The sequence below is a fragment of the Leclercia sp. UBA1284 genome (assembly GCF_002308415.1).
Classification (GTDB): Bacteria; Pseudomonadota; Gammaproteobacteria; order Enterobacterales; family Enterobacteriaceae; genus Enterobacter; species Enterobacter pneumoniae.
The window spans coordinates 286841-517526 of sequence record NZ_DBUS01000006.1; the positions used below are offsets into that span (position 1 = coordinate 286841).

A 230686-nucleotide genomic window follows, 5' to 3' on the forward strand; every position below is an offset into this window, starting at 1 on the left:
GCTATTTCAGTGAAGTCTGAAATGCTCTGATGAGGAACCATGAACTCATAGCGAACCGTCATGACTCTGGCGCTTTGTGAATTGAAACTCTCCCTGCGGAAACTCCTTAGCCTTTCCTGATAGTCGTCAGTTCAGATCCGACGTAGCATTTTTTCTGAGCCGGGTTGAAATGAAAATTCAAAAGAGGAGTGGAATGTCCTGGCAACGCCTTTGATCGGCTTTGTAGGAGGCTTAGAGGTAGAACTTGTAACCATAATTTCACGATTGCTATGATTTATATCACATTTTTCTCTTCAGATTGTTCGTGCCTGAAGTAATCGACATTTTTTTATTATATTTTGTAATCGATTACTTTTGATCTGGAGAGATTATGATTTACCGTCTAGTAATAAGTACCTGTCTGCTGGCGTCGGCTGCGCTCATCTCATTTTCAGCCTCAGCGGCCTCAGTTAATGATGAAGTCGCACTGCAAATGTATACCTTACGTAATGTCGGCTCGGCAGAGAAACAGTTTGCCATGGCGCATGAAGCCGGGTTTAAGCACGTTGAAATCGTTGGAACACATGATCTCAGTGCAAAACAGTTAGCTTCTCTGCTGAAAAAAAATGACCTTACTGTTACGTCAGCTCATGTGCAGCTTTCAGCACTCGAAAACGATTACGCCAAAACCGTCTCTTTTAACAAATCAGTAGGTAACAACACTCTAATTGTTCCCTGGATCGAACCGAAAGATCGTCCAGACAGTTCTCAGAGCTGGATTGATTTCGCCAAACGTCTGGACGCGCTGGGAGCTAAACTTCATCGCGATGGTCTGCAGCTTGCTTATCACAATCATGATTTTGAAATGAAAAAATATGCAGGAGAAACGGCCCTCGACATAATCCTGAAGCATTCTTCACCTGATAATCTGAAGCTGGAGATGGATGCTGCATGGGTATCACGCGGCGGTCAGGATCCGGTTCGGTTTCTCAGGGCCTATCCGGGGCGCATTTATGCCATTCATGCCAAAGATAATGCGTCGATTGGCATCCGTGATGACGAAATGAACTTTGCTCCACTCGGGGAAGGACTGTTGGACTGGTCTGGTATTCTTCCGGCAGCGAAAGGCAGCGGAGTTCAGTGGTTCATCATCGAGCATGACAAACCAAAAGATGCATGGAGCATCATTACCACCTCTCTGCGTAATCTGCGCGCGGCGCTGGAAAAATAAGTGATGTGATTTCCTGCACAGCCTCTTTTAGCAATCGGCTAAGGGTTGGTACAGTTTTTACTGTATCAGCCCTCAGATGCGCGCAATAACGATTTCATTATGCGTTCCGGTCCGCTTTTCCTGCGCAACCAGGGAATCGCCTCAAATTCTGACATGGGGTGCGCGATACGAAAAACATAACAGCTTCGGCGGTCATGTCAGCCCACGCGCGTATCTGGTATGGAACATGCTTGATGACTGAACGTTGAAAGGATGGGGGATTACCGGATTTAAAACCCCCTCGTCTGGCCAGCTACACAATGGCGTGAGCGGGATAGCTGGTAACGATCTGCTTAATACGGTTGGTAATCCGGACCTTTAACCAGAAACGAGCTGAATTATGAAACGGGGCTTTATTATGAAAATAAGAATAATGTAAAAGCCAGTATCACCTGTTTTATTAGTAATTCCTGGAATGCTATTGAAAGCGAAACGATCGATGACTCGACCAATAGCTATCTTAATGTAGGTAAAGCCATTAATCAGGATATTCAGGTGGCGGCATTCCTCCCGGTATTCATTCCGGAACTGATGATGAATCTCAGACATACATACACTCTTTGTCAACAAATCTGGTGACAGTCCGTATGTCTGGTTTGCCACCCGTATGATCGGCAAAGCGTAAAATTACTGACACTGGTTAGCTTTGAAGGAGCCCTTTCTGAAGAAACGTGATTTTCGCTGCTTCATTTAAATCCATCTCTTTTAGCATGCCGTGCGTTACCCACATCGCTTCCAGTAACTCTTCATTGAGCGTAGTAGTGCAATTGGCACTCACGCAATCGAAAAATTTACCTTCGCGGAGCTCTTTTTCAGGCAGGAATGTAAGAAGTGGCAGGGTGGTTTTGATTCTGGCAACAAGAGGCGCTTAAGGGGAGGGGTATAAGCGTAAACCTGCCGATGGCAGACTCAGTGCCATTCGGAATATAAGCCTTATCTTTTATCACTACAGGATAACTGCTACTCTATCATCCCGATATTCCTCGGGATTTTCTAACCTAAATACATGGCGGCATATATTTGCGTTAAGGTATCCTCTCTTCCAGCCTGCGCTTATAAAAGATATTCAGCGACCAGAGTGAAACGGATTTTTATGAGAAACATAGCAAGAAAAAACGAACATAACGGAAAGCGTCGCACTGCTCTTTTTGCAATATTGCTGTTGCTGCCCGCCTTTATAGCCAGTGCTCAGCAGAATGTAGAAGGAAAATATCTTTTTGCGTTCACCTCGAACAAAAGCACCTGCCTCTTGCGCGTGAACGATCTCCCCGCGTTTGATAATACGACGGATGATGACGGCACCCTCTCTGCCGGGTTAAATATGACCGCCTTTCTGGAGAACGGCAGCAACCAGATTGAGCTTTTGATGGGGCCGCAGGATGCTGAAGATCCGCAAACGCTCTTTGCCGACTCCTCGTGCCAGGTCACCATTACGTATGAAACGGAAAAGGAGAGCGTCAGGCTGGCCGACTATCGCCTGGCGGTGAACGATAAAAAAGCCATCACCGCTCTTTATTCGGTCGACGCTACACGCGGGGTGAAATTCACCGAGGGCTATAGCAAATTAGAGCGCGATTACGGGTTATATAAAATGCAGGGCGCACTCTCCCTGCAGCACGTGCCTGTCTGGTCATGGGTGAACGCAACGCCAGTCACGGAGAACGATCTCCCCATAATTCGTAAGGCCTATGAAGATATTTGGGCACAGATAAAACGTCGCGATATCGATGGCCTGAAACGTACCGCAAAAGTGTCGTCAGCGGAAATGGCCAGGGCCGAAGCCACCACGCCGGAGATGATATTTGTCTCGAATGATTTACCCGCCTATGTTGATGCGCCAGAACTCACACCCGTGGAAATCGACTGGGAAAAATATCACCTGCTACGCTATCGCGACGGACGTCTTTTCCGGCTTGGCATCGGGTTCTTCCAGAACTCTCCGCTAATGTTCCAGGATGCCAAAGGGAAAGTGATTTATACATGGAATCCCCTGTTCTCAATGATTGATGGCAAGGTTGTATTAGTCCGCTAACGGCGGGGCGGCAAGGTGAATGCAACACCTTGCCGCACTAAGAGGCGTTGAACTGCCCGGCGTTTCAGGTTTATTCGTGCCCGTGATGCTCACTGATGGCCTGCGCTGCGCAGATAAGCGCAAGATGACTCAGTCCCTGGGGCATATTACCCACCCACTCGCCGGTGCGGGTATCAAACATCTCATTGAACGTTTCAACATTGCCGCGGTGGCATAGCGTCTCCAGAATCTCCTCCATGAGCTCCCCGGCAATCTTCGGATCGCCCATCGAGGCCCAGGCCTCTGCCAGCCAGAATGAGCAGGCAATGAAGGTGCTCTCCTCCTGTTCAACCCCGCTGTAGCGGTAGACCATCGCGCTATTGTGACCCAGCTCGCGCTGGATAGCCTGATAGGTCAGCTTCATGCGTTTCGGATTGACCTTCACACCGTAGCGTGAAACCAGGGCGAGCGAGGCATCCAGCTTGCCGCCATCTCCGACGTAAAAGCAGTAGGATTGATGGGCATCGGACCAGCAGTGCTCTTCCACCCAGTCGCGGATCCGATCCCGCTCGCGCTCCCAGCGCGCCTTCCATGTGGGTTCAATATGGCTAGCCTCCGCCAGCACCACGGCGCAGTCCAGCGCCAGCCAGCAGGACATTTTGGAATGGGTATAGTGATGCTCGTCTGGTAGCTCCCAGATGCCGGAGTCTTTCATGCGCCAGCGGTCAGCGCACTGATTGGCAAGGTGCCCGAGGAAGCGTGACGTGCCCGTATCCAGAATGTGGCCCGCCTCCACAAACAGCTTTGCCACCCCAAGCATATCGGCATACATGCTCAGCTGGCGCTGGTTGCGGGCATTATTACCAATGCGTACCGGCTGCGAATTTTGGTAACCCTGGAGTTCGGCGTACCACTCTTCCGGGACCAGATCGCCTTCCAGGGTATAACAGGCCCGCATCTCCGGACCGTGTTTAATAATGGTTTTCGACAGCCAGGAAAACGCTGCCTTACACTCTTCCAGGGTACCCAGATAGGTAAAGGCTTTGATGATCAGACAGGCATCTCTTACCCAGGCAAAGCGGTAATCATAGTTTTTCTCGCCGCCGATCCCTTCCGGCAGGGAGGTGGTAGCCGCCGCGGCCAGCGCGCCGGTTGGTGAATACCAGAGAAACTTCAGCGCCAGCGCAGAGCGGATAACGTGATCTTTATACAGGCCATCATATTTCAGCCCCTTCACCCAGTCCTGCCAGGCGGTGTGGCTGGTTTCGATGCGATTATCTATCGCCTGAATATCCGGCACCGCCAGCGGTTCGCTCTGGGTCACGAGCAGGGCGACCACCTCGCGGCTTCCCTTTTTCAGGGTGATTTCCGCCTCGATCTCCTCGTCATCGGCATGGGTGATGACGACGTTTTCACTGGTGTGTAGCATCGCCATCAGATCGCCGATATGGTAAACGCTGCCCTTGAAGGTGTCTGACCGCCAGGGCGATCGCGTTTCGATCATGGTGCCGAACCGCAGCTGGAGCCGGAAAGGAACCGTACCGCGCACACCTTCAAGCCGCCGCGCCAGTTCACTCCAGGGCAGGCGTCCCGCCAGGGTGCTGTTAATCGACTCGGTTAACAACGCCGTGCCATCCTCCGTCTCAAAACGGGTCTCCAGCACGTTGCTGTCCTCGCGGTAAGCGCGGGTGACGGTATATTCAACCGCGGGCGTCAGGCTAAAAAAACCGCCGATGGTCGGGTCAAGCAGACGATCAAAAAGGGGCGGCGAGTCGAGATTCGGCGCGCTCCACCAGTCAATTGAACCATCCGGAGCGATAAGCGCCACGGATCGGCCTTCGCCGATCGCGGCATAATCCCCCAGGCCAATGAACCCCTCCTCGCGTAACGGCATCGTGTATTTAGCATTTTTCAAATGAGTCATCCCTTATGTCTGGTGCAGCGGGCCGCGTTGTCGTCACGTTGTGGTGAACCCTATAAAGCCTGGCATAATGTGATGGATATCGCGCTTTCGGAGAGGATTTTTTGAGAATGTGCCGGGCTTAACGCGTCATGCCGACAGCGCTAACACGTTGAAATACCTTTTTTGGGAGAGGAGGGCAGGGTATATCAAAGGCAGCTTAATCCCTGGGCCTGGCCGTAGCCAGAAGCGCTCCTTCGCCTGGTTTGCGCCATGCTGCCGGGTACGAGTCCAGGCGCAGCGCCCTGCGCCTGGCAAACGATCCGCTTACTTATCTGCTGGCATCTTCATCTGCTCGGCAGCCTTCAGGTGCATCTCAACGACCGGGGTGTGCTCGTCGGCCAAGGCCTTCACATCCGGGTCCTTGATATTTTTGGCATCGCTCTGCAGTTTAGACAGCACCATTTTATGGTCTTTGGTACCGGCGTTTTCCATATACATCTTATCGAATGCGTCACCGCTCTCTTTTTCCAGCTTGTCGGCCATCGCCTTATGCTGAGCGTCCGGCTCGGTCGGCAGGGTTACGTCCTTTTGCTTAGCGACCGTCTGCACTTTGGTCAGGGCATTGCCGTGGTCATCGACCATCTTCTGCGCAAAGGCTTTTACCTCGCTGCTCTGGGCTTTGTCCAGCGCGATTTTGGCGGCGGCAACTTCGTTGATATTGGCCTGCGCCATGTCCTTCAGCGCTTTTTCATCGCCGGAACTGAGCTTAGCCATCGATCCGGTCGAGCTGGTCTGGGCTGAGGCGTCACTCTGCGCGGCGCTCGTCGCCTGGGCATGCACACCGACAGTGCTGAACATTGCGGCGACTGATGATGCAATCAGCAGTCCTTTCAAGGTCTTACACTTTTGCATGTTGCTCTCCTGATGGTCATGGATAGGGTTGATGTCAGAGACTGAATCGTGCGTCTTATCCTGCAAAATCGACAACTGCAATGGTCAGTATAGTGGACAGGCGAGGAGGGATAGCAGATTAAGCTATATTCCTGGTCGGAGGGTGGCAGGAAATGACGCACGCTGGAGATTGAGCTGGCCTGAAAAGGGCCCGGTGCGCCATTTTTACAGGGCTTATCACGCAGGGATTTGCATACCTATTCGCTTCGCGTCAACGCAATCAGGTATGCTGACACAGGAACAAAATAATAGGCGCATTAACTGTCGATACAGACGGTACTGAAAAATCAGTCACCTTCTCTATTTTGCTGACTAAGGATGGCGGTTATTTTTCATGTTCGATTTTGATAACAGTGACCCAAATTTTCCTGCTGCCCTCGGTTTTGGGAGACAGAGATTCAATTAATGAAATCTGTAACGTCTTGCGTTCCAGTAACCGTTCCCCTGACAACGATGCTGCTTCAAACCCAACGACCTCAGTTCTCTTGCAATGAGTCGATTCATCACGCCATGCCCCATGAGCAGCACAGGCCCGTCGGATATTTTTGCACACCTGACGAGAATATTCGCAGCGTGTTTAGCGCGTCGCTTTGCTGTTCTCATCGACTCCACTTTACGGGAAAAGCCGCAGATCCACATGACGCGGAAGAGAGCAGCCCAGAGGGATGGGGATAATCTGATGCCGGGAATGGCGAATACCGGCAGGTCAGCCTCCCTGAAGGCCTCATCGACGACATCCGGTTCGCACCCTAATGCTCTGAGGGAAGAAAGCGTTCTGGGAAGCGGGCTACTTATGATTTGTGATGCGCTGGAGGCTAAGCGTTTACTGGATTCAGGCGGCATATTATCTCCTGTGTCAGAGAGATCATATTCCGTTATCCAGTTTGCCATTTCATGACTCGTTACCTTTGGGGAGCCTTCATAAGCAGGCTTTCCATGACGCATTAAAATAATTTCCATACCGCGTTTATTCCCTGTGGCCTTTTAGGTAGTGGCAGACTAGCGCGATTAAGCCAGGGATCACTACGACCATCTTTTGGGTTGACGTACGGGGGGAAATCGCACCTTATGGTCTTGTTCATCTCTGCGGCATTGGGTCACTCATGAAATCATTACGTCTGCCAGATATTTATCGTTCAACAAATTTAAACACGTTAGCGATATGGAAGAAAAATGCTGGGATCGGGGAGATCAGAGAAGATAGCTACTACGACCCGGTAAAACTTGCTCTGGCAACGGGCATAAAACCCGCTATGCCATCACCTGTGTCACGCCTGGTTAATGAATTAAACGCCGTTATATGTAACGATCCCCTCGCCGATATTCTGCCGACAGAGAGTTTTCATTTCACTTTCTTACCTCTAACTCTGCCGCTGTATCAGGTCAACGAGCCATTGCCTGACAAAGTTCAGCAATTGACGACTATCTGGACGGGATACGATTCGAAAAAAATTGTTATCAGACACCTTCGCTTAGTCGTATTACCCAGCCAGTTGTTACTGGCTGGGATCCCAGAGGAAGCGGCGGTAACGATGCGCCAGTCGTTATGCGAAGAGATTCTGGCGTCTCGCTGGAAAGAGGAGTTACTGATGCGCCACAGCAACACGCCATTACCCGCTCCGTTCTGGCACAGCACGATTCTGCGCTACCACGCTGCTTATTTACCTGCTGCGGTGCGTCAGTTTTTCTTAGAACGCCAGAATAATGATTACGGCGATGTCGCCGGAGAATTGACATTAGCGAGGATAAGTTACAACTGGACAAAATTTTATCCATTTCGCTACGGCACAGAATGAACTCTTCTCCATCAGGCTATTAACCAGCGCTGACCTGCGGCTTTCATTGTTGTTTCAAGTTCGCTGCCCCGGGTGGCAAATACGCGCCCGAGTGGAAACCCGCTGCACTCCAGTAAGTAGGCCAGCGCTGCATATTCTCGTGGATATTTCAGGGCAATATTCCGATCAATTTCGACAGGACCTAACGGGAAGGTAAATGTGCCGATGTCGTAAATACTCTGACGGTGAAAGAGTTTCCAGACCCCCTCTCTTTTTTCTGCCAGATCATAAAAGCGATTGTGGCATTCACAGCCAATATTCAACTTCACGTTTTCAGCAATTATGATTGCATTGGTTTCCAGAATGGCTTTATTACCTGCGTCATTAAATGTCACAGCGGGGGAGGCGATCAGGTGCTTAGTCCGCAAATCCGACGCCCCCATCCGCATTGAACCCTCTACAAAATCACTCGCCAGCCCTTCAAACCAGGTGATTTCAATGGTGCCATCAGGATGGAAAAGGTTTCGTAATTGTGCCCATTCGCCAAGATCTCTGTGCATCCAGCCATTCACTAAATCGTTAAGTTGTTGACGGTCTTGCAGTTGATTGTTCATTGCGTTTGCTCCGGTACGTTGACAGGATTCAGTTTGCCCAACATAAAAGATAAAATGAAATATATTGATTTTACTAATCAATCATTTTTAATTATTGATAGGTGCAGCAATGGATTTACGTCATCTGCGTTACTTTTTAGCCGTCGCGGAAGAGGGCCATTTTGGTCGTGCCGCGAAGAGGCTTAACATTGTGCAGCCCGCCCTGAGTATGCAAATCAAGGCGCTTGAGGCCGAACTGGGAGGGGCACTCTTTGTCCGTACCAGCCGCCGCGTTGTGCTTACGGAAGCAGGGCTGTTAATGCAGACTGAAGCAAAGCGGATAGTTGAGCAGACCGAGCGTGCCAGGCTTACCGTGGAACGCGCGATTCGGGGGGAGACGGGCCGGGTACGGGTGGGATTTGCCGGAAATGCCATCTTCAGTGGCAAACTGATAGCCGATCTACGTCTGTTTCATCAATGCTTTCCTGATGCAGAACTGATGATCCATGAGGTCGGTCCGCAAGAACAGGTTGAGGCCATTTTAGCCGGGCAACTGGACATAGGGTATACGCCCGTGCACAGCAAAATTACGGCATCAGATCTGGCTGTCAGACGTATTGGCGACTGGGAAATACGGGTTGCACTTACTGAGGATCATCCGCTTACTCAGCATGAATGCCTAACGATAGACATGCTTGCCGGGCAACCCCTCATTATTTATGACGCTCACGACGCACATGAGCATCTTTTTATCACTCTCACCCAGCGGCTTGGGGAAGATTGTCACATTGCTTATCGATCGGGTAGCACGCTGAGCATACTTGCTATGGCTGCTACCGGTTTGGGGCTGGCATTCATTCCAGCGCCTTTGCAGCAGGTGCATATTCCGGGCCTGGTTTATCGTCGTCTGATTGAACCCAATTTAACCGCTAATCTGGTGCTTATCAGTCGTGAGCAAGAAACCAGTGAAAGTGTTAAAGCCTACCTGAAGTTGGTTAGCCGGTCCGCCTGAGTGGGTGACACCAGTAAAAACGAATAGAGGGATGTGACAACGCCGCTTTGTTGAGGAGCCTAATAAATAGATTCTCTGACGTGGCGTGCCCCTTAAGCCATCAAACCATGTGTCTGTCTCTCGCTTTTACCTGATTTCAGTTCCCCCTGCGGGTCCTGCAGGGGGAAGCGAAAATGCCATTTTGACGCAGGGCGTGCCTTTATGCCGACTCTGTCGGAAAACCGTGCAGCCTTGCAGCCCAGATCACCGCCAGTGCTGAGAGCAGCAGTAAAACGACCGCAGGTGAGAAAGCGGTAGACCCTAAGGAATCAAGCAATATACCCCCGACAATACCGCCGCCAGCAATCGCCAGATTCCAGGCTGTGACCAGCATGGATTGTGCCACGTCAGCGGCGTCACCCGCGTTTCTGGCAATGGCGGTCTGGAATAAGGTTGCAGCGCCACCAAAGGATAAGCCCCAGACGGCAACAGCCATATAAACCGCAGCCGGCATATCATTCATCACTCCCAGTACAAACGCAGACAGGGCGAACAGTACCGTAGTGATCAGCGTGAGCAGGCGCAGATATCGGTCAACGAATACGCCGATAACCCCAATGCCAGGTAACGACGCGACACCAAAAACCAGCAATATCAGGTCAGTTCGGTCAGCCATGTTAACGGATGCCAGAAACGGCGCAATGTAGGTATAAAAGATGTTGTGCGCCAGTACGAACGTCAGTACCACAAATAACACCGGGCGGACGCCTGCAAGCGTCAAAATCTGTCTCAGCGGCAGGCGTTTACCCGCAGCCAGCCCCGCAAAATCAGGCACCCGGATACGCACCCATACCATCAACCCCACCGCCATCACGCTCATGATACCGAAGCACATGCGCCACCCGATCAGGCTGCCAAGAAGAGTGCCGGCAGGCACGCCAAGCGACAGAGCAAGTGGAGTGCCGACCATCGCTATGGCAATAGCCCGGCCTTTCTTTTCGTCTGGCACCATACGTGCGGCATAGCCAGCCAGCAATGCCCAAACGAGCCCGGCTGAAACGCCGGCCAGGAACCTCGCCGCCATCGTAATGACATAATTAACAGAGAACGCTGTGACGGTATTTGCGACAACAAATCCTGTCAGCGCGAGCAGTAATAACGGGCGGCGACGCATGCCCTGCGTGGCGGTAATCAAAGGGATAGCAGCCACCAGCGATCCGACAGCGTAAAGCGTAACGAACTGTCCGGCCAGCGCGCCCGAAATATTCATGCCAGCACTAATCTGCGGCAACAATCCCGCAGGGAGAGCTTCTGTCACAATGGTAATGAACCCTGCGAGGGCGAGCGCCAAAAGCGCGGCAATGGGGAGCCGATCATGTTCAGCATTTTGACGCTGAGTGAGAGTTGAATCAGTCATAGTTGTGCCTTGCTGCGCGGTGGAGCCCCGTCTTTGTTACCCGGGGCCGCCAGAGGAAGTGGGTAGCAGCCATAATGCGGGTGTTACTTATTCAGGACAATAATGCTAATGTTCAAAACATATCGGACAAATATTCTTAAGTGTTGTTAATGATGGAATCACTGAGTGGTATCACCTTTTTCGTGCAGGCAGCAGAAGCGTTGAGCTTCTCCGGGGCCGGTCGAAACCTTGGCGTTTCTTCATCAACGGTAGGCAAAAGCGTCTCCCGGCTGGAAGAGCGGCTGGGCGTCCGCCTGTTTCACCGCAGCACGCGAAGCATAAGGCTCACCGCTGAGGGCAGTCTGTTCCTTGAACGATGCCGCCGCATTCTGAGCGAAGTGGAAGCCGCCGAGCTGGAGCTTTCTGAAACCAGACTACAACCCCGCGGGCGCTTGCGTATCAGTATGCCTCTTGTTGGTATGCTGGTGATGCCTGCCATAACCGCCTTCATGCATCGTTATCCCGAGGTCGAGCTGGATGTGGATTTTTCGGATCGCATGGTAGATGTGATTGAAGAGGGATTCGATGTAGTGATGCGTACCGGTGAACCGGCTGATTCACGCCTTATGTCACGCACGCTGGGCAACTATCAACTAAAGCTGGTTGCTTCACCGGGCTATCTTGAAGCGTCCGGCGTACCCGAAATTCCTAACGATCTGGTCCAGCATGCCTGCCTGCACCACAGATTTCCCAGTACGGGCAGGCTTGAACCCTGGCCGCTGAAAACATCCTCTGATACTCCGGTCGTAAGCCCACCCGTAACGATGATATGCAACACCTCGGCCGCACTGATGGACGTTGCCCTGGCAGGGCTGGGCATAGCCTGCCTGCCGGATTTCATGATTCGGCCCTCTCTGGCGACAGGCCAACTTCAGCTCGTCCTTGATCAGCATATCGCGCATCAGGGTACGTTCAGATTGTTATGGCCCTCAAGTAAGTTTCTCTCACCCAAAATACGCGTGTTCATCGACTTTATGGCCGAAACGCTTTTTCGGGACGAGGATGAGACCTAATAAGTCTGCATGGGGCATTTGGGGGGATCGCTTGCGAATGTAGTATCCGCTTTTTGGTCACAGCGGACGTTGGCTCACAACCTGGCTCGCTTTGCGCCAGAAGCGGAAGTTCATTTACCCCAACTGTCGAAAGGTTAATCATTGGGTTAAGGCTTTGTTTGCGTATCTGTCCCAGAAACCGGTCATTTTGAATAGGCGGGGCGTTCAGAAACGCCAGGTAATCGACTTGCCTATAGCACTTATCAGAGAGGGTATACGACACCTTCGTGTCCGTAGGTATAACGCTTTCCCTGTGTTATTGTGCCAATAAGTGCATGGGTAAATTAAGGATGACATATGTCCCGATTTAATTATATGAGTGACAACTACTTATCGACAGTATTTGCCGATGAGTCATTTACTTGTGATTGCTGTAAAAAAATTAGCAATGCTAAATATATCGGCCCCCAATATTCCACGGCGGATAATGATGCCAGCCTGTGCCCGGATTGCATTCAAACTGGTGAGGCTGTTCAATCCAGCTTAGTCGATTTTTTTAATGAAATAGATCCTGAGTGTGTCGATGAGAACGTCTCGAGTGAAATTTCTTGCCGCACACCGGGCATCTTTACCTGGCAAGATCAGGAGTGGGCTACGCATTGTAATGATGCGTGTGAATATCATGGCGATGCTACTGCTCAGGATATAATCAAAGCAGATGAAAAAACTATCCAAATCTGGATGGAAAGATACGACCAAAGCCGGAATGACTGGGATACCTTTATGAGCGGGTATCAACCCGGAAGAGATCAGGGGGTTTATAAATTCTCGTGTAAACACTGCAACGCTATCGTTCTTAATTGGGATTTCTCATAGTTCCTGTGAACAAAGAGAGTTGAGTCGCCACGATACCGATATGCACGTTTGCGTTCTTTGATAAATGTTAACGTCGGCTCTACGCTCAGAGCGGATATTTGGCGCTGTTGGCTTATCCGCTCCGTACCAGAAGCGGGCATAGCCAACCCCACCGGTAATTAATCGATAGGGCAATAGGGGCCGGCCAGAATTACAAACCCAAAATCTGGAATAGCGCTGTTGCAGCCGCAGACAATGCAGCAAATGAATTATACTTAGATTGAAGCCGCGCGGTGGCAAAGAAATCATGGAGATTTACATTAAGTTTGGGATCTTCATATGTGACCATGACAATTTTGTTGCCTAGCTCAACTTTTGCTGTGGCAGATTTTATCCATAAAATTGCGGATAAAACTCCAAAAGTTAACGACACCACATGATGATCTTTAATCCAAATCATCACAAAAAATATATCTTCCACTCATCACCTACCTTATAAAAAACATTGGCATCACTAACAAACGAGAAATCACCCATGGCGAGTACTGCGGCGATCTAAACGACTGGCTATTTGAGCGGGCTGCAGCGGCAAGACTGCTAACCGTACCGTAACCGTACCGTAACCGTAAACTTGTCATCCCATAAAGAATCATCGAACTCAAAACTGAATGCAATGACGATGTGGGTAGCCTTGCTAACTATGTGCTCCGACGTTTGGTTGAGAACTACCCGATGGATTGATTTGCTCCCGGTTGATTGGCATACGGCATTGCTAGCAACCATGGCGATTTAATTAAGAATGTCTGCTCTTCGCTCATAGTTGACATCGGCCCACCGCTCAGTACACTGTGCACCAATAGCCAGTTCGTTATACCAAAAAAAATCCGTCCCTTTTTATTCCATCAGTCAAACAGGTGGATTTGTCTTTTATTGACAATACATGGATTAACCTTTTTTAAACGAGCGCCTGGAAATACATTTTTTAAAATGAATAATTACCTGATTAAAGAGGATTGTCATGTGCATATTTTGGCAATTTATGATTCATCGTAATAACTTCGCTGATGTTATTCGGCAATCGACGAGCGCCAATATACATTCTCTTCCAGTATACATTCCTTAAAGAAGAACGGGTGACTCCCTTACTGACTGACGCGTGAATAAACTTATTGTTGGTATCATAAAAACCAACATGGAAGCCATTTTTAATTTTGAAAAAAACAAGGTCTCCCGCACGAAGATTTTTTTTATCAACCTTTACCCCCATATGAATAAGATCATGAGTGGTAACACGTTTCATAGGAAGGTTGAACCTGTCTTTAAGGGTTCTCCATACAAACCCAGAGCAATCGACACCATCAATATCAGTCCCTCCCCACTGATAGGGAGCCGTACGCCAGGTGTTCAACTGATCGTGCAGCGCAGCCACGACAGGAATTAAGTCCGGGGAATAATGACTGTTAGATTTGATAAGAGATTTGCCGTCATTATTTTTTACTTTATGAACTCTTTTCTCACTGCAACCGGAAATAATCGCAACGACTAAAAGAATAACTAATTTAATACTTATAAGTTTCATAGACATTTATACAGATAACCAGAATGCCATACTAACCCGGCAGAAAGATTAGCTCTGTATATAATGTGAGCAACTTACTCTACATTACAAAATTCATAACTTGTTAATCTTTTTACAGTTATCTTTCTCGTTGCTGGTATTCACTTTCTCTCTCTATCCTCCAGTCAGGTAATTGGACGCTCTTAAAAAGCGTAGTCCCTATTCCTTGATGAGGTTTGTTCATGCGTTTAATGAAAGACTAAAAATCAGACGTTATGGGCGAAAAGACAACAGCTTGCGTAGTGCAGATCTGTTGTCCGCTTCGGCCAGAAGCGGACGTTGCCAACTCTACGCAGTCTCTCTTATCGAAGAGATAAACGTTAAATTTTTTCCTGATTAACGCGGGCGGAGAGCGCCTGGTGGCTCTCTTTTCGTTCGCTATAACGATCGGCGAGATAATCTGTTTGCCCCTTCAGCAGCAGCGTGATTTTAAATAACTCTTCGGCCACATCGACAATACGGTCGTACCAGGAAGAGGGTCGCATTCGTCCATTTTCATCAAATTCCTGCCAGGCTTTGGCGACTGAGGACTGGTTGGGAATGGTGAACATCCGCATCCAGCGGCCCAGAATACGCATCTGGTTCACGGCATTGAAAGATTGCGAGCCGCCGCAGACCTGCATCACCGCCAGAGTTTTCCCCTGGGAGGGGCGAAGGGCGCCTTCGCTTAAGGGTATCCAGTCAATCTGGGCTTTCATCACTGCGCTCATGGCCCCATGCCGCTCCGGGGAACTCCACACCATGCCGTCACACCATCTGACCAGCCCGCGCAGTTCGGCCACTTTTGGGTGTGTATCCGGGGCGTCATCCGGCAGGGGTAAACCGGAAGGGTTAAACAGTCTCACCTCTGCGCCCATCGCCGTCAGCAGGCGACCCGCTTCTTCCGCTGCGAAACGGCTGTACGAACGCTCCCTTACCGAGCCGTACAAAATCAGAATACGTGGCGGCTCCTGAAGCTGCAGGCGTTCAGCAATCTTTTGGTCAAAGCATTCAGCGTTCAGGGCAGGGAACTGTTCCATTGTTTACTCCGGGAGATGATGATTTCAAAAAATACACATATGATTTACCATATATGAAAGATAAAGGGAACGGAGCAAAAAATGCTACAGCCTGTGCAGCTTTTTAAAATCCTGGCGGATGAGACCCGCCTTGCCATTGTTATGCTTCTCCGGCATTCGGGTGAGCTGTGCGTCTGCGATATTTGCGCGGCTACTTCGGAGTCACAGCCCAAAATTTCCCGGCATATGGCTATCCTGCGTGAAGCAGGGCTGGTGCTCGATCGTCGGGAAGGCAAATGGATCCACTATCGGCTTTCTCCCCACATGCCGGCATGGGCCAGTGAAACAATAACGATGTCATGGCAGTGCCTGCGCGAAGAGGTGGGTGAATGGTTAAAAAAATCCGCCTGTACCTCCTGCTGAGTAGTGTAATCATATACGTATAATCATATATAAAGGAGCCTGAAATGTTTCTGGCAGGGAGTATCTTTATCCTGACGCTGGTTCTGGTCATCTGGCAGCCCAGGGGGCTTAGCATCGGCTGGAGCGCAAGCATCGGAGCCGGGCTGGCGTTGGTTACGGGGGTTATTCATGTCGAGGATATTCCCGTCGTCTGGGACATCGTCTGGAATGCTACGGCCGCTTTTATTGCGGTGATCATCATTAGCCTTTTGCTTGATGAGTCCGGTTTCTTTGAATGGGCCGCGCTGCATGTTTCACGCTGGGGGAACGGACGGGGTCGCCTGCTCTTTACCTGGATAGTTTTGCTTGGCGCTGCGGTGGCTGCGCTATTTGCCAACGACGGCGCAGCGCTGATACTGACGCCAATCGTGATTGCGATGCTGCTCGCACTGGGGTTCAGCCAGGGGACGACGCTGGCCTTTGTCATGGCGGCAGGGTTTATCGCCGATACCGCCAGTTTGCCGCTGATCGTCTCCAACCTGGTGAATATCGTCTCGGCGGATTTCTTCAACCTGGGCTTTACGCAGTACGCCTCGGTCATGGTCCCCGTAAACCTGGCGGCCATTGCGGCCACGCTGGTCATGCTGCATCTTTTCTTCCGCCGCGATATCCCGGCGACCTATGACGTCTCGCTTCTGAAAACGCCTGCCAGCGCGATAAAGGATCCGGCGACCTTCAGGGCGGGCTGGGTTGTGCTGCTGCTCTTGTTGATCGGGTTCTTTGTTCTGGAGCCGCAGGGGATCCCGGTCAGTGCAATAGCCGCAGCTGGCGCGGCTGTGCTGCTGGTGGTGGCGAAGCGAGGCCATGCCATCAATACAGGAAAGGTGCTGCGCGGAGCGCCATGGCAGATCGTGATCTTCTCGCTCGGCATGTACCTGGTGGTTTATGGCCTGCGTAATGCCGGACTCACGGAGTCGCTCTCGGGCGTGCTGAATCTGCTGGCGGATAAGGGGTTATGGGCAGCCACGTTCGGCACCGGCTTCCTGACCGCCTTCCTCTCGTCGGTGATGAACAACATGCCGACGGTGCTGATTGGCGCCCTCTCTATTGACGGGAGTACAGCAACCGGCGTCATCAAAGAGGCGATGATTTACGCCAACGTCATTGGCTGCGATTTAGGCCCGAAAATCACCCCGATAGGCAGCCTGGCCACGCTGCTATGGCTGCATGTGCTGGCACAGAAAAACGTGACCATCACCTGGGGATATTACTTCCGCACCGGCATTATCATGACCCTGCCCGTGCTCTTTGTCACTCTGGCCGCGCTGGCGTGGCGGCTCTCTGTCACTTTGTAATGAGATACTGATATGAGCAACATCACCATCTATCACAACCCGGCCTGTGGCACCTCCCGTAACACGCTGGAGATGATCCGTAACAGCGGCAACGAACCGAACATTATCTATTATCTCGATACGCCCCCCACCCGCAATGAGCTTGTGCAGCTGATCAACGATATGGGGATCCCGGTGCGGGCGTTGCTGCGTCAGAACGTTGAACCTTATGCGCAACTGGGTCTTGCAGAAGAGATATTTTCTGATGCGCAGCTGCTTGATTTTATGCTTCAGCATCCCATCCTGATCAATCGACCAGTGGTGGTCACGCCGCTTGGGACAAGGCTTTGCCGGCCTTCAGAAGTGGTGCTGGAGATCCTGTCTGAAGGTCAGAAGGGCGCTTTCACGAAAGAGGATGGTGAAAAAGTGATTGATGAGACCGGTCAGCGAATTAAGTAGCTGGACCTCATTCGTTGAGCCGGGCTGGCTGTCTCAGAAAATGCCAATGATCCTGCGTGGGCACGCTCTTTAAAACACGCCCGGTCCCCTGAAGGTGCGCCGCCATTCGCTGGGGCTGACATTAAAGCGCGCCTTGAAACTCTGGCGAAAAGAGACCGGGGACTGGTATCCGACCAGGGACGATACTACGTCAATGCTGTGATCCGTGGTTTCGAGCAACTCCTGGCTGCGCTGCAGACGCTGGGCGCTGAGCCAGTCTTTGACGGTCATACCGGTTGCCTTGACAAAATGGCGCGTCAGCGTGCGCCGGCTCATGCCGGAAAAACCGGCCAGAGAGTCAATATCGTGGCGCTTGTCCAGGTTGCGGCGCAGGTAGTTAATAAGGTCATTAATCTGCTCGTCACGCGTCGTCTCCGGCACCACGTGCTCAATAAACTGCGCCTGTCCCCCTTCACGGTACGGAGGAATGACCATTCGCCGGGCCACGCGGTTCGCAAGTGCAGATCCGTAATGTTCCCGCACGATATTCAGGCAGCAGTCTATGCCTGCGGCCGTACCCGCAGAGGTGATCAGGCGCTCATCGCTGGTATAGAGCGCATTACCGTCCAGCCTGACCTGCGGAAAGCGCCCGGCAAAATCCTGCTCAAACTCCCAGTGCGTCGAGGCCCGGCGGTTATCCAATAGTCCGGCATAGGCGAGTACGTAAGCCCCAAGGCATAGCCCCACCACCTCAGCCCCGCGTTGCCAGGCCGCTCGCAGGGCATCAAGCAGGGCAGGGGAGGGACGCACCCCGGGATGCTCCCAGAAGGGGACGATAATAATGTCTGCAATCTCGAGTTGCTCAGCGCCATGCTCCACGTTAATGGAAATCCCGATATCAGATCCCACTATGCCTGGCTGCTCAGCACAGATCGTCACGTCGAACAGCCCCGGCTCCGGCATGGCCTTATCAAAGACCATGGACGGAACGGAGAAGTGAAACGGGCTAAAACCCGGCGTGGCAATAACGGCAACGTGCAGAGCGGACATAATAGAGACCTTTTACTGATTAAATCGGGTATAGCCGACGTTTTGCCGGCAGGCGGCAATCAGATTTTAGCCGCCTGCAGACAGGCTGTGCGTCAAAGACTAAGCGCCTCGCCGTCCTCAGGCACCCGTACATTTTGTTGCACACCATTTTCTGCGGTGTATGCACGCAACTCAGCGCGGCTGAGCAGGCAATGGTTTACGGCTTCCATATGTGAGGCCACCAGGGTCGCTGCCGGCAGAATCTCCAGCGTGCGCAGGGCATCCTCTTTACCCATAATAATGGCGCCAATCCCGTCGACCGTCGCACATCCGATATTGAGGACGACGACGTCCGGCGCGTATTTCTTCAGGCTGCTCACGTACGTCGGTACCCAGATGGTGTCGCCGGCAATATAGAGCGTCTTTTCACCCTCAGCGGAAAAGACCAGCCCGCACGCATCGCCCAGGCGTTCGGCCACTTCAGGAATGGCATAGGCTTCATCGCTGCCGTGCTGTCCATCGGTTTTTACGACGTTAATGCCGGCAATGACGTTGGTGTCAGCCAGCACGCTGACTGCGGTAAAGCCCTGAGAGCGGATAAGTGACGCATCGCTTTCATTCTGCGTGTAAATCACCTTGTCTTTGGGGATGAGCTGCTGAGCCGCTTCGTCCCAGTGATCCTGATGCGTATGCGTCACGATAATCACATCTACGTCCAGCAAAGTGTCAACGGAAACCGGCAGCGCCACCAGAGGGTTACGCAGGTGAGAACGCGCCGTTCCGGGAAAGCCGGGCCAGGCCTCTTTATCTGCGAGCATCGGGTCGATCAGGAAGCGAACCCCGGCATAGTCAAGCTTCAGTGTGGCGTTTCGTATTTGAGTCAGCTGCATTTTTTACTCCGTCAAGTACACCGCAGCGATGCGGTCTGTGCATGGAGAGCGCAGTATAAAAAAGCTGCGGAAGAGGGGTGAGGCGCGCGCAGGTCATTCTTCGATGAAAAAGGGTCAAAAAGCGATGCTATTGCGCTCAGAGCAATATCCCTTTCCCGCAGGAGACCGGCCTGTCTCCTGCGGAAACAACGTTGGCCCGATATCATCGCATTTTGACTTCCTGGCCTCTCACGCCGTTGCGGGGCGCTTTTTATACTTTTCGGACTGTTAACATCCGAGGTAATACTATGGCATACGCACTCACCGATGACGGCATCGAAATTTACTACGAAGCGAAGGGTCAGGGTCTGCCGATCGTTTTTGTTTCCGGCTATTTTGGCATCAGCGATATCTGGCAGGCACAGACCGAGGTGTTGTCCAGGACATTCCGCACGGTCTCTTATGACAGCCGCGGCTATGGCCGTTCCGCTAAACCCCTGCAGGCAGAGGCATACAGCATTCCGCGTCACGCAGAGGATTTAAAAGCGGTGATTGATGCGGCTGGCATCAACGGGCCTGTGGTTCTGGTTTCTCATTCGATCGGCTGCAATATCATCTCCACCTTTGCAGCCAACTCTCCGCAGCGGGTGGCCGGACTGGTCTATACCGCCTGCTATGTAGACGGCAAGCAGATGCGCGACGCGGGTATGTCCGTGGAGGGGGTTAGCGAAGCGGTTGCCACGCCTTCCGGTGCGGTGGCCTTTTATCAACCCTTTGGCGTCCCGGAAAGCGTGGGTGCCGAGGCCGCAAAATGGGCGACGCACGCCCTGCAGGCGAATGCCGCTGCATTCCTGAACCATGAAATGGCCGATCGCTATTGCGCCATTACCGCACCGGCACTCATCCTGCAGGGTGAAAACGATGCGCCTAATCCGCTTCCGTTTGCCACCGCGCTGCAGCAACTGCTGGGCGGTGGGGCAGAGCTAAAGGTGCTTAAGGGGGTCAATCACTTCCCGCCGCTGGAGGCACCGGAAACCGTTACGACCTTTGTGCAAGAGCATGCAGCTCGCTGCTTTGCTGAATAATCTTTCTCTATGTGCCATTAACGACGAAGCCACCTGCAGGGGTGGCTTGTATGAGCTGTGATGGGTTTTCGCGGTAAATGCTTACGCGTTAAAGGGCATATTCATCATCGCCTTATCCTTAGGCATTTTTGATATTGGTCGCTATTCGCTCAGGGCGAACCTCAAGCTCAGATAGCCTGTTCGCGTGATGCAACAAATGGACGTTGCGCGTTTCATCATCAAAAATCAAGGTGGAGCATTTTAAGGAAGATGGTAAGGTCGTTGTTTACTCGCTTCCAGAAGGATCTCAGTATGAACAACCTGTTACGCAAGAATTATCCTGAGTTAGGTGAAGTAAAGGCTCCTTATGTTCATTCCGTAAAACATGGCAATACGCTCTACATTTCAGGATTGACCGCATTTGGCACCGCCGCTCAACAGAAAGGCATGGCTGAACAGGCTGAAGAGATATTCAGTCAAATGAGAAAAATCATTACTCTGGAAGGCGCTGATTTTTCAGCCCTGATCAAAGTGACGATATTTATTACCTCTTTTGCGGAGATCGACGAACTACGCAAAGTGTTGTACCAAAATTACGGTGATCACTTGCCAGCGAGCTCGCTCGTAGAAGTCAGCCGCCTCTTTTCACCTGACCTCTCGATAGAAATTGAGGCGATATTCGGCCTCTAATTCATATTTCATAACCGGATAAGATCAACTCTTCAGTTTTTAACGCTTTTATATAAAACCCTTTCTGGAAATAACGTCCGCGCCTTGCTCGAGGCAGATTGCACAACGCTTCAGGTGGTCAGTTTCGTGCCAGGCGCGGACGTTCCTGGCACTGTATTATGTTGTTCACCATGCGCAGGTCGTGGGGCAGGCGTTTGACACATTGAGGGCCGAGTCTGGAAGCCTTCCAGACCTTACCCGTCAGTTGGCTTCGCCCTGCAGCCGGTGCCGATAATGTTTCAGGATAACCTGTGTCACGATCTGGCCGTAAATAAAGCCGCCCAGCCCAGCAAATACTACGGTGCCAGCCATGCCGCCAAAGTACGCTCCTGCGCCGCCGAAGGCCCCGCAGAGGGCGAGGCCGCCCCAGGTTTGCCAGTGTCGAAAGGCCGATTTATACGCGCTCCGCCACCGTCTTACTCGCTCCTTATAAGGTAAGTCTTTTAGTTCGCTAATACTTTTAAGGGTCCAGTAGATTTTCACGGGGATGTCCTTGTTCCGTTGCTTACGTAAAAGAAAACATAAAACGTTGGTATAGGAAAGGATTACTCATTGTCCGCTACTGGCTCAAAACGAACCTGCAGTTCAGCCAATTCATCTGCTTCATGCCAGAAGCGGATATTGCCAGCGCGCTCTTTTGCCAGAATTCTATAGGTTTACTACATATTGACATATTTAAATATGTTGATACTGTAATGGGCAATACAACATCACAACGAGATGTACCTATGAACGTATCTGCGATACTTAAAGCCATATCCAACGATGCCCGACGCCAGATCCTCGGCTGGCTCAAAAGCCCACTTGAGCACTTTACACCTGTCACGCAGGCCGATGTGGATCTCGTGGCGACGGGGGTATGTGTGAGTCAGATAACCAAAAAGCTTGATATGACTCAGTCAACCGCATCGATTTATCTCAATACCTTACAAAAAGCAGACCTTGTCATTGCTACCCGTATTGGAAAATGGACTTACTACCGCAGGAATGAGGCAGTGATAAAGCAATTCGCCCAGCATATCTCCGACGATCTTTAATTTCCCCAAACGTATTGATAATTCGCAATATGTAGATATTGCGCTTAACAAGGCACTTTTGATTATGCGTAAACTTAACTCGCCTCTCGCCTTTAGACACGGCATCGAAATCCCTAACCGTGTAATGATGGCGCCCATGACATCTAAAGCGGCATCATGGGATGGGTATATTGAAGATGAAGACCTGGCTTTCTTTGGTCATCGTTCTAAAGCCGCGTCCATCCTCGTGACCGGCGCGACGGCGGTAAGCAAGTACGGTGAAAAATTTCCGTTTCAGATGTCCCTCTATGACGACAGCTTTATTCCGGGGATGCGCCAGCTTGGTCAGCGAATGAAGCGTCACGGTAATAAAGCCCTGGTGCAAATCTATCACTCGGGTTTGCGTTCGGTCGTGTCCCTCGAAAAACATGGCAGGGTATTCGGGCCGAGCAACGTTAAGTTCGGTGAAGTTCCTTATGAAATCACTGAACTTACCGAAGATGAAGTATGGGACGTTGTGCGCATGTTTGGTGCAGCGACAAGGCGTGCATACCTGGCGGGCTTTGATGGCGTGGAGATTCACGGCGCTTACAGCCATCTCATTCAGCAGTTCTTTTCTCCATATTCAAATAAACGGACGGATTTTTTCGGTGGGACACTGAAGAAGCGGATGAACTTTGCCCTGGCAATAGTGGATGAAGTGCAGAAAGTTGCCCGTGACTGCTGGGGTGAAAACTATATCGTTGGATACCGGCTTACCGAAGAAAAACGGCATGCCAATGGTGACGGCTACGGCATCGAGGAGACGTTACATCTGATTGATGCGCTTGCGGGTAAGGAGCTGGATTACATTCAGTCCTGCGATAACAGCTTCAATGAAGCAATACACAACACTATTAATGGGCGGACAGTCTTCATCACTGTGCCACACACGTTCTCAGCGTCCGACACGCAGAAAGAGCTGCAGCATGCTGATATGGTTTCCCTGGCACGAGCATGCCTTATCGAACCTGAGTTTGCCGACAAAATCAATGAAGGTAGGGAAAGCGAAATCATCACCGCAATCACATCTACCGCAATGGCGGAAAGCCTGCAGTGGCCGCATCGCATGATTGAATGGCTGCTTGATCCCAATGGTAGCGAAGAGGTGCCTGAAGGAATTGAGTACTTCGCGCCTCTCCTTGAAAGAATTAATTTCTCGCATCCACAGGAGATTCAGTCATGAATGATCCCTTATTCCGCATCCTCTCGTTAATGCGGGGACCAGAGCTTAAAAACCGACTACTCCTCGCACCATTAACTAACCAGCAAAGTGAGGTTGACGGAACTGCCTCACAGGCTGATTTTGACTGGATAGAACGAGTTGCACGCGGCGGCTATAGCATGATTATGGCATGTGCAGCCAATGTTCAGGAAAACGGGAAAACGTTCAAAAACCAGCTGGGGATCTGGAATGACGATCAGCTACCGGGCCTTCGCCGGATGGCTGACATCATTCGCAAGCACGGTGCAGTCTCCTCAATTCAGCTGCATCATGGTGGCTTCCGGGCGGGGTTCAACCTTAAGGATGGAAAAAGCGTTGGCCCTTCGGATAACCTCACTTATAACGCCCGTGGCCTTACACGGACAGAGGTTCATCAGCTGCGCGATGATTTTATCGGCGCAGCATGCAGGGCCAAAAAAGCAGGTTTCGACGGAGCAGAAGTTCACGGTGCGTTTGGCTGGATTCTGAGTCAGTTTCTCTCTTTTACCCTGAATCAGCGCACGGATGAATACGGCGGAAGCCGTGAAAACCGGGCCCGGCTCATTATCGAGATCATCGAAGGCATTCGTAGGGAGTGCGGTCAGGATTTTCAGATTGGACTCAGATTGTCTTTCGAACGGTATGGGATGGACTTTGAAGATATCCTGTATGTCGCGAGAACGTGTCTGGCAGAAGAGCTGATTGATTATCTCGACCTTGCGCCATGGGATGTGCGATTTACGCTGGAGAACGGCGCTTTTGCCGGAAAACGCGCGATAGATGTATTTGCAGACCTGCCCCGCGGCAGAGTGAAGCTGGGCGCGTCAGGGAAGCTGATGAACGCGGATGATGCCAGGATGGTTCTGGAGGCTGGACTTGATTTCGTCATGATTGGACGGGCCGCCATCCTGGAAACGGATTTTCCCGAAAAGATCAAAAAAAATCCCCACCATGCTTCGCCATCCCTCTCGGTTACCGAAGCGTATCTCAGGAAAAATGGGCTCAGTAATGATTTTATAAATTACATGCGCCACTGGGATAGTTTTGTGAGTGATTAACTGTGTATGAGACAGAGACCATAACTGTTGCTGCTCAAATGCGTAACCTCCGCTTTTGCTCGAAGCGGTCATCAACAAATACCGCCGCAGCCGCGCTTAAACTGATTTCTTTACCAGTAATATGAATATTTCAACCTGGCTTTTTCTCAACTCAATGCGTCGTATCTCCCTTCATTCTGAATAATGAAATTCAATGCGTATGCCACTCGGGTCGTAGCACATCATGTGCATAGACGGCCCTTGTCTGATTAATGCCGGTTCAAATTCAATCTCAATATTGTTCGCCTTGAGCACCTCAAGGATCTCAAACAGCGCCGCTTTAGTTTTAACCCGTAGCGCCAGGTGGTGGAGACCGACATTCTTTTTACGGTCAAAGTTAACGGGCTCTTCGGTCTGCGTTTTCCAGAGCGTAATCATTATTGCTCCGTCCCTGACAAAGATGGCCGGATAATCCTCGCGCCGTTTTACCTCTTCCCAGCCCAGCAGTTTAGTGAAGAACCCGGCGCTCTCTTCAAGCTTTGATACTGCCAGACCAATGTGATGTACACCTGTAGTCAATGACATATGAAATAATCCTTTATGGAACGACGCTGACCCGCTTCTGAATCGCGGTACGTTAAAGCGTTGGTAAGATGCAGCCTGATCACGTCGGCACAAATGCCTGTACCGACGCCTTTCGTCTGAGGCTGTACTTTTCCCTCCGCCGGTTATTCGCGCCGGTGAGGGGCGTGAAGATTACTGAACGAGATGCCTGTCGAGGAAGTCGCGAATGTCAGCGCCTATCTCATTCGCATGGGTCTCAAGGGCGAAGTGGCCGGTATCATAGAAATTTATCTGCGCGTTCGGGATATCACGCTTCCAGGCTTCGGCACCTGCGGCCATGAAGAACGGATCATGTTTACCCCAGACCGCCAACAGCGGGGGCTGGTAGTCCCTGAAATACTGCTGAAACTGCGGATACATCCGTACATTCGAAGCGTAATCCAGTAATAAATCGAGTTGGATCTCCGCATTGCCCGGCCGTAATACCTGCATTCCTTCCAGCGAGTAGCCATCCGGAGAGACCAGACTCGGATCGCTTACCCCTTCCAGATACTGCCATTTGATTGAGGCGGGCGTCGGAAATTCACGCAGCGCGCTGCGGTTCTCGGGAGTCGGGTCGCGCCAGTATCGTTGAATAGGCGCCCAGGCCTCGCCCAGCCCCTCTTCGTAAGCGTTGCCATTCTGGGAAATGATGGCGGTAACCCGCTGTGGATGCGCGAGGGCAAGACGCCACCCGACGGGGGCGCCATAGTCGTGAACCATCAGAGCATAGGCGTCGATGCCGAGCGCTTCAGTGAACTGGTCAATGGTTTCAGCCAGCTGGTCAAAGGTATACGCGTAGTCGCCGCGCGCTGGCGCCTCGGTAAAACCAAAGGCCGGTAAATCTGGGGCTATCAGACGGTAACGATCGGCCAGTTGGGCAATAAGATCGCGGAACATAAAGGATGAGCCTGCAAAACCATGCAGCAGCAGCAGAACAGGCGACGCCGGATCGCCTGCCTCACGGTAAAACACGTTAACCTTGCCCGCCTGTTGATAGCGGTAATGAACCTGCGCGGTAGATGCGTTATCGGCGGATGAAGATCCTGAATATGGAGACGTCATAGTAAACCCCTTGTAACCGTTAAAGTACTTAATTGAAGGTTACACATATTTTTGGTAACCTGTCAAAATTATTTAATGGGTTACAGGTGCCTATGAACATCGAAAAGCTTTCTTCTCCGCCGCTCTTCCTGGCTGATAACCTCGCGCTGGATTTCATCAACAGTGAATATGGGATGGGTGACGAGCGACACGATTGCTTTGAGGATGCGCTCAGCGTTATTGACTGGCTGGAGAGGGCGGGCCTGGTGCCTGAAGGAACGGAGGCTCCGCCTGAATTACTGACGGAGGCCCGCCAGCTCCGTGAAGCTGCCAGAGCCGTCGTGCATGCCGCGATGCAGTCCCGTGAGGCAGAGCTGACGGTCATCAACCGGATTCTTGAAAAAGGGCGGCCTGAGGTCAGGCTAAAATGGGCGCAGGATACACAGCGCTATCGTGTCGATGTACATTGCGGCGTTGAGAGTCCTGCCAGCCTGCTCTGGCCCATCGCCGACGCCCTGGTAAAACTCGTCACGGATGAAAAATTCGAATATGTACGCCAGTGTGAGGCGCATAACTGTGTTTTACTTTTTCACGATTTGAGTAAATCGCACCGCCGTCGCTGGTGCAGTATGGCCACCTGCGGTAATCGTATGAAAGTGGCCGCGTTTCGAAACAGGAAAAGTTCATAGTCGTTCAGGCCGCACCTGTAAAAGTGCGGTGTGAACTAACAGTTAAAAACATACGGTGCCCGGCGCTCCGGGCGGCAAAGCTTTTCGCGTATTGATTGGGTATGAAGTGAACTGGATTATCTTTAATGGACGATGGTATCTGATATCCCCGATGCCATTAAATGGTGAGTTCAGGCTGACCATACCTGGCGAGCGGACCAGTATCATTCTCGACAGAGTACAAATGCGTCGGGCGGTTAAAGAGAGCCTGGGCCTGCAAGGCAAATCTCGCACTCAATCCAACAAACTGCGTTGATCGGCGCGCAGCACTATCCCCGCATTTTTACGTTTATTGCCATCTGACCCAGCCTCAAATTTCTTCCTCCACGCCCGATTTATTTCTGAATGCGTATTTGTTCAAGCGAACTCCTGTTACAACGTTGAGTATAAAATAACTTTTTATTCAACTAGTTATGTGGGTTCCCCTTCGTGATTTATCCCTTCTGAAAAAAGAAATAACAACAAATGCTTGACCAGGTAGAACGATCGTTCTACCTTTAAGGCATGAACAAGAAGCCAACTGATACACGAGAAAAAATCCTCACGACCGCTGAGCAACTTATCTATCAGAACGGGATCCACGCCATGGGCATGGACCTTCTGGTGAAGACCTCGGGCGTCGCCAGGAAAAGTATTTATCGCCATTTCGCGAACAAGGAGGACGTGGCATCAGCCGCGTTAAACGAGCGTGACGAACGGTGGATGCAGTGGTTCAGAACCGAGTCTGATAAAGGCGAAACGCCCAGGGACCGCATTCTGAATATGTTCACCGTTCTGAAAAGCTGGTTTGAGTCCGAGGGGTTCCGGGGATGTGCCTTTATCAACACGGCCGGAGAAGTGGGGGACCCGGAGGATCCCGTCCGCCAGATAGCGAAAATGCATAAGCAAAAATTGCTGGATTACGCGCTCGAACTCAGCGAGCAGTTGAACCCTGAGCACGCTGTTGCGCTGGCCAGACAACTGCTGCTTCTGATCGAGGGGGCTATCACCATGACATACGTAATGGGTGACCGGAACGCCGCTGACGACGCACGGGAAATGGCAAAAGTTTTACTGGAACGGCTCTCAGCCGGGGCCTGAGCAACGAATCTTTTATTACCTTTAAATCAAGTTAACAGGAATATTACCATGACCGATACACAAGTCCGTCCGCCGCTTCCGCCATTTACGCTGGAAACCGCCATTGAGAAAGTCCGTCTGGCGGAAGATGGCTGGAACACGCGCGATGCGGCCAAAGTCGCGCTGGCTTACTCGCTGGATACCAAATGGCGTAACCGTGCCGAATTCGCCAATAACCGCGAAGAGGCGGAAGGTTTCCTCGCCCGTAAGTGGAAAAAAGAGCTCGAATACCGCCTGATTAAAGAGCTGTGGGCGTTTGGCGGGAACCGTATTGCCGTGCGTTATGCTTACGAATGGCGTGATGACTCAGGCAACTGGTTCCGCTCTTATGGCAACGAAAACTGGGAGTTCGAGGCTGATGGCCTGATGAAACGTCGCTTCGCATGTATCAATGACATGCCTATCAAAGAGAGCGAGCGTAAGTTCTTCTGGCCGCTGGGCCGTCGCCCTGACGATCACCCGAGCCTCTCTGACCTCGGCCTGTAAGTCAGTCAGATATTGCGCGTGAGATAAAGCAGGGCTGTCTCAGTTCATTTTCGGGGAGCCTCGCTTTTCGCGCGTCACCAATCTGACATTCTGCGAGCCTGGGCCAGCATAAGCGCCCAGATCCCAAAGGCTTCATTGTTATTATTCCGCATCTCTGCAACTATGACCCGCACATAGCCTACCCGGCAAAACGACCCACCGAACAACACCGCCGGACCTGGCTATGACATATGCTATAAGCCATAACAGCAATATGCTGACGAACGGAGTGAGCGCTGAGGACCGCAATATGACCAACTTTTACCCTTTTTCTGCCCGTACACTGCGTGGCGAGCCCATCCCGATGGCCGACTATGCTGGCAAAGTGATTCTGGTAGTGAATACCGCCAGCCATTGTGGTTTCACGCCTCAGTATGCCGGCCTTGAAGCGCTCTACCAAAAGTATGCGGCCCAGGGGCTGGTGGTGCTTGGTTTTCCCTGCAACCAGTTTGGCAAGCAGGAGCCCGGCGGAGCCGATGATATTGAGCAGACCTGTCACATCAACTACGGTGTGAGCTTTCCAATGTTCGAGAAAGTGGAAGTTAACGGCGCCGCCGCGCACCCGCTGTTTCGCTACCTGAAAGAGGCGTTGCCCGGCGTGCTGGGCGGGCGGATAAAGTGGAACTTTACCAAGTTCCTGATTGGTCGGGACGGCAAACCCCTCAAGCGTTATGCCCCGTTCATCAAACCGGAAAACATAGAGGCCGACATTATCGCTGCGCTTGAGCGTTAATTGTATCAGCCCGGGCTATTGCGGTTCTGAAAGAGAAGCGCCACCTGAAGGCGAAGGGCTCAGTCGATGAGCGTGACTAGCGCGTGATTGAAGCGGCGCCAGAACAGAGTAAAAGCATGATTTTCCTGGAATCCCGCCAGCGGCTTGCACAGCGTAAGTTGCAGACTATGGTCAGTAATGGCGCTGACGCGGGTGGTTTCAAAACCCATATACGCCTTCACTCTGGGAAAGAGTGCCTTAAACAGGCTCTCCTTGGCGCTAAAGGCCAGCGTTAAGGCGAGAGGAAAGGGCAAACCGCTGTTGAGCAGCAGGCTACTTTCCACGTCGTTAACAATGCCCTCTTTAATGTCGAAAGCCTCTTTTTCGTCGAGGATCGCTTCATAATCAATCCCCACTAACGAATTTTCGCTAACGATAGCCATCGCGATATTACCGCTGTGGCTGATGCTGCCATTCAGGCCCGTCGACCAGAGCGGTTCGCCGTTTTCACCTGCACCCGGCACGGTCGATATCCCTCGCGATGAGAGGGCCGAGACCGCGGCGATCCGCCCGGCAAGGTGCTCTGTTTTGCGCTTGCGCCCGGCGTTAGCCAGCTGCGTATGATGGGGGAGCCAGAGGAGATCGTCCTCCGTAAAGGTGGCGGGATCGAAGGTCACAGTGTGGACGGTGGTGCCGGCGAGCTGAAAAGTGGATGTGGTGTAATACATGGCGTCCGGGATCTCGCACGGGTTTAAAACCCATGTTATCGCACGGGAGGCGATAAAACGGCAACCCATCCAGGTTGCCGTTATCAGGATGACTTAGAAGTGCGTATTCACGCTCATGTACCAGGTGCGTCCCGGTTCGTTAAACGTATAAGCCCCTGCGCCGTACATATAGGCGCCGGTCTGGTCATTACCCGTGGTTTGCGCATTACCCGCACGCCATACGCGTTTATCAAACAGGTTATCCACGCCGCCGGTCAAACTCACGTTTTTGGTGACATCCCAGGTCGCGCTCAGGCCAACAATGCTATATGGGCTCACTTCGTCTTTCTCAGAGCCGGTTGCCGGTTCGCCTTTGTAGTTGTATTTCTTCGGCTGCTGCTTGCCGTACCAGGTGAAGGTCGACTGCAGCGACACATCCTGATGTACCTGCCAGCTCAGGGTCGAGTTCAGCGTGTACTCAGGGATGATCGACAGTCGGTCACCGGTCTCTTTGTTTTTACTTTGCAGCATATAGGTGAGGTTATTGGACCAGTTTACCGTATCGCTAACCGGGATATTGAGCGATCCTTCCAGACCTTCTACCACGGCTTTCGGGACGTTCTCCCACTGATAGATATCGGTAGAGACCTTGCTGGTTGAGGTATGACCGATTGGCGCGTAACCCGCTTCGATCTTGTCGCGATAGTCGTTACGGAACCAGGTCACGCCGGCCAGCCAGCCATCGTGTTTCCACTCCAGCCCAATCTCTTTGTTAATGCTGGTTTCGGCCTTCAGGTCGTCATTGCCCATCATGTAGCAGCCCACGCCGTCGGAGCTTGCGTAGCAACCCTGGCCTTTACTGTACAGCAGGTAGTTCGGGTTGGTCTGATACAGGCTCGGGGCTTTATAGGCACGGGCAATACCCATTTTCAGAGTAAAGTCATCCCCCAGACCTTGCGACAGGTTCAGGGAGGGGCTCCAGTTGTTACCCACAATGGTGTGGTGATCGAAACGCAGCGCCGGGGTCAGCATGGTGCTGTCGGTCAGCTCCATGTTGTTCTCTGCAAAGACAGAGAAGATTTCGGCCTGCGAATACGGGCTGCGATCGTCGCTCATGCCCGGGATCGCGCCGCCTTGCAGGGGTTGCGTGTTCGAGGTGGAGTCCTTCATCCGCTGCTGGTTCCACTCGGTGCCCAGAGTCAGGTTCTGATTGACCAGGAAATCGATCGGAATATTCACTTCGCTGTGCAACATGACGTCTGCCAGGTCGGTATCGGTGAACTGATTGCTGTTAAACAACCCTTCCAGACCGCCTGCCAGCCCTTCGCCAAGACGGGAGTTACGGGTATGCTCGTATTGCGCCCAGTTGCTGGTGGTAACGCCGTTATCCCAGCCACCGTTCCAGGTGACGGCAAAGTTCTGGCGATAAATACGGTTTGTCTCTTTACCGTAATTTTTCTTAACCAGACCCTCTTTCGCATTGTCGTTATTGGTGTTTTGCGTATCACCGGCGTAGAGGTTGTTCTGTCGGCTGTAGTCCGCTTCGAACTCCAGCGACTGCATTGGCGCGAAGTCCCAGCGAACCACGCCGTTAATGTCTTTGTTCTCGACCCCTTCACGGCCTGCTGGCAGGGTGTCGGCGTAGGCGCCGGTACGTTCAGACTGATGACCGTCGTTGATGTCCCAGGCATCGGCCTGGGTTTTATCCAGATTGCCATACATGCGGAAGCTGAAATCGCCCCCCAGCGGCCCGCTCAGGCTGAAGTTGGTGCGTTTGGTTGAACCCTCTTCTTTGTGCTCTGGCGCGTTGAGATAGGTGTTCCAGGAGCCGTGCCACTGGTCGTCGAATTTTTTGGTGATAATGTTCACCACGCCGCCCGCCGCGCCGTTGCCGTAACGCGCAGCCGCAGGACCACGAATAACTTCAATACTCTCAATCATCTCTGGCGGTACCCAGCCGGTATCACCACGCGTATCACGCTCGCCGCGCCAGCCCAGACGGATAGAGTTGCGGCTGGTCACCGGTTTGCCATCAATCAGAATCAGGGTGTTTTCTGGTCCCATACCACGAATATCGATCTGGCGATTGTTACCGCGCTGGCCGCTGGTGGAGTTACCGGTCAGGTTGACGCCAGGCATGGTACGGATGATCTCTGCCACATCGCGTGCAGGAGGATTTTTGCGGATCTGATCGGCGGTAATCTTCGACACCCCCGGTGCCTGCAGGTTCTGCTCGGCGGCGGTGATAACCATGGTGTCTTCATGCGCGGGCGTCTCAGCGGCCATAGCGGGCAGGGCCGTGCCGAAAATCCCCAGGTTGACCAGTACGGCCAGTGAGTGAATCTTGTTGTTCATTGTGTGTCCTGCTTTTCGTTGCCGCGTTCCCCTGGCTCCGTTCCCGAAAGGGCAGGGAGGCGGCAGGATGTCGCCCGCAAGGCTGTGTAAACTGCTCGTTCCTGATCAGTACACAACGCCAGGCATGGTTAATAAATGGTCACGCTTCCCACAGCGCGACCATACGCTATTGCAAATGCAAATAGTTATCAATAATATTATCGATATAAATTATCGTTGATCAAAAACAGGCCTGTAAACATGGGGTTAATTCAGTGACAACGCTGGAGACAGGAAGCGACGCCTGGTGGCGGGCGGTAAATGGCCCGCAGAAGGTGCAGGAAGGGGATCACTATCGGGTCACGTTTTACTGGCGCGATCCGGCCGGCACCGAGCAGACGTCGCGGTTAAAGCGAGTCTGGCTCTATATCACCGGCGTCACCGACCATCACCACAATGCCCGCCCACAATCTCTGACGCGCCTGCCTGGCACCGATGTCTGGCAGTGGCAGGGCACCTTCAGCCCGCACTGGCGCGGCAGCTATTGCTTTATTCCCTCCGTGAATGACAACGATTTTGCCGATACCGTGTTTGCCGCCGATCCGCCGGATCGTATGGCCCTGCGTGAAGGGTGGCGTAAGCTGCTGCCGCAGGCCATTGCCGATCCGCTCAACGCCTGGAGCTGGCGCGGTGGGCGCGGGCATCCCGTCTCGGCGCTGGAGATGCCCGGTGCGCCGGTGCAGCCGGGCTGGGAGATGACGACGTGTAGCCATGCGCAACCACGCTGCATCACCTGGCAAAGCGACAGGCTGGGCAATAGCCGTCGGGTCTGGATTTTTACCACCGGCGAAGACGCCCCCGCAGAACGCCCTCTGGCAGTGCTGCTGGACGGGCAGTTCTGGGCCGAGAGCATGCCCGTCTGGTCGCCGCTCACGGCCCTGACTCAGGCGAGAAAACTGCCGCCGGCGGTTTATCTGTTAATCGATGTGATCGATACCGCCCACCGCAGCCGCGAGCTGCCCTGCAACCCCGATTTCTGGCTGGCAGTGCAGGACGAATTACTGCCGCAAGTGCAGGACATCGCCCCCTTCAGCGACCGGGCCGACCGCACGGTGGTGGCCGGGCAGAGTTTTGGCGGCCTCTCCGCGCTCTATGCCGGGCTTAACTGGCCTGAACGCTTTGGCTGCGTGCTCAGCCAGTCGGGGTCGTTCTGGTGGCCCCATCGCGGCGCTCAGCAGGACGGGCAATTGATTACCCAGCTAAAAAACCATGAAATCACGCCGCAGGGATTGCGCATCGTCATTGAAGCGGGGATCCGCGAGCCGCTGATCCTGCGTGCCGGACAGGCACTTTATGCCGAGCTACAACGCACGCAGTTGCCGGTTTTCTGGCGTCAGGTTGACGGCGGACATGATGCACTTTGCTGGCGCGGAGGGCTGACGCAGGGCCTAATGACGCTCTGGCAGCCGCTTATTCAATAACGGAGTCTGGTATGGAATTTACTAATCCCTTCGACAATCCGCAGGGTCAGTTCATCCTTTTGCAAAACGCACAGCAGCAGTTCAGCCTCTGGCCGCAGCAGTGCGCGTTGCCTGCGGGGTGGCAGGTGGTGAGCGAGCCGCAATCCAGCGAGGCCTGTCAGCAGTGGCTGGCGGCAAACTGGCGCACCCTGACCCCCGCCCATTTCGCTGAGGAGCAGGCATGAGCACGCGTCTTCCCCTTGTCGCGGCTCAGCCGGGTATCTGGATGGCAGAGCAGCTCTCTCCCTTGCCCAATGCCTGGAGCGTGGCGCACTACGTAGAACTTGAGGGTGAAATCAGCGCGCCGCTGCTGGCAAAAGCCATCGTCGCGGGCATGATGCAGGCCGATACCCTGCGCACCCGTTTTGCGGAGGATAACGGCGAGGTATGGCAGTGGGTTGATGAGACCCTGCCGCTTGCTGAACCCCCTATTGTTGACTGCCGCAATGAAGCCGATCCGCATGCCGCCGCCATGGCGCAGATGCAGGCAGATTTACACCAAAACCTGCGAGTGGATAGCGGCCAGCCGTTGGCCTGCCATCAACTGATTCAGGTGGAGGACAACCGCTGGTACTGGTATCAGCGCTATCACCATCTGGTGGTGGATGGCTTTAGCTTCCCGGCCATTACCCGGCAAATCGTCGCTATTTATCGTGCCTGGTCGAGGGGGGACGAGACCCCCGCATCGCCCTTTACCCCTTTTGCGGAGGTGGTGGAGGAGTATCAACGCTATCGGGAGAGCGATGCGTACGCCCGCGATGGTGCTTTCTGGGCTGAGCAGCGTAAACAGCTACCGCCGCCGGTGTCGCTTTCCGCTACGCCGCTGCCAGGCCGGGCCGCGACCACCGATATTCTGCGTATGAAGCTAAGCGCTGATGCCCGCGCCTTCAGTAAGTTGGCAAACGTCGGGCAGGTGCAGCGTACCGATCTTGCGCTGGCGCTGGTGGCCTTATGGCTGGGACGTCTGACCGGACGGATGGAGTATGCCGCCGGGTTTATTTTTATGCGTCGTATGGGCTCTGCGGCCCTTACCGCCACCGGCCCGGTGCTGAACGTGCTGCCGCTGGCGGTCACCCTTCAGCCTGCGGAGACGCTGCCCGCACTGGCGCAGCGCTTAGCCGGACAGCTTAAAAAAATGCGTCGTCATCAGCGTTACGATGCTGAGCAGATCGTTCGTGACAGCGGGCGTACCGCCAGTGACGAAGCGCTCTTCGGTCCGGTCTTCAACGTTAAAGTCTTTGACTATCAGCTCGATCTGAACGGCGTAACGGCCACGACTCACACCCTGGCGACGGGCCCGGTGAACGATCTGGAGATGGCGCTGTTTCCGGATGAGCAGGGCGGATTGACCATTGAGATCCTCGCTAACCAGCAGCGTTACGACGAAGCGACGCTGAGCCGGCACGTAGAACGTCTGCATGCCCTGCTGGCTCAGTTCGCTGAAAATCCGGCGCTGACCTGTGGCGCGGTAGAGACCGTTTCGCCCGCCGAATATCAACAGCTGGCGCAGATCAACGATACCGCGGTGGCGCTACCCGCTACCACCCTGAGCACGCTGGTGGCAGAGCAGGCTGCCCGCACGCCCGATGCCCCGGCGCTCGCCGATGCACAGCACGAACTAAGCTACCGCCAGATGCGCGAGCAGGTGGTTGCCCTTGCCACGCTATTGCGCGAACGGGGCGTACAGCCAGGCGACAGCGTCGCGGTGGCGTTACCTCGCTCGGTATTTTTGACCCTGGCGTTACATGCCATCGTGGAGGCGGGGGCCGCCTGGCTACCGCTGGATACCGGCTATCCGGACGATCGCCTGCACATGATGCTCGAGGACGCGCAGCCCTCGTTGCTGATCACGACCGACGACCAGCGCGCGCGCTTCAGCCAGCTGGCGATACCAACTTTTAGTTACAACACACTATTACCTGCCGCGGGCAGCGAATCGTTGAACCTGTGCGCGCCGCAGCAAACTGCCTACATCATCTTCACCTCGGGCTCAACAGGACGGCCGAAAGGGGTGATGGTGGGACAGACCGCCATCGTTAACCGCCTGTTATGGATGCAGGATCACTACCCGCTGACTGCTACAGACGTCGTCGCGCAGAAAACCCCGTGCAGCTTTGATGTGTCGGTATGGGAGTTCTGGTGGCCATTTATCGCCGGGGCGAAGCTGGTGATGGCCGAGCCGGAGGCCCATCGCGATCCGTTGGCTATGCAGCAGTTCTTTGCCCGGTACGGCATCACGACGACCCATTTCGTGCCTTCCATGCTGGCCGCCTTTGTGGCGACCCTGACCCCGGAAAACGTGGCTTGTACCCGCAGCCTGAAGCAGGTGTTCTGTAGCGGTGAAGCGCTGCCGACCGAGCTTTGCCGTGAGTGGGAGCAGCTTACGCGCGTGCCGCTGCATAATCTGTATGGCCCGACCGAGGCGGCGGTAGATGTCAGCTGGTATCCGGCGTTTGGGCCGGAGCTGGCGGCCGTGCAGGGCAACAGCGTGCCGATTGGTTTCCCGACGTGGAACACCGGCCTGCGTATTCTGGATGCCATGATGCGTCCGGTGCCGTTTGGCGTCGCGGGCGATCTCTATCTCACCGGTATCCAGCTGGCTCAGGGCTATCTGGGCCGTCCGGATCTGACGGCCAGCCGTTTTATTGCCGATCCCTTTGCCCCCGGCGAACGGATGTATCGCACCGGTGACGTGGCGCGCTGGCTGGATAACGGCGCGGTGGAGTATTTAGGGCGCAGTGACGATCAGCTTAAAATCCGCGGTCAACGCATTGAGCTGGGTGAAATTGAGCGGGCGATGCTGAGTCTGCCTGACGTGGCGCAGGCCGTGGCCCATGCCTGCGTCTTCAACCAGGCGGTGGCGACGGGCGGAGATGCGCGTCAGCTGGTGGGATATGTCGTATCTGAGTCCGGCCTGCCGCTGGATCGCGACGCGCTACGCGAGAGGCTGAAAGCGCAGTTACCCGCCCACATGGTGCCAGTGGTACTGCTGCAAATCAGTGAGTTGCCGCTGTCTGCCAATGGCAAGCTTGACCGCAAGGCGCTGCCGTTGCCTGCCGTGTCCAACAAAACCAGCGGTCGCGCACCGGGATCCGACACTGAAATCGCTGTTGCTCAGGCCTTCTCAACGCTGTTGGGTTGCGAAGTGAATGACATTGAGGCCGATTTCTTTGCCCTGGGTGGCCACTCGCTACTGGCGATGCGTCTGGCGGCACAGCTTAGCAATACGTTTGCCCGCAAGGTAACCCCAGGACAGGTGATGGTAGCCTCAACGGTGGGGGCGCTCAGCACGCTGCTGGCGTCGTGGAACGATGATGAAGCGCAGCGTATGGGGTACGAAACCCTGCTACCTCTGCGTAAAAGCGAGGGGCCTACGCTGTTCTGCTTCCATCCGGCTTCGGGTTTTGCCTGGCAGTTCAGCGTGCTGGCGCGCTATCTGAGCCCGCGTTGGTCGATAATGGGGATCCAGTCCCCGCGGCCCGAGGGACCGATGCAGCAGGGTGACAATCTGGATGCGGTGATCGACCACCATCTGGCGACGCTGCAAGCCCAACAACCGCACGGGCCCTACTATTTGTTCGGTTACTCACTCGGCGGTACGCTGGCGCAAGGTATCGCCGCACGTCTGCGTCAGCAGGGCGAAGAGGTCGCTTTCCTCGGACTGCTGGATACCTGGCCGCCAGAGACGCAAAACTGGGCAGAAAAAGAGGCAAACGGACTTGATCCCGAAGTGCTGGCCGAGATTGCCCGCGAGCGCGACGCCTTTATCGCCGCCCAGCAGGGGCAGGCGCCTGGCAAACTGTTTGAAGCGATAGAGGGCAACTACGCTGATGCCGTGCGCCTGCTCACCACCGCTCACAGCGCGAAGTTTGACGGCAAAGCGACGCTGTTTGTCGCCGAGCGCACACGCACGCAGGATCCGCATCAGGCATGGGCACCCTGGGTGGGAGAACTGGAGGTATACCGTCAGGATTGCGCTCACGTCGATATTATCTCGCCGCAGGCGTTTGAGACGATTGGACCGGTATTACAGAGAATTTTGGGATAATGACTCCCTTAAGCATGACTATCCCGGCCTGTGCCGGGATTTTTTTTCAGCTGGGTGGGAGGATATTAGAAGCGGTAGCCGACAGTGAGGTTAAAGCCATTAACGGAGTAAGATTCGTAATATTTTGCTGTGGTACCTTCGTAGCCGATGCCGATAGAAAAATCATCCGTTGGGTTAAATTGTACCCCAGCGCCCCAGGCGAACTGGGTTGAATTTTCTGACGTTTTATCCCGCTCTGAATAGCCCCAGTCATAATCCCATCGGGTTTCTCCATCCCATTTAATATAAGAAACGCCACCCAGCGCATAAACAGATACGTAATCGTTAATACGATAGACTGGCCCAGCCAGCAGCGAATAATATTTGATATCGTCTTTATATGACCATGTCTCGCCAGCTTCGTACTCGCTATCACTGTTGTCCCCGGTCAGATAGGTGAAAGAGCCCATCACGCTAAAAGGGGAGTCCCATTCATAGCGATACTGAACGTTCACGCCACGGATATCACCCAGATTTTCAAAGTCACTTTGTGCATAACCAATCGAGACAGTATGGTTATTTGCCAGCGCAGTGCCGCTCATCAGGGTACTTGCTACCAGCAGCGCCAAAGACAATTTTTTCATTGATTAACATCCTTATTTTTTACTGTGAAACACGCCCGTGAATGCGGCGTAGCAATATGAAGGTTACCTTTTCGAGGCAGAAAACTTTGCCTGAAGGGCGACGCTATTTTGAAGGGGTAAAGCCCATAATTGTATTTATTTCAGTGAATTAGATGCTAAATTCAGAATCTATTTAGCCTGATGCTGTAATGGGTGTCATTGCCAGTTGATGTGATAAACGAAGGCGAGTGCTGCCTGGAGCAGTTGGGCGGGCTTTGAGTGTGATGATGATATTTTGTCTTTCGCGGCGGGAAGGCGACTACGGGGCAGCAGGTCGCTGCCGCTGAAGGAAAGGGCAATGTTACGCTCTGCTGGTTAAAAATGCTCTGTAGTATAAACGAGGGGTGACAGTATTAGCGGGGTACTAAAGCGGCATGATTTATGGCAGATTTTTATTCAGGGTGACTGGTTATATGGGCTATAGCCTGGTGCGAGCGTAACGCTATCTTTTTGCGTGGCGAATGGATAGCGCAGGTAGGATTTATCAGGGGATGCCCATTAATAACCGGGTAATGCCCGACTGTATCGTTATCACCGCCCGGAACACCCGTGAGCTGTACGGTTGTGCCGAAGGGTCTGACGTGGCTTACGTCAACAAGAAGAAGATGGAACAGTGGATCAGAACATTTCCGGGGGGCTGAACTACACCGACGATCTGTCGGAGTATAAGCGCGGGGGACGGGCATTATGGGTAACGGCTGATAAAACAATCCCGGCCTGAATGACCGGGATTTATAAATACTATTAACCCCTTATTCCTAACCGGATTGTTTCAGTTGGAAATAAGGGTTGTAATATTAATTTATCATTGAAAATAAATAACTTAGGTGACAGGGCTATAACATCATAAATATTCTCAGCAATCAAGGTGAGCGTACTCCTAAAAACAGGAATGCCTATTTCATCCACAAAAACAAATACATAATCATTTTCATTATGATTGTTTGCTATAAATGCATTTATATCTTCATAATCTATATAATTAAGCTCTAACCATGATACATTTCCATTAACAAATGGATATTGATATAAAATATTAATAGCCTCTTTCTCGCACTGGCCTTCAAGTATATGAAAGTCAGCGCTAAGGGCTTCTTTACATTCATCGAATAGAGTCATGTCCCCTACCTATTCAACTGTTTCAATATGGTTTCAAATGTTTTTTCATTGCCTTCAAATGGTATTACCTGCTTAACTGCTTTTCCTGGCCCCTTTCCTTGGGAGTAATCCCATATATTAATATGTGTTCCCTTTTCAGGATCGTAGTCAACACGCCAACCAACTTTACCATCACTAGATTGACGTCCAATTACTTTTCCATTTCCTGCACTAACTTCTAATCGTCCAACAACAGGTTTAGAATTAGCCCCCAAATTACCTACAATATTTAATGCCTTATTGCGTGCATTTTCCCAACTTTTTTCAGTTTTGAGAATCGTTTCAATTCGATTTGTTGCACTGGGAACTTTTTTACCTGGCAGAAGTACCGATGCAGCCAGCGCCCCAAAATTCTCCGCTGCAAGCTGATTACCCTCTAGAGCCTGGTTTGCCATCTCACCAATAGCTGACCAGGTTTCAGTTTTCATCAGGTTTCTTATGGTATCTGCAACACCCTGATGCTTACCGTCCAAATCGCTGAGAGCTTTATTACAGTAGCTATCACCAATCGCACAGGCTGTGAGTGCCATTGCGCCATCAGCAGCATAATCAGCGGAACCTAATGCCACATCTCCAGTATCAGCAAGGGCATTGATGATAGCGTTGGTCGTTGCAGATAACGGGCCTTCGCCCATCTTGTCCCTGACCTGCGCTTTCCACCATTCCTTACTTTCTTTCAGTGACTCGCGGCCCTTATCCCCGGCCATCGAGTTATTCTCAACCTCCACCCGCGCCGTGTTCGCCCCCACGGCAGCCAGCGACACATCCCCGCCGCCCGCAGCATACCCTACACCGGCTCCGGCGAGGGTGACAAGGTTACTTACCAGGCTTTTCTCATCCGCGGTCAGCTGGCTGACGTCCTTGTCGTACAGCGCGCTGACCAGCCGTTCGGAGAGCAGGGAAGCCGTCACTGCCCCTGCGGCTCCGGCCTTCATGCCGTCAGCGCCGCTGCCGCCTGCAAGCTGGGTGAGGGCGGCCGCCACGATGCCGTGCAGTGCTGCGCGGGCGGCATCGTTTTCAACGTTTTTCACCAGCGAGGCGAGCAGGGGAGCCGCTCCCGCCGCAGCCCCGGCCTGCATGTTGCCGCCGAGCGCGCCAGCCAGCAGACCTGCCGCCGCACTGCCCTTCGTCCAGAAGGCGCTCCCCGGACCGTAGTCGGTGCTGTTGTACTCCGGCTGGCTGCGGATAACCGCCTCCCGCTGGGCGGCAGTCAGGCCATCAAGCTTCCCTTCCGATGCCAGCTTCGCTTCCAGTGCGGCATTGGACTCTGCCGCCTGCTTCTGGGCGTATTTGCTGTAGGCATCCAGTACCGTGGTACCCAGGGCTGCGGCTTCGCTCTGTACCGCGAGGTCATCCTTCACCTGCTGAATATCCCCGCGGATATCCACGCCGTCGTGCGTGTTCTCCGTATCCCGGCTGAGCCCGGCGATGTCCTGCGTCTGGCCTTCCGGGTTGCGCAGGGTAATCTCCCCGTCGCTGATGGCGGAGCGGGTGGTGCCGCTGTCTTCGCTGCCCGCATGCCCCGTACCGATAGCCGGGGCTACGTTGAGCTGCATGCCGTCGTTGCCGCCGAACAGCTTACCGCTGCCCGAGAGGGCCACGCTGTAGCTGTCACCGGAAGTGGTGCTTCTGTTTTCAATATCACGCCAGCCGAGGGTGCCGGTATCGAGCCGGTTTTTACCGGCGGCGGTGGAGCTGATCACGGCCCCGTCCAGCTGGGTGTGGTTGCCGGTGATGATATCAAAGCCGCCGCTGCCCGCGCGGATGGCGCTCTGGTTTGCCACGCTCTGGCCTTCGTGGGTGATGTTCTCGCCGGACAGGCTGATGCTGGCCGTCGAGGCGCCATAGCAGATGGGCGGAATGCACAGACTGAGCCCGACCCCGGAGGCGCTGTTTTTGCTGTCCAGGGTAACGCTGTCCTGCACGCTGCTGATCGTCAGGTCGCGACCGGTGTTTATCTCCACGCGGTTGCCGGAAAGCTCCGCGCCGCGCAGGGTGGTGTCGCGCCCGCTGGTCACGCTCAGCAGCTCGTCGGCGCGGATAAGGCTGTTGCTGTTGAAGGCAGAGCTGCCATTCTCGCGGCCGCTCTGCTGCGAGGCCCCGAGCTCAATGCTGAAGCCGTTCTGGCCGCCAATCAGGCTGAAACCGACGCCAATACCCACCTGGTTCCCCTGGCTGCGGCTCGACCGGGTGAGCGTGTCCTGAGAGGCCGTCATCAGAATATCGCGACCGGCATCCAGGGTAACGCGGCGGCCGTCGATCTGCACCCCTTCGCCGACGATATCGTTGTGGGCGCGGATGCTGACCTCTTCACCGGCCCGCAGGGTGGTGCCCTGCGTATCGGCGCTGTGATACTCGCTCTGCTGCGAGGAGGAGCTGGCGGTGAGAGAGACCTTCGCTTTCACCACCGAGTTGTCCGTCATGGCACCCTGGACGGCAGTGGCGCCCGCCTGTCCGGCGCGAATGGCCGTCAGGCGTGGGTCATCGCCGTTCTCCGTGCTGCGGGCGGCGTTCTCAGCGCTTTTTGCCGCATCCACCGCCCAGCCGCCCGCGGAGGAGGTGACGCCGTACTGCGTCTGGCTGCTGCGGGATGCGCCGTCGCGGGTATCGCGACTCACGTCCAGCAGGACATTCTCGCCGGTGAGGGTGACTGATTTGCCGGCCGCCACGTCCGTACCGGATAGGGCGATATCTTTTCCGGCCTGAACGATGACATTACCCTCGCTACTGCTGAGCTGGCTGCGCAGGCCGCTCTCGAGGCTGCTCGCCTCATGGGTGCGGTAACTGTCCCGTCCATAGCCCACGGTGCCGCCGTAGCCATCGCTACCCAGTGTGCCGACGGTTTTACTGCTGCCGCTGGCATCGTGGCGGGCGGTATCCTGCCCGGCGGTGATCCGTACATCGCCCTGGGTGGCCGAAAGCATCAGATCGTCCGTGGCGCTGAGGCGGCTGCCGCTCACGTCGATACTCCCTTCGCGGCTGTTAAGGTAGATATCGCGGCCCTCAATCAGCGAGGCGTTCTGCGTGATGCTCGCACCGCTGGTTTTACCCTCAGACTGGCTCATGCCGCCAGGCAATATCCGGTTGCCATGCTGGCCGCCACCGCCGGTAGCACGCACCGTGCTGCCCATGCTGATGTCATCAGTAACCATCCACCCGCTCTGGCTATTGCGGGTGTTGTACGCTTCGCGATCGGTCGAGGTCGTGATACGGATATCGCGGTGGGCATCCAGAATGACCGATTCCCCTGCCTGTAGCTGGCTGCCCGCAATCACCAGATCGTTGCCCGTGGCGTTCATCTGGATATTGCCCGCCGCGTTCAGCTTGCTGCCGCTGCTGAACTCACCCTCGTAGTGCGACTCCTGAGTGGATTTACTGCTGCCGAACGAGGTCGTCACCATATTGCCCGGCCCGTCGAGGTCCAGCGCCGCGCCTTCTGCGGCGAGAGCCTTCACGCGGTCGACGGTGCTGTTACCCCCTTTGCTGGACAGCGCATCGCGCACGTTGCGCACCGAATCCTCGAACGGGGCCTTCACGCTGACGGTGAGGCCGCTGCTGCGGGTCTCCTGTTTCATCGACTCCGTGAGGGTGTCGCGGCCAGGCAGCACTGCAATGTCGCGACCGGTAATATCGATATGACCCGTTGCGCGGGTAGTATCGCCTTCGGCGCGGCCCGCAACGACATCGGCGGCGCTTAGCGTCACCTGCTCCCCGGCGCGGATAATCACGTTGCCGCCGGAGGTGCCCACCAGGCTGCGGGCATCGCTCTGGGTGGTTTCCGTACCCTGACGGGTGGTTTTCGTTGACTGGGAACCCACGGTAACGCCCACGCCCGAACCGCTGCCGAAGACGCCCGATTTCCTGGTCTTCTCCATGTGATAATCGGCGCGGGTATGGGTTGCGGCTTCAATGGTGACGTCGTGGCCCGCCTGCAGGGCGATATCTTCCTCGCCAGCAACCGATGAGCCGTGGATCAGCAGGTCGTTACCCGCCTGCACCGTCACGTTGTCGCCGCTTAACAGGCTGCCCTGCGCGGTGGTCTGCCAAATTTCGTCATGGGTAACGGTGGTTTTCTTCGACAGCATCCCGCTGGTGCTCTGACGGCTGTGCTCCTCGAGATGAGAAGACGATTCTCCGCTGGTCAGCGTCACGTTGTTTCCCGCCGCAACGATAAGATCATCCCTCGCCGTCACGCTGGCGGCCCGGGCATTAAGGTCGTGCCCGGACTGCAATACGACATCGCCGCCGCCGTTAATCTGGCTACCCACATCTGAGGACTGCTCCAGCAGACGGCTGTTGCCTTTGCCCCAGTTGCCATACTCGGTGCGTGCCGTGCTCACCGTGTCGAGGGTCAGATCGTTGCCTGCGGCAATTCGCGTGCGGCTGTCGGCCCCGGCGTTGCTCACCTGGCTGCCGGTGAGGGTAATATTATTCAACGCCTGTAAGCTCAGGTCGCCGCTGTCACTCTGTACAAAAATAGCGGCCGGGCGGTCGATCCAGCGGTTGGCCGCATCGCCCTGAGTGGTCGTGACGCTGTTAATGTCGCGCCCGGCCATCAGGCTCAGGCTGTCGTTACCCTGTAGGGTACCGCCCAGGTTATTGATATCCGTGCGTGCTTCAAGAGCGACGTTACGCCCGCCGATAAACCCGGTGTTGGTCAGGCTCTCTGCGGTTATCTGCGTAACATCCCGGCCGCTAATGCGCCCGCTGTTGGTGAGATCCTGTTTCAGATCCAGCACAATTTCGTTACCGGTCAGCAGGGCGCCGCCGGCATCAAGGTCGCCGGGTTTTACCTTCGCATACACTTGTGGCACCAACACCCGCTGCGTGGTGCCGTCTTTCAGAGGGATCTCCTGCTGCACCAGCCAGACGATGTCGCTAGTCAGATGAGCCATCTGTTCTGCGGTGAGCGCCACGCCCGGTACCAGGTGGTATTGATGACCAAATGCCACGCCAGCGTCCATCAGCGCCCGGAACTGCTCTTCATCGTTACTGAAGCCCTGCAGATAGCGGTTGCCGGTAAGCTGAATAATCTGGTCGCGGATCAGACGCTGCTCATAAAACCCGTCGCCCAGCCGTTTGAGCATGTTGTTACCGTCGAGTTTGAACTGCCGCTGCATATAGTCGCTGCCGAGCCAGGTTCTCCGGTCCGTGAAGCGCGGATCGGTCTCAATCAGATAAGGGACATCTGTGTTCAGGTGCAGCCGGAACAGGCTGTTGTCTGGCAGACGGAGATCCGGGGGCGTGATGCGAATAACGCTGTTCTCACCGCCGCCGATCTCCATGATCTGGCCGGGCAGGGCGGGTGATGTCGTACCGGCGCGCGCGGTCCCGGTGGTCATACCCTCGGTGTTGCGGCTGGCAATCGTAGCGCCGCTCCCGCTGTTCTGGGTATGGCTCTGCCAGGCCATCTGTTTGAGGTCGATGGTTTGGGTGACTGGGGCGGGTGCGTAATCGCTATATTTTTTGCCCTGTGAGGTTTTGGTGCCGCCAAATCTGCGTTTTTTCTTTTTGGCATACCAGCGGATCTGGGTACCGATGTCAGTGGTTATCCGTACCCCCGTGGTCGCCAGATTATTCAGTTCGCCGATGATGCCGCCCAGCAGACCGCCTGCCACAATCTGGCTGTCCTGGTTATTGACCTGGCGGCTGTTAAAGTGGATGTTACCGCCCGCGATAATCTTGCCGGGATCGGTTTCGGTGACCTGGGTCTCTTTCACCTCCCGTTTGTACTTATACTCATAAAACTCACGCCCTTTGGTGCCGTCCGGCATCGTCGCCTGATGTACATCCCACTTATCCTTATCACCGATAAAGACATCTGCCCGGTCGAAGCGGTTTGTTGAGCCTTTCAGCGCGACTTCGTGGTGGTCGGAGTTTTCGACGACGACCACTTTGGTTTTCATTCCGGCGTTAGTGTTATTGATGGTGGCGACGCCAAGGAACATATTCTCCGCCGCTTCTATTGTCGCCCCTGTGTTGTTTAGCGTCTGCGCCTGCCCCTGCGCTTCATATTGCGCATTAAGGTTGCCGCCCATAGCCATATCCCCGGCGCTGTAGATCAGGGCGTGACCCTTGTTATTAATCGTCCCGGCGGCGATATCAAGCCATTCACGAGCGGCAATGACCGGTGCCACCCCTTTTTTGGCCTCGTTATTGATGGTTGCGGCGGCCATCGCGAGATGGTCTCCGTAGATACGGCCAGTGCCGTAGTTATTGAGGGTAGCGGCGGTGAGGTGCGTCAGGCCGCCGTCCAGCAGGCCGCGGTTGGTCAGTGTGCCTTCAATGAGCAGATGGTTTTCCCCGGCGCTGATCCCGGCGTTCACCTTGTTGGTGAGATTTTTCGCCGTTATCGTCAGGGCTTTTCCGGCTTTGATCAGATTTTCGTTGGTCAGCCCCTTCGCCAGGGTAAAGGTGACATTGCCGTTGGCGATGATCTCCCCGGTGTTCACAAAGGCTTTTTGCAGATTAAGCTGCAGCGCATCCTGCGAGAGCAGTTTGCCATCGCCGCTGGCAGAAGCGGCATTGACCTTCAGTTCGCGGCCTGCAATCAGCGTGCCGCCGGTGTTGGTGAGGGCGAGCGTTTTTCCGCCCCTGACATCCAGCTCCCCGGCGGACGAGAGCAGGCCGCGGGTATTATCCAGTAGAGTGAGCGTGTTGACGATCAGGGTGTCATTACTGCGTATTGCGCCGTCGCTATTGTCCAGCACCGGTGCGTTAAGGATGACCGCATCGCCCTCGATGCCCCTGTTCTCGCGGGCGGTATTGCGGTTAAGCAGGCTCCGGGCGTTCAGCGTGGTGGTTTTGCCGCTGCGGATCAGCCCGGCGCTGTTATCCAGCTGTGTCCCGACGGCGAGCGTCATATCCCCGGCGGACTGGATCTGTCCGCTCTGGTTACCCAGCTCGCTGCTCTCTAGCCGCATCTCCCCGCCCGCGGCCAGTATTCCCTGCTGATTATTCAGCGGACTGGCCTGTGTGGTTAGCGTCATTGCGTCGCCCGCCACAATGTGCCCGCTCTGGTTATTGAGCGCACCGCTTTGCAGCACCAGATTCTGCCCGGCGCTAATCCGCCCTTGATTGTTAATCAGAGTCTGGCCACGGGTCTCCAGCGTCAGGTTGTTGCCCGCCTGGATCAGCCCCTGGCGGTTGACCAGCGCGTCCGTTGTCAGACTGAGATGTGATTCGCTGTAAAGCGTGCCGAGGGTGTTGTCCAGGGCGAGGCCGTTAATCAGGCTGTCACCTGCGGAGGCCATGTATCCGCTGCGGTTGTCCAGCGTGCCGCCGCTGAGGGTGAAGGTCCCGAAGCTCAGCAGGCCGCCGTTTTCGCCGCTGTCGCGATTGCTTAGCGCGCCGCCATGCAGATCGATATTCAGGGCGCTGCCCGCCTGAACTAACCCGGCATCGTTGTTCAGCCCCCCACTGTGTAGCATCATCTCCCGGCTGGCGGTGAGAATGCCCTGCTGGTTATTGATGCTGCGGGTCGCTGTATCGATAGCGAGCGCGTTGGCCTGGATGCGACCTTGCTGGTTGTCGAGCGAGGCGCCGGTAAGGGTCAGTTTTTCTCCGGCGTTGGCGATGATCCCACCGCGGTTATCAATCCCGTCCTGATGGGCCAGCGTCAGGGCCGCCTCACCACGTTGTTGCAGCACGCCTTCGCGGTTCGACAGCTGGCGGGCGGTGATGTCCAGCGTGTCGGCGGTAATGTTACCGCCGTCATTATCCAGTTTCCCCCCCGTGCGCACCGTCACTGTCCGGGCTTCCGTGCTGGCTTGTGCCGTGCGGATGTTACCCTGAGTTGCCATCAGTTCGATCTGCGCAGCGCTGCTCTGACTGGCGCTAAAATTAAGGTCTGCTCCGCGGGCCGATATCTTTCCGGCGGCCTGATTTTGCCCGCTTACCTTCAGCGTACCTTCGCTGGTGAGCGTCAGGTTGCCCGTTGCGTTTGCGCTACCGTCGGGTTTTATCCCGGCTGCCAGCACGCCGCTGCTCTGGATGCCGCTGCGGGAGGAGAGGTGGATGGTCTCCTGCGCCTGAATCTGACCGCTGTTGGTGAGGGTACCGTCCGCATTCACTACCACATCGCCCGCCGAGGCGCCAATCACGCCGGCGTTACGCACGCCAAGGCCGCGCTCGGTTCCGCGCAGATGAATTTTACTGGCGTACATACCGCCAAGCTGCGCCACGTCGAGCGTAAATTGTGGCCGCGTGCTCTCATCCCCGTTTTTCGCCGTCACGGCCTGATGCGCGGCATCCACGATATTGCGTCCGGTGCTCACCTTCAGCTCTTTTGCCCAGAGACCGGCATTCACTTTTACCGCGCGGGCAATCAGGTCAGTGCTGTCGGCGCGGGTGCTGTCCATCCCGCGCCCCTCGATAACAATCTCGCCGCGCTGCACGTCATAGCCGCTGATTTTCCCGTCGCTCATCTGTACCTGGCCGGTGGTCAGAGTGGTGCGGTTGGCGTTGATAAACCCGCAGCCATCGCAGGTAATCCCTGCCGGGTTAGCGATCACTACCTGTGCTTTTTTACCCGCCACTTCGATGATGCCGTTGAGTTTGCTGGGGTCGCGAGAACTGACCTCGTTAAGGATGACCTTCGCTTCCCCCCGCGCCAGCCAGGGGTTGGCGGCTACCATGCCGGCCAGCTCACTTTGCGTATTACGGGCAGCGTTATTCAGGATCACCCCTTTCTTGTCCACATCGAAACGGGAGAAGCTGTTGCGAGAGACACCGGCGTTGGACGGCGTCTGGATATTGACCTGCGGGGTACCATTCGCGCTGCTGATGATGGTCGGCCGCTGGTTTTTAGCCGCTGCGCCGTTGGCGATAATATCGGCCTGCACGGTCTGCACCGCACCCAGCGCCAGCCACAGGATGAAGCTTAACGCACTCACTTTACCGATCAGGCGGCTCAGCGTATGACCCGTACCGGACGCCCGGGTGCCGATCGCCCGGGCGATCTCCGGCACCACCATGAGCATTCCACGCGCCTGGTTGAAAACAATGCGATACAGATTCTTATTCATGGTCTATTCCTTTAAGCGCGAAAGCGATCACCAGTCCCAGTTGAGGTTAAAGCCGAAGGTGGCGTGGCTTGAGGAGAAGCCGTCTGGCTTCGAAAGGGGGGTGCCGGCGAAGAGGTCATAGTTGACCCGGAGTGCGCTGCCGCGCAGGCCAACCACGCCGCCCGCCAGGTGATGACCCAGCAGATACTCTGAGCCGACGCCGCTAACCTCGCCGTAATCCACGCCGAGATAAAGCTCCTGTGCGGACAGTGGCGTACGCCAGGCAACATCGTTACGCACATACCACCCTTCGCTGGCATTGAGCGTGAGCTCACCATCGAATCCGCGTACCGACCAGCGGTTGCCGATAGCAAACTGATCCTGCGGCGTAAGTGGGGTGTTACTCATCTGGCGCAGGTACTGCAGGTTGTAGCGAAAGTTTTGTGAGCCGAGTGCAAAGGGCAGATCCAGCCCGGCGTTTATTTGCAGGATTTTGCTGAGTGCGGTGGCATAGCCGGGATACTCTTCCGGTGCGCGCTGCGCGCCAAACCAGCGGGTACCGCGCTGATAGCTGATGCCTGCATCCAGCGTCGCGGGGCCGATATAGTGGCGATGCTGTAATCCGGCCTTCCACGCGGCGGTTTGACGGCGCTGGACATCAATTTCGGTGTCATCGATAAAGTTGCGACTTTCCCGCGCTGAGACGTGATAGCTGAAAGTGGTTTTCTGGCTGCCGCTGCGGTGCAGTACCCGGCTGAGCTGCAGATCGAGATTTTTGCTCTTTCCGCTGTAGCGGTAATCCCCGTTGAGGCCGGGGCTGGTCTGGTAATAGTCGTAATCACTGGCGGTGATGCCCACCAGCCAGTAGCCAAAGGGCACCGAATAGTGGGCCGTGTAGTTTGTGGTGCCTTTGCCATCTTTGCCGTTCAGATCGTGGCTGGCCGAGAGGTACATCAGGTCGCTTAAGGAAAAGGGATTATCCAGCGACAACGTGATACCAGCCTGATAGCGCCCGGTGGCGTTGCTGCCTGAGTCATCCAGCGACAGTCCCACGCGCCACGGCTTCTGCTGGTGGCGCGTAATGAGGATGTCGCTCTCACCAGGCTTATTACCGGGCAAAATCTCCATGCTGGCTTCCACCGTGGGCAGCCGCTGTAAATTCTCCAGCCCCTGCTCGATATCGCGCAGATCCAGCAGGTTGCCCTCACGGGCAGGGAAGGCGCTGTAAAGCTGGATATAATTGCTGCTTTCCGGCGTCAGGGTGACGTGATGGATATCTCCAGGCACCACCCTGAGCGCCAGTGTACCCTGACGTAAATCCTGAGCAGGCGCCAGCACCCGGGTGGTGATCCAGCCGTGATCAACCAGCCGATTTTGTAGGGCGCTCATCAACATATTCACCCCTTTACCGCCGAGGCACTTCCCTTGCGCCTGATTCGCAATGCGCTGCAGCGGCAGCCAGTTGGGCAGGGCCTCTTGCCCGCTGAGCGTGACGCGCGCAATGAGGAAGCAGGGGGTTTCCGTGGGAAAAATAAGCTGGCTGGAACGATCGTCGCTACCGGAGAGGCGCACGTCCGGGGTGGGTGGGGTGAGCTGTTGTTCAAGCGCCTTCTGACGCTGTTGCTGAATGATAAACTGATTGTCAGGCTCAGCGGCAAAGAGCGGCTGGCCGAGCGTAAGGCAGGCAAACGCCGCACATATCCCTTGTAGCGCACGAGGCATCATAAGCATTCCATGCTGTGATTGAAAAAGAAGCAGTCAGGTCAGGAATGTTAATGTTTTTGCCGGGCAGATAAAGGGGCGTAATTCTTAAAAAGCAGTTAAATCTGAAAGATAGGGCGGATGAGTGCGAAAACGGACGGCCTAAGCCGCCCCTTTTCCTAATGGAACCACCAGCGGCGTCCCGGCCACCGGATCGTCAATAATCATGCAGCGCATGCCGTAGATCTGTTCGATCAGATCCGGCGTCACGATCGCTTTCGGTGCGCCTTCCGCCACGATCTTCCCGTCGCGCAGGGCAATCAGGTGGGTGGCATAGCGGCAGGCCTGATTAAGATCGTGTAATACCGCCGCCAGCGTATAGCCCTGAGTGCGGTTCAGCTCACTCAGCAGCTCCAGCAGATCAATTTGATGGCTGATATCGAGCCAGGTGGTCGGTTCGTCCAGCAGCATGATGGCGGTCTCTTGCGCCAGCACCATGGCGATCCACGCCCGCTGTCGTTGTCCACCAGAAAGGGTATCCACGCTTTGAGCGGCCAGATCGGTGATGCCCGTGGCCTGCATTGCGCGGGTTACCGCGGCCTCATCCTCTTTACGCCAGCGGGTAAACAGCGGCTGATGGGGGTAACGGCCGCGCGCCACCAGCTCCTGTACGGTGATATCTCCCGGGGTGGTGGCGTTCTGCGCCAGCAGACCAATGCGGCGAGCCACCTCTTTGCTGGCGTAGCGCTGGATCTGCTCGCCGTCGAGATACACGCTCCCGGCCAGCGGGGTCATCAGGCGGCTCAGGGTGCGCAGCAGGGTCGATTTCCCGCAGCCGTTCGGGCCGATAATCGCCGTAAAGTGCCCGTCGGGAATGGAGACATTCAGATCCTGCGCCACGGTTTTTTTGCCATAGCCAAGGGTAAGATTTTCGCCGCGCAAGCGGGTGGGTATTGTGCTCATTTCTTGCGTGACTCCTGAACAAGCAAGACGATGAGATAGATACCGCCAAGACTGACGGTAACTACCCCGACCGGAAGTTGATAAGGCATAAACAGCTGCTGGGCACAGAGATCGGCTGCCAGCAGCAGCAGCGAACCGCAAAGCGCGGCCTGGGTTAAGCCCCAGCGCGCGGTGCCGCTCAGACGGCGGGCAATATGCGGTGCGACCAGCGCAATAAATGAAATCGGCCCGGCGATGGCGGTGGCGGCCGCGGTCAGCACCACCGCCACCAGCATCAGCATTAAGCGCGAACGCTCCACGCCCACGCCCAGGGCACAGGCGCTGTCATCGCCCATCTCCAGCAATCGCATACGCTTCACCAGCAGCCAGGCACACAGCAGCATCAGGCCGATAATGGGGGTGGCAGGCAAGGTTTTCGCCCACGTCAGGCCATTTAGCGACCCCGCGTTCCACAGCCCGGCGGAGAGGGAGGTTTCCAGCGAAGCACGCAGCAAAAGCCAGGTATTGAAAGCCATCAGCATAGCCCGAACGCCAATGCCGATAATAATAAGACGGAAGGTTTCGATCCCGTTACGCCATGCCAGGGTCCAGACCACCAGCGAGGTCAGGATCCCGCCCAGCATCGCCGCCAGGGCTATCGCCGTCAGATGCTGACCAAAGAGTACCATGGCCACCAGCACGCCGCTCCAGGCCCCGGTGTTGAAGCCCATCACATCCGGGCTGCCTAATGGGTTACGCAGTAATGACTGGAATATGGCACCGCTGACGCCAAGAGCTGCGCCCACCAGTATCGCCATCATCACGCGCGGCAGGCGCCACTCGGTGACTACTAGGGTGACGTTGCGCGGCGCGCTGCCAAGCAGGGCATCGATGACCTGATGTATATCGAGGGTAACGGCGCCGCTGCACAGGCTCCAGAGGGCCACCAGCAGACTGGCGGCGACCAGCAGAAAACAGCTCAGCAGTAAACGTGGCGACGGGGCATTCACAGGCCACCTCCGCGTTTACGTCGTACCAGGAAAATAAGCACCGGCGCGCCGATAAAGGCGCTGACCACCGAGACCCGCAGCTCGCCCGGCACCAGCAGACGGCCAATAACGTCGGCATACAGCAGCAGGGCAGGGGTGGCGAGCAGCGTGACCGGCAACGACCAACGGTGATCGGCCCCCACCAGCCAGCGCGCCATGTGCGGCATCATCAGGCCAATAAAGGCAATGGGGCCAACGACCGCCGTCGCGCTGCCGCACAGGACGGTGATGGCCAGCAGGCCGATAAGTTGAGTGCGTGCCACCCGGCTGCCCAGCGCGGTGGCCGTGTCTGCGCCCAGGCTAAGACTGTTCAGGGCCCGGCTTAACATCAGTGCCACCACGGCGGCGATGATCACCGGTAACGTCACCACTTTAAGCGTCTGCAGGGTGCGGATATCCAGCGAGCCCGCCTGCCAGAAACGCAGCTGATCCCACACGTCCGGATTGAGCAGGGCGATGCCGTTGGATAAGCCTTCCAGCACGGCGCCCAGCGCCACCCCCGCCAGGGTTAAGCGCACCGGGCTGAGCTGCCCGCCCCCCTGACTACCGGTAAAGGCTACCAGCAACGAGGCCGCCAGCGCGCCGCAAAAGGCCATCATCAGTTGTTCTACGGGGGAGGAGAATCCAAACAGTGCGGCGCCCAGCACGATGGCAAAACTGGCTCCGGAATTCACCCCCAGGATGCCGGGGTCGGCCAGCGGATTACGGGTCAGGGTCTGCATGAGGGCACCGGCCAGCCCCAGCGCCGCACCGGCCAGCAGGCCAGCAAGGGTACGGGGCAGGCGGGCATCCAGCACAATAGTGCAGTCCGCGCTTTGGCAGGTGCCGGACAGGGCATCGACAATCACGGCGGCGGGCAAAGTTTTTGCGCCAACCAGCAGGCTGAGTGCAGCGGCAAGAATTAACAGGAGCAACAAACCGGGCACGGCAAGGGCACGCCCGGTAGAAGGTGAAAACGACATAGCAACGTCCATGACTTGATAATGATAGTAATTATCGTTATCTATCTTATTTGGCTATGTTAGCATGTGCGGCCATAGAATTGGTAAAAAAAGAAACCATTAAGGCGTTGTAATGACCCAAAAATCCTGGCTGCTCAACCTCAGCCTGCTGAAGACTCACCCGGCGTATCGCGCCGTCTTTATCGCCCGCTTTATCTCTATTTTGTCCCTTGGCCTGCTGGGCGTTGCCGTGCCGGTACAGATCCAGGCCATGACGCACTCCAGCTGGCTGGTAGGGCTCTCGGTTACGCTGACCGGCGGGGCGATGTTTATCGGCCTGATGGTGGGCGGGGTACTGGCCGACCGCTTTGAGCGAAAAAAACTGATTCTGCTGGCGCGGGGAACCTGCGGCGTCGGCTTCGTCGGGCTGTGTCTGAACGCGCTGCTGCCGGAGCCGTCGTTGATTGCCATCTATGCGCTCGGACTCTGGGACGGCTTCTTTGCCTCTTTAGGGGTGACGGCGCTGCTGGCAGCAACGCCAGCGCTGGTGGGGCGTGAAAACCTGATGCAGGCGGGGGCGATCACCATGCTCACCGTGCGTCTGGGCTCCGTGATTTCGCCGATGGTGGGCGGCTTGTTGCTGGCTACCGGTAACGTGGCCTGGAACTACGGCCTGGCGGCGGCAGGCACCTTTATCACTACGCTGACCTTACTGCGTTTGCCGCTGCTCCCGCCGCCCCCTCAGCAGCGTGAGCATCCGCTGAAATCCCTGCTGGCGGCGATTCGCTTCCTCTTTACCAATCCGCTGATTGGCGGCATTGCCCTGCTGGGCGGGCTGCTGACCATGGCCAGCGCAGTGCGCGTGCTCTATCCGGCGCTGGCGGGTGAGTGGCAGATGAGTGCCTCGCAGATTGGCCTGCTCTATGCGGCGATCCCCCTCGGCGCGGCGATTGGCGCGCTCACCAGCGGCAACCTGGCCCAGAGTGCGCGCCCGGGGTTAATCATGCTGGTGGCGACCTTCGCATCGTTTATTGCCATCGCGCTCTTTAGCCTGATGCCTGTCTGGGCGCTGGGTGTGGTCTGCCTGGCGCTGTTTGGCTGGCTGAGTGCGGTGAGCTCTCTGCTGCAATACACGCTGATTCAGACCCAGACGCCGGAAAATATGCTCGGACGGATTAACGGCCTGTGGACAGCGCAGAACGTGACCGGCGATGCCATCGGCGCGGCTATTCTGGGCGGCCTGGGCGCAATCATGACGCCGGTGGCCTCAGCCAGCAGCAGTGGATGTGTGCTGGCGATAGTGGGGGCGATTTTACTGGTAGGACTGGTGAAGCTGCGCCGGTTCAGAAACGAACCGGCCGCCTCACAGGCTTAATGAAACAGCGACTGCAATCGGGTTAACACCCGCATCGCACTGTAGTAATCCAGGCGGAAGGTCTCGGTTCCCAGCGCCCAGACGCGTTTGTTCTGCACCGCGGGCAGGTGGGCCAGTAGCGGGTTGGCATAAATCGCGTCGACGTCTTTTTGATCCCCGGCGAACAGGAACAGCCCTTCGCCGTTCAGACCCGTCGCCAGATTTTCACCACCCAGTTGAATAATGTCATGGCGTTTACCCTGGCTTTGGGAGGTGGATAGCCCGGCGGGCAACGTGGCCAGGCTAAAGCCCAGCTGTTGCAACAGTTGCCCCTGCGCAGAATCGGCAGTCCAGAGGTTCGCGCTGTGGGCTGCCGCAGTGTAGACCAGCGCATTTACCGGCTGCGGTGGCAGTTTCATCTGCTGCTTAACCTGGGCCAGCTGTTTATCGAACTCATGGATACGCTCCGCAGCCTGCTTTTCCTGACCGGTGATCGTGCCCAACTGCGTCAGCAGCGTCTGCCAGCTTTTATCGTCGTAATTGATCACAAGCGTGGGCGCGATGGCCGACAGCTGATCGTAAAGGGCCAGGGCCGAGTCGCCGCCGGTGGCGCTGATCAGAATCAGATCGGGCATCTGGGCAGCCACCGCTTCGGCGCTCGCCTCACCAATATAGAGACGCGTGAGTTTGCGCTGTTTGGCAATGTCACCCCACTGGCGCAAAAAGCCCTGATCGTCTGCCACGCGGTTGTTCGGCGTGGTTGCCCCGCTGGCCACCACCGGCGCGTCGATTGCCAGCAGAGAGCCGGTAAGGGTCACGCTGGTCGAGACGATGCGCATGGGTTTGCTTTCAAGGGTGTGCGTGCCGTGGCTGTCGGTCACCTGACGGGGCCAGTCGGCGGCGGTGGCTGAGGTTACTCCTAAAACGAAAATGGCACCCAGGAGCAGGGCATGACGGCAAACGGCGGGGAATTTCACAAAGCGGCATCCTGTATTTGCTGAGGTTAATGCTTCTCATTTTCATGAAAGCGTTACGGGGATGCAAGCGATAGTCGCACAAGATGCGCTGTCTGCGGTTGACACCCTTGCGATGAGCGATTAGGTTAGCCACCAAAATATAAATGATAATAATTCTTACTGCTTTTATCATTTCAGGAGGATGATATGGATACGTCATTGGCCGAGGAAGTCCAACAGAACCCGGCCACGCTGCAATCAGACAGTTTCTTCTTTATGTCGCCTTATCGCAGCTTTACCACGTCCGGCTGTTTTGCCCGCTTCAACGAACCCGCTGAAAATGGCGAACATCTCTCGAGCGCTTTCCAGCAAAAACTGGCGCAGGCCTTTGCGCAGGCGAAAGCCAGCGGCATCGCGAACCCCATCATGGTAGGCGCGATCCCCTTTGATACCCGTAAACCCTCTTCACTGTTTATTCCGCAACGCTGGCAGAGCTTTGCCCGTCCGGCACGTCAGCAGGCTGCACGCTATGCCAGCCCAACGCAGACGCTGACCGTCGCCCAGCGCAGCGAGATCCCCGGCCAGCCGGTGTTCGAAGAGATGGTTGCCCGTGCCGCCGCGCTGACCGCGACGCCTCGCGTCAACAAGGTGGTGCTGTCGCGACTGATTGATATCGTCACCGAGGAGCAGATCGACAGCGGCGCGCTGCTGGAGCGTCTGATTGCGCAGAACCCGGCGAGCTTTAACTTCCACGTCCCCCTGGAAGATGGCGGCGTACTGTTGGGTGCCAGCCCAGAACTGTTACTGCGCAAAGAGGGTAGCCACTTCAGCTCCCTGCCGCTGGCGGGATCGGCGCGTCGTCAGCCCGATGACATGCTCGACCGCGAAGCGGGTAACAAGCTGCTGGCCTCTCAGAAAGACCGTCACGAGCACGACCTGGTGACCCAGGCGATGAAAAGCGTCCTGGAAACCCGTAGCCATCAGCTGACCATGCCCGCCTCGCCGCAATTGATCACCACCCCGACGTTGTGGCACCTGGCAACGCCGGTAGAGGGCGAGGCGCGTGCCGATGAAAACGCCCTGACGCTGGCCTGTTTACTGCACCCGACGCCGGCGCTGAGTGGCTTCCCGCATCTGGCCGCGAAAGCCCTGATTGCCGAACTGGAGCCCTTCGACCGCGAGCTATTTGGCGGCATTGTTGGCTGGTGCGACAGCGAAGGCAACGGCGAGTGGGTGGTCACTATCCGCTGCGCACGCCTGCAGGCGAACACCGTGCGACTGTTCGCCGGCGCGGGCATTGTGCCGGCCTCCTCTCCGGTCGGGGAGTGGCGCGAAACCGGCGTCAAACTCTCCACCATGCTGAACGTTTTTGGTTTGCACTAAGGAATAATCATGACCATTCCCTTTACCCGTTGGCCTGAGGATTTTGCCCGGCGCTATCGCGAAAAAGGTTACTGGCAGGATCTGCCGCTGACTGACATTCTGACCCGCCACGCCAGCAGCGACGCGACGGCCATCATCGACGGTGACCGCCAGTACAGCTATCGCCAGTTCCACCAGGCGGTGAACAATCTGGCCGCTTCGCTACAGGCTCAGGGCATCAAGCGCGGTGAGACAGCGCTGGTACAACTGGGCAACGTGGCCGAGTTCTACATCACTTTCTTTGCGCTGCTGCAGTTGGGCGTGGCGCCGGTTAATGCGCTTTTCAGCCATCAGCGCAGCGAGCTTAATGCCTACGCCAGCCAGATCGAACCGGTGGTGCTGATTGCCGATCGCGGGCATGCCCTGTTTACCGGCGATGATTTCCTTAACACCTTCGTCGATGAGCACCGTTCGGTGCGCGTAGTCATGCTGCGCGGTGATAACGGTGAACACGCGCTGGAGACGGCGATGGCTCGCCAGGATCCTCACTTTATCGCCTCGCCGACCCCGGCCGATGAGGTGGCTTTCTTCCAGCTATCGGGCGGCAGTACCGGTACGCCGAAGCTGATCCCCCGCACCCATAACGACTACTACTACAGCATTCTGCGCAGCAACGAGATTTGCGCCATCACTGCCGATACACGCTATCTGAACGCGCTGCCTGCCGCCCATAACTTTGCGATGAGCTCGCCGGGTTCGCTGGGGGTGTTTATGGCGGGCGGTTGTGTCGCGCTGGCGCACGATCCCAGCGCCACCCACTGCTTCCCGCTGATTGCTCAGCATCAGCTGAACATGGCCTCGCTGGTGCCGCCGGCGGTTAGCCTGTGGTTACAGGCCATTGCCGATGGGGCAGATAAAAGCCAGTTGGCCTCTCTCACGCTGTTGCAGGTTGGCGGCGCACGGCTCTCTGCGACTCTGGCGGCACGTATTCCTGCTGAGATCGGCTGCCAGCTGCAGCAGGTATTTGGCATGGCGGAAGGGCTGGTGAATTACACCGCGCTCGACGACGCGCCGGAGAAGATCATGAATACCCAGGGCCGCCCAATGTGTCCGGACGACGAGGTCTGGGTGGCCGATGAAAACTGCAATCCGCTGCCGCGTGGGGAAGTGGGGCGCCTGATGACCCGCGGGCCCTATACCTTCCGTGGCTATTACAAAAGCCCGGAACACAACGCCAGCGCCTTCGATGCCAACGGTTTTTACTGTTCCGGCGACCTGATCGCTATCGATGAGCAGGGCTATATCACCGTTCAGGGACGTGAGAAAGATCAGATCAACCGCGGCGGCGAAAAGATTGCCGCAGAAGAGATTGAGAACCTGCTGTTACGCCACGAGGCGGTGATCCATGCGGCACTGGTCAGCATGGAAGATAGCCTGCTGGGCGAGAAGAGCTGCGCGTATCTGGTGGTGAAACAGCCCCTGCGCGCCGTAGAGGTTCGCCGCTTCCTGCGTGAGCAGGGCGTCGCCGAATTTAAGCTGCCGGATCGCGTCGAGAGCGTGGATGCGCTGCCGCTGACGCCGGTAGGAAAAGTAGACAAGAAACAGTTGCGCCTGTGGCTGGCTGAACGCGCCCAGGGCTGAGGAACAGAAGATGGCCATTCCAAAATTAACCGCTTACGCGCTGCCGACCGTGGCAGATCTGCCTGAAAACAAAGTGAACTGGGCGTTTGAACCCGAGCGCGCCGCGCTGCTGATCCATGATATGCAGGAGTATTTCCTCAATTTCTGGGGCGAAAACAGCGCGATGATGCAGCAGGTCGTGGCAAATATTGCTCGCCTTCGTGACTTCTGCAAAGCCCACAACATTCCGGTCTATTACACCGCCCAGCCGAAAGAGCAGAGCGATGAAGACCGCGCCCTGCTGAACGATATGTGGGGGCCGGGGCTGACCCGCTCCCCGGAGCAACAGCGCATTGTGACCGGGCTGACGCCGGACGAAGCGGATACCTTGCTGGTAAAGTGGCGTTATAGCGCCTTCCATCGCTCCCCGCTGGAGCAGATGTTGAAAGATACCGGCCGTAACCAACTGATCATTACCGGTGTCTATGCGCACATTGGCTGCATGACCACCGCCACCGACGCTTTCATGCGAGATATTAAGCCTTTCTTCGTCGCCGATGCGCTGGCTGACTTTACCCGTGACGAGCACCTGATGTCCCTGAAGTACGTGGCGGGTCGCTCCGGCCGCGTGGTGATGACCGATGAACTGCTGCCCTCTATTCCGGCATCAAAGGCAGCGCTGCGCGAAGTGATCCTGCCGCTGCTGGACGAATCCGACGAGCCGATGGATGACGAAAACCTGATCGATTACGGCCTCGATTCCGTACGCATGATGGCGCTGGCTGCCCGCTGGCGCAAAGTACACAGTGATATCGACTTCGTGATGCTGGCGAAAAATCCGACCCTCGACGCCTGGTGGGCGCTGCTCTCTCGCGAGGTGAAGTGATGGCCGGATTCGATTTTACCGGCAAAACCGTCTGGGTGACGGGGGCGGGTAAGGGGATTGGCTATGCGACGGCACTGGCCTTCGTTGAGGCGGGGGCGAACGTGACCGGCTTTGACCTGGCGTTTCCGGCGCAGGATTATCCCTTTACTACTGAAGTGCTGAACGTGGCGGATGCCGCCCAGGTGAGCACGATCTGTGCTCCTCTCCTTGCCGCTCAGGACCGCCTTGATGTGCTGGTCAACGCGGCCGGTATTCTGCGCATGGGGGCCACCGATGCCCTCACGCAAGAGGCGTGGCAAGAGACGTTCGCGGTGAACGTCGGCGGTGCGTTTAACCTGTTTCAGCAGACGATGGGCCAGTTTCGTCGTCAGCAGGGTGGGGCGATAGTCACCGTGGCTTCGGATGCGGCACATACCCCCCGTATCGGCATGAGCGCCTATGGCGCCTCGAAAGCGGCGTTAAAAAGCCTGGCGCTGACCGTCGGGCTGGAGCTGGCGAGCAGCGGCGTGCGGTGTAATCTGGTCTCACCGGGGTCAACGGACACCGATATGCAGCGCACCCTTTGGGTGAGCGATGATGCCGAGCAGCAGCGCATCCGCGGCTTTGGCGAACAGTTTAAGCTGGGTATTCCGCTGGGCAAAATCGCCCGTCCGCAGGAGATTGCCAGCACCGTATTATTCCTGGCCTCCGATGCCGCCAGCCATATCACCCTGCAGGATATTGTGGTGGATGGCGGTTCAACCCTGGGGGCCTGAATGATCTGGAAACGTCACTTATCACTCGACGCGCTGAATGCCACCAGCCAGAACACGATGGTGGCCCACCTCGGCATCCTCTATACCCGCATCGGTGATGAGACGCTGGAAGCCGAAATGCCGGTAGATACCCGCACCCATCAACCCTTTGGTTTGCTGCACGGTGGGGCATCGGCTGCGCTGGCGGAGACGCTTGGCTCAATGGCCGGCTATCTGATGACCCGTGATGGGCAGAGCGTGGTGGGTACTGAGCTTAATGCCACGCATCACCGGGCAGTGTCGCAGGGTAAGATGCGCGGCGTGTGCCAGCCGTTACATCTGGGGCGCACCAGCCAGAGCTGGGAGATTGTGGTCTATGACGAGCAGGGGCGGCGTTGCTGCACCTGTCGGCTAAGCACCATGGTGCTGGGATAATTGTTGCCCCCTTATCCTACGGGTGAGGGGGGCTGCTGCACCCGAAAGTGATCGGGTTAACAATGTGTTGTAAATACCTGGTTTTACCCCCCATTTCTACGTTTCAAAGTTGTTAAAAATGTCCCCGTGATCTAGAAACAAAATGTAACACCTCCTGTTTCACGCTAACGGACATCAACTATGAACAACTCAGGGAAATACCTCGTCTGGGCCATGCTCTCCGTAGTGGGAGCATTCGCGCTGGGCTACATCGCCCTCAACCGTGGTGAACAGATAAATGCGCTGTGGATTGTAGTTGCCTCAGTCTGTATCTATCTGATTGCTTATCGCTTTTATGGCAAGTTTATCGCCCGCAATGTGCTCTCAGTAGACAGCACGCGCATGACGCCTGCGGTGCGGCACAACGACGGTCTGGACTATGTGCCAACCGACAAAAAAGTGTTGTTTGGTCACCACTTTGCCGCTATCGCCGGGGCGGGGCCGCTGGTGGGGCCGGTACTGGCCGCACAGATGGGGTATTTACCTGGCATGATCTGGATCCTCGCAGGCGTGGTACTGGCCGGTGCGGTGCAGGATTTTATGGTGCTCTTCGTCTCCACCCGTCGCGACGGACGCTCGCTCGGTGAGCTGGTCAAAGAGGAGATGGGGGCCACCGCCGGGGTGATCGCGTTGATCGCCACCTTTATGATCATGGTGATCATTCTGGCGGTGCTGGCAATGATCGTGGTGAAAGCCTTAACCCACAGCCCGTGGGGAACGTACACCGTCGCCTTCACCATCCCGCTGGCGCTGTTTATGGGGATCTATATTCGCTATCTGCGTCCTGGACGTATTGGCGAAGTGTCGATCATCGGTCTGTTCTTCCTGGTGTTCGCCATTATCTCTGGCGGCTGGGTGGCGGAGAGCCCGACCTGGGCACCGTACTTTGACTTTACCGGCGTACAGCTGACCTGGATGCTGGTGGGCTACGGTTTCGTCGCGGCGGTACTGCCGGTGTGGCTGCTGCTGGCGCCGCGCGATTATCTCTCGACCTTCCTGAAAATCGGCACCATCGTTGGGCTGGCGATTGGCATTCTGATTATGCGCCCGACCCTGACCATGCCAGCGCTCACCAAGTTTATCGATGGCACCGGCCCGGTATGGACGGGTAACCTCTTCCCGTTCCTGTTTATCACTATCGCCTGCGGGGCGGTGTCGGGGTTCCATGCCCTGATCGCCTCCGGTACCACACCGAAGATGCTGGCCAATGAGAACCAGGCCTGCTTTATCGGCTACGGTGGGATGCTGATGGAGTCCTTCGTGGCGATTATGGCCCTGGTCTCTGCCTGCATTATCGATCCCGGCGTCTACTTCGCGATGAATAGCCCGATGGCGGTGCTGGCTCCGGCCGGTACGGCAGACGTGGTGGCCTCTGCGGCGCAGGTGGTGAGCGGCTGGGGCTTTGCGATCACGCCAGAAACCTTAACCCATATCGCGAATGAAGTAGGGGAGCAGTCCATCATCTCCCGCGCGGGCGGGGCACCGACCCTGGCGGTGGGGATGGCTTACATCCTGCATGGTGCGCTGGGTGGGCTGATGGATGTGTCGTTCTGGTATCACTTCGCCATTCTCTTTGAAGCGCTGTTTATTCTGACGGCGGTGGACGCGGGTACCCGTGCGGCACGCTTTATGCTGCAGGATCTGCTGGGGGTGATCTCACCCGGCCTGAAGCGCACCGATTCGCTGCCGGCGAACCTGCTGGCTACGGCGCTGTGCGTACTGGCGTGGGGCTACTTCCTGCATCAGGGGGTAGTGGATCCGCTCGGCGGCATTAACACGCTATGGCCACTGTTCGGTATCGCTAACCAGATGCTGGCGGGGATGGCGCTGATGCTTTGCGCAGTCGTCCTGTTTAAGATGAAACGTCAGCGTTACGCCTGGGTCGCGCTGGTGCCGACCGCCTGGCTGCTGATTTGTACCCTGACCGCCGGCTGGCAGAAAGCCTTCAGCCCGGATACGAAGATCGGTTTCCTGGCGATTGCCAATAAGTTCCAGGCAATGATCGACAGTGGTAATATTCCTGCTCAGTACACCCAGTCGCAGCTGGCACAGCTGGTGTTTAATAACCGTCTGGATGCCGGGCTGACCATCTTCTTTATGGTGGTCGTGGTCGTTCTGGCGTGGTTCTCTCTGAAGACCGCCCTGGCGGCGCTGAAGGTGGATACCCCAACGGCAAAAGAGACGCCGTATGAGCCGATGCCTGAAAACCTGGATGAGATCGTCACCCAGGCAAAAGGGGCGCATTAAACGAACCTCCCCCTCTCTCCGCCGGGGAGAGGGGTTAACAGAAGAGATATGGCATGTTCGACACCCTCTCCAAAGCAGGTAAATATTTAGGCCAGGCCGCCAAAATGATGATCGGCGTCCCGGACTACGACAACTACGTCGAGCATATGCGCGTCAATCATCCCGATCAGACGCCAATGACCTACGAGGCCTTTTTCCGCGATCGGCAGGATGCGCGCTACGGGGGCAAGGGCGGGGCGAAGTGCTGTTAACCCTCTTTCGGAAAGTAGAGGCTTATCTGCTCTTGATTGCAGCCATAAATTGCGGCCAGTTTTTCGCGGGTGCGTTTTTGCGGGCGGGAATCAGGTGATTCAAGCTGTGAGACGGCAGACTGGCTGATGCCCAGTTTGTCGGCCACCTCCTGTTGGGATAACCCACGCAGAATACGCCAGGCAGCCTGCAGACTGACATTATAATTATCCATGATCTCACAGACCTCTCCGGGCAATCTGACCTCATCATAAATATCCCGCTCGTACTCAATATCTTCCAGATCGGCATCTGTCTCATCGTCGATCTCTGCGAGTTGTAAGCACATGCGAAAATACTCGTCATAAGGTATGACAACGTACAGGGCTTTTCCTTTATCGTCCCTAATCATTTGAACAGCCATAGAGCACACTCTCCTCGTGAAGATAAGTTGTCGTCGTTCGGCGCTTAACGGCGATGATAAAGCATTCGTTTTCAGGTTCATGCGCTAGCGTCAGTATGATGCGATAGTCGCCCACGCGTAGCCGGAAATGATTTTCCGAGGATGCCATTTTTCGCAGATCTGGCCGGGGAGCGGACCGATCTTTTAGCGCCGCAAGCTTTGCTTTTATGCGGATTTGAGTCTGATTATCCAGTTTCAATAACGCTTTTCTGGCTGCATGTGACCAGACAATCTTCATCCGTACCTCCACTGTACGCCCTCATAAAATATAAGGGAATAATTAGACTATTAGATAAATTCCGAATCCCTAATGGGGCATCGTAATGCGAGGAAGAGAGCAGAAAAAGCGGCAAAAAGTGAAACGTCGAAGCGGCTCGCAAGCGCCTCTGTCGGGCGACAGAGGCTTACATCACTTGTGCGATCAGGCGTTCAACCCTCCATCCACGTCCAGACCCGTTCCTGAGATCTGCCCGGCGGCGGTGCTTGCCAGGAAGGTGACCGCGGCGGCGACATCCTCCGGTTGGCCATAGTGACCCAGCGCAATGAGCTGGCGCTGCGACGCGGCCTGCTCACCATGCTCCGGGTTCATATCACTGTTTGTCGGGCCAGGATGGACAAGATTCACGGTGATGCCGCGTGGCCCTAAATCGCGCGCCAGCCCGCGAGTCAGAGAGTTGAGGGCAGATTTGGTCATTGAGTAGACAGCAATGCCCGGCTGGGCGACGCGGTTTGCCAGGCAACTGCCGATATTGATAATGCGACCGCCCTCAGACATATGGACGAGGGCTTCCTGGATGGCAATCACCACGCCGCGAATATTCACGTTGATCAGGGCGTCGATATCCGCCAGGGTCATCGATTCCAGCGGGCCGCCGCGCGCAATACCGGCATTGTTGACCAGGATATCCAGCCCGCCAAGGGAACGAGCCGCCTGAGTAACAGCATCCTGGATCGCCTGCGCGTTGGCGCTGTCGGCCTGAATCGCCTCGCTGTGCCGACCTAACCCCTTTATCTCATCCGCCACGGCCTGTGCTTTATCGGCGGATTTTTCGTAAGTGATAACCACATCGGCGCCGGCGCGCGCCAGCGACAGTGCGATGGCACGACCTAATCCACGGCTGGCGCCGGTAACCAGCGCCTTCTTACCTGTTAAATCGATCTGCATGATGACCTCGTTGCGAGAGTGGTGATAGCCATCATTAGTTATAGTCAATCTGTGCAACTATCGGTGGAAGGATTCGACCTTCTCAAACGCCGCGCGCAGAACCGCAGGGGTTAGCGCTACCGACAGATAATGAATCGACTCTACCGGACGCAGGGTGTGGGCGATCACCTTGTCCAGCGCGGCGGTATCGTTGATATCGACGTCCAGCTCACGCAGCGTGGTAGGCAGATTGAAGCGCTGATAGGCCGCCACCAACTGTGCCAGAACATCATCCTGGCCGAGCAGGGCGCTCTGCACCAGAATACCGTAAGCCACTTTTGTGCCGTGCAGATATTTGTCTGTTTGCGGCAGCACGGTCAGCCCGTTATGCACCGCATGCGCTGCCGCGACGCGGGTATAGCGCTCGCCCAGGCCGCCCACCATCCCGCCACCCGCAATGATGGCATCAACCACATCGCGAAAACGTTGCGTCTGCTCACCGCGCGCCTGGTCCGCCAGCGCCTGTTCGCTGCTTTCCAGTAACACATCGCGGATCGCCAGGGCGCCGTTGATGCCCAGCCGCACGGTTAACGGCAGGGTTTCAGGCTGCGGGGCCAGCACCACCGCCTCGTACCATTTCGCCAGCGTGTCGCCGATGCCCGCCAGCAGATACTCCGCCGGGGCATGAAGGATAATGTCAGGCTCGACCAGCACCAGGAAGTTAGCGTCGTCGAAAATCTCAAAGTGCAGGGCGGAACCTGCGTCGTTGTACCAGACCGAGAGCGGCGTCCAGGCGGCACAGGTGGCGGCGATGGTGGGAATGGCAACCACCGGCAGACCCAGACGTCGTGCCACGGCTTTCACCGTATCCAGCAGCGCACCGCCGCCAATGCCAATCACCACGCTGCGATCGTCGCCGGACTGTTTCACAAGATCTGCAACGTCGCGCTCACTGCAGTGGCCTTTAAACAGAATCTGCTTTGCCCCCTCAGCGTTAAAACTCTCTGGCAAGAACGGGCGTGCGCCTTCGATGGCACGTTCGCCATAAATCCAGACCGCCCGGGAGAGCTGTTCTGGAGTGAAAAAGTCGTGCAGGCGTTGCAGGCTGCCGTTGTGAGAGAAGTAATTGGCCGGACCCGGAACGACGCGAATATCGGTGTTACTCATGTTGTTATCCTTTTTGCGAAATGCTAACCTGATGTTATGTCTGGACATCTGGATGGCTAATAATATTTTGCTTTATCTTATGCCTTTTCCGTCGTTGTCAGTCAACCGTAGCTGTGAAAAATTCCATAAATCATAATATTAAAGAAGGATTTAACGCCGATGGTTTCAAGTCGCCTGGAGATGCGCGGCATCAGCCTGGCCTTTGCGGGCTTTCAGGCGCTGTCGCGTGTCGATTTCACCCTGATGGGCGGCTCTGTGCATGCCCTGACGGGCGCCAACGGTGCGGGGAAGTCCACGCTGATGGCGGTGCTTTGCGGCACCCACGACCATTACGAGGGCGAAATCAGCATTAATAACCAGGCGGTGACCATTCGCGAACCCCTGGATGCCAAACGGCTGGGGATCCATCTGGTACAGCAGGAGGTGGATGTCGCGCTGATCCCGGGCTTGAGCATTGCTGAAAATATCATGCTCGATCATCTGGCGCAGCCAGGGCACCGCTTTCGCTGGCGGAGTGTGCGCCAACAGGCGGAAGCGGCGCTGGCTCAGCTGGATGTTCAGCTGGACGTACGCCGCCCTATCGACAGCTGTACGCTGGCGGAAAAACAGCAAATCTTGCTGGCGCGCGCCCTCTCGCATCACTGTCGTTTCCTGATCCTGGATGAACCTACCGCTCCGCTGGATGCGCATGAAAGCGAGCGCCTCTTTAACGTGGTGCGCCGTTTACAGCAGCAGGGGATCGGCGTGGTGTTTATCTCCCACCGCATTCATGAGCTGAAGGCGATTTGCGATACCTTAACCGTGCTGCGTGACGGCAAGCTGATTGAGTCAGGCCCGATGGCGGCCCTGAGCGGCGAAGCGATCGTCGAGAAGATGCTCGGCCATGAGTTGAGCGACATTTACCCGCCTGCGCGCCCGCGCGTCAGCGACGAAACCTTGCTGCGCATTGAGGGGCTGCATGATGACGCGCTGCTAAAAGATATCTCTCTGCATCTGCGCAAAGGCGAGATTTTAGGTATCGCCGGGCTCGCGGGTGCAGGCAAAACGGAACTCTGCAAGGCGCTGTTCGGCGCCAGTAAAAGCCGGGTTGACCGCGGTGAACTGAATAACCGGGCCTGGCGCCCCCGCGATCCCGCCGATTCGGTCCTGCGCGGGCTGGCGCTGGTGCCGGAAGAGCGGCGCAAAGAGGGCATCTTTATCGATGAGCCGGTGAGCATGAACCTGGCGGTCAGCGCCGATAACACCTTCTCTCGCTGGAGTCTGTTCGGCCATCGCCAGGCATGGCGCTGGGCGGAAGAGGTGATCGCCCGTGTGGGTGTGCGAGCGCGCGGGCCAGGACAGGTGCTGCGGCGACTCTCGGGTGGCAACCAGCAGAAGGTGGCGATCGGCAAATGGTTACGTGGCAACGCGCAGGTGCTCATTTTTGACGAACCCACTAAAGGGGTGGACGTGAAAGCCAAAACCGATCTCTTCCAGCTGATTGACGGCCTGGCGCGCGAAGGCAAAGGGGTGATCTACGCCTCTGGCGAATTTGCCGAGCTGGTCGGGCTTTGTGACCGCATCTGCGTCTTATGGGATGGGCGCATCGTGGCAGAGATTGCCGGGGCCGAGGCCCGGGAAGAGACATTACTTTACTATTCAACCGGAGGAACCGCGTCGTGAGCAAGGCCCTTTCAGTGAATGCGGCGGCGTCTGGCCGTCAGCAAATATTCGATTTTCTCTACAAATGGGGCATGTTGCTGACCGTTGTCGCCTTGATTGCGATATTTGGTATCGCATCAGACAACTTCCTCGATCCCTTTAACATTATCAATATCCTACGATCTATCGCCATTGTGACGGTGATTGCCATTGGCGTCTCCATCTCCCTGACCGTGGGCGGTTTTGACTTGTCGGTAGGCTCGACGGCCTCGCTTGCCAACGCGCTGGTCATTTCGCTCTTTGTCTGGCATGGCTTCGGCACCACGGAATCGATTCTGATCACCCTGGCGCTCTGTACGCTGGTAGGGCTGTTTAACGCCTTTCTGATCGTCATCCTGCGCATTCCGGACATGCTCGCCACCCTTGCGAGCCTGTTTGTGATCCAGGGGGTAGCGATGACATACAGTTACGGCGGATCGATTACCGAAAATATGGTGCTGCCGAGCGGAGATATGGCGGAAGGGACGATTCCGGCAGCTTTTGGCTCGCTGGGGCAGGTACCCACGATCGTGATCATCATGCTGGTGGTGACCCTGGTGGCGCAGCTGGCGTTGTCACTCACGACCCACGGCCGTCGCATGTACGCCATTGGCGGCAATCCGGAAGCCGCGCGTTTATCCGGAATTCGTACGACCCGCTATAAGGTCGCTGCCTACGTCATCGCCTCATTGCTGGCCGGACTGGGGGGTATTCTGCTGGCCTCGCGCATTGGCTCGTCACAGGTGAACGCCGGAGGCGGCTATTTGATGGATGCGGTGGCGGCGGCGTGGATCGGTTTCTCACTGGCAGGCTCGGGTAAACCCAACGCACTGGGTACGCTGGTGGGGGCGGTGATCCTCGGCGTACTCTCCAACGGACTGGTGATGCTTTCGGTCCCCTATTACGCCATGGACATTATAAAAGGGCTGGTGCTGGCAGCGGCGCTGGCGATCACCTACATACAAAAACGCTAATAATTCACAACAACACAACGGGATAACAGAATGAAAAAAATGGCGCGCTCTTTGGTGGCACTGGGATTACTTGCAGCCTTACCCGGCTTTGCCGCCACGCCGGCTCCGGTTCCGGCGGCGATTGCTAACCATGACGGGCAGATCCGCATCGCGGTGATCCGTAATCTCGGTTCGGACGACAACACCACCCAGTTTGTCTCCGGTGCGATTCAGGAAGGGAAAAAGCTCGGCTTCAAAGTCAGCACCTTTTTAAGTAACGGTGACGATGCCAAATTCCAGGACTTCGTTAACCAGGCCATCAGCCAGAAATATGACGGCATTATTCTCTCCCAGGGGCGTGACCCGTACTCCACGGCGCTGGTGAAAAAAGCGGTAGATGCCGGCATAAAAGTGTCGGTGTTCGACACCGCCGTAAAGGGCGATATCCCGGGCGTGACCGTCACGCAGCAGGATGATGCCTCCCTGACCCATCTCTCCTTCGGCCAGCTGGCGAAAGATTTCAACGGCAAAGCCAATATCATTAAGCTGTGGGTCGCTGGCTTCCCGCCGATGGAGCGTCGTCAGGCGGCGTACCAGGAATTACAGAAGCAGTATCCGGGCATTAAAGAGCTCGAATCTATCGGCGCGGTCTCGTCTGACGTGCAGGGCGACACCGCCAACAAAGTCGGCGCCGTGCTGGCGAAATACCCGAAAGGGCAGATCGACGCTATCTGGGGCACCTGGGACGCCTTTAGTCAGGGAGCCTACAAAGCCCTGAAAGAGAACGGTCGCACGGAGATCAAACTCTATAGCATTGATATCTCCAACCAGGATCTGCAATTGATGCGTGAATCCGGCAGCCCGTGGAAAGTGAGCGTGGCGGTGGATCCGAAGCTGATTGGTGCTACCAACGTGCGGCTGATTGCCAACAAGATTGCCGGGGAAACCACGCCAGCAACCTATGACTTTAAAGCGGCCGCCATCCCTCAGGCGCTGCTGACGGCGCAGCCTGGGGCAGTTAACGTGGCATCGCTTGGCAAAATCATTCCAGGCTGGGGCCAGACCCAGGACTTCATCGCCCCGTGGTTTGCTACGCTCGAAGCCAAAAATAAATGAGTACGCTTCCCACGCCTGAATACAGCCGCAATATGCGGCTGATTGGCCATAGCGATCAGGGCGGCCGCCCGGACGGGGTGCAGCTGATGGTGCACCGTGGCTTTGCCTATATTGGACATATGGTGTCGCAGGGTTTTTCGATTGTGGATGTGCGCGATCCCAAAAATCCTCGCGCGGCCGGGTATGTGCCCGCACCACCCGGCACCTGGAATGTCCACCTGCAGGCGCATGACGATCTGCTGCTGGTGATCAATGCCCGGGATCTCTTTGCCGATGCCCGCTTCGCAGACGAGAAGGTCTACTACACCCGACAGGTGGGGGAGACCGTTAGTGACGTGCAGGACAAAGGCTGGAGCGCCGGGCTGCGTGTGTTTGATATTTCGACCCCTTACAAACCACGTGAAATTGGCTTTTTGTCGCTGAACGGTATCGGTATTCACCGCATCTGGTATGTGGGTGGACGCTGGGCTTATGTTTCGGCGCTGATCGACGGTTTTACCGATTACATATTTCTTACCATCGATCTGGCGGATCCGCGCAGGCCAGAGGTGGCGGGGCGCTGGTGGTTGCCGGGCATGAACCAGGCTGAAGGCGAGAAGCCAACGTGGCCGGACGGTAAGCGCTATGCGCTACACCACGCGATTATCGCCGGCGATACCGCCTACGGAAGCTGGCGCGACGGCGGACTGACGCTACTGGACGTAAAAGACAAAACCCAGCCGAAGCTGATCAGCCATCGCAACTGGAGTCCGCCGTTTGGCGGCGGTACGCACACGGCGTTGCCGTTGCCGGACCGGGATCTGCTGGTGGTGTTGGACGAAGCGGTACTCGACAATCAGGAGGATGGTGAGAAGCTCATCTGGCTTTTTGATATCCGCGAGCCGTCGAACCCGGTCAGTATTGCCACCTTCCCGCAGCCGGATGAGAGAGATTACGTAGCGAAAGGGGCGCACTTCGGTCCACACAACCTGCACGAGAACCGGCCAGGTAGCTTTGTTAGCTCGACGCTGATTTTTGCCACCTACCAGAACGCTGGGGTGCGCGCGTACGATATCTCGAATCCGTATCGTCCGCTGGAGACCGGGGCGCTGGTTCCGGCGGCGCCTGAGAGGATGATGGATACACGACCGAATCGCCCGCAGGTGATCCAGTCGTGTGATGTGTTTGTGGACGCGCAGGGGATTATCTACAGCACCGATTATAACGGTGGGCTGTCGGTGATTGAGTATTTGGGGTAAGTGCGGGTTGCTGCCCTCACCCCGGCCCTCTCCCACAGGGAGAGGGAGAAAATACCGGCCTCTCTTCTACAGGGAGAGGGAGAACTCAGCTGTACTGGCGCACCCGCGCCACCAGCTCTTCTGCGCTGTCGATGCGATCGGCAATGACAATCAGCGCTTTACCTAATTGAATGGCATGGCGCAGGCATTCATGGCGCATCGCCTCGTCCTGAATGGTGTCGATATCCGCCACGTGCGACAGGCCGACGCTACGGCGAATCAGCTCGGTGCCGCAGAAGCCAATGGCATCCTTCCAGACCTTTTTGAGAAATTCCGACGCATAGCCGGGTTCACGCAGGGCGGCATCGCGGGTTTTTTCGCTTGCCAGCGCCTGGAAACGCTCTGCGAAGGTATTCCACAGCGTCTGAATATCCTTCAGACGCTGTTCGCGGGCGGCGGCGGCATCACGAATGCCCAGATGCCCCGGCAGGCCGCAGAAGTTCAGCAACAGGTTGCCGATGGCGGTGCCCACGTCAAAACCGATTGGACCAAAGTAGCCAAACTCGGCATCGATTGCCTTCAGGCTCTCTTCGGCGACAAAAATCGAGCCGCTGTGAATATCCCCATGCAGCAGCGCTTCGGCCTGCGAGAAGAAGCGGTGTTTCAGGGAGGCTACGGCAATTTTTAGCTGTCCATCGTTGCGCAGGGCGGCAACATCATTTTCCAGCTCAGCCGGATAGTTGTTGCGCTCGTGCACCTGATACGGATCGTTAAAGAACAGATCTTCAGTGATCTCGCACATTTCCGGGTTGATGAATTTCGCCACCTGCGCTTTTTTATCGTGCGGGTGGAGGTAGAAATCGCTGGTATGGAACAGGGTATGCGCCAGGTACTCCCCAAGCTGGCGTGCGGCCTGCGGGTAGTCCACATTTTTTATCAATTCACCGCGCCAGATACGGTGGCTGGAGAGATCTTCCATGACCATCACCGCCAGTTGCGGATCGTAATGGTGAATCTTTACCGTGTGCTGCGGGCTATGTTGATAGTGGGCAACCAGGGTTTCTGCCTCAAGACGCGCGCGATCCAGGGTTAATGGCCAGGATTCGCCCACGCAGCGTACGTATGGAAGTGCCTGTTTCACGATGATGCGACTGACACCCTCGGTATCAAAAATTTTAAAGACCAGATTGAGATTGCCGTCGCCCACCTCTTTCGCCTCCACCAGCGATGACGGGTTATCGAGGCCGCCAAACTGTTGTGCGTACGCCACGGCGTCCTGAGCGGTAAAGGTACGGTATTGCGACATTGCCTGTTCCTCACTGATTCTGGTAATTAAGACATTTAGACGTCTATACATCTGAATTTTATCCTGACACAATGTTATACAACAACGCAACAGAGAATTAACGACATGCAGACATTACAGACGACCAGCCTGTGGGTGGTGGAAAATCAGTTATTTATTCTCGATCAACAGGCGCTTCCGCAGGAGAAACGATGGCTGGATGCCTCCAGCGTAGAGGCGCTGGTCGGCCATATTCATGCCTTACGTGTACGCGGCGCGCCGCTGATTGGTCTGTCAGCCAGCCTGCTGTTGGCCCTGCTGGCAGAAGCGGGTAAAAACCGCGATGAGCTGGCGCAGGCGCTTGAGACGCTGCGCGCCTCGCGGCCAACGGCGGTGAACCTGATGAATAATCTGGATCGCATGAAGCAGGCGTTGCAGCAGGAGAATTTTGTGCCAGCGCTGGTGACCGAGGCGTTACGCCTGATCGACGAAGATAAACAGCTGTGCGACGCTATTGCCCGCGCAGGCAGTCAGCTTGTGAAGCCGGGCAGCCGTCTGTTGACTCACTGTAATACCGGCGGGCTGGCAACGGCGGGCGTAGGCACGGCGCTAGGCGTGATTGCGCTGGCGCACCAGCAGGGCAATGTACGTAACGTCTGGGTGGATGAGACCCGTCCATTATTGCAGGGCGGCAGACTGACGGCGTGGGAACTGGGTGAATTAGGGGTGCCTTACCAACTGATCACCGATTCAATGGCCGCCAGTCTGATGGCGAAAGGGCAGGTGGATGCCGTCTGGGTGGGGGCTGACCGCATTGCCGCCAATGGCGACGTGGCGAATAAAATCGGCACTTACTCCCTGGCGGTACTGGCGAAGTTTCATGGGATTCCGTTTTACGTTGCCGCGCCGCAAACGACGCTGGATCCGCACTGCCCAAACGGCGACGCGATCCCGATTGAACAGCGCGCCGCCAGCGAAGTCACGGGCGTGGCGGGGAGCTTTGGCGAAGTCCAGTGGGCCCCCACGGATGCGCAGGTTTACAACCCGGCGTTTGACGTGACGCCAGCAGCTTTGATTAGCGGTTGGGTGCTGGATACGGGCGTGGTTACGCCGCAGCAGGTGGCAGAAGGGAAATTTTCCTGAGTCTTCGAAGGAACTGAAGCGGTAGTGCTTTTAAGCCCCCTCTCCCCGGAAGGGAGAGGGGGAGATATCATGCGAGGCGTGGATAGCCGTCAGCAATTGCATCGCCCGTAAACTGTGCGATCCAGCCTTCGGGATTATCGAAAATACGAATGGCGGTAAAGTTCGGCTCCGAACCCATATCAAACCAGTGCGGCGTGCCGGCAGGCACCGAGATCAGATCGTTTTTCTCACACAACACCTGATACACCCGATCCCCGATGTGCAGGCAGAACAGCCCTGCGCCCTCGACGAAGAAACGCACTTCGTCTTCGCCATGGGTGTGTTCGTTGAGGAACTTCGCACGCAGCGCCTCTTTTTGCGGGTTGTCGGCGCGCAGGCTGATCACATCCCAGCTCTGGTAGCCTTTCTCTGTCACCAGTTTATCGATCGCATGCTGATAGGCGTTGATCACCGCCTCCGGTGCCGGATCCTGGCCTAAATCACGATCCGCCGCCCAGCGTCCAAACCGCACACCTTTGGCGTTGAGCTGTTCGGCAATTTCGGCGGCATCGGTGCTGTGCCACTGCGGCTGGCTCGCGTCTTTATCAGAATAAATCGTTAATGCGCTCATGAAGGGATCTGCTCCGGGTTAATGTCGTCAAACTGGTGCACCTGATGGTGATGGCTCGCGCCGTCGTCATCGCCGCGAATCAGTTGCAGGGTGCGAAAACCGGCCTGCTCAGCGGCGTCCAGCTCCTGATGTATATCGGACAGGAAAAGGATTTGCGACGGTGCAACGCTAATCTGCGCCGCGATGTTCTGATAAGACTGAACGTCGCGCTTAGCGCCCACATGGGTATCAAAATAGCCGCTGAAGAGATGCGTAATATCGCCCTCATCGCTGTAGCCAAATAACAGTTTTTGCGCAGCAACAGAGCCTGAGGAATAGACATAGAGATCAATGCCCTGAGCTTTCCATTTCTCCAGCGACGGCAGCACGTCGGGGTAGAGGTGGCCGGTAAAATCACCGTTAACGTAACCGTCGTGCCAGATGATCCCTTGCAACGCTTTTAACGCGGTGGATTTGCGGTCTTCATCCATAAACTGCAACAGCGCGTCCGTTAGCTCGCTGGCGCTGGCCTGCGGTGCGCCGATTTCATCGCGTAGATTATCCAGAATGGATTTCACCGGCTCGGCGTATTGCTGGGCTGCGACAAACGCTGTCAGCCGCTCACGCGCGTAGGGGAATAACACATTATGGACAAAACGAATATCAGTGGTCGTCCCTTCAATATCCGTCACAATCGCGCGAATCATACTCTCTCCAGTTGGCGTAAACGCATTTCACATTCAAATAAGAATTCAAGACCTTCCAGGTGACGACGGGCCTCAGCCACGTCGCGTCCCCAGCAGGTTAAGCCATGGCCGCGCAGAAGAAAACCATAATTAAGAGGGCGCTCTTGTGCGTAGTGGGCGATTCGCGAGGCGAGGGCATCAATATCCTGATCGTTATCGAATACGGCGATGGCCAGCGTATCCAGATGCGTGGTCTGGCCGGTCAGGGATTTCTGCATTTCAAAACCGCTGATCTTCAGCTCTGCCGTTTTGACGAGACGTGACAGCACGGTGGCATTCACCGTATGGACATGTAGCACGGCGTTGGCATCAGGAAACAGACGGTAGATTAAGGTATGCAGACCTGTTTCCGCCGACGGCTTACGCCCGGAAGGGGCACGGTTCGTCGCGATCTCTACTTGCAGAAAGTCTTGTTCGGTCAGGCTGCCTTTATCTTTGCCCGATTCGCTAAGCCAGCAAAACTGCGCGTCCTGACGGACAGACATATTGCCACCCGTGGCAGGCGCCCAGCCTTTGGCGCCAATCCAGCGGCAGGCGTCGACCAGTTGAGTAAGTTGCAGGTTTTCTGTCATATCCGTTCTACCTCTGTCTGTCAGTCAGGAAGCGTTATCTTATATAGACGTCTAAGCGTCTTGATTGCTAAAGACTAACATCGTGTTATAGTGGCAGCAACATAAGTATTACAAGCAGGCATAACGCAATGAACGATAAACCGTTGATTCCAGAGAGCAAACTACCCAATCTTGGCACCACCATCTTCACGCAAATGAGCGCTCTGGCTCAGCAGCACAACGCCATTAATCTTTCGCAGGGGTTTCCGGATTTCGATGGCCCGGGCTATTTGCAGGCTCGGCTGGCGCATCACGTTGCCGCCGGCGCAAATCAATATGCGCCGATGACCGGCGTTCAGCCTCTGCGCGAAGCCATTGCCGATAAAACGGCCGAGCTCTACGGCTACACACCAGATGCGAATACAGAAGTGACGGTTACCGCCGGCGCGACCGAAGCGTTATATGCGGCCATTACTGCGCTGGTACGCGCCGGTGATGAGGTGATCTGCTTTGACCCGAGCTACGACAGCTACGCGCCCGCGATTGAACTGGCTGGTGGGGTCGTGAAACGCATTGCGCTGCAGCCGCCACACTTTCGCCCGGACTGGCAGGCCTTTGCAGCTTTGTTGAGTGACAAAACACGTTTAGTGATCCTGAATACGCCGCATAATCCGTCAGCCACGGTATGGCGCAAGGCCGATTTCGCCGCCCTGTGGCAGGCGATTGCCGATCATGAAATCTACGTGCTGAGCGATGAAGTCTATGAGCATATCTGCTTCGCCGAAGAGGGACATGCCAGCGTGCTGTGCCATCCGCAGCTGCGCCAGCGCGCCATTGCGGTATCGTCCTTTGGCAAAACCTATCACATGACCGGCTGGAAAGTAGGTTACTGTGTGGCGCCGGCGGCCATCACCGCCGAGTTGCGCAAGGTGCATCAGTACCTGACCTTTTCGGTTAATACCCCGGCTCAGCTGGCGCTGGCAGATATGCTGCGCGCCGAACCGGGTCATTATCGCGAATTACCGGCGTTTTACCGGACGCGTCGGGACTGTTTTGTTAACGCCCTCGGCAATAGCCGTCTGAAGCTATTGCCCTGCGAGGGTACCTATTTCTTGCTCGCTGACTATAGCGCCATCTCCGATCTCGATGACGTGAGTTTCTGTCAGTGGCTGACAAAAGAGGTGGGCGTGGCCGCCATTCCGCTCTCAGTATTTTGTGCCGGGCCCTTCCCACATAAGCTTATTCGACTCTGTTTTGCCAAGCAGGAGTCAACGCTTCTGGCCGCCGCAGAACGATTAAATACTTTGTAAAACGTAGATAAAATAATGCGATTCTGATCCCGGTGTAATACCCGATCAGAATCGATTATTTTTATGGACTAATTTGCGCAATAAAATGGGAGAAGCTGTTGCTGTTCAATGCGGAACGGTTATACATCATATGTATTTTCAGTCGCGGCAGCTCAAAATCAGCATTGATCGCTCTCAATTCAAGAAAGTCGGCATATCGCTGATATACAATTTCCGGGGCGATGCCAATCATATCCGAAGTGCTAACCATAGAGAGTATCGTCATATAGGAGTCGCTACGAAAAGCGACATTGCGATCCGGGAGCGCTTCCGAAATGGTTGACTGGAAGTTTTTAACTCCTGGCTCCTCGCTTAAAAAGGCGGTGAATTTCTCCTGCAGCAAGCTTTCGCGCTCCGGGGCCTCTCCAATACGCGGATGATCTTTTCGGCAGAACAGAACGAAGGGTATCTCTCTGAAATCGGTACAGGTAATCGACCGGTTTTGTAACGGCGTGAAGGAGAAGATCAGGTCGGCTTTTCGGTAGGCCAGTAAATCTTCAGCCGACTCACGCGTCACCATCATGTCATGCAGTTCAATTTCATAATTATGTTCGCCTATCAGCAGCTTTAGCGGCTCCATAATCACTTTAGTGGTAATTATTTGCGGACAGTAGATGATGAAGTTTTTCTTCAACTTACTGTTGTGCATGATATTAATGGTCTGCTCCAGCTGGTTAAGATTCTGTTCCAGATGGATATGCAGATTGGTGCCAACCGTCGTGGGCGTAATACCTTTACCCGAGCGAATAAAAAGCGGATCGTTGAGTTGATTGCGCAACCGCTGTAATGACTGACTGACCGCCGAAGGGGTAATAAAAAGCGTTTCTGCCGCTTTGCTTATACTCAGATGCTGATAAATGCACTCAAATATCACCAGCAGGTTAAGGTCAAATTTCTTCAGATCATAAAGGTTAGCCATGTTTCTTCCTGATGTAGCTGTGCCGATAGCGCTTTTCGTATAAATGATAGCTATAGATTTAATTTAGCCATTTACAATCCATTTCAATGACTAGCTTAATTACGTTTGAACGTGAACTAAATATATCATGCCTGTGGATTTATTCGAGACGAAGATTTTTATTAAATTATCCACGAAAGGGGTGGTGGCGGAGAGAAATGGCCGCCACCGGGTAACATTATTGTTTACCCATCATCATATCCAATTGTTCTTTTTCGGGCAGCCCGGTCACTTGTTGTAATTCGTTGTCGCTGTTCATGTAATAAATGGCGGGCGTGGCGTTTGCCCCGAGGGCATCCATAATGGCCTCATGATCCTTCAGCGTTTTAAGATGTTCAGCAGAGGGGGAAGAGGGGACATCTAACGACAATTTGCCGCCTGAGCTTTCATACTCATTCCAGACTTTGGCCGGATCTTTCGCCGCCAGAATGGCCGCAGCAGTGGCTTTGCTTTCGGGTTTGATGACGCCAACCAGCAACGTACGAAGTTGTACTTTTCCTGCCTTCACCCAGGGCTGTGCTTGCTGCCAGAACTGTTTGCAGTAAGGGCAGAACGGATCGGCGAAGACATAGATAACGCGCGGTGCCGCTTTATCCCCCTCCAGGAGCCACTGTGCTTTCTCCATGCGCTGCCACAGCTCGCGGCCGGCGGGCGCATAGATCTCTTTCTGAATCACCTTTTCGCTAAGGTTGGTTCCTTTATCATCGTACATGTACCCGGATATAGCATGCTTGCCGTCTGGGGTCAGGTAGATGGTGACCCCCATATCCTGATATTTGCCCAGCCAACCCTTAACACCGCCGGGTGCCTCGAAGGGTTTGATAATGGTGATACCCTGTTTTTCAATAGCTTTAACAGGGGCGGGCAACTCCTCAGCCTGCACCAGAGCGGGAATGAGAGAGAGTAAAAGGGTACGTTTCAACATAAAAATCCTTATATATCAGAGGCCAGGCATCTGATTCGACAAAACCTATCGCAACCATAGGCACAAGTGCGGTGCCGGGTAATTGTCCTTTATCATACAGGATGGTGTAATCCATAGCGCTGTTACGACCTTGCTAAAGGTAATGTAGAGCGCAACACATCGCCAGCTTCGGCTGGCACTGAAGTTACCCACGGGTATTTCAGGTATCAGGGCCGCCCGTAAAGGCGGCCTTTTTACGTTTAAGGGTTGATAACCGGTTTCATGTGGGTTGTTAGGTATGGCTGATTGATTTGATAACGCCTACCCATTAGCCCCGATGAGCAAAGTTGGTTACCTTACACCTCAACGAAAACACGGAGGAAGTACAGATGTCTTTGATTAACACTAAAATTAAACCTTTCAAAAACCAGGCGTTCAAAAACGGTGAGTTCATTGAAGTAACCGAGAAAGATACCGAAGGTCGCTGGAGCGTCTTCTTCTTCTACCCGGCTGACTTTACTTTCGTTTGCCCGACCGAACTGGGCGACGTTGCAGACCACTATGAAGAGCTGCAGAAACTGGGCGTGGATGTTTACTCTGTCTCTACTGACACCCACTTCACCCACAAAGCATGGCACGGTAGCTCTGAAACCATCGCGAAAATCAAATACGCGATGATCGGTGACCCGACTGGCGCCCTGACCCGTAACTTCGACAACATGCGTGAAGACGAAGGTCTGGCAGATCGTGCAACCTTCGTTGTTGACCCGCAGGGCATCATCCAGGCAATCGAAGTTACCGCTGAAGGTATCGGCCGTGATGCGTCTGACCTGCTGCGTAAAGTGAAAGCGGCTCAGTACGTTGCTTCTCACCCAGGCGAAGTATGCCCGGCGAAATGGAAAGAAGGCGAAGCGACCCTGGCTCCATCTTTAGATCTGGTTGGTAAAATCTAAGTTTTACTACCCGTTCATCAATGGGCGCGCCCGCGCCCATTTATTTCAGCACCATGATGCAAGTTGCATTCAGGCGGCCCAATTAAGGCGGCTTGCATGATGACGTTTTAAGAGAGGGAAGAACAATGCTCGACACAAATATGAAAACCCAGCTCAAGGCTTACCTTGAAAAACTGACCAAACCTGTTGAGCTGATTGCTACGCTGGATGACAGCGCTAAATCGGCAGAGATCAAGGAACTGCTGGCAGAGATTGCTGAACTGTCACCGAAAGTGACCTTTAAGGAAGATAACGCGCTGCCTGTGCGTAAGCCCTCTTTCCTGATTACTAACCCTGGCTCTGTACAGGGGCCTCGCTTCGCCGGTTCTCCACTGGGCCACGAATTTACCTCCCTGGTACTGGCGTTGCTGTGGACCGGTGGGCATCCGTCCAAAGAGGCGCAGGCGCTGCTGGAGCAGATCCGCGATATCGACGGTGATTTCGAGTTCGAAACCTATTACTCGCTCTCTTGCCATAACTGCCCTGACGTTGTGCAGGCGCTGAACCTGATGTCGGTGCTGAATCCGCGTATCAAACACACGGCTATCGACGGCGGCGTGTATCAGAATGAGATCACCGAACGTAACGTAATGGGCGTTCCCGCGGTCTTTATGAACGGTAAAGAGTTTGGTCAGGGCCGTATGACGCTGGCTGAAATCGTGGCGAAAGTGGATACCGGCGCGGAAAAACGCGCAGCAGACGAGCTGAACAAACGCGATGCTTACGACGTACTGATCGTGGGCTCTGGCCCGGCAGGTGCGGCAGCGGCGGTCTACTCGGCACGTAAAGGTATTCGTACCGGTCTGATGGGCGAGCGTTTTGGCGGCCAGGTGCTCGACACCGTGGATATTGAAAACTATATCTCTGTGCCGAAAACCGAAGGCCAGAAGCTGGCCGGTGCCCTGAAAGCGCACGTTAGCGATTACGAAGTGGACGTGATTGACAGCCAGAGCGCCAGCAAACTGGTTCCGGCAGCGGTAGAAGGCGGGTTACACCAGATTGAAACCGCCTCCGGCGCGGTGCTGAAAGCACGCAGCATCATCATTGCAACCGGTGCCAAATGGCGCAACATGAACGTGCCGGGTGAAGATCACTATCGCACCAAAGGCGTGACCTATTGCCCACACTGCGACGGCCCGCTGTTTAAAGGTAAACGCGTGGCGGTGATCGGCGGCGGTAACTCCGGCGTGGAAGCGGCTATCGACCTGGCGGGTATCGTTGAACACGTTACGCTGCTGGAGTTTGCCCCTGAAATGAAAGCGGACCAGGTCCTGCAGGATAAAGTGCGTAGCCTGAAAAACGTCGATATCGTTCTGAATGCGCAGACGACGGAAGTGAAGGGCGACGGTAGTAAAGTGACAGGTCTGGAATACCGCGACCGCGTGAGCGGTGATGTGCACGGCGTACAGCTGTCGGGGATCTTCGTGCAGATTGGGCTGTTGCCAAACACTAACTGGCTGGAAGGCGCCATTGAGCGTAATCGCATGGGCGAAATCATCATTGACGCGAAATGCGAAACCAGCGTGAAGGGCGTGTTCGCAGCGGGCGACTGCACCACCGTACCGTACAAACAGATCATCATCGCTACCGGCGAAGGGGCGAAGGCGTCACTGAGTTCGTTTGATTATCTGATTCGCACCAGGACGGCATAAAAAAAAGTAAGACTACACCTGCAAAATGAAGAGGCTACCCCCAGGGTAGCCTCTTTTTTTACCTGACGACAAACACCGGAATAAAGGCGTGGCGGATGACGCTTGACGCGTTCGAACCCAGCAGGTGGGTGGAAATTGAGGGGTTGCGCGAGCCAATCACCACCACATCGGCATTGAGTTCGCTGGCGACTTCATTAACCACATCGCGCACATTACCAAAACAGACGTGCGTTCTGATCCTGGACGGGTCAATGCTGAAATGGCTGACCATGGTTTTCAGGCGCGTTTGTGCTTCGTGCTCAATGTGCTCTTCGAAGCGGCGAATGTCCGCGGCGAAACGATGCAGGCCGAAGCTGGATGATCCGGGCAGGACATGCAGTAAATGAATGATGCCATCCTGTTGTGCCAGGAATTCGGCGTGGCGAATCGCTTTATCACTCAGTTCCATTTCAAAAACATCCACCGGCATAATAATTGTCTGATACATGCGACTTTCTCCCTGTTAATTAACGCACTATCCATTCAATCACAAGAGAATGTCCGTTTCTGCCAGGCGGGTGGCACTTTTAATATCGTCTGAATAAATCTTTCAGGCAGAAAAGAGGCGGGAAAAAAGAGTTAACCGGGAGCGGGGAATTTACGGTGATAGGTTACCAGTGCCGTTCAAGATAAAGCACAGCCATAATAATGACTGCCATTAACACCAGGAAAAAGAGTGAGATAACAAGCCCTTCGTTCATGACCGTCCCCGCGGCACTGAAACAAATTAAGCCTGGATTAACGGGAATTTACGCTCAATAGCACGAAAGTATGATTTTGCGGAAAGAGGATGCGCGGGCATCCTCTGTGCAAAGCGTCGGGACGCTTATTCAGAAAGGTTAACGCAGGTATTCACCGGCCGCTTCAGGTTGCCAGAGCAGTTCCAGCACCTCCAGATGCGTCGATGTGCCACCAGGTAACGCCCAGTTGATGGTATCTCCGGCGCGTAAACCAATCAGCGCTGCGCCAACCGGAGCCAGCACCGAAAGCTGGGTCGCGCTGTCGGTCATCTGCGCGGGATAGACCAGGGTGCGGACACGCACTTCCCCGGTGGTCAAATCGCGAAACTTTACCTTGCTGTTCATCGTCACCACATCATGCGGCATATTTTGCGGCGTGCACATCTGGGCGCGATCCAGCTCGGCATTGAGGGCATCAGCAACGGGCAGGGAAGCAAACGCCGGCTGCTCTAACAGGCGGTCGATACGTTCAGCATCGAGTTCATTAATGATGATTGTTGGTCGTGACATAATTTACTCCATGTCGTTAATGCTGCGACAACCGCAGAAAAGATCCCAAAAGAAAACCCTCGCCGTCTGGCAGCGAGGGTTTATCGTCTGATGATAATACTGACTCTGGCGCCATGTTTGAAGTGATCAAGCGCACATTCACAGAGGTGATTGTTCATAACCCGTCTCCCTGAGTCGTTTGTATGATTTTAAGCCCCGTCGCGTGATCCTTCGCCGTTTTGCATTATAGTTTTTAAGCGCCCGGATGGGGCGACTCAGGCAGACAGAAGACGGCCTGCCCGGGTGATAACGTCGTAAAATCTAACAGATTGCGTTACGCTGATTCTCCTGGGGGCAGGGGAATGAGCGAAGCGCAATTTACGCCCTGCCAGTCTCCATACTGTTCAGAGAGCGCTATGTACTTTTACCAACCTTCACAGGGGCACGGCCTGCCGCATGACCCGCTGAATGCCATCATTGGCCCGCGTCCGATTGGCTGGATCGCCTCTCGTAATGCGTCAGGGCAACACAACCTGGCACCCTACAGCTTCTTTAACTGCTTTAACTACCATCCGCCCATTATTGGCTTTGCCAGCAGTGGCTGGAAGGACAGCGTGCGTAACATCGTTGAGACCGGCGAGTTTGTCTGGAATCTTACGACCCGCACGCTGGCCAGCGCGATGAACGAAACATCCGCCAGCCTGCCGCACGGTGAGGATGAGTTTATTCGTGCCGGGCTGACCAAGGCTGAAAGCCGGGTTGTACAGGTACCACGAGTGGCTGAAAGCCCGGTGAACTTCGAATGTCGCTTGTCACAATGTATTCAACTCACCGCCGCGAATGGCGAAGCCATTGACACCTGGCTGGTACTGGGGGAGGTGGTGGGGATTCATATCGATGAAGCGCTACTGCAGGACGGTATTTATCAGACGGCACGGGCGGAGCCTGTGCTCCGCGCCGGTGGACCGAGTGCTTACTTTGCAATAAGCGAAGACCAGCGTTTTGACCTGGTGCGCCCGGACGCGCGTAAGTAAGCGCTTAATATCCTACTTTATCGAGAACAAACTTTTTCCCACAGTTGCCCGGATGCGGCTGTGGGGCAAAGGATGAGGCCGCAAGCGGCGCGTTAATCTGGCTGGCCTGCAGCGAGATTTGCATCTCGGTGAGATAGGCAGGGTTGCCGTTACAGGTGAGCTTTACGGCTTTTACCGCTGGCTTGCCAAAGCTTTGGGCCACGGCCGCATCAAAAGCGCTGCGGCTGATGGTTTTGCCATAATTGGCGGCGAGGAACTGTCCCAGAGGGCTGCTTTTGACCTCCTGATTCATCCGCACCATAGTGCCAAAATAGGCGTCAGGATCGAATCCAAAACAGACGCCGTGCTTCGCATATTCATACCGTTCAAGGCAGGAGTTCCCTCCTGCGCCCGGCATGGACTCGCTCAGCTTTGCGGCCCCTGTAAGTGATAAACCCGTTTCTGCCGCGGCGCATTTCATCCCCGCTTTGGCTTCCGGCATGTTAGGAATCGGGCGAGTCGCGCAGCCGAAGCGCATCCAGCGGCGTTCATCCACACCACGCGCAGCAACCGACTTCGGCAGACCCGGCCACAGGCCATGGATCGTCAGGACCGCAGTTTTGTCCGTGCTCTCTTTTTGCAGGCGACACTCGTCCGGCTCGGCGCTCTTTCTGTCGTGCAGGCTCTGACAGAATCCCGACTGCCACGACAATGCCAGCACGTAGCGGTCAAAATCCCCGTACTGGGTTGCCTTCAGTGGCGTAGCTTGTGCGGCGCAGGCAAACATCGCCACGGCGGCGGCGCTGAGACGGTAAACGAAATCCTTCCTGAACATGTCAATTCCTGATAGTTGAAAGCAAATAATTACTTGCCGTAATTAAAACACAAAAAGCGCCAGACGGCGCTTTTTGCTGAGCGGCAGGTTAACCTGCTGCGGTGCCGGGCACCAGAATCTCGGTGGCGACAATCACAATCACTAGCCCCACCAGTACCGGAACTGAGGTGCGTTTTACCACTTCGAAAGGCGAAATTTTTGCCATACCGGCAACGGCAACCACCACACCAGAGACGGGAGAGATGGTACGGCCAAGATTGGAGGCCTGCAACATCGGGATCGAGAGATAGGCTGGGTTAATCCCCGATGAGTGCGCCAGTTTTGGAATCATTTCGACAAACGCATAAAAAGGAGCATTGCCGGAGCCAGTGGTCATCGCGGCCAGCATGGTCAGTACCACCAGCACCAGCATCAGGATAATGCTTGCCGAGCCAAACGAGGTGGCGATAGAGATCAGGCTCTGAATAAAGCCTATGGTGCTCAGCCCCTGGGCGAAGACCCCGGCTGCCACCAGCAGCATCACTACGTTGGCAAAGGCATCGGCCATACCGCGCCATGCAACGTCGAGACCGCTAAAGACTTTCTGGATATTAAAACCTCGTACGAATTCCAGCACGGCGGCCACCAGCATACAGATAACCAGGATGGTGATGATATGCAGCTGTGGGCCCCATTTGCCGTCGAAAATCAGGACGCCCACAATGGGTGTAAACGGCAGGATGGCATAAAACGACGGTGCCGTGGTGGTGATCTCGTTCACATCCATCATTTCGTGAGAGATGTTCTCTTTTTTATCGAGATAGCGCTGCCAGAAGAAGTGCGCGATAGCCATACCAATAATGGCTGCAATGGAGATGGGCAGGGTCGTTTTAAAGGCAAAATCAATCAGCGGCATTTCTGCGGCTTTCGCTGCGAGCACCACATCTCCGGATGTAGGGGAGAGAATAATGGCTGCGGGGGAGGCGCAAATCGCCGCGGCGGCGCCACGACTGATCCCCACGTTTACCATTACCGGGAACAGCGTTGCCATCAGTAGCACGCCCAGACCGGTGGCCGATGAAACTGCCAGCGACATCAGGCAAGCCACGAAATAGGCAGCAATCATCAACATATAAGGAGAGTTGATGTATTGAAGCGGTTTTGAGGCCAGCTTCACGACCATGTCGTTGGCACCGATGTGCGTCATGTAAGCGGCAAAACCGCATAACATCATGATCATCATGCCGAGGTCGCCGCCGCGACTCATCAGGAGGATTTTGATGTACTCAACAATATCAGTCGCGGTGTAACCGGTGCTTTCCGCACTGGCAGGTAAAACCTGATGGCCCATCAGCGCGCTGACGATCAGCAGGGCCAGGCCCCCCACGAACAACACGCCGGTGGCTGAGTAGCCTTTGATGATATAGCGCGCGACGCCAACAATGACGACCACGCCGATAAGAAGCTCAATAACGGTTAGCATGTTTTCCCCTGTCCCCGACGCCCAGAGCGTATGGATAAAAGTAGTAAGAATCATAAGGTGTAAAAATGTGCCGAAATAATGGCCCAATATTGCTGACCAAAATCAATAAATCCACTACTAAAGGGGAGATCAGCGATATTTAGCAGGCCTTGTAACGAAAGCCGTCCGTGTAAGGCCTACGCCTCCACCTTCACGTCGGTTACGCACCGCCGTCAAGGTGCTGCGCAAACATCGTAAGCTAAAAATTTCTTTGCGGAGCAAGGTGTTATATTTATTCGCGAGGTTCGGTTGGAGGTGTTATTTTCCACTCGCTTTTATTCATTGTAGAAATATATTTTTACCGGCTGGTAAGTGGGGTAAATAATTATTATCGCTGAGTTAATAATTATGCAGATAACATATTATTTTTTTAGCCTGTCATTAGCAGACTCAGCGTGGGAGTGGCGTACAGCGTGCCTTGCCACCTTTTAAGCCGTTTTTAGCTGTATGTAGAGGATTATTAGCGTAATGGACAGGGTTATCCAGGAGAAATCTTATTAGCAGTGATTAATAATTAAGAGTAGCGCTAATGTTGTTAAGGGTTCATTCAATTAAGCTATGCGAAGATAAGCGTTGAATACATAGCATGGTAATAGAATCGTGACAGTAATTAATAAATTTGCCCTGGTTTTTTTGTTTATTTTTGGTCAGCTTACACTCTCTTCCGCCGCGTTATCCGCTGAAAATGGAAGCGACAAAGGGTGGTTTTCAACGTTTAAGGATAACGTTGCGCAAACATGGAATGAACCCGAACATTATGACCTCTACGTACCGGCCATCACCTGGCATGCCCGTTTTGCCTATGATAAAGATAAGACCGACCGCTATAACGAGCGCCCATGGGGTGCAGGCTTTGGTCAGTCACGCTGGGATGAAAAAGGTAACTGGAACGGTATTTACCTGATGGCGTTTAAAGACTCTTACAACAAATGGGAGCCGATCGGGGGATATGGCTGGGAAAAGACCTGGCGACCGCTGGCAGATGACAATTTCCACGTCGGATTGGGCTATACCGCTGGCGTCACCGCACGTGATAACTGGAAGTACATCCCCGTACCTGTATTGCTACCCCTGGCTTCCGTGGGTTACGGTCCGGCAACCTTCCAGATGACCTATATACCCGGAACTTATAATAACGGTAACGTCTATTTTGCCTGGATGCGCTTCCAGTTTTAACTGAGATAACTTTACATTTTGGTGAAAAAACAGTCAGTCATTGAATCGCAAAGGATAAAAAGGAAGTGGCAAAGATTAACGCGACTTTTGTCACTTTTTATAAAATCTCCGCTGGACAAAACGTCTCACAATTGATGTACTGATACCCGACACAGCATTAGTGTCTTTTTTTCATGTAAAGGTAATTTTGATGTCTAAGATTAAAGGTAACGTTAAGTGGTTTAATGAGTCCAAAGGATTCGGTTTCATTACTCCGGAAGATGGCAGCAAAGACGTGTTCGTACACTTCTCTGCAATCCAGAGCAATGGTTTCAAAACTCTGGCTGAAGGTCAGCGCGTTGAGTTTGAAATCACTAACGGTGCCAAAGGCCCTTCTGCTGCTAACGTAATCGCTCTGTAATCCAGACGAGACAGCAAGAATTTCAAAACCCGCTCACTGAGCGGGTTTTTTTCGTTTCAGCTTAGCTAAACAGATATAAATTCAGAAAGCTGGCGACGATAAGCAAACTCAGCATTACCATCCCCGCGCACATCATGTTCTCTTTCATCCCGGCACCCCTTCTCACTAGTTGGGCTCAGGGTGCCAGAGAAAAATTAAGACAACATTAACGCGCGGTTTCTATTGCGCGTTTGCGCCAGAAAAAAGCCAGAATGCGATCGCGGTCATCATCAGCGACCCCAGCAGGTTTAACGCGATATTCAATAACGCCCACGAAACACGGCCTTCCTGCAGCAAAAAGACGACTTCCGCCGAAAATGTTGAAAAGGTTGTCAGGCCACCACAAAAGCCGGTGGTGATCAGAAGCTTCCAGACAGGGTCAATGTGCGTCATGCGGTTGAACCAGGCCAAACCCATACCAATAATAAACGCACCGATCAGGTTGGCGGCCAGCGTGCCCAGGGGAATGATCTGATGCAGTGGGTTGAAGCGCATGCTTAACAACCAACGCGCAACGCTGCCCGTTCCGCCGCCAATAAATACGGCTAAAAGTAGTTGAAACACGAACAATACCTGCTATTTGATGTGTAGAGGTTATGAGTGTAACGCCGTTTATGGCAGGGGGAAAATATGTATGTCGCGGTAGGGCAGTTTGCGGTAACGCCGGAATGGCAAAAAAATGCAGAAATCTGTGTATCGCTGATGGGGCAGGCCGCGGAGCAGGGGGCCTCGCTGCTGGTGTTACCCGAAGCGCTGCTAGCGCGTAACGATAACGACCCGGATCTCTCAGTGAAATCGGCTCAGCCGCTCGACGGCGGTTTTCTCACATTGCTACTGGCTGAGAGCGCACGCAATACTATGACAACCGTCTTGACGCTGCATGTGCCTTCCACTGCGGGCAGGGCGGTGAATACGCTGGTTGCATTGCGGAGCGGCAAAAGCGTTGAGCAGTACGCCAAACTGCATCTCTACGATGCGTTCAGTATTCAGGAGTCGAAGCTGGTGGATGCTGGCACGATCGTGCCGCCGCTTATCGAGATCGAGGGGATCCAGCTTGGGTTGATGACCTGTTACGATCTTCGTTTCCCGGAGATGGCGATCAATCTGGCGCTGGCGGGCGCACAGGTACTGGTACTCCCTGCGGCCTGGGTCCGGGGCCCCCTGAAGGAGCATCACTGGTCGACGTTGCTGGCGGCCCGTGCGCTGGATACGACCTGTTATGTCGTGGCGGCAGGCGAGTGTGGGAACAAAAATATCGGGCAAAGCCGTGTCATCGATCCGCTGGGCGTGACCGTTGCCGCTGCGGCGGAGGCACCTGCGCTGTTAATCGCTGAAATCAACCCACAACGTATCGCCTATGCCCGGCAACAATTACCGGTGTTACGTAACCGCCGTTTTGCGCCACCGCAATTATTATGACGTTTTTTTCAACAAGGCTTGATTCACCTTGTTACAGATTGCTATTGTGTCAGCGCGCCAAATGACCGTTAATAAACTCGGGTTTTAAGGGCGCATTACGCAGCCTGTTTCAAGTCAAGAAGGTATCTATGGGTGAGATTAGTATTACCAAACTGCTGGTGGTTGCCGCACTGGTGGTCCTGCTGTTTGGTACTAAAAAGTTACGCACGCTGGGCGGAGATCTGGGTGCAGCCATTAAAGGCTTCAAAAAAGCGATGAACGACGATGATGTAACGGCAAAGAAAACCGCCGATGCAGACATCACCGCTGAGAAGCTCTCTCACAAAGAGTAATAGGCTCGCGGTAAACAAAAAAACCGGCTCAGGCCGGTTTTTTTATGGGGGAAATGTAAGCGGGTGTGATCCGCTTATTTCACCTCTTCCCCTTTCGCCTGCATATCGGCGTGGTAAGAAGAGCGGACAAACGGACCACAGGCTGCATGGGTAAAGCCCATTGCCATGGCTTCAGCTTTCATTTCATCAAACTCTTCCGGGCTGACGTAGCGCTGAACCGGCAGGTGGTGACGGCTTGGCTGGAGATACTGGCCCAGCGTCAGCATGGTCACGCCGTGACGACGCAGGTCGCGCATCACTTCAATAATCTCTTCGTTAGTTTCGCCCAGACCCACCATCAGACCCGATTTCGTTGGGATATCTGGATGCGCCTCTTTAAAGCGCTCCAGCAGCTTCAGAGACCAGTTGTAGTCTGCACCAGGACGTACCTGACGATACAGGCGTGGCACGTTTTCAAGGTTGTGGTTAAACACGTCTGGCGGCGTCGCGTTCAGGATCTCCAGAGCGCGGTCCATACGGCCACGGAAGTCAGGCACCAGCGTTTCAATTTTGATGTTCGGACTTTTCTCGCGAATCGCGGTAATGCAGTCGGCAAAGTGCTGTGCACCGCCGTCACGCAGATCGTCGCGGTCAACGGAGGTGATAACCACATAGCGCAGCGCCATGTCGGCAATTGTCTGCCCCAGTTTCTGCGGCTCATTCGCATCCGGCGCGACAGGGCGGCCGTGGGCAACGTCACAGAACGGGCAACGACGGGTACAGATGGCACCCAGGATCATGAAGGTCGCTGTACCGTGGTTGAAACACTCGGCCAGGTTAGGACAAGAGGCCTCTTCACAAACGGAGTGAAGGCCGTTTTTACGCATCGCCGCTTTGATTCCCTGGATACGCGACGAGTCGGCCGGAAGTTTGATTTTCATCCATTCCGGTTTTCTTAACAGCGCTTCGCGCTCCGTAGCCACGTTTTTAACCGGGATAAGGGCCATTTTATCGGCATCGCGGTATTTAACACCGCGTTCCATCACAATGGGTTTACTCATAGCGTGCGTGTTCCAGTTGCGAAATTCGAGGGAAAGCGTTTCTATTCAAGGGAATGTTGCAATTATCAACTATATTTGAACGAACGACAGGCAGTATATCATTGATACGGACGATAAAGCAGCCTGAGCGGTCGCCAATTTGTAAAATAGTTGTTGGATTGTGCGATTTGACCTACCCGCGACAGGCGTCATGGGTAGTGTGATGACTCAAAACGTCTGACGGATCACGTTGATGACGTTTTCCAGTACCGGATCGCGCAGGCTCAGCTTGTTGTAATACAGCGATATCTCAGCCGTTTCTGCGTTGAGTTGTGCCAGAGGGATCTGCTCCAGCGGCCAGCAGTTGCGAAGCAGACTGAACATGCGCGTCGGCATGATACCAATCAAATCGCTGCTACCGATCAGGGCGGCAATCGTAAACATATTGTAACTACTAAAGCTCACCGGACGCTCCGGGAAGATCTCATTCACCCGCTGACGCAGGCCGTTCATACTTTGCCCTTCGGTAATTAGCAGCGTTTGCTCGTAATGGCGCAGATTTTCAATCGTGGCCGGCTGGCTCAGCGCCGGGTGATGCTTACGACACACCAATAACAAGGGGTCGGTAAACAGCACGGTATGGCTGAGCGCGCGTGCATTGAGCGTATTAGCATCAATAATCAGGTCGGTCTGAAATTGGGCAAGCTGGGCTTCCGCATCGGTAATCGGAATGTTGCGCAGCAGCAGTTGCGGTGCGTGAGTTTTAACGGCGTGGTAGATCTGTGGCATCAACAGTGCGCCGATGGAAGGCGTGGTACCGATGGTAATAGTACGCTGTTTGTCATAGCTGCCAGTCAGGTCCAGTGCCCCTAGGATCGACTCAAGCCCCTGACTAATATATTCGTGCAGATGCGTAGCATATGCGGTAGGCGTTACCCCCTGGCCTTTACGAATGAAAAGCGGATCGGGAAATATGGCGCGTAACTTCTGGATAGACTGGCTTATAGCTGACGGCGTGAGATTAAGAATTTTCGCAGCATTAACGATTCCTTTGTGGACATATACTGCTTCGAATATTGTCAATAAGTTGAGGTCAATATTGCGTAAAGTCCGAAAAATTTGCGGTTTCGCATCTCCGCTCGGCTCACTAAGGCGTTTTTCTGGACGATTATTATAATCCACGCTTTCGCTCCATTCTTGTTCGCAATATAAATAATAGTTGAAATTAAATATTATGCTTATTGTTCTGATTGAACAGTTTTGCCGTAGTTACTTGCTGTTAGGAATCAAACGGTTGCTTGACTGCTGCGCAGGTAGTGACTTGCCACTCGGATGGCCGTGCCGGCACAGGCTATTATTTAGCGCTTATTGGCAGGGGCTTTGCAGGCTTTTTGAAAATATAGAAACTCGTGTTTATTGTAAAGTCAAAATGCGGGGAAATAAGGATGGCCCGCCAAATAAGTGGGCCAAAAAGGAATAATTTTAAGCATCCATATATTCATGGGGTGGATAGTTTAGCAGTGCTAAAAAAGCATTAACTAAACGAGGGCGAACATTATCAATCGCTATATTATCGCTGAACTGACGCATTTGGGTCATTTCCATCCCTGCGTAACCGCATGGATTGATTCGATGGAAAGGCGAAAGATCCATATCGATATTCAGGGCCAGCCCGTGAAATGAACAGCCTTTGCGGATGCGTAAACCCAGTGAGCAAATTTTCATCTCGCCCACGTAGACGCCCGGTGCATCGGCACGTGGATGGGCTTCAATATCGAATTCCGCCAGCGTATTGACCACCGTCTCCTCAAGCAGTGTGACCAGCTCCCGCACGCCGAGCTTTCTGCGCTTCAGGTTAAGTAACACATACATTACCTGCTGGCCCGGGCCGTGGTAGGTGATCTGACCGCCGCGGTCGCTCTGGATCACTGGAATGTCACCCGGCATCAGCAGATGCTCGGCTTTACCTGCCTGGCCCTGGGTGAAGACGGGCGGATGTTCAACCAACCAGATTTCATCCAGGGTGTTTTCATCGCGGGTATCAGTGAATTCGTGCATAGCAAGGGAGACTGGTTCATAGGGCTGTAGCCCCAGATGGCGGACAAGAATTTTATCCTGATGCAAAACAACATCTCCGAAAACGAGAGGAAAAGTGTAGCGGGGAGTATATCACAGGGGGAAAACGGGTTACCCGGCAAACCGGGTAACCGAGAGGATTAGAGCACCATACGTACGATTTCGATGTTACCGAGCTCTTCGTACAGGGTTTCCACTTGCTCAATGTGCGTCGCGGTGATGGTGATTGAAACCGAGTGGTAGTTACCTTTGCTGCTCGGTTTGACCGACGGAGAATAGTCACCCGGCGCATGGCGCTGTACCACTTCCACCACCTGATCAACCAACTCAGGTTTCGCCAGACCCATTACTTTGTAAGTAAAAGGGGTAGGGAATTCAAGCAGTTCGTTAAGTTTGGTTTTCATGTCAGCTCCGGTATTGCATCAAAAAAAGAATAACTCCCACGCGGGTGGGAGTTATCAGGTTACATAGTATATGGGGACGGAAATCACACTTTCAAGTGTTCAGATTTCAACCAAACCAGTGGTGGAACATCAATTTAATGTAATCAATGATTTTGCCAAAGAAATTGCCTTCCGGAATTTCTTCCAGCACCACCAGCGGACGCTGATCGATGGTTTTGCCATCAAGCTGGAAATTGATGGTGCCGACAACCTGATTTTTCTGCAACGGTGCATGCAGCTCGCTGGAAGTCAGCACATAGCTGGCTTTCAAGTCTTTCATACGGCCACGGGGAATGGTGAGATAGAGATCTTTATCCACACCTAAAGAGGCGCGATCGTTGCTGCCAAACCAGACGGGCTCGGAAGCAAACTCTTTACCGGCTTTCAGCGGGTTCACGGTTTCGAAGAAACGGAAGCCCCAGGTCAGCAGTTTTTTGCTCTCAGTTTCGCGACCTTTATAAGTACGACCGCCCATTACGGCAGAGATCAAGCGCATCTGACCTTCGGTGGCGGAAGCAACCAGGTTATAGCCAGCTTTATCGGTATGGCCGGTTTTGATGCCGTCTACCTTCAGGCTGTTATCCCACAGCAGGCCGTTACGGTTCATCTGGCGGATGCCGTTAAAGGTGAACTCTTTCTCTTTGTAGATAGAGTATTCGTTCGGCACATCACGAATCAGCGCCTGACCAATCAGCGCCATATCCCGTGCGGAGCTGTACTGCCCCTCAGCATCCAGGCCGTGTACCGTCTGGAAATGGCTGTTCTTCAGGCCCAGCGCGTTCACATAGCTGTTCATCAGACCGACGAAGGCATCCTGGCTACCGGCAGCAAAATCGGCCATCGCCACGCAGGCGTCATTACCGGATTGCAGGTTAATGCCACGAATCAGCTGGGATACCGGAACCTGCATGCCTGGTTTCAGGAACATCAGAGACGAGCCTTTAAAGACCGGGTTGCCCGTCGCCCAGGCATCGTTACCGATGGTGACCAGATCCGTCTCTTTAAATTTACCTGCTTTCATCGCCTGACCGATGACATAGCTGGTCATCATTTTGGTCAGGCTGGCCGGATCACGGCGCGCGTCAGCGTTCTGTTCCGCCAGCACTTTGCCGGAGTTGTAGTCGATCAGGATATAAGATTCCGCGTCAATCTGCGGAACGCCAGGGATCATGGTCTTAATGTTAAGGTCATCGGCGTGAGCGGCAGACAGTGTGGCTGCGCAAAGTGCCGTGGTGAGCGCCATGCGCTGCACAAAACGAGCGGAGAAAGTGGTCTTCATGGTCAGAACAACGACGTCCGTGATGAAATTAAAAAAAGTGCCTTACTATAGCAAAAGCTATACAGGCAGGCATCCGACTTTCAGCGTGAGAGTGTTAACCACTCTGACAAAAACTGACAATTCGGACACCGCCGATTAATCATTTTGCAACAGCGATAAAGGACTGTAGTTGCGCTTCATTTTGTAAACGTTGTTGCAGCGCTGCGGCTTCACTCTTGCTGGCAAACGGGCCTAACTGAATACGCCAGACGGCGCCATTTTGTTCCAGACGACCCGGTACACCAAACTTCTGGCTGAGCCCCTGCTGATACTGCTGGGCGCGAGCCTGATCGCTGACTGCACCAACCTGTACGACAAAGTTACCCGCAGCAGCAGGGGAGGCGGCTACGGCACCCTGGGTAGCGCCTGGCGCCGTGACCGGTGCTGTGTTTTGCGGTGCCGTAACGGGTGCAGCCGTTTGCGGCGCTGCAACCGGCTGCGGTGCTGGCGGCTCGCTACCTTCCAGCACGCCAGAAGCCAGCGTGGTTGGCGCACCGAGGAAGCCACTGCTGCTGACTGGCGCGCCCATGCTGTCTTCACTTTTCAGCGTATCGTTGCTGATAGCACGTACATCACCCTGGGGAACCGCAGGCTCAGCCGGGGAGGAGACGCTACCCATTCCGCCGCTTAAATCGGGGCGAGCAGGCAGAGCGTAGGTCTGTTTAGCGACCGTAGTGCAGGCCATACCCGGACCTGAAAGCGAACCATCCTGCGCCACGATGATAGGATCGATACGCACTTTGGTATTGTTTGAGGTGTTCAGTCGGTCTGCCGCCGCGCGAGAGAGCGAAATAACGCGATCATTACCGTACGGGCCGCGATCGTTAATGCGCACCACAATCATCCGGCCATTGGCCAGGTTAGTGATACGGGCATAGCTCGGGATCGGCAGCGTTGGATGGGCGGCAGTAAGCTGCATAGGGTCGAACGCTTCGCCAGAAGCCGTCAGGTTACTGCCGGGCTCGGCATCATAAATCGCAGCCAGGCCAGCCTGACTGAAGCGCGAGACATCCTGCACAATTTTATAGCTTTTGCCGTCACGCTCGTAATCCTGATTGGCGGTAGCGCTCAGCGGTTCAAAACGTGGATCGGCACCACTAATCTCAACAATCGGACCATTACAGACCGCTGGCTGCGCGGGTGCGACGGTCGCTTGCTGCTGACCATCGTCACTTGTACAGGCTGCCAGTAAACTTACTGCGATGCAGATCCCAGGCCACTGCTTGCGCATTGCGCTCCCCTTATACGCTCTTCGACAACATTTTTCTGTGGGTATGGATCGACATGACGATACCAAACCCGGCCATCAGCACGATCAGTGCCGACCCTCCGTAACTTACCAGCGGCAGCGGTACGCCAACCACCGGCAGAATACCGCTCACCATACCAATATTTACGAAAACATAAACGAATAAAATCAACATCAAGCCACCGGCCATTACACGACCAAAGGTGGTTTGCGCCCGCGCCGCAATCCATAGCCCACGCATGATAAGCAGTAGATAAAGCGCCAGCAGGATTAAGATGCCAACCAGCCCCAGCTCTTCTGCCAGTACCGCAAAGATAAAGTCGGTATGACGTTCAGGTAAGAACTCCAGCTGCGACTGGGTACCATGGAGCCAACCCTTTCCTCGCAGGCCACCGGAACCAATAGCAATCTTCGACTGTATAATATGATAGCCCGCCCCCAGTGGATCGCTCTCTGGATCCAGCAGCATCATGACGCGTTGACGTTGATAGTCGTGCATCAGGAAGAACCACAGGATGGGAATAAAGGCTGCCACCAGCACCACCGCGATGCCAATCAGACGCCAGCTCAGGCCGGAAAGGAACAGTACAAACAGACCGGAAAGGGCGATAAGAATCGAGGTTCCCAGGTCAGGCTGTGCCGCCACCAGCAGGGTAGGCAGGAAGATCAGCACCAGTGCGATAGCCGTGTTCTTCAGTGAGGGGGGGCAGACGTCGCGGTTGATAAAGCGCGCCACCATCAGCGGCACCGCAATTTTTGCAATCTCTGAGGGCTGAAAACGCACTATCCCCAGATCAAGCCAACGCTGTGCACCCTTGGAAATGGCGCCAAACGCATCGACAGCGACCAGCAGAATGATACAAAAAATATAGAGATAGGGGGCCCAGCCTTCATAGACACGAGGCGGGATCTGCGCCATCACCACCATCACCACTAGGCCCATAGTGATCTGGCCGATCTTGCGCTCCGTCATACCCAGGTCCTGGCCGCTGGCGCTCCAGATAACCAGCGCGCTATAAACCAGCAGCGCCAGCAAAATCAGCAGCATGGCCGGATCGATATGGATTTTGTCCCACAGCGATTTTTTATTCGGATTATCCGTCACGATTATTGGTCCTCCGCGGCGGCGGTAGCCGGGTTTTCATTTGGCAATTCGGTGTTGTTATCACCCAGCATGATGTGATCGAGGATCTGGCGCATGATGGTACCAACCGCCGGGCCGGCGCCGCCGTTTTCCAGAATAATCGAGACGGCAACCTGCGGGTTGTCATAAGGGGCGAAGCCGATCATCAGTTTGTGGTCACGCAGACGTTCGGCAATTTTATGCGCGTTATAGGTTTCGTTAGCCTTAAGGCCGAAGACCTGCGCAGTACCGGATTTCGCCGCAATTTTATAAGGTGCGCCCGCAAAGTATTTATGCGCCGTACCGTTCGCACGGTTCGCAACGCCAAACATCCCGTCTTTGGCAATTTCCCAATAACCGGAATGAATATCGCCCACCGGCGGCTCGTGCGGCTGAATCCAGGGGACTTTCTTGCCATTTTCAACGGTGCTCATCAGCAGGTGCGGCACTTTTACCACCCCGTCGTTAATCAGCGTCATCAGCGCTTTGTTCATCTGGATCGGCGTAGCGGTCCAGTAACCCTGACCGATACCCACCGGTATGGTATCGCCCTGATACCAGGGTTTTTTGAAGCGTTTTAGCTTCCATTCGCGGGTTGGCATGTTACCGGAGCGTTCTTCCGAAAGATCGATACCGGTGTAGTGGCCATAGCCAAATTTCCCCATCCACTCCGACAGCCTATCGATACCCATGTCGTAAGCGACCTGATAGAAGAAGGTATCGGCAGACTCTTCAAGTGATTTGGTGACATTCAGATGACCGTGACCCCATTTTTTCCAGTCACGGTACCGCTTTTCAGAACCTGGCAGCTGCCACCAGCCGGGGTCAAAGAGGCTGGTGTTACGGGTGATCACCCCAGAACTGAGGGCAGAAACGGCCACATACGGCTTCACGGTGGACGCCGGCGGGTAGACGCCCTGGGTGGCGCGGTTAATTAGCGGGGTGTTCGGGTCGTTCAGCAGGCCGGAGTAATCCTTGCTGGAGATCCCATCCACAAAGAGGTTCGGATCATAGCTTGGCGTTGAGACCAGCGACAGAATGCTGCCGGTACGCGGGTCGGTAACAATCACCGCCGCACGGCTGCCAGCCAGCAGGGTTTCGATATATTGCTGCAGCTTCAGATCGAGGGTCAGGTAGATATCATGGCCTGCCTGCGGCGGCACCTCTTTTAACTGGCGAATGACGCGGCCACGGTTGTTAACTTCAACCTCTTCATAGCCCGTCTGGCCATGCAGCACGTCTTCATAGTAACGCTCAATCCCCAGCTTGCCGATATCATGGGTCGCCGCGTAGTTAGCGAGTTTGCCATCTTTATCCAGGCGTTCGACGTCTTTATCGTTAATTTTAGAGACGTAGCCGATAACGTGGGTCAGGGCCGAGCCATAAGGGTAGAAGCGGCGTTTATAGCCTTTCACCTCAACGCCCGGGAAACGGTACTGGTTTACAGCAAAGCGGGCGACCTGGACTTCGGTAAGGTTCGTTTTCACCGGAATGGAGGTAAAGCGGTGTGAGCGTGAGCGCTCTTTTTTAAAGGTCGCGATATCTTCGTCATTCAGGTCCACCACGCTGCGCAGGGCTTCCAGCGTCTGCTGAACATTATCGACCTTCTCAGGCATCATTTCGATTTGGTAGATCGTGCGGTTCAGCGCCAGCGGCGTGCCGTTACGATCGTAGATAATGCCGCGACTCGGCGCGATGGGAACCAGTTTGATACGGTTTTCGTTAGAACGCGTCTGGTAGTCGGTAAAACGGACGACCTGCAGATTATAGAGGTTGGCAATTAGCACGCCAGTAAGCAGCAAAATCCCCAAAAAGGCGACCAGCGCCCGACGCACAAACAGCGCGGACTCAGCCGAATAGTCGCGAAAAGAATTCTGTAGTTTCATCCGCTGCTTAATTTATCCAGAACGTAATCATTACTCACGGTGATAAGGATGGTTGGTTGTGATACTCCACGCGCGGTAGAGGCTCTCGGCAACCAGCACCCGCACCAGAGGGTGGGGAAGTGTCAGCGCGGAGAGAGACCAACTCTGTTCTGCTGCCGCTTTGCAGGCAGGGGATAACCCCTCCGGGCCGCCAATCAGCAGGCTGACGTCGCGACCATCCTGCTTCCAGCGTTCGAGCTCGTGCGCCAGTTGGGGCGTATCCCAGGGTTTCCCCGGAATATCGAGAGTGACGATGCGGTTTTTACCTGCTGCAGCCAGCATCATCTCACCCTCTTTATCCAGAATGCGTTTGATATCCGCGTTTTTGCCACGCTTACCCGCCGGAATTTCGACCAGTTCAAACGGCATATCCTTAGGAAAACGGCGCAGATATTCAGTGAAACCGGTTTGTACCCAGTCGGGCATTTTGGTGCCAACGGCGACCAGCTGCAGCTTCACCATTAACCCCAGAGCTTTTCCAGCTCATACAGGCGACGACTCTCTTCCTGCATGACGTGTACAATAACATCGCCTAAGTCAACAACGACCCAGTCAGCGGTCGCTTCGCCTTCCACGCCCAGCGGTAACATACCTGCCGCGCGAGACGCCTGAACCACATGGTCAGCAATAGACGCGACATGGCGCGTGGAGGTACCGGTGCAGATGATCATGCAGTCGGTGATGCTTGATTTGCCCTGAACGTCAATGGCAATGATGTCCTGACCTTTCAGGTCATCAATTTTGTCGATAACAAAATCCTGGAGTGCTTTACCCTGCAAGTGTTCCCCCTGGGGTGAGTGAGATTGAGCAACATTAAATTCGTAGCCAGACAGTATACCTGAACTGACGGCGGCGTCGGGACAATTGTCACCGGACGGGCGTTTGGAGGCGGGTATCATCCCACCCCCTGTCAGAGATTGCATCGCCATTTTTGTAAAACAGTTTTTGTAAAAGCATGCCTGGCATCGCCTGGCTGCGGAGGATATCAGCCTGGATGGGGCTGTCAATGGCGAGAGCGTGAATGGACGGCTTTTTCAGCCTTTCAGCGCGTCGTTGTCGGTTTTCTGGTACAGACCCTGCTGCTGAATGTAACGAAGTACCGCTTCGGGTAACATTTCTGCGCAGGATTGACCGTTCTGTAGGCGCTGACGAATCTGGGTGGCAGAGATATCAAACCACGGCGTTTCAGCCAGATAGATTTTACCGGCAGGCAAGGTATGCAGGTCGTCGACGTGGGGCGTCAGGTGCGCTTCCAGCCACTGCTGGTGCACCTCTTCTTTCATCGTTAAAGGATAGCCCGGGCGACGGCAGACAATAAGATGGCTGTTATTGAGGATGGTGTCGTACTGATACCAGGAGGGAAAGCTGAGTAACGAATCCTGCCCAATAATAAAGGCCAGCGGTGCGTCCGGGCCTTGCTCTTCTCGCCATGCCTGCAAGGTTTGCGCAGTCCAGGAGGGAGTATCCCGACGGAGCTCGCGCTCATCGAGGCGAAAAAGGGGTTTATCAGCAATCGCCAGCTCAAGCATAGTTTTACGCTGTTCGCTGGTCGCCTCCGGCTGAGGGCGATGAGGGGGCACATTGTTAGGCATGATGATAACCCGCTGCAGCCCAATCAGGTTTGCCAGTACCTCTACCGGCTTCAGGTGCCCATAGTGAACTGGGTCAAAAGTGCCGCCATACAGCGCCTGTAGCGTTTTCATATCAGCCTTCGATAAAAACATCAGCCAGTGCTTTATGGCACAGCAATAACGACAAGCTCTCCAGCTCTGACCATATCGACTGGCCGTAATCCTGTTTCAGCGTGAGTTCAGCGCGGGTCAACAGTTGCACGGCCTGGCGCAATTGCTCCGGGCTGAGGCGGTTCAGCGCCTCGGTGGTCATCCCCCGGCGGTTTTGCCAGACGCGGTGCTTATCGAACAGCGCGCGCAGCGGCGTGTGAGCTGACTGACGTTTCAGATTAACCAGCAGCAAGAGTTCGCGCTGCAGGGTTCTGAGTAGGATCACCGGCTCGCTGCCCTCAAGACGCAGCTGCTGCAAAATGTGCAGGGCACGTTTGCTTTTGGCGGCCAGCAGGGCATCTACCCAGTGAAACGGGGTAAAGTGAGCGGCATCGTTCACCGCCTGCTCCACGCGGGGCAGGGTCAGTTTGCCATCCGGCCAGAGCAGAGAAAGACGCTCCAGCGCCTGGGCGAGGGCCAGCAAATTCCCTTCGTAACAGTAACAGAGCAGCTGGTTGGCGGCATCGTCGAGCTGAAGGTTGTTCTGCCGGGCGCGGGCGGCCACCCATTTGGGTAGCTGCGCCTGTTCCGGTGTCTGGCAGGTGACCAGCACGGACTGGTTTGCTAACGCGGCGATCCAGGCGGCATTTTCTTGTGCTTTAGTGAGCTTATTGCCTCGCACTATCAGCAGCAGATCGCTGTGCAGCAGGCTTACCAACGTAGCGAGTTGCTCGTTGATGGCGGCGTTAGGGCCGTTTTCGGGTAGCTGGATCGACAACGTCTGTCGCGTGGCGAACAGGCTCATCGCCTGGCAAAGCGAAAAAATCTCCTGCCAGTCGGTGCTGTTATCCAGCGTAAAGCTATGGTGTTCGTCGAACCCCTGGGTCGCGGCTATCTGACGCACCGCGTCATGGCTCTCTTGTAACAGCAGCGGATCGTTTCCGAGTAACAGATACGCCGCGCGCAGCCCCTCTTTGAGCTGCGCGCGGAGTTGTTCAGGGTACAACCTGATCATCAGTTACCCAGCGTCGTGGAGACGCGAGGCGTGGTCGTAACGGGCGTCGCTTCTGCCGTCTCTTTTTTATCCGCAGCCTGGATACTCGGCAGCTTACGGATCAACTGTTCAGCCGCTTTGTCGTACATTTCGTTGACGATAATGGTGCGTTCAGCATCTTTTGCCAGAGCTGCCTGCGGGTTATCGAAGAACGAACGGTACACTTTAGTACTGATCGGATAGATATCATGGCCCGGAATCAGTACTGCTGCGCTCACCTGCATGACCATCTGGTATTCCGCGGTACGACCATCCTGGAAGATGGAAGCGGTATCCTGGCTCAGGGATGAGCGCAAGACACGGAACGATGGCACATCCTGACGCAGAGAACCTTTTTCGATCAGTTCAACGCCGTTAAGGCGCAATTGGTTACGGATGGCACGGCTAAGCGGGCCATTCGGATCCCCGGAATCGAAGATCATGGTTTTCATCTGATCCGGCACCGCGGTGGTATTACGCAGGTGCCAGCCACAGCCAGCGGTGACAAGCACCGCCAGAGATAACAGTAATGTTGCCAGTTGTCGCACGCTTCCTCCTGCGCTTAGCCAACGACCAGATTCAGCAGTTTACCGGGTACGTAGATCACTTTACGTACGGTAACGCCGTCAAGGTACTTCGCCACCAGAGGCTCCTGAGCTGCACGTTCACGTACCTGCTCTTCAGAAGCATCCACTGCCACGGTGATTTTGCCACGCACTTTGCCGTTAACCTGCACCACCACCAGCGTGGTGTTTTCAACCATGGCTGCCTCGTCGGCAACTGGCCACGGCGCGTTGTCGATATCGCCTTCGCCGTTGAGCTCTTTCCACAGGGTAAAGCTGGCGTGCGGGGTGAACGGGTTCAGCATACGAACAACAGCCAGCAGCGCTTCGCGCATGACGGCACGATCCTGCTCGCCCTCCTGCGGGGCTTTTGCCAGTTTGTTCATCAGTTCCATAATAGCCGCAATTGCGGTATTGAAGGTCTGACGGCGACCAATATCGTCCGTAACTTTGGCAATCGTTTTATGCACATCACGGCGCAGTGCCTGCTGATCTTCAGTCAGAGCGTCAACCTTAAGATCCGCGACGTCGCCCTGTGCAAGGTGTTCATAAACCAGTTTCCAGACGCGTTTCAGGAAGCGGTTAGCCCCTTCAACGCCGGATTCCTGCCACTCCAGCGTCATATCTGCCGGTGAAGCAAACATCATAAACAGACGCACGGTATCCGCGCCGTAACGCTCAACCATCACCTGCGGGTCGATGCCGTTGTTTTTCGACTTGGACATCTTGCTCATGCCGGTATAAACCAGTTCATGACCTGCGGCGTCTTTCGCCTTAACAATACGGCCTTTCTCGTCGCGCTCAACAATCGCATCTACCGGGGAAACCCAGTTACGCTCGCCGTTCGCGCCCACGTAGTAGAAGGCATCTGCCAGCACCATACCCTGACACAGCAGCTGTTTGGCTGGCTCGTCAGAGTTAACCAGGCCTGCGTCACGCATTAATTTGTGGAAGAAGCGGAAATAGAGCAGGTGCATGATGGCGTGTTCGATACCACCAATGTAGATATCGACCGGCAGCCAGTAGTTTGCTGCTTCGGAATCCAGCATGCCTTCCTGATACTGCGGGCAGGTATAGCGTGCGTAGTACCAGGAGGACTCCATAAAGGTGTCGAAGGTGTCAGTTTCACGCAGCGCAGGCTGACCGTTCACGGTGGTTTTTGCCCACTCCGGATCGGCTTTGATTGGGCTGGTGATACCGTCCATGACGACGTCTTCCGGCAGGATCACCGGCAGCTGGTCTTCTGGCGTTGGCATTACGGTGCCATCTTCCAGCGTCACCATAGGGATTGGCGCACCCCAGTAACGCTGACGGGAAACGCCCCAGTCGCGCAGACGGTAGTTCACTTTACGCTCGCCAACGCCCATGGCAGCCAGCTTGTCGGCGATAGCGTTAAAGCCCTCTTCGAAGCTCAGACCGCTGAATTCGCCGGAGTTGAACAGGGTGCCTTTTTCGGTCAGCGCCTGTTCGGACAGGTCAGGCTCAGCGCCATCTGCCGCCAGGATAACCGGCTTGATGGTCAGGCCGTATTTCTTAGCAAACTCGTAATCGCGCTGATCGTGGCCCGGAACCGCCATCACGGCGCCGGTGCCGTACTCCATCAGTACGAAGTTAGCTGCCCAGACCGGCACGGCTTCGCCCGTCAGCGGGTGGATAGCGTTGAAACCGGTCGCAACACCTTTTTTCTCCATGGTCGCCATGTCGGCTTCGGCCACTTTGGTGTTACGGCATTCATCAATGAAGGCAGCCAGCTCTGGATTGTTTTCGGCGGCTTTCTGCGCCAGCGGGTGCCCTGCGGCTACGGCCAGGTAGGTCGCACCCATAAAGGTGTCCGGACGCGTGGTGTAAACGGTCAGGGTCTGATCGTAGTTTTCTACGTTAAAGGTGATTTCCACCCCTTCAGAACGACCGATCCAGTTACGCTGCATGGTCTTCACGGTATCTGGCCAATGATCCAGATTATCCAGATCGTTCAGCAGCTCGTCAGCGTAAGCGGTAATTTTAATAAACCACTGCGGGATCTCTTTACGCTCAACTTTAGTGTCGCAGCGCCAGCAGCAGCCATCGATAACCTGTTCGTTCGCCAGTACGGTCTGGTCGTTCGGGCACCAGTTAACGGCAGAGGTCTTTTTATAGACCAGCCCTTTTTTGTAGAGCTCGGTGAAGAACTTCTGCTCCCAACGGTAATATTCCGGGGTACAGGTGGCCAGCTCGCGGCTCCAGTCATAGCCAAAGCCCAGCATTTTAAGCTGGTTTTTCATGTAAGCGATGTTGTCATAGGTCCACAGCGCAGGGGCCGTGTTGTTTTTCACCGCCGCCCCTTCAGCCGGCAGACCGAACGCATCCCAACCAATTGGCTGCAGCACGTTTTTGCCCAACATGCGTTGGTAGCGGGCGATCACATCACCGATTGTGTAGTTACGCACGTGGCCCATGTGTAGTCGACCAGAAGGATAGGGAAGCATCGACAGGCAGTAATACTTCTCTTTGCTCTCGTCTTCGGTGACTTCAAAGGTGCGCTTCTCGTCCCAGTGTTGCTGGACGTGGGATTCTATCTCTTCCGGGCGGTATTGCTCTTGCATGGCAGCCAGTGGTCCTGTGTTCAATACAGCTACAAATGTAGCCAATGTAAGTGGTATTCCAGATCCGCATAGCATAGCCCAAACGCCCGCGTCAAAACAGCCTTTAGCATAAAAGCGGCGGACATGAATTTACGCTATCTGTGGCAGAACTGACAAAGCGCTGAATAAATAAGGTCTATTATTAGAGACAGTTACTCACCCAGGAGGCAAAAAGATGAACAAGGTTGCTCAATTTTACCGTGAACTGGTCGCCACGTTGACTGAACGTCTGCGTAACGGCGAGCGCGATATCGATGCGTTGGTAGAGCAGGCGCGTCTGAGGGTAATCCAGACGGGGGAGTTAACGCGGACAGAGGTTGAAGAGCTGACCCGGGCTGTGCGCCGCGATTTAGAAGAGTTTGCCCGTAGCTATGAAGAGAGCCAGGGCGAGGTGGCAGACAGCGTATTTATGCGGGTAATTAAAGAGAGTCTCTGGCAAGAGCTGGCGGATATCACCGATAAAACGCAGCTCGAATGGCGCGAGGTGTTTCAGGATCTCAACCATCATGGGGTCTATCACAGCGGCGAAGTGGTGGGGCTGGGAAATCTGGTTTGCGAAAACTGCCACTACCATCTGGCGGTTTATACCCCGGATGTGTTGCCGGTCTGCCCGAAATGCGGTCACGATCAGTTCCAGCGCCGCCCCTTCGAGCCGTAACCGTTTTGTGAACGAGTGAGAGGGGACGTGACGTTCCCTCAGCCCTGAGTCGGCGCGCTGAATCTGCGGAATGAGAGCGATGTCTCGGGGGTGTCCCACACCAGAATGAGCTGCAGCACAGGAGAATCTGACGGCTGCGGTGGAATATCGATCAACGACGTAATATATCCCCTGGCAATAAGCGCATTCTGTAGCGTGCGTGAAAAGAGCCGTACCCCTTCAACCCCAAGACATTTATTGACGGCCTGCTGAATAATCCCGCCAAAGAGCGTATACGCCAGCTGTGGGTTATCCGTATCAAATGTTACGTGAGTAATTTTTCTGCACGTGGTCTCGTGGGGAAAAAGGATCCGGTTCGGGCGTCGCTGAGGAGGCGCTGGGGCATATTTAGGCCTGTCCCAGCTGAAAGTCTGCTTTCGGTTATGACTTTGTCCGTGGAGATCCGGGATGCTGTTGGCAACGCTGGCGTGAGCAAATTGACAACCAAATAAGAGAAACAGCAGGCCGGTGAACAGGCCATTGAAAATCATTGTCATGAAGCAACATCCATTTTGATTCATTCACTGAGGTATAACGACGATCGTCACATCGCAAGATCCCTTCTCGCGAGGTTATAGCTTTGTCGTAATGGTGAAACAAAGCAAATAATGTCTGATTTAAGAAGCGCTAATTATGTCGGGGACGAATCAGGGCCGGATTGACTAACCCGGCCGCGCAGGGTTATTGCTGATAAAAAGCCAGTCGTTCTGCCAGCAGATCGACAAACGCCTGACGATCAATATCCAGCATCACTTCAGTATTCGGTGCGTTGCCGCTGAGGAAGTAATAATCGACCACGGTCATGCCTTGCGTATATTTGCCCTGCGTCTCAACGCCGACCCAGCGTGTTACGGTAGTGAAGATCTCCGGCTTCAACAGCCAGGCGATGGTACAGGGGTCGTGCAACGGCGCTCCGTTAAAGCCCCATTTCTCGGTTTTATGATATTCCATAAAGAAGTCGAGAAGCTCGGCGACCGTGGTGGCGACGGGGTTGCCAATGCTGCGAAAACGTTCGATATCAGCGGCCATAATCTGCGCCCGATGAGTAACATCAAGGCCGGCCATCACCACCGGAATTCCGGACTGGAAGACAATTTCGGCCGCTTCAGGATCGACGAAAATGTTGAATTCCGCACTGGGCGTCCAGTTGCCCAGCGTCATCGCGCCGCCCATGATCACGATTTTCGCGATCCTGTCGTGCAATTCAGGGTGGCTGTTAAGCAGCAGCGCCACGTTAGTCTGCGGGCCTGTGGCAACCAGGGTGACGGGTTCGCTGCTTTCACGTAGCACCTTCGCCATCAGCTCAACTGCGGTGCAACTTTGTGGCGCAAAGCTGGGTTCCGGCAGCGCCGGGCCATCCAGTCCACTTTCGCCATGGACGTTGTCGGCAATAATCAACTCACGCATCAGCGGTTTTTGCGCGCCGCCGGCAACCGGAATATCGGTGCGCTGTAGCAGGGTGAGCATCCGCAAGACATTGCGCAGCGTTTTATCCGGGGTCTGGTTTCCGGCGGAAGAGGTCACCGCTTTGACATCCAGTTCGGGGGAGGCGAGGGCAAGAACAAGCGCTATCGCGTCATCATGACCCGGATCGCAGTCGAGGATTATTGGCTGTGCCATAGGACTCTCCATTTCTCAGTGTAGTTTTGTGACAAGGCTAACGCTTACGCCATGAGCAGACGAGAACAAGAGAGTAAAAGCGTGAGGAGGTGCGCAATCCTGCGATTGCGCACCCTGGGTTTAGTGCAGAATTTTGGCGAGGAAGTCTTTCGCGCGATCAGACTGTGGATTAGCAAAGAACTCTTCTTTGGCGGAGTCTTCGACAATCTTCCCTTCATCCATAAAGATGACGCGGTTAGCCACCTTGCGGGCAAAGCCCATTTCGTGGGTAACCACCATCATGGTCATGCCTTCGTTGGCCAGCTCAACCATTACGTCCAGCACCTCGTTGATCATCTCAGGGTCGAGCGCGGAAGTCGGTTCATCAAACAGCATAGCGACCGGATCCATGCACAGGGCGCGAGCAATGGCGACGCGCTGCTGCTGGCCGCCGGAAAGCTGCGCCGGGAATTTATCAGCATGCGCCGAAAGCCCAACGCGCTCCAGCAGCTTCAACCCTTTGTCACGAGCCGCCGCTTTATCGCGCTTGAGAACTTTCACCTGCGCCAGGGTCAGGTTCTCAATGATCGACAGGTGAGGGAACAGCTCAAAGTGCTGGAACACCATGCCCACCTTCGAACGCAGCTTCGCCAGATCGGTTTTCTTGCTATTTACCACGGTACCATTGACCGTGATCTCACCCTGTTGCACGGGTTCAAGGCCGTTCACCGTTTTGATAAGGGTGGATTTACCGGAACCCGATGGACCACAAACCACCACCACTTCGCCTTTCTTCACTTCCGTAGAGCAGTCGGTCAGCACCTGAAAGTGCCCATACCATTTAGAAACATTTTTCAGGGAAATCATTACACTGTCCTTTTCTTCAGCCAGCTGACCAACAGCGACGCGCTTAAACTAATGACAAAATAGACCGCACCTGCAAACAGGATCATCTCGACCTGCGTACCGTCACGCTCACCAATCGTGGAGGCGGTACGGAAGAAGTCCGCCAGACTGAGTACATACACCAGCGAGGTATCCTGGAAGAGAACGATACCCTGAGTGAGCAGCAACGGAACCATGGCGCGAAATGCCTGCGGCAGAATGATCAGTTTCATCGACTGCCAGTGGGTCATCCCTAACGCCAATGCCGCACTGGACTGCCCGCGTGAAATACTCTGGATCCCGGCGCGGATAATCTCGGAGTAGTAGGCCGCTTCAAACATCGAGAAGGCCACCATCGCCGAGATCAGGCGAATATCGGACTTCGGCGAAAGCCCCAGAACATCCTGCAAGAATCCAGGAACGATCAGATAAAACCACAGCAGCACCATCACCAGCGGAATGGAGCGGAACACGTTTACGTATGCAGTCGCGAACCAGGCGACTGGCTTAAAGCTCGACAGACGCATGACTGCCAGCAGGGTGCCCCAGATAATCCCGACGATCACCGCCGTGATGGTAATCTTCAGGGTAATGACCAGGCCGTCCAGCAGGTAGGGCATGGAGGGAACAATAGAACTCCAGTCAAACTCGTACATTATTTGCCCCCCAGGTTGCCCGGCAGGCGTACTTTACGTTCGACCAGGTTCATCACCAGCATGATGATGGCGTTAATCAGTACATAGGCCAGCGTAATCGCGGTGAAGGATTCCCAGGCGTGCGCGGAGTAATCCAGCAGTTTCCCGGCCTGTGCCGCCATATCCACCAGACCAATGGTTGAGGCGATGGCCGAGTTTTTCACCAGGTTCATCATCTCCGAGGTCATCGGTGGAACAATCACCCGATAGGCATTCGGCAGCAGTACGTAGCGGTACGCTTGCGGCAACGTTAGCCCCATCGCCAGCGCGGCGTTTTTCTGCCCACGGGGCAGCGACTGAATGGCGGCGCGTACCTGCTCGCACACGCGCGCAGCGGTAAACAGCCCCAGACAGAGCATCGAGGAGACAAAGAACTGAATGTTAGGATCCAGTTCCGCCTTGAACCACATGCCGATATCTTCCGGCAGCAGTTCTGGCACCACCAGGTACCAGGTAAAGAACTGAACGATTAATGGGACATTTCGGAACAGCTCCACGTAGAGCGTGCCGATTGATGAGAGAAAGCGATTCGGTACGGTGCGTAAAATACCGAACAGGGAGCCGACGAAGAAAGCGATGATCCAGGCCGTAATCGACAACGCGACGGTAACCTGAAAGCCGCTCCACAGCCAGCCAAGATAGGTGGTGTTGCCGAACGGGGCTTGTTGCAGAAAAATGCCCCAGTTCCAGTCTATTGACATAATAAACTCCAGAAAAAAAAGGGTAGCAGCGCTACCCTCGAAGATTGGTGAGAAGCTCATTTTTCGCGCTGAGTGGGGAACGACCACTCAACGTATAGTCTGTCCATGCTTCCCGACAATCGAGAGGGCAGGAGATCCCGCCCCTGTTGTTCTAATTAGTTAAGAGCCTTGTCGTTTGGTGATTTGAACAGTGCTTTCATGTCGTCAGACAGTTCAAAGTTCATATTCAGATTTTTTGGTGGGATAGGGTTCTTGAACCACTTATCGAACCATTTTTCCGCTTCGCCGGACGTCTGCACCTGAGCGATGGTGTCATCGATCAGTTTCTTAAAGTCCGCGTCATCTTTGCGTAGCATACAGCCGTAGGCCTCTTTCGACTGCGCCGTGCCGACGATTTCCCAGTTGTCTGGTTTCTTCGCCTTCGCACGTTCGCCCGCCAGCAGGGCATCATCCATCATGAACGCCACCGCGCGGCCGCTCTCCAGCGTACGGAAAGAGTCGCCATGGTCTTTGGCGCTGATGATACGCATATCCATTTTTTTCTCGTCGTTCAGCTTGTGCAGCAGAACTTCGGACGTGGTACCGGACGTCACGACAACCGCTTTACCTTTCAGGTCAGCGAAGTCTTTAATCTCACCGCCTTTTTTGGTCAGCAGGCGTGTACCTACGACAAAAATAGTGTCAGAGAAGGCGGCTTGTTTCTGGCGCTCCAGGTTGTTGGTGGTGGACCCACACTCAAAGTCGAAAGTCCCGTTCTGCAGCAGCGGAATACGGTTCTGGGAGGTGATTGGAATCAGCTTCACCGCCAGGTCAGGCTTGTTCAGCTTCTTCTTCACCGCTTCAACGATGGCGTTGGAATAGTCCTGTGAGTAACCCACGACTTTTTGCGTGTTGTCGTAGTATGAGAACGGGACAGAGGATTCACGGTGGCCGACCACGATGACGCCGTTTTTGGCAATCTTGTCGAGCGTGCTGCCCGCTGCCGGCGCAGCGTCTTCAGCGTGCACCACGCCTGCGGACATTCCCATCACCAGCATTGCTGTGGCCAGTTTACGTAATTGCATACCCAACTCCTTTCTTATCAGCGCCAGAGACGCATTGATACCCATTGTGATGTTGTTATATCTCGCGCTATGCGAGTGCAGTGTTATGCAAGATTGTTAACATTTAGTCTGGCTTAATGTAAAGATTTTGCTGCGTTATTGTTTATTTTTGCGAAGCGCGCCGCACCATTCAGAGGCAAAAATCCCTCGTTGCACCGTTTCGGTGCTACCGCTGAACTACGGTGGTGCGACCAGGTTGTACATCAAGCCAGATTGCGTTTGCTTGAATAAACAAAGCAATAGCCGTGCCAGAATTGGCAGGTTTACGGTCAGAGAGATAAATAGCGAAGACTAGGGGAGAAAGGGGGGCGGAAACAGCCTCTCTCCCCGGTGAGGAGAGAGGCCTTTAGGCTTACTTACGACGCTGACGCAAGCTCATCAGCACCGCACCAAAGCCAAACAGGGCGGTGATAATCCATACTGGCCAGTTGCCGGTACGCGCATATGGCGTCAAGCCCGTCGTTGGCGTAACGCTGGCGGTCAGCACCTGGCGGGTAAACTGCGGGATCATCGCCTGAATCTCGCCCTGCGGGCCAATAACAGCGGTGATGCCATTGTTGGTGCTACGCAGAAGCGGGCGGGCCAGTTCCAGCGAGCGCATGCGCGCCATCTGGAAGTGCTGCCACGGGCCGATAGACTTACCGAACCACGCATCGTTTGAGATAGTCAGCAGATAATCCGTATTTGCACGGAAATTATCCCGCACCTGTTCGCCCAGGATGATTTCGTAGCAGATGGCAGGGGTCAGCAACATGCCGTGCGCATTCAGCTGAGGCTGCACGTACGGGCCACGGCTGAATGATGACATCGGCAGATCGAAGAACGGTGCCAGCGGCCGCAAAATTGACTCCAGCGGCACGAACTCACCAAACGGCACCAGATGGTTCTTGTTGTAGCGGTTGGCCGATTCGTAGTTGTAGGCGTTATCTTTGCCCAGCGTGATGATGGTGTTATAGGTGTCGTAGCGGTTCTGTTTATTCAGTCGCGCATCGACGATACCGGTGATCAGGGTGCTGTTATGCTCGCGCATCAGGTCATCGACCCGGCGCAGGAACTGCTGCTGATTAATCTCCAGATCGGGGATGGCAGATTCCGGCCAGATGATCAGCTGCGATTTGCCCATCTCTGGCTCAGAGGCCTCGAGATAAATCTTGAGGGTATTAAGCAGCTGGTTTTCATCCCATTTCAGTGCCTGGGGAATATCACCCTGCACCATAGAGACCTGCATGGTGCGCTCGGGTTCCGGGGTGAACCACTGAATAAAACGTAGCGGGAAGGGGAGTGCGAATAGCACCACGGCGGCAACCAGCGGGCGCCAGTTGCGCTGCACTAGCGCCAGCACCAGCAGGCCGCTTACTACCATCAGCAGGAAGTTGATGGCCTCAACGCCCATCACCGGTGCCAGCCCCTTTAACGGGCCGTCAATCTGGCTATAGCCAAACTGCAGCCATGGGAAGCCCGTCAGCACCCAGCCGCGTAAGAACTCGGTCAGTTGCCAGACGACCGGTGCCGCAATCGCCACGCGCCATACGTTGGCCTTTGGCCACAGGCGCGCCAGCACCCCGGCAAACAGGCCGGTATAGAGCGACAAATACGCGGCCAGCAACACAACCAGGAAAACGTTGACCGGGCCAGGCATGCCGCCAAAGGTGGCGATACTGACATATACCCAGTTTATACCGGTGCCAAATAGCCCCATGCCCCAGGCGTAGCCAATGGCTGCGGCCTGTACCGGACGTCGGTTCAGGGTAAGCCCCTGTAGCCCCATCAAAGAGAGCAGGGCCGCGGGCCAGATGTCATAAGGAGAAAAAGCCAGCGTTCCGCTGGCTCCGAAAATTAGCGCCAGCAGCAGACGTACGCGCTGGCGTTCAAGCAATGGGGCAAATGCCATTTAAATCATTCTTCCATTGTGGGTTGCGGAGCATCGTCCGGCATTCTGACATGAACCTGAATAATACGACGACTGTCGGCCATGGCGACCTTAAACTGGTAACCGTCTATTTCAACCGTCTCACCGCGAGCCGGGAGATGGCCAAACGCCTGCATCACCAGACCGCCGATGGTATCCACCTCTTCATCACTGAAACGCGTGCCGAAGGTATCGTTAAAGTCTTCGATTGGCGCCAGCGCGCGGACGGTCCAGGTGTGGCGGCTCAGCTGACGGAAATCGATATCCTCTTCTTCGTCATATTCGTCTTCGATTTCGCCGACGATAAGCTCCAGAATATCTTCAATGGTCACCAGGCCAGACACGCCGCCAAATTCATCGATAACAATCGCCATGTGGTAACGCTGAGAGCGGAACTCTTTCAGCATGCGGTCAACCCGCTTACTCTCCGGAACAACCACCGCCTGACGTAACACTTTATCCATGCTAAAGGCTTCGGCATCGCTGCGCATAAACGGCAGCAGATCTTTCGCCATCAAAATCCCTTCGATGTGATCTTTGTCCTCGCTGATGACCGGGAAGCGCGAGTGTGCCGATTCGATGATCACATCGAGGCACTCGTCCAGAGGCTGGTTGCGTTTCAGGGTAATCATCTGCGAGCGGGGGATCATAATATCGCGAACGCGCTGGTCGGCGATGTCCATTACCCCTTCGAGCATTTCGCGCGTATCTTCGTCGATAAGGTCGTTCTGCCCGGAATCACGGATCAGCTCCAGAAGTTCATCACGGTTTTTGGGTTCGCCGTGGAACAGCTGGCTCAGAATAAGGGAGAAAAATCCCTTTTTGCTGTTTGTCGTGTCGCTACTGTGTGAATTGTCGTCGCTCATGGCGTTTGTTAAGGGTTCTCTTGTTAGTTAAATAATAACCGCCGCGCTATCTCCTTACGCGGCGGCATGATAGTCAGCCTGAGACCGACTACTCTTTCTCGGCAATGTACGGATCCTCATAGCCCAGAGCAAGCATTATCTCTGTCTCGAGGGACTCCATCTCTTCCGCTTCCACATCTTCAATATGATCGTACCCCAGCAGATGCAGGCTGCCGTGCACCACCATATGTGCCCAGTGGGCCTCGAGCGGCTTCTGCTGCTCTTGCGCTTCCTGCTCAACTACCTGACGGCAGATGATCAGATCGCCCAGCAGCGGCATTTCAATACCCGGAGGGGCTTCGAAGGGGAAAGAGAGCACGTTGGTCGGCTTATCTTTCCCGCGGTAGGTCAGGTTAAGCTCATGGCTTTCTGCTTCATCCACCAGGCGAATCGTCACTTCTGATTCTTCCTGAAACTGAGGGACAACGGCATCCAGCCATTTCTGAAATTGTGCCTCTTCTGGCATGCCGGAATTATCTTCACAGGCCAGCTGTAAATCGAGGATCACCTGACTCATTTATGTTCTTGCTCCTGCGCTTCGCGCTTACGTTCTGCGGCCAGTTCGGCCTTGCGCTTCTGATCGGCCTCTTCCCAGGCCTCATAAGCGTTAACGATGCGGGCAACCACCGGGTGGCGCACCACGTCTTCACTGTGGAAGAAGTTAAAACTGATTTCATCGACTTCTGCCAGCACTTCGATGGCGTGGCGCAGGCCAGATTTAGTGCTGCGCGGCAGGTCAATCTGCGTGATGTCCCCTGTGATGACGGCTTTCGAGTTAAAGCCGATACGCGTCAGGAACATCTTCATCTGTTCGATGGTGGTGTTCTGGCTTTCATCAAGAATGATAAACGCATCGTTCAGCGTGCGGCCGCGCATATAGGCCAGCGGGGCAACTTCAATCACGTTACGTTCAATCAGCTTCTCGACCTTTTCAAAGCCCAGCATCTCGAACAGGGCATCGTAAAGAGGACGCAGATAGGGGTCGACCTTCTGGCTTAAATCGCCCGGCAAGAAGCCCAGTTTTTCACCGGCTTCTACAGCGGGACGGGTAAGCAGAATGCGGCGGATCTCCTGACGCTCCAGGGCATCTACCGCAGCAGCTACCGCCAGGTAGGTTTTACCCGTACCTGCCGGGCCGACGCCGAAGGTGATGTCATGGTCAAGGATGTTCGCGATGTACTGTGCCTGGTTAGGCGTACGCGGCTTAATCACACCCCGTTTGGTCTTGATATGGATAGCTTTGCCATAGTCCGGCACGCTTTCGGCGCTCTGTTCCAGCACGCGGGCTTCTTTAATGGCCAGATGAATCTGTTCAGGTTCGATATCCTGCGTTTGACCGCGCATCGGCGCGGTGTCGACATAAAGCGTGTGCAGAATATCCGCAGCGGCGTTAACGCAAAGGGTGCGGCCGGTGAGTTTGAAGTGATTATCGCGACGATTGATCTCGATACCCAGACGTCGCTCCAGTTGTTTGATGTTGTCATCAAACGGCCCACAGAGGCTCAGCAGGCGAGCGTTGTCTGCAGGCTCAAGGGTAATTTCACGCGTATCTATATTCAAACCGTTCCTCTTGATGTCTCGCATTCCCGAAAAGGGGGCTTTGATGGAATTATTTACGCCACAGAATAAAGGCGCAAGCATTGCGAAGGATATTGGGGGCGGAAGCAGGAAATACAAGGCCTGCCAGAATTGGCAGGCCTGTTGAGGTCAGGGCTGATAAACACCTACGCCAAGGTCGTTCTCTTTACGGGTACGTGCCATTACGGACTCAGGCGTTTGCGCTACGCGCAGGCCCATCTCATCTTCAGTCCGTACCACTTTGCCGCGCAGGGAGTTCGTCAGCACTTCCTGAATTTCGATATCCACGAACTTGCCGATCATATCTGGCGTACCTTCGAAGTTCACCACGCGGTTGTTCTCGGTACGACCGGACAGCTGCATGATGCTCTTACGTGAAGTACCTTCAACCAGTACGCGCTGAACGGTGCCGATCATACGACGGCTCCAGGCGTTGGCCTGCTGGTTAATACGCTCTTGCAGGATATAAAGACGCTGCTTCTTCACCTCTTCTGGCACGTCGTCCACCATGTCGGCGGCTGGCGTACCCGGACGGGCAGAGAAGATGAAGCTATAACTCACGTCGAAATTCACATCGCCGATCACCTTCATCGTCCGTTCAAAGTCTTCATTGGTTTCGCCAGGGAAACCGACGATAAAGTCAGAACTGATTTGAATGTCCGGGCGCGCTTCACGCAGTTTGCGGATAATCGCTTTATACTCCAGCGCGGTGTGGGTACGGCCCATCAGATTCAGTACGCGGTCAGAACCACATTGAATCGGCAGGTGCAGGAAGCTCACCAGCTCAGGCGTATCGCGATAGACATCAATGATGTCATCGGTGAATTCAATCGGATGGCTGGTGGTAAAGCGGATACGGTCGATACCGTCAATGGCCGCCACCAGACGCAGCAGTTCAGCAAAGCTGCCGGTGCTGCCGTCAAAATTCTCGCCGCGCCAGGCGTTCACGTTCTGGCCGAGCAGGTTCACTTCACGTACGCCCTGGGCCGCCAGTTGGGCGATCTCATACAGGATGTCATCGCACGGACGGCTCACTTCTTCGCCGCGGGTATAAGGCACCACGCAGTAGGTACAATATTTATTGCAGCCTTCCATAATGGAGACAAAGGCTGTCGGGCCATCTGCGCGCGGTTCCGGCAGACGGTCAAATTTTTCGATTTCCGGGAAGCTGACATCGACGACCGGGCTACGATCGCCGCGAACCTTATTAATCATCTCCGGCAGGCGGTGCAGGGTCTGAGGGCCAAAGACGATATCCACGTAGGGGGCTCGCTGGCGAATCAATTTCCCTTCCTGCGACGCAACGCAGCCGCCCACGCCGATAATCAGCTCCGGATTTTTTCGTTTCAGAAGCTTCCAGCGACCTAACAGGTGAAAGACTTTTTCCTGCGCTTTTTCACGAATTGAACAGGTATTCAGCAGCAGCACATCGGCTTCTTTCGCATTTTCAGTCAGCTGGTATCCGTGGGTAGCATCCAGCAGATCGGCCATCTTTGATGAATCGTACTCGTTCATCTGACAGCCCCAGGTTTTTATATGGAGTTTTTTAGTCATCGACATGCTCATGCTCAGGATTGCAGGGCGCGTATTGTAATGCTTTGGTCCGGTTGTGACCAGTATGAAGGTTGTCGGCCTCATGGGGAAAAAAATCCGGTAAACTTAAGGGATTCTCCAATAAGGACAAATGACCATGACTATCCAACAAGCCGGAGTCGCCGTCGTCGGCGGCGGTATGGTCGGCGGGGCGCTGGCGCTGGGGCTGGCGCAACAAGGGTTCGACGTTACTGTAATTGAACAGGCTGCGCCGCCTGCATTTGACGCCGCCGGAAAGCCGGACGTGCGTATCTCTGCGATTAGCGCCGCCTCGGTGGATCTGCTGCGCGGGCTGGGCGTATGGGAGGCGGTGCTGGCCATGCGCGCTCATCCCTGGCGTCGCCTTGAAACATGGGAGTGGGAAACTGCCCGCGTCCAGTTTGATGCTGCAGAGCTTAAGCTGCCCCTGCTGGGCTATATGGTTGAAAATACGGTTCTACAGCAGGCGCTCTGGCAGGCGCTGGAAGCGCATCCCGGCGTGAGCCTGCGGGTGCCGGCGTCGATTAAGGCTCTCCATCGCCATAACGATCATCATGTGCTGGCGTTGAGCGAAGGTGACGAGCTGGCGGTAAAACTGGTGATTGGCGCGGACGGGGCGAATTCCAGGGTCCGGGAGATGGCCGGAATTGGCATTCATGCGTGGGCGTATCCGCAATCCTGCATGCTGATTACAGTGCAATGCGAGAGCGAACCGGGTGATTGCACCTGGCAACGCTTTACGCCGACGGGGCCCCATGCTTTCCTGCCGTTGTTCGACAACTGGGCCTCGCTGGTGTGGTACGACACGCCCGCACGCATTCGCCAGCTGCAAGGGATGACGATGGAACAGCTGGGGCGTGAAATTGCGCACCATTTCCCGCAGCGCCTCGGCAAGGTTACGCCAGTGGCAGCGGGTGCCTTCCCCCTGGCCCGGCGACATGCGCTGGACTATGCGCGCGAAGGATTAGCGTTGGTGGGCGATGCGGCCCATACCATCCATCCGCTGGCGGGGCAGGGCGTGAACCTGGGATACCGTGATGTTGAAGCCTTACTGGACGTAGTGGGTAATGCGCGCGCTCACGGCGAAGCCTGGGCGAGCCAGCAGGTATTGAAGCGTTACCAGATGCGACGTATGGCGGATAACTTCATCATGCAGTCAGGGATGGATCTCTTTTATGCCGGGTTCAGTAACGACCTGGGGCCGGTGCGGATCCTGCGCAATATTGGTTTGATGGCGGCGGAACGCGCCGGTGGCCTGAAGCGTCAGGCCCTGAAATATGCGTTAGGCCTGTAAGCATTACACTGACGATTCCCTCACCCCTGTGGGTGGGGGCTCAGACCGTACTGAAGACAAAAACAAAAAAGCCCGCAGAGCGGGCTTATTTGTTTTTAAGTGGCTGGGGTGCAGGGATTCGAACCCCGGAATGCTGGTATCAGAAACCAGTGCCTTACCGCTTGGCGACACCCCAATTGCGTTAAACAAACTGCTTAACGACTTTTTAAAATGGCTGGGGTACGAGGATTCGAACCTCGGAATGCTGGTATCAGAAACCAGAGCCTTACCGCTTGGCGATACCCCAACAATTTTTTCTAGTCTACCGAATAAATCGATAGATGACTAATTTGGTGGCTACGACGGGATTCGAACCTGTGACCCCATCATTATGAGTGATGTGCTCTAACCAACTGAGCTACGTAGCCAGTACTGCAATCTTCGATGGCTGGGGTACCTGGATTCGAACCAGGGAATGCCGGTATCAAAAACCGGTGCCTTACCGCTTGGCGATACCCCAATACCGCGGAGAACCGCAAATCGAAGAAATATGGCTGGGGTACCTGGATTCGAACCAGGGAATGCCGGTATCAAAAACCGGTGCCTTACCGCTTGGCGATACCCCATCCGTGCAACGCTTACCTGGGAATGGTGCGGGAGGCGAGACTTGAACTCGCACACCTTGCGGCGCCAGAACCTAAATCTGGTGCGTCTACCAATTTCGCCACTCCCGCAAAAAAGATGGTGGCTACGACGGGATTCGAACCTGTGACCCCATCATTATGAGTGATGTGCTCTAACCAACTGAGCTACGTAGCCATCTTTTTTTCGCGTTACCTTATCGGCGTTGCGGGGCGCATTATGCGTATAGACCCTTGCAGCGTCAACACCTTTTTCAACGAAAATGGCCGGAATGTGACTGTTTGGTTAGGTTGCGAACAGCGTGGCCGAATATTCGGCAATTATTGGTTATTAATCGATTTTACAGCCTTTGGTTCAGAATAAAAAAAAGGCCCCGGAGGGCCTTTTTCGATCGTTCAGATCGGTCGCTCAAATTATTGATAAGCAGACTGGTGAACGCCTACCGCACGCCCTGACGGATCGTTCATGGATTTGAACGATTCGTCCCATTCAATGGCTTTCGCAGAGGAACACGCCACGGATGGACCACCCGGTACGCACTCTGCAGCGCTTGGCACAGGGAAGAGCTCTTCAAAGATTTCACGATACAGATACGCCTCTTTCGAGCCTGGCGTGTTGTACGGGAAACGGAAGCTGGCGGTCTCCAGTTGTTGATCGGAAATCTGTTTTGCCGCCACCTCTTTCAGGGTGTCGATCCAGCTGTAACCTACGCCATCAGAGAACTGCTCTTTCTGACGCCATGCCACGCTCGCCGGCAGATAGGATTCAAAACATTCACGCAGGATATGTTTTTCCATTTTGCCGTTGCCGCACATCTTGTCCTGCGGGTTGATGCGCATTGCCACATCGAGGAACTTTTTATCAAGGAACGGCACGCGCGCTTCCACGCCCCAGGCCGACATCGCTTTGTTGGCTCGCGCGCAGTCAAACATATGCAGCGCCTGAAGTTTACGCACGGTCTCTTCATGCAACTCTTTGGCGTTTGGCGCTTTATGGAAGTAGAGGTAACCACCAAAGACTTCGTCAGAACCCTCGCCAGAGAGCACCATTTTGATGCCCATCGCTTTGATCTTACGCGACATCAAGTACATCGGCGTGGAGGCGCGGATGGTGGTCACATCGTAGGTTTCAATGTGGTAGATCACATCGCGGATCGCATCCAGACCTTCCTGCACGGTGAAATGAATTTCATGGTGTACGGTGCCAAGATGGTTTGCCACTTCCTGGGCGGCTTTCAGATCCGGCGCCCCTTCCAGACCCACGGCGAAGGAGTGCAGTTGCGGCCACCAGGCCTCTGAACGTTCCTGATCTTCTACACGACGCGCGGCAAATTTCTTGGTGATCGCGGAGATCACCGAGGAGTCCAGCCCGCCGGAGAGCAGTACGCCATAAGGCACGTCTGACATCAGATGGCTTTTTACGGACTCTTCCAGCGCCTGACGCAGCTCGGCTTTGTCGGTAACGTTGTCTTTAACGGCGTCGTAATCAAACCAGTCGCGTTGGTAGTACGGGCGGATCTCACCGTCCTGGCTCCACAGGTAGCTGCCCGCCGGGAACTCTTTAATGGTGCGGCAAACCGGTACCAGGGCTTTCATTTCAGAGGCGACATAGAAGTTGCCGTGCTCATCGTGCCCCATGTACAGCGGGATAATACCGAGGTGGTCACGGCCAATCAGGTACGCATCTTTTTCGTTGTCGTACAGGGCAAAGGCAAACATCCCCTGCAGGTCGTCGAGGAATTCAGGTCCTTTCTCCTGATACAGCGCCAGAATGACTTCGCAGTCAGAGCCGGTCTGGAAGGTGTAATGGTCGCTGTACTCAGCACGCAGCGCCTGATGGTTGTAGATTTCACCGTTAACGGCCAGCGCGTGGGTTTTTTTCTCGTTATACAGCGGCTGGGCGCCCGCGTTGACGTCGACAATCGACAGACGTTCATGGGCCAGGATGGCCTTGTCGCTGGCATAGACACCGGACCAGTCCGGGCCGCGATGGCGCATCAGACGAGAGAGTTCCAGTGCTTTTTTACGCAGCTCGCCCGCGTCAGTTTTGATATCCAGTACGCCAAAAATTGAACACATAACCTTCTCCGTTAACCCTGTTGCAGTGTGATGTTGCTTGCTTATGAAAATGCCGCAAAAGGTGAGAGGCGGCAAGGGTTTTGCCGGCTAAAACGAAAATAACGCAATGGTCATTGCTGAATGTTGAAAAATGCGTATGTCTTAACCTTATTCTTTGATGAATTGTTAGTGAAGAGGGGTTTTTATTAGATGTGATAACTTTTTGCTGGCAATAAAATGAAAAAACCACGTCGCAGGACGTGGTTTCAGCTTACAGAACATCGATTTCGGCGACCGAGGGGTAAATCCAGCTCGGGCGGAACGGCATGGAGTCAATATCGTCGAGTGTCGAAACGCCTGAGAGAACAAGGATGGTCTCCAGACCCGCCTGGAAGCCGGCGAGAATATCGGTACGCAGGTTATCGCCCACAATCACCGTATCTTCGGAATGGGCCTGCATCTTGTTGAGCGCCGCGCGAATAATCCAGGGGCTGGGTTTGCCCACATAGAATGGCGTGCGGCCCGAAATTTTCTCAATGCCCGCGCAGAGTGCGCCGCAAGCCGGGTAGAAACCGCGACCGTGGGTATCGGGATTGGTGGCGATGAAGCGAGCGCCGTTTGCCACGAAATAAGCGGCTTTGTGCATCATCTCCCAGTTATAGGAGCGGGTTTCACCCACGATGACAAAATCCGGATTCACATCAGTAATAGTGAAGCCGGCTTTATAGAGTTCATGAATTAGCGCACCTTCGCCCACCACATAGGCTTTCTTACCCTCCTGACGCTTCAGGAAATCGGCGGTGGCCATGGCAGAGGTATAAAACACGCTCTCTGGCACATCTACGCCGGCGGTGGCAAAACGGTTCGCCAGATCTTGCCCGGTCTGCGAAGGAAAATTGGTCAGCAGTACCAGCGGCATCCCTTTTTCCATGATGGCGTTAAGAAATTCCGCTGCGCCCGGCACGGCAACGTTGTCGTGCATCAGCACGCCGTCGATATCACAAATTACATTCTTAATGGTCATGGACTGTCCGACATCTGAAAAAGAAGGCGTCACTATAAAACCCCGTTAGCTTTCCAGCAAACGTTGCAGCAGGATCCCGTTAAGCATGGCGCGTTTCACCAGCGCAAAGGCACCAATGGCAGAGCGGTGATCCAGCGTCGAGCGCACTACCGGCAGGTTCTGGCGAAATGCTTTTAACGCCTGGGTATTAATGCAGCCTTCAACGGCCGGTAACAGCACCTTTTCGGCTTCAGTGATCTCACCGGCAATCACCACTTTCTGCGGGTTGAACAGGTTAATGGCGATGGCGATGGTCTTACCCAGGTGGCGTCCAACCTGCTCAATCACTTCACAGGCCAGCGCATCGCCTTTGTTGGCGGCTTTGCAGATCGCGCCAATTTTACACTCTTCCAGGGTCAGGCGGCTCTGGTAGCCCTGCTCGAGCAGGTGGCGCACCCTCTGTTCTATAGCGGCATTGGCGGCGATGGTTTCCAGGCAGCCAAAGTTGCCGCAGTGACAGCGTTCACCCAGCGGCTCTACCTGAATATGGCCAATTTCGCCCACGTTGCCATTACGGCCGATAAAAATGCGGCCATTCGAGATGATCCCGGCGCCCGTTCCACGGTGAACACGCACCAGTATTGAGTCTTCACAATCCTGACTCGCACCAAAGTAGTGCTCAGCCAGCGCCAGGCTGCGAATATCGTGGCCGACAAAGCAGGTGACGTTAAAACGTTTTTCCAGCGCCTTAACCAGTCCCCAGTTTTCAACCTGAATATGAGGCATGTAGCGAATCACGCCGCTTTCCGGGTCGACAAGGCCGGGCAGAATCACGGAGATGGCAATCAGTTCGCGAATTTTACGCTGGTGGGTCTCAATAAAGAGGGCGATGGTATTCAGCAGGGCGTGTTCCAGCGTCTCCTGAGTCCGTTCTGGTAGGGGATAGTGCTCTTCGGCAACGGCTTTACTGCTCATGTCATACAGGGTCAGCGTAGTGTCGTGGCGACCCAGACGCACCCCGATGGCATGGAAATGACGGGTTTCGGTAATGATCGAGATGGCGCGACGGCCTCCGGTGGAGGCCTGCTGATCCACTTCTTTGATCAGGCCGCGCTCAATCAACTGGCGGGTAATTTTCGTGACGCTGGCGGGGGCAAGCTGGCTCTGTTCCGCGATCTGAATTCGGGAGATGGGCCCATGCTGGTCAATCAGGCGGTAAACCGCCGCACTGTTCAGCTGTTTTACGAGATCAACATTACCAATTTGAGCTTGTCCGCCTGATGTCATACTTTTACTTACTCAGTGACGACCTCGTTACCGTTAACGATGGTCTTGATGATTTTAAAATCGTGCGTGAATGCGGTCAGGTTTGCCACCATGCCTGGCGCAATGCTGCCCAGCCTGGTCGCGACACCCATCGCGCGCGCCGGGTAGAGCGTTGCCATACGCAGGACTTCATCCAGCGCAATACCACAGTGTTCAACCAGATTGCGGACACCTTCGATCATCGTCAGCGCAGAGCCGCTGAGGGTGCCGTTCTCATCCACGCACAGTCCATTCCGGTAGTATATTGTTTTACCAGCAAAAATGAACTGCTCAATATTTGCACCTGCGGGCGCGGTCGCATCTGTAACCAGACAGAGCTTGTCGCCTTTGATGCGTTTGGCATTGCGGATATTGGCATAATCTACGTGCAGACCATCCGCGATGATGCCGCAATAAACGTCTGGCTCATCGAAAATCGCACCAACCAGCCCTGGTTCACGCCCGGTAATATAGGGCATTGCGTTATAGAGATGCGTCGCAAAAGTAATGCCCGCGCGGAAACCGATTTTGGCTTCTTTGAGGGTAGCGTTGGAGTGGCCCGCAGAGACCACGATATCCGCGGCAGACAATTTGCTGATGACCTCAGGCCCGGCCATTTCAGGTGCCAGGGTCACTTTAGTAATCACGTCGGCGTTAGCGCACAGGTAATCCACCAGTTCGTTATCCGGTTTACGTACGTAGTCCGGGTTATGGGTGCCTTTTTTAACGATATTGAGCCACGGCCCTTCAAGATGCAGACCCAGAGCCTGATTCGGGTGTTGGCTCAGGTAGTCGCGCATGACCGCAATACCCTGTTTCATCAGCTCATCGCTGGTGGTAATCAGCGTCGGTAAATAGCTGGTGCAGCCGGATTTCTCATTCGCTTTCTGCATGATCTCCAGCGTTTCCACCGTGACCGCTTCAGCCGTGTCGTTAAACTGCACGCCGCCGCAGCCGTTAAGCTGCACGTCGATAAAACCGGGGGAGATGATGGCACCATTCAGCGCGCGTTGCTCGATGTCCGCTGGCAGTTCGCTCAGCGGGCAGATACGTTCAATCAGGCCATTTGCGACAACAATCGCATGGTCATCCAGAATTTCATGGCCGGTATAAATCCGACCGTGGGTTAAAGCGTACATAACGACCCCCGGTGTTTAAAAAACTGCCCGCCCCAAATGAAAGAGGCGGGGCTATATTACAGACCTTTGATGTTTTCTGCTTCTAACTCGTTGAAGTATTTCAGCGTTTTGACTTTCAGTTCCATCGTAGATGGCTCATCACACACCACAACGGCCTTCGGATGCAGCTGCAGACAGCTGATGGTCCACATATGGTTAACGTTGCCTTCAACGGCCGCCTGCAGCGCCTGCGCTTTCACGTTGCCCAGCACCAGAATCATTACCTCTTCTGCATCCAGCAGCGTACCCACGCCAACGGTCAGGGCGTATTTTGGTACCTGATTAACGTCGCCGTCAAAGAAACGGGAGTTTGCCACGCGGGTGTCATGGGTCAGGGTTTTAATACGGGTGCGTGAGGCCAGGGAAGAGGCGGGCTCGTTAAACGCGATATGGCCATCGTTGCCCACGCCACCCATAAACAGGTGAATTTTACCGTAAGCACGGATTTTTTCTTCGTATTGGCGGCACTCTGCGTCAATATCAGGCGCGTTGCCATCCAGCAGGTTGATGTTTTCAGCCGGGATATCAACGTGGTCAAAGAAATTACGGTGCATAAAGCTATGGTAGCTTTCCGGATGCTCCTTCGGCAGGCCAACGTATTCATCCATGTTGAAGGTCACCACATGCTTGAAGCTGACCTGGCCCGCTTTGTGCATCTCAACCAGAGCTTTATACGCAGTAAGAGGCGTGCCTCCGGTCGGCAGACCGAGTACAAAAGGACGATCGGCGGTAGGTTTGAACGCGTTGATACGGTTTACGATGTGGCGTGCAGCCCATTTACCGACCTGTTCTGCTGTAGCCAGGGGGATCAGTCTCATTATTCACCTCTGAGTTTGAAAATAAAAAGTTGGCGGATTGAGCGCCTGGGCACGATCTAAGCCTAACCTGGTTCTTGCCGTGAGGGGTCAATTCGTCTTGATTTTTTGAATCATAAAATAAGTTTTCGCTGTTTGCCAGTGCAGGGAGGGGTAATTAACGATATTTGGTGACAAAAATCACAAAAAGTACGCGTTTAATTTGCGATACGAATTAATTTTTCACACACTCAATCAGCCAGTGAATCATCAACTGTATTTATAAGTTAGTGACACAATAAAAACACAGCTGAGAACGCGCCTTAACGGGGTCTCATAGGGGGAAGAAAGTGAGTATTCTAGGTTATTTACAAAAGGTTGGCCGTGCCTTAATGGTACCGGTCGCCACGCTGCCAGCCGCAGCGATATTAATGGGTGTCGGTTACTGGATTGACCCGGTGGGTTGGGGTGGAGACAGCGCGGTAGCGGCGTTCTTCATTAAATCCGGTTCTGCCATTATCGATAATATGTCCGTTCTGTTCGCCATTGGCGTGGCGTACGGCATGTCCAAAGATAAAGACGGTGCTGCGGCACTAACCGGTTTTGTGGGCTTCCTGGTGCTGACCACGCTCTGCTCGCCTGCTGCGGTTGCAATGATTCAGAAAATCCCGGCGGAACAGGTTCCGGCGGCGTTCGGTAAGATCAGCAACCAGTTCGTGGGTATTCTGGTGGGTATCATCTCTGCTGAGCTGTACAACCGCTTCAGCGGCGTAGAGCTGCCGAAAGCGCTCTCCTTCTTCAGCGGCCGTCGTCTGGTACCGATCCTGACCTCCTTCGTGATGATCGTGGTTGCCTTCATCATGATGTACATCTGGCCGGTGATCTTTGATGGTCTGGTGAACTTTGGTGAACATATCCAGAAGCTGGGTTCCGTCGGTGCGGGCGTCTATGCGTTCTTCAACCGTCTGCTGATCCCGGTGGGGCTGCACCACGCTCTGAACTCCGTGTTCTGGTTTGACGTGGCAGGCATTAACGATATTCCTAACTTCCTCGGCGGCGCACAGTCCATCGAAGCCGGTAAAGCGGTCGTGGGTATCACCGGTCGTTATCAGGCGGGCTTCTTCCCGATTATGATGTTCGGCCTGCCGGGTGCGGCGCTGGCTATCTACCATTGCGCGCGTCCAGAGAACAAAGCAAAAGTGCTGGGTATCATGATGGCGGGGGCGTTCGCAGCCTTCTTCACCGGTATCACCGAGCCGCTGGAGTTCTCCTTCATGTTCGTAGCACCGGTACTGTATGTGATCCACGCGGTGCTGACCGGTATCTCTGTCTTTATCGCTGCCAGCATGCAGTGGATTGCAGGGTTCGGTTTCAGTGCCGGTCTGGTGGATATGGTGCTCTCCTCCCGTAACCCGCTGGCGGTTCACTGGTACATGCTGATCCTGCAGGGTCTGGTGTTCTTCGCTATCTACTACGTGGTGTTCCGTTTCACTATCACCAAATTTAATCTGATGACGCCGGGCCGTGAGCTGGCCGTTGCCGGTAGCGAAGCAGATGGTGAAGATGTGAATGTTAGCGCAGATAAAGACCAGGACGTTACAGGTCTGGCGCGTCAGTACATCGCCGCAGTCGGCGGTTCTGACAACCTGACCGGTATTGATGCCTGCATCACCCGTCTGCGCCTGAACGTGAAAGACTCCTCGCTGGTGAATGAAGCGCTGGCAAAACGTCTGGGTGCCTCTGGCGTTATTCGCCTGAACAAAACCAGCGTGCAGATTATCGTTGGCTTTGTAGCTGAGAAAATTGCTAACGCGATGAAAACCACTGGCCCGGTAGCAGCGGCAGAAACCGCGCCGGCGCCAACAGCCGCACCGGTTGCAAAACCGCAGGCTGTACCTAACGCCGTCACCATCGCGGCGCTGGTCTCTCCGGTTACCGGCGAAGTGGTAGCGCTGGAGCAGGTGCCTGACGAAGCCTTTGCCAGCAAAGCGGTAGGCGACGGCGTTGCCGTGAAACCCACGGAAAAAACCGTGGTTTCTCCAGCAGCCGGTACCGTGGTGAAAATCTTTAATACCAACCACGCGTTCTGCCTCGAAACCGACAAAGGCGCGGAAATCGTTGTCCACATGGGTATTGATACCGTTGCGCTGGGCGGCCAGGGCTTCACTCGCCTGGTAGAAGAGGGGGCTGAAGTGGTTGCAGGCCAGCCGATTCTGGAAATGGATCTGGATTTCCTGAACGCCAACGCACGCTCGATGATCAGCCCGGTGGTTTGTAGCAACATCGACGACTTCAGCGGTCTGGTTATTCAGGCGCAGGGTCAGGTGGTTGCCGGTCAAACCCCACTGTATGAAATTAAAGGCAAGTAAGTGCTCCTGAGTTAGCGTTGATGCCTGAGCGGCGGGGATATCCCCGCCGCTTTTTTTTGCAGCACTCGCCCCCATTATTTACATCCAGGGCGTTTTTAGAGGTTGTCACTGCGACCAGCTTATAAGATCATACGCCGTTATATGTCGTTTACGCTTTGAGGAATCCACGATGAGTGAGGCTGAAGCCCGCCCGAGTAACTTTATTCGTCAGATCATTGATGAAGATCTGGCTACTGGTAAGCACACCACTGTTCACACCCGTTTCCCGCCGGAGCCAAACGGCTACCTGCATATTGGTCATGCGAAATCTATCTGCCTGAACTTTGGCATCGCGCAAGACTATCAGGGTCAATGCAATCTGCGTTTCGATGACACCAACCCGGCGAAAGAAGATATCGAGTACGTAGAGTCCATTAAGAACGACGTACAATGGTTGGGCTTCAACTGGTCTGGCGACATCTGCTACTCCTCTAACTATTTTGATCAGCTTTACGCCTACGCGGTTGAGCTGATCAATAAAGGCCTCGCCTACGTTGACGAACTCTCTGCTGACGAAATCCGCGAATACCGTGGCTCCCTGACCGCTCCGGGTAAAAACAGCCCGTTCCGCGATCGTAGCGTGGAAGAGAACCTGGCCCTGTTTGAAAAAATGCGCGCCGGTGGCTTCGAAGAGGGTAAAGCCTGTCTGCGTGCCAAAATCGATATGGCCTCGCCGTTTATCGTCATGCGTGACCCGGTGCTGTACCGCATTAAGTTCGCGGAACACCACCAGACCGGGAACAAGTGGTGCATCTACCCGATGTACGACTTCACCCACTGCATCAGCGATGCGCTGGAAGGCATTACGCATTCCCTGTGTACGCTGGAGTTCCAGGACAACCGTCGTCTGTATGACTGGGTGCTGGATAACATCACCATCCCTGTGCATCCGCGTCAGTACGAGTTTTCTCGTCTGAATCTGGAATACACCGTGATGTCCAAGCGTAAACTGAACCTGCTGGTTACCGACAAGCATGTTGAAGGCTGGGATGACCCACGTATGCCGACCATTTCCGGTCTGCGTCGTCGTGGTTATACCGCGGCTTCTATTCGCGAATTCTGTAAACGCATTGGGGTAACTAAGCAGGACAACACCATTGAGATGGCCTCTCTGGAGTCCTGTATTCGTGAAGATCTTAACGACAACGCACCGCGCGCAATGGCCGTTATCGATCCCGTGAAGCTGGTGATCGAAAACTACCCGCAGGGTGAGAGCGAGCAGGTCACCATGCCTAACCATCCAAACAAACCTGAGATGGGCAGCCGTGATGTGCCGTTCAGCGGTGAGATCTGGATCGATCGTGCAGATTTCCGTGAAGAAGCGAACAAGCAGTACAAACGCCTGGTGCTGGGTAAAGAAGTGCGCCTGCGTAACGCCTACGTAATCAAAGCAGAACGCGTTGAGAAAGACGAAAAGGGTACCATTACCACCATTTACTGCAGCTACGATTCAGAGACCCTGAGCAAGGATCCTGCCGATGGCCGTAAAGTGAAGGGTGTTATCCACTGGGTGAGCGCTGCCCATGCGCTACCGGTAGAAATTCGCCTTTATGACCGTCTGTTCAGCGTACCTAACCCAGGCGCTGCGGATGACTTCCTGGCAACCATCAACCCGGAATCGCTGGTCATCAGACAGGGTTATGCGGAGCCTTCTCTGGCGAATGCTGAAGCTGGCAAAGCCTACCAGTTCGAGCGTGAAGGTTACTTTTGTCTCGACAGCCGCTACGCAACGGCAGACCATTTGGTCTTTAACCGTACCGTGGGGCTGCGTGATACCTGGGCCAAAATCGGCGAGTGATCAGGTCAACCACAAACAAACGCCGCTTTTGCGGCGTTTTTTTTTGCTTATCGATCAGGATTTTATTAATTAGCCGCTTTAACCCCTCGCGAAATTAATGGTCAATGAGCTGCTACTTTTTTTATAAAATAAACTTACTCATTCCCTAAAAAATGTACTGTTAGAAAGATTAAAGATAATAATTATTCTTAACTATCGATTTTTACTTGAATTTATTATGAAAATATCTGGCTTCTGTTGAATGTTTCAAAACACTACTGATTATGTGCACTTCGTCATAATCCTGCATTTTCCTCTCTGAAAAGCATTGATAATTCGCGTCGCGAAAAATAGTCTAAAGGCGGTGGCAATTTCGGGGATATTTCCAGCCACCGTGACCGCAGGTCTTTTTTATTTTTACGCCGCTTAAGGCGTTTTTAAATCGTCAATGAGGAATACATTATGCGTACGTTTAATGGCAAACGTAGTGCGCTGTCGCTGGCTATCGCCGGTATCACAGCCATGTCAGGTTTTGTGGTCGCCCCTCAGGTGCAGGCCGCCGGTTTTATCGATGACTCTACTCTGACGGGCGGCATCTATTACTGGCAGCGCGAGCGCGACCGTAAAGATGTTACCGATGCGGATAAATATAAAACCAACCTTTCTCATTCGACCTGGAACGCCAATCTCGATTTCCAGTCGGGTTATGCGGCCGATATGTTTGGTCTGGATATTGCGGCGTTCACCGCTATTGAAATGGCAGAGAATGGCGACAGCGCCCATCCAAACGAAATTGCCTTCTCAAAAAGTAATAAAGCCTATTCTGAAGACTGGTCCGGCGATAAGAGTGGGATCAGCCTCTATAAAGCCGCGGCGAAATTTAAATATGGCCCGGTCTGGGCGCGTGGCGGTTATATTCAGCCGACCGGTCAGACACTATTAGCCCCGCACTGGAGTTTTATGCCCGGTACCTATCAGGGTGCCGAGGCCGGAGCCAACTTTGATTACGGTGATGCCGGTGCGTTGAGCTTCTCTTACATGTGGACGAACGAATATAAATCGCCGTGGCACATCGAAATGGATAAGTTTTATCAAAATGATAAAACCACCAAAGTGGATTATCTCCACTCCTTCGGCGCGAAATATGACTTCAAAAACAACCTGGTGCTGGAAGCGGCATTTGGCCAGGCGGAAGGCTATATCGATCAGTACTTCGCCAAAGCCAGCTACAAGCTGGATGTTATCGGCGGCCCACTGACCACTACTTATCAGTTCTACGGTACGCGCGATAAAGTCAGCGACGGCAGCGTTAACGATATTTATGATGGCACCGCATGGCTGCAGGCGCTCACCTTCGGCTACAAAGTAGGGCAGGTGGATTTACGCCTCGAAGGGACCTATGTGAAGGCCGACGGGCAGCAGGGTTACTTCCTGCAACGTATGACGCCAACCTACGCCTCCTCTAATGGTCGACTGGACGTATGGTGGGATAACCGCTCTGACTTCAACGCCGATGGCGAAAAAGCAATCTTCTTCGGCGCTATGTATGATCTGAAAAACTGGAACCTGCCAGGCTGGGCGGTGGGGGCATCTTATGCTTACGCCTGGGATGCAAAACCGGGCGATATGGCGACCCCAGACGCCTATTACGATCCTAACTACCGTCTGAAAGAGTCTGCTTACAGTCTGGATGCGATTTATACCCTGCAGGATGGGCGTGCGAAAGGAACCATGTTTAAGCTGCACTTCACCCAGTACGACAACCACTCCGACATTCCGAGCTACGCTGGTGGCTATGGCAACATCTTCCAGGATGAGCGTGACGTGAAGTTTATGGTTATCGCACCGTTCACCATTTTCTGATGCGCAACCCGCAGACAGGAGCATAGAGTATGTTGAGAAAAATGGTTCTTGTGGCCGTGCTGGCCTCGGGGCTGGCGGCTTGCGCCCACTCTCCGGCACAGAAAGAGGATTCACGCCTGAAAGAGGCTTACAGCGCCTGTATTAATACGGCGCAAGGCTCCCCGGAAAAACTGGAGGCCTGCCAGAGCGTGCTGAACGTGCTGAACGTGCTAAAGAAAGAGAAAGCACATGAACAGTTTGCCACGCAGGAGAACGTTCGCGTAATGGATTATCAGGCTTGTATTCAGGCGCGTAAAACAGGTAACGATCAGGAAGTGGCAAAACGCTGCGATAAAATCTGGCAGGAAATACGTAACAACAACGCACAGTAAGTGGTTGTTATCATGTCCGGTGGCGCATTCATCTGCGGCACCGGTTTTTTTTGCCTTCTGATGGGCAAAAAAAAGCCAACCGTCAGGTTGGCTCAGAGTACGAGAAGTGATTAACGGGCGTCGTGCGCGTGATCGTCTTCGCGGCAATCGCCTTCAGCACAGTGACCATACAGGTAGAGGCTGTGGTTGGTCAGACGAATGCCATGACGAGCGGCGATTTCGCGCTGACGTAATTCGATGGAATCATCACTGAATTCGATCACTTTGCCGCAATCCAGGCAAATCAGGTGATCGTGATGGTGCTGCTGAGTCAGTTCGAAAACAGACTTGCCGCCTTCGAAATTGTGACGGGTTACAATGCCGGCGTCATCAAACTGGTTCAGAACACGATAAACGGTAGCCAGACCAATCTCTTCGCCCATGTCGATAAGACGTTTATATAAGTCTTCCGCACTGACATGATGGTTTACCGGTTCCTGAAGTACTTCCAAAATTTTAAGACGAGGAAGCGTGACTTTCAGCCCGGCCTTCTTTAATGCGGTATTGTTGTCAGTCATGCGGAATCTGTCCTGTTGCTAAACGATTCACTTCAAACAGAGAAGTGACAGAAAATGCAGTTGAGATAATGCGTCTCATTATAGAACTGCCATGCTTAAATGAAAACTGCAAGCCTCAAGCAAAGTATGCTTATAAAAACGTGGTGCTGCCAACAAAGTTGTTATCAAGCTACCCCGTTTGACCTGGATCATTGTACAGGTATGAAAGCAAAAGTTAAAAATTTGTAGCAATTATTTTGATTGATATTACCTATCAATACAGCGCAGCGCCATCGCTGCGCTGTATTGCAATCAGGCATTGATAATGGCGTCGAGCTGCAGCTCATCACGAATCTGCTTAACCCATTTATCAACGCGCTCTGCGGTCAGCTCTGGCTGACGATCTTCATCGATGGCCAGGCCCACAAAGTTATTATCATCCGCCAGACCTTTAGAGGCTTCGAAGTGATAGCCCGCCGTTGGCCAGTGGCCCACGATCACGGCGCCGCGTGGTTCGATGATGTCGCGAATCGTACCCAGGGCATCACAGAAGTACTCTGCGTAGTCTTCCTGGTCGCCACAGCCGAAGAGGGCAACCAGCTTACCGGTGAAGTCTACCTCTTCGAGGGACGGGAAGAAGTCATCCCAGTCACACTGCGCTTCGCCGTAGTACCAGGTCGGGATGCCCAGCAGCAGAATATCGTAGCCTTCCAGATCTTCTTTGCTGCTTTTAGCTATGTCATGAACATCGGCAACGTCTTTACCCAACTGTTTTTGAATGTTTTTTGCGATGTTTTCCGTGTTACCGGTGTCGCTGCCGAAAAAAATGCCGATGATAGCCATGAGTAAAATAACCTCTTGAAACTTAATAGTATGGTGGCGCAAATTGTCCACGGATAAGGGCAATCATAGCAGAACAGAGAAGCCTGCGGAAACTGCTATCGCGCAGGACTGCACTCTGTGCTACATGAAAACAAGAAGAAGGGGATTTTTCTGACTTAGGCTTTGCCGTGCAGCTGTTCCAGCTGCAGCATCAGCATCTCTTCGATAAGTTCGCTACGGCTCATCTCCCGGGCCGCGGCCAGTTCGTTCAGGGCGTCTACGGCGTCAGCGTTCAATTTTAACTCGACGCGTTTAAGCCCACGACTTTTATCGCGTTTAAGTTGGTTGCGCTTATTGATGCGCAGCTGTTCATCGCGCGAAAGCGGATTGGTTTTCGGTCGTCCCGGGCGACGCTCATTCGCGAACAGATCTAGTGTCGTGCGGTCCGTTTGTTCTTTGGCCATGATTTTGAGACTTCGGGGGAAACAAAGACGCCCTGCTAAAGCCCGGGCGATAAGCGCGCCATCATACATCACCGAAAACAGCACGCCAACGACTGGTCGCCCCCAGACGACCGGTCGCTTTCTTTTTAATCAATTTTTTAATCAATTCTCGCCTTCAGCGAGGTAACGACGGATGGCACGTAGCACGGCATCAGGTTTTTCAGCGTGAACCCAGTGTCCTGCCCCCGCAATGACATGCGCCCGGGCCTGAGGGAATTGCGCCAGAAGTGCTTCACGGTAAGCCTCAGTAACATAAGGAGAGTTGCCACCGCAAATAAAGAGCGTCGGATGCGGCCAGACCGGAACGGTCTGCCAGCCCACAATATTGGCATATTGATCCCACAACACAGGAACATCGAAGCGCCAGGCGCCATCAATAAAGGATTTCAGCAAGAACTGCACCACCCCCTCTTCATCGAGATGCTGGCGCATAATCGCAGCGGCCTGCTGGCGTGTCGTCACCGCTGCGTCCGTGACCGCATTGATAGCAGCAAAGATCTCATCATGACGACGTACTTGATAATCAACCGGCGCCACATCAATGACCACCAGCCCCGCAATGCGTTCCGGGGCCAGCGCCGTCAGCGCCATCACCGCTTTGCCGCCCATCGAGTGGCCAATCAATATGGCTTTCTCAATGTTGTGCGCATCCAGCGTGTCCAGCAGATCCTGAGCCATTGCGGCGTAGGTCATTTCAGAGGAACGGGGCGACTGACCGTGGTTACGCATATCCACCTGCAGGATATCGTGATCGGTGACTAAATCCCGCGCCAGCACGCCCAGGTTATCCAGGCTACCAAACAGACCGTGAACCAGAACAACGGGAGAATTATTGTGCGGCGATTGTGCAGATTGCGCTCGGGTATTTAATTTCATGGCAAAGTTCTTTTTTTACGGATGTCAGGTTAGGGTATTATGTTGACCATTCTGCCGCCCGGCTGCAAGGAAACAGTTTAATCTGACTTTTGCCGCCACTCAGGTTTGACGCTATCCGCTGTTGGGTTTAGACCTTATACTCCCAACGACTTGTATTCAGATAAGATATCGCACTGGATTAAGATGAAAACAATCGAAGTTGATGACGAGCTCTATCACTATATTGCCAGCCAGACCCGGCATATCGGCGAGAGCGCGTCCGACATTTTACGGCGCATGCTGAAAGTTTCTAATGCCACCCTGTCTGCCGCTCCGGCCACCAAAGAAGTGCGCCTGCCTTCTGCGCCTGCGCAAGAAAAGCCGAATACCCCGGCAAAAGACAGAGTGCGCGCGATGCGCGAGCTCCTGCTCTCGGACGAATACGCGGAACAAAAGAAAGCCGTCAACCGCTTTATGCTGGTGCTGTCTACACTGTATTCACTGGATAACAAGGCATTCGCTGACGCAACAGAATCTCTGCATGGCCGCACCCGCGTCTACTTCGCGGGCGACGAGCAGACCCTGTTGCAGAATGGCAATCAAACTAAGCCCAAACATGTTCCTGGTACGCCGTACTGGGTCATCACCAATACCAACACGGGACGCAAGCGCAGCATGATCGAACATATCATGCAGTCCATGCAGTTCCCGGCGGAATTGACTGATAAGGTTTGCGGTACAATCTAACCCTTGCATTGGAAGGATCAGGCAATGGCAAATCACACTCGTGCGGGTCAGCCTGCACAACAAAGCGATTTGATTAACGTCGCTCAACTGACATCTCAGTACTATGTGCTGAAGCCTCAGGCGGGCAACGCAGAACACGCAGTGAAGTTTGGTACGTCTGGTCACCGCGGCAGCGCGGCGCGCCACAGTTTTAACGAACCACACATTCTGGCCATTGCCCAGGCCATCGCGGAAGAGCGCGCCAAAAATGGTGTAACCGGTCCATGCTACGTGGGTAAAGACACCCATGCGCTCTCTGAGCCCGCATTTATCTCTGTGCTGGAGGTGCTGGCTGCCAACGGTGTAGACGTAATCGTGCAGGAAAATAACGGTTATACGCCGACCCCTGCCGTCTCCAACGCCATTCTGGTGCATAACAAAAAGGGCGGGGCGCAGGCCGATGGTATCGTCATCACCCCGTCGCATAACCCGCCGGAAGATGGCGGTATCAAATATAACCCACCTAACGGTGGCCCGGCTGACACCAACGTCACCAAAGTGGTGGAAGATCGTGCTAACGCGCTGCTGGCCGATGGTCTGAAAGGCGTGAAGCGTATCTCTCTGGACGCGGCGATGGCCTCTGGCCACGTGAAAGAGCAGGATCTGGTGCAGCCCTTCGTTGAAGGGCTGGCGGATATCGTCGATATGGCGGCTATCCAGAAAGCGGGCCTGAAGCTGGGCGTCGATCCGCTCGGCGGCTCCGGTATCGAATACTGGAAACGTATCGCCGAGTTTTACAAGCTGGATCTGACCCTGGTTAACGATCAGGTCGATCAAACCTTCCGCTTTATGCACCTGGATAAAGACGGCGCAATCCGTATGGACTGCTCATCCGAGTGTGCGATGGCGGGGCTGCTGGCGCTGCGCGACAAGTTCGCTCTGGCCTTCGCTAACGACCCGGATTATGACCGCCACGGCATCGTCACCCCGGCTGGGCTGATGAATCCGAACCACTACCTGGCGGTGGCGATTAACTACCTGTTCCAGCACCGTCCACAGTGGGGCAAAGAGGTCGCCGTTGGTAAGACGCTGGTCTCCTCCGCCATGATCGACCGGGTGGTGAACGACCTCGGCCGTAACCTGGTCGAAGTTCCGGTAGGCTTCAAATGGTTCGTGGATGGTCTGCATGACGGCAGCTTCGGCTTCGGTGGTGAAGAGAGCGCAGGGGCCTCGTTCCTGCGTTTCGATGGCACCCCGTGGTCTACCGATAAAGACGGCATCATCATGTGCCTGCTGGCTGCGGAAATTACCGCGGTTACCGGTAAAAACCCGCAGGAGCACTATAACGAACTGGCGGCACGCTTTGGCGCACCGAGCTATAACCGCATCCAGGCGAGCGCAACCTCTGCCCAGAAAGCGGCGCTCTCTAAACTCTCTCCGGAGCAGGTGAGCGCAGATACCCTGGCGGGTGACCCGATCACCGCCCGTCTGACCGCGGCCCCGGGCAACGGCGCCTCTATTGGCGGCCTGAAGGTGATGACGGAAAACGGCTGGTTCGCGGCGCGTCCGTCCGGCACTGAAGATGCGTATAAAATTTACTGCGAAAGCTTCCTCGGCGACGAACACCGTAAGCTGATTGAGAAAGAAGCAGTAGAGATCGTGAGCGAAGTGCTGAAAAACGCCTGATAGCGGAAGGCGGAAAACATACCCGGTAGGCGGTCGCGCCACCGGGTTTTTTTATGGCCTGCGATCAGAGCAAAAAGCGATACCCGACCCCGGTTTCAGTTAACAGATGGCGCGGGCGCGCGGGATCGGCTTCCAGCTTCTGGCGCAGATGGCCCATATAAATACGCAGGTAGTGGCTGTGCTCTACCGCGTTCGGCCCCCAGACCTGATTCAGCAGCTGGCGCTGGGTCAGCACCTTGCCATGATTGTTAAGCAGTATCGCCAGCAGGCGAAATTCAATGGGGGTGAGGTGGATCTCCTCTTCGCCACGCACAATACGGCGCGCCGCCAGATCAACGGTGATATCCGAGAAGCGATGAACGGGATCTGGAGAGGCTGTACTCCCATGACGACGCAGCGCCACACGCAGGCGCGCCTGCAGTTCGCCAATGCCGAAAGGCTTGCTGAGATAATCGTCTGCACCGGCATCCAGCGCGGCAATTTTGTCATCCTCTTCTACCCGCGCCGACAAGACGATAATCGGCATCTGGCTCCACTGGCGCACGTCGCGAATAAAATCCAGCCCGTCGCCATCCGGCAGGCCGAGATCGAGGATCACTAGATCGGGTTTGCGCGTCGCCGCTTCCAGCAGGCCGCGCTGCAGTGTTCCCGCTTCGTAGACGCGCAGACCGTCGGCTTCCAGAGCGGTGCGCAGAAAGCGGCTGATAGCCAGTTCGTCTTCGATTATCAGGACGTTAATCACATATCCTCGGGTAAGTCATTGAGTTCAGGGGGCGGTTCGAGCGGGAGTGTAACACAAAAACGGGCCCCTCCCTCGGGGCGGTTTTGCGCCGTAATTGTCCCGCCATGCACCTCGACTATCGCCTGGCAGATAGCCAGCCCCAGCCCGACGCCAGGAATGGCCGACTCTTTGTTCCCGCGAGCAAACTTATCAAAGATAGCGCGCTCTTGCCCGTCAGGAATGCCCGGTCCGTTATCCCACACCGTCAGCGTAAACCGGTTTTCGGCTGTCCGGGCCTGAATACCGATATCGGCTTTCGGGCCGGCATATTTCACCGCATTTTCCAGCAGATTGATGAGGACCCGTTCGAACAGCGGACCATCGACGTGGATCAGCGCCAGGGGCTCAGGCAGATCCAGCGCGATATGCCGCCCACCCGAGCCCGGCTCCAGCGTTTTCAGGGCGCTGCCGACTACCTCTTCCAGCGTCAGCCACTCTTTTTTCAGGTTAAAGCCGCCAGACTGGATGCGCGCCATATCCAGCAGATTGTTGACCAGTCGGGTGGTATTGAGGACATGCTGGCGGATCTCACTGGCCTGCGTAGCATGCGGCGACCCTTCAGCCGCCAGGTCGAGGGTCAGAATTTCTGACTGGCCAAACAGCACCGTCAGCGGCGTGCGGAGATCGTGCGACAGGGCGGCGAGCAGTGAATTACGAATACTCTCCCGCTCGCTGGCAAGCCTTGCCTGCTCTTCGCTGGTGGTGAGGGCCAGCCGTTCCAGCGCACTGGCGACCAGCAGGGTAAAGGTTTCCAGTAGCCGTTGCTGCTCGGGGATCATCAGCTGGCGCAGATTTGTCGGCTCAACAATGGCCAGCCCCTGAATATTGGCTGCGCTGCGTAATGGTAAAATTTGATACGGCACGCCGGGCAGGGTATCCGTGCCGGCACCCGCCGGTAAGCCTTTATCAAAGCTCCAGCGGGCTATCGCCTCGTCCCAGGGCGTCATGCCGGTGGCGGGGGTGAGCGGGCCGAGCTTGCCTTCGGCGTCCGGCAGCAGAATCAGGCTGTGGGCATGAAAGGTGGAGTGAATAAATTGCTGGCTGGTCTGGACGATCTCCAGCGGGGTGCGGCCCACCGCCAGCGCTTTCGACATCTCATACAGATGGCGGGTGCGCTGTTCACGATAGCGGGCAATCCGCGCCTGGTAGCGTACTCCGGCGGTGAGGTTACCGATGAGCAATCCCACGGCGAGCATTACCGCGAAGGTGAGCACATACTGCACGTCTGAAACCGCCAGCGTGCCGCGTGGCGCAATAAAGAAGAGGTCAAAGCTGATGACATTAATCACCGTCGCCAGGACCGACGGCCAGCGCCCGTAAAACAGCGCCACCACCACGACTCCCAGCAGATAGATCATGACCAGGTTGGCCGCATCAAAACCGGGCAGCCATTGACTGGTGATAAAGGTAATGAGGGCGCAAAGCAGCACAGCCACCAGACAACCACGCAGCTGGATGCGCCACTTCTCGTTAAAAGTGCGATTATCGGGCGTTTTGACCAGTAGCGGGGCAGGGGTATCATCCAGCGCCACCACCACCAGATCCAGCTCCGGTGCGCGCTGGGCCAGCTTGTCGGCGAAGCTGCTGCGATCGAACCAGCGACGGCGATTGCGACGTCCGAGCACGATTTTGCCGAGGTTATGTTCCCGGGCATAGCGCACAATGGCTTTATCTTCCGCCGGGTCGGTGAGCGTGGCGGTCTCGGCCCCGAGCTCCTGGGCCAGGTGCAAGGCACTAAGAATGGCGCGCCGTTGCTGCTCCGGCAGGCGATGTAGCTGCGGGGTTTCGACGTAGACCGCGTGCCAGACGCTGCCAAGCTTCGCCGCCAGTCGCGCGGCGGTACGTACCAGCTTCTCATTACCCCGGCTATGCCCAATGCACAGCAGGATGGCGTCGCGGGTGTGCCAGACCTTCTCTTCTCCCTGGCGGTCGCGCCAGGCTCGCATCTGATCGTCCACCCTGTCGGCGGTGCGACGCAGCGCCAGTTCGCGCAGGGCGATAAGATTACCTTTACGGAAGAAATGTTCGATGGCGCGCTCGGCCTGACCGGCAATATAGACTTTGCCCTCATGCAGGCGCTGACGCAGATCGTCCGGCGGCAGATCCACCAGCACCACCTCGTCGGCGGCGTCGAAGAAGGGGTCGGGGACCGTCTCACGCACCTGAATGCCGGTGACACCGCTCACCACGTCATTGAGGCTTTCGAGATGTTGCACGTTGACGGTGGTAAACACATCGATGCCCGCTTCCAGCAACTCTTCCACATCCTGCCAGCGCTTGGGATGGCGGGATCCGGGCACATTGCTGTGGGCCAGTTCGTCCATCAGGATCAGCGCCGGGCGGCGGGCGAGGGCGGCATCAAGGTCAAACTCCGTGACCGTACGGCCACGGTGCGTGAAATGCCGGGGTGGTTGTGTCGCCATCCCGGTAAGCAGTGCGGCGGTCTCCTGACGGCCATGGGTTTCAACCACGCCGATCAGGATATCGAGCCCCTGGGCGCGCAAACGCTGCGCTTCCGCCAGCATGGCGAAGGTTTTTCCTACCCCCGCGCAGGCGCCAAAGAAGATTTTTAGCTTACCGCGGTGGGGCGCAGCGGTCTGTTCCAGCAAACGATCCGGATCCGGGCGCAGGGGCTCGTCGGTCATATTAAGGGTTCCTTAGTGCGTCCAGCGCCAGGTTTACTTCAACGATATTCACTATCGGCATGCCCAGGAAGCCGACCAGCGGTTTTTGGGTATGCTTTGCCACCAGTTCACTGACCTGGGCAGGGGTTAGCCCGCGGGCCTGCGCGACACGGGGGATCTGCCAGGCGACTGCGCCGGGGGTGAGGCTGTAATCCAGTCCGCTGGCCGAGGCGGTAATCAACTCAACCGGTACCGCCGCCGTCGCTTGCGGGTTGGCGGCACGCAGGACCGTCACCCGCTCTGTTACCGCGCTGTCCAGCGCCGGGTTACTGCCGGCCAGATTACTGCCCCCGGAGGCCATAGGATTATACGGGCTTTCTGCCGTGGCGGAAGGCCGCCCCTGGAAGTAACCCGCGCCGGTAAAGTTCTGCCCAATCAGCCGCGAACCGCGAACCTCGCTCCCCTGGATAATCAAAGAGCCGTTGGCCCGATCATGAAACAGCCACTGCCCCAGCGCGGTGGTCACCAGCGGGTAGAGCCCGCCGGTAATGGCGGCCAGCAAGATAAACAAAAGTATAGCGGGACGTAACATAGCCATTTGAATTACCTCTTAAACCAGTCCGAACACGGTCAGCAGCAGGTCGATCGCTTTAATGCCGATAAAGGGCACCAGTAGTCCACCCAGACCGTAGATCCATAAATTACGACGTAGCATGGCGGCGGCGGTGAGCGGCTTGTAACTCACCCCTTTCAGCGCAAGCGGGATCAGGAAGACGATGATCAGCGCGTTAAAAATCACCGCGCTGAGGATCGCCGATGCGGGGGAGTGCAACTGCATCACATTCAAGGCGTTGAGCTGCGGATAGGTCACCGCAAAGGCCGCCGGGATAATGGCAAAATATTTCGCCACGTCGTTGGCAATACTGAAGGTAGTAAGCGAGCCCCGGGTCATCAGCATCTGTTTACCGATGTGTACCACTTCAATCAGCTTGGTCGGGTTTGAGTCCAGATCGACCATGTTGCCCGCCTCTTTCGCCGCCTGGGTACCTGAGTTCATGGCGACCGCCACGTCCGCCTGGGCCAGCGCTGGCGCATCGTTGGTGCCATCGCCGGTCATTGCCACCAGCCGACCTTCGGCCTGATACTGGCGGATCAACGCCAGCTTCGCCTCGGGGGTGGCTTCAGAGAGAAAATCATCCACCCCGGCTTCAGCCGCGATGGCCGCTGCGGTCAAACGGTTATCACCGGTGATCATTACCGTTTTGATGCCCATCTTACGCAACTGAGCAAAGCGCTCTTTGATGCCGCCTTTAACGATATCCTTCAGGGCGATGACCCCCAGCACGCTGGCGCCTTCGGCCACCACCAGCGGGGTAGCACCCTCCCTGGCGACGCGCTCTACCAGCGCATCGACTTCAGCAGGAAAGTGGCCATTATTGGCCGCGATATGGCGGCGAATGGCATCCACTGACCCTTTACGGATCAGGCGATCCTGAATGTTGATGCCGCTCATCCGGGTCTGCGCGGTGAAAGGCACGAAGGTAGCCTGCAGGCTCTGTACATCGCGCTGACGCAGATTAAAGCGCTGTTTCGCCAGTACCACGATGCTGCGGCCTTCTGGCGTCTCATCCGCCAGCGAGGCGAGCTGTGCTGCGTCGGCCAGGGTCTTCTCCTCAACGCCAGGTGCGGGCAGAAAGTCAGACGCCTGGCGATTACCCAGCGTAATAGTGCCGGTTTTATCCAGCAGTAATACGTCCACGTCGCCCGCCGCTTCGACCGCGCGGCCGCTGGTGGCGATAACGTTGGCCCCCAGCATCCGGCTCATCCCCGCTACGCCGATGGCGGAGAGCAGCCCGCCGATGGTGGTTGGGATCAGGCAGACCAGCAACGCCACCAGCACCGTCACGCTCACAGGCGTGCCGCCGTAAGCCGAGAACGGCCACAGGGTGGCTGTCGCCAGCAGGAAGACCAGCGTCAGGGCCACCAGCAGAATGGTCAGGGCAATTTCGTTAGGCGTCTTGCGGCGCTGGGCCCCTTCGACCATGGCGATCATCCGATCAAGAAAGGTTTCACCAGGGTTAACGCTGCACTGAATCACCAGCCAGTCCGAGAGAATGCGCGTGCCGCCCGTTACGGAGGCAAAATCCCCGCCGGATTCACGGATCACCGGCGCCGATTCACCGGTGATGGCGCTCTCGTCCACCGAGGCGCCGCCTTCGATCACCTCCCCATCGCACGGAATGATATCGCCGGCTTCCACCAGGACAATATCCCCTTTGCGCAGGGTCTCTGCCGGAACCTTATCGCTGGCGGCGCCGTACTTCGGCTCACGCAGTTTGCGGGCAAAAGACGTTTTCTTTACCCCCTTCAGGCTATTGGCCTGGGCTTTACTCCGCCCTTCGGCCAGCGCTTCGGCAAAGTTGGCAAACAGGACGGTAAACCACAGCCACAGGCTGATGGCCGCGGTGAACACCGCATTGCCCGGCAGTTTTCCCCCCGCCATCGCGATGGCAAGCAGGGTAGTGAGCAGGCTGCCAATCCAGACGATAAACATCACCGGGTTGTGCCACTGCACGCGCGGACTCAGTTTTTTTACCGCATCCAGCAGCGCCTGGCGAACCAGCGAGGGTTCGAGCAGGGCCAGTTGCTTACGACTCATGACTAATACTCCGCAAAATCAGCGTAAAGAGAGATGTTCCGCGACCGGGCCTAATGCGAGGGCGGGAATAAAGGTCAGCGCACCCACCAGCAGTACCGTGCCGATCAGCAGGCCGATAAACAGCGGGCCGCTGGTGGGCAGCGTACCGGTAGAGGCAGGCTGGATTTTTTTATTGACCAGAGCACCGGCAATCGCCATCACCGGAATAATCACCCCAAAGCGTCCCAGCAACATGCAGGCCGCCAGCAGGCAGTTCCAGAATGGCGTGTTCGCACTTAAACCGGCAAAGGCGCTACCGTTGTTATTGGCTGCGGAAGAGACCGCGTAGAGCACCTCGCTAAAACCGTGGATGCCGGGATTAAAGATGCCGCTGCGTCCTGCGTCGGTCATTAGCGCCAGGGCGGTACCGAGCAGCACCAGCGCGGGGGTGACCAGAATAGCCAGTGCGGTCAGCTTCATTTCGCGCACGTCAATTTTCTTACCCAGATATTCCGGCGTGCGGCCAATCATCAGCCCGGCGATAAATACTGCCAGCAGGACGAACAACAGCATGCCGTACAGACCAGAACCCACCCCGCCGAAGACCACTTCCCCAATCTGCATCAGCCACAGCGGGATCATCCCGCCCAGCGCGGTAAAGGAGTCGTGCATGGCATTCACCGCCCCGCAGGAGGCCGCCGTGGTCACCACCGCGTACAAGCTGCTGGCCAGAATGCCGAAGCGGCTCTCTTTGCCCTCCATGTTGATTGCGCTATCCGCGCCGAGAGCCAGGAAGTGGCTGTTGCCCTGCCACTCGGCCCACATGACCAGCCCGGCGCACACCACGAAGATCGCCGACATCGCCCACAGGATCGCCTGACCCTGGCGGCGATCGCGAACGGCCTCACCAAAGGCAAAGCAGAGCGCAGTCGGAATTAAAAAGATCGCCAGCATCTGGGCGAAATTGGTTAGCGCGGTGGGGTTCTCGAAAGGATGTGAAGAGTTTGCGTTAAAGAAACCGCCGCCGTTGGTGCCCAGCATTTTTATCGCCTCCTGAGAGGCAACCGGTCCCATTGGCAGCAGCTGTTTTGCCCCTTCCAGCGAGGTGTAAGGCTGGTAAGCGTGCAGGTTTTGCAGCGTCCCTTGCTGGATAAAGAACAGCGCCAACAACAGCGAGATCGGCAACAGCACCCACAGCGTAATCCGGGTGAGATCCACCCAGGCGTTGCCCAGCGTCGACACGCTTTGACGGGCAAAGGCGCGGGTCAGGGCGAAAATGACCGCAATGCCGCTGGCGGCAGAGAGGAAGTTTTGCACCGTCAGGCCAGCCATCTGGCTGAAGTAGCTCAGCGTTGACTCCCCGGCATACGACTGCCAGTTGGTGTTACTGACGAAGCTCACCGCCGTATTCAGCGCCAGATGCCAGGAGAGGCCGGGCAATTGCTGAGGGTTAAACGGCAGGGTGCCCTGTAGCATCAGCATGGCAAACAACACGACCAATCCCACCAGGTTCAGCAGCAGAATTGCCGCCAGATAGCGCCGCCAGCTCATCTCCTCACAGGCAATACCTAAGCCGCGCAGCAGGGCGCTATCCAGCCGCGCGATAGCTGGCAGCGGGGTGCCGGTAATCATGCGGGCAAGTAGCGAACCCAGCGGTTTTGCCAGCACGAACAGGACCAGCAGAAAGCTGGCAATCAGCAGAAATCCTTGCGCGGCCATCAGAATGCCTCCGCATTAATCAGGGCATAAACCAGGTACGCCAGTAACAGGAACACCAGCACGATGCCGGTAATCACACCTGCAGTCACAATTCACCTCCGGGTGACGTTGATATTGATGAAAAAGGTAGGATTTCCGGCGCAAAGATTTCGTAAAAAAGCGGGGGGCAGGGTGTAAAAAAAGTATAAAAATAGCCAAAACCACAATTTAACTAATGATTAGTATTAATTTAACTTTTTTGTAACTGGCTTACGAAAGAAGTGTAAATATTCACTAAATGAATAAAAAAGAGTGGTCGGATGAGTAGTAAACTTTCAGTCAACGCGGTACTATTTTACCCAGATAACCTGTTTAACTTTTCCGGAGCATGTTTCCGGCCAACTTAGGGGAGAGAATAATGGATCACTACAAAGAGTTTCCGGCACATATCGTATTATTACGCCGCGCTTTCGCCGTGGTGGCTGGCATCCTGGCGCTGCCGGTGATGTTGTTCTGGAAAGATCGTGCCCGTTTTTACAGCTATCTGCACCGCGTCTGGGCTAAAACCAGCGATAAACCGGTCTGGATGGCGCAGGCGGAAAAAGCCACCTGCGATTTTTACTAATAAGAAAGACGATACACAGCAATAAACCCGCCGCCACAGCAATGTGGCGGTTTTTTTATGTCCGCAGGAAGGGCAACCAGAGAAGATCGCGTCATTTCAGAATGGCTACAATTGTTAATGCGAAGTATTCTGAATCGCTCAACTCTGTTACGGACGAACACTCTGGAGTTTTATGCCCATCCATCTGGTCTGGTTTCGCGCCGATCTGCGCATCCATGACAACCTGGCGCTTGCCGCCGCCTGTCGGAACAAAAATGCACGCGTACTGGCGCTCTTCCTGGCGACACCCGGTCAATGGCAGCGTCACCTTATGGCGCCGCGCCAGGCGGCTTACCTTCATGCGCATTTAAATAATCTGCGTCAACAACTGGCCGAAAAAGGCATTCCGCTTCTTTATGATGAGGTTGATGACTTTGCCGCCCAGGCTGAAAAAGTGGCGCAAATCTGTGCCGAACATGAGGTAACGGATCTCTTTTACAATTATCAGTACGAAGTGAACGAGCAGCAGCGCGATCGGGCGCTTGAGCGATCGCTGCAGCAGGTAACGTGTCAGGGTTTTGATGACAGCGTGATCCTGCCACCCGGCAGCGTGATGACGGGCAATCATGAGATGTACAAGGTCTTTACGCCGTTCAAAAACGCCTGGCTACGTCGCCTGAAGGAGGGCATGCCGGAGTGCGCATCGGCACCCACCCCGCGAGGAGAGGAAGCGATGCCTGCGCACGCCTCGCCGCTCGATTTCGATTATCCTCAACAGCCCTTTGATGCCGGGCTCTTCCCCCCCACGGAAAAAGAGGCTATTGCCCATCTGCGCCATTTTTGCAAGGAGGGGGCAGGGGAGTATGAAGCTCAGCGCGATTTCCCGGCCGTCGAAGGAACCAGCCGTCTTTCCGCTTGCCTGGCCCTCGGGGTGTTATCGCCGCGCCAGTGTCTGCATCGCCTGGTGGCCGAACAGCCCAGGGCGCTGGAGGGGGGACCGGGTGCGGTCTGGCTCAATGAACTTATCTGGCGTGAATTTTATCGTCATCTGATGACGTATCACCCTGATTTATGTAAACATCGGCCATTCATCCGCTGGACAGAACAGGTCGCCTGGCAGCACGATGAAAAGCAGCTTCATGCATGGCAACAGGGGCAAACCGGCTATCCCATCGTCGATGCGGCCATGCGTCAGCTCAATGAAACGGGCTGGATGCACAACCGTCTGCGCATGATTACCGCCAGTTTTCTGGTAAAGGATCTGCTTATCGACTGGCGTATTGGGGAGCGTTATTTTATGTCTCAGTTGATTGATGGCGATCTGGCCGCCAATAACGGCGGCTGGCAGTGGGCCGCCTCAACCGGCACCGATGCGGCTCCCTATTTTCGCATTTTTAACCCGACAACCCAGGGGCAGAAGTTTGATGCCGACGGCGCGTTTATCCGCCGTTGGCTGCCGGAGCTGGCAAGTTTGCCAGACAAGGCGATTCACGACCCGTGGATCTGGGCGGATAAACAAGGGGTGACCCTCGACTATCCGCGTCCGGTTGTCGACCATAAACAGGCGCGCGCCGCCACCCTGGCAGCCTATGAAGCTGCCCGTAAAGCGTAAGAGAGTGATGATGAAGAACAGCGAACTGGAAAGCCTGATTAACGACAAACTCAACAGCGCCAAATTTAGCGACTACGGCCCTAATGGTCTGCAGGTCGAAGGGCGCGAACAGGTACAGAAAATTATTACCGGCGTGACCGCCAGCCAGGCGCTGCTGGATGAGGCCGTGCGCCAGAATGCGGATGCGGTGATCGTGCATCATGGTTATTTCTGGAAAAACGAAGCGCCGATTATCCGCGGCATGAAGCGTAACCGTTTAAAAACGCTGCTGGCCAACGATATCAACCTGTACGGCTGGCACCTGCCGCTCGATGCCCACCCGGAGTTGGGCAACAACGTCCAGCTGGCACAGCTACTGGGCATTACGGTGATGGGCGAAATTGAAGAGCTGCTGCCCTGGGGCGAGCTGGCGATGCCGGTACCGGGTCTGGAGCTGGCCTCCTGGATTGAAGCGCGTCTGGGACGTCGCCCGCTCTGGAGTGGTGATACCGGGCCGGATCTGGTGAAACGCGTCGCCTGGTGCACCGGCGGCGGACAGGGCTTTATCGACAATGCGGCCCGTTTCGGGGTGGATGCGTTTATCACCGGTGAAGTTTCGGAGCAGACTATTCACTCTGCCCGCGAGCAGGGGCTGCATTTTTATGCCGCAGGACACCACGCCACCGAACGCGGCGGTATCCGTGCGCTCAGCGAGTGGCTGACTGAAAATACTGACCTGGATGTCACTTTTATTGATATCCCTAATCCAGCCTGATGAGAGGTGCTTAAGTGCAGCGAGCGCGTTGTTATCTGTTAGGCGAGACCGCCGTGGTGCTGGAGCTGGAACCTCCCGTCACCCTGGCGACGCAAAAAAGGATCTGGCGTTTAACCCAGCGGCTCGGGGAAATTCCGGAGGTGGTGGAAGCGATCCCCGGTATGAATAACATCACCGTGGTATTACGCAACCCACACTCGGTGGCGCTGGACGCCATTGAACGGCTGCAACGCTGGTGGGAAGAGAGCGAGGCGCTGGAGCCTGAGTCGCGCGCTATCGAGATCCCGGTGGTCTACGGCAAAAGCGCCGGGCCCGATCTCGGTGAAGTGGCCCGTCATGCGGGGTTGTCGGAGAAACAGGTTGTCGAGCTTCACGCATCAGTCGATTACGTGGTCTGGTTCCTGGGCTTCCAGCCGGGATTCCCCTATCTGGGAGGTTTGCCAGAAAAGCTGACCACGCCACGTCGCGACGAACCCCGTCTGCAGGTGCCTGCCGGTTCCGTGGGCATTGGCGGCGCGCAGACCGGAATTTATCCGCTCGCATCCCCTGGCGGCTGGCAGCTGATTGGGCATACCTCGTTGCCGCTGTTTGATCCGCGTCTGGATGAGCCGGTCCTGCTGCGTCCCGGCGATACCGTGCGCTTTGTCCCGCAAAAGGAGGGGGTATGTTAAAGGTTATTCGAGCCGGGCTATATACCTCCGTGCAGGATGGCGGGCGGATTGGCTTACGCCAGTCGGGCATCAGTTATTGTGGCGCGCTGGACAAACCGGCATTGCAGATTGCCAACCTGCTGGTGGGCAACGCACCCGACGCCGCCGCGCTGGAGATTACGCTCGGCCAGTGCTGTTTCGAATTTGAACAGGACGGCTGGTTTGCCCTGACGGGGGCAGGCTGTGATGCGAAGCTCGACGACGCGGCGGTCTGGACGGGGTGGCGTCTGCCGGTGAAAGCCGGGCAGCGGTTGACCCTGAAGCGCCCTGTACACGGTATGCGCAGCTATCTGGCCATTGCCGGGGGCATTGACGTGCCGCAGGTGATGGACTCCTACAGCACCGATCTCAAAATTGGTATGGGCGGTTTTGAAGGCCGGCTGCTAAAAGATGGTGATTGCCTGCCCATTTGCCCGGGCGGCCACCCATTTATGGAGGCGCAGGGGGTAAAACAACTGCTCTGGAATAACCGTGTGCGCGCGTTGCCGGGCCCGGAATATCATGAGTTCGATCAGGCCTCGCAGGATGCGCTCTGGCGCTTGCCCTGGCAGCTCAGTCCGCAAAGTAACCGTATGGGCTACCGCCTGCAGGGGCAGAAACTGCAGCGCACCACCGACCGTGAAATGGTGTCGCATGGCCTGCTGCCGGGGGTGATCCAGGTGCCGCATAACGGTCAGCCGATCATACTAATGAACGATGCCCAGACCACCGGCGGTTATCCACGCATCGCCTGCATTATTGAAGCGGATATGTATCATCTGGCGCAGATCCCGCTGGGACAACCGATTCACTTTGTGCCCTGCACCCTGGAAGAGGCGCTGGAAGCGCGACGTGTACAGAAGCAGTATCTCGAACAGCTGGCATGGAGGTTACATGAACGTGATTGATTTAAATGCCGATTTAGGCGAGGGGTGCGGCAGCGATGCCGCCCTGCTGCAGCTCGTTTCGTCCGCCAATATCGCCTGCGGTTTTCACGCCGGGGATGCCGAAACCATGCTCACCTGCGTGCGTGAAGCGCTGAAAAATGGCGTAGCCATCGGGGCGCATCCCAGCTTCCCGGATCGGGAAAATTTTGGCCGCACGGCAATGACCCTGCCGCCGGAGACCGTCTACGCCCAGGTGTTGTATCAGATTGGTGCCCTGGCGGGGATGGTACGCGCAGAAGGGGGGCAGCTACGCCACGTCAAACCCCACGGTATGCTCTATAACCAGGCGGCCAAAGAGCCGATGCTGGCTGACGCTATCGCCCGTGCGGTGCACGCCGCCGATCCCGCGCTGATCCTTGTCGGTCTGGCCGGGAGCGAACTGATCCGTGCCGGGGAGCGTTACGGGCTGGTGACGCGAGAAGAGGTCTTTGCCGACAGGGGATATCAGGCGGACGGTAGCCTGGTGCCGCGAGGCCAGCCAGGCGCGCTGATCGTCGACGAGCAGCAGTCGCTGGCGCAGACCCTGGAGATGGTGCAACACGGTCGGGTGAAAAGTATTACCGGCGAGTGGGCGACGGTGAAGGCGCAAAGCGTGTGCATTCACGGTGACGGTGACCATGCCCTGGAATTTGCCCGACGCCTGCGCAGTGAATTTGCCGCACAACAGATAAAAATTAGCGCGTAGCGCACTTAAAACACAACACAACCAACAGGAACGTCATCATGGCAGAGACGCTAAACCTCTGGCCACTCATCGGTATCGCGGTGATTGTGGTCGGATTTCTTTTACGCTTTAACCCGGTGCTGGTGGTCATTGTCGCCGGGATCGTGACGGGGCTGGCGGCGCAGATGCCGATTGCAACCATCCTCGAAAAATTGGGCGAAGGGTTCCTCAACACCCGTAACCTGCCTTATATCCTGCTGATCCCGCTGGCGGTGATCGGCCTGCTTGAGCGTCACGGGCTGAAAGAGCGCGCCCAGGCGTGGATCGCGAAGATCCGCAGCGCCACCTCGGGCCGCCTGCTGATCGTCTACCTCTTTGTGCGCGAAGCCTCTGCCGCGATGGGATTGACCAGCCTTGGCGGTCATCCACAGATGGTGCGACCGCTGCTGGCGCCGATGGCGGAAGGGGCGGCTGAGCAGAAGTTCGGCGAGCTGCCGGGTGCCGTGCGTTATCGTCTGCGCGCCATGTCGGCCGCGACTGACAACGTCGGGCTGTTCTTCGGAGAAGACATTTTTGTCGCCTTCGGGGCCATCATCTTTATGCACAACTTTATGCTGGAGTCCGGAGGGATTCAGACCGAGCCGCTGCACATTGCTTTGTGGGGGATCCCGACCGCGATCTGCGCCTTTGTGATCCACGCTACCCGTCTGTGGCGTCTGGATAAACACCTTGAGCGCGAGCTGGCAAAAACCCTCCGCACGCCGGGAGGTGCCGAATGAATTTCCAGCAAAGCTATCTTTACTGGCTTGCCGGCCTGGTGCTGATTATCGTCGCCTTGATGTCATTTCGCGATAAAGCCAACCCACGCCGTATCACTACCGGGCTGTTCTGGGGCATCTATGGCCTGATGTTCCTGCTCGGTGACTGGACCTATCAGCTGGTGGGCGACAAACGCACGGTGCACATCGCCGTGGGGGCAGCGGTGGTGGCGCTGGCGCTGATTGCCGGCTTCGGCGGCGTGCGTCTGGGAAGCTATCATCAGCGTAAACCAGAAGAGCGTGAAGCCAGCGCCAAACGACTCGGCAACCGGCTCTTCTATCCGGCATTGGCGATCCCGGTGGTGACGGTGGTAGGCGTGCTGATGTTTAACCATATTCCGGGCCTTCAGGAAGCGCTGTTCGGGCCTGGCAACCACTCCACGCTGGTGACGCTCTTCTCGATGACCGTCGGTTCGCTGATTGGCCTGGGCATGGCGGTTAAAATGACTCATGAGAAGGTGCATCAGCCGATTCAGGAGGCGCGCCGTCTGCTGGACTCCATCGGCTGGGCCTTTATTCTGCCGCAAATCCTCGCCACGCTGGGGCTGTTGTTCACCGCGGCGGGCGTCGGGGAGGGGATCTCCTGGCTCACCCAGACCTATCTGGCTGTCGATAGCCGCTTTATCGCCGTGGCGGTCTACGCCATTGGGATGGCGCTGCTGACCATGGTCATGGGCAACGCCTTTGCCGCCTTCCCGATCGTGACGGCAGGGATTGGTATTCCGATCCTGGTACTGCAGCACGGCGGTAACCCGGCGGTGATGGCGGCGATCGGGATGTTCTCTGGCTACTGCGGCACTCTAATGACGCCGATGGCGGCAAACTTCAATATCGTGCCGGCGGCGCTGCTGGAGTTGCCAGATAAAAATGCGGTGATTAAGGCGCAGGTGCCGACAGGCGTGCTGCTGCTGATTGCCAACGTTTTCTTACTCTACTTCCTGATGTTCTTGTAAGGAGAGACCATGCAAACCGTATTAGTGACCGGTTTCGAACCCTTTGGCGGCGAGACCGTAAACCCTTCCTGGGTAGTGGTAAAACAGCTTGAAGGGATGACCATTGAGCACTGTCGCGTGGTGACGCGGCAGTTGCCGTGCGTGTTTGGCGAGTCGCTGGCGGTGCTGAATGCGGCCATTGATGAACTGCAACCGTCGGTGATCCTGGCGATAGGGCAGGCGGGCGGCCGCGTGGACATTACCGTAGAACGGGTGGCGATCAACGTCGATGACGCGCGCATTCCGGATAATAAAGGTCAGCAGCCCGTTGACGTGGCGATTGTGCCAGACGGCCCGGCCGCATGGTTTAGTTCTCTGCCAATCAAAGCGATGGTAGCTGCCCTGCGTGAGGCAGGCGTTCCTGCTTCGGTTTCCCAGACGGCAGGCACTTTCGTCTGTAATCATGTGATGTATGGCCTGCTGAATACTATCGCTAAGCGGCCCGGCGTGAAGGGCGGGTTTATCCACATCCCTTATCTGCCGGAACAGGCCGCCGCCCATATAGGGGCACCGAGCATGGCGGCACACACGGTACAGCGAGGCCTTGAGGTTGCCATTGCGGTGGCTATTCGCCAGCAGGTTGACAGTAAAATTACCGGCGGTGCGACACATTAACTAAGGACGATATTATGCCAGAAGGCCCGGAGATCCGCCGTGCGGCGGATAACCTGGAGGCGGCGATCAAAGGCAAACCCCTCACCGGAGCGTGGTTTGCCTTCCCGCAATTAAAGCCCTATGAGTCCCGGCTGCTGGGGCAGACGATCACCCATATCGAAACGCGCGGGAAAGCGTTGCTGACCCATTTCTCTAATCAGCTGACGCTCTACAGCCATAATCAACTGTACGGCGTATGGCGGGTAGTAAAAACCGGCGAAACGGTGCAGACCAACCGCGTGCTGCGGGTCAAACTCCAGAGCGCCGAGAACACCATTTTGCTCTACAGCGCCTCGGATATAGAGATGCTCACCCCCGAACAACTCACCACCCATCCGTTTTTACAGCGTGTAGGGCCCGATGTGCTGGATCCGCGGTTGACGGTGGAGGAGGTGAAAGCCAGGCTGCTCTCTCCTGCGTTTCGTAATCGGCAATTTTCCGGGCTGTTGCTCGATCAGGCGTTTCTCGCCGGGCTGGGAAATTACCTGCGGGTGGAGATCCTCTGGGAAGTGGGGCTGGCGGCACAGCGCAAAGCGTCGCAGCTCAGTGAACCCCAGCTTGAGGCGTTATCCCAGGCGCTGCTGGCCATACCGCGGCTCTCTTACCAGACGCGCGGCGTGGTGAATGAGAACAAACATCATGGGGCGTTGTTCCGCTTTAAGGTCTTTCATCGGGATGGGAAACGGTGCGAGCGCTGCGGCGGGGTGATTGAGAAGACGACGGTCTCATCGCGGCCATTTTACTGGTGTCCATACTGCCAGAAATAAAAAACGCGCCCGGAGGCGCGTTTTTAACATCCTTCGCAGATTACTGCTCAGTGATGTCAGATTTAAAATCACGCTGCTCGTAGCCGGTATACAGCTGACGAGGACGGGCGATTTTCATGCCTTCGCTGTGCATTTCGTTCCAGTGTGCAATCCAGCCCACGGTACGTGCCATGGCGAAGATCACGGTGAACATGGAAGACGGAATACCCATCGCTTTCAGGATGATGCCTGAGTAGAAGTCGACGTTCGGGTAGAGTTTCTTCTCGATGAAGTACGGGTCGTTCAGCGCGATGTGTTCCAGCTCCATCGCCACTTCCAGCAGGTCATCTTTGGTACCCAGCTCTTTCAGCACTTCGTGGCAGGTTTCACGCATTACGGTGGCGCGCGGGTCATAGTTTTTGTAAACACGGTGACCGAAGCCCATCAGGCGGAAGGAGTCATTCTTATCCTTCGCACGGCGTACGAATTCCGGAATGTGCTCAACGGAGCTGATCTCTTCCAGCATTTTGAGCGCCGCTTCGTTCGCGCCGCCGTGCGCCGGTCCCCACAGGGAGGCGATACCCGCAGCGATACAGGCGAACGGGTTTGCGCCCGAAGAGCCCGCGGTACGTACGGTAGAGGTCGATGCGTTCTGCTCGTGGTCAGCGTGCAGGATCAGAATACGATCCATAGCGCGTTCCAGTACCGGGTTCACTTCGTACTCTTCACACGGCGTGGAGAACATCATGCGCAGGAAGTTACCCGCGTAGGAGAGGTCGTTACGCGGATAAACGAACGGCTGACCGATCGAGTACTTGTAGCACATCGCGGCCATGGTTGGCATTTTGGACAGCAGACGGAATGCCGCGATATCACGGTGACGTGGGTTATTCACGTCCAGTGAGTCGTGGTAGAACGCTGCCAGCGCACCGGTAATTCCGCACATCACCGCCATTGGGTGAGAGTCACGACGGAACGCATGGAACAGACGGGTAATCTGCTCATGGATCATGGTATGACGGGTTACGGTGGTTTTGAATTCATCGTATTGCGCCTGCGTCGGTTTTTCGCCGTTCAGCAGGATGTAGCACACTTCCAGATAATTGGAGTCGGTAGCTAACTGATCGATGGGGAAACCGCGGTGTAACAGGATACCTTCATCACCGTCGATAAAGGTGATTTTGGATTCGCAAGATGCGGTAGAGGTGAATCCAGGGTCAAAGGTGAATACCCCTTTAGAACCCAGCGTACGGATATCAATAACATCCTGACCGAGTGTGCCTTTTAGCACATCCAGTTCAATAGCATTATCACCACCCAGGGTGAGCTTTGCCTTTGTATCAGCCATTTACGGTCTCCTTAGCGCCTTATTGCTTAAGACCACGGTTTACCGGATTTGCATTCTGCTGATTTAACACCGTTACCAGTTTGTTATTTGGCTTACCGCTCAGCTCACGAGGAGAAACCAGGGTACAGAGCTATGGCGCCTTGCAGGTAATGAGTTGAAAAATCAGTGAAACAACAGCAAATCAGTGTCTTCGCGGTCCGAATTATTCAAACCTGTATATCACTAATAACTGTCCTGATAACTTCGGTCAATACCACCACACTGTTACATAACTTATTCTCAGGTGAAAGCAAGACCTCATAACTTTTGCGCATTATATGCCTTTTCTGGTGATGTTTGTAACAATAATGTTTAACATTTGTCAAATCAGATGATTAAAATTTAAAAAGATGTTGTTATCGTGACCCTGATCACTGTTCGGCATAAAACCCGACAAACTATATGTAGGTTAATTGTAATGATTTTGTGAACGCCCTATACTGCGGCCAGGTCTCCGGAAAACCCTGCAATCCCGAGCCACCCAGCGTTGTAATGTGTCATTTGAACATCTGGAAGCAATGTTTTACATGACGCACAGTTATAGAAAAGGCACGCTGTCTGACCCGCAAGCAGTCCGGAGGAAGGAAACAATAAGAACAGCATGTGGGCGTTATTCATGATAAGAAATGTGAAAAAACAAAGACCTGTCAATCTGGATCTTAAAACGATCCGATTCCCCGTAACGGCAATAGCGTCCATTCTCCACCGTGTATCCGGTGTGATTACGTTTGTGGCGGTAGGCATTCTGCTGTGGTTGCTGGGTACCAGCCTCTCTTCCCCGGAAGGATTCCTCCAGGCGTCTGCCATCATGGGCAGCTTCTTCGTGAAATTTATCATGTGGGGCATTCTCACCGCACTGGCGTATCACGTTGTCGGTGGTGTTCGCCATATGCTGATGGATTTCGGCTATCTGGAAGAGACCTTCGAAGCGGGTAAACGTACTGCCAATATTTCATTTGTGATTACTGTCGTGCTTTCACTTCTTGCAGGAGTTCTCGTATGGTAAGCAACGCCTCCGCATTAGGACGCAACGGCGTACATGATTTCATTCTGGTTCGCGCTACTGCCATCGTCCTCACCCTCTACATCATCTATCTGATCGGTTTCTTCGCCACCAGCGGCGACCTGACGTGGGAAATCTGGAGCGGATTCTTCGGCTCGGCTTTCACCAAAGTCTTCACCCTGCTGGCCCTGTTCTCCATTCTGATCCACGCCTGGATTGGTATGTGGCAGGTTCTGACCGATTACGTTAAACCTCTGGCAATTCGTCTGCCGCTGCAGCTGGCTATCGTTGTGGCGTTAGTGGTTTACGTTATTTATGGATTCGTTGTGGTGTGGGGTGTGTGATGAAACTGCCAGTCAGAGAATTTGATGCTGTCGTAATTGGTGCGGGTGGCGCAGGTATGCGTGCCGCACTGCAAATTTCCCAGAGCGGCCAGACCTGTGCGCTGCTCTCTAAAGTGTTCCCGACCCGTTCCCATACCGTTTCAGCCCAGGGTGGCATCACCGTGGCGCTGGGTAATACCCATGAAGATAACTGGGAATGGCACATGTACGACACGGTGAAAGGTTCCGATTATATCGGCGACCAGGATGCCATCGAATATATGTGTAAAACCGGCCCGGAAGCGATTCTGGAGCTGGACCATATGGGTCTGCCGTTCTCCCGTCTGGAAAATGGCACTATCTATCAGCGTCCGTTTGGCGGCCAGTCGAAAGATTTCGGTGGCGAGCAAGCGGCACGTACCGCGGCGGCGGCTGACCGTACCGGTCACGCCCTGCTGCATACCCTGTACCAGCAGAACCTGAAAAATCACACCACCATCTTCTCCGAGTGGTATGCGCTGGATCTGGTGAAAAACGCCGATGGCGCAGTGGTAGGTTGTACCGCACTGTGCATCGAGACCGGCGAAGTGGTCTACTTCAAAGCCCGTGCAACCGTGCTGGCGACCGGCGGTGCAGGCCGTATTTATCAGTCCACCACTAACGCCCACATCAACACCGGTGACGGCGTTGGTATGGCTATCCGCGCGGGCGTGCCGGTGCAGGATATGGAGATGTGGCAGTTCCACCCAACCGGCATCGCCGGCGCGGGCGTTCTGGTGACAGAAGGCTGCCGTGGTGAAGGTGGCTACCTGCTGAACAAACATGGCGAGCGCTTCATGGAGCGTTATGCCCCGAATGCGAAAGACCTGGCGGGTCGTGACGTGGTGGCGCGTTCCATCATGATCGAAATCCGCGAAGGCCGCGGCTGCGATGGCCCATGGGGTCCACACGCGAAGCTGAAGCTCGACCACCTGGGTAAAGAGGTACTGGAATCCCGCCTGCCGGGCATTCTGGAGCTGTCCCGTACCTTTGCCCACGTTGACCCGGTTAAAGAACCTATCCCGGTTATCCCAACCTGCCACTACATGATGGGCGGTATTCCGACCAAAGTGACCGGTCAGGCATTGACCGTGAACGCGCAGGGCGAAGATGTGGTCATCCCAGGCCTGTTCGCCGTCGGCGAAATCGCCTGTGTATCCGTCCACGGTGCAAACCGTCTGGGCGGCAACTCCCTGCTGGACCTGGTGGTATTTGGTCGTGCGGTGGGTCTGCATCTGCAGGAATCCATTGCCGAGCAGGGCGACCTGCTTGACGCCACCGACGCTGAAATCGATGCCTCCCTCGAGCGCCTCAACCGCTGGAACGGCAACCGTAACGGCGAAGATCCGGTGGAAATCCGTAAAGCGCTGCAAGAGTGCATGCAGCATAACTTCTCGGTCTTCCGCGAAGGTGACGCGATGGCGAAAGGGCTTGAGCAGCTGAAAGCGATCCGTGAGCGTCTGAAAAACGCCCGTCTGGACGATACCTCCAGCGAGTTCAACACCCAGCGCGTTGAGTGTCTGGAGCTGGATAACCTGATGGAGACCGCATTCGCGACTGCGATGTCGGCAAACTTCCGTACCGAGAGCCGTGGCGCGCATAGCCGCTTCGACTTCCCGGATCGTGACGACGAAAACTGGCTGTGCCATTCCCTGTATCTGCCAGAGTCGGAAACCATGACGCGTCGTAGCGTGAACATGGAACCGAAACTGCGTCCGGCGTTCCCGCCGAAGATTCGTACTTACTAATGCGGAGACAGGACAATGAAACTCGAATTCTCAGTTTATCGTTATAACCCGGATGTAGATGATGCTCCGCATATGCAGGATTACACCCTGGAAGCGGAAGAAGGCCGTGACATGATGCTGCTGGATGCCTTAATGCAGCTGAAAGAAAAAGATCCGACACTGTCATTCCGTCGCTCTTGCCGTGAAGGGGTGTGTGGCTCCGACGGTCTGAACATGAATGGCAAAAACGGTCTGGCCTGTATTACCCCAATCTCTGCGCTCAACCGTCCGGGCCAGAAGATTGTGATCCGCCCGCTGCCTGGCCTGCCGGTCGTGCGCGATTTGGTGGTGGACATGGGGCAATTCTATGCACAATATGAGAAGATTAAGCCTTACTTGTTGAATAATGGGCAAAATCCACCCGCTCGCGAGCATTTACAGTCTCCAGAGCAGCGTGAAAAACTCGATGGTCTGTATGAGTGTATTCTCTGTGCATGTTGTTCGACCTCGTGCCCGTCGTTCTGGTGGAACCCGGACAAGTTTATCGGCCCGGCCGGCCTGCTGGCCGCGTATCGCTTCCTGATCGACAGCCGCGATACTGAAACCGATAACCGTCTGGAAGGGTTGAGTGATGCTTTCAGCGTATTCCGCTGCCATAGCATCATGAACTGCGTCAGTGTATGTCCTAAGGGGCTGAACCCGACGCGCGCCATCGGCCATATTAAGTCGATGCTGTTGCAACGCAGTGCGTAAGTAATGAGAGAGGGGAGTGCTGTTCCCCTCACCCTAACCCTCTCCCAAAGGGAGAGGGAATAGATTGCAGGAAATCTTTAAAAACTGCCGACGACATTCCCCCTCTCCTGTGGGAGAAGGTCGGGGTGAGGGGAAACCCTTAAGACAGTTTCTAAAGGTTCCTTCGCGAGCCAACAAGAGCTCGCAGGTGAACCCCGGCACGTACACGAAGTGTGCGTGGTAGTTTCTACGGCGAAAGTAAGCATAAAAATGCTTAAGGGATCACGATGCAGAACGGCGCTTTGAAAGCCTGGCTGGACTCTTCTTACCTTTCTGGTGCGAATCAGACCTGGATAGAACAGCTCTATGAAGACTTCTTAACCGATCCTGACTCAGTGGACGCAAACTGGCGTTCTATGTTCCAGCAATTACCAGGAACAGGGGTCAAACCGGATCAATTCCACTCCAAAACACGTGATTATTTCCGTCGTCTGGCGAAGGATGCCTCACGTTACTCTTCTGCTATTTCCGACCCTGACACCAATGCGAAGCAGGTTAAAGTCCTGCAGCTTATCAACGCTTATCGCTTCCGTGGTCACCAGCATGCGAATCTCGATCCGCTGGGACTGTGGCAGCAAGATCGCGTAGCGGATCTCGATCCGGCTTACCACGATCTGACCGAGGCCGATTTCCAGGAGAGCTTTAACGTAGGTTCATTTGCCATCGGCAAAGACACGATGAAGCTGGGCGATCTGATTGATGCCCTCAAGCAGACCTACTGCGGCTCCATCGGCGCGGAATACATGCACATCACCTCAACAGAAGAGAAACGCTGGATCCAACAGCGTATTGAGTCCGTGGCGGGCCACGCGACCTTCTCCCCTGAAGAGAAAAAACGCTTCCTGGGCGAACTGACCGCAGCAGAGGGCCTTGAGCGCTATCTGGGCGCGAAATTCCCGGGTGCGAAGCGCTTCTCGCTGGAAGGCGGCGACGCATTAGTCCCAATGCTCAAAGAGCTGATTCGTCATGCTGGTAAAAGCGGTACCCGTGAAGTGGTACTGGGTATGGCGCACCGTGGCCGTCTGAACGTGCTGGTCAACGTCCTGGGTAAAAAACCGCAGGATCTGTTCGACGAATTCGCGGGTAAACATAAAGAACACCTCGGCACCGGCGACGTGAAGTACCACATGGGCTTCTCATCGGATATCGAAACCGAAGGCGGGCTGGTGCATATGGCGCTGGCATTTAACCCGTCTCACCTGGAAATTGTTAGCCCGGTGGTTATCGGTTCCGTGCGTGCGCGTCTGGATCGTCTGGACGAGCCGAGCAGTAACAAAGTGCTGCCAATCACCATCCACGGTGATGCGGCCATTACCGGTCAGGGCGTGGTTCAGGAGACCCTGAACATGTCCAAAGCGCGGGGTTACGAAGTGGGCGGTACCGTTCGCATCGTCATCAACAACCAGGTGGGCTTCACTACCTCTAACCCGCTGGACGCGCGTTCTACGCCGTACTGTACTGATATCGGTAAGATGGTACAGGCGCCAATCTTCCACGTTAACGCGGACGATCCGGAAGCAGTGGCCTTCGTTACCCGTCTGGCGCTGGACTATCGTAATACCTTCAAACGCGACGTGCTGATTGACCTGTTCTGCTACCGCCGTCACGGCCACAACGAAGCTGATGAGCCAAGTGCAACCCAGCCGTTGATGTACCAGAAAATCAAAAAACACCCGACGCCGCGCAAGATCTATGCCGACAGGCTGGAAGGCGAAAACGTGGCGACGCTGGAAGATGCGACCGAGCTGGTCAATCTTTACCGCGACGCGCTGGACGCGGGTGAATGCGTTGTGAAAGAGCTGCGTCCGATGAATATGCACTCCTTTACCTGGTCGCCGTACCTCAACCACGAGTGGGATGAGAGCTACCCGAACAAGGTCGAGATGAAGCGCCTGCAGGAGCTGGCAAAACGCATCAGCACCGTGCCTGACGCTATCGAGATGCAGTCTCGCGTGGCAAAAATTTACGCTGACCGTCAGTCCATGGCGGCAGGCGACAAGCTGTTCGACTGGGGCGGCGCTGAGACGCTGGCCTACGCCACGCTGGTAGACGAAGGCATTCCGGTTCGTCTGTCCGGTGAAGATGCGGGCCGTGGTACTTTCTTCCACCGTCATGCGGTTGTGCACAACCAGTCAAACGGTTCAACTTACACTCCGCTGCAGCACGTACATAACGGCCAGGGCCAGTTTAAGGTCTGGGATTCCGTTCTGTCTGAAGAAGCGGTACTGGCATTTGAGTACGGCTACGCCACCGCGGAACCGCGTACCCTGACCATCTGGGAAGCGCAGTTCGGTGACTTTGCTAACGGTGCTCAGGTGGTGATTGACCAGTTCATCTCTTCTGGCGAACAGAAGTGGGGCCGTATGTGTGGTCTGGTGATGCTGCTGCCGCACGGTTACGAAGGCCAGGGTCCGGAGCACTCCTCCGCGCGTCTGGAACGTTATCTGCAACTCTGCGCTGAGCAGAACATGCAGGTCTGCGTGCCGTCTACCCCGGCTCAGGTGTACCACATGCTGCGTCGTCAGGCGCTGCGCGGTATGCGTCGTCCGCTGGTGGTCATGTCACCGAAATCCCTGCTGCGCCATCCGCTGGCGGTCTCCAGCCTCGATGAACTGGCTAACGGCACCTTCCTGCCAGCCATCGGTGAGATTGACGAGCTGGATCCGAAAGGCGTTAAGCGTGTCGTAATGTGTTCTGGTAAGGTTTATTACGACCTGCTGGAACAGCGCCGTAAGAACGATCAGAAAGATGTCGCCATCGTGCGTATCGAACAGCTGTATCCATTCCCGCATCAGGCGATGCAGGAAGTGCTGAAACAATATGCTCACGTCCATGATTTTGTCTGGTGCCAGGAAGAGCCGCTCAACCAGGGCGCATGGTACTGCAGTCAGCATCATTTCCGTGAAGTGATTCCATTTGGGTCTGCTCTGCGTTATGCAGGTCGCCCGGCCTCCGCCTCTCCGGCGGTAGGGTATATGTCCGTTCACCAGAAGCAGCAACAAGATCTGGTTAATGACGCGCTGAACGTCGATTAATTAAAGGATAAATAATGAGTAGCGTAGATATTCTTGTTCCCGACCTGCCTGAATCCGTAGCAGATGCGACCGTCGCGACCTGGCACAAAAAACCGGGCGATAGCGTTAAGCGCGATGAAGTGCTGGTAGAAATCGAAACTGACAAAGTGGTACTGGAAGTACCGGCATCGGCGGATGGCATCCTGGACGCAGTGCTGGAAGATGAAGGGACCACCGTGACCTCTCGCCAGATCCTGGGTCGCCTGCGTGAAGGCAACAGCGCGGGCAAAGAGTCCAGCGCTAAATCTGAAGAGAAAGCCTCTACGCCGGCCCAGCGCCAGCAGGCTTCTCTGGAAGAGCAGTCTAACGACGCGCTCAGCCCGGCGATCCGTCGCCTGCTGGCTGAGCACAGCCTCGATCCGGCGGCCATCAAAGGCACCGGCGTGGGCGGCCGTCTGACCCGCGAAGATATCGATAAGCATCTGGCAAAAGCGCCTTCTGAAGCGAAAGCTGAGGCCAAAGCCCCTGCGGCAGCGCCAGCAGCGCAGCCTGCACTGGGCGCACGCAGCGAAAAACGCGTGCCGATGACCCGCCTGCGTAAACGTGTGGCTGAGCGTCTGCTGGAAGCGAAAAACTCCACCGCGATGCTGACCACCTTCAACGAAGTGAACATGAAGCCAATCATGGACCTGCGTAAGCAGTACGGTGACGCGTTTGAAAAACGTCACGGTATCCGTCTGGGCTTTATGTCCTTCTATGTGAAGGCGGTGGTTGAAGCGCTGAAACGCTATCCGGAAGTGAACGCTTCCATCGACGGCGATGATGTGGTTTATCACAACTACTTCGACGTGAGCATGGCCGTTTCTACGCCGCGCGGTCTGGTGACCCCGGTTCTGCGTGACGTAGACACCCTGGGCATGGCTGACATCGAAAAACGCATTAAAGAGCTGGCGCTGAAAGGCCGTGACGGCAAGCTGACCGTAGAAGATCTCACCGGTGGTAACTTCACCATTACCAACGGCGGCGTCTTCGGTTCGCTGATGTCCACCCCGATCATCAACCCGCCGCAGAGCGCGATCCTGGGCATGCACGCCATCAAAGATCGTCCAATGGCCGTTGACGGTAAAGTCGAAATTCTGCCGATGATGTATCTGGCGCTCTCCTACGATCACCGTCTGATTGATGGCCGTGAGTCCGTGGGCTTCCTGGTCGCCATTAAAGAGCTGCTGGAAGATCCGACTCGTCTGCTGCTGGACGTGTAGTTTCGCACCATTGCCCGGCGGTCTCTCCCGCCGGGCCTACAAAAGCATGATCTAACGATTACCTGAAGGATGGATAGAACACATGAACTTACATGAATATCAGGCCAAACAGCTGTTTGCCCGGTATGGCTTACCGGCTCCGGTGGGTTATGCCTGTACTACCCCGCGTGAAGCAGAAGAAGCCGCATCAAAAATCGGTGCTGGCCCGTGGGTAGTTAAATGTCAGGTTCACGCTGGTGGCCGCGGTAAAGCGGGCGGTGTGAAGGTAGTCAACTCTAAAGAAGAGATCCGCGCCTTTGCGGAACATTGGCTGGGCAAACGCCTGGTGACCTACCAGACAGACGCGAACGGCCAGCCGGTTAACCAGATTCTGGTTGAAGCGGCGACCGATATCGCAAAAGAGCTGTACCTGGGCGCGGTAGTAGACCGTAGCTCCCGTCGCGTGGTGTTCATGGCCTCTACCGAAGGCGGCGTGGAAATCGAAAAAGTGGCGGAAGAGACCCCGCACCTGATCCACAAAGTGGCTATCGATCCGCTGGCCGGCCCTATGCCGTACCAGGGTCGCGAACTGGCGTTCAAACTGGGTCTGGAAGGTAAACTGGTTCAGCAGTTCACCAAGATCTTCATGGGCCTGGCGACCATCTTCCTGGAGCGCGACCTGGCGCTGATCGAAATCAACCCGCTGGTGATCACTAAGCAGGGCGACCTGATTTGCCTCGACGGCAAACTGGGTGCCGACGGCAATGCCCTGTTCCGCCAGTCCGATCTGCGTGAAATGCGCGACCAGTCTCAGGAAGATCCGCGTGAAGCGCAGGCTGCACAGTGGGAACTGAACTACGTAGCGCTGGATGGCAACATCGGCTGTATGGTTAACGGTGCGGGCCTGGCAATGGGCACTATGGACATCGTTAAACTGCACGGCGGCGAACCGGCCAACTTCCTTGACGTGGGCGGCGGCGCAACCAAAGAGCGCGTGACCGAAGCGTTTAAAATCATCCTCTCTGACGACAACGTGAAAGCCGTTCTGGTGAACATCTTTGGCGGTATCGTACGTTGCGACCTGATCGCAGACGGCATTATCGGTGCGGTAGAAGAAGTGGGTGTTAACGTTCCAGTGGTTGTGCGTCTGGAAGGTAACAACGCTGAACTCGGCGCGAAAAAACTGGCTGACAGCGGCCTGAATATTATTGCAGCGAAAAGTCTGACGGATGCAGCTCAGCAGGTTGTTGCCGCAGTGGAGGGGAAATAATGTCCGTTTTAATTAATAAAGATACCAAGGTTATCTGCCAGGGCTTCACCGGTAGCCAGGGGACTTTCCACTCCGAACAGGCGCTGGCCTACGGTACGCAGATGGTTGGCGGCGTGACGCCGGGTAAAGGCGGCACTACGCACCTGGGTCTGCCGGTGTTCAACACCGTGCGCGAAGCGGTCGAAGCGACCGGCGCAACCGCGACCGTGATCTACGTTCCTGCGCCGTTCTGCAAAGATTCCATTCTGGAAGCCATCGATGCAGGCATCAAACTGATCATCACTATTACTGAAGGCATCCCGACGCTGGACATGCTGACCGTGAAAGTGAAGCTGGATGAAGCCGGCGTGCGCATGATCGGCCCGAACTGCCCGGGTGTTATCACCCCAGGTGAGTGCAAAATCGGTATTATGCCAGGCCACATCCATAAGCCAGGTAAAGTGGGCATTGTTTCCCGCTCTGGTACCCTGACCTATGAAGCGGTTAAACAGACCACTGACTACGGTTTCGGCCAGTCTACCTGCGTGGGCATCGGCGGTGACCCGATTCCAGGTTCTAACTTCATCGACATCCTGAAGCTGTTCCAGGAAGACCCGCAGACCGAGGCGATCGTAATGATCGGTGAAATCGGCGGTAGCGCAGAAGAAGAAGCGGCCGCTTACATCAAAGATCACGTGACCAAGCCGGTAGTAGGCTACATCGCGGGTGTTACCGCGCCGAAAGGCAAGCGTATGGGCCACGCTGGCGCCATCATCGCAGGCGGTAAAGGTACTGCTGATGAGAAATTTGCTGCGCTGGAAGCAGCGGGTGTGAAAACCGTTCGCAGCCTAGCTGATATCGGCGAAGCACTGAAATCCATCATTAAGTAAATCCTCTCTGCTCCCCGTGCGGGGAGCTTTGACATAATAAATGTCCGTTTCGACATGGTTGGCCATCGTAAGATGGCCTTTTTTTTTATGCGAGGGGAGGGGAGACGATGCGCCAAAAACAGGCGTCAGTCAGTGAGGGAAAGGGGATAATCCAGCGGTCGGTTATTTCGCTTTCACTTTATAGTAACAATGCGGTGTTAATTTACGGATTGTGAAAAGTAAAATATTTGTAATAGGTTTCTTTTCTGTGAGTAAGATAAAAAATTAACATCCCCAGGATATTGGGACTAATTTGCCTTAATAAAAAGATTCCCTTCAAGTATGGTTAATTTAAATGACTATTATTCATAGTATGTCGTTTAATTGATAACTAATGCCCGCCAATTTATACATATCATTAACATGGTTTTTACTATGTTTACCGCGAAGATACACAGTTAACAACTGGGCTTAATATTGATTTAAATCAATATTTAATACCTGGAAAAGAGCGTGAAAAACCGTTAAATTGTTCGCGATCAAACTGGTCCAAAAGTGGTAAATTCGCCATATATTGATCGCTGTCGTAAAACGTAAATCTGATTCAATAAAAACCTGTTTATTGTAAGGGTTTTACGGCGTAATATATTGCAGGATCAATTTGGTGTTTTAATTAACGTATCTGCAACCTTTCATCATGGCTTTTTTCTCCAGCGAAGAATAAGTAAGGAAGAAAGGATGCTGAAAACTTTTTTATTGGGGCATGCGGGTGAGTCCTTTCTAACGGGACTTACTCTCGAGGTCTTCATGCGATGAGCAAGGAGTCATGATGTTAGATATAGTCGAACTGTCGCGCTTACAGTTTGCCTTGACCGCGATGTACCACTTCCTGTTTGTGCCACTGACGCTCGGTATGGCGTTCTTGTTGGCCATCATGGAAACGGTGTACGTCCTCTCCGGCAAACAGATTTATAAAGATATGACCAAGTTCTGGGGCAAGTTGTTTGGTATCAACTTTGCGCTGGGCGTGGCTACCGGTCTGACCATGGAGTTCCAGTTCGGGACTAACTGGTCTTATTACTCCCACTACGTTGGAGATATTTTCGGTGCGCCGCTGGCCATTGAAGGTCTGATGGCCTTCTTCCTCGAATCCACCTTTGTAGGTCTGTTCTTCTTCGGCTGGGATCGTCTGAGTAAAGTTCAGCACATGGCGGTAACCTGGCTGGTCGCCCTCGGCTCCAACCTCTCTGCACTGTGGATCCTGGTGGCAAACGGCTGGATGCAGAACCCTATCGCCTCTGATTTCAACTTCGAAACCATGCGCATGGAGATGGTGAGCTTCTCTGAGCTGGTGCTGAACCCGGTCGCGCAGGTGAAATTCGTGCACACCGTGGCTTCGGGTTATGTCTGCGGCGCGATGTTCGTGCTGGGTATTAGCGCCTACTATATGCTGCGTGGCCGCGACTTCGCTTTCGCAAAACGCTCCTTCGCCATTGCGGCGAGCTTCGGTATGGCAGCCATCCTCTCTGTTATCGTGCTGGGTGATGAATCCGGTTACGAGATGGGTGACGTGCAGAAAACCAAGCTGGCGGCAATTGAAGCAGAATGGGAAACGCAACCGGCTCCGGCGGCCTTTACCCTGTTCGGTATTCCGGATCAGGATGCGCAGGAAAACCGCTTCGCCATTCAAATTCCTTACGCGCTGGGTATTATTGCTACCCGCTCCGTGGACACGCCGGTCATTGGCCTTAAAGACCTGCTGGTTCAGCATGAAGAGCGTATCCGTAACGGGATGAAAGCCTATTCCCTGTTAGAGCAGCTGCGTGCGGGCTCTACCGATCAGGCCGTTCGTGACCAGTTCAACGACGTGAAGAAAGACCTGGGTTATGGTCTGCTGCTGAAACGCTATACCCCGAACGTCTCTGACGCGACGGAAGCGCAAATTCAAATGGCGACCAAAGACTCCATTCCACGCGTTGCGCCGTTGTATTTCGCGTTCCGTATCATGGTTGGGAGCGGCATCATTATGCTGCTGATCATTGCTGCCTCCTTCTGGTCGGTTATTCGTAACCGTATCGGCGAGAAAAAATGGCTGCTGCGTACGGCGCTGTACGGTATTCCGCTGCCATGGATTGCCATCGAATCCGGTTGGTTCGTTGCGGAGTATGGCCGTCAGCCGTGGGCTATCGGTGAGGTGTTACCAACGGCTGTGGCGAACTCGTCGCTGACCGCAGGCGACCTTATCTTCTCCATGTTGCTGATTTGCGGTCTGTACACCCTGTTCCTGGTGGCTGAGCTGTTCCTGATGTTCAAGTTCGCTCGCCTCGGCCCAAGCAGCCTGAAAACCGGTCGCTATCACTACGAGCAGTCCTCCGTGACTTCTCAGCCGGCACGCTAAGACAGGAGTCGTCAAATGATCGATTATGAAGTATTGCGTTTTATCTGGTGGCTGCTGGTTGGCATTCTGCTGATTGGCTTTGCTGTCACCGACGGGTTCGACATGGGGGTGGGCATGCTCACCCGTTTCCTCGGTCGTAACGACACCGAGCGTCGTATCATGATTAACTCCATCGCTCCTCACTGGGACGGTAACCAGGTGTGGTTGATCACCGCAGGCGGCGCGCTGTTTGCTGCCTGGCCGATGGTCTACGCCGCGGCGTTCTCCGGCTTCTATGTGGCGATGATTCTGGTGCTGGCCTCTTTATTCTTCCGTCCGGTAGGCTTTGACTACCGTTCCAAGATTGAAGATACCCGCTGGCGTAACATGTGGGACTGGGGCATCTTCATCGGTAGCTTTGTGCCACCGCTGGTGATTGGCGTGGCCTTTGGTAATCTGCTGCAGGGCGTACCGTTCCACATCGACGAGTACATGCGTCTTTACTACACCGGTAACTTCTTCCAGCTGCTGAACCCGTTTGGTCTGCTGGCAGGTGTGGTGAGCGTGGCGATGATCATTACTCAGGGCGCGACCTATCTGCAGATGCGTACTGTGGGTGAACTGCACCTGCGCTCTCGCGCAACGGCGCAGGTTGCTGCGCTGGTGACGCTGGTCTGCTTTGCCCTGGGCGGTGTCTGGGTAATGTATGGTATTGATGGCTACGTTGTGACCTCTGCGATCAACCACGCTGCGCCGTCTAATCCATTGACGAAAGAAGTGGCGCGTCAGGCAGGTGCATGGCTGGTGAACTTCAACAATATGCCTGCGCTTTGGGCTATCCCCGCGCTGGGCGTGCTGTTGCCGCTGCTGACCGTGCTGACCTCTCGTCTGGAAAAAGGCGCGCTGGCGTTCGTCTTCTCCTCACTGACCCTGGCGTGCATTATCCTGACTGCCGGAATCGCGATGTTCCCGTTCGTGATGCCATCAAGCACCATGATGAATGCAAGCCTGACCATGTGGGATGCGACCTCCAGTCAGCTGACGCTTAATCTGATGACCTATGTTGCGGGTGTGTTCGTACCCATTATTCTGCTGTACACCTCCTGGTGTTACTGGAAAATGTTTGGTCGTCTCACCAAAGAACATATCGAAAGTAACACCCACTCTATGTATTAAGTAAGGAGCTGAATATGTGGTATTTCGCATGGATTTTAGGGACGCTTCTTGCCTGTGCATTTGGGGTGATTACCGCCCTGGCGCTGGAGCACGTTGAAGCGTCCAAAGCCGGTGAAGAAAAACACTGATGGAAATTATCGCGACCCTCTATCGCGTAATGGACAAGCGCCCGTTAAGGGCGCTTTCCCTTGTGATGGCATTAGTGTTGGCAGGATGCGTATTTTGGGATCCGGCGCGCTTTGCTGCCAGAACCAGTACGCTCGAGATCTGGCACGGGTTTCTTATTATGTGGGCCGTCTGTGCGGGGGTGATCCACGGCGTCGGTTTTCGTCCGAAAGCCCCTCTCTGGCAGGGCATTTTTTGTCCGCTGGTGGCCGACCTGGTGCTGTTCGCTGGCCTGATTTTCTTTTTCAATTGAATAAGAACCCTCCGTTAATATTATGGGCTTACCAGGGCCCATAAAAATTTACTCTCCGTTTACTTTCCCCCATTCCAAACCATCATTCCCGCGCGTATAGTAGCGAAGTTTAAAAGCGCTAACTTTTGTTGCATTACCGGGATGTAAAGTGAATACAACGCTGTTTCGATGGCCGGTTCGTGTCTACTACGAAGACACCGACGCCGGGGGTGTGGTTTACCACGCCAGCTACGTTGCCTTTTATGAACGAGCACGCACTGAGATGCTGCGCCATCATCACTTTAGCCAGCAAGTGCTGTTGGCTGAGCGAGTTGCCTTTGTGGTACGCAAGATGACGCTGGAGTATTTTGCGCCCGCCAGACTCGACGATATGCTCGAAGTCCAAACGGAAATTACATCAATGCGCGGAACCTCGCTGGTTTTCACGCAGCGTATCGTCAACGCAGAGAACACGGTACTGAACTCAGCAGAAGTACTGATTGTCTGTGTTGATCCAACCATAATGAAGCCTCGTGCGCTTCCTAAGTCTATTGTCGCGGAGTTTAAGCAGTGACTGACATGAATATCCTTGATTTGTTCCTGAAGGCTAGCCTTCTGGTTAAACTTATCATGTTGATTTTGATTGGTTTTTCTATCGCATCCTGGGCCATTATCATCCAGAGAACGCGTATCCTTAACGCCGCAGGCCGCGAAGCCGAAGCCTTTGAAGACAAGTTCTGGTCCGGTATCGAACTGTCTCGCCTGTATCAGGAGAGCCAGGGCCGTCGTGATAACCTTTCGGGTTCTGAGCAGATTTTCTACAGCGGGTTTAAGGAATTTGCGCGCTTACATCGAGCGAATAGCCACGCGCCGGAAGCGGTTGTTGAAGGGGCATCCCGTGCGATGCGTATCTCAATGAACCGCGAACTTGAGACGCTGGAAACGCATATTCCGTTCCTCGGCACCGTCGGCTCCATCAGCCCGTATATCGGCCTGTTTGGTACCGTGTGGGGGATTATGCACGCCTTTATCGCGCTGGGCGCGGTAAAACAGGCCACGCTGCAGATGGTTGCTCCGGGGATCGCAGAAGCGCTGATCGCGACGGCAATCGGTCTTTTCGCCGCTATTCCTGCGGTAATGGCTTATAACCGTCTGAACCAGCGCGTGAATAAACTGGAACTGAATTACGACAACTTTATGGAAGAGTTCACCGCAATTCTGCACCGTCAGGCGTTTACCAGCACCGAGAGCAACAAGGGGTAAACCATGGCCAGACAGCGTGGACGAGGTCGTCGCGAACTCAAGTCCGAAATCAACATTGTACCGCTGTTGGACGTACTGCTGGTGCTGTTGCTGATCTTTATGGCAACGGCTCCCATCATTACGCAGAGCGTAGAGGTTGATCTGCCGGATGCGACAGAGTCGCAGGCTGTGAGCACCAATGATGACCCGCCGGTCATCATTGAGGTGTCAGGGGTCGGGCAATACAGCGTGGTGGTGGAAAAAGATCGTCTGGATCAACTTCCGCCGGAGCAGGTTATTGCTGAAGCACAACGCCGCCTGCAGTCAAATCCGAAAACGGTCTTCTTAATCGGTGGTGCGAAAGATGTGCCTTACGATGAAATCATTAAAGCGCTGAACCTGCTGCATAGCGCGGGTGTTAAGTCGGTCGGCTTGATGACGCAGCCAATTTGATTATCTGCGTACACAAAAAAAGTTTTTGGGAACCAATAGTGTCAAAGGCAACCGAACAAAACGATAAGCTTAAACGGGCGATTATTATCTCGGCGGTGCTGCATGTCATTCTGTTTGCAGTACTGATCTGGAGTTCGTTCGACGAGCATATAGATGCATCAGCAGGTGGCGGTGGGGGATCCTCCATCGACGCCGTTATGGTGGATCCCGGCGCCGTCGTTCAGAACTATAATCGTCAGCAGCAACAGCAGGCGAGTGCAAAACGTGCTGAAGAGCAGCGAGAAAAACAGGCGCAACAGCAAGCTGAGGAACTGCGTGAAAAGCAGGCCGCAGAGCAAGAGCGTCTGAAGCAGCTTGAAAAAGAGCGTTTGCAGGCGCAGGAAGCGGCGAAAGAGCAGGCACAGCAGCAGAAACAGGCGGAAGACGCGGCGAAAAAAGCCCAGGAGCAGCAGAAGCAGGCTGAAGAGGCTGCAGCCAAAGCGGCCGCAGACGCGAAAGCAAAAGCGGATGCTCAGGCTAAAGAAGCCGCAGAAGCCGCGAAGAAAGCTGCTGCAGACGCGCAAAAACAAGCTGAAGCCGAGGCGGCGAAAGCGGCCGCAGATGCGAAGAAGAAAGTAGAAGCGGAAGCGGCAAAGAAAGCCGCCGCAGAAGCACAGAAGAAAGCTGAAGCAGAAGCTGCGCAAAAAGCTGCACAGGAAGCCGAGAAAAAAGCGGCGGCTGATGCGGCGAAAAAAGCAGCTGCTGCGGAGAAGGCCGCAGCTGAAAAAGCGGCTGCCGCTGAAAAAGCTGCAGCTGATAAAAAAGCGGCTGCCGAGAAAGCTGCCGCAGATAAAAAAGCGGCAGCCGAAAAAGCCGCTGCCGATAAAAAAGCTGCCGCTGAAAAAGCGGCTGCCAAAAAGGCCGCTGCTGAAAAAGCCGCTGCGGCTGCCGGCGTCGATGATCTGCTGGGCGACCTGAGTTCAGGTAAGAACGCCCCGAAAGCAGGCGGCGGGGCGAAAGGGAGCGGTCAGCCGTCTAAAGACAGCGGGACCTCCGGCGCCAACGGCGGTGCAACGGGTGCAGATATCAGCGCTTATGCTAAACAGATTCAGGTGGCGATCCAAAGCCGGCTGTTTGATGCGGGCCTGTATCAGGGCAAACAGTGCGTGCTGCATATCAATCTTGCTCCGGATGGACGGTTGAAAAGCGTCTCTTCTGAAGGGGGCGATCCTGCGCTTTGCCAGGCAGCGTTAGCCGCAGCAAGATCGGCGAACATTCCTAAACCGCCGAGTGAGGCTGTTTACGATAAGATAAAAGATGCCAAACTAGACTTTAAGCTGTGATCGTCTTTCCTTTGGGAAGTATGGAAAACCGACTATTGTCATAGCCAGGACCGTGTAGTTTTTATATTTGGGTTTGTTAATATTCTGCTAAATTATCGCGGGTAAGGTTACCCAGGTAAGGGAGATATGATGAAGCAGGCATTACGTGTAGCATTTAGTTTCTTAATGCTGTGGGCAGCCGTGCTGCACGCAGAAGTACGTATCGAGATCACCCAGGGGGTGGACTCGGCACGTCCGATTGGCGTTGTTCCATTCCAGTGGGCTGGCCCTGGAGCCGCGCCTGAGGATATCGGCGGCATTGTTGCGGCTGACCTGCGTAACAGCGGTAAATTCAACCCTCTGGATCGCTCTCGCCTGCCACAGCAGCCGGGTACAGCACAGGAAGTACAGCCTGCTGCCTGGTCTGCGCTGGGTATTGACGCGGTCGTCGTCGGTCAGGTAACGCCTGCGCCGGACGGTGGCTATAACGTCGCTTACCAGCTGGTGGATACCGGCGGTGCGCCAGGTACCGTACTGGCTCAGAATACTTACAAAGTGAACAAGCAGTGGCTGCGTTATGCGGGCCACACCGCAAGTGACGAAGTGTTCGAGAAGCTGACTGGCATTAAGGGTGCCTTCCGCACGCGTATCGCCTATGTCGTACAGACTAACGGCGGCCAGTTCCCGTATGAGCTGCGTGTGTCTGATTACGATGGCTACAACCAGTTCACCGTTCACCGTTCACCGCAGCCGCTGATGTCTCCGGCCTGGTCACCGGACGGTTCTAAACTGGCTTACGTAACCTTCGAAAGCGGCCGTTCTGCGCTGGTTATCCAGACGCTGTCTAACGGTGCTGTGCGTCAGGTGGCTTCGTTCCCGCGTCACAACGGTGCTCCAGCCTTCTCGCCGGACGGGTCTAAACTGGCCTTTGCCTTGTCTAAAACAGGCAGCCTGAACCTGTACGTGATGGATATTGGCTCGGGTCAGATACGCCAGGTGACCGACGGTCGTAGCAACAACACCGAACCAACCTGGTTCCCGGACAGCCAGAATCTGGCCTTTACCTCTGACCAGGCCGGACGTCCGCAGGTTTATAAAGTCAACGTTAACGGCGGTGCGCCGCAGCGTATTACCTGGGAAGGTTCACAGAACCAGGATGCTGACGTCAGCACAGACGGTAAATTTATGGTGATGGTGAGCTCGGCCGGTGGTCAGCAACACATTGCTAAACAGGATCTGGTAACGGGTGGCGTACAAGTTCTGTCGTCAACGTTCCTGGATGAAACGCCAAGTCTGGCACCTAACGGCACTATGGTAATCTACAGCTCTTCTCAGGGGATGGGATCTGTGCTGAATCTGGTTTCTACAGATGGGCGTTTCAAAGCGCGTATTCCGGCAACTGATGGACAGGTAAAATCACCTGCCTGGTCGCCGTATCTGTAAATAATAATTAATTGATTACTAAAGGAATCATAGAAATGCAACTGAACAAAGTGCTGAAGGGGCTGATGATCGCTCTGCCTGTAATGGCAATCGCGGCATGTTCTTCTAACAAGAACGCCAGCAATGACCAGAGCGGCGAAGGCATGATGGGTGCCGGCACCGGTATGGACGCGAACGGCAATGGCAATATGTCTTCTGAAGAGCAAGCGCGTCTTCAGATGCAGCAGCTGCAGCAGAACAACATCGTTTACTTCGATCTGGATAAATACGACATCCGTTCTGACTTCGCTGCGATGCTGGATGCTCACGCTAACTTCCTGCGTAGCAACCCATCTTACAAAGTCACCGTAGAAGGTCACGCGGACGAACGTGGTACCCCGGAGTACAACATCTCCCTGGGCGAGCGTCGTGCTAACGCTGTTAAAATGTACCTGCAAGGTAAAGGCGTTTCTGCTGACCAGATCTCCATCGTTTCTTACGGTAAAGAAAAACCTGCAGTACTGGGCCACGACGAAGCGGCTTACTCCAAAAACCGTCGTGCCGTACTGGTTTACTAAGAGAATTGCATGAGCAGTAACTTCAGACATCATTTGATGAGTCTGTCGTTACTGGTTGGAATAGCGGCCCCCTGGGCCGCTTTTGCTCAGGCACCAATCAGTAGTGTCGGCTCAGGCTCGGTAGAAGACCGGGTCACCCAACTCGAGCGTATCTCTAATGCTCACAGCCAGCTTTTAACGCAACTCCAGCAGCAACTTTCTGACAACCAAAACGATATTGATTCTCTCCGTGGTCAGATCCAGGAAAGTCAGTATCAGCTAAACCAGGTTGTGGAACGTCAGAAGCAGATTTTGCTGCAGATGGATAGCCTGAATAACGGCGGTGCGGCGGCACAGCCAGCAGCAGGCGATCAGAGTAGCGCGACGCCGGCAGCACCAGCCCCTTCCGCAGATGCGTCCGCCTCAGGTGGCGCGCCTGTACAGAGCGGTGATGCCAATACAGACTACAATGCGGCAATTGCCCTGGTGCATGACAATGCGCGTCAGGATGATGCCATTGCGGCTTTTCAGAACTTCGTGAAGAAGTACCCTGATTCAACCTATCAGCCTAATGCTAACTACTGGCTGGGACAGTTGAATTATAACAAGGGGAAAAAAGACGATGCGGCGTTCTATTTTGCCTCCGTGGTGAAGAATTACCCGAAATCACCAAAAGCGCCGGATGCTATGTTTAAGGTCGGCGTGATCATGCAGGACAAAGGCGACACAGCGAAAGCGAAGGCCGTTTACCAGCAGGTAGTTGCGAAGTACCCCGGCACCGATGGTGCCAAACAAGCGCAAAAACGTCTTGGGTCGATGGGATGATTACCGCATGACCAGAAAACGCGTTATTTCTGGTCGTGCAGCATGAATCGTAAGCAGTTAAGTGATCTCTATCGAAATTTTTGTTGCGCAGAATTCTTAAATCAGTAATATATGCCGCCGTTGCCACGGGATATCACACTCCGTGAAAACAGCGTGAAAGTGGGTCGTTAGCTCAGTTGGTAGAGCAGTTGACTTTTAATCAATTGGTCGCAGGTTCGAATCCTGCACGACCCACCAATAATTAGGTGGACGCAGTAGTAAAGCGTGAAGGATAGCGTTGCTTTAGCAACGACCCGTAGGGCGAGGCAAAGCCGAGTCATCCTGCACGACACACCACTTAAAGTAGTTCCGGCAGTACAGAGTGGGTGATTAGCTCAGTTGGTAGAGCATCTCCTTTACACGGAGGGGGTCGGCGGTTCGAGCCCGTCATCACCCACCACTCGGGTCGTTAGCTCAGTTGGTAGAGCAGTTGACTTTTAATCAATTGGTCGCAGGTTCGAATCCTGCACGACCCACCAATTTTAATGTCTTACTCAGATGTTAAACGTGAAGGATAACGTTGCGTGAGCAACGGCCCGAAGGGCGAGGCGAAGCCGAGTCATCCTGCACGACCCACCCATGTAAAAAGGCGCCCTAAAGGCGCCTTTTTGCTGTCTGCTATTCCATAACGCCTTCTTCTTTAAAATGCGCCTGGCAGGGTTTCCCATTTATCAATAACGCGCACCGTTGACGGTGACTTTTATTCTCAATTTCGCTATCTTGTTTAGTATACAAAACGCAATTGCCTCTCCTTCGCTTTCACACGCATATCAGAGGCAAAATTGTTAAGCCAGTAAAACGAGAAGCCATAATGAGCGTGATGTTTGATCCAGAAGCCGCAATCTATCCTTTTCCGCCTAAGCCTGCCCCGCTGACGCTGGACGAAAATCAGTTTTACCGTGAGAAAATCAAGCGTCTGCTGAAAGAGCGTGATGCGGTGATGGTCGCACACTATTATACCGACCCTGAAATCCAGCAACTGGCGGAAGAGACCGGCGGCTGTATTTCAGACTCACTTGAGATGGCGCGTTTTGGAGCCAAACATTCCGCTTCCACGCTACTGGTAGCGGGCGTGCGCTTTATGGGTGAAACTGCAAAAATATTAAGCCCCGAAAAAACCATTCTCATGCCGACCCTACAGGCGGAATGTTCGCTCGATTTAGGCTGCCCAATCGATGAATTTACGGCCTTTTGCGATGCCCACCCGGACAGGACAGTGGTGGTCTATGCCAATACCTCTGCTGCGGTTAAGGCGCGAGCGGACTGGGTCGTCACCTCAAGCATTGCCGTTGAGCTGATTGAACACCTCGACAGCCTGGGCGAGAAAATCATCTGGGCACCGGACCGGCATCTGGGCAATTATGTACAGAAACAGACCGGGGCCGATGTGCTCTGCTGGCAGGGGGCCTGCATTGTGCATGACGAGTTCAAAACGCAGGCGCTGGGACGTATGAAGGCCCTCTATCCCCAGGCGGCTATCCTGGTACACCCGGAATCACCCCAGGCCATCGTAGATATGGCTGATGCGGTAGGCTCTACCAGCCAGTTGATTGCTGCAGCAAAAACATTGCCACAGCAACAACTTATTGTGGCAACCGATCGTGGGATCTTTTATAAGATGCAGCAGGCGGTACCGGAAAAAGTGCTGTTCGAAGCGCCTACCGCCGGAGAAGGGGCGACGTGTCGCAGTTGCGCTCACTGTCCATGGATGGCCATGAACGGGCTGAAAGCCATTGCAGAGGGGCTGGAATCAGGTGGCGCGGCACATGAGATTCATGTTGATGCTGCGCTGCGTGAAGGCGCGCTGAAGCCGCTTAACCGCATGCTGGATTTTGCGGCTACACTTCGTCCTTAAGCATTAAATTCATAACGATACGCTCAGGGGAAAAGATGGACTTTTTTAGCACGCAAAACATTCTGGTACATATACCGATTGGGGCTGGCGGCTACGATTTGTCATGGATTGAGGCGGTAGGCACCATTGCTGGTCTGCTTTGCATCTGGCTGGCCAGTCTGGAGAAGATTGTTAACTACGCGTTTGGGCTGGTTAACGTCACACTCTTTGCCATCATCTTCTTTCAAATTCAGCTCTATGCCAGTCTGCTACTGCAGCTTTTTTTCTTTGCTGCCAATATCTATGGCTGGTATGCCTGGTCCCGGCAAAACAGCCAGCAGCAGGCGGAACTGCAGATCCGCTGGTTGCCCTTGCCAAAAGCCCTTGCCTGGCTTGCGGCCTGCGTGGTGGCGATTGGTCTGATGACGGTCTGGATCGATCCGGTGTTTGGTTTCCTCACCCGCGTAGCCGTATCGGTAATGAGCAGCATCGGCCTGAATGTCTCTATGCCTGAGCTTCAGCCGGATGCTTTCCCGTTCTGGGACTCCTGCATGATGGTGTTGTCGATCGTGGCCATGATCCTGATGACCCGCAAATATGTCGAAAACTGGCTCTTGTGGGTCATCATTAACATTATCAGCGTAGTGATTTTCGCCCTGCAGGGGGTCTACGCCATGTCGCTGGAGTACCTGATCCTTACCTTCATTGCCCTGAATGGCAGCCGTATGTGGATGAACAGCGCACGTAAACGGGGTTCTCGCGCGCTTTCTCATTAATGGTGGTGATGATGCCCATGACCGGTCTGCGCCTCATTGAGGCGGCATTCCGGTCCGCTACAGGGGCGGTACTCCATCTGGATGGTGGCGTGTGATATCTGGTAATGCTCATCAAGGAAGTGCTGAATGCGTTCCAGCAACGCATCATGATCGTGCGGGGGAATAACCTGCACGTGCAGGGTCATAATCGGTTTCTCACCCACCATCCACACATGCACATGGTGCACATTTCTCACCTCCGGGATGGAGCGGCACAGGTTGCGCTTCAGTGCAGCGATATCCAGCGAGGCTGGCGCGCCTTCCAGCAGTTCGTTTACGCTCTCTTTTAACAGTTGCCAGGCGCTACGCAACACCAGGCAGGAGACCAGCACCGAGAGGATAGGGTCTATTGGCGTCCAGCCCGTCCACAGAATCACCAGCGCCGCCAGAATCGCCCCAACCGAACCCAGCAGATCGCCCAGTACGTGCAACGCCGCCGCGCGAACGTTAAGATTTTTTTCTGCGCTACCGCGATGCAGGATCCAGAACGCCAGAATATTGGCCACCAAACCGGCCACAGCCACTCCCATCATCGTCGCGCCGGCGACCGGTTGCGGGTAATAAAAGCGCTGGATTGCCTCCCAGACGATAAGTGCGGTAATGCCCACCAGCGCCAGCGCATTGACGAACGCAGCGAGCGTCGTCAGGCGCAACCAGCCAAAAGTCCGTCCTTTGCCAGCAGGCTTATGGGAAAACTGGACTGCCAGCAGTGCAAACAGCAACGCGGCGGCATCGGTGAGCATATGGCCTGCATCCGCCAGCAGCGCCAGCGAGCCAGAAACCAACCCGCCAATCACCTCAATAACCATAAAGGTGGCAGTGACTCCGAACGCTAGCATGAGTCGTTTAGCGTTATCGTCCTTTGGAGCGTGAGAGTGGGCGTGCGCCATGAAATATGTCCTGTAACCTTAATCCGGGAAGTGTAGAGTTTTTAACATGATGCCCAAAAAAGTGGCACAAAAAAGGAGAGCTTTCGCTCTCCTTTTTTAGCCGCCGGCTATCTATTACTGCGAAGTACCGTCGGTTTTACGTTCCTCAGTACTCATGTTCGGTTCAACTTTCGTGTTGGTGTCCGGACATTTGCCATCTTTACACATTGAGTTTTTGTGCACTTCATCTTTACTCATATGCTCGCCAGTCGCGGAAGTACTATTGCTGTTGGAGTGAGACATAGTGCCGCTAGCGCCGGTGTTAGTATTGCCCGTATTAATGTTGCTGTTATCAACATTATTTGGCGCAATATTCTGATGAGCATCAGGGGCTACCTGGCCTGCTTCAGCGGCGGCGTTTGCCTGGCCATTACCGCCATCGGAAGCGCTATCCGCTGCAAGCGCTGCACCGCTTGCCATTGTCAGGGTTGCTGTCAGGAATAAGGTTGCCAGTTTAGTCATTTTCATAGTGCTGCTCCTGTTCTGGTCGTTATTTGCTGGATAACTTCTTCCAACAGTGCATTCGCGAAATAAAGATTCGAATTAATGGTGAAAGATTCCAACATCACTATTTAGGTCAGTATGGAATTTTGCAAAATCTCTTCAAGAGAGTGTTTACAATTAAAAAGTCTAGGGCAGATCTCATTTTTCGCTAGATTGTGGCGTTTTTTTAGTAAATTCCAGGATTTATCTGTGCGTAGTGTAAAAGCGTGTTTACACTTCTCCACAGCCGGGATAGATTGAAGGGATTGCATTCAATACCAAAAATATGTCTAGCGGAAAGAAAATGAATTATCAGAATGACGATTTACGTATTAAAGAGATCAATGAGTTATTGCCCCCTGTAGCGCTTCTGGAGAAGTTTCCCGCCACTGAAAATGCTGCCAATACCGTTTCGCACGCGCGTAAAGCGATCCATAAAATCCTGAAAGGTAACGACGATCGCCTGCTGGTGGTTATCGGACCCTGTTCCATTCACGATCCGGTGGCAGCGAAAGAGTATGCAGCTCGCCTGCTGACGCTGCGGGAGGAGTTAAAGGATGAACTGGAAATCGTCATGCGCGTCTACTTCGAAAAACCGCGTACCACCGTGGGCTGGAAGGGGCTGATTAACGATCCGCATATGGATAACAGTTTCCATATTAACGACGGCCTGCGTATAGCCCGTAAGTTATTGCTGGATATCAATGACAGCGGATTGCCTGCGGCGGGTGAGTTCCTGGACATGATCACCCCTCAGTACATGGCCGATCTTATGAGCTGGGGTGCCATTGGTGCCCGTACCACCGAGTCTCAGGTGCACCGTGAATTGGCCTCCGGTCTCTCTTGCCCGGTTGGCTTCAAAAACGGTACCGACGGCACCATTAAAGTGGCGATCGACGCCATCAACGCTGCCGGGGCACCGCACTGTTTCCTGTCTGTGACCAAATGGGGCCACTCGGCCATCGTCAACACCAGCGGTAATGGCGATTGCCATATCATTCTGCGTGGCGGTAAAGAGCCGAACTACAGTGCCAAACATGTGGCGGAGGTGAAAGCCGGTCTGGAAAAAGCAGGCCTGCCTGCACAGGTAATGATTGATTTCAGCCATGCCAACTCCAGCAAGCAGTTTAAGAAGCAGATGGAAGTGGGGGCAGATGTGTGCCAGCAGATCGCCGGCGGCGAAAACGCGGTCATTGGCGTGATGATTGAAAGCCACCTGGTGGAGGGGAATCAGAACCTCGAAAGCAGCGAACCGCTGGTCTACGGTAAAAGCGTTACCGACGCCTGCATCGGCTGGGAAGACACCGACACCATCCTGCGTCAACTGGCGAATGCAGTGAAAGCGCGCCGCGGCTAAGCCGTCAGCGCCAATAAAAAAGCGCGGAATGCTCCGCGCTTTTTTTATGTCTGGCGAAAATTATTTCGCTTTACCCTGGTTCGCCACTGCCGCTGCTTTTGCAGCGATTTCGTCAGCGTTGCCCAGATAGTAATGTTTGATAGGCTTGAAGTTTTCGTCGAACTCATACACCAGCGGTACGCCCGTTGGGATGTTCAGTTCGAGGATCTCATCTTCGCCCATGTTATCCAGATATTTCACCAGCGCACGTAGAGAGTTACCGTGAGCGGCGATAATGACGCGCTCACCGCTCTTCAGGCGTGGCAGAATGGTTTCGTTCCAGTAAGGCACGACACGATCGATGGTCAGCGCCAGACTTTCGGTGGTTGGCAGCTCTGCATCAGTCAGTTTCGCATAGCGCGGGTCATGGCCTGGGAAACGCTCATCGTCTTTGGTCAGCTCTGGCGGGGTCACAGCAAAGCCGCGGCGCCACTGTTTAACCTGCTCGTCACCGTATTTCTCAGCGGTTTCTGCTTTGTTCAGACCCTGCAGCGCACCGTAGTGACGCTCGTTCAGCTTCCAGGATTTCTCAACCGGCAGCCATGCCTGGTCCAGTTCATCCAGAACGTTCCACAGGGTATGGATGGCACGTTTCAGCACAGAGGTATAAGCAAAATCGAAGCTAAAGCCTTCGTCTTTCAGCAGTTTACCGGCCGCTTTTGCTTCGCCAACGCCTTTCTCAGACAGGTCCACATCATACCAACCGGTGAAGCGGTTTTCGTTGTTCCACTGGCTTTCGCCGTGACGCACCAGAACCAGCTTAGTTACAGCCATATTTTACTCCTCACGAGCATTAATTGAATGATAACAATTCTCATTATATTGCCGTGTTCATGTCAGCGGCAATCCTTAACCCTAACCATAGCGAAAATAGTCTCTCAGTGTAAGCTGCTTGTGAATTGAGGGTTATGATTTTGTCGGCAAGTGGCGCTATTTTCAGCAAAATGGGCAAAAAAAAGCCCTCCGTCAGGAGGGCCAGAATCAGTGGGCGATAAACTGATATTCCGTCAGGCTACGCCAGGTTTCGCCAGGGCGTAATACGCAGTCTGGCTGCGGCCATTCGGGGTGGTTCGGACTGTCGGGTAACAGTTCGCTCTCCAGCGCCAGGCCCTGCCAGTCGCTGTATTCGCCATGTTCACGCGCCGGCGTACCCGCCAGGTAATTACCGGAGTAGAACTGCAGGGCAGGGGCAGTGGTGTAAACCGTCATCTGCAGCTTTTTATCTTGCGACCAGAGGTGAGCGGCAGGTTGCGTAACGTCGCCCTGCGCCTGCAACAGGAAAGCGTGATCGTAGCCTTTAACCTTACGCTGATGGTCGTCGCTGAGGAAATCCTGAGCGATAACCTTTGCATCACGGAAATCGAAGCTGGTGCCCGCGACGGATTTTAATCCTTCTTGCGGAATGCCCATCTCATCCACCGGCAGATAGGTATCAGCCAGCAGCTGGAGCGTGTGATGACGCACATCGCTCTGATCGCCATCAAGGTTGAAGTAAGCGTGGTTAGTCAGATTCACCGGGCAGGGTTTATCGACCGAGGCGCTGTATTCAATGGCAATGCGGTTATCTTCTGTCAGGCGGAAATGGGCGCTGGCAGAGAGATTTCCTGGGAAGCCCTGATCGCCGTCGATGGAATCCAGGGCAAAGATGGCTTCCGCGTCGTTTTGCTGCACAATGCGCCAGCGTCGTTTGTCGAAGCCCTCCGGGCCGCCATGGAGTTGATTCTCTCCCTGGCTTGGGAGCAACGCATAGCGCACGCCGTCCAGCTCGAAGCTGCTTTTAGCAATACGGTTCGCGTAACGGCCTACCGAGGCGCCAAGATAGGCGTTCTGGGTAATATATTGCTCCGGTGACGCGCATCCCAGCAGGGTTTCACGTACGCAGCCGTCAGACATACGAACGCGCGCTGACAGTAAGGTGGCGCCCCAGTCCATCAGCGTTACCACCATACCTGCGTTGTTACGCAGGGTGATCAGGCGGTACGGCAGTCCATCCGGGGCGAGGGTGGGGGTTTCATTTAGCACTGGCCCGCTCCTTGTGAGGCGTTACAGACATAAAAGGTCTCTTTGATACCGGTTTTGGCTTCGTACTGCTCTTCAACCGCTTTTTGCACCGCAGGCACTAAGGCTTCAGGTACCAGCGCTACGATACAGCCGCCGAAGCCGCCGCCGGTCATACGTACACCGCCCTGTTCGCCGATAGCAGATTTAACAATCTCCACCAGGGCGTCAATTTGTGGAACAGTGATCTCAAAGTCGTCACGCATTGAGGCATGCGATTCCGCCATCAGCTCACCCATACGCTTCAGGTCACCCTCGGCCAATGCGGAGGCCGCTTCAACGGTGCGGGCGTTCTCGGTAAGCACGTGACGTACACGTTTCGCGACCACCGGATCCAGTTCGTGCGCCACTTTGTTGAACTCTTCCAGGGAGACATCACGCAGCGCGGACTGCTGGAAGAAGCGAGCGCCGGTTTCACACTGCTCGCGTCGGGTGTTGTATTCGCTGCCCACCAGAGTGCGTTTGAAATTACTGTTGATAATCACCACCGCCGCGCCTTTTGGCAGAGGAACGGCTTTGGTTCCCAGCGAGCGGCAATCGATCAGCAGGGCATGATCCTTTTTACCTAGCGCAGAGATCAATTGATCCATAATGCCGCAGTTGCAGCCTACGAACTGGTTCTCTGCTTCCTGGCCGTTCAGGGCAATTTGCGCCCCGTCCAGCGGCAGATGGTAAAGCTGCTGGAAAACAGTACCTACCGCGACCTCCAGTGAGGCCGAGGAGCTAAGACCGGCACCCTGAGGCACATTACCGCTGATCACCAGGTCGGCACCGGCGAAGTCCTTGTTACGTTTTTGCAGGTGTTTCACTACGCCACGAACATAGTTAGACCACTGCTGGTCTGGATGCGCCACAATCGGCGCATCAAGGGAAAACTCATCGCTCTGATTATCGTAATCGGCCGCAATAACACGCACTTTCTGGTCATCACGTTTTGCACAGCTGATTACCGTCTGGTAATCGATGGCGCAGGGCAAGACAAAACCGTCGTTGTAGTCAGTATGTTCACCGATCAGGTTTACGCGGCCCGGAGCCTGGATGACGTGAGTGGCCGGATAGCCAAATTTTTCAGCAAACAGGGCTTGGGTGTTCTCTTTCAGACTCATTGTTATTCTCCAGATTCGCGAAAATGGACATCACTCACTGCACGCAGGCGTTCTGCGGCCTGTTCTGTGGTCAGGTCACGCTGGGTTTCCGCCAGCATCTCATAACCCACCATAAATTTGCGCACGGTTGCCGAGCGCAGCAGTGGCGGATAGAAATGGGCGTGCAGTTGCCAGTGCGCGTTCTCTTCGCCGTTGAAAGGTGCGCCGTGCCAGCCCATGGAGTACGGGAAAGAGCACTGGAACAGGTTATCGTAACGGCTGGTCAGTTTTTTCAGCGCCAGCGCTAAATCGCTGCGTTGTTCCTCACTGAGTTCGGTAATGCGCAGGACGTGCGTCTTAGGCAGCAGCAGAGTTTCGAATGGCCATGCTGCCCAGTAAGGCACCACTGCCAGCCAGTGTTCGGTTTCCACAACGGTACGGCTGCCGTCGGCCAGCTCGCGCTGAACATAGTCCAGCAGCATTGGGCTGTTCTGCTCTGAATAATAGGTTTTTTGCAGGCGATCTTCGCGCTCAACCTCGTTAGGCAGGAAGCTATTCGCCCACACCTGACCGTGCGGATGCGGATTGGAGCAACCCATCGCCGCACCTTTATTTTCAAAGACCTGTACCCAGGGATACGTCTGACCCAGCTCGGCGGTCTGCGCCTGCCAGGTTTTGATCACCTCAGACAGGGCCTCTACGCTGAGTTCGGGCAGCGTTTTGCTGTGATCGGGTGAAAAACAGATCACCCGGCTGGTACCGCGTGCACTTTCACAGCGCAGCAGCGGGTCGTCGCTCTGCGGCGCGTCAGGGGTATCGGTCATCAGGGCGGCAAAGTCGTTCGTGAAAACGTAAGTGCCGGTGTAATCGGGGTTTTTATCGCCCGTCACGCGAGTATTGCCCGGACACAAGAAACAGTCCGGGTCGTGCTGTGGCAGCGTCTGTTTGGCAGGGGTTTCTTGCGCCCCCTGCCAGGGACGCTTGGCGCGATGCGGGGAAACCAGAATCCATTGCCCGGTTAACGGGTTATAGCGACGATGCGGATGATCGACGGGATTAAATTGGGTCATGACAGATCCTTAGTCTGGATACCCCTGGGGGTGGCGAGACTGCCAGCGCCAGGTATCCTGTGCCATTTCATCAAGCGTGCGAGAAACACGCCAGTTAAGCTCTTTATCTGCTTTGGTCGCGTCTGCCCAGTAGGCTGGCAGATCGCCTTCGCGCCGCGGGGCGAAGTGGTAGTTCACCGGTTTGCCACAGGCATTGCTGAAGGCGTTAACCACGTCCAGCACGCTGCTGCCCACACCCGCACCGAGGTTGTAGATATGTACGCCCGGTTTTCCGGCAAGCTGCTGCATGGCAGCGACGTGGCCATCGGCCAGATCCATGACGTGGATGTAATCACGCACGCCGGTTCCGTCCGGGGTAGGGTAGTCATTACCAAACACCGCCAGCGAATCGCGACGACCTACGGCAACCTGTGCGATATACGGCATCAGGTTATTTGGAATACCCTGCGGATCTTCACCCATATCTCCAGACGGATGGGCGCCGACCGGGTTGAAATAGCGCAATAGGGCGATACTCCACTCCGGCTGTGCTTTCTGCAGGTCAGTGAGGATCTGCTCCACCATCAGCTTGCTTTTGCCATACGGGCTTTGCGGTGTACCCGTAGGGAAGCTTTCCACGTAAGGAATTTTTGGTTGATCGCCGTAAACGGTAGCGGAGGAGCTAAAGATAAAGTTCTTCACGCCGGCAGCGCGCATGGCTGAAACCAGGCGCAGAGTGCCGTTGACGTTGTTATCGTAGTACTCCAGCGGCTTTGACACGGATTCACCCACCGCTTTCAGGCCGGCAAAATGGATCACCGTATCGATGGCGTGATCGTGAAGAATTTCGGTCATCAGCGCTTCGTTGCGGATATCACCTTCCACGAAGGAGGGCTGTTTGCCACCCAGACGCTCAATCACGGGTAGCACGCTGCGCTTACTGTTGCACAGATTATCGAGGATGATGACATCGTGGCCGTTTTGCAGCAGTTGCACACAGGTATGACTTCCTATGTAACCGCTACCACCTGTTACCAGAACTCGCATATATCGCTCCATTAGGCTTATGGTATGTAATAAACATAGCATAACAGAGACGCAAAAAGTGTGACATGGGATAAAATAGTGGAATCGTTTACACTGCTGCGTTTTCACCGTTCTGCTGTCGTTCAGACGATTGTAAATCAATAAGATAGGTTTGTATTGATGCAGGTTATCTGAAAAAGCAGGGGGCAGTGCCCCCTGGAAGAGGGGGTCAGACCGGACCAATGGCGTAGCGATAGCTCTCGCCATCCGGCACAAACTCCAGCCGGTGAGTAATACAGGAGGGTGCATCTTCCGCATGATGAGAAACAAACAGCAACTGCGTTTCCCCTTCGCTGATAAGGATATCGACAAAGCGGCGAATTAACTGGCGGTTCAGCGGATCCAGCCCCTGTAAGGGTTCATCCAGAATCAGCAAGGTAGGGTGTTTAACCAGCGCGCGGACAATCAACGCCAGCCGCTGCTGCCCCCAGGAGAGGCTGCTGAACGGGGCATCCGCCACCCGATTATCCATACCAAGAATATCGAGCCATGACTGCGCCAGCTTGTGCTGCCTGTCAGATACCGCCTGATAAATGCCAATGGAGTCAAAATAACCCGACAGAATCACGTTGCGCACCGTGGTGCTGACGCGGTAATCCAGATGCAGGCTGCTGCTGACATAGCCGATATGCTTTTTGATATCCCAGATGGTTTCACCGCTACCGCGGCGGCGGCCAAACAGGGTGAGATCGTTGCTGTAGCCCTGCGGATGATCGCCGGTAATCAGGCTGAGCAGGGTTGATTTACCGGCACCGTTTGGCCCGGTTATCTGCCAGTGTTCACCGGGGTTTACCGTCCAGCTGAGGTCGTTGAGGATAGGGCGGTCGTTATAAGAGACGACGCCGTGATTGAGCACAATGCGTGGTCGATCGTGCGCCAGCTCCTGGCGGGCTGCAGGGGCGTCCGGTTCGGGCAGTGTCAGATTGTTCAGATTCTCACTGTGTGCCAGCTGGGCAATCAGGGCCTGTTGCAGGAGCTCGGCTTTCGCGCCGACGTCGGTCAGGGTGCAATCGGCCAGCACGCCCGCAAATTGCACAAAGGCCGGGATTTCATCAAAGCGATTGAGCACCAGCACGATGGTGTACCCCTGCTGATTCAGCGAGGCCAGCAGAAGGGCAAGCTGTTCGCGTGATTTCACGTCCAGGCCGTCAAAGGGTTCATCCAGAATCAACAGTTCCGGCTCGGCCATCAGGGCCTGACAGAGAAGGGTCTTGCGGGTTTCGCCCGTGGAGAGGTATTTGAAGCGGCGTTCCAGAAGCGCCGTTATCCCAAATTGCTCGGCTAGCAGGCGGCAGCGCGCCTCGTCTTTGACCTCATCCTGAATAATCTCGGCAGTGGTGCGGCCGGTATCCTCTTCGCCAGGGCTGAGGAGATCGGTATTGTTACGCTGCCACTCGTCACTGACCAGCTTTTGCAACTGTTCGAAGGAGAGACGTGTCAGACGGGTAAAGGTAGAACGTCTCTCGCCTTGCAGCTGCGTAAGCTCGCCTGCCAGCGCGCGTGCCAGAGCAGATTTACCGCTGCCGTTACTGCCAACAAAAGCCCAGCTTTCGCCAGCGTTAAGCGTGAAATCGGCAAGCGTAAGTTTACGTGTATCGCTAAGACGAAACGTGCCTTGCGAAATTTGCAATGATGACATGATGTATCCCGTTTTGTGCAGCAATTACCCTCAGGGATACTCATTGGGAAGACGAATGTCAATGCGCTTAGCACAACGTGGCGATAATCACCCGGTCAGCATTAAAATATGCGGTCACCTCAGTACCTTCCTCTAGATTCACTGCCTGGGCGTGAGGCAGCGTGGCGCAAAGGGTCTGACCATCGGGCAGCGCCATCAGCACTTCGCACTGTTCATCACCCCGGTCAATATGGGTGACGACGCCCTGAAGCTGATTATCGGCCTGAAGCGCGTCTGTCGGATCCCGGGTGATATTGACCCAGGGTGCTTTTAGCAACACCAGCACCTCCTTTCCTTCCTCCAGAGCCAGGCGTTTGCCGCTCTGGGCCGTAATAGCCACCTTCAGCCGCGTGGTGCCATCCGCGAGTAAAATCGCCACATGCTGCTGGACAGGATCATGATCGCGAGCGGTAACGGTGCCAAACCATTGATTGCGGGCGCTGGTCTGCAGTGAGAAGCGTGAAATGGCGGCAAGAAGGCTATCGAGAGGCAGGGCATCGTCATGGCTCAGCACGTCAAAGGCTTTTTGCTGGATCTGCCCCAGCAGTTCATAAAGCTCAATTAAGCGTTGACCATAGCGCGTAAGATGGGCCCCGCCGCCGCCTTTACCGCCGGTGGCGCGTTCAACCAGCATCTGCTCGCTCAGGGCGTTCATCTCATTGATGGCATCCCAGGCACTTTTATAACTGATCCCCGCATTCTTCGCGCCCTGGCTAATAGAGCCGGTTTGCGCTATCTGTTTAAGCAGAGCAATACGGCGTGGATCGGCAAAAAGTTTTTGCTGAAGACGTAGGGTGAGAAGAATTTCGGCCTGCATAACAGTGTCCTGGCAAAAAGCGTATTGTGACGCAATTCAGGGGAGTCGCAAACTGTACCGCACAAAAGGGGATGTATTTCTCGCTTTAACGGTTAGAATATGGCAATTCACATTGTCTGGAGAAACCCATGTTAGAGTTGTTGAAAAGTCTGGTGTTCGCCGTGATCATGGTACCAGTGGTGATGGCTATCATCCTCGGTGCAATCTACGGCCTGGGTGAAGTGTTCAACGTGTTTTCCAACATCGGACACAGAAAGCAGCCTAAAAAACAGCATTAATTCCCGTTAAAACGCCCGGCTTGTCCGGGCGTTTTGCTCTCAAGTTTGCCTCTTCCACGCCGATATTATCTTTAGCATCACACTCATTTACTCATTAAGCGGTACGATTTAAGGCTGGGAAAACCCTGTGGCAATCGTTATATTCTTAAGTATATAACGACATGCAAAAGGAGTTACAGATGGCACGTACAGGCTTAGGCTTTTTCGCAGGGGCAGCGCTGGTATTAACCGTAAGCGGACATGCACTGGCAGACGAAGGTAAAATTACCGTTTTCGCTGCCGCTTCGCTAACGAATGCCATGCAGGATATTGCTGCTGAGTATAAAAAAGAGAAAAACGTCGAGGTGGTTTCATCCTTTGCCTCTTCCTCAACGCTGGCCCGCCAGATTGAGGCGGGCGCGCCTGCGGATCTCTTTATCTCTGCGGATCAGAAATGGATGGACTATGCGGTGCAGAAGAAATCAATCGACACCGCCAGTCGGACAACGTTACTGGGGAATAGCCTGGTCGTCGTGGCGCCTAAAACAAGCCCACAGGGCGATATGACAATCAATAAAGAGACGCCCTGGGCCAGCCTGCTGAAAGACGGACGTCTGGCGGTTGGCGATCCGGAACATGTTCCTGCGGGTATCTACGCGAAAGAGGCGCTGCAGAAACTGGGCGCATGGGATACGCTTTCGCCAAAGCTGGCGCCGGCGGAAGATGTTCGTGGCGCACTGGCGCTGGTGGAGCGTAACGAAGCGCCCCTGGGCATTGTTTATGGCTCCGATGCCGTTGCCGGTAAAGGGGTAAAAGTCGTCGGGACCTTCCCGGAAGACTCGCACAAAAAAGTGGAATATCCTGTTGCCATCGTTGATGGACATAAAAACGCGACGGTCAGCGCCTTTTACGATTATCTGAAAGGGCCGCAGGCGTCGGCAATCTTTAAACGCTATGGATTTACGACTCACGAATGATTTTGACCGATCCCGAATGGCAGGCCGTGCTGCTGAGCCTGAAAGTCTCCTCCCTCGCGGTTGTGTTTAGTCTGCCCTTTGGGATCTTCTTTGCCTGGCTACTGGTTCGCTGCACCTTTCCCGGTAAGGCGCTTCTCGATAGCCTGATCCATCTGCCGCTGGTGCTGCCGCCCGTGGTTGTGGGCTATTTACTGCTTATTGCGATGGGCCGACGCGGCATCATTGGTGAATGGCTATATGACTGGTTTGGGCTGACCTTCGCCTTCAGCTGGCGCGGTGCGGTGCTGGCGGCGGCGGTGATGTCCTTCCCGTTGATGGTCCGTGCCATCCGTCTGGCGCTGGAGGGGGTGGATCGTAAACTGGAGCAGGCCGCCTGTACGCTGGGGGCCGGACGCTGGCGAGTTTTATTCACCATCACGCTCCCCCTGACCCTGCCCGGAATTATCGTCGGCACGGTACTGGCCTTTGCGCGTTCGCTGGGCGAGTTTGGTGCCACCATCACTTTCGTTTCCAATATTCCTGGTGAAACCCGCACGCTGCCGTCTGCCATGTATACCTTAATCCAGACGCCAGGTGGCGAAGGCGCCGCCGCGCGACTCTGTATTATCTCCATTGTGCTGGCTATCGTCTCGCTGCTGGTGTCGGAATGGCTGGCACGTTTGAGCCGTGAACGGATGGGGAACTGAAATGCTGGAACTTAATTTTAGCCAGACGCTGGGCGAACACTGTCTGACCATCAACGAAACCCTGCCAGCACGGGGTATTACGGCGATTTTTGGTGTGTCGGGGGCGGGCAAAACCTCGCTGATTAACGCCATCAGCGGCCTGACACGACCTCAGAGCGGGCGCATTGTGCTGAATGATCGGGTGCTCAACGACGCAGAACAGCGTATCTGGTTGTCACCGGATAAGCGCCGTATTGGGTACGTTTTCCAGGATGCCCGGCTCTTTCCGCACTATAAGGTTCGGGGTAATCTGCGCTACGGCATGGCGAAAAGCATGGCCGGACAGTTCGATAAACTGGTTGCGCTGCTGGGAATTGAGCACCTGCTCGACCGTCTACCCTCCTCTTTGTCGGGGGGCGAAAAACAGCGTGTGGCCATCGGTCGCGCACTGCTCACCGCGCCGGAACTGCTCCTGCTGGACGAGCCGCTGGCCTCTCTCGATATTCCGCGTAAGCGCGAACTGCTACCCTATCTGCAGCGACTGGCGCGTGAAATCAATATCCCGATGCTCTACGTCAGCCACTCGCTGGAGGAGATCCTCCACCTGGCCGATAACGTGCTGGTGCTGGAAAACGGTAACGTGAAGGCGTTTGGCCCTCTGGAGGAGGTGTGGGGCAGTAGCGTCATGCATCCGTGGTTGCCGGCAGAACAGCAGAGCAGCATTCTGAGGGTCAGCGTTCTTGAACATCACCCGCACTATGCCATGACCGCGCTGGCGCTCGGCGATCAACACCTCTGGGTGAATAAGCTAGATAAACCGCTACAGGCCAATTTGCGCATCCGCATTCAGGCTTCAGACGTCTCGCTGGTCCTGCAACCGCCGGTACAGAGCAGTATTCGTAATATCCTGCGAGCAAAAGTCGCCCAATGCTATGACGATAACGGGCAGGTAGAAGTGCAGCTGGAGATTGCCGGTAAGACGCTCTGGGCGCGTATCAGCCCCTGGGCCAGGGATGAACTTAGCATTAAGCCTGGCCTGTGGCTGTACGCGCAGATTAAGAGCGTGTCGATTACAACCTGATCAAATCAGGTTGCTGTAAATGAACTGGGCGATGCTGTCGCGCGTGTTATCGCCGATAACGACGTTGGCGCGCGCCTTCACCGCCTCGTCAGCATTGCCCATCGCCACACCGGTACCTGCAGCTTCTAACATGCTGATGTCGTTATAGTTATCGCCAAAGGCAATAACATCCTGCATCGACCAGCCCTGGGACTCGACATACTGCGTCAGGCGCTTACCTTTGCTGTTGCCTTTGCGGGCAATATCCACCTGATCGTGCCAGGACCACTCGCACTCCAGCCCCAGCGTGTTTTCAACGAGTTTAGCAAAATCATTCAGCTTGATGGTGTCTTCATCGGTCAGGGCAAATTTCCAGATGGCAGATACCTCCCGGGCCGCCTGCGCCAGCGAAGCTACCTGCGTAAACACCGGGCGTTGCGCCTCCGGCAGAGATTGCGCCCAGGCACGGGTGCGAATCACGTGGCCGGTAGGGCGCTCATACAGCATGGCTTCGTCAACGTACATCAGACCGTGAACGTTATGTTCATCAAGCAGTGTAATCAGCTGTTGTGCCTGCACAACCGGGAGCGGATCCGATTCGAGAACCTTTTTTGCATGATAATCATACAAATAAGTGCCATTACAACAAATTGCAGGTGTATCTAAAGCCAGTGCCTGATAAAAAGGATGAATAGCAACGTGATGACGACCCGTCACAATAATGAGTTGATAACCCGCTTCGCGCGCGCGTTGTAGCGCTTCGAGCGAAGAGGGGAGCAGGGTTTTTTGCGGGGTAAGTAACGTACCGTCTAAATCCAGTGCAATCACGCGAGAGGTCATTTGTTATTCCGGTTAATGATGAAAAACAGATTGCTGAGATGGTACACCGCGAGACGATCGCTGCAAAATTCCTGGCTAAAATTCAGCATCTACCGTTAAACGATCATCCTTGTACATTACTTTCACGCGCAGTGAGGAAGGAGCATTCATGAAACAAACCGTTTATACCGCCAGTCCTGAAAGCCAACAGATCCATGTCTGGCGTCTGAACCCTGAAGGGTCACTCACCCTTGTTCAGGTTGTCGATGTGCCGGGGCAGGTTCAGCCGATGGTAATCAGTCCGGATAAACGTTTCCTGTACGTGGGTGTGCGTCCAGAATTCCGCGTGCTGGCCTACCGTATTGCACCTGAAGATGGTGCTCTTACCTATACCGCCGAAGCGGCACTGCCGGGCAGCCCGACGCATATCTCCACTGACCTGGAAGGGCGCTTCATCTTTAGCGGCTCCTATAACGCCGGTTGCGTCAGCGTGACGCGCCTGAACGACGGTATCCCGGGCGAAAGCGTAGACATGGTTGATGGGCTGGAAGGTTGCCACTCTGCCAATATCTCACCAGATAATAAAACGCTTTGGGTGCCGGCGCTGAAGCAGGATCGAATTTGTCTTTTCACCCTGGGTGACGACGGTAAACTGGCGGCACAAAATCCGGCGGAAGTGACCACTGTGGAAGGTGCAGGCCCGCGTCATATGGTCTTCCATCCGAATCAGAAGTTCGCTTATGTGGTGAACGAGCTGAACGGCTCGGTAGACGTCTGGGCGCTGAGTGATGTCCACGGCAATATCGAATGTATCCAGACGCTGGATATGATGCCTGCAGATTTTACCGATACCCGCTGGGCGGCCGATATCCACATCACACCGGATGGACGTCACCTCTATGCCTGTGACCGTACGTCCAGCCTGATCACCATCTTCAGCGTGTCTGAAGATGGCAGCGTGCTGGCCGTGGAAGGTTTCCAGCCGACGGAAACTCAGCCGCGTGGCTTCAATATCGATCACACGGGCAAGTACCTGATCGCGGCGGGGCAGAAATCGCATCACATTGCGCTGTATGAAATTCAGGGTGAGCAGGGGCTGCTGGAAGAGAAAGGACGCTATGCCGTCGGCCAGGGCCCAATGTGGGTAGTGGTTAACGCGCAGTAACGCGTTAGAACGTCGCAATAAAAAAACCTCGCCAGTGCGAGGTTTTTTTATACCCGGTGGTGGCCGGATGTGCACATCAGCAAATACCAACCCGGTCATCGTAGTCTCATGAGTGAGTAAAGTAAAATAGTGCAAGCCAGGCGCTAAAAGCAGGTGTGGGTGCTACTGAATTGAATTGATTGCTATTTTTTCAATGAGTTTGATGAATTCTGATTTTGAGCTGGACTGTTTTTATATACAGATATTTATCGCTACAATCGCTGGGTTGGTGAGATGTGTAGCAGATCCGCAAAACAGGCACCTTTTTAAGTCCTGGCTGGCGGGTGGTGCCGTCAGTGCCTTAGCTGTGGAGCACATCAGCAAGCACCAACACCCACTGGCGACAGGCAGCGGAAAGGTAAGTCAGTGGCAGTGCTCCTGACCAAAGGAGTGGCGTATGAGCTTTACAGGATGGTGTATTCTGATCCTGCAACTCATGGTTGCGATACTGCAACTGCTGGACGCGTATCTACAGACGGTTGCCTGACGCTTCCAGGCGCAGCATAAAGGGGGAGTTGCTCCCCCTTTTTGCTAATAGCGCCGTTACTGCTTCGGTTCGGCGACGATCTTGCTACCTACACCGCGGTTGTTGTATTCCCACATGCGATTGAAGTTAGCGTCGTTCAGGTTGCGCTGTACATTGCCTTTATCATCAACGGTACCCGTGTTGCCAGCATAAGGGCGCTGAGAGATCGCCGCATTAGCCCAGGGTTTCGCCATGTTGAAGCCTTCATTGATGACGCTATCGCGAATGACGACCTGGCCATTCGAGTTGGCATCGGCATCCAGAGCGCGGCCGAGTTGCGCGACGCCGTCCCCGGCAGCCGTAAAGCGACTATTTACCGCCAGGAAGCCATAGAACATGTTCGACAGGGTGGCTGGGGCAAAGACGTAACCCTCTTTTTGGGTACGGGAATTCACCACGCGGAAGTCGGTGTTATCAAACACGACGGCGCCACGGCCTGCAACGATATCTACGTCACCTTCAATATAGCTATTGGTCACCAGCGTACGGGTCAGGCGGGTGTTCTGCAGCGTATTTTGCACACCGCTATTGGTCACAAAGAAGGTGTTCTGGCGACCGAGAATGTTCACCTTATCGATCTGCACCTGGTCGCCATCGCTACGCAGCGCCACGGCCTGGTGATTACCTGCATCCACGCTGTCGCCCAGATTGTTTTCGATGGTCAGGTTTTGCAGCTGCAGGCCATTGTTTTGTGACCAGAATACCGCAGAGCACATCACGCCAACGGTGGCGCTTTGCTTGCTCTGGCAGCGATCAAACATATACCACGCCGGTTTACCTGGCATGTATTTACCGCCCGGATTCACCAGATGGCGCCAGGTGGCGGTGTCGATTTCAGAATCGATCGGCAGGCCAATTTTCACATCAGCAGGTTTTTCACCCATACCGTACAGCGTCACGCTGCCCGGCGCAGCCGGAACATAGACGGTCCCTTCGTACTCGCCAGGCATGATGGCGATGTACTGACGAGAGCTGCTGTGTTTGGCAATGGCAGCATCAACGGCGGCCTGAACAGAGGTATGAGTCACCCCCTGAGTTCCCGCCGGGCCTACCACGAAATTCGGTTGTGCTGGCAGACGAATGGCATACGGCTTCCACGGCGCGGCATCAGGATTCATGGCGGTGAAATAGCGCGCCTGCTGGAAGTTCTTCGCTTCTTCAGCAGAGAGAACAGGACGGGAAGCGGTGCCAGGGGCCGCCTGTTCAGACGGAAGCTGGTCTGGTGGCGTTGAGCTACATGCGGACAAGGTTACGCCAAAAGCCAGTGCCAGCGCCAGACGGTAGTGGCTGGAAATATTCAAGGGAAAGCTCCTTGCTGTGCGAATCAAATGGGGATAACGGAAATAGCCTGCTTTTTTATACTAAGTTGGGCGAAACGGGAAGATGAAACGGCAAAAATTGACTTTTTATTCCCAGGCTTAGCGGGAAAATCGTCACAAACTGATAACAATATCGGTAAAGGCGATTGACAGAGGGGCGGGAATCAAAATAAATGTCTATACAACCCATGACAAGTGGAAGCCTGATGTTGCAACTTCATCCTGACGACGTCATCTTGCGTAACGCGCGCCTCGCTACCCTGGATCCCGATAAGCCAGCCCCTTATGGCCTGATGGAAAAGCAGGCGTTAATCCTCCGCGGCGAAACGATTCTGGCGCTGATCCCCGACGCAGACCTGCCGGCTCATCTGCCTGGCCAGCATGACATGCAGGGGCGGCTGGTCACGCCGGGCTTAATCGACTGTCATACCCACCTAATCTTTGGCGGCAATCGTGCGGCGGAGTGGGAGCAGCGCCTGAACGGCGTCTCTTACCAAACCATCAGCGCACAGGGCGGCGGGATTAATGCCACCGTGACCGCGACCCGCAACAGCACGCCGGAAGCGCTCTTCCAGCTTGCGCAGGCGCGACTTGTGCGCATGATGCGCGAAGGCGTAACGACGCTTGAGATCAAATCGGGGTACGGTCTGAACGATGAAGCCGAAGAGAAGCTCCTGCGCGTGGCGCAACGGCTCGCTCAACATCATCCCATTGAAATCAGCCCAACGCTGCTGGCGGCTCACGCGGTTCCGCAGGAATATCGCCAGCATCCCGACGGTTGGATTGACCACATCTGTCAGCACTCGCTCCCCACGCTATGGCGAAAACAGCTTTTCGAGGCGGTTGATGTTTTCTGTGAAACGGTCGGTTTCACCCCTGCGCAAACTGAGCGGCTGTTCCAGGCGGCACAGCGGCTTGGGATCCCGGTAAAAGGCCATGTCGAGCAGTTGTCGAATCTGGGTGGTACGGCGCTGGTGAGCCGCTATCACGGCTGGTCAGCGGATCATATCGAGTATCTGGACGAAGCCGGCGTGGCGGCGATGGCGCAAAGCGGCACCGTCGCCGTGTTGCTTCCGGGAGCATTCTATTTTCTGCAGGAGCGTCAGCGTCCCCCTGTCGAGCGGCTGCGCCAGCACGGCGTTCCCATGGCCGTCGCCACGGATTACAACCCGGGTACCAGCCCTTTCGCCAGCCTGCATCTGGCCATGAACATGGCCTGCGTCCAGTTTGGCCTGACCCCGGAAGAAGCCTGGGCAGGCGTGACGCGAAATGCCGCCCAGGCGTTAGGGCGTGGTTCTACACAGGGTCAGCTGAAAGCTGGATATAAAGCCGATCTGGCTATCTGGGACGCTGAAAGCCCCGTTGAAATGATCTACGAACCTGGCCGTAACCCGCTCTGGCAGAGGATATTCAGAGGACAAATACAATGAAGCTCTGGCAGCCTGTTTCCCCGGATATCTGGCAAGGGCGCGACGATCGTGCCGAGGCCAGCAACGCGCTGCGCCTGTTTCAAACCGTGCAGCAGAGCCCGACTTTCCAGCCAGGCCGGGAGGGGATTGCGCTGTTGGGTTTTTGCTGTGATGCCGGGGTTAAACGCAATCAGGGCAGGCCGGGCGCAGCAGAGGGGCCAGACGTCCTGCGTGCCGCGCTGGCCGATATGGCGAGCTATGGCGGTCACGAGCGTCTGACCGATCTGGGGAATATCACCGTAGAAGCCGATGCGCTGGAAGCGGCACAGCAGGCGCTCAGTGAGGCAGTGACCACCTGCCAGCAGGCGGGAATGCGCACTCTGGTGCTGGGGGGAGGACACGAAACCGCCTGGGGTCACGGCAAAGGGGTGCTGGACGCCTTCCCCAATGAGCGAGTGGTGATTGTGAATCTCGACGCCCATCTCGATTTACGCCAGGCAAGCCGCGCGACCTCGGGTACGCCGTTTCGCCAGCTGGCCCGTTACTGCGAAGCGCAGCAGCGCGATTTTGTCTATGCCTGCCTGGGTGCTAGTCGGGCAGCGAACACCCAGGCACTGTGGGACGAAGCGGCTCGTCTGAAGGTAACAGTGGTAGAAGATCTTGATTTTCAGCACGCGGTGTCAGACGCCGTGTCAAACCTGATTCAGCAGGCAGATCGTCTCTACCTGACGCTCGATCTCGATGTGCTGCCCGCCGGCGAGATGCCTGCGGTATCGGCGCAGGCAGCGCTGGGCGTGCCCGCGCGGGATCTGCTGCGGGTAATCGAACCGATTTGCCGCAGTGGCAAGCTGCAGGCGGTGGATCTGGTGGAGTTTAGCCCGCGTTTTGATCGCGAGGGGCAGGGGGCAAAGCTCGCCGCGCGGCTGGCGTGGCAAATTGCTCACTGGTGGGCGTAATACGCGGATATACTCGACTTTTTACGGCTTAAGGAATGGTTATGTTCACACGCGCTTCGCAGCGGCAAACTAACGCCCCGGCACCTTTTTACGAAAAGGTGAAACAGGCGATCAGCCATCAAATCGCCACGGGCGTCTGGCGGGCGCACGATCGTATTCCATCCGAGGCGGAGCTGGTGGCGCAGTTCGGATTTAGCCGTATGACCATTAACCGCGCATTGCGGGAGCTTACCGACGAAGGGTTACTGGTCCGTCTGCAGGGGGTTGGCACCTTTGTGGCCGAACCTAAAGGGCAGTCGGCACTGTTTGAGATCCGCAGCATTGCCGACGAAATAACCGCCCGTCAGCATCAGCACCGCTGTGAGGTGCTGCTGCTGGAGGAGACGCAAGCCTCTGCCCGGCAGGCCATGGCCCTGGATGTGAAAGAGGGCACGGCAATTTTTCACTCTCTGATGCTGCACTTCGAAAACGACGTCCCGGTGCAGATTGAGGATCGCTGCGTCAATGCGCTCAGGGTGCCGGCCTATTTAGAGCAAGATTATACCGCTACCACACCGCATGCTTATCTGTCGCTGATTGCCCCGCTCACCGAAGGGGAACACATTGTCGAGGCTGTCCGTGCGACCCGGCAGGAGTGCGAACTGCTGCGCATCAAAGAACACGATCCCTGTCTGATGATCCGTCGACGGACCTGGTCGGCATCGAACATTGTCTCTCATGCGCGCCTGCTCTTCCCGGGCGACCGCTACCGGCTGCAAGGCCACTTTATGTCATAAGTTTTAAAAGCGTGATTGCTGACGCAATATAATAAAAATGTATATTTTTTGTTAAATCTCGCCTTGTGTGCACTTGTCTATACAAGTATATCTAATTGTATATTCTCTCCCCAATGAGGAGCACATCATGTCGTCAGGCAAGTATCGCCAGCAGACGGTGCGCGCACCCCGCGGCACCACCTTAACCGCAAAAAGCTGGCTCACCGAAGCCCCGCTGCGTATGTTAATGAACAACCTCGACCCCGATGTGGCCGAAAATCCGAACGAGCTGGTGGTTTACGGCGGTATCGGACGTGCAGCGCGCAACTGGGACTGCTACGACGCTATTGTCGAGGCGCTTACGCAACTCGACGCAGACGAAACCCTGCTGGTGCAATCCGGCAAGCCGGTAGGGGTATTCAAAACCCATTCCAACGCGCCACGTGTGCTGATTGCCAACTCCAACCTGGTACCCCACTGGGCGACCTGGGAACACTTTAACGAGCTGGATGCAAAAGGGCTGGCCATGTACGGCCAGATGACGGCGGGCAGTTGGATCTATATCGGCAGCCAGGGGATCATCCAGGGCACCTGGGAAACCTTCATTGAAGCCGGACGCCAGCACTATGACGGCTCCCTGAAAGGGCGCTGGATTCTTACCGCCGGACTGGGGGGAATGGGCGGAGCGCAGCCGCTGGCCGCCACCCTGGCAGGGGCCTGCTCACTCAATATTGAGTGTCAGCAGAGCCGCATCGATTTCCGTCTGCGTACCCGCTATGTGGATGAGCAGGCCGACACGCTGGACGACGCCCTGGCGCGCATCAAAAAATATACCGAAGAGGGCAAAGCCGTTTCGATCGCACTGTGCGCCAACGCGGCGGAGATCCTGCCTGAACTGGTGGCGCGCGGCGTGCGCCCGGACATGGTCACCGACCAGACCAGCGCCCATGACCCGCTGCACGGCTACCTGCCGAAAGGCTGGCGCTGGGATGAGTATCAGCAAAAAGCGCAGCAGGATCCCCAGGGCACCGTGCGGGCCGCGAAGCTCTCCATGGCAGAGCACGTCAACGCAATGCTGGCCTTCAGCCAGCAGGGTATCCCCACATTTGATTACGGCAATAACATCCGCCAGATGGCGAAGGAGATGGGTGTACAAAACGCCTTCGATTTCCCGGGCTTTGTCCCTGCCTATATTCGTCCACTTTTCTGCCGGGGTATCGGCCCGTTCCGCTGGGTGGCGCTCTCCGGCGATCCGCAGGATATCTATAAAACCGACGCCAAAGTGAAAGAGATTATCGCTGACGATGTCCACCTGCATCATTGGCTGGATATGGCCCGGGAACGTATTAACTTCCAGGGGCTTCCGGCGCGTATCTGCTGGGTCGGGCTGGAGTGGCGCCAGAAACTCGGCCTCGCATTTAACGAAATGGTACGTAGCGGTGAAGTCTCCGCCCCTATCGTTATTGGCCGCGATCATCTCGATTCTGGCTCGGTTGCCAGCCCGAACCGCGAAACCGAAGCCATGCGTGACGGCTCTGACGCGGTCTCCGACTGGCCGCTGCTTAACGCATTACTGAACACGGCCAGCGGAGCGACCTGGGTCTCGCTGCACCACGGCGGTGGGGTGGGGATGGGCTTCTCCCAGCATGCCGGGATGGTCATCGTCTGTGACGGCAGCGATGACGCGGCCGCCCGTATCGCCCGCGTCCTGCATAACGATCCGGCCACGGGCGTGATGCGTCATGCAGACGCCGGATACGACATTGCGATTGATTGCGCCAGAGAGCAGGGACTCAACCTGCCGATGATCACCGCTCAACGAGGAGAGCACCGATGAATGCCTTTACGCTTAACCCCGGTACGCTAACTCTGGCCCAGCTTCGTCAGCTCTGGGGAAGCCCGATGCAGCTCACGCTCAGCGAGGCGGCATTTGGCGCCATTAATGAGAGCGTCGCCTGCGTTGAGGCGATTGTGGCAGAAGGTCGCACCGCCTATGGCATCAACACCGGTTTTGGCCTGTTGGCCCAGACGCGAATTGCCACGCATGATCTGGAAAACCTTCAGCGTTCGCTGGTGTTATCTCATGCCGCCGGCGTGGGGGAGCCGCTCGACGATGAGATCGTGCGCCTGATGATGGTACTAAAAATTAACAGCCTTGCCCGGGGATTTTCCGGTATCCGTCTCAGCGTGATTCAGGCGTTAATTGGGCTGGTCAATGCCGGCGTGTACCCGTGGATCCCGGCGAAGGGATCGGTGGGGGCTTCCGGCGATCTGGCCCCGCTAGCGCATATGTCGCTCACGCTACTGGGCGAGGGGAAAGCGCGTTACCGGGGAGAGTGGCTGCCCGCCCGCGAAGCATTGCAACAAGCAGGCCTGACGCCGGTGACGCTCGCGGCGAAAGAGGGGCTGGCGCTGCTTAACGGCACTCAGGTCTCCACCGCGTTTGCGCTGCGCGGCCTGTTTGAAGCAGAAGATCTCTTTGCCTCAGCGGTCGTCTGTGGCGCGCTCACCACCGAAGCGGTGCTCGGCTCGCGGCGTCCGTTTGATGCCCGTATTCACGACGTGCGTGGCCAGCGCGGGCAAATTGACGCCGCAGCGCTATATCGTCACGTCCTGACGGACACCAGCGCCATCGCTGAGTCGCACCATAACTGCGACAAAGTGCAGGATCCGTACTCCCTTCGCTGTCAGCCGCAGGTGATGGGCGCCTGCCTTACCCAGCTGCGTCAGGCGGCGGAGGTACTGCTGGTCGAGGCGAATGCGGTGTCCGATAACCCGCTGGTCTTTGCGCAGGAGAACGAGGTGATCTCCGGAGGCAATTTCCACGCCGAGCCGGTGGCGATGGCCGGAGACAACATTGCTCTGGCGATTGCCGAAATCGGTGCGCTGGCTGAGCGGCGGATCGCGCTAATGATGGATAAACACATGTCGCAGTTGCCGCCCTTCCTGGTGCGCAACGGCGGGGTGAATTCCGGATTTATGATTGCCCAGGTAACCGCGGCGGCGCTGGCCAGTGAAAACAAAGCCTTGTCACACCCGCACAGCGTGGACAGTCTGCCCACCTCAGCGAATCAGGAAGATCACGTTTCAATGGCGCCTGCCGCAGGGCGGCGTTTATGGGAGATGGCCGGTAATACCCGTGGCGTGCTGGCAGTAGAGTGGCTGGCGGCCTGCCAGGGGATGGATCTGCGCGAGGGCTTAACGTCCAGCCCGCTGCTGGAGCAGGCACGACATACCCTGCGCGAGCAGGTGGCGCACTATGATGACGATCGATTTTTTGCGCCAGACATTGATGCGGCGATTGCGTTGCTGAGCCAGCGCAGCCTGGTGGGGCTGCTTCCGGCCATATTATAACGATAAGCCCGGCGCAGAGCCGGGCAGGTTTTCAGACATACATCGTCGTGATCGACGCGCTGCCCAGCGTGTGGAAATGCACGTTAAAGCCTACCATCGCGCCGCTTGCGCTTTCATCGACCTCAATTCGCTCTACGTCCAGCGCATGCACCGTGAAAATATAGCGATGGGTTTCGCCCTTCGGCGGCGCCGCGCCGCCATAGCCCGCTTTACCAAAATCGGTACGGGTTTCAACCGCGCCTTCCGGCAGGGCCACCAGCGATGAGCCCGACCCCTGCGGCAACACGCGGGTATCGGCAGGCAGATTCGCCACGATCCAGTGCCACCAGCCCGAACCGGTAGGCGCATCCGGGTCATAGCAGGTGACTACAAAACTCTTCGTGCCCGCCGGCACCTCATCCCAGGCCAGGTGGGGGGAGATGTTATCGCCCTGATAACCCATGCCGTTAAAGACATGACGCTCCGGGAGTTTTTCGCCGTCGCGCAGATCCTGACTGATTAACTTCATACCGTTTCTCCGTAGTGAACTCTGCAAAAAGTGTAATGCAAAACGAGAGTACAAAACGTAACGCTATGGATTAAATCGCAAAATGTGCGGGATTGTGTACGGCATCCACCACCGCCGTGGTGAGCTTTTGCAACTGTTCAGGGCTGATCAGGTACGGCGGCATCAGATAGATGAGCTTACCAAACGGTCGGACCCACACGCCCCGTGCCACAAAGAAGCGTTGCAGCGCCGCCATATTGACCGGATGGTGCGTTTCAACCACGCCGATGGCGCCCAGCACCCGCACGTCAGCCACGTATTCGGACTCACGCGCCGCCGCCAGCGCTTGCGAAAGCTGCGTCTCGATGGCCGCAACCTGTGCTTGCCACTCGCCGCTCTCCAGCAGGGCCAGACTTTCACTCGCCACCGCGCAGGCCAGTGGATTGCCCATAAACGTCGGGCCGTGCATAAAGCAGCCCGCCTCTCCCTCGCTGATGGTGTCGGCCACCTGACGGGTCGTAAGGGTGGCAGAAAGCGTCATGGTACCGCCGGTTATCGCCTTGCCCAGACAGAGAATATCCGGCGCGATCCCGGCATGTTCGCAGGCAAAGAGCTTACCGGTGCGGCCAAAGCCGGTGGCGATCTCATCGGCAATCAGCAAGATCCCCTCCCGGTCACACATTTTGCGAATACGTTTAAGCCACTCGGGATGATACATCCGCATACCGCCTGCGCCCTGCACGATGGGTTCGAGGATCACGGCGGCAATCTCATGACGATGCGCCGCCATCAGGCGAGCAAAGCCGACCATATCTGCCTCATCCCATTCACCATCGAAGCGGCTTTGCGGGGCGGGTGCAAAGAGGTTTTCCGGCAGATAACCCTTCCACAGGCTGTGCATTGAGTTATCAGGATCGCAGACCGACATCGCGCCGAAGGTATCGCCGTGATAGCCGTTGCGGAAGGTGAGGAAACGCTGACGCGTTTCGCCCTTGGCGTGCCAGTATTGCAGCGCCATTTTCATCGCCACCTCTACCGCCACCGAGCCGGAGTCGGCAAGAAACACGCACTCCAGCGCCTGCGGGGTCATGGCCACCAGCCGACGACAGAGATCCACGGCGGGCTGGTGGGTAATACCGCCGAACATGACATGAGACATCTGATCGATCTGCGCCTTCATCGCCGCGTTCAGACGCGGGTGATTGTAGCCATGAATGGCCGCCCACCAGGAAGACATTCCGTCCACCAGCAGCTCGCCGCTGGCGAGTTTCAGTTCGCAACCCTGCGCCGAGGCGACCGGGTAAACCGGTAACGGCTGGGTCATAGAGGTGTAAGGGTGCCAGATGTGGCGCTGATCGAAAGCGAGATCGTCCGTTGTCATAATCGACTTGTAAACCATTTTGAAAACATTTAGGTTTACAAGTATAAACCGAACCCACCCTGAACTAAACCCCTTTTGGAGATGCCCCATGGCTCACCAGACACGCTGGACGATGTCGCAAGTTACTGCATTATTTGAAAAACCCCTCCTTGAACTGCTGTTTGAAGCCCAGCAAATTCATCGTCAGCACTTCGATCCGCAGCAGGTGCAGGTCAGCACCTTGCTGTCGATTAAAACCGGCGCCTGCCCGGAAGATTGCAAATACTGCCCGCAAAGTGCGCGCTACAAAACTGGCCTGGAATCTGAACGTCTGATGGAAGTTGAACAGGTGCTGGAGTCAGCCCGTCAGGCGAAAAACGCAGGCTCCACCCGCTTCTGCATGGGGGCTGCCTGGAAGAACCCTCACGATCGCGATATGCCCTATCTGGAGCAGATGGTACAAGGCGTGAAGGCGATGGGGATGGAGGCCTGTATGACGCTGGGTACGCTGAACGAAACCCAGGCTCAGCGCCTGAGCGCGGCGGGGCTGGATTACTACAACCACAACCTCGACACCTCCCCGGAGTTTTACGGCAATATCATCACCACCCGCACCTATCAGGAGCGTCTCGACACCCTCGACAAGGTGCGCGATGCGGGCATCAAAGTCTGCTCGGGCGGGATCGTCGGTTTAGGCGAAACGGTGAAAGATCGTGCAGGTCTGCTGCTGCAGCTGGCCAACTTACCGACGCCGCCAGAGAGCGTGCCTATCAACATGCTGGTGAAGGTAAAGGGCACCCCGCTGGCCGATAACGATGACGTCGATGCGTTCGATTTTATTCGCACTATTGCCGTGGCGCGCGTGATGATGCCGACCTCCTGGGTACGTCTGTCCGCCGGTCGCGAGCAGATGAACGAACAGACCCAGGCGATGTGTTTTATGGCCGGGGCGAACTCCATCTTCTACGGCTGCAAGCTGCTGACCACCCCGAACCCGGAAGAGGACAAAGACGTTCAGCTGTTCCGTAAGCTGGGGCTCAATCCGCAGCAGACCGCGGTAGCCACGGGTGATATTGAGCAACAGCATCAACTGGAGCAGCAACTTTTCAACGCCGACACTGAACAGTTCTACAACGCGGCAACGGTATGACCTGGCAGCAACGGATCACCGCCGCCCTGGACGCACGCCGGGCGGCAGACGCGCTGCGCGTACGCACGGTAGTAGAGAACGGCGCGGGCCGTTTTCTCACCCGCGACCAGCAGCGCTACTGCAATTTCTCCAGCAATGACTACCTTGGGCTGAGCCAACATCCTGAGGTTATTCGTGCCTGGCAGCAGGGGGCTGAGCAGTACGGTGTCGGGAGCGGCGGCTCGGGCCATGTCAGCGGCTATACCCGTGCGCATCAGGCACTGGAAGAACATCTGGCCGGCTGGTTAGGCTATCCACGTGCGCTGCTGTTTATCTCGGGCTTTGCGGCGAATCAGGCTCTCATTGCGGCTCTGCCGGGCAAAGCGGATCGGATCCTGGCCGATCGTCTGAGCCATGCTTCGCTGCTGGAGGCGGCCAGCCTCAGCCCGGCGCAGTTACGCCGCTTTGCGCACAACGATCCTGCGCAGCTGGCCGAATTGCTGGATAAACCCTGCCCCGGCCAACAACTGGTTGTGACCGAGGGGATTTTCAGCATGGATGGCGACAGCGCGCCCTTAGCGGCGCTGGCCTCAGCTACCTGGCAGAGGCAGGGCTGGCTGCTGGTGGACGATGCCCATGGGATCGGCATCACCGGCCCGGAAGGGCGGGGCAGCGCGGCTTGTCAGCAGGTCAAACCGGACCTGCTGGTCGTCACCTTTGGTAAAGGGGTGGGCGTCAGCGGCGCGGCGGTGCTGTGCAGCGAAGAAGTTGCCGATTATCTGCTGCAGTTTGCACGTCATCTCATCTACAGCACCAGCATGCCGCCTGCCCAGGCGGTCGCGCTGCTGACGGCGTTTAACCTCATTCGGGGTGAAGAGGGCGATGCCCGGCGACAAAAACTGGCACAGCATATTCAACAGTTCCGCCGTGGTGTGAAGGGTTTGCCGCTGCAGGTGACCCACTCGCACAGTGCCATTCAACCGCTGATTGTCGGCGAGAATGGCCGGGCGCTGAATCTGGCGCAGCAGCTCAGAAGCCAGGGCATTTGGGTAACGGCGATCCGACCGCCTACGGTGCCTGCGGGCACGGCGCGTTTGCGCCTGACCCTCACCGCCGCTCATAAAGCGGCAGATATCACGACGCTTCTGGAGGCGCTCCATGCCGCAAGTGAATAAACAGGCGATTGCCGCTGCCTTTGGCCGCGCAGCCCAGAGCTATGCTAACCATGACGCGCTGCAGCGACACAGCGCGCAGGGGCTGCTTGCCCTGTTGGGGGACATCGCCCCCAGCCGGGTGCTGGATGCAGGCTGCGGTCCGGGCGGGAATAGCCGCGTTTGGCGCAGTCGGGGCAGCCACGTGACGGCGATGGATCTCAGCGCACCGATGCTTGAACAGGCCCGCAGCAACGAGGCCGCAGACGCCTACCTGCTGGGGGATATCGAGGCTATCCCACTAGCGGATGCCGGTTTCGATCTGGTCTGGAGCCACCTGGCGGTACAGTGGTGCGCCAGCCTGCCGCAGGCGCTCGCCGAGCTCTACCGGGTGACGCGTCCTGGAGGGCAGGTGGCATTTACCACACTTCTGAACGACTCCCTGCCGGAGCTGAATCAGGCCTGGCGAGCGATAGATGACCGCGCCCACGCTAACCGCTTTTTAACGGCGCAGCAGCTCACAGAAGTCCTCTATGGCTGGCGTTGCCGGGTAAAGCGTCAGACGGTCACTTTGCCGTTTGATGATGCCCTGCAGGCGATGCGCTCCCTGAAGGGAATTGGAGCCACCCATTTGCACGAAGGGCGTGCCGGTAAACTGCTGACCCGTAGAGCGTTACAGCAGTTAGCGCTGGCCTGGCCGCAGCAGAACGGAAAATTTCCGCTAACTTATCAACTCTTTCATGGAATTATCGAACGTGATTAACCGCTTTTTCGTCACCGGCACCGACACTGAGGTAGGCAAAACCGTTGCCAGCACCGCGCTGTTACAGGCAGCTTCCGCCCTGGGGTACCGTACGGCAGGTTACAAACCGGTTGCGTCGGGCAGCGAGATGACCGCAGAGGGGCTTCGTAACAGCGATGCGCTGGCATTACAGCACAACAGCAGCGTGGCGCTGCCCTACGATCGGGTGAATCCTTACACCTTTGCGGAGCCGACTTCCCCGCACATCGTCAGCGCTGACGAAGGGCGCCCCATCGATTTTTCGATCCTCTCTGCCGGCTTGCGTACCCTTGAACAGCAGGCCAACTGGGTGCTGGTAGAGGGGGCAGGGGGGTGGTTCACGCCACTCTCAGAGACACAGACTTTTGCCGACTGGGTAGTGACTGAGCAGCTGCCGGTGATCCTGGTGGTAGGGGTGAAACTGGGCTGTATTAACCACGCCATGCTGACCGCGAAGGCGGTAGAGCAGGCCGGACTCCGGCTGGCGGGCTGGGTGGCCAACGATGTCGTACCGCCGGGTAAACGCCACGCGGAGTATATGGCGTCGTTGACCCGGCTCATCCCCGCACCGCTGCTGGGCGAGATCCCCTGGCTGGGTGAGCACGGCGATACGGCAGAGGTGGGGCGCCATCTCTCCCTTAGCGCGCTGACGCCATCCAGTGGGCCAGCAGGGGATCGTCCAGCTCGCTAACGCGTCCCTGGGCAACGTTGCGCCCGCGGTAGAGTAAACAAAAGCGATCCGCGACCCGGCGGATCAGCGACAGCTGCTGTTCTGCCAGTAAAACCGATAGTCCTAACTCCCGGTTAAGCCGCACTAGCAATTGCGCCAGCTTCACGGCGAACGACTGCCCCGGCCCGCGGCTGGGTTCATCCAGGATCAGCAGCCGGGGACGGGTCACCAGCGTATTCGCCAGCGCCAGCTGATACTGCTCTGCCTCACCGATACCTGACGCGCGTAACTGGCGCAAAGGGTAGAGTTCCGGGAAGAGGTCGTAGATCTCGCCATTCATGGTGCCGCCCATGTCTCCCTTTGCCATCCGCGCGACCTGTAAGTTCTCCTCTACCGTCAGCTGTGAAAAGATGCGCCGCTCTTGCGGCACATAGCCAATGCCTAGCTGATGGCGCGTCTGCGCCGCTACGCCTAACAGATTGTAGGGAGGGGCGCCCGCCTCATGCCACACCATGCTGCCGCTGGCGACGGGCAGCAAACCCGCAATACAGTGGATCAGCGTGGTTTTCCCCATGCCGGGCAGGCCGACGATACCGGTACACACGCCGGGTGGCAGGTCGAGATCGACATTCCATAGCGTATGCTGATTCCCGTAGTACTGGTTAACGGCTCGCAGGCTCAACATCGTGATTTCTCCTTAGGCTGGCGACGATGACCTGACATGTACTGCAAAACCCTTGCCACAGAGTCAGGAGAGGGCAAAAAACACCGTTTTTTCGGAACCCGCCGCAAAGTTTCTCCCTCAATCGCAGAAGATTGCACTGCCGCAGTGCCAGCCATGAAGAGTAATGGTGCAGCGCCTTTCTGCCGGGAGTGTGAGCAAGATCCCACCAATTTGCTCTGCCTTTTTTCGCTGAGGATCACCAAAATTTAGCGATAAAAAAAATTTCTTGCCGCGTTGGGTTAAAAAACCGGGAATTAGCAGAGCGGCGGCGGCTACGGGCTGGAATGAGTTATCCACTATTCCTGTGGATAACCTTGTGCATTAGAGTTAGAAAACGTGAGGTAAGCGAGAGAATACGCGGCCTGCGCCTGAATTGCTGCGAAACCCGTCTTTTCTTAATATTTATTGATTATCAGTAAGTTATATAAAAGCAATGTCTGTCAATAAAGTGTCATGGTTAATGACAAAAGTATGTGGGCTCGTCTTGACAAATGTTAAAAAAGGAAAAGTTTTGGGGATAACCGAAAAAGTTCCGCATTCTGGCGGGTTGCAGGCGAAATTTTGCGCAGTAAACCGGTTAAAGAGTAGGCGGTAACAGAAACGGTCAATCACGTTACTGGTTTTTCATCCAGTATAATTTACTGGCAAAAAACCGTATCGCGAGTAAAATTACTCACCTGCCGTATAATTGATCATCAGGTCGTCGTTAATGAGTAAACCGTTCAAACTGAATTCCGCTTTCCGTCCTTCTGGCGATCAGCCAGAAGCGATTCGCCGTTTGAAAGAGGGGCTGGAGGATGGTCTCGCGCATCAGACGTTGCTGGGGGTAACCGGCTCGGGTAAAACCTTTACCGTTGCCAACGTCATTGCCGACCTGCAACGTCCGACCATGGTGCTGGCGCCAAATAAAACCCTGGCGGCGCAGCTGTACGGCGAGATGAAAGAGTTCTTTCCTGAAAATGCAGTTGAGTATTTCGTCTCTTACTACGACTACTATCAGCCTGAGGCCTATGTCCCGAGTTCGGACACCTTTATCGAGAAAGATGCCTCGGTAAACGAACATATTGAGCAGATGCGACTCTCTGCCACCAAAGCGCTGCTTGAGCGTCGCGATGTGGTGGTGGTGGCTTCGGTATCGGCGATTTACGGTCTGGGCGACCCGGATCTCTACCTGAAAATGATGCTGCACCTGACGGTGGGCATGATTATCGATCAGCGCGCCATTTTGCGCCGTCTGGCCGAGCTGCAGTACACCCGTAACGATCAGGCCTTCCAGCGCGGTACATTCCGCGTGCGCGGCGAGGTGATTGATATCTTCCCCGCCGAGTCCGACGATATCGCCCTGCGCGTGGAACTGTTTGATGAAGAGGTAGAGCGGCTGTCGCTGTTCGACCCGCTTACCGGCCATGTGGAGTCGGTGATTCAGCGTTACACCATCTATCCAAAGACCCACTACGTGACCCCACGCGAGCGTATCGTACAGGCGATGGAAGAGATTAAAGTCGAGCTGGGCGATCGCCGTAAGGTGCTGCTGGCCAACAATAAATTGCTGGAAGAGCAGCGTCTGAGCCAGCGCACCCAGTTTGATCTGGAGATGATGAACGAGCTGGGCTACTGCTCCGGCATCGAAAACTACTCCCGTTACCTCTCCGGGCGCGGGCCGGGCGAGGCGCCGCCAACCCTGTTTGACTACCTGCCGGCGGATGGCCTGCTGGTGGTGGATGAATCCCACGTAACCATTCCGCAAATCGGCGGCATGTATCGCGGTGACCGGGCGCGTAAAGAGACGCTGGTGGAGTATGGCTTCCGCCTGCCTTCCGCGCTGGACAACCGCCCAATGAAATTTGAAGAGTTCGAGGCGCTGGCACCGCAAACCATCTACGTTTCGGCCACGCCGGGCAACTACGAGCTCGAAAAATCGGGCGGCGACGTAGTGGATCAGGTTGTGCGTCCGACCGGTCTGCTTGATCCGATCATCGAGGTGCGACCGGTGGCGACGCAGGTTGACGATCTGCTCTCTGAGATCCGCGCCCGTGCGGCTATCAACGAGCGCGTGCTGGTGACGACCCTCACCAAGCGCATGGCGGAAGATCTGACCGAATACCTGGAAGAGCATGGCGAAAAGGTGCGTTATCTGCACTCTGATATCGATACCGTCGAGCGTATGGAAATTATCCGCGACCTGCGTCTGGGCGAGTTTGACGTGCTGGTGGGCATCAACTTACTGCGAGAAGGGCTGGACATGCCTGAGGTGTCGCTGGTCGCGATTCTGGACGCTGACAAAGAGGGCTTCCTGCGCTCTGAACGTTCACTGATTCAGACCATTGGCCGCGCCGCACGTAACGTGAACGGTAAGGCGATCCTCTACGGCGATAAAATCACCCCGTCGATGGCGAAAGCGATTGGTGAGACCGAGCGTCGTCGTGAAAAGCAGCAGCAGTTCAACGAAGAGCACGGCATCACGCCACAGGGTCTGAACAAGAAAGTGGTGGATATTCTGGCGCTGGGTCAGAACATCGCCAAGACCAAAGCCAAAGGCCGCGGTAAAGCGCGCCCGGTCATAGTGGAAGACGATTCCGCGCCACTGACGCCAAAAGCGTTGCAGCAGAAAATACACGAACTGGAAGGACTGATGATGCAGCATGCGCAGAACCTCGAGTTCGAAGAGGCGGCGCAGATCCGCGATCAGCTGCATCAGTTGCGAGAGTTGTTTATTGCGGCGTCGTGATTAACGTCGGTTCCCTCGTCGGGAGGTGAGGGAACCGGTCAAAAGGTCATTCAGCCCAATGCCTGAATAGCGCTTTCCAGCGCGACCCGCAGCAGATGTCGATCGTGACGATATTTGATATCGCTGGCCTCCAGCGGCTCCTGGATCACCACGCGTCCCTCCATTCCTGAAGTATCCACTTTGGGCCCCACGACCACCGCATCGATAATTTTCTTACCGACCCGCTCCTCCATCAGCTGCAATTTGTTCGCCAGCGTTAAGCTGGCCGCGGCCGGGCTGAGTTCGCGCCCCAGGTTACCGATATAGACCACCGGTGCCGGTGTACGGCGTAGCGCCTGCGCCAGCTCGTTAATCAACAGCAGCGGCATCAGGCTGGTATAAAAGCTGCCGGGGCCAATCAGTATCAAATCTGCTTCGCCTATCGCTTCTACCGCTTCGCGGGTGGCAGGCACGCTGGGGTAGATCATCAGCTCTTTTGGCGCTACGGTGAGCTGATCAATATTCACTTCGCCATAGACTTCGTGGCCGTCGGCATCAATAGCCATCAGATCGACCGGCAATTCGGACATCGGAATCAAAAACGCATCCACTTTAAGCAGGTTGCGAATGAGATTGATCGCCTCCAGAGGCCTGACGCTGAGGTGGTCCAGCGCCTTTAACATGAGATTTCCGAGGTTATGACCCGAAAGCTCGCCATTACCGCCAAAACGGTACTCAAACATGGCCGAGGCGACGCTGGGTTCGGTAATTAACTGGTTTAAGCAATTACGCATATCGCCCCAGGCGATCCCCCCTTCTGCGCGGCGAATTCGACCCGTTGAGCCCCCGTTATCAGTGGTTGTTACAATCCCTGTCAGGCGCGAGCCAAGAGATGACAGAGATGACATCACTCGTCCCAGGCCGTGCCCTCCACCGAGGGCCACCACGCGATCGAGGTCGGCAAAAGTGCGGTTGCGCATAAACATTCCTTCAAATTACGAACCCGCTAACAGTAACCTAACTACCCCTAAAAGACGATGCCCGTCCGGAGGCAAAATGACGTACATCAATGCAAAAATAGGGTATTTGCGTATTCTGTAGCGAAAATAGACGATAAGCGCGTTATATATAAATTTATATAGCGAAAGCGCGGGATGGCGAATTCCGCTTTAACGCGCTACTATCGGCTTAACCACGTTTTCATTACTGAAAACATACACTCTAGCCTTAACGCCTGTGTCCACAATGATATGGCGTTCTGGCCGTGGCGGTTCCGCCACCAGGGTACAGAAAGAAATGACTGTGCCTCCCATATTTGGAAAGGTGTACATGGCTTCACAACTTACCGATGCTTTCGCGCGTAAGTTTTATTACTTACGTTTGTCGATTACCGATGTGTGCAACTTTCGTTGCACCTATTGCCTGCCCGAGGGTTACAAACCGGGTAGCGTAACCAATAACGGCTTTCTCTCCGTGGATGAAGTGCGCCGCGTGACGCGCGCCTTTGCTGCAATGGGCACCGAAAAGGTTCGCCTTACGGGAGGAGAGCCCTCACTGCGCCGTGATTTTGTCGATATTATTGCCGCCGTGCGTGAAAACGACGCCATTCGTCAGATTGCGGTCACGACCAACGGATACCGTCTTGCACGCGACGTCGCCCAGTGGCGCGATGCGGGCCTGACGGCAATTAACGTTAGCGTCGATAGCCTCGATGCCCGTCAGTTCCACGCCATCACCGGGCAGGACAAGTTTCAGCAGGTGATGGAGGGGATCGATGCCGCCTTTGAGGCGGGTTTCGACAAGGTTAAAGTCAACACCGTGCTCATGCGCGATGTGAATCATCATCAGCTCGACACCTTCCTGGCGTGGATCAAACCGCGTCGCATTCAGTTGCGTTTTATCGAGTTAATGGAGACCGGTGAAGGTAGCGAGCTGTTCCGCCGTCATCATATCTCTGGCATGGTGCTGCGCGATGCGCTGCTCAAACGTGGCTGGATCCATCAGATTCGTCAGCGCAGCGACGGCCCGGCGCAAGTCTTTTGCCATCCTGATTACGAAGGCGAAATTGGGCTGATCATGCCTTATGAGAAAGATTTCTGTGCCAGTTGTAACCGCCTGCGCGTTTCGTCGGTGGGTAAACTGCATCTCTGTCTGTTTGGCGATGGCGGCGTGGATCTGCGCGATTTGCTTGCCGAGGATGCACAACAGCAGGCGCTTGAAGCGCGTATCTCCGAGGCATTGACGCACAAAAAACAGACCCACTTCCTGCATCAGGGCAATACCGGAATCACCCAGAACCTCTCTTATATTGGCGGATAAGCGCATAAGGAAGCAGAACATGAGCCAGGTTAACGCCGAATTTATCCCGACGCGGATAGCCATTCTTACCGTCTCTGAACGCCGCGGCGAAGAGGATGACACCTCTGGTCACTGGCTGCGCGAGGCGGCGCATGATGCGGGCCATCAGATTGTCGATAAGGCCATTGTTAAAGAGAATCGCTACGCCATACGTGCGCAGGTCTCTCAGTGGATTGCCAGCGAAAATGTGCAGGTGGTACTGATCACCGGTGGCACCGGTTTTACGGCCGGGGACCAGGCACCGGAAGCGCTGCTCCCGCTCTTCGATCGCGAAGTCGAAGGTTTTGGCGAGGTGTTCCGTATGCTCTCCTTTGAAGAGATCGGCACCTCCACGCTGCAGTCGCGCGCAGTGGCTGGCATCGCCAATAACACCCTGATTTTTGCTATGCCGGGCTCCACGAAAGCCTGTCGTACCGCGTGGGAGAACATTATCGCTCCGCAGCTTGATGCCCGTACGCGCCCGTGCAATTTCCATCCTCATCTTAAGAAGTAAGCTATGTCGCAACTGACCCATATTAACGCCGCGGGCGAAGCCCATATGGTGGATGTCTCCGCCAAAGCGGAAACCGTACGCGAAGCGCGCGCAGAAGCCTTCGTCACCATGTTGCCAGAGACTCTGGCGATGATTATTGATGGCAGCCACCACAAAGGCGACGTCTTTGCCACGGCGCGTATCGCAGGCATTCAGGCCGCTAAACGTACCTGGGAGTTAATTCCGCTTTGTCATCCGTTGATGTTAAGCAAAGTCGAAGTGAATCTGCAGGCCCAGCCGGAACAGAGCCGGGTGCGTATTGAGTCGCTGTGCCGTCTGACGGGTAAAACCGGCGTTGAGATGGAAGCTCTCACCGCCGCCTCGGTTGCGGCGCTGACCATCTATGACATGTGCAAAGCGGTCCAGAAAGATATGGTAATTGGCCCGGTGCGCCTGTTAGCGAAGAGCGGCGGTAAATCGGGGGATTTCAGGGTGGAAAGCAATGATTAAAATTCTGTTTTTTGCGCAGGTGCGCGAGCTGGTTAATACCGACAGCCTGACGCTGGATGCCACCTTCGACGATGTTGAAGCGCTGCGTGCGCACCTGGCGGGGCAGGGTGACCGTTGGGCGCTGGCGCTGGAGCCCGGCAAACTGCTGGCGGCGGTCAACCAGACCCTCGTTGAATTTAACCATCCCGTCCGTGCCGGTGACGAAGTCGCCTTCTTCCCGCCGGTCACCGGAGGCTAACATGAGTGAAACCTGCATCCGCGTGCAGACCGCGCCCTTTAACGTGGGTGAAGAGTACCGCTGGCTGGCCGAGCGCGACGAAGACGGCGCGGTGGTGACCTTTACCGGTAAAGTGCGTAACCACAACCTGGGCGACAGCGTTAAAGCGCTCACGCTGGAACACTACCCGGGGATGACCGAGAAAGCGCTGACGGAAATCGTTGCCGGTGCGCGCGAACGCTGGGCATTAGGGCGCGTCACTGTCATCCATCGCATTGGTGAGATGTGGCCGGGCGAAGAGATTGTCTTTGTCGGCGTCACCAGCGTTCATCGCGGCAGCGCCTTCGACGCGGGCGAGTTTATTATGGATTATTTGAAAACGCGCGCCCCCTTCTGGAAACGCGAAGCCACGCCGGAAGGTGAGCGCTGGGTCGAGTCACGCGATAGCGATAAAGCCGCAGCCCATCGCTGGTAGCCGGATTGCCGGGATGTGTTAGGCTTATGAGTATGTTTTCTTAACAGGAGTGAGTCATGGATCGATTTCCGCGTTCCGATTCGATAGTTCAGCAGACCCGCAGCGGGCTGCAGACCTATATGGCGCAGGTGTACGGCTGGATGACGGTCGGGCTGCTGCTGACCGCGTTTATCGCCTGGTATGCGGCGAATACGCCTGAGTTGATGATGTTTATCTTCTCAAGCAAAGTCACCTTCTTTGGGCTGATCATTGCGCAGCTGGGGCTGGTATTTGTGCTCTCAGGCCTGGTGCATAAGCTCAGCGCCGGAATGGCAACAACGCTATTTATGCTCTATTCGGCGCTGACGGGGCTCACGCTCTCCAGCATCTTCCTCGTCTATACCTACTCATCTATCGCCAGCACCTTTGTGGTGGCCGGTGGGATGTTTGGTGCCATGAGTCTGTATGGTTACACCACCAAACGTGACCTGAGCGGCTTCGGCAATATGCTGTTTATGGCGCTGATTGGTATCGTGTTGGCTTCGCTGGTGAACTTCTGGCTGAAGAGCGAGGCGTTGATGTGGGCGGTGACCTATATCGGGGTGATTGTCTTTGTCGGGCTGACGGCTTACGACACTCAGAAGCTGAAAAACATCGGCGAGCAGATGGATGTGCGTGACAGTAGCAACCTGCGTAAATACGCCATTCTGGGGGCGTTGACCCTCTATCTGGACTTCATCAACCTGTTCCTGATGCTGCTGCGTATTTTCGGCAACCGCCGTTAACGCTCAGGCCCGGCGAACCCTTCGCCGGGCCATTATCACTGTTTCTGCATCGCCTCTTCGTTTTTCGCCCGCAGCTTCTTCGCCCGACCTTCCAGAATCAGATACCCCACCGTCGCCAGCGCCAGCGGCAGGAAGTAATAGAGTACGCGGTACGCCAGCAGGGCGGCAATTATCTTGCCGTGCGACACATGTTCCCCGGCCAGCAGGGCAATAAATACGGCTTCCAGGACCCCGATCCCGGCAGGAATATGGACGATGACCCCGGCGATGCTGCTCACCAGCAGAACCCCAAGCACGAAGAAGTAATTCACATCTTCGCCGATCAGCATCCAGATGATGACTCCCATCGCCATCCAGTTTGCCGCCGAGATGGCCATCTGCGCCAGCGCAAACTTCCACGACGGCAGTACCAGCTTCTGGCCCTTAATGGTCATATGACGGCGTTTAGCAAAGGCGCAGGCCCAGAGATAGAACGCAATCATCGCCAGCAGCACAATGCCAATAATCCGTAGCGTACCCTGGTCGATATACCAGTGGTCGGGCAGCTGCACCACGCCTGCGGTAAAGATCACCCCGCCCAGCAGGATATAGCCCAGCCAGTTGGTGGTGATACTCAGAGAAAAGATGCGGGTGATGGTGCTGCCGGGCAGGCCGAGACGGGAATAGAGGCGATAACGCATACCGATGCCGCCCACCCAGGTGCTCAGGGTCAGGTTAAAGGCATAGCAGATAAACGACACCAGCATCACCTGCCGCTTTGCCAGTTTGTGACCACAATAGGCCCGCCCCAGTAAGTCATAGCAGCCATAAATCAGGTAGCTCACTATCACAAGACCAAAAGCGCTCGCCAGGATCCACGGGTTATAGTCGCGGATAACTTTGCCCACGTCCTCCCAGTCCACTTTCTGCGCGTAAATCACCAGCAGCACCGCTACGGCGATGAAAAAGAGCCCGGTGAGAATTTTTTTGGCCACCCGCCAGCGGGAATGTTTTTTACTCATCAGGGTTTCGCCCCCGTATTTTCAGCTTCGACACGATCCTGCGTCTCCATCTCGGGTTGCACTGGCGGGTCAACCTGCGCCAGCTTGGGCGTATGTGCGGGCAGCCAGCCAACCAGCGCCGGGAAATGACGCAGGAAGTGGAACACCACCACGCTTTTTGTCAGGTTCCACCAGGTGCGTTTCGGCACCATCGACTCATCCACGCGTACGCAATCCTTTTCAATAATGGTGTTCAGGTTTTCACGCAACGTATGGTTAAACTCGCGATCGTGAATAATCAGGTTAGCCTCGAGATTCAGGGAGAGGCTAAGGGGGTCGAGATTACTGGAGCCCACGGTCGCCCAGTGATCGTCCATCACCGCCACTTTGCCATGCAGCGGACGGCGGCGATATTCGTAGATCTGTACGCCGCCTTTCACCAGATAGTGATACAGCAGACGCGCGCCTACGGTGACAATCGGCATATCAGGCTCGCCCTGAACGATAAGCTTCACCCGAACCCCACGCCGTGCTGCGTTACGCATAGCGTGCAGCAGCCGATAGCCCGGGAAGAAATAGGCATTGGCAATGATCACTTCCCGACGGGCGTTAGCCAGCATCTTCAGATAGTGGCGCTCAATATCATCCCGGTGTTCTTCGTTGTCACGCCAGACGAACAGCGCCTGAGCCTCACCGGGTTTGGTGTTCTCTTCCGGGCGGTGGCGGCGCTTCCACCACCGGCGGGCGGCGGCGTTGCCGGGCAAGTTTTCCAGCTCAAACTGTAGGATGTCCTGCACCACCGGGCCTTCCACCTCTATCGCGTAATCCTGCTTGGCTTCCGGGCCGTAGTCCGACATATGTTCATCGGAGTAGTTAATGCCGCCGACAAAGGCGATGCGGTCATCAATGACCACAATTTTGCGGTGCATACGGCGAAAGACGTTGGTACGCATGCCCAGCAGGGGAGGGCGTGGATCGTAATATCGGAACACCACGCCGGCCGCGGTCAGCTCACCGACAAAATCATCGCTTAAATCGGGTGAGCCGTAGCCGTCCAGCAGGACTTCAATCTGTACACCGCGCTGAGCCGCACCGAGCACTGCCGCATGCAGCTGGCGGCCTACGCCATCTTCAAACCAGATAAAGGTTTCGAGAATAACTCTGCGTTCCGCTTTGCCAATGGCAGCAAAAACGGCGGGATAGAAGTTATCTCCGTTTTCCAGAAGCCGTATCCGGTTACCCTCTTGCCATGAGCATTTCATAAATGGATCTCCGCACTCAAAGGGGCATGGTCGGACAGGTGACGCCAGTTTCTCAGCGCCAGCGCGGTAGGGGCGCTGGCATGGGCATTTTTCACATAAATACGGTCGAGACGCAGCAGCGGAAAGCTAACGGGAAAAGTCCGTGCTGGTCGACCGTGGGCGCGGGTAAAAATCTCATCTAATCCCGCCCGGGCTTTCAACGGATGGTTAGCCCGCTGGCGCCAGTCATTAAAATCCCCGGCCACCACCACCGGATCGCCCTCCGGCAGGCCATTGACCCAGGTGGACATCATATCCAGCTGCGCCCGGCGGTGCGCCTCTCGTAGCCCCAGATGGACAGAGGCCACGTGCAGGGGGGCGTCGAATTCCGGCAGGGCGATACGGCAATAGAGCAGCCCGCGCTTTTCGCTCTCGCCCACCGAAACGTCATGGTTTTCGTAATGTTCAATAGGATAGCGTGAAAGCACCGCATTGCCATGGTGCCCTTCGGGGTAGACCGCGTTGCGCCCGTAGGCATAGTCGCTCCACATGGTATCGGCAAGAAACTCATAGTGGCTGGTATCGGGCCAGTTCTCCACGTGCAGCGGATGCACTTCGTGCGCCCCCATCACCTCCTGCAGGCAGACGATATCCGCGCTGACGGTGCGAACCGCGTCGCGTAGCTCCGGCAAAATAAAGCGGCGGTTAAATGCCGTAAAGCCTTTATGGATGTTGATCGTCAACACTTTTAGCGAAAAATGGCGGCTTTGTTGGCTCATAAGCTCCCTCCGGCGTTACTATCCTGATGAAAATAAAGTGTAGTCGTCGTCACAAAAAGATGCTGGGTTACGGAATTTTCCGTAAAGTGCGGTAGTCTGAAGAAGCAGAGAAAAATCCTCCAGGAGAGAAGCCATGAAGTGGCAACAACGCATTCGCGTCGCAACCGGCCTGAGTTGCTGGCAGATTATGTTGCATTTAGCGGTTGTCGCTGTGCTGGTGCTGGCGTGGACCAGCGGAGCGCTGGTGCGCGTTGGGTTAGGTTTATGCGTGCTGTACGGGGTGACCGTCCTGCTGATGCTCTTTTTACAGCGTCATCATGAACAACGCTGGCGTGAAGTGGCAGATGTGCTTGAAGAGCTGACCACCACCTGGTACTTCGGCGCAGCCATGATTGTGCTGTGGCTGCTGTCACGCGTGCTGCAGAACAATATATTACTGGCTCTGGCAGGCCTGGCCATCCTCGCCGGGCCGGCAGTGGTGTCACTGCTGACCCGGGAGAAAAAGTTACGCGATATTGCGTCTAAACATCGCGTAGGCCACTGAGCCCGTCGTGGCCGCTATCACCAGTAGCGGCCACAAACTTCCCCAGACAATATCCAGACTCGCGTCCTTCAGGTAGATCTGCTTGGTAATATCGGTAAAGTGACGAATAGGGTTTACCCACGTCAGATTCTGTAGCCATACCGGCATGTTCTCGACCGGCGAAACATACCCCGACAGCAAAATGGCGGGCATCATAAAGACAAACACCCCGATAAAGGCCTGCTGCTGCGTAGAGCAAAGCGCCGAGATCAACAGCCCGAATCCCACCAGCGACAGACCATAGATGACCATCGTGAAGTAAAACAGCGCCAGCGACCCCGCGAAGGGGATGTGATAGGCCCAGATACCGATCCCCAGCACGATGGTCGCCTGGAACGTCGCGACAATCAGCGCCGGTACCGCTTTACCAACAAAGATTTGCCAGGTGGCCAGCGGCGAGACCAGCAGCTGGTCGAGCGTGCCCTGTTCCCGTTCGCGGGCCACGGAGAGCGAAGTGACGATCATCACCCCAATGGTGGTGATCATGGCGATAAGCGACGGCACCACAAACCACTTGTAGTCGAGGTTAGGGTTATACCAGTTGCGCACCACCAGTTCGCTGTTGTTCGGTTTGGGTTTGTCCGCCATCAGCTCTTGCTGATACTCCTTCACCACCTGCTGCAGATAGTTCGCGGCAATCTGGGCACTGTTGGAGTTCCGCCCATCCAGAATTAACTGCATAGGGGCGGTTTGCAGCCTGTCCAGGTTGCGCGAAAAATCGGCCGGGAAGCGCACCAGCAACAGCGCCTTTTGGGTATCGATGGTAGGCTGGATCTCCTGTGGGCTTTTCAGCAGCAGCACGTGAGTAAAGGCTTTAGCGCGGGCAAAGCGCTGGGTCAGCTCTACCGAATGCTTACCATTGTCTTCGTTATAGATAGCAATAGTGGCGTTGGTCACCTCCAGGGTGGCGGCGAAGGGGAATAACAGCACCTGAATGAGCACCGGTAGCACCAGAATGGCGCGGGTCTGCGGCTCACGCAGCAGCGACTGCAACTCTTTACGAATTAACGTCCATAAACGATGAAACATGGCTGCTCCTTAATCCAGTCGCCGTTTCGTTTTCATCCAGGTGAGGCCGATAAACATCACCGCCGAGGCGATCAAAAACAGCAGATTGACCACCAGCACCGCCGGAATGTTACCTGCCAGAAACAGGCTCTGTAGCGTACTCACGAAATAGCGCGCCGGAATGATATAGGTCACGGCGCGGATCACCGCCGGCATACTGTCGATCTGGAAAATAAACCCGGACAACATAATCGAGGGTAAAAAAGCGGCATTCAGCGCCACCTGGGCAGCGTTAAACTGGTTTCGGGTGATGGTGGAGATGAGAAGCCCCATTCCCAGCGTGCTCAACAAGAAAAGCGAGGTGATAAAAAAGAGCACAATCAGCGAGCCGCGATAAGGCACCCCCAGAATAAAGACCGACACCAGCATGCAGAGCAGCATCGCCAGCATGCCGAGGAAATAGTAGGGGATGAGCTTGCACAGCAGCAGCTCCGTACGCGTGACCTCCGTGGAGAGCAGCGCCTCCATGGTGCCGCGCTCCCACTCCCGGGCGATAACCAGCGACGTGAGGATGGCGCCAATCACCGTCATGATGATGGTCACCGCGCCGGGAATGATAAAGTGCTGGCTGATGGCCGCCGGGTTAAACCAGTAGCGGGTCTGCACATCGATAAGCGGCTCAAAGGTCTCGCCCCGGTCTTCGGCACGCTGCATCTGCCAGAGCTGCCAGATCCCCTCCGCATACCCCTGCACAAAGTTGGCGGTGTTGGGCTCGCTGCCGTCGGTGATCACCTGGATCGGCGCACTGTCGCCCGGCGTGGCCATTCGGGCGGCGAAATCCACCGGGATCACAATCAGACCGCGAATACGCCCGGCCTGCATCATCTGGATCAACTGCTGGCGGTTATCGCTGACGGTGGCGTCGATATAGGGTGAGCCGGTCATGGTATGGGTGAAGTCGAGCGCCTCTTCGCTCTGCTGCTCCAGTAAAATGCCCACCCGCAGCTTGCTGGAGTCGAGGTTAATGCCATAGCCGAAGATAAAGAGCAGCAGCAGTGGGATCACCACCGCAATCAGCCAGCTGCTGGGGTCGCGCACGATCTGCCGCGTCTCTTTGATACAGAGTGCGCGCACCCGGCGCCAGGAGAGGGCGTTATGCGCCATGGCCTTGCTCCTTATCCCAGTCGTTAATCAGCGTGATGAAAGCCTGCTCCATCGTCGGGTCAGGCATCGCTTCATCGGCGGCCTGCGCTTTAAGATCGTCCGGCGTACCGTGGGCAATCAGCTTGCCGCGATAGACCAGCCCAATGCGATCGCAATACTCCGCTTCGTCCATAAAGTGGGTGGTCACCATCACCGTCACCCCTTTTTCCACCATGCTATTGATATGCAGCCAAAACTCACGGCGGGTGAGGGGATCCACCCCCGAGGTGGGCTCATCCAGAAACAGAATGTCAGGCTCGTGCATCAGGGAGCAGGCCAGTGCCAGGCGCTGCTTAAAGCCAAGGGGGAGCGCATCGGTGGCGTGGCTGGCGATGCTTTTCAGCCCGAAGGCTTCGCTCATGCGCGCAATCTTGTCGTTCTGTGCCCGCCCCCGCAGGCCATAGACCCCGGAGAAGAAACGCAGGTTCTGCTCCACCGTCAGGTTGCCGTACAGCGAGAATTTCTGCGCCATATAGCCCAGATGCTGACGGGCCTTGCCCGAGCTGACCTTGAGATCCATATCCAGCACCAGCGCCTTGCCGGACGTCGGCACCAGCAGGCCACACATCATCTTGAAGGTGGTGGATTTCCCTGCGCCGTTCGGCCCCAGCAGGCCAAAAATCTCTCCGCGCTTCACGGCAAAGTTAACGTCATCCGTGGCGGCAAAATCGCCAAATTTTTTGGTCAGTGATTTGGCTTCAATCACCGTCTCGCCGGGCGTGCCTTCAACCGTATGCAGAATGGCCCCAAGCGGGGACTCCTCTGTCCCCGCGCCACCCAGCAGATCGATAAACGCATCTTCAAAGCGGGGGGCGGTCTCATTCATCTCAATGTCCGGCATCCCCGGGGCGCGACGAATATCCCCCGCGCTGGCCTCTTTTTTCAGGATCAGGCGTACCGATTTCCCCTGAATCATGCCGTCGCTCACCTGGGGTAGCGTCAGGACCCGCTGCAACAGACGGCGGTTGTTTTCGTCGGGGCTGTGCAGCAGGAAGCTGCGACCGTTCATGCCGGCGGTGAGGGCAGTAGGATCGCCCTGGTAGAGCAGCTTGCCTTCGTTCATCAACAGGACATCCCGGCACTGTTCGGCCTCGTCCAGATAGGAGGTACTCCAGAGGATCAGCATGCCGTCGCCAGCCAGCTCATGCACCATCTGCCAGAGTTCACGCCGGGAGATCGGATCGACGCCCACGCCAGGCTCATCCAGTAGCAGAACCTTCGGCTCGCCTACCAGGGTGCAGGCCAGCCCCAGTTTCTGCTTCATCCCGCCGGAGAGCTTGCCCGCCAGCCGCCCGGTAAAAGGCCCCAGCGCGGTAAACTCCAGCAGCCGCTGGAAGGTTTTTTGCCGGGTTTCGCCGGTGACGCTGCGCAGGTCGGCATAGAGGGTCAGGTTTTCCATCACGGTCAGATCTTCATACAGCCCGAATTTTTGCGGCATATAGCCCAGTAAGGCGTGCAGGGCGCGATCGTCTTCGATGGGAGCTAACCCCAGTACCCGCGCCTGCCCGTCGTCGGGCTTGAGCAGCCCGGCGAGCATACGCATCAGGGTTGTCTTTCCAGCACCGTCCGGGCCGACAAGCCCGGTCACGTAGCCCTTTTGCAGGGTACAGTTCAGGGGCGCCACGGCCGGGCGGTCCATTCCGGGAAACGTCTTCAGCAGTCCTGTGAGTTCAATAACCGCATCATTCATGACCATCCCCATCGTTGAGCGTAACGGTCACCGGCATCCCCTGGCGCAGGGCGTCGTCGGCATCGGTCACGATAATGCGCAGGCGATACACCAGGTCAGTACGCAGATCCGGCGTTTCGACGGTTTTTGGCGTAAATTCAGCGGTGGGCGAGACGAAGCCCACTTTACCGTGATAAGGCTTATCCGGGCGGCCATCCGTGTAGAGCAGCAGTTCGCGCCCCGGCTGCATCTGACCCAGGTTGGGTTCATCGATATAAGCGCGCACCCATACCGGACGGGTCAGGGAGAGTGTCAATACCGTGCTGCCGGCGTTAAGCATGCTGCCCGGCTCGACAGCGCGGGTCATCAGCGTGCCGTTTGCGGGGGCGGTAAGAGTGGTATCACGCAGATCCAGTTCGGCCTGCGCCAGCTGGGCCTGAGCCTGTTCAAGGCTGGCTTTTGCCTGGGCGATATCCTGCGGGCGGTTACCGGTGCGATATTGACTTAACTTATCCTGCGCCGATTTCAGCGTGGCCTGGGCCTGGTCGCGGGAGGAGCGGGCATTTTCCAGATCGTTAGCGGAAATTGTCCGGCTGCCCCACAGCCCTTGCTGGCGTTGATAGAACTTCTGCGCATAGTCATATGCCGCCTGCGCCTGTTTCACCGCTGCGGCGGCCTGCGCCACCTCCTCTTCGCGATAGCCCGCCTGCATCAGATCATATTGCGCCTGCGCAACGGAGACGCCCGCTTTGGCCTGCAGCAGCGCATTTTCAAACGGCGCTTTATCCAGTTGCCCCAGCGTCTGCCCGGCGGTGATGGCATCGCCTTCATCTACCGTTAACGACGCCAGCCGCCCCCCCACGCGGAAACTCATATTAACGGTACGAATATCCACATTACCGTACAGGGTCAGCCCTTTATCCTGCTGGCCCTGATACCAGAGCCAGCCTCCCGTCACGATGGCAACCAGCGCCAGCGCGGCCAGGATAACAACCACGGGTTTTTTCATCACTCCGGACTCCTTTGCGTTAATCCCTCTAAAACGAGATCGATATGGCAGCTCACGACCTGAAAAATTTGCTCTGCCCGCTCTTCATCAAAATGACTCCAGCTCGCGCGCAGCAGGATGGTCTCGCGCCCGAGGCGAAAGGCGAGGATCTCGCCCAGCAGCGCATGGGTGTGCAAAATGGTTTGGGTATCCTCCGCTGCGCGCCCGGTATAGGCGGCAATCAGCCGGGTCAAATGACCGTGCATCGGGGCGATAACCTGGTCATGCACGTGCTGATACGCCGTGGTGGGGGAGAGCTGCTCACGGGAGATAAATTTACTGAGGTTCAGCGTGTCGTCGTGGGTCAGCAGCTGGATCATGTTCCTGGCCGCCTGCAGGATCAGGGCGCGCACCGCGCTTTTATCCGGCACGGGTTGCGCAAGCAGGGTTGTCGCGGCCTCCACATGTGGGCGGAAATGAGTGCCAATAAAATCGGCGATCCACTGGGCGCAGGCGAGGTACAGATCCTCTTTTGAGCCAAAATAGTAGGTGATGGCGGCGATGTTCTGCCCCGCCTGTGCGGCGATATCGCGAGTGGTAGCATGCAGGCCATACTCGCCAAACTGGGAGAGTGCAGCGGCAATCAGCTGGCTGCGGGCTTGTTCGCCTTTACTGGTGGTGGGGATTGTATTCATCGTCGCGCCAAAAAATTAATCAATCGATTGATTAACTTTATGGTTAAATTTTCGCCTTGTCCAGCCGACCGGAGATTTATTTTGTCAGGCCCGCCGTCAGGGATATTTTATGCGCCAAGTCACAAAATCTGCTACACTCCGCAGCTTCGTGACATTGTGGTTTTTGTCCTGTCTATTCGTCTTATCTCCCTGAAAACTACACCTGTGACGGTCGGGGCGGTTCGGAGTTGTTATGTCTTTTGATACCCTTGGCCTGAATCCTGATATTCTGCGCGCCGTCGCAGAGCAGGGCTATCGCGAACCTACCCCTATTCAGCAGAAGGCGATCCCCGCCGTGCTGCAAGGCCGTGACCTGATGGCGAGCGCCCAGACCGGTACCGGTAAAACCGCAGGCTTTACGCTGCCGCTGCTGCAACGTCTGATCGAGAATCAGCCGCATGCGAAAGGCCGCCGTCCGGTTCGTGCCCTGATTCTGACCCCAACCCGTGAGCTTGCTGCTCAGGTGGGCGAGAACGTCCGTGAATACAGCCGCTATCTGAATATTCGCTCGCTGGTGGTCTTCGGCGGCGTGAGCATTAATCCGCAGATGATGAAACTGCGCGGCGGCGTGGATGTGCTGGTGGCAACGCCGGGCCGTCTGCTCGATCTGGAACACCAGAATGCGCTGAAGCTGGATAGCGTAGAGATTCTGGTGCTGGACGAAGCCGACCGTATGCTGGATATGGGCTTTATCCACGACATCCGCCGCGTACTGGCCAAACTGCCGGCGCGTCGTCAGAATCTCCTCTTCTCTGCGACCTTCTCGGATGAGATCAAATCGCTGGCAGAAAAACTGCTTCACAATCCGCTGGAAGTGGAAGTGGCGCGTCGTAACACTGCGTCTGAGCAAGTGACCCAGTACGTGCACTTTGTTGATAAGAAGCGTAAACGCGAGCTGCTCTCCCAGATGATCGGTCAGGGCAACTGGCAGCAGGTGCTGGTCTTTACCCGCACCAAGCACGGTGCCAACCACCTGGCAGAACAGCTGAACAAAGACGGCATTCGCAGTGCGGCGATCCACGGCAATAAGAGCCAGGGGGCACGTACCCGCGCGCTGGCCGACTTTAAATCGGGTGACATCCGCGTACTGGTCGCCACCGATATCGCCGCCCGTGGTCTGGATATCGAAGAGCTGCCGCACGTAGTGAACTACGAGCTGCCGAACGTGCCAGAAGATTACGTTCACCGTATTGGCCGTACCGGCCGTGCTGCCGCCACGGGTCAAGCGCTGTCGCTGGTCTGCGTCGATGAGCATAAGCTGCTGCGCGATATTGAGCGCCTGCTGAAGAAAGAGATCCCGCGCATCCAGACTCCAGGTTATGAAGTGGATCCCTCTATCAAAGCCGAACCGATCCAGAACGGCCGCCAGGGTGGCGGACGCGGTCAGGGCGGTGGACGCGGGCAAGGCGGAGGCGGCCGTGGTCAGCAGCAGCCGCGCCGTACTGAAGGGGCAGCCGCTAAGCCTGCCAGCAAACCGCCGCGCCGTGATGGCGAAGGCAAGCCCGCCGGAGAAGGGCAGCGCCGTCGCCGTCCGCGTAAACCGGCGGCAGGACAGTAATCTGGAAGCCCGGCCGTAGAGCCGGGCTTTTTTTTTGCCGCTGGCAGGTGAACGTGCCACAATAGTGGCTGTTTATACAGTATTTCAGGTTCCCCGATGGCTTTAACCGCTGCGCTAAAAGCGCAAATTGCCGCCTGGTATAAGGCGCTGCAACAGCAGATACCCGACTTTATTCCCCGAGCACCGCAGCGGCAAATGATTGCCGATGTGGCGAAGACGCTTGCGGGTGACGAGGGCCGGCATCTGGCGATTGAAGCCCCAACCGGCGTCGGGAAAACCCTCTCATATCTCATTCCGGGTATTGCCATTGCCCGTGAAGAGCAAAAAACGCTGGTGGTCAGTACCGCCAACGTTGCCTTGCAGGATCAAATCTTCAGCAAAGACCTGCCTCTGCTGCGCAAAATTATTCCTGAGCTGCGTTTTACTGCCGCCTTTGGGCGTGGGCGCTATGTCTGCCCGCGTAACCTGACGGCCCTCGCCAGCAGCGAAGCCACGCAGCAGGATCTGCTGGCCTTTCTGGATGACGAACTGACCCCGAATAATAAGGCCGAGCAGGAGCAGTGTGCGAAACTGAAAGGCGATCTCGACAGCTACAAATGGGATGGCCTGCGGGATCATACCGATCAGGCCATCAGCGATGATCTCTGGCGGCGTTTAAGCACCGACAAAGCCAGCTGTCTGAACCGCAACTGCCACTACTACCGCGAGTGCCCGTTCTTTGTCGCCCGGCGTGAAATTCAGGAGGCAGAGGTCGTTGTGGCTAACCACGCGCTGGTAATGGCGGCGCTGGAGAGCGAAGCCGTTCTGCCGGAGCCGAAGAACCTGCTGCTGGTGCTGGATGAAGGACATCATCTGCCGGACGTGGCGCGTGATGCGCTGGAGATGAGCGCCGAGATCACCGCCCCGTGGTTTCGCTTGCAGCTGGATCTGTTCTGCAAGCTGGTTGCCACCTGTATGGAGCAGTTCCGTCCAAAAACGATCCCGCCGCTGGCGGTGCCGGAGCGCCTCAGCGAGCACTGCGAAGCGGTCTACACCCACATCGCTTCCCTGAATAACATTCTCGATCTTTATCTTCCGGCAACCCAGCAGGCCGAACACCGCTTCGCCATGGGGGAACTGCCGCAGGAGATCATGGCGATTTGCCAGGAGCTGGCGAAATTGCTGGAAAAACTGCGCGGGCTGGCAGAGCTGTTTTTAAACGATCTGAGCGAGAAGACCGGCAGCCACGACGTGGTGCGTCTGCACCGGGTGTTATTACAGATGAACCGCGCGCTGGGGATGTTCGAGGGGCAGAGCAAACTGTGGCGGCTGGCCTCTATGGTTCAGGCCTCCGGCGCCCCGGTGACCAAATGGGCGACCCGCGACGTTCGCGACGGACAGATTCACCTCTTCTTCCACTGCGTGGGGATCCGCGTTAGCGATCAGCTGGAAAAGCTGCTCTGGCGCAGCGTACCGCACGTGGTGGTCACCTCGGCCACCCTGCGCTCGCTGAACAGCTTCTCGCGTCTGCAGGAGATGAGCGGCCTGAGAGAGAAAGCGGGAGATCGTTTCGTGGCGCTCGATTCGCCCTTCAACCACTGCGAGCAGGGTAAGATTGTTATTCCGCGTATGCAGTATGAACCGCTGATCGATAACGAAGAGCAGCACATCGCCGAGATGGCCGCCTTCTTCCGTGAGCAGCTCGAAAGCAAAAAATATCCCGGTATGCTGGTGCTGTTTGCCAGCGGCCGCGCCATGCAGCGTTTTCTGGAAGAAGTGCCCGATCTCCGCCTGCTGCTGCTGGTACAGGGCGACCAGCCCCGCTACCGGCTGGTGGAACTGCACCGCAAGCGGATAGAAAACGGCGAGCGGAGCGTGCTGGTGGGGTTGCAGTCCTTTGCCGAAGGGCTGGATCTGAAAGGGGATTACCTCACCCAGGTGCATATTCATAAGATTGCGTTCCCGCCGATCGACAGCCCGGTGGTGATTACCGAAGGGGAGTGGCTCAAGAGCCTGAACCGCTACCCGTTTGAAGTCCAAAGCTTGCCTGCAGCGTCGTTTAATCTGATTCAGCAGGTGGGGCGTCTGATCCGTAGCCACGGCTGCTGGGGGGAAGTGGTTATCTATGACAAACGCCTGCTGAGTAAAAACTACGGACAGCGATTGCTGAACGCGCTGCCTGTTTTCCCTATTGAGCAGCCCGACGTGCCGCCGGTAAAAAAACGCCCGACAAAACTGACCGTCGGGCGTAAAAGGAGCATCCGTGCTAAGGGGCGCAGTCCTACTGGTAAGTGAATGTCACCTGCACCACGCTGCTGAAAGTACCGACGGTGACGGGCAACGAGGTGGTGTAATAGCGGGCCGCAAGCGGAAAGGTCGCGGAGTGGTCGGTCTGGTCGATCAGCACGTTAAAGCTTGCCTGCGGGGCAATGAACATATTGTCCTGCGGGTCTGCAAGCTCCAGGGCCAGACCTTTGGCGCTGCCCATATTGGCGAATTTGGTGGGGTGTTGGCTGTCCGCCTGCCCGTAAAAAAAAGCGTTCGCCAGCGTAAGGGTTTTAGGGCAATGGGTCACCTTCAGGGTAAAATCCTTCCACGCGCCGGTATCCCCCACATCTTTGAAATCACTGGATGCCGCCTGGCCTAAATCAACGGTTAACGCTTTGCTGGCGCTATCAACGGTGCAGGTATTGGCATAGATATTCCCCACCATCTGCACCTGGATCTCCTCAGCATAACTCTGCGCCATTAGCGCGGCTGTCAGCAGAAAAATATGTGTTTTCATCATTATCACCGGTAGGCGAGCGTAATGGTCGCAACGGTGTTGGCCGGGCCGGGCGTGACCTCGTCGCGGGTCTGGATGTAGCGAACCTGGAAGGGAATATCCAGGGTCTGATTCTCGATCGCCTCGCCCTGGGTAGGGACATACTGATTGAAGGTGGCGATATGATCGTCAAACAGCATTCTTACGCCGACCCCTGTGGCCATTCCGTTTTCCGGGGTGAGTTTGAGTACGCCGTCGAGACCCGGTTCATAGCCGTTGGCGCTGGTAATTTTGATCTCTGGCTGTACCGTTGAAGTACAGTTAACGGTGGCATTAAACGTTTTCGCCGGGGTAGAAAGGATACCCACCCCGGTAAAGTCGCTGATGGGGAAATCCCCGAGGTTAACGGTCAGGTTTTTTGGCGATACGGAACAGGTGACGATGTTGAGATTGACGTTGCCGGCATAGGCAATGGAGTTAGGGCTACCGATCCCGTCGTGACCGTAAACGCCAAGCCCGAACTTGGTCTGGCTTTGCTGTAGGGTACCCGACACCACCTTCATGCTCGTTTTAATGAGCTGAAGCGAAAGGTTAAAATCAAAGCTGGCGTTCCCGTCGGTTGATACATAGCTGATGGGTGTACTGCGCGAGTCGCAATAAACGCCGCCTGCGCCAGTAATACGCTGCCCTTTATCGTTCACCAGGGCGACGCCAATGCCTTCCACGCCAGATTCATACACTCCCGCCATGCCGGGTATTTCACTGCCGGTACCGTAATAGCAGGCGACAATTTCCATCCCCCCCCTCAAGGCCGTTGTCACAATGACCGGCTATATGCACGGACTGGTCAGTCCCCGGGATCGTCGATCCGACGGGAAGCGTCGTGGGCACGGAAATCGACGAAACATTAATTTGCTTCGGCATATCCGACGAGAGACAGGCCGCTTTGGCATGCTGCATAACGAGTGCGCCGGTGGCCAGAACGAGTAACAAAAGGCACTGTTTAACAAGCTGCATAATCAAACCTTCAGGGTAATTTACTGACACTGCGCGGCAGCGTTAATAATGTGTGTTTTATCTTTCTCGTCCGTTAGCACGTAGTCCGCTACGCAGTGATCGCGGGCATCCTGCCCCCAACTGACGGTCAGATGTCCGCGCTGAGGTAAACCGGTAAGCCAGGTTTGGCCATCATTGCCTACGATAAACTCGTTATCCTTGTCCTCTGTTGTCACCGTTGCGCCAAAGGGTAGCGGCTTGCCGTTGTGCGTTAGCGTCATTAATACGCGTCGACCTACGCGGGTGCTAAAGGTGGCGCGTACTATCGCGCCGCGCGTCGGGGTCACCACCTGTGCCGCATGGGTCACGTCGGCATCGTCCGGCAGGGTTTCCGTATTGAGTGCGATAGTGTTGTGGCGATAGGCGGTAACAAACGGCACCACGGTATAGCCGCGGAAGTCTGTTTCGACGCCGGTCTGGTTAGTTATTTCTGTTCCGTGGGTGCCCGGTGCTTTAACCAGCGCGATGGTTTCGCCCAGCGGCTGGCTCAGGGTCACGCCGTTCGCGTGGGCCACGACGCCCCCCTGCAGGCCAAGGTTGGCGGTGCGCTGGTACTTATCCTGACTGAGGCCGCCACTGACTTCGCCATAGGTGGCTTTGTAATCGGCGTTCAGGCTGGTGGAACTGCCAGCGCCGGTATTGCTGAGCCCCTCCTGAACATTCCAGTTAAGGTTGTTCTGCGCCAGCGCCGTGCCGTTCAGGCCGAGCGTCTGGGTGGTGCCTTCTTTACTGTTATTCAGGTTGTAGCTGGCCCAGGTGTTGTGCATCCAGCGATCGAGCGGGAGAGAGACGCTCAGGGCGAAAAGATTGTCATTGCTGACCGCATCCCCGTTCTCATCACTGTCGTGCGTATTTTTATTCAGGCTGTAGCTCAGGCTGTAGGTCACCCCATCCCAGCTATTGTTGTAGCTGAGGCTCATGGAGGTCATATCCTGGTCCTGGCTCCAGTAACGCTCTTTCACCAGACTCAGCGTGAAGGCGCCCCAGCCCTCCGGCAGCACCTGGTCGATGGTCGCTTCAGCGCGATCCTTGCGCTGTTCTGGCGCGCTCCAGTCGTCGGAACGGGTCCAGGACTCCATCGTCTCCTGCAGCGTATAGAACCCCTTGCTGTTGTAGCGATAGCCAGCCAGCGAAAAGTTGGTGCCTGTGCCGGCAAAATCTTTGCTATACCGCACGCGCCACGATCGACCCTGGCTGCGCTTTTGTTTTTTGAGCAACGCCTTCGCCCGCGTCACGTCGATGGAGAACGCACCCAGATCGCCAACGTTTTTACCGGTGCCCAGCGCCTGGGCCTGGTAATGGCTACTCTGCTGCACGCCGCCGTAGAGGGTCATTCCGTGCGATAAACCATAGATGGCGCTGCCCTGGGCGAACGGCGTCTTTTCCACGTTGCTGTCATACGAGCGGTAACGCCCGGCGGTGACGCTGTAGCGCAGATGTTTTTCACGCTGCAAAACCGGCACTGAGGCGTAGGGCACCACGAAGTGGCGCTCGCTGCCGTCCGTCTCTTTCACCGTGACTTGCAGGTCGCCGCTGCTGCCGGTGGGGTAGAGATCATTTATCTCGAAGGCGCCCGGGGCGACGGTGTTCTGATAAATAACGTAACCGTTCTGGCGCACAACGACCTGCGCGTTACTGTGGGCGGTGCCGCGAATAATTGGGGCATAGCCTTTTTCGCTATCTGGCAGCATGTCGCTGTCGGAATTTAACTGCATCCCGGTATAAGAGACGCTATCAAAAACGTCGGCCGGGGAACTGCTCTGCCCCAGCGTCAGGTCGCTTTTCATCGCCACGATATCGCGCTGGGCATAGGTATAGACCGAAGAGAAATGGTGCTGCTCCTCGTGACCGGTGGTGCTGCGATTCCAGGTCGAGTAGTTACGTAAACGCCACGCGCCAAGGTTAAGTCCGGGGCGAAGGTTAACGTACTGGCTGCTGTTATCCGGCGTCCCTGGGGTACGCGCCTGACTCTGGCTGGCCGTTGCGCTGTAGTTCAGCAAACCGGCGGTGATGCCTTCATCAAACTCCTTCGGGTCGATATAGCCACGCGGTATCTGGCCCAGCGCAGATTGCGGAATGCTCAATAGCAGCTGCTGGTGGCTGATACGAAAGGTGGCGGTCGCGGCGGGAATAGCGCCTAAATCGGCACACCCGCCTTTTGCGGTCAGTTGCGGAAAGAGGGAGGTCTTAATCCCCAGCTTTTTGAGTTCGTCCAGACTGAAGCAGGGTTGCAGCGTGCTATTACCTGCCTGCGCTTTGCGTAAGGTGAAGGTGACGTCGCGGGTAGCCATTTCAGTGTTATTAATGAAAATAGAGACCAGATATTTTCCAGGGGCCTGGCCGGGCCCTTTTTCATATATTGATAGATCAGTTTTCGCCTGCTGAGGATTATCAATATCCAGCAGCGCCGGGTTAAAGTAGTCATCCGCCGAACTTTGCTGCGCAATACAGAACATTACCAGCCCTATAAGCAGGGCTGGCAACGAAGGTATTTTCCAGGAGAACGGTTTTTTATG

The 230686-nt window shown here is 55.5% G+C and carries 213 protein-coding genes, 10 tRNA genes, 1 pseudogene and 1 riboswitch (1 of these 225 only partly in view); of the genes and pseudogenes, 110 read left to right on the plus strand and 114 right to left on the minus strand.

Annotated features, from left to right (window positions below):
• The first annotated feature begins 370 nt into the window (after positions 1–370).
• Entirely contained in the window at positions 371–1210 is an 840-nt protein-coding gene (locus tag B3511_RS04585) for a sugar phosphate isomerase/epimerase family protein (RefSeq protein ID WP_212476930.1), read from the plus strand.
• 1294 nt (positions 1211–2504) lie between these two features.
• Positions 2505–3281 (plus strand): IdsF, encoded by a 777-nt coding sequence (locus B3511_RS04590; protein WP_286777626.1) that lies wholly within the window; start codon positions 2505–2507, stop codon positions 3279–3281.
• A 70-nt stretch (positions 3282–3351) separates the two neighbouring features.
• On the opposite strand, the gene B3511_RS04595 is transcribed toward B3511_RS04590, so the two are convergent.
• The 3 genes from B3511_RS04595 to B3511_RS04605 all read right to left on the minus strand — a co-directional run bounded on the left by B3511_RS04595 (position 3352) and on the right by B3511_RS04605 (position 7074).
• Entirely contained in the window at positions 3352–5184 is a 1833-nt protein-coding gene (locus tag B3511_RS04595; RefSeq protein ID WP_233801093.1) for a glycoside hydrolase family 15 protein, read from the minus strand.
• A 303-nt stretch (positions 5185–5487) separates the two neighbouring features.
• Positions 5488–6075: a DUF4142 domain-containing protein gene (locus B3511_RS04600; protein ID WP_040076684.1), complete on the minus strand. Its 588-nt coding sequence runs from the start codon at positions 6073–6075 to the stop codon at positions 5488–5490.
• A gap of 441 nt (positions 6076–6516) precedes the next feature.
• On the minus strand, positions 6517–7074 hold the full coding sequence (locus B3511_RS04605; RefSeq protein ID WP_286777627.1) for a histidine phosphatase family protein: 558 nt from the start codon (positions 7072–7074) through the stop codon (positions 6517–6519).
• A 143-nt stretch (positions 7075–7217) separates the two neighbouring features.
• Between B3511_RS04605 and B3511_RS04610 the strand changes: the two genes are divergently transcribed.
• Positions 7218–7910: a hypothetical protein gene (locus B3511_RS04610; RefSeq protein ID WP_233801099.1), complete on the plus strand. Its 693-nt coding sequence runs from the start codon at positions 7218–7220 to the stop codon at positions 7908–7910.
• An 11-nt stretch (positions 7911–7921) separates the two neighbouring features.
• Here B3511_RS04610 and B3511_RS04615 read toward each other — a convergent pair whose 3' ends face one another.
• Positions 7922–8503, minus strand: coding sequence for a nuclear transport factor 2 family protein (locus tag B3511_RS04615; RefSeq protein WP_233801101.1), 582 nt, complete (start codon positions 8501–8503; stop codon positions 7922–7924).
• Positions 8504–8612: 109 nt separating this feature from the next.
• On the opposite strand from B3511_RS04615, the gene B3511_RS04620 reads away from it, so the two are divergent.
• Entirely contained in the window at positions 8613–9494 is an 882-nt protein-coding gene (locus tag B3511_RS04620) for a LysR substrate-binding domain-containing protein (RefSeq protein ID WP_233801103.1), read from the plus strand.
• A gap of 199 nt (positions 9495–9693) precedes the next feature.
• On the opposite strand, the gene B3511_RS04625 is transcribed toward B3511_RS04620, so the two are convergent.
• A complete protein-coding gene (locus B3511_RS04625; protein ID WP_286777628.1) occupies positions 9694–10890 on the minus strand; it encodes an MFS transporter in 1197 nt (398 codons plus the stop codon).
• Positions 10891–11042: 152 nt separating this feature from the next.
• On the opposite strand from B3511_RS04625, the gene B3511_RS04630 reads away from it, so the two are divergent.
• Positions 11043–11942 (plus strand): LysR family transcriptional regulator, encoded by a 900-nt coding sequence (locus B3511_RS04630; protein ID WP_286783333.1) that lies wholly within the window; start codon positions 11043–11045, stop codon positions 11940–11942.
• A 336-nt stretch (positions 11943–12278) separates the two neighbouring features.
• Positions 12279–12797 (plus strand): CbrC family protein, encoded by a 519-nt coding sequence (locus B3511_RS04635; protein WP_286777629.1) that lies wholly within the window; start codon positions 12279–12281, stop codon positions 12795–12797.
• Positions 12798–12987: 190 nt separating this feature from the next.
• Here B3511_RS04635 and B3511_RS04640 read toward each other — a convergent pair whose 3' ends face one another.
• The 3 genes from B3511_RS04640 to arsH all read right to left on the minus strand — a co-directional run bounded on the left by B3511_RS04640 (position 12988) and on the right by arsH (position 15413).
• On the minus strand, positions 12988–13257 hold the full coding sequence (locus B3511_RS04640) for a hypothetical protein (protein WP_286777630.1): 270 nt from the start codon (positions 13255–13257) through the stop codon (positions 12988–12990).
• A gap of 522 nt (positions 13258–13779) precedes the next feature.
• On the minus strand, positions 13780–14355 hold the full coding sequence (locus B3511_RS04645) for a C40 family peptidase (RefSeq protein ID WP_286783334.1): 576 nt from the start codon (positions 14353–14355) through the stop codon (positions 13780–13782).
• Between the two features lie 359 nt (positions 14356–14714).
• Positions 14715–15413 carry an arsenical resistance protein ArsH gene (arsH, locus tag B3511_RS04650; RefSeq protein WP_286777631.1) on the minus strand — a complete coding sequence of 233 codons (699 nt, stop codon included), beginning with the start codon at positions 15411–15413 and terminating at the stop codon, positions 14715–14717.
• Between the two features lie 81 nt (positions 15414–15494).
• Here arsH and B3511_RS04655 point away from each other — a divergent pair, with 81 nt between their 5' ends.
• The 3 genes from B3511_RS04655 to arsC are packed head-to-tail and all read left to right on the plus strand — an operon-like array spanning position 15495 to position 17587.
• The gene (locus B3511_RS04655; protein WP_040076660.1) at positions 15495–15815 is read left to right on the plus strand and encodes a metalloregulator ArsR/SmtB family transcription factor; all 321 of its coding nucleotides are present in this window, start codon (positions 15495–15497) and stop codon (positions 15813–15815) included.
• Positions 15816–15859: 44 nt separating this feature from the next.
• Entirely contained in the window at positions 15860–17149 is a 1290-nt protein-coding gene (locus B3511_RS04660) for an arsenic transporter (protein WP_212476918.1), read from the plus strand.
• A gap of 12 nt (positions 17150–17161) precedes the next feature.
• Positions 17162–17587 (plus strand): glutaredoxin-dependent arsenate reductase, encoded by a 426-nt coding sequence (gene arsC / locus B3511_RS04665; RefSeq protein ID WP_286777632.1) that lies wholly within the window; start codon positions 17162–17164, stop codon positions 17585–17587.
• Positions 17588–17656: 69 nt separating this feature from the next.
• Here arsC and B3511_RS04670 read toward each other — a convergent pair whose 3' ends face one another.
• On the minus strand, positions 17657–18616 hold the full coding sequence (locus B3511_RS04670; RefSeq protein WP_286777633.1) for a GlxA family transcriptional regulator: 960 nt from the start codon (positions 18614–18616) through the stop codon (positions 17657–17659).
• A gap of 92 nt (positions 18617–18708) precedes the next feature.
• Positions 18709–19485, minus strand: a complete 777-nt coding sequence (locus B3511_RS04675) for an MBL fold metallo-hydrolase (RefSeq protein WP_286777634.1) — start codon at positions 19483–19485, stop codon at positions 18709–18711.
• A 287-nt stretch (positions 19486–19772) separates the two neighbouring features.
• Here B3511_RS04675 and B3511_RS04680 point away from each other — a divergent pair, with 287 nt between their 5' ends.
• Both B3511_RS04680 and B3511_RS04685 read left to right on the plus strand, forming a co-directional pair.
• Positions 19773–20549, plus strand: coding sequence for an alpha/beta fold hydrolase (locus tag B3511_RS04680; protein ID WP_286777635.1), 777 nt, complete (start codon positions 19773–19775; stop codon positions 20547–20549).
• Positions 20550–20840: 291 nt separating this feature from the next.
• Positions 20841–21218, plus strand: a complete 378-nt coding sequence (locus B3511_RS04685; RefSeq protein WP_286777636.1) for a RidA family protein — start codon at positions 20841–20843, stop codon at positions 21216–21218.
• Positions 21219–21458: 240 nt separating this feature from the next.
• On the opposite strand, the gene B3511_RS04690 is transcribed toward B3511_RS04685, so the two are convergent.
• A complete protein-coding gene (locus B3511_RS04690) occupies positions 21459–21740 on the minus strand; it encodes a hypothetical protein (protein ID WP_046884347.1) in 282 nt (93 codons plus the stop codon).
• Between the two features lie 245 nt (positions 21741–21985).
• On the opposite strand from B3511_RS04690, the gene B3511_RS04695 reads away from it, so the two are divergent.
• The 3 genes from B3511_RS04695 to B3511_RS04705 all read left to right on the plus strand — a co-directional run bounded on the left by B3511_RS04695 (position 21986) and on the right by B3511_RS04705 (position 24574).
• Entirely contained in the window at positions 21986–22294 is a 309-nt protein-coding gene (locus tag B3511_RS04695) for an ArsR/SmtB family transcription factor (protein ID WP_286777637.1), read from the plus strand.
• A 64-nt stretch (positions 22295–22358) separates the two neighbouring features.
• On the plus strand, positions 22359–23498 hold the full coding sequence (locus B3511_RS04700) for a hypothetical protein (RefSeq protein WP_286777638.1): 1140 nt from the start codon (positions 22359–22361) through the stop codon (positions 23496–23498).
• Positions 23495–24574 carry an NADH:flavin oxidoreductase gene (locus B3511_RS04705; RefSeq protein WP_286777639.1) on the plus strand — a complete coding sequence of 360 codons (1080 nt, stop codon included), beginning with the start codon at positions 23495–23497 and terminating at the stop codon, positions 24572–24574. The genes B3511_RS04700 and B3511_RS04705 overlap by 4 nt, the downstream gene beginning before the upstream one ends.
• A gap of 171 nt (positions 24575–24745) precedes the next feature.
• On the opposite strand, the gene B3511_RS04710 is transcribed toward B3511_RS04705, so the two are convergent.
• Positions 24746–25138, minus strand: a complete 393-nt coding sequence (locus B3511_RS04710) for a VOC family protein (protein WP_286777640.1) — start codon at positions 25136–25138, stop codon at positions 24746–24748.
• Between the two features lie 171 nt (positions 25139–25309).
• On the minus strand, positions 25310–26221 hold the full coding sequence (locus tag B3511_RS04715; RefSeq protein ID WP_286777641.1) for an alpha/beta fold hydrolase: 912 nt from the start codon (positions 26219–26221) through the stop codon (positions 25310–25312).
• Between the two features lie 92 nt (positions 26222–26313).
• On the opposite strand from B3511_RS04715, the gene B3511_RS04720 reads away from it, so the two are divergent.
• From B3511_RS04720 to B3511_RS04735, 4 genes are all read left to right on the plus strand, one after another.
• Positions 26314–26889 carry a CGNR zinc finger domain-containing protein gene (locus B3511_RS04720; RefSeq protein ID WP_286777642.1) on the plus strand — a complete coding sequence of 192 codons (576 nt, stop codon included), beginning with the start codon at positions 26314–26316 and terminating at the stop codon, positions 26887–26889.
• A 543-nt stretch (positions 26890–27432) separates the two neighbouring features.
• Complete coding sequence (locus B3511_RS04725) at positions 27433–28008, plus strand: TetR/AcrR family transcriptional regulator (protein WP_040076644.1); 576 nt, start codon at positions 27433–27435, stop codon at positions 28006–28008.
• A gap of 48 nt (positions 28009–28056) precedes the next feature.
• Positions 28057–28533 (plus strand): DUF1348 family protein, encoded by a 477-nt coding sequence (locus B3511_RS04730; protein ID WP_207293182.1) that lies wholly within the window; start codon positions 28057–28059, stop codon positions 28531–28533.
• Between the two features lie 289 nt (positions 28534–28822).
• On the plus strand, positions 28823–29305 hold the full coding sequence (locus B3511_RS04735) for a glutathione peroxidase (protein WP_286777643.1): 483 nt from the start codon (positions 28823–28825) through the stop codon (positions 29303–29305).
• 59 nt (positions 29306–29364) lie between these two features.
• On the opposite strand, the gene entD is transcribed toward B3511_RS04735, so the two are convergent.
• Positions 29365–30012: an enterobactin synthase subunit EntD gene (entD, locus tag B3511_RS04740; RefSeq protein WP_286777644.1), complete on the minus strand. Its 648-nt coding sequence runs from the start codon at positions 30010–30012 to the stop codon at positions 29365–29367.
• A gap of 93 nt (positions 30013–30105) precedes the next feature.
• Entirely contained in the window at positions 30106–32346 is a 2241-nt protein-coding gene (locus tag B3511_RS04745) for a TonB-dependent siderophore receptor (protein WP_286777645.1), read from the minus strand.
• 254 nt (positions 32347–32600) lie between these two features.
• Between B3511_RS04745 and fes the strand changes: the two genes are divergently transcribed.
• The 3 genes from fes to entF are packed head-to-tail and all read left to right on the plus strand — an operon-like array spanning position 32601 to position 37893.
• Complete coding sequence (fes, locus tag B3511_RS04750) at positions 32601–33806, plus strand: enterochelin esterase (RefSeq protein ID WP_286777646.1); 1206 nt, start codon at positions 32601–32603, stop codon at positions 33804–33806.
• Positions 33807–33817: 11 nt separating this feature from the next.
• Entirely contained in the window at positions 33818–34030 is a 213-nt protein-coding gene (locus B3511_RS04755; protein WP_040076627.1) for an MbtH family protein, read from the plus strand.
• Positions 34027–37893, plus strand: coding sequence for an enterobactin non-ribosomal peptide synthetase EntF (entF, locus tag B3511_RS04760; RefSeq protein WP_286777647.1), 3867 nt, complete (start codon positions 34027–34029; stop codon positions 37891–37893). Before B3511_RS04755 ends, entF begins: the two co-directional genes overlap by 4 nt.
• A 65-nt stretch (positions 37894–37958) precedes the next feature.
• Here entF and B3511_RS04765 read toward each other — a convergent pair whose 3' ends face one another.
• From B3511_RS04765 to fepD, 7 genes are all read right to left on the minus strand, one after another.
• The gene (locus B3511_RS04765; RefSeq protein ID WP_207293186.1) at positions 37959–38516 is read right to left on the minus strand and encodes an Ail/Lom family outer membrane beta-barrel protein; all 558 of its coding nucleotides are present in this window, start codon (positions 38514–38516) and stop codon (positions 37959–37961) included.
• Positions 38517–39299: 783 nt separating this feature from the next.
• Positions 39300–39674: a hypothetical protein gene (locus tag B3511_RS04770; protein WP_286777648.1), complete on the minus strand. Its 375-nt coding sequence runs from the start codon at positions 39672–39674 to the stop codon at positions 39300–39302.
• 5 nt (positions 39675–39679) lie between these two features.
• The gene (locus tag B3511_RS04775) at positions 39680–48739 is read right to left on the minus strand and encodes a hemagglutinin repeat-containing protein (protein ID WP_286777649.1); all 9060 of its coding nucleotides are present in this window, start codon (positions 48737–48739) and stop codon (positions 39680–39682) included.
• Positions 48740–48766: 27 nt separating this feature from the next.
• On the minus strand, positions 48767–50443 hold the full coding sequence (locus tag B3511_RS04780) for a ShlB/FhaC/HecB family hemolysin secretion/activation protein (protein WP_286777650.1): 1677 nt from the start codon (positions 50441–50443) through the stop codon (positions 48767–48769).
• A 138-nt stretch (positions 50444–50581) separates the two neighbouring features.
• Positions 50582–51382, minus strand: a complete 801-nt coding sequence (gene fepC / locus B3511_RS04785; protein WP_046884332.1) for an iron-enterobactin ABC transporter ATP-binding protein — start codon at positions 51380–51382, stop codon at positions 50582–50584.
• Positions 51379–52371: an iron-enterobactin ABC transporter permease gene (gene fepG / locus B3511_RS04790; RefSeq protein ID WP_046884331.1), complete on the minus strand. Its 993-nt coding sequence runs from the start codon at positions 52369–52371 to the stop codon at positions 51379–51381. The genes fepC and fepG overlap by 4 nt, the downstream gene beginning before the upstream one ends.
• Complete coding sequence (gene fepD, locus B3511_RS04795) at positions 52368–53372, minus strand: Fe(3+)-siderophore ABC transporter permease (RefSeq protein WP_286777651.1); 1005 nt, start codon at positions 53370–53372, stop codon at positions 52368–52370. Before fepD ends, fepG begins: the two co-directional genes overlap by 4 nt.
• Before the next feature lie 112 nt (positions 53373–53484).
• Here fepD and entS point away from each other — a divergent pair, with 112 nt between their 5' ends.
• Positions 53485–54726: an enterobactin transporter EntS gene (gene entS / locus B3511_RS04800; protein WP_286777652.1), complete on the plus strand. Its 1242-nt coding sequence runs from the start codon at positions 53485–53487 to the stop codon at positions 54724–54726.
• Here entS and fepB read toward each other — a convergent pair.
• Complete coding sequence (gene fepB, locus B3511_RS04805; protein WP_286777653.1) at positions 54723–55682, minus strand: Fe2+-enterobactin ABC transporter substrate-binding protein; 960 nt, start codon at positions 55680–55682, stop codon at positions 54723–54725. The genes entS and fepB overlap by 4 nt on opposite strands.
• 186 nt (positions 55683–55868) lie before the next feature.
• On the opposite strand from fepB, the gene entC reads away from it, so the two are divergent.
• The 7 genes from entC to B3511_RS04840 all read left to right on the plus strand — a co-directional run bounded on the left by entC (position 55869) and on the right by B3511_RS04840 (position 63235).
• Positions 55869–57044, plus strand: coding sequence for an isochorismate synthase EntC (entC, locus tag B3511_RS04810; protein WP_040076618.1), 1176 nt, complete (start codon positions 55869–55871; stop codon positions 57042–57044).
• Between the two features lie 9 nt (positions 57045–57053).
• Positions 57054–58664, plus strand: coding sequence for a (2,3-dihydroxybenzoyl)adenylate synthase EntE (gene entE / locus B3511_RS04815; RefSeq protein WP_286777654.1), 1611 nt, complete (start codon positions 57054–57056; stop codon positions 58662–58664).
• 10 nt (positions 58665–58674) lie between these two features.
• Complete coding sequence (locus B3511_RS04820) at positions 58675–59529, plus strand: isochorismatase (protein ID WP_286777655.1); 855 nt, start codon at positions 58675–58677, stop codon at positions 59527–59529.
• Positions 59529–60284: a 2,3-dihydro-2,3-dihydroxybenzoate dehydrogenase EntA gene (gene entA / locus B3511_RS04825; protein ID WP_263617609.1), complete on the plus strand. Its 756-nt coding sequence runs from the start codon at positions 59529–59531 to the stop codon at positions 60282–60284. The genes B3511_RS04820 and entA overlap by 1 nt, the downstream gene beginning before the upstream one ends.
• On the plus strand, positions 60285–60698 hold the full coding sequence (gene entH, locus B3511_RS04830; protein ID WP_286777656.1) for a proofreading thioesterase EntH: 414 nt from the start codon (positions 60285–60287) through the stop codon (positions 60696–60698).
• A gap of 180 nt (positions 60699–60878) precedes the next feature.
• On the plus strand, positions 60879–62984 hold the full coding sequence (gene cstA, locus B3511_RS04835; RefSeq protein WP_286777657.1) for a pyruvate/proton symporter CstA: 2106 nt from the start codon (positions 60879–60881) through the stop codon (positions 62982–62984).
• A gap of 53 nt (positions 62985–63037) precedes the next feature.
• Positions 63038–63235 (plus strand): YbdD/YjiX family protein, encoded by a 198-nt coding sequence (locus B3511_RS04840; protein ID WP_014169079.1) that lies wholly within the window; start codon positions 63038–63040, stop codon positions 63233–63235.
• Here B3511_RS04840 and B3511_RS04845 read toward each other — a convergent pair.
• The 4 genes from B3511_RS04845 to B3511_RS04860 all read right to left on the minus strand — a co-directional run bounded on the left by B3511_RS04845 (position 63232) and on the right by B3511_RS04860 (position 65986).
• The gene (locus tag B3511_RS04845; RefSeq protein WP_286777658.1) at positions 63232–63636 is read right to left on the minus strand and encodes a helix-turn-helix domain-containing protein; all 405 of its coding nucleotides are present in this window, start codon (positions 63634–63636) and stop codon (positions 63232–63234) included. The two genes, B3511_RS04840 and B3511_RS04845, sit on opposite strands and share 4 nt — an antisense overlap.
• Positions 63617–63913 (minus strand): type II toxin-antitoxin system RelE family toxin, encoded by a 297-nt coding sequence (locus B3511_RS04850; protein ID WP_046884320.1) that lies wholly within the window; start codon positions 63911–63913, stop codon positions 63617–63619. The genes B3511_RS04845 and B3511_RS04850 overlap by 20 nt, the downstream gene beginning before the upstream one ends.
• Before the next feature lie 183 nt (positions 63914–64096).
• Positions 64097–64840, minus strand: coding sequence for an SDR family NAD(P)-dependent oxidoreductase (locus B3511_RS04855; RefSeq protein WP_286777659.1), 744 nt, complete (start codon positions 64838–64840; stop codon positions 64097–64099).
• Positions 64841–64897: 57 nt separating this feature from the next.
• On the minus strand, positions 64898–65986 hold the full coding sequence (locus tag B3511_RS04860) for an oxidoreductase (protein WP_046884318.1): 1089 nt from the start codon (positions 65984–65986) through the stop codon (positions 64898–64900).
• A 159-nt stretch (positions 65987–66145) separates the two neighbouring features.
• On the opposite strand from B3511_RS04860, the gene B3511_RS04865 reads away from it, so the two are divergent.
• The 4 genes from B3511_RS04865 to B3511_RS04880 are packed head-to-tail and all read left to right on the plus strand — an operon-like array spanning position 66146 to position 70973.
• A complete protein-coding gene (locus B3511_RS04865; RefSeq protein WP_286777660.1) occupies positions 66146–67648 on the plus strand; it encodes a sugar ABC transporter ATP-binding protein in 1503 nt (500 codons plus the stop codon).
• Entirely contained in the window at positions 67645–68640 is a 996-nt protein-coding gene (locus tag B3511_RS04870; RefSeq protein WP_046884316.1) for an ABC transporter permease, read from the plus strand. The genes B3511_RS04865 and B3511_RS04870 overlap by 4 nt, the downstream gene beginning before the upstream one ends.
• A 30-nt stretch (positions 68641–68670) precedes the next feature.
• The gene (locus B3511_RS04875; protein ID WP_040076607.1) at positions 68671–69735 is read left to right on the plus strand and encodes a sugar ABC transporter substrate-binding protein; all 1065 of its coding nucleotides are present in this window, start codon (positions 68671–68673) and stop codon (positions 69733–69735) included.
• Entirely contained in the window at positions 69732–70973 is a 1242-nt protein-coding gene (locus B3511_RS04880; protein WP_286777661.1) for an LVIVD repeat-containing protein, read from the plus strand. Before B3511_RS04875 ends, B3511_RS04880 begins: the two co-directional genes overlap by 4 nt.
• An 85-nt stretch (positions 70974–71058) precedes the next feature.
• Here B3511_RS04880 and mtnK read toward each other — a convergent pair whose 3' ends face one another.
• Positions 71059–72258, minus strand: coding sequence for an S-methyl-5-thioribose kinase (gene mtnK, locus B3511_RS04885; RefSeq protein ID WP_286777662.1), 1200 nt, complete (start codon positions 72256–72258; stop codon positions 71059–71061).
• A gap of 105 nt (positions 72259–72363) precedes the next feature.
• Here mtnK and mtnA point away from each other — a divergent pair, with 105 nt between their 5' ends.
• The gene (mtnA, locus tag B3511_RS04890; RefSeq protein WP_286777663.1) at positions 72364–73380 is read left to right on the plus strand and encodes an S-methyl-5-thioribose-1-phosphate isomerase; all 1017 of its coding nucleotides are present in this window, start codon (positions 72364–72366) and stop codon (positions 73378–73380) included.
• Positions 73381–73447: 67 nt separating this feature from the next.
• Here the strand turns inward: mtnA and B3511_RS04895 are convergent, their stop codons facing one another.
• Genes B3511_RS04895 through B3511_RS04905 form a run of 3 tightly spaced genes read right to left on the minus strand, consistent with a single transcriptional unit; the run spans position 73448 to position 75287 of the window.
• Positions 73448–73990 carry a 1,2-dihydroxy-3-keto-5-methylthiopentene dioxygenase gene (locus B3511_RS04895; RefSeq protein ID WP_286777664.1) on the minus strand — a complete coding sequence of 181 codons (543 nt, stop codon included), beginning with the start codon at positions 73988–73990 and terminating at the stop codon, positions 73448–73450.
• The gene (gene mtnC / locus B3511_RS04900) at positions 73987–74676 is read right to left on the minus strand and encodes an acireductone synthase (protein WP_233801195.1); all 690 of its coding nucleotides are present in this window, start codon (positions 74674–74676) and stop codon (positions 73987–73989) included. The genes B3511_RS04895 and mtnC overlap by 4 nt, the downstream gene beginning before the upstream one ends.
• A complete protein-coding gene (locus B3511_RS04905; protein ID WP_046884311.1) occupies positions 74673–75287 on the minus strand; it encodes a methylthioribulose 1-phosphate dehydratase in 615 nt (204 codons plus the stop codon). Before B3511_RS04905 ends, mtnC begins: the two co-directional genes overlap by 4 nt.
• 128 nt (positions 75288–75415) lie before the next feature.
• Here B3511_RS04905 and B3511_RS04910 point away from each other — a divergent pair, with 128 nt between their 5' ends.
• The gene (locus tag B3511_RS04910; protein WP_046884310.1) at positions 75416–76576 is read left to right on the plus strand and encodes a pyridoxal phosphate-dependent aminotransferase; all 1161 of its coding nucleotides are present in this window, start codon (positions 75416–75418) and stop codon (positions 76574–76576) included.
• Between the two features lie 61 nt (positions 76577–76637).
• Here B3511_RS04910 and citR read toward each other — a convergent pair whose 3' ends face one another.
• Positions 76638–77534: a DNA-binding transcriptional repressor CitR gene (citR, locus tag B3511_RS04915; RefSeq protein WP_286777665.1), complete on the minus strand. Its 897-nt coding sequence runs from the start codon at positions 77532–77534 to the stop codon at positions 76638–76640.
• 217 nt (positions 77535–77751) lie between these two features.
• Entirely contained in the window at positions 77752–78498 is a 747-nt protein-coding gene (dsbG, locus tag B3511_RS04920) for a thiol:disulfide interchange protein DsbG (RefSeq protein ID WP_286777666.1), read from the minus strand.
• Between the two features lie 368 nt (positions 78499–78866).
• Here dsbG and ahpC point away from each other — a divergent pair, with 368 nt between their 5' ends.
• Both ahpC and ahpF read left to right on the plus strand, forming a co-directional pair.
• Entirely contained in the window at positions 78867–79430 is a 564-nt protein-coding gene (gene ahpC / locus B3511_RS04925; protein WP_006818993.1) for an alkyl hydroperoxide reductase subunit C, read from the plus strand.
• 125 nt (positions 79431–79555) lie between these two features.
• On the plus strand, positions 79556–81121 hold the full coding sequence (ahpF, locus tag B3511_RS04930; protein WP_046884307.1) for an alkyl hydroperoxide reductase subunit F: 1566 nt from the start codon (positions 79556–79558) through the stop codon (positions 81119–81121).
• A gap of 58 nt (positions 81122–81179) precedes the next feature.
• Here the strand turns inward: ahpF and uspG are convergent, their stop codons facing one another.
• From uspG to rnk, 3 genes are all read right to left on the minus strand, one after another.
• Complete coding sequence (gene uspG / locus B3511_RS04935) at positions 81180–81608, minus strand: universal stress protein UspG (protein WP_286777667.1); 429 nt, start codon at positions 81606–81608, stop codon at positions 81180–81182.
• 163 nt (positions 81609–81771) lie between these two features.
• Entirely contained in the window at positions 81772–81861 is a 90-nt protein-coding gene (gene yldA / locus B3511_RS20650; protein ID WP_353960801.1) for a small membrane protein YldA, read from the minus strand.
• 138 nt (positions 81862–81999) lie between these two features.
• Positions 82000–82410: a nucleoside diphosphate kinase regulator gene (rnk, locus tag B3511_RS04940; protein ID WP_207293208.1), complete on the minus strand. Its 411-nt coding sequence runs from the start codon at positions 82408–82410 to the stop codon at positions 82000–82002.
• 395 nt (positions 82411–82805) lie between these two features.
• On the opposite strand from rnk, the gene B3511_RS04945 reads away from it, so the two are divergent.
• The gene (locus B3511_RS04945) at positions 82806–83423 is read left to right on the plus strand and encodes a flavin reductase family protein (protein WP_040076594.1); all 618 of its coding nucleotides are present in this window, start codon (positions 82806–82808) and stop codon (positions 83421–83423) included.
• A 4-nt stretch (positions 83424–83427) separates the two neighbouring features.
• Here the strand turns inward: B3511_RS04945 and rna are convergent, their stop codons facing one another.
• The gene (rna, locus tag B3511_RS04950; protein WP_046884304.1) at positions 83428–84237 is read right to left on the minus strand and encodes a ribonuclease I; all 810 of its coding nucleotides are present in this window, start codon (positions 84235–84237) and stop codon (positions 83428–83430) included.
• A gap of 88 nt (positions 84238–84325) precedes the next feature.
• Complete coding sequence (dcuC, locus tag B3511_RS04955) at positions 84326–85699, minus strand: anaerobic C4-dicarboxylate transporter DcuC (RefSeq protein WP_040076592.1); 1374 nt, start codon at positions 85697–85699, stop codon at positions 84326–84328.
• 639 nt (positions 85700–86338) lie between these two features.
• Between dcuC and pagP the strand changes: the two genes are divergently transcribed.
• Positions 86339–86914 carry a lipid IV(A) palmitoyltransferase PagP gene (gene pagP, locus B3511_RS04960; RefSeq protein WP_212476873.1) on the plus strand — a complete coding sequence of 192 codons (576 nt, stop codon included), beginning with the start codon at positions 86339–86341 and terminating at the stop codon, positions 86912–86914.
• A gap of 190 nt (positions 86915–87104) precedes the next feature.
• Positions 87105–87314 carry a transcription antiterminator/RNA stability regulator CspE gene (cspE, locus tag B3511_RS04965; RefSeq protein WP_002439184.1) on the plus strand — a complete coding sequence of 70 codons (210 nt, stop codon included), beginning with the start codon at positions 87105–87107 and terminating at the stop codon, positions 87312–87314.
• Between the two features lie 219 nt (positions 87315–87533).
• On the opposite strand, the gene crcB is transcribed toward cspE, so the two are convergent.
• Positions 87534–87917: a fluoride efflux transporter CrcB gene (gene crcB / locus B3511_RS04970; protein ID WP_046884302.1), complete on the minus strand. Its 384-nt coding sequence runs from the start codon at positions 87915–87917 to the stop codon at positions 87534–87536.
• A gap of 66 nt (positions 87918–87983) precedes the next feature.
• Here crcB and B3511_RS04975 point away from each other — a divergent pair, with 66 nt between their 5' ends.
• The gene (locus B3511_RS04975) at positions 87984–88772 is read left to right on the plus strand and encodes a deaminated glutathione amidase (RefSeq protein WP_286777668.1); all 789 of its coding nucleotides are present in this window, start codon (positions 87984–87986) and stop codon (positions 88770–88772) included.
• Positions 88773–88900: 128 nt separating this feature from the next.
• Positions 88901–89104, plus strand: coding sequence for a twin-arginine translocase subunit TatE (tatE, locus tag B3511_RS04980; RefSeq protein ID WP_040076588.1), 204 nt, complete (start codon positions 88901–88903; stop codon positions 89102–89104).
• Between the two features lie 74 nt (positions 89105–89178).
• Here tatE and lipA read toward each other — a convergent pair whose 3' ends face one another.
• The 14 genes from lipA to leuS form a co-directional block, all read right to left on the minus strand.
• Positions 89179–90144: a lipoyl synthase gene (gene lipA / locus B3511_RS04985; protein ID WP_046884300.1), complete on the minus strand. Its 966-nt coding sequence runs from the start codon at positions 90142–90144 to the stop codon at positions 89179–89181.
• A 207-nt stretch (positions 90145–90351) separates the two neighbouring features.
• A complete protein-coding gene (locus B3511_RS04990; protein ID WP_286777669.1) occupies positions 90352–91305 on the minus strand; it encodes a YbeF family transcriptional regulator in 954 nt (317 codons plus the stop codon).
• Positions 91306–91605: 300 nt separating this feature from the next.
• Positions 91606–92247: a lipoyl(octanoyl) transferase LipB gene (gene lipB, locus B3511_RS04995; RefSeq protein ID WP_286777670.1), complete on the minus strand. Its 642-nt coding sequence runs from the start codon at positions 92245–92247 to the stop codon at positions 91606–91608.
• A gap of 92 nt (positions 92248–92339) precedes the next feature.
• A complete protein-coding gene (gene ybeD / locus B3511_RS05000; protein WP_003858718.1) occupies positions 92340–92603 on the minus strand; it encodes a DUF493 family protein YbeD in 264 nt (87 codons plus the stop codon).
• A gap of 106 nt (positions 92604–92709) precedes the next feature.
• The gene (dacA, locus tag B3511_RS05005; protein WP_046884298.1) at positions 92710–93921 is read right to left on the minus strand and encodes a D-alanyl-D-alanine carboxypeptidase DacA; all 1212 of its coding nucleotides are present in this window, start codon (positions 93919–93921) and stop codon (positions 92710–92712) included.
• Positions 93922–94060: 139 nt separating this feature from the next.
• The gene (gene rlpA, locus B3511_RS05010) at positions 94061–95191 is read right to left on the minus strand and encodes an endolytic peptidoglycan transglycosylase RlpA (RefSeq protein WP_286777671.1); all 1131 of its coding nucleotides are present in this window, start codon (positions 95189–95191) and stop codon (positions 94061–94063) included.
• A 10-nt stretch (positions 95192–95201) separates the two neighbouring features.
• Entirely contained in the window at positions 95202–96314 is a 1113-nt protein-coding gene (mrdB, locus tag B3511_RS05015; RefSeq protein ID WP_032617027.1) for a peptidoglycan glycosyltransferase MrdB, read from the minus strand.
• Between the two features lie 2 nt (positions 96315–96316).
• Positions 96317–98218, minus strand: coding sequence for a peptidoglycan DD-transpeptidase MrdA (gene mrdA, locus B3511_RS05020; protein ID WP_046884296.1), 1902 nt, complete (start codon positions 98216–98218; stop codon positions 96317–96319).
• A 30-nt stretch (positions 98219–98248) separates the two neighbouring features.
• Positions 98249–98716 (minus strand): 23S rRNA (pseudouridine(1915)-N(3))-methyltransferase RlmH, encoded by a 468-nt coding sequence (gene rlmH, locus B3511_RS05025; RefSeq protein ID WP_040076580.1) that lies wholly within the window; start codon positions 98714–98716, stop codon positions 98249–98251.
• Positions 98717–98718: 2 nt separating this feature from the next.
• Complete coding sequence (gene rsfS / locus B3511_RS05030) at positions 98719–99036, minus strand: ribosome silencing factor (RefSeq protein ID WP_040076579.1); 318 nt, start codon at positions 99034–99036, stop codon at positions 98719–98721.
• Positions 99037–99291: 255 nt separating this feature from the next.
• Entirely contained in the window at positions 99292–99960 is a 669-nt protein-coding gene (gene nadD / locus B3511_RS05035) for a nicotinate-nucleotide adenylyltransferase (protein ID WP_046884295.1), read from the minus strand.
• A 1-nt stretch (position 99961) separates the two neighbouring features.
• Entirely contained in the window at positions 99962–100993 is a 1032-nt protein-coding gene (gene holA, locus B3511_RS05040; RefSeq protein ID WP_046884294.1) for a DNA polymerase III subunit delta, read from the minus strand.
• Positions 100993–101559 carry an LPS assembly lipoprotein LptE gene (gene lptE, locus B3511_RS05045; RefSeq protein ID WP_046884293.1) on the minus strand — a complete coding sequence of 189 codons (567 nt, stop codon included), beginning with the start codon at positions 101557–101559 and terminating at the stop codon, positions 100993–100995. Before lptE ends, holA begins: the two co-directional genes overlap by 1 nt.
• A 14-nt stretch (positions 101560–101573) precedes the next feature.
• Positions 101574–104156, minus strand: a complete 2583-nt coding sequence (leuS, locus tag B3511_RS05050) for a leucine--tRNA ligase (RefSeq protein ID WP_286777672.1) — start codon at positions 104154–104156, stop codon at positions 101574–101576.
• Positions 104157–104370: 214 nt separating this feature from the next.
• On the opposite strand from leuS, the gene B3511_RS05055 reads away from it, so the two are divergent.
• Positions 104371–104853, plus strand: coding sequence for a zinc ribbon-containing protein (locus B3511_RS05055; RefSeq protein WP_040076574.1), 483 nt, complete (start codon positions 104371–104373; stop codon positions 104851–104853).
• A 38-nt stretch (positions 104854–104891) separates the two neighbouring features.
• Here B3511_RS05055 and B3511_RS05060 read toward each other — a convergent pair whose 3' ends face one another.
• The 11 genes from B3511_RS05060 to miaB form a co-directional block, all read right to left on the minus strand.
• The gene (locus B3511_RS05060; RefSeq protein WP_207293222.1) at positions 104892–105389 is read right to left on the minus strand and encodes a POTRA domain-containing protein; all 498 of its coding nucleotides are present in this window, start codon (positions 105387–105389) and stop codon (positions 104892–104894) included.
• Positions 105390–105573: 184 nt separating this feature from the next.
• Positions 105574–106512, minus strand: coding sequence for a pyrimidine-specific ribonucleoside hydrolase RihA (rihA, locus tag B3511_RS05065; protein WP_286777673.1), 939 nt, complete (start codon positions 106510–106512; stop codon positions 105574–105576).
• A gap of 120 nt (positions 106513–106632) precedes the next feature.
• The gene (locus B3511_RS05070) at positions 106633–107358 is read right to left on the minus strand and encodes an amino acid ABC transporter ATP-binding protein (protein WP_040076571.1); all 726 of its coding nucleotides are present in this window, start codon (positions 107356–107358) and stop codon (positions 106633–106635) included.
• Positions 107358–108032, minus strand: a complete 675-nt coding sequence (gltK, locus tag B3511_RS05075) for a glutamate/aspartate ABC transporter permease GltK (RefSeq protein ID WP_046884289.1) — start codon at positions 108030–108032, stop codon at positions 107358–107360. Before gltK ends, B3511_RS05070 begins: the two co-directional genes overlap by 1 nt.
• The gene (gltJ, locus tag B3511_RS05080) at positions 108032–108772 is read right to left on the minus strand and encodes a glutamate/aspartate ABC transporter permease GltJ (RefSeq protein ID WP_040076569.1); all 741 of its coding nucleotides are present in this window, start codon (positions 108770–108772) and stop codon (positions 108032–108034) included. The genes gltK and gltJ overlap by 1 nt, the downstream gene beginning before the upstream one ends.
• 155 nt (positions 108773–108927) lie before the next feature.
• Complete coding sequence (locus tag B3511_RS05085; protein ID WP_207293225.1) at positions 108928–109836, minus strand: amino acid ABC transporter substrate-binding protein; 909 nt, start codon at positions 109834–109836, stop codon at positions 108928–108930.
• 391 nt (positions 109837–110227) lie between these two features.
• Positions 110228–111766 carry an apolipoprotein N-acyltransferase gene (lnt, locus tag B3511_RS05090; protein ID WP_286777674.1) on the minus strand — a complete coding sequence of 513 codons (1539 nt, stop codon included), beginning with the start codon at positions 111764–111766 and terminating at the stop codon, positions 110228–110230.
• A gap of 5 nt (positions 111767–111771) precedes the next feature.
• Positions 111772–112650 (minus strand): CNNM family magnesium/cobalt transport protein CorC, encoded by an 879-nt coding sequence (gene corC / locus B3511_RS05095; RefSeq protein ID WP_040076566.1) that lies wholly within the window; start codon positions 112648–112650, stop codon positions 111772–111774.
• An 88-nt stretch (positions 112651–112738) separates the two neighbouring features.
• Positions 112739–113206, minus strand: a complete 468-nt coding sequence (ybeY, locus tag B3511_RS05100) for an rRNA maturation RNase YbeY (protein ID WP_286777675.1) — start codon at positions 113204–113206, stop codon at positions 112739–112741.
• Positions 113203–114249 carry a PhoH family protein gene (locus B3511_RS05105; protein ID WP_040076564.1) on the minus strand — a complete coding sequence of 349 codons (1047 nt, stop codon included), beginning with the start codon at positions 114247–114249 and terminating at the stop codon, positions 113203–113205. Before B3511_RS05105 ends, ybeY begins: the two co-directional genes overlap by 4 nt.
• A 147-nt stretch (positions 114250–114396) precedes the next feature.
• On the minus strand, positions 114397–115821 hold the full coding sequence (miaB, locus tag B3511_RS05110) for a tRNA (N6-isopentenyl adenosine(37)-C2)-methylthiotransferase MiaB (protein ID WP_040076563.1): 1425 nt from the start codon (positions 115819–115821) through the stop codon (positions 114397–114399).
• Between the two features lie 136 nt (positions 115822–115957).
• Here miaB and ubiF point away from each other — a divergent pair, with 136 nt between their 5' ends.
• Entirely contained in the window at positions 115958–117133 is a 1176-nt protein-coding gene (gene ubiF, locus B3511_RS05115) for a 3-demethoxyubiquinol 3-hydroxylase (RefSeq protein WP_286777676.1), read from the plus strand.
• A 100-nt stretch (positions 117134–117233) separates the two neighbouring features.
• Here ubiF and B3511_RS05120 read toward each other — a convergent pair.
• From B3511_RS05120 to nagB, 12 genes are all read right to left on the minus strand, one after another.
• Positions 117234–117308: transfer RNA gene (locus B3511_RS05120), tRNA-Gln, on the minus strand.
• A gap of 36 nt (positions 117309–117344) precedes the next feature.
• Positions 117345–117419, minus strand: a tRNA-Gln gene (locus B3511_RS05125).
• Between the two features lie 44 nt (positions 117420–117463).
• A tRNA-Met gene (locus tag B3511_RS05130) sits at positions 117464–117540 on the minus strand.
• Positions 117541–117557: 17 nt separating this feature from the next.
• A tRNA-Gln gene (locus B3511_RS05135) sits at positions 117558–117632 on the minus strand.
• Positions 117633–117663: 31 nt separating this feature from the next.
• Positions 117664–117738, minus strand: a tRNA-Gln gene (locus B3511_RS05140).
• 23 nt (positions 117739–117761) lie between these two features.
• Positions 117762–117846 (minus strand) — tRNA-Leu (locus B3511_RS05145).
• A gap of 8 nt (positions 117847–117854) precedes the next feature.
• Positions 117855–117931: transfer RNA gene (locus tag B3511_RS05150), tRNA-Met, on the minus strand.
• Positions 117932–118167: 236 nt separating this feature from the next.
• On the minus strand, positions 118168–119832 hold the full coding sequence (gene asnB, locus B3511_RS05155; RefSeq protein WP_286777677.1) for an asparagine synthase B: 1665 nt from the start codon (positions 119830–119832) through the stop codon (positions 118168–118170).
• A 250-nt stretch (positions 119833–120082) separates the two neighbouring features.
• On the minus strand, positions 120083–120835 hold the full coding sequence (nagD, locus tag B3511_RS05160) for a ribonucleotide monophosphatase NagD (RefSeq protein WP_040076560.1): 753 nt from the start codon (positions 120833–120835) through the stop codon (positions 120083–120085).
• A gap of 45 nt (positions 120836–120880) precedes the next feature.
• Positions 120881–122101 carry a DNA-binding transcriptional regulator NagC gene (nagC, locus tag B3511_RS05165; RefSeq protein ID WP_040076559.1) on the minus strand — a complete coding sequence of 407 codons (1221 nt, stop codon included), beginning with the start codon at positions 122099–122101 and terminating at the stop codon, positions 120881–120883.
• 8 nt (positions 122102–122109) lie between these two features.
• Complete coding sequence (gene nagA, locus B3511_RS05170) at positions 122110–123258, minus strand: N-acetylglucosamine-6-phosphate deacetylase (RefSeq protein ID WP_286777678.1); 1149 nt, start codon at positions 123256–123258, stop codon at positions 122110–122112.
• 56 nt (positions 123259–123314) lie between these two features.
• Positions 123315–124115: a glucosamine-6-phosphate deaminase gene (gene nagB, locus B3511_RS05175; protein WP_046884281.1), complete on the minus strand. Its 801-nt coding sequence runs from the start codon at positions 124113–124115 to the stop codon at positions 123315–123317.
• A gap of 326 nt (positions 124116–124441) precedes the next feature.
• Between nagB and nagE the strand changes: the two genes are divergently transcribed.
• The 4 genes from nagE (at position 124442) to chiQ (ending at position 130510) form a co-directional block, all read left to right on the plus strand.
• A complete protein-coding gene (gene nagE / locus B3511_RS05180) occupies positions 124442–126460 on the plus strand; it encodes an N-acetylglucosamine-specific PTS transporter subunit IIBC (RefSeq protein ID WP_286777679.1) in 2019 nt (672 codons plus the stop codon).
• A 169-nt stretch (positions 126461–126629) separates the two neighbouring features.
• Entirely contained in the window at positions 126630–128297 is a 1668-nt protein-coding gene (glnS, locus tag B3511_RS05185) for a glutamine--tRNA ligase (protein ID WP_286777680.1), read from the plus strand.
• A gap of 441 nt (positions 128298–128738) precedes the next feature.
• Positions 128739–130139, plus strand: a complete 1401-nt coding sequence (gene chiP / locus B3511_RS05190; RefSeq protein ID WP_040076554.1) for a chitoporin ChiP — start codon at positions 128739–128741, stop codon at positions 130137–130139.
• 32 nt (positions 130140–130171) lie between these two features.
• Positions 130172–130510, plus strand: a complete 339-nt coding sequence (chiQ, locus tag B3511_RS05195; RefSeq protein ID WP_414671876.1) for a ChiQ/YbfN family lipoprotein — start codon at positions 130172–130174, stop codon at positions 130508–130510.
• 110 nt (positions 130511–130620) lie between these two features.
• Here chiQ and fur read toward each other — a convergent pair whose 3' ends face one another.
• From fur to ybfF, 4 genes are all read right to left on the minus strand, one after another.
• Complete coding sequence (gene fur, locus B3511_RS05200; RefSeq protein WP_040076553.1) at positions 130621–131067, minus strand: ferric iron uptake transcriptional regulator; 447 nt, start codon at positions 131065–131067, stop codon at positions 130621–130623.
• Between the two features lie 291 nt (positions 131068–131358).
• Entirely contained in the window at positions 131359–131889 is a 531-nt protein-coding gene (gene fldA / locus B3511_RS05205; protein ID WP_040076552.1) for a flavodoxin FldA, read from the minus strand.
• 155 nt (positions 131890–132044) lie between these two features.
• Complete coding sequence (gene ybfE, locus B3511_RS05210; protein ID WP_046886586.1) at positions 132045–132332, minus strand: LexA regulated protein; 288 nt, start codon at positions 132330–132332, stop codon at positions 132045–132047.
• 141 nt (positions 132333–132473) lie between these two features.
• On the minus strand, positions 132474–133247 hold the full coding sequence (ybfF, locus tag B3511_RS05215) for an esterase (RefSeq protein WP_286777682.1): 774 nt from the start codon (positions 133245–133247) through the stop codon (positions 132474–132476).
• A 183-nt stretch (positions 133248–133430) separates the two neighbouring features.
• Here ybfF and seqA point away from each other — a divergent pair, with 183 nt between their 5' ends.
• Together seqA and pgm are read left to right on the plus strand one after the other, a co-directional pair.
• Positions 133431–133973 (plus strand): replication initiation negative regulator SeqA, encoded by a 543-nt coding sequence (gene seqA / locus B3511_RS05220; RefSeq protein ID WP_040076549.1) that lies wholly within the window; start codon positions 133431–133433, stop codon positions 133971–133973.
• Between the two features lie 24 nt (positions 133974–133997).
• Positions 133998–135638 (plus strand): phosphoglucomutase (alpha-D-glucose-1,6-bisphosphate-dependent), encoded by a 1641-nt coding sequence (pgm, locus tag B3511_RS05225; RefSeq protein ID WP_040076548.1) that lies wholly within the window; start codon positions 133998–134000, stop codon positions 135636–135638.
• 64 nt (positions 135639–135702) lie between these two features.
• Here pgm and kdpE read toward each other — a convergent pair whose 3' ends face one another.
• From kdpE to kdpF, 6 genes are read right to left on the minus strand one after another with little or no spacing between them, the layout of a single operon-like run.
• Positions 135703–136380 (minus strand): two-component system response regulator KdpE, encoded by a 678-nt coding sequence (kdpE, locus tag B3511_RS05230; protein WP_286777683.1) that lies wholly within the window; start codon positions 136378–136380, stop codon positions 135703–135705.
• Positions 136377–139064 (minus strand): two-component system sensor histidine kinase KdpD, encoded by a 2688-nt coding sequence (kdpD, locus tag B3511_RS05235; RefSeq protein WP_286777684.1) that lies wholly within the window; start codon positions 139062–139064, stop codon positions 136377–136379. The genes kdpE and kdpD overlap by 4 nt, the downstream gene beginning before the upstream one ends.
• A gap of 1 nt (position 139065) precedes the next feature.
• Positions 139066–139641 (minus strand): potassium-transporting ATPase subunit KdpC, encoded by a 576-nt coding sequence (kdpC, locus tag B3511_RS05240; protein WP_286777685.1) that lies wholly within the window; start codon positions 139639–139641, stop codon positions 139066–139068.
• Positions 139642–139653: 12 nt separating this feature from the next.
• Positions 139654–141702 (minus strand): potassium-transporting ATPase subunit KdpB, encoded by a 2049-nt coding sequence (gene kdpB, locus B3511_RS05245; RefSeq protein WP_286777686.1) that lies wholly within the window; start codon positions 141700–141702, stop codon positions 139654–139656.
• A gap of 18 nt (positions 141703–141720) precedes the next feature.
• Positions 141721–143400, minus strand: a complete 1680-nt coding sequence (gene kdpA, locus B3511_RS05250; protein ID WP_286777687.1) for a potassium-transporting ATPase subunit KdpA — start codon at positions 143398–143400, stop codon at positions 141721–141723.
• Positions 143400–143489 carry a K(+)-transporting ATPase subunit F gene (gene kdpF / locus B3511_RS05255; protein WP_080346643.1) on the minus strand — a complete coding sequence of 30 codons (90 nt, stop codon included), beginning with the start codon at positions 143487–143489 and terminating at the stop codon, positions 143400–143402. Before kdpF ends, kdpA begins: the two co-directional genes overlap by 1 nt.
• A gap of 308 nt (positions 143490–143797) precedes the next feature.
• On the opposite strand from kdpF, the gene B3511_RS05260 reads away from it, so the two are divergent.
• The 10 genes from B3511_RS05260 (at position 143798) to nei (ending at position 151880) form a co-directional block, all read left to right on the plus strand.
• Positions 143798–144004 (plus strand): YbfA family protein, encoded by a 207-nt coding sequence (locus tag B3511_RS05260; protein WP_046886579.1) that lies wholly within the window; start codon positions 143798–143800, stop codon positions 144002–144004.
• Positions 144005–144176: 172 nt separating this feature from the next.
• Entirely contained in the window at positions 144177–145595 is a 1419-nt protein-coding gene (gene phrB / locus B3511_RS05265) for a deoxyribodipyrimidine photo-lyase (protein ID WP_286777688.1), read from the plus strand.
• 10 nt (positions 145596–145605) lie between these two features.
• Entirely contained in the window at positions 145606–146349 is a 744-nt protein-coding gene (locus B3511_RS05270) for a type 2 GTP cyclohydrolase I (RefSeq protein ID WP_046886577.1), read from the plus strand.
• 14 nt (positions 146350–146363) lie between these two features.
• A complete protein-coding gene (pxpB, locus tag B3511_RS05275; RefSeq protein ID WP_040076539.1) occupies positions 146364–147020 on the plus strand; it encodes a 5-oxoprolinase subunit PxpB in 657 nt (218 codons plus the stop codon).
• A complete protein-coding gene (pxpC, locus tag B3511_RS05280) occupies positions 147014–147946 on the plus strand; it encodes a 5-oxoprolinase subunit PxpC (protein WP_040076538.1) in 933 nt (310 codons plus the stop codon). Before pxpB ends, pxpC begins: the two co-directional genes overlap by 7 nt.
• On the plus strand, positions 147933–148670 hold the full coding sequence (gene pxpA / locus B3511_RS05285; protein ID WP_046886576.1) for a 5-oxoprolinase subunit PxpA: 738 nt from the start codon (positions 147933–147935) through the stop codon (positions 148668–148670). Before pxpC ends, pxpA begins: the two co-directional genes overlap by 14 nt.
• 38 nt (positions 148671–148708) lie before the next feature.
• Positions 148709–149428 carry a DUF969 domain-containing protein gene (locus tag B3511_RS05290; RefSeq protein WP_286777689.1) on the plus strand — a complete coding sequence of 240 codons (720 nt, stop codon included), beginning with the start codon at positions 148709–148711 and terminating at the stop codon, positions 149426–149428.
• Positions 149425–150420, plus strand: coding sequence for a DUF979 domain-containing protein (locus B3511_RS05295; protein ID WP_046886575.1), 996 nt, complete (start codon positions 149425–149427; stop codon positions 150418–150420). Before B3511_RS05290 ends, B3511_RS05295 begins: the two co-directional genes overlap by 4 nt.
• Positions 150421–150429: 9 nt before the next feature.
• Positions 150430–151074 (plus strand): pyroglutamyl-peptidase I, encoded by a 645-nt coding sequence (gene pcp, locus B3511_RS05300; protein WP_286777690.1) that lies wholly within the window; start codon positions 150430–150432, stop codon positions 151072–151074.
• Positions 151075–151088: 14 nt separating this feature from the next.
• The gene (gene nei, locus B3511_RS05305; RefSeq protein WP_286777691.1) at positions 151089–151880 is read left to right on the plus strand and encodes an endonuclease VIII; all 792 of its coding nucleotides are present in this window, start codon (positions 151089–151091) and stop codon (positions 151878–151880) included.
• A gap of 40 nt (positions 151881–151920) precedes the next feature.
• Here the strand turns inward: nei and gltA are convergent, their stop codons facing one another.
• Entirely contained in the window at positions 151921–153207 is a 1287-nt protein-coding gene (gene gltA / locus B3511_RS05310) for a citrate synthase (RefSeq protein ID WP_286777692.1), read from the minus strand.
• A 206-nt stretch (positions 153208–153413) separates the two neighbouring features.
• Positions 153414–153521 (minus strand): hypothetical protein, encoded by a 108-nt coding sequence (locus tag B3511_RS20710; RefSeq protein WP_419395273.1) that lies wholly within the window; start codon positions 153519–153521, stop codon positions 153414–153416.
• Positions 153522–153847: 326 nt separating this feature from the next.
• Between B3511_RS20710 and sdhC the strand changes: the two genes are divergently transcribed.
• From sdhC to pnuC, 24 genes are all read left to right on the plus strand, one after another.
• On the plus strand, positions 153848–154252 hold the full coding sequence (sdhC, locus tag B3511_RS05315; protein WP_040076531.1) for a succinate dehydrogenase cytochrome b556 subunit: 405 nt from the start codon (positions 153848–153850) through the stop codon (positions 154250–154252).
• Positions 154246–154593 carry a succinate dehydrogenase membrane anchor subunit gene (gene sdhD / locus B3511_RS05320; protein WP_040076530.1) on the plus strand — a complete coding sequence of 116 codons (348 nt, stop codon included), beginning with the start codon at positions 154246–154248 and terminating at the stop codon, positions 154591–154593. Before sdhC ends, sdhD begins: the two co-directional genes overlap by 7 nt.
• Positions 154593–156359, plus strand: coding sequence for a succinate dehydrogenase flavoprotein subunit (gene sdhA, locus B3511_RS05325; protein WP_040076529.1), 1767 nt, complete (start codon positions 154593–154595; stop codon positions 156357–156359). Before sdhD ends, sdhA begins: the two co-directional genes overlap by 1 nt.
• Before the next feature lie 15 nt (positions 156360–156374).
• Positions 156375–157091 carry a succinate dehydrogenase iron-sulfur subunit SdhB gene (gene sdhB, locus B3511_RS05330; RefSeq protein ID WP_039029333.1) on the plus strand — a complete coding sequence of 239 codons (717 nt, stop codon included), beginning with the start codon at positions 156375–156377 and terminating at the stop codon, positions 157089–157091.
• A gap of 266 nt (positions 157092–157357) precedes the next feature.
• Positions 157358–160165 (plus strand): 2-oxoglutarate dehydrogenase E1 component, encoded by a 2808-nt coding sequence (gene sucA, locus B3511_RS05335; protein WP_040076528.1) that lies wholly within the window; start codon positions 157358–157360, stop codon positions 160163–160165.
• 14 nt (positions 160166–160179) lie between these two features.
• Entirely contained in the window at positions 160180–161406 is a 1227-nt protein-coding gene (odhB, locus tag B3511_RS05340) for a 2-oxoglutarate dehydrogenase complex dihydrolipoyllysine-residue succinyltransferase (protein ID WP_040076527.1), read from the plus strand.
• 82 nt (positions 161407–161488) lie between these two features.
• Positions 161489–162655 (plus strand): ADP-forming succinate--CoA ligase subunit beta, encoded by a 1167-nt coding sequence (gene sucC, locus B3511_RS05345; protein ID WP_040076526.1) that lies wholly within the window; start codon positions 161489–161491, stop codon positions 162653–162655.
• A complete protein-coding gene (sucD, locus tag B3511_RS05350; protein ID WP_040076525.1) occupies positions 162655–163524 on the plus strand; it encodes a succinate--CoA ligase subunit alpha in 870 nt (289 codons plus the stop codon). Before sucC ends, sucD begins: the two co-directional genes overlap by 1 nt.
• A gap of 808 nt (positions 163525–164332) precedes the next feature.
• On the plus strand, positions 164333–165901 hold the full coding sequence (gene cydA / locus B3511_RS05355; protein WP_286783335.1) for a cytochrome ubiquinol oxidase subunit I: 1569 nt from the start codon (positions 164333–164335) through the stop codon (positions 165899–165901).
• A gap of 15 nt (positions 165902–165916) precedes the next feature.
• Positions 165917–167056 (plus strand): cytochrome d ubiquinol oxidase subunit II, encoded by a 1140-nt coding sequence (gene cydB / locus B3511_RS05360; protein WP_046886974.1) that lies wholly within the window; start codon positions 165917–165919, stop codon positions 167054–167056.
• Between the two features lie 14 nt (positions 167057–167070).
• Positions 167071–167184, plus strand: a complete 114-nt coding sequence (gene cydX / locus B3511_RS05365; protein WP_006177208.1) for a cytochrome bd-I oxidase subunit CydX — start codon at positions 167071–167073, stop codon at positions 167182–167184.
• Positions 167181–167474 carry a cyd operon protein YbgE gene (gene ybgE, locus B3511_RS05370; RefSeq protein WP_172657834.1) on the plus strand — a complete coding sequence of 98 codons (294 nt, stop codon included), beginning with the start codon at positions 167181–167183 and terminating at the stop codon, positions 167472–167474. Before cydX ends, ybgE begins: the two co-directional genes overlap by 4 nt.
• A 148-nt stretch (positions 167475–167622) precedes the next feature.
• Positions 167623–168027, plus strand: a complete 405-nt coding sequence (gene ybgC, locus B3511_RS05375) for a tol-pal system-associated acyl-CoA thioesterase (RefSeq protein WP_003858593.1) — start codon at positions 167623–167625, stop codon at positions 168025–168027.
• Positions 168024–168716, plus strand: a complete 693-nt coding sequence (gene tolQ, locus B3511_RS05380; protein WP_072056387.1) for a Tol-Pal system protein TolQ — start codon at positions 168024–168026, stop codon at positions 168714–168716. The genes ybgC and tolQ overlap by 4 nt, the downstream gene beginning before the upstream one ends.
• 3 nt (positions 168717–168719) lie before the next feature.
• Positions 168720–169148: a colicin uptake protein TolR gene (tolR, locus tag B3511_RS05385; protein WP_032617094.1), complete on the plus strand. Its 429-nt coding sequence runs from the start codon at positions 168720–168722 to the stop codon at positions 169146–169148.
• Between the two features lie 38 nt (positions 169149–169186).
• Positions 169187–170470 (plus strand): cell envelope integrity protein TolA, encoded by a 1284-nt coding sequence (tolA, locus tag B3511_RS05390; RefSeq protein WP_286777693.1) that lies wholly within the window; start codon positions 169187–169189, stop codon positions 170468–170470.
• A gap of 129 nt (positions 170471–170599) precedes the next feature.
• A complete protein-coding gene (tolB, locus tag B3511_RS05395; protein ID WP_040076519.1) occupies positions 170600–171892 on the plus strand; it encodes a Tol-Pal system beta propeller repeat protein TolB in 1293 nt (430 codons plus the stop codon).
• Positions 171893–171927: 35 nt separating this feature from the next.
• Positions 171928–172449, plus strand: coding sequence for a peptidoglycan-associated lipoprotein Pal (pal, locus tag B3511_RS05400; protein ID WP_003858578.1), 522 nt, complete (start codon positions 171928–171930; stop codon positions 172447–172449).
• A 9-nt stretch (positions 172450–172458) separates the two neighbouring features.
• On the plus strand, positions 172459–173253 hold the full coding sequence (gene cpoB / locus B3511_RS05405; RefSeq protein WP_040076518.1) for a cell division protein CpoB: 795 nt from the start codon (positions 172459–172461) through the stop codon (positions 173251–173253).
• A gap of 161 nt (positions 173254–173414) precedes the next feature.
• Positions 173415–173490, plus strand: a tRNA-Lys gene (locus B3511_RS05410).
• A 126-nt stretch (positions 173491–173616) separates the two neighbouring features.
• Positions 173617–173692, plus strand: a tRNA-Val gene (locus B3511_RS05415).
• Positions 173693–173695: 3 nt separating this feature from the next.
• Positions 173696–173771 (plus strand) — tRNA-Lys (locus B3511_RS05420).
• 332 nt (positions 173772–174103) lie between these two features.
• Entirely contained in the window at positions 174104–175147 is a 1044-nt protein-coding gene (gene nadA / locus B3511_RS05425; protein WP_286777694.1) for a quinolinate synthase NadA, read from the plus strand.
• A gap of 35 nt (positions 175148–175182) precedes the next feature.
• On the plus strand, positions 175183–175902 hold the full coding sequence (gene pnuC, locus B3511_RS05430) for a nicotinamide riboside transporter PnuC (protein ID WP_046886968.1): 720 nt from the start codon (positions 175183–175185) through the stop codon (positions 175900–175902).
• Here pnuC and zitB read toward each other — a convergent pair.
• Together zitB and B3511_RS05440 are read right to left on the minus strand one after the other, a co-directional pair.
• Entirely contained in the window at positions 175899–176831 is a 933-nt protein-coding gene (gene zitB / locus B3511_RS05435) for a CDF family zinc transporter ZitB (protein WP_286777695.1), read from the minus strand. The two genes, pnuC and zitB, sit on opposite strands and share 4 nt — an antisense overlap.
• 114 nt (positions 176832–176945) lie before the next feature.
• A complete protein-coding gene (locus tag B3511_RS05440) occupies positions 176946–177338 on the minus strand; it encodes a YbgS-like family protein (RefSeq protein ID WP_046886966.1) in 393 nt (130 codons plus the stop codon).
• A 319-nt stretch (positions 177339–177657) separates the two neighbouring features.
• On the opposite strand from B3511_RS05440, the gene aroG reads away from it, so the two are divergent.
• On the plus strand, positions 177658–178710 hold the full coding sequence (gene aroG, locus B3511_RS05445; protein ID WP_286777696.1) for a 3-deoxy-7-phosphoheptulonate synthase AroG: 1053 nt from the start codon (positions 177658–177660) through the stop codon (positions 178708–178710).
• Positions 178711–178770: 60 nt separating this feature from the next.
• Here the strand turns inward: aroG and gpmA are convergent, their stop codons facing one another.
• From gpmA to modE, 7 genes are all read right to left on the minus strand, one after another.
• Entirely contained in the window at positions 178771–179523 is a 753-nt protein-coding gene (gene gpmA, locus B3511_RS05450; protein WP_040076512.1) for a 2,3-diphosphoglycerate-dependent phosphoglycerate mutase, read from the minus strand.
• A 207-nt stretch (positions 179524–179730) separates the two neighbouring features.
• Positions 179731–180771 carry a galactose-1-epimerase gene (gene galM, locus B3511_RS05455; RefSeq protein WP_286777697.1) on the minus strand — a complete coding sequence of 347 codons (1041 nt, stop codon included), beginning with the start codon at positions 180769–180771 and terminating at the stop codon, positions 179731–179733.
• The gene (gene galK / locus B3511_RS05460) at positions 180765–181913 is read right to left on the minus strand and encodes a galactokinase (protein ID WP_286777698.1); all 1149 of its coding nucleotides are present in this window, start codon (positions 181911–181913) and stop codon (positions 180765–180767) included. The genes galM and galK overlap by 7 nt, the downstream gene beginning before the upstream one ends.
• Before the next feature lie 2 nt (positions 181914–181915).
• A complete protein-coding gene (gene galT / locus B3511_RS05465; RefSeq protein WP_286777699.1) occupies positions 181916–182962 on the minus strand; it encodes a galactose-1-phosphate uridylyltransferase in 1047 nt (348 codons plus the stop codon).
• 9 nt (positions 182963–182971) lie between these two features.
• Positions 182972–183988 carry a UDP-glucose 4-epimerase GalE gene (gene galE, locus B3511_RS05470; protein ID WP_046886962.1) on the minus strand — a complete coding sequence of 339 codons (1017 nt, stop codon included), beginning with the start codon at positions 183986–183988 and terminating at the stop codon, positions 182972–182974.
• 208 nt (positions 183989–184196) lie between these two features.
• Positions 184197–185666, minus strand: a complete 1470-nt coding sequence (gene modF / locus B3511_RS05475) for a molybdate ABC transporter ATP-binding protein ModF (protein WP_212477353.1) — start codon at positions 185664–185666, stop codon at positions 184197–184199.
• Between the two features lie 67 nt (positions 185667–185733).
• On the minus strand, positions 185734–186522 hold the full coding sequence (gene modE, locus B3511_RS05480; protein ID WP_040076506.1) for a molybdenum-dependent transcriptional regulator: 789 nt from the start codon (positions 186520–186522) through the stop codon (positions 185734–185736).
• A 128-nt stretch (positions 186523–186650) separates the two neighbouring features.
• Here modE and B3511_RS05485 point away from each other — a divergent pair, with 128 nt between their 5' ends.
• The 4 genes from B3511_RS05485 (at position 186651) to modC (ending at position 189502) form a co-directional block, all read left to right on the plus strand.
• Entirely contained in the window at positions 186651–186800 is a 150-nt protein-coding gene (locus tag B3511_RS05485) for an AcrZ family multidrug efflux pump-associated protein (RefSeq protein WP_040076505.1), read from the plus strand.
• Between the two features lie 179 nt (positions 186801–186979).
• Positions 186980–187756, plus strand: coding sequence for a molybdate ABC transporter substrate-binding protein (gene modA / locus B3511_RS05490; protein ID WP_046886959.1), 777 nt, complete (start codon positions 186980–186982; stop codon positions 187754–187756).
• The gene (gene modB / locus B3511_RS05495) at positions 187753–188442 is read left to right on the plus strand and encodes a molybdate ABC transporter permease subunit (protein ID WP_046886958.1); all 690 of its coding nucleotides are present in this window, start codon (positions 187753–187755) and stop codon (positions 188440–188442) included. The genes modA and modB overlap by 4 nt, the downstream gene beginning before the upstream one ends.
• A gap of 1 nt (position 188443) precedes the next feature.
• Positions 188444–189502, plus strand: a complete 1059-nt coding sequence (modC, locus tag B3511_RS05500; protein WP_046886957.1) for a molybdenum ABC transporter ATP-binding protein ModC — start codon at positions 188444–188446, stop codon at positions 189500–189502.
• On the opposite strand, the gene B3511_RS05505 is transcribed toward modC, so the two are convergent.
• Complete coding sequence (locus B3511_RS05505; RefSeq protein WP_286777700.1) at positions 189503–190321, minus strand: pyridoxal phosphatase; 819 nt, start codon at positions 190319–190321, stop codon at positions 189503–189505. It lies immediately after the preceding gene.
• 148 nt (positions 190322–190469) lie between these two features.
• On the opposite strand from B3511_RS05505, the gene pgl reads away from it, so the two are divergent.
• Positions 190470–191465 (plus strand): 6-phosphogluconolactonase, encoded by a 996-nt coding sequence (gene pgl, locus B3511_RS05510; protein ID WP_286777701.1) that lies wholly within the window; start codon positions 190470–190472, stop codon positions 191463–191465.
• 436 nt (positions 191466–191901) lie between these two features.
• Positions 191902–191991 carry a hypothetical protein gene (locus B3511_RS05515; RefSeq protein ID WP_154298954.1) on the plus strand — a complete coding sequence of 30 codons (90 nt, stop codon included), beginning with the start codon at positions 191902–191904 and terminating at the stop codon, positions 191989–191991.
• Positions 191992–192047: 56 nt separating this feature from the next.
• On the opposite strand, the gene B3511_RS05520 is transcribed toward B3511_RS05515, so the two are convergent.
• On the minus strand, positions 192048–193331 hold the full coding sequence (locus tag B3511_RS05520; RefSeq protein ID WP_286777702.1) for a putative acyl-CoA thioester hydrolase: 1284 nt from the start codon (positions 193329–193331) through the stop codon (positions 192048–192050).
• Positions 193332–193555: 224 nt separating this feature from the next.
• On the opposite strand from B3511_RS05520, the gene hutI reads away from it, so the two are divergent.
• From hutI to hutH, 5 genes are all read left to right on the plus strand, one after another.
• A complete protein-coding gene (hutI, locus tag B3511_RS05525) occupies positions 193556–194779 on the plus strand; it encodes an imidazolonepropionase (protein WP_286777703.1) in 1224 nt (407 codons plus the stop codon).
• Positions 194776–195714: a formimidoylglutamase gene (gene hutG, locus B3511_RS05530; protein ID WP_286777704.1), complete on the plus strand. Its 939-nt coding sequence runs from the start codon at positions 194776–194778 to the stop codon at positions 195712–195714. The genes hutI and hutG overlap by 4 nt, the downstream gene beginning before the upstream one ends.
• A 41-nt stretch (positions 195715–195755) precedes the next feature.
• A complete protein-coding gene (locus B3511_RS05535; protein WP_046886952.1) occupies positions 195756–196490 on the plus strand; it encodes a histidine utilization repressor in 735 nt (244 codons plus the stop codon).
• Positions 196491–196617: 127 nt separating this feature from the next.
• Positions 196618–198306 carry a urocanate hydratase gene (hutU, locus tag B3511_RS05540; protein WP_286777705.1) on the plus strand — a complete coding sequence of 563 codons (1689 nt, stop codon included), beginning with the start codon at positions 196618–196620 and terminating at the stop codon, positions 198304–198306.
• The gene (gene hutH, locus B3511_RS05545; RefSeq protein WP_286777706.1) at positions 198303–199823 is read left to right on the plus strand and encodes a histidine ammonia-lyase; all 1521 of its coding nucleotides are present in this window, start codon (positions 198303–198305) and stop codon (positions 199821–199823) included. Before hutU ends, hutH begins: the two co-directional genes overlap by 4 nt.
• Before the next feature lie 31 nt (positions 199824–199854).
• Here hutH and B3511_RS05550 read toward each other — a convergent pair whose 3' ends face one another.
• Positions 199855–200331 carry a kinase inhibitor gene (locus B3511_RS05550; protein ID WP_286777707.1) on the minus strand — a complete coding sequence of 159 codons (477 nt, stop codon included), beginning with the start codon at positions 200329–200331 and terminating at the stop codon, positions 199855–199857.
• 70 nt (positions 200332–200401) lie between these two features.
• Positions 200402–201691 (minus strand): adenosylmethionine--8-amino-7-oxononanoate transaminase, encoded by a 1290-nt coding sequence (gene bioA / locus B3511_RS05555; protein WP_414671877.1) that lies wholly within the window; start codon positions 201689–201691, stop codon positions 200402–200404.
• An 88-nt stretch (positions 201692–201779) separates the two neighbouring features.
• Between bioA and bioB the strand changes: the two genes are divergently transcribed.
• Genes bioB through bioD form a run of 4 tightly spaced genes read left to right on the plus strand, consistent with a single transcriptional unit; the run spans position 201780 to position 205422 of the window.
• Entirely contained in the window at positions 201780–202820 is a 1041-nt protein-coding gene (gene bioB / locus B3511_RS05560) for a biotin synthase BioB (protein WP_040076491.1), read from the plus strand.
• Positions 202817–203974: an 8-amino-7-oxononanoate synthase gene (bioF, locus tag B3511_RS05565; protein ID WP_286777709.1), complete on the plus strand. Its 1158-nt coding sequence runs from the start codon at positions 202817–202819 to the stop codon at positions 203972–203974. The genes bioB and bioF overlap by 4 nt, the downstream gene beginning before the upstream one ends.
• Positions 203958–204713 (plus strand): malonyl-ACP O-methyltransferase BioC, encoded by a 756-nt coding sequence (gene bioC / locus B3511_RS05570; protein WP_286777710.1) that lies wholly within the window; start codon positions 203958–203960, stop codon positions 204711–204713. The genes bioF and bioC overlap by 17 nt, the downstream gene beginning before the upstream one ends.
• A complete protein-coding gene (gene bioD / locus B3511_RS05575) occupies positions 204706–205422 on the plus strand; it encodes a dethiobiotin synthase (RefSeq protein WP_286777711.1) in 717 nt (238 codons plus the stop codon). Before bioC ends, bioD begins: the two co-directional genes overlap by 8 nt.
• Here the strand turns inward: bioD and B3511_RS05580 are convergent.
• On the minus strand, positions 205370–206086 hold the full coding sequence (locus tag B3511_RS05580; protein WP_286777712.1) for an ABC transporter ATP-binding protein: 717 nt from the start codon (positions 206084–206086) through the stop codon (positions 205370–205372). The genes bioD and B3511_RS05580 overlap by 53 nt on opposite strands.
• A 748-nt stretch (positions 206087–206834) precedes the next feature.
• On the opposite strand from B3511_RS05580, the gene uvrB reads away from it, so the two are divergent.
• Complete coding sequence (gene uvrB, locus B3511_RS05585) at positions 206835–208853, plus strand: excinuclease ABC subunit UvrB (protein WP_040076486.1); 2019 nt, start codon at positions 206835–206837, stop codon at positions 208851–208853.
• A gap of 50 nt (positions 208854–208903) precedes the next feature.
• Here uvrB and yvcK read toward each other — a convergent pair whose 3' ends face one another.
• Entirely contained in the window at positions 208904–209812 is a 909-nt protein-coding gene (gene yvcK / locus B3511_RS05590; protein ID WP_286777713.1) for a uridine diphosphate-N-acetylglucosamine-binding protein YvcK, read from the minus strand.
• Between the two features lie 225 nt (positions 209813–210037).
• Positions 210038–210174: riboswitch (molybdenum cofactor riboswitch) on the plus strand.
• Here yvcK and moaA point away from each other — a divergent pair.
• From moaA to B3511_RS05620, 6 genes are all read left to right on the plus strand, one after another.
• The gene (gene moaA / locus B3511_RS05595) at positions 210162–211151 is read left to right on the plus strand and encodes a GTP 3',8-cyclase MoaA (RefSeq protein WP_046886942.1); all 990 of its coding nucleotides are present in this window, start codon (positions 210162–210164) and stop codon (positions 211149–211151) included. Its footprint overlaps the riboswitch before it by 13 nt.
• Before the next feature lie 19 nt (positions 211152–211170).
• The gene (gene moaB / locus B3511_RS05600) at positions 211171–211683 is read left to right on the plus strand and encodes a molybdenum cofactor biosynthesis protein B (protein ID WP_040076483.1); all 513 of its coding nucleotides are present in this window, start codon (positions 211171–211173) and stop codon (positions 211681–211683) included.
• Positions 211684–211686: 3 nt separating this feature from the next.
• On the plus strand, positions 211687–212172 hold the full coding sequence (gene moaC, locus B3511_RS05605) for a cyclic pyranopterin monophosphate synthase MoaC (protein ID WP_046886941.1): 486 nt from the start codon (positions 211687–211689) through the stop codon (positions 212170–212172).
• The gene (gene moaD, locus B3511_RS05610; protein ID WP_207293271.1) at positions 212165–212410 is read left to right on the plus strand and encodes a molybdopterin synthase sulfur carrier subunit; all 246 of its coding nucleotides are present in this window, start codon (positions 212165–212167) and stop codon (positions 212408–212410) included. Before moaC ends, moaD begins: the two co-directional genes overlap by 8 nt.
• A 1-nt stretch (position 212411) precedes the next feature.
• Entirely contained in the window at positions 212412–212864 is a 453-nt protein-coding gene (moaE, locus tag B3511_RS05615) for a molybdopterin synthase catalytic subunit MoaE (protein ID WP_207293272.1), read from the plus strand.
• A gap of 56 nt (positions 212865–212920) precedes the next feature.
• Complete coding sequence (locus B3511_RS05620) at positions 212921–213628, plus strand: Bax inhibitor-1/YccA family protein (RefSeq protein WP_040076479.1); 708 nt, start codon at positions 212921–212923, stop codon at positions 213626–213628.
• A 35-nt stretch (positions 213629–213663) separates the two neighbouring features.
• On the opposite strand, the gene B3511_RS05625 is transcribed toward B3511_RS05620, so the two are convergent.
• The 3 genes from B3511_RS05625 to B3511_RS05635 are packed head-to-tail and all read right to left on the minus strand — an operon-like array spanning position 213664 to position 216628.
• Positions 213664–214629 (minus strand): lysylphosphatidylglycerol synthase domain-containing protein, encoded by a 966-nt coding sequence (locus B3511_RS05625; RefSeq protein ID WP_046886938.1) that lies wholly within the window; start codon positions 214627–214629, stop codon positions 213664–213666.
• Positions 214629–215870 (minus strand): cardiolipin synthase ClsB, encoded by a 1242-nt coding sequence (gene clsB / locus B3511_RS05630; protein ID WP_046886937.1) that lies wholly within the window; start codon positions 215868–215870, stop codon positions 214629–214631. Before clsB ends, B3511_RS05625 begins: the two co-directional genes overlap by 1 nt.
• Complete coding sequence (locus tag B3511_RS05635; RefSeq protein ID WP_046886936.1) at positions 215867–216628, minus strand: endonuclease/exonuclease/phosphatase family protein; 762 nt, start codon at positions 216626–216628, stop codon at positions 215867–215869. The genes clsB and B3511_RS05635 overlap by 4 nt, the downstream gene beginning before the upstream one ends.
• Before the next feature lie 133 nt (positions 216629–216761).
• On the opposite strand from B3511_RS05635, the gene B3511_RS05640 reads away from it, so the two are divergent.
• Positions 216762–217172 carry a YbhQ family protein gene (locus tag B3511_RS05640; RefSeq protein WP_040076475.1) on the plus strand — a complete coding sequence of 137 codons (411 nt, stop codon included), beginning with the start codon at positions 216762–216764 and terminating at the stop codon, positions 217170–217172.
• On the opposite strand, the gene B3511_RS05645 is transcribed toward B3511_RS05640, so the two are convergent.
• The 5 genes from B3511_RS05645 to cecR are packed head-to-tail and all read right to left on the minus strand — an operon-like array spanning position 217134 to position 222774.
• Positions 217134–218240: an ABC transporter permease gene (locus B3511_RS05645; protein ID WP_046886935.1), complete on the minus strand. Its 1107-nt coding sequence runs from the start codon at positions 218238–218240 to the stop codon at positions 217134–217136. The two genes, B3511_RS05640 and B3511_RS05645, sit on opposite strands and share 39 nt — an antisense overlap.
• Positions 218241–218249: 9 nt before the next feature.
• Positions 218250–219383: an ABC transporter permease gene (locus B3511_RS05650; protein WP_040076473.1), complete on the minus strand. Its 1134-nt coding sequence runs from the start codon at positions 219381–219383 to the stop codon at positions 218250–218252.
• Positions 219373–221112, minus strand: a complete 1740-nt coding sequence (locus B3511_RS05655) for an ATP-binding cassette domain-containing protein (protein WP_286777714.1) — start codon at positions 221110–221112, stop codon at positions 219373–219375. The genes B3511_RS05650 and B3511_RS05655 overlap by 11 nt, the downstream gene beginning before the upstream one ends.
• On the minus strand, positions 221105–222100 hold the full coding sequence (hlyD, locus tag B3511_RS05660; protein ID WP_040076471.1) for a secretion protein HlyD: 996 nt from the start codon (positions 222098–222100) through the stop codon (positions 221105–221107). The genes B3511_RS05655 and hlyD overlap by 8 nt, the downstream gene beginning before the upstream one ends.
• Complete coding sequence (gene cecR / locus B3511_RS05665; protein ID WP_286777715.1) at positions 222100–222774, minus strand: transcriptional regulator CecR; 675 nt, start codon at positions 222772–222774, stop codon at positions 222100–222102. Before cecR ends, hlyD begins: the two co-directional genes overlap by 1 nt.
• A gap of 232 nt (positions 222775–223006) precedes the next feature.
• Here cecR and rhlE point away from each other — a divergent pair, with 232 nt between their 5' ends.
• A complete protein-coding gene (gene rhlE, locus B3511_RS05670) occupies positions 223007–224371 on the plus strand; it encodes an ATP-dependent RNA helicase RhlE (RefSeq protein WP_040076469.1) in 1365 nt (454 codons plus the stop codon).
• Between the two features lie 96 nt (positions 224372–224467).
• Positions 224468–226645: an ATP-dependent DNA helicase DinG gene (dinG, locus tag B3511_RS05675; RefSeq protein ID WP_286777716.1), complete on the plus strand. Its 2178-nt coding sequence runs from the start codon at positions 224468–224470 to the stop codon at positions 226643–226645.
• Here the strand turns inward: dinG and B3511_RS05680 are convergent.
• The 3 genes and pseudogenes from B3511_RS05680 to B3511_RS05690 form a co-directional block, all read right to left on the minus strand.
• Positions 226632–227135, minus strand: coding sequence for a fimbrial protein (locus tag B3511_RS05680; RefSeq protein ID WP_286777717.1), 504 nt, complete (start codon positions 227133–227135; stop codon positions 226632–226634). The genes dinG and B3511_RS05680 overlap by 14 nt on opposite strands.
• A 5-nt stretch (positions 227136–227140) precedes the next feature.
• Positions 227141–228131: pseudogene (locus B3511_RS05685) on the minus strand (fimbrial protein).
• A gap of 20 nt (positions 228132–228151) precedes the next feature.
• Positions 228152–230686, minus strand: partial view of a fimbria/pilus outer membrane usher protein gene (locus B3511_RS05690; protein ID WP_286777718.1) — the 3' portion only. It continues 9 nt past the right edge of the window; 2535 of the gene's 2544 nt are visible here — the last part of the coding sequence; its start codon lies beyond the right edge, outside the window; its stop codon occupies positions 228152–228154.

What these genes read in the sequence shown, in the direction of transcription:
- cydA (WP_286783335.1), top strand. Translation starts at nt 164,333, where the DNA reads ATGTTAGATATAGTCGAACTGTCGCGCTTACAGTTTGCCTTGACCGCG.
- B3511_RS05645 (WP_046886935.1), bottom strand. Translation starts at nt 218,240, where the DNA reads ATGTTTCATCGTTTATGGACGTTAATTCGTAAAGAGTTGCAGTCGCTG.
- B3511_RS04910 (WP_046884310.1), top strand. Translation starts at nt 75,416, where the DNA reads ATGAACGATAAACCGTTGATTCCAGAGAGCAAACTACCCAATCTTGGC.
- entE (WP_286777654.1), top strand. Translation starts at nt 57,054, where the DNA reads ATGACCATTCCCTTTACCCGTTGGCCTGAGGATTTTGCCCGGCGCTAT.
- bioB (WP_040076491.1), top strand. Translation starts at nt 201,780, where the DNA reads ATGGCTCACCAGACACGCTGGACGATGTCGCAAGTTACTGCATTATTT.
- lipA (WP_046884300.1), bottom strand. Translation starts at nt 90,144, where the DNA reads ATGAGTAAACCCATTGTGATGGAACGCGGTGTTAAATACCGCGATGCC.
- B3511_RS04820 (WP_286777655.1), top strand. Translation starts at nt 58,675, where the DNA reads ATGGCCATTCCAAAATTAACCGCTTACGCGCTGCCGACCGTGGCAGAT.
- seqA (WP_040076549.1), top strand. Translation starts at nt 133,431, where the DNA reads ATGAAAACAATCGAAGTTGATGACGAGCTCTATCACTATATTGCCAGC.
- sucD (WP_040076525.1), top strand. Translation starts at nt 162,655, where the DNA reads ATGTCCGTTTTAATTAATAAAGATACCAAGGTTATCTGCCAGGGCTTC.
- galT (WP_286777699.1), bottom strand. Translation starts at nt 182,962, where the DNA reads ATGACCCAATTTAATCCCGTCGATCATCCGCATCGTCGCTATAACCCG.
- B3511_RS04660 (WP_212476918.1), top strand. Translation starts at nt 15,860, where the DNA reads ATGTTTCTGGCAGGGAGTATCTTTATCCTGACGCTGGTTCTGGTCATC.
- B3511_RS04875 (WP_040076607.1), top strand. Translation starts at nt 68,671, where the DNA reads ATGAAAAAAATGGCGCGCTCTTTGGTGGCACTGGGATTACTTGCAGCC.
- ubiF (WP_286777676.1), top strand. Translation starts at nt 115,958, where the DNA reads ATGACTATCCAACAAGCCGGAGTCGCCGTCGTCGGCGGCGGTATGGTC.
- hutU (WP_286777705.1), top strand. Translation starts at nt 196,618, where the DNA reads ATGTCGTCAGGCAAGTATCGCCAGCAGACGGTGCGCGCACCCCGCGGC.
- yldA (WP_353960801.1), bottom strand. Translation starts at nt 81,861, where the DNA reads ATGAACGAAGGGCTTGTTATCTCACTCTTTTTCCTGGTGTTAATGGCA.
- rihA (WP_286777673.1), bottom strand. Translation starts at nt 106,512, where the DNA reads ATGGCACAGCCAATAATCCTCGACTGCGATCCGGGTCATGATGACGCG.
- hutI (WP_286777703.1), top strand. Translation starts at nt 193,556, where the DNA reads ATGTTGCAACTTCATCCTGACGACGTCATCTTGCGTAACGCGCGCCTC.
- rnk (WP_207293208.1), bottom strand. Translation starts at nt 82,410, where the DNA reads ATGTCACGACCAACAATCATCATTAATGAACTCGATGCTGAACGTATC.
- pgl (WP_286777701.1), top strand. Translation starts at nt 190,470, where the DNA reads ATGAAACAAACCGTTTATACCGCCAGTCCTGAAAGCCAACAGATCCAT.
- cecR (WP_286777715.1), bottom strand. Translation starts at nt 222,774, where the DNA reads ATGAATACAATCCCCACCACCAGTAAAGGCGAACAAGCCCGCAGCCAG.
- dcuC (WP_040076592.1), bottom strand. Translation starts at nt 85,699, where the DNA reads ATGCTAACCGTTATTGAGCTTCTTATCGGCGTGGTCGTCATTGTTGGC.
- B3511_RS04840 (WP_014169079.1), top strand. Translation starts at nt 63,038, where the DNA reads ATGTTCGACACCCTCTCCAAAGCAGGTAAATATTTAGGCCAGGCCGCC.
- B3511_RS04695 (WP_286777637.1), top strand. Translation starts at nt 21,986, where the DNA reads ATGAACGTATCTGCGATACTTAAAGCCATATCCAACGATGCCCGACGC.
- asnB (WP_286777677.1), bottom strand. Translation starts at nt 119,832, where the DNA reads ATGTGTTCAATTTTTGGCGTACTGGATATCAAAACTGACGCGGGCGAG.
- B3511_RS04975 (WP_286777668.1), top strand. Translation starts at nt 87,984, where the DNA reads ATGTATGTCGCGGTAGGGCAGTTTGCGGTAACGCCGGAATGGCAAAAA.
- pnuC (WP_046886968.1), top strand. Translation starts at nt 175,183, where the DNA reads ATGGACTTTTTTAGCACGCAAAACATTCTGGTACATATACCGATTGGG.
- bioA (WP_414671877.1), bottom strand. Translation starts at nt 201,691, where the DNA reads ATGACAACGGACGATCTCGCTTTCGATCAGCGCCACATCTGGCACCCT.
- kdpC (WP_286777685.1), bottom strand. Translation starts at nt 139,641, where the DNA reads ATGGCTATGTTACGTCCCGCTATACTTTTGTTTATCTTGCTGGCCGCC.
- modF (WP_212477353.1), bottom strand. Translation starts at nt 185,666, where the DNA reads ATGTCATCATTGCAAATTTCGCAAGGCACGTTTCGTCTTAGCGATACA.
- dinG (WP_286777716.1), top strand. Translation starts at nt 224,468, where the DNA reads ATGGCTTTAACCGCTGCGCTAAAAGCGCAAATTGCCGCCTGGTATAAG.
- aroG (WP_286777696.1), top strand. Translation starts at nt 177,658, where the DNA reads ATGAATTATCAGAATGACGATTTACGTATTAAAGAGATCAATGAGTTA.
- glnS (WP_286777680.1), top strand. Translation starts at nt 126,630, where the DNA reads ATGAGTGAGGCTGAAGCCCGCCCGAGTAACTTTATTCGTCAGATCATT.
- fldA (WP_040076552.1), bottom strand. Translation starts at nt 131,889, where the DNA reads ATGGCTATCATCGGCATTTTTTTCGGCAGCGACACCGGTAACACGGAA.
- galE (WP_046886962.1), bottom strand. Translation starts at nt 183,988, where the DNA reads ATGCGAGTTCTGGTAACAGGTGGTAGCGGTTACATAGGAAGTCATACC.
- pxpC (WP_040076538.1), top strand. Translation starts at nt 147,014, where the DNA reads ATGTTAAAGGTTATTCGAGCCGGGCTATATACCTCCGTGCAGGATGGC.
- B3511_RS04765 (WP_207293186.1), bottom strand. Translation starts at nt 38,516, where the DNA reads ATGAAAAAATTGTCTTTGGCGCTGCTGGTAGCAAGTACCCTGATGAGC.
- tolB (WP_040076519.1), top strand. Translation starts at nt 170,600, where the DNA reads ATGAAGCAGGCATTACGTGTAGCATTTAGTTTCTTAATGCTGTGGGCA.
- B3511_RS04605 (WP_286777627.1), bottom strand. Translation starts at nt 7,074, where the DNA reads ATGGAAATTATTTTAATGCGTCATGGAAAGCCTGCTTATGAAGGCTCC.
- B3511_RS04655 (WP_040076660.1), top strand. Translation starts at nt 15,495, where the DNA reads ATGCTACAGCCTGTGCAGCTTTTTAAAATCCTGGCGGATGAGACCCGC.
- moaE (WP_207293272.1), top strand. Translation starts at nt 212,412, where the DNA reads ATGAGTGAAACCTGCATCCGCGTGCAGACCGCGCCCTTTAACGTGGGT.
- B3511_RS05580 (WP_286777712.1), bottom strand. Translation starts at nt 206,086, where the DNA reads ATGTTGAGCCTGCGAGCCGTTAACCAGTACTACGGGAATCAGCATACG.
- B3511_RS04945 (WP_040076594.1), top strand. Translation starts at nt 82,806, where the DNA reads ATGTACTTTTACCAACCTTCACAGGGGCACGGCCTGCCGCATGACCCG.
- uvrB (WP_040076486.1), top strand. Translation starts at nt 206,835, where the DNA reads ATGAGTAAACCGTTCAAACTGAATTCCGCTTTCCGTCCTTCTGGCGAT.
- fur (WP_040076553.1), bottom strand. Translation starts at nt 131,067, where the DNA reads ATGACTGACAACAATACCGCATTAAAGAAGGCCGGGCTGAAAGTCACG.
- entA (WP_263617609.1), top strand. Translation starts at nt 59,529, where the DNA reads ATGGCCGGATTCGATTTTACCGGCAAAACCGTCTGGGTGACGGGGGCG.
- B3511_RS05550 (WP_286777707.1), bottom strand. Translation starts at nt 200,331, where the DNA reads ATGAAGTTAATCAGTCAGGATCTGCGCGACGGCGAAAAACTCCCGGAG.
- miaB (WP_040076563.1), bottom strand. Translation starts at nt 115,821, where the DNA reads ATGACTAAAAAACTCCATATAAAAACCTGGGGCTGTCAGATGAACGAG.
- B3511_RS04645 (WP_286783334.1), bottom strand. Translation starts at nt 14,355, where the DNA reads ATGAAACTTATAAGTATTAAATTAGTTATTCTTTTAGTCGTTGCGATT.
- gltA (WP_286777692.1), bottom strand. Translation starts at nt 153,207, where the DNA reads ATGGCTGATACAAAGGCAAAGCTCACCCTGGGTGGTGATAATGCTATT.
- nei (WP_286777691.1), top strand. Translation starts at nt 151,089, where the DNA reads ATGCCAGAAGGCCCGGAGATCCGCCGTGCGGCGGATAACCTGGAGGCG.
- B3511_RS04745 (WP_286777645.1), bottom strand. Translation starts at nt 32,346, where the DNA reads ATGAACAACAAGATTCACTCACTGGCCGTACTGGTCAACCTGGGGATT.
- B3511_RS04880 (WP_286777661.1), top strand. Translation starts at nt 69,732, where the DNA reads ATGAGTACGCTTCCCACGCCTGAATACAGCCGCAATATGCGGCTGATT.
- B3511_RS04585 (WP_212476930.1), top strand. Translation starts at nt 371, where the DNA reads ATGATTTACCGTCTAGTAATAAGTACCTGTCTGCTGGCGTCGGCTGCG.
- kdpA (WP_286777687.1), bottom strand. Translation starts at nt 143,400, where the DNA reads ATGGCCGCGCAAGGATTTCTGCTGATTGCCAGCTTTCTGCTGGTCCTG.
- sdhC (WP_040076531.1), top strand. Translation starts at nt 153,848, where the DNA reads ATGTGGGCGTTATTCATGATAAGAAATGTGAAAAAACAAAGACCTGTC.
- moaA (WP_046886942.1), top strand. Translation starts at nt 210,162, where the DNA reads ATGGCTTCACAACTTACCGATGCTTTCGCGCGTAAGTTTTATTACTTA.
- galK (WP_286777698.1), bottom strand. Translation starts at nt 181,913, where the DNA reads ATGAGTCTGAAAGAGAACACCCAAGCCCTGTTTGCTGAAAAATTTGGC.
- uspG (WP_286777667.1), bottom strand. Translation starts at nt 81,608, where the DNA reads ATGTATCAGACAATTATTATGCCGGTGGATGTTTTTGAAATGGAACTG.
- B3511_RS04685 (WP_286777636.1), top strand. Translation starts at nt 20,841, where the DNA reads ATGAACAACCTGTTACGCAAGAATTATCCTGAGTTAGGTGAAGTAAAG.
- B3511_RS04780 (WP_286777650.1), bottom strand. Translation starts at nt 50,443, where the DNA reads ATGATGCCTCGTGCGCTACAAGGGATATGTGCGGCGTTTGCCTGCCTT.
- sucA (WP_040076528.1), top strand. Translation starts at nt 157,358, where the DNA reads ATGCAGAACGGCGCTTTGAAAGCCTGGCTGGACTCTTCTTACCTTTCT.
- B3511_RS04855 (WP_286777659.1), bottom strand. Translation starts at nt 64,840, where the DNA reads ATGCAGATCGATTTAACAGGTAAGAAGGCGCTGGTTACCGGCGCCAGC.
- B3511_RS05620 (WP_040076479.1), top strand. Translation starts at nt 212,921, where the DNA reads ATGGATCGATTTCCGCGTTCCGATTCGATAGTTCAGCAGACCCGCAGC.
- ybfE (WP_046886586.1), bottom strand. Translation starts at nt 132,332, where the DNA reads ATGGCCAAAGAACAAACGGACCGCACGACACTAGATCTGTTCGCGAAT.
- corC (WP_040076566.1), bottom strand. Translation starts at nt 112,650, where the DNA reads ATGAGCGACGACAATTCACACAGTAGCGACACGACAAACAGCAAAAAG.
- ybfF (WP_286777682.1), bottom strand. Translation starts at nt 133,247, where the DNA reads ATGAAATTAAATACCCGAGCGCAATCTGCACAATCGCCGCACAATAAT.
- gltK (WP_046884289.1), bottom strand. Translation starts at nt 108,032, where the DNA reads ATGTACGAGTTTGACTGGAGTTCTATTGTTCCCTCCATGCCCTACCTG.
- B3511_RS04625 (WP_286777628.1), bottom strand. Translation starts at nt 10,890, where the DNA reads ATGACTGATTCAACTCTCACTCAGCGTCAAAATGCTGAACATGATCGG.
- phrB (WP_286777688.1), top strand. Translation starts at nt 144,177, where the DNA reads ATGCCCATCCATCTGGTCTGGTTTCGCGCCGATCTGCGCATCCATGAC.
- fepD (WP_286777651.1), bottom strand. Translation starts at nt 53,372, where the DNA reads ATGTCGTTTTCACCTTCTACCGGGCGTGCCCTTGCCGTGCCCGGTTTG.
- kdpD (WP_286777684.1), bottom strand. Translation starts at nt 139,064, where the DNA reads ATGACCGACGAGCCCCTGCGCCCGGATCCGGATCGTTTGCTGGAACAG.
- moaC (WP_046886941.1), top strand. Translation starts at nt 211,687, where the DNA reads ATGTCGCAACTGACCCATATTAACGCCGCGGGCGAAGCCCATATGGTG.
- moaB (WP_040076483.1), top strand. Translation starts at nt 211,171, where the DNA reads ATGAGCCAGGTTAACGCCGAATTTATCCCGACGCGGATAGCCATTCTT.
- dacA (WP_046884298.1), bottom strand. Translation starts at nt 93,921, where the DNA reads ATGAAGACCACTTTCTCCGCTCGTTTTGTGCAGCGCATGGCGCTCACC.
- B3511_RS04905 (WP_046884311.1), bottom strand. Translation starts at nt 75,287, where the DNA reads ATGACAGAAAACCTGCAACTTACTCAACTGGTCGACGCCTGCCGCTGG.
- zitB (WP_286777695.1), bottom strand. Translation starts at nt 176,831, where the DNA reads ATGGCGCACGCCCACTCTCACGCTCCAAAGGACGATAACGCTAAACGA.
- arsH (WP_286777631.1), bottom strand. Translation starts at nt 15,413, where the DNA reads ATGGAACAGTTCCCTGCCCTGAACGCTGAATGCTTTGACCAAAAGATT.
- B3511_RS05535 (WP_046886952.1), top strand. Translation starts at nt 195,756, where the DNA reads ATGTTCACACGCGCTTCGCAGCGGCAAACTAACGCCCCGGCACCTTTT.
- odhB (WP_040076527.1), top strand. Translation starts at nt 160,180, where the DNA reads ATGAGTAGCGTAGATATTCTTGTTCCCGACCTGCCTGAATCCGTAGCA.
- nagD (WP_040076560.1), bottom strand. Translation starts at nt 120,835, where the DNA reads ATGACCATTAAGAATGTAATTTGTGATATCGACGGCGTGCTGATGCAC.
- kdpB (WP_286777686.1), bottom strand. Translation starts at nt 141,702, where the DNA reads ATGAGTCGTAAGCAACTGGCCCTGCTCGAACCCTCGCTGGTTCGCCAG.
- rlpA (WP_286777671.1), bottom strand. Translation starts at nt 95,191, where the DNA reads ATGCGCAAGCAGTGGCCTGGGATCTGCATCGCAGTAAGTTTACTGGCA.
- B3511_RS05085 (WP_207293225.1), bottom strand. Translation starts at nt 109,836, where the DNA reads ATGCAATTACGTAAACTGGCCACAGCAATGCTGGTGATGGGAATGTCC.
- ybeD (WP_003858718.1), bottom strand. Translation starts at nt 92,603, where the DNA reads ATGAAAACCAAACTTAACGAACTGCTTGAATTCCCTACCCCTTTTACT.
- B3511_RS04895 (WP_286777664.1), bottom strand. Translation starts at nt 73,990, where the DNA reads ATGAGCGCATTAACGATTTATTCTGATAAAGACGCGAGCCAGCCGCAG.
- clsB (WP_046886937.1), bottom strand. Translation starts at nt 215,870, where the DNA reads ATGAAATGCTCATGGCAAGAGGGTAACCGGATACGGCTTCTGGAAAAC.
- B3511_RS05485 (WP_040076505.1), top strand. Translation starts at nt 186,651, where the DNA reads ATGTTAGAGTTGTTGAAAAGTCTGGTGTTCGCCGTGATCATGGTACCA.
- nadD (WP_046884295.1), bottom strand. Translation starts at nt 99,960, where the DNA reads ATGAAAACGCTACAGGCGCTGTATGGCGGCACTTTTGACCCAGTTCAC.
- gltJ (WP_040076569.1), bottom strand. Translation starts at nt 108,772, where the DNA reads ATGTCAATAGACTGGAACTGGGGCATTTTTCTGCAACAAGCCCCGTTC.
- B3511_RS05290 (WP_286777689.1), top strand. Translation starts at nt 148,709, where the DNA reads ATGGCAGAGACGCTAAACCTCTGGCCACTCATCGGTATCGCGGTGATT.
- citR (WP_286777665.1), bottom strand. Translation starts at nt 77,534, where the DNA reads ATGGCTAACCTTTATGATCTGAAGAAATTTGACCTTAACCTGCTGGTG.
- tolR (WP_032617094.1), top strand. Translation starts at nt 168,720, where the DNA reads ATGGCCAGACAGCGTGGACGAGGTCGTCGCGAACTCAAGTCCGAAATC.
- B3511_RS04730 (WP_207293182.1), top strand. Translation starts at nt 28,057, where the DNA reads ATGACCGATACACAAGTCCGTCCGCCGCTTCCGCCATTTACGCTGGAA.
- B3511_RS04770 (WP_286777648.1), bottom strand. Translation starts at nt 39,674, where the DNA reads ATGACTCTATTCGATGAATGTAAAGAAGCCCTTAGCGCTGACTTTCAT.
- mtnK (WP_286777662.1), bottom strand. Translation starts at nt 72,258, where the DNA reads ATGTCGCAATACCGTACCTTTACCGCTCAGGACGCCGTGGCGTACGCA.
- sdhB (WP_039029333.1), top strand. Translation starts at nt 156,375, where the DNA reads ATGAAACTCGAATTCTCAGTTTATCGTTATAACCCGGATGTAGATGAT.
- B3511_RS05260 (WP_046886579.1), top strand. Translation starts at nt 143,798, where the DNA reads ATGGATCACTACAAAGAGTTTCCGGCACATATCGTATTATTACGCCGC.
- B3511_RS04615 (WP_233801101.1), bottom strand. Translation starts at nt 8,503, where the DNA reads ATGAACAATCAACTGCAAGACCGTCAACAACTTAACGATTTAGTGAAT.
- B3511_RS04670 (WP_286777633.1), bottom strand. Translation starts at nt 18,616, where the DNA reads ATGTCCGCTCTGCACGTTGCCGTTATTGCCACGCCGGGTTTTAGCCCG.
- B3511_RS05655 (WP_286777714.1), bottom strand. Translation starts at nt 221,112, where the DNA reads ATGAATGATGCGGTTATTGAACTCACAGGACTGCTGAAGACGTTTCCC.
- B3511_RS04620 (WP_233801103.1), top strand. Translation starts at nt 8,613, where the DNA reads ATGGATTTACGTCATCTGCGTTACTTTTTAGCCGTCGCGGAAGAGGGC.
- mrdA (WP_046884296.1), bottom strand. Translation starts at nt 98,218, where the DNA reads ATGAAACTACAGAATTCTTTTCGCGACTATTCGGCTGAGTCCGCGCTG.
- modC (WP_046886957.1), top strand. Translation starts at nt 188,444, where the DNA reads ATGCTGGAACTTAATTTTAGCCAGACGCTGGGCGAACACTGTCTGACC.
- modA (WP_046886959.1), top strand. Translation starts at nt 186,980, where the DNA reads ATGGCACGTACAGGCTTAGGCTTTTTCGCAGGGGCAGCGCTGGTATTA.
- ahpF (WP_046884307.1), top strand. Translation starts at nt 79,556, where the DNA reads ATGCTCGACACAAATATGAAAACCCAGCTCAAGGCTTACCTTGAAAAA.
- B3511_RS04755 (WP_040076627.1), top strand. Translation starts at nt 33,818, where the DNA reads ATGGAATTTACTAATCCCTTCGACAATCCGCAGGGTCAGTTCATCCTT.
- B3511_RS05650 (WP_040076473.1), bottom strand. Translation starts at nt 219,383, where the DNA reads ATGGCGCATAACGCCCTCTCCTGGCGCCGGGTGCGCGCACTCTGTATC.
- hutH (WP_286777706.1), top strand. Translation starts at nt 198,303, where the DNA reads ATGAATGCCTTTACGCTTAACCCCGGTACGCTAACTCTGGCCCAGCTT.
- cydB (WP_046886974.1), top strand. Translation starts at nt 165,917, where the DNA reads ATGATCGATTATGAAGTATTGCGTTTTATCTGGTGGCTGCTGGTTGGC.
- B3511_RS04675 (WP_286777634.1), bottom strand. Translation starts at nt 19,485, where the DNA reads ATGCAGCTGACTCAAATACGAAACGCCACACTGAAGCTTGACTATGCC.
- entH (WP_286777656.1), top strand. Translation starts at nt 60,285, where the DNA reads ATGATCTGGAAACGTCACTTATCACTCGACGCGCTGAATGCCACCAGC.
- modB (WP_046886958.1), top strand. Translation starts at nt 187,753, where the DNA reads ATGATTTTGACCGATCCCGAATGGCAGGCCGTGCTGCTGAGCCTGAAA.
- nagB (WP_046884281.1), bottom strand. Translation starts at nt 124,115, where the DNA reads ATGAGACTGATCCCCCTGGCTACAGCAGAACAGGTCGGTAAATGGGCT.
- B3511_RS04865 (WP_286777660.1), top strand. Translation starts at nt 66,146, where the DNA reads ATGGTTTCAAGTCGCCTGGAGATGCGCGGCATCAGCCTGGCCTTTGCG.
- pcp (WP_286777690.1), top strand. Translation starts at nt 150,430, where the DNA reads ATGCAAACCGTATTAGTGACCGGTTTCGAACCCTTTGGCGGCGAGACC.
- leuS (WP_286777672.1), bottom strand. Translation starts at nt 104,156, where the DNA reads ATGCAAGAGCAATACCGCCCGGAAGAGATAGAATCCCACGTCCAGCAA.
- nagC (WP_040076559.1), bottom strand. Translation starts at nt 122,101, where the DNA reads ATGACATCAGGCGGACAAGCTCAAATTGGTAATGTTGATCTCGTAAAA.
- chiP (WP_040076554.1), top strand. Translation starts at nt 128,739, where the DNA reads ATGCGTACGTTTAATGGCAAACGTAGTGCGCTGTCGCTGGCTATCGCC.
- mtnA (WP_286777663.1), top strand. Translation starts at nt 72,364, where the DNA reads ATGCAGACATTACAGACGACCAGCCTGTGGGTGGTGGAAAATCAGTTA.
- B3511_RS04630 (WP_286783333.1), top strand. Translation starts at nt 11,043, where the DNA reads ATGGAATCACTGAGTGGTATCACCTTTTTCGTGCAGGCAGCAGAAGCG.
- dsbG (WP_286777666.1), bottom strand. Translation starts at nt 78,498, where the DNA reads ATGTTGAAACGTACCCTTTTACTCTCTCTCATTCCCGCTCTGGTGCAG.
- rhlE (WP_040076469.1), top strand. Translation starts at nt 223,007, where the DNA reads ATGTCTTTTGATACCCTTGGCCTGAATCCTGATATTCTGCGCGCCGTC.
- B3511_RS04700 (WP_286777638.1), top strand. Translation starts at nt 22,359, where the DNA reads ATGCGTAAACTTAACTCGCCTCTCGCCTTTAGACACGGCATCGAAATC.
- yvcK (WP_286777713.1), bottom strand. Translation starts at nt 209,812, where the DNA reads ATGCGCAACCGCACTTTTGCCGACCTCGATCGCGTGGTGGCCCTCGGT.
- B3511_RS04610 (WP_233801099.1), top strand. Translation starts at nt 7,218, where the DNA reads ATGAAATCATTACGTCTGCCAGATATTTATCGTTCAACAAATTTAAAC.
- cydX (WP_006177208.1), top strand. Translation starts at nt 167,071, where the DNA reads ATGTGGTATTTCGCATGGATTTTAGGGACGCTTCTTGCCTGTGCATTT.
- modE (WP_040076506.1), bottom strand. Translation starts at nt 186,522, where the DNA reads ATGCAGGCCGAAATTCTTCTCACCCTACGTCTTCAGCAAAAACTTTTT.
- lnt (WP_286777674.1), bottom strand. Translation starts at nt 111,766, where the DNA reads ATGGCATTTGCCCCATTGCTTGAACGCCAGCGCGTACGTCTGCTGCTG.
- bioF (WP_286777709.1), top strand. Translation starts at nt 202,817, where the DNA reads ATGACCTGGCAGCAACGGATCACCGCCGCCCTGGACGCACGCCGGGCG.
- entF (WP_286777647.1), top strand. Translation starts at nt 34,027, where the DNA reads ATGAGCACGCGTCTTCCCCTTGTCGCGGCTCAGCCGGGTATCTGGATG.
- B3511_RS04860 (WP_046884318.1), bottom strand. Translation starts at nt 65,986, where the DNA reads ATGAGTAACACCGATATTCGCGTCGTTCCGGGTCCGGCCAATTACTTC.
- B3511_RS04710 (WP_286777640.1), bottom strand. Translation starts at nt 25,138, where the DNA reads ATGTCATTGACTACAGGTGTACATCACATTGGTCTGGCAGTATCAAAG.
- entD (WP_286777644.1), bottom strand. Translation starts at nt 30,012, where the DNA reads ATGTATTACACCACATCCACTTTTCAGCTCGCCGGCACCACCGTCCAC.
- B3511_RS04775 (WP_286777649.1), bottom strand. Translation starts at nt 48,739, where the DNA reads ATGAATAAGAATCTGTATCGCATTGTTTTCAACCAGGCGCGTGGAATG.
- hlyD (WP_040076471.1), bottom strand. Translation starts at nt 222,100, where the DNA reads ATGAAAAAACCCGTGGTTGTTATCCTGGCCGCGCTGGCGCTGGTTGCC.
- B3511_RS05515 (WP_154298954.1), top strand. Translation starts at nt 191,902, where the DNA reads ATGAGCTTTACAGGATGGTGTATTCTGATCCTGCAACTCATGGTTGCG.
- B3511_RS04715 (WP_286777641.1), bottom strand. Translation starts at nt 26,221, where the DNA reads ATGACGTCTCCATATTCAGGATCTTCATCCGCCGATAACGCATCTACC.
- entC (WP_040076618.1), top strand. Translation starts at nt 55,869, where the DNA reads ATGGATACGTCATTGGCCGAGGAAGTCCAACAGAACCCGGCCACGCTG.
- B3511_RS04850 (WP_046884320.1), bottom strand. Translation starts at nt 63,913, where the DNA reads ATGAAGATTGTCTGGTCACATGCAGCCAGAAAAGCGTTATTGAAACTG.
- nadA (WP_286777694.1), top strand. Translation starts at nt 174,104, where the DNA reads ATGAGCGTGATGTTTGATCCAGAAGCCGCAATCTATCCTTTTCCGCCT.
- B3511_RS05070 (WP_040076571.1), bottom strand. Translation starts at nt 107,358, where the DNA reads ATGATTTCCCTGAAAAATGTTTCTAAATGGTATGGGCACTTTCAGGTG.
- B3511_RS05270 (WP_046886577.1), top strand. Translation starts at nt 145,606, where the DNA reads ATGAAGAACAGCGAACTGGAAAGCCTGATTAACGACAAACTCAACAGC.
- pal (WP_003858578.1), top strand. Translation starts at nt 171,928, where the DNA reads ATGCAACTGAACAAAGTGCTGAAGGGGCTGATGATCGCTCTGCCTGTA.
- nagA (WP_286777678.1), bottom strand. Translation starts at nt 123,258, where the DNA reads ATGTACGCTTTAACCCACGGTCGGATTTATACCGGCCATGAAATTCTG.
- B3511_RS04735 (WP_286777643.1), top strand. Translation starts at nt 28,823, where the DNA reads ATGACCAACTTTTACCCTTTTTCTGCCCGTACACTGCGTGGCGAGCCC.
- B3511_RS04720 (WP_286777642.1), top strand. Translation starts at nt 26,314, where the DNA reads ATGAACATCGAAAAGCTTTCTTCTCCGCCGCTCTTCCTGGCTGATAAC.
- fepC (WP_046884332.1), bottom strand. Translation starts at nt 51,382, where the DNA reads ATGAGCACAATACCCACCCGCTTGCGCGGCGAAAATCTTACCCTTGGC.
- B3511_RS04635 (WP_286777629.1), top strand. Translation starts at nt 12,279, where the DNA reads ATGTCCCGATTTAATTATATGAGTGACAACTACTTATCGACAGTATTT.
- ahpC (WP_006818993.1), top strand. Translation starts at nt 78,867, where the DNA reads ATGTCTTTGATTAACACTAAAATTAAACCTTTCAAAAACCAGGCGTTC.
- B3511_RS05680 (WP_286777717.1), bottom strand. Translation starts at nt 227,135, where the DNA reads ATGAAAACACATATTTTTCTGCTGACAGCCGCGCTAATGGCGCAGAGT.
- B3511_RS05635 (WP_046886936.1), bottom strand. Translation starts at nt 216,628, where the DNA reads ATGAGCCAACAAAGCCGCCATTTTTCGCTAAAAGTGTTGACGATCAAC.
- gpmA (WP_040076512.1), bottom strand. Translation starts at nt 179,523, where the DNA reads ATGGCTGTAACTAAGCTGGTTCTGGTGCGTCACGGCGAAAGCCAGTGG.
- sucC (WP_040076526.1), top strand. Translation starts at nt 161,489, where the DNA reads ATGAACTTACATGAATATCAGGCCAAACAGCTGTTTGCCCGGTATGGC.
- cpoB (WP_040076518.1), top strand. Translation starts at nt 172,459, where the DNA reads ATGAGCAGTAACTTCAGACATCATTTGATGAGTCTGTCGTTACTGGTT.
- moaD (WP_207293271.1), top strand. Translation starts at nt 212,165, where the DNA reads ATGATTAAAATTCTGTTTTTTGCGCAGGTGCGCGAGCTGGTTAATACC.
- arsC (WP_286777632.1), top strand. Translation starts at nt 17,162, where the DNA reads ATGAGCAACATCACCATCTATCACAACCCGGCCTGTGGCACCTCCCGT.
- B3511_RS05440 (WP_046886966.1), bottom strand. Translation starts at nt 177,338, where the DNA reads ATGAAAATGACTAAACTGGCAACCTTATTCCTGACAGCAACCCTGACA.
- sdhA (WP_040076529.1), top strand. Translation starts at nt 154,593, where the DNA reads ATGAAACTGCCAGTCAGAGAATTTGATGCTGTCGTAATTGGTGCGGGT.
- B3511_RS04705 (WP_286777639.1), top strand. Translation starts at nt 23,495, where the DNA reads ATGAATGATCCCTTATTCCGCATCCTCTCGTTAATGCGGGGACCAGAG.
- holA (WP_046884294.1), bottom strand. Translation starts at nt 100,993, where the DNA reads ATGATCAGGTTGTACCCTGAACAACTCCGCGCGCAGCTCAAAGAGGGG.
- pgm (WP_040076548.1), top strand. Translation starts at nt 133,998, where the DNA reads ATGGCAAATCACACTCGTGCGGGTCAGCCTGCACAACAAAGCGATTTG.
- B3511_RS04845 (WP_286777658.1), bottom strand. Translation starts at nt 63,636, where the DNA reads ATGGCTGTTCAAATGATTAGGGACGATAAAGGAAAAGCCCTGTACGTT.
- sdhD (WP_040076530.1), top strand. Translation starts at nt 154,246, where the DNA reads ATGGTAAGCAACGCCTCCGCATTAGGACGCAACGGCGTACATGATTTC.
- B3511_RS05505 (WP_286777700.1), bottom strand. Translation starts at nt 190,321, where the DNA reads ATGACCTCTCGCGTGATTGCACTGGATTTAGACGGTACGTTACTTACC.
- rna (WP_046884304.1), bottom strand. Translation starts at nt 84,237, where the DNA reads ATGTTCAGGAAGGATTTCGTTTACCGTCTCAGCGCCGCCGCCGTGGCG.
- B3511_RS04595 (WP_233801093.1), bottom strand. Translation starts at nt 5,184, where the DNA reads ATGACTCATTTGAAAAATGCTAAATACACGATGCCGTTACGCGAGGAG.
- entS (WP_286777652.1), top strand. Translation starts at nt 53,485, where the DNA reads ATGACCCAAAAATCCTGGCTGCTCAACCTCAGCCTGCTGAAGACTCAC.
- mtnC (WP_233801195.1), bottom strand. Translation starts at nt 74,676, where the DNA reads ATGATTCGCGCGATTGTGACGGATATTGAAGGGACGACCACTGATATT.
- B3511_RS04600 (WP_040076684.1), bottom strand. Translation starts at nt 6,075, where the DNA reads ATGCAAAAGTGTAAGACCTTGAAAGGACTGCTGATTGCATCATCAGTC.
- cstA (WP_286777657.1), top strand. Translation starts at nt 60,879, where the DNA reads ATGAACAACTCAGGGAAATACCTCGTCTGGGCCATGCTCTCCGTAGTG.
- B3511_RS04680 (WP_286777635.1), top strand. Translation starts at nt 19,773, where the DNA reads ATGGCATACGCACTCACCGATGACGGCATCGAAATTTACTACGAAGCG.
- B3511_RS04725 (WP_040076644.1), top strand. Translation starts at nt 27,433, where the DNA reads ATGAACAAGAAGCCAACTGATACACGAGAAAAAATCCTCACGACCGCT.
- B3511_RS20710 (WP_419395273.1), bottom strand. Translation starts at nt 153,521, where the DNA reads ATGCGCAAAAGTTATGAGGTCTTGCTTTCACCTGAGAATAAGTTATGT.
- bioC (WP_286777710.1), top strand. Translation starts at nt 203,958, where the DNA reads ATGCCGCAAGTGAATAAACAGGCGATTGCCGCTGCCTTTGGCCGCGCA.
- B3511_RS05295 (WP_046886575.1), top strand. Translation starts at nt 149,425, where the DNA reads ATGAATTTCCAGCAAAGCTATCTTTACTGGCTTGCCGGCCTGGTGCTG.
- B3511_RS05060 (WP_207293222.1), bottom strand. Translation starts at nt 105,389, where the DNA reads ATGACAATGATTTTCAATGGCCTGTTCACCGGCCTGCTGTTTCTCTTA.
- tatE (WP_040076588.1), top strand. Translation starts at nt 88,901, where the DNA reads ATGGGTGAGATTAGTATTACCAAACTGCTGGTGGTTGCCGCACTGGTG.
- hutG (WP_286777704.1), top strand. Translation starts at nt 194,776, where the DNA reads ATGAAGCTCTGGCAGCCTGTTTCCCCGGATATCTGGCAAGGGCGCGAC.
- ybeY (WP_286777675.1), bottom strand. Translation starts at nt 113,206, where the DNA reads ATGAGTCAGGTGATCCTCGATTTACAGCTGGCCTGTGAAGATAATTCC.
- B3511_RS05055 (WP_040076574.1), top strand. Translation starts at nt 104,371, where the DNA reads ATGAACAAGGTTGCTCAATTTTACCGTGAACTGGTCGCCACGTTGACT.
- B3511_RS05640 (WP_040076475.1), top strand. Translation starts at nt 216,762, where the DNA reads ATGAAGTGGCAACAACGCATTCGCGTCGCAACCGGCCTGAGTTGCTGG.
- B3511_RS05625 (WP_046886938.1), bottom strand. Translation starts at nt 214,629, where the DNA reads ATGAGTAAAAAACATTCCCGCTGGCGGGTGGCCAAAAAAATTCTCACC.
- pxpA (WP_046886576.1), top strand. Translation starts at nt 147,933, where the DNA reads ATGAACGTGATTGATTTAAATGCCGATTTAGGCGAGGGGTGCGGCAGC.
- cspE (WP_002439184.1), top strand. Translation starts at nt 87,105, where the DNA reads ATGTCTAAGATTAAAGGTAACGTTAAGTGGTTTAATGAGTCCAAAGGA.